Source organism: Antarctobacter jejuensis (assembly GCF_052266595.1).
Lineage (GTDB): Bacteria > Pseudomonadota > Alphaproteobacteria > Rhodobacterales > Rhodobacteraceae > Antarctobacter > Antarctobacter jejuensis.
The window spans coordinates 1-223,959 of record NZ_JBQQXJ010000006.1 but is presented as its reverse complement, the minus strand read 5'-3'; the positions used below and the strand labels follow the sequence as shown (position 1 = coordinate 223,959).

Sequence of the window (223,959 nt, the reverse complement as noted above, 5' to 3'; positions counted from 1 at the left end):
GCCCTTGCCAGAACTCCAATCCTGCGAACAGCCATGATGTTTCCCCTTCATCAATGGAGGTTGTGTTGCGCGCCCGTTCCTTCTTCGTCCATCAATCCGCGTCCGGTGGTGAACCGGTCCAGCCGGAATTTCGAGGCCGGGTCATGCGGGCGGTCCTGTGCGATCAGATGCGCAAAGGAAAAGCCAGAACCCGGCACTGCCTTGAACCCGCCGTAACACCAGCCGCAGTTCAGGTAGAGACCGTCGATATGTGTCTTGTCGATGATCGGAGAGCCGTCCGGCGACATGTCCATGATGCCGCCCCAGCTGCGCAGCACCCGCGCCTTGCCGATCATCGGCATCAGCGTCATCGCCGCCTCCATCACATGCTCTGCCATGGGCAGATTGCCGCGCGCCGCATATGAGGCGTAGAAATCCAGATCGCCGCCAAAGACCAGCCCGCCCTTGTCCGACTGGCTGATATAGAAATGCCCCATGCCATAGGTCACGACGTTGTCGATGCAGGGCTTCAGCCCCTCGGTGACAAAGGCCTGCAACACATGGGTTTCAATCGGCAGCCGCATCCCGGCCAGCCCCGCCACCTGTCCCGAACGGCCGGCGACGACAATGCCCACCTTCTTGGCCCGGATGGCCCCGCGAGAGGTCTGCACCCCGGTCACTTTACCGCCATCGATGTCGATGCCGGTCACTTCGCAGTTCTGAATCAGATCGACGCCGCGCTGGTCCGCGCCGCGCGCATAGCCCCAGGCAACCGCGTCATGCCGCGCGGTGCCGCCGCGCCGCTGCAACAGCCCGCCGTAGATCGGAAAGCGCCCGTTATCGAAATCCAGAAAGGGCACCATGTCGCGCACCGCGTCCCTGTTCAGAAGTTCGGCATCGTCGCCCTGATTGCGCATCGCGTTGCCGCGCCGGGCATAGGCATCGCGCTGCCCGTCCGAATGGAACAGGTTCAGCACGCCCCGCTGGCTCATCATGGTGTTGAAATTCAGCTCCTGCTCCATCCCCTCCCACAGCTTCAGCGAATGGGAATAGAATTCAGAGTTGCCGGGCAGGCCATAGTTCGCGCGCACGATGGTCGTGTTCCGGCCCACGTTGCCGCCGCCCAGATAGCCCTTTTCCAGCACGGCGATATTGGTCAGCCCGTGCTCCTTGGCCAGGTAATACGCGGTGGACAGGCCATGCCCCCCGCCGCCGATGATGATGATGTCATATTCGGCCTTCGGCTCGGGAGAGCGCCAATGCGGACGCCAGCCACGGTTGCCCGTCAGACCTTCGGCCAGAATCTTGAGACCGGAAAAGCGCATCGCTCCCTCCACCAGAGTTCCGCGCCAGAAAAGCAGTCTCGCCGCCGGGGTTCAATGTCCCCCGGCGACGAAACATGACGTTTTTCGTCCCTAACTCAAGGCTTACGCGAATGTCGCGCTTATCCGTCGCTCCAGACGATCTTGGGCGCGAAACGCGGACGGGTAAAGCCGTAGTTGTAGAACAGCCCGGCCCCGGTCAGCCCCGGAATGGCGAAGGGCGGTTGATAGTAGGTTTCCGTCTCGACCACGATCACCCGCTCGTTGTGCAGCATCGAGGGCAGCTTGTCGTGCATCTCGGTCAGTTCGGTGGTCTGCAGGGATGCAAGGCTGCCGCGCGTCTTGGACCATTCGGTCTCATAGGTGTTGTCGGTGCCATTGTAGCGCACCAGCGTCACCCGCAGCGAGCTGTCGCCGCCCGGACGGACGAGGAAGTCCAAAAGCTCCACCATCCCGTCCAGATACAACCCGTCGATCGGATCGGTCTGACGCGAAATCGCGTCCGAGATCGTGTAGGCGGCCTTGGTGTTCAGCGCCTTGTAGCGAAAGGCGTCATGCAGGGAAAAGGTCGCCGCGATCAGGAACAGGATGAAGGGCAGCCAGATGATGACTTCGATGGTGATGTTGCCACGCGTGTCTTTCGCAAAGGCGCGCAGGCGGCGAAGGAGGAGGAAGGAACGGTTCATGGCGATTACCTCGGTTCCTGGACAAAGGCAGAGGTCGCAACCAATTGGGTGTATCCCTGTTCGTCCTTGTGAAGGGCCTCGCCGAAGGGCATCATCGGCATGGCGGGCTTGTATTTCAGGCAAGCGCGCAGCAGCATCAGGTCGTTGTCCTGCCCGGCGACAAAGCTGCGCACCGGCCGCGGATCTTCTTCGACGTTGATGCAGTCAGCTGACGGCGGCACTGCCTGAAAGTTGCGCGGATTGACTTCGACCATCTCCAGCCGCAGGTTTTCCATGCATCCGTCGATCACCGCGTCCGCGCAGATCTTGGTCCGCACCTCTTCGTAGGTGGGGACATCGCCGGTGTTCAGGCGGATATCCCGTGTCGCCAGATCCAGTCCCCGTTCCAGCAGCGCGTGGCGCAGGTTCATGTATCCCATCTCTACCGCAACGGCGAGGATGAAGAAGAAGGCGGTGAAGTAGACGGCGAATTCAACAGTGCTGGAGCCGTCTTCGTCCTTGCGGAAACGTGCCATTAGGCGGGAAGTACGCTTGGTCATTGGATCAGCCTCAGGTTGTTGATCTGTCGCGCGATGGTGTCAAAGGTGTCGGCGATCTCGTCACCCTGGACGTGGAAGAAGTGGCTTGCCGAAGAGGCGCATTGCAGCATGTCGTTGGTCGCATCACTGCTGGTCTCAAAGGCAATCGTGAACACGGTCACCCCTTGCGCCTTCGCCAGATCGCACTGTTGCTGCAGATAGGCCACGTTCGCCGACTGAGAGGTGAGGGTGTGGTAGCTGGCGCCACCCTGCACTTGCAGTTCTGTCTCACCGTTGATCGGGTCACGCGGATCGTTGGGACGGAACTGGTCGGTTGTCTGACCATCAGTCATCAGCACGATGTATTTCTCGGTCTCCGGATCATGCCAGTCGATCGGGCGGCCTTCGAAACGCGGCGCAACAAGGCCGTTGGCGATCAGGTGGCTGACTTCGTCCCGGTTGTTCGGGTCCAGCAGCGCAAGGCCATACTTCATGCCGTAGTGCGTTCCGGTGCCGTCGTGCATCCGCATGTCCGCGATAAATGCATTCAGGGCAGCTTCGTTGTCGGAGTAGTACTGGATGGCCGTGTCTTCACCCGGGCACCAGCCCCAGTCCATCACGTCATTTGCGATGGGCCAGTACATGAAGTGCGAGACATAGTCGTCCGACAGCGGCATATCCGTTGTGGTGAATTCGCTGCCATAGATCTCGATGCACGACCCCGGCATGTTGATGTTGACCGGTTCAGCAGGCTCGGCTTCGGGGTCGGGCTGTTCTTCCGGGCTGGGCGGCACATAGCTCGGTTCCCATGCAACGTAGTCGATACCGCCGAAGCTATAGGTATTGCCGGGGATCTTGCCCTTGTTCTTGGTCGGGCCAAGATCGGATTCCGCTCCGTTCTGATCGCCTTTGACCTGGAAATACCGGGTCTTCTGGGTGCCGCCCTTGATCGAGATGCCAAGGAACTGGCTCGGGTCGGTGATCTTGTTATCCTGCGCGATCATGTAGGCGACCGCACCACGGAAGAAATCATCGGCGTCGCGCGGCCCGTTGTCGGGGAAATCCTCGATCTTATGGGCGCGGTTGTAGACGTCATCGCCATCGGTGTCGAAGTAGACGACGATGTTCGAGATATCCTGTTCCCATGCCGGGAAGTACCCAGCCGCGACGGGCGCCGGGGCGGAGCCGTCAGTGCAGGACGGGTCTGCCAGACCCTCATCATAGTTCTCGGCGTTGTTGTTGCACAGCGAACCGCCAGGAGCATCCTGGTCGCCGTTGCCCCAACCGTTGTTCTGCTTTTGCTTCGGACGTTCGCCGCGGAAATAGTCGAACAGGATATCACCCGGGTTCACCTGCCCCGCGAACGGCACAAGGTTCAGGGTGGTCACACTGTCGGTATTCTCGGCCATGACCTTGCTGACAAAGGCCTGCGCGGCAGGCTTCAGCTTGACCATCCGGTCATTGAATCGCATCGAGCCCGAGATATCGAGCACGAGGCTGATCTCGACGTTCGAAATTTTTTCCTCGGCCACGCTGATGGCGGGCGGCGTCAGGTTGTCATACCCGCTCATCTTCAGGAACAGGGTCGCCATGTCTGACTCGCCCCAGGCCTTGACCGTGCGGTGGTTCAGACCAGAGGTGACCTCTGTTCCCAGAAGGACGTGGTTCATACCCGACTTTTCCAGGTAGTCGCGCACCACGGCGTCCGATGTCTGAACCTGGTCCAGATCGGCCGCGGCCAGCACGGCACGGTCCATGGTTGTCTGCAGTTGGGCGCGTGTGGCTTCAAATCTCATGATGTCCACCGCGGCGCCGGAAACCAGCAGAATTAACAAAATCATATAGACCGAAAAGATTGTGACGTTGCCGTCCTCGTCTTTCGCGAACTCTCGGGCCAATGCCCAGGTCGATGTCGGTCGCTCCATTACTATTCTCCCAAGGCGTGGTGCCACTCTGGCGAGAACAAGGAATGGTTAACAAATGTGCCGGGAATGCGGCTGGATTTGGCGCAACTTCGAACGATTTTGAGGTATTTGCCCTCTTGCCCTGTCCAAAGGGGTAGGTTTTTGCGCTAACCGTGCAGATATCGCCCCTCATTGGATCAGCCTCAGGTTATTGATCTGGCGCGCGATGCTGTCGAAGGCATCGGTGATTTCGGTACCGTGGACATGGAAGAAGTGGCTGTCGGATGAGGCGCAGAGGCGCATCTCTTCGGCCGCTTCGACGGTCGTCTCAAAGGCAATGGTAAAGATCGTGACCCCCAGATCGTTGGCCAGTTCACATTGCTGCCACAGGTTTTCCAGGTTTGCGGATCGCGCGGTGCGCACGTTGTAGCTGCCCGATCCTTGCAACAGCAGTTCTTCTTCGGCGTTGATCGGCGCGTCGGGATCGTTGGGGCGGTATTGGTCCGTCACCTGTCCGTCCGTCATCAGGACGATGTATTTCTCCGTTTCCGGGTCATCCCAGTCAATCGGACGCCCTTCGAAACGGCTCTCGATCAGTCCTGCGTCGATCAGATGGCTGACCGCGTCGCGGGTCGATGGATCCAGCAGCGCCAGGGCGTATTTCATGCCGAACTGCGCACCGGTGCCGTCATGCATGCGGATGTCATCGATGAATTGCGACAGGCTGGTGGCGTCGGCAGAGTAATACTGGATGGCCGTGTCGCGCCCGGGGCACCAGCCCCAGTCCATGACGGTGGCGTCAATCGCCCAGTGGTGAAAGATCGGCACATATTCGTCAGACAGCGGCAGGTTGGAGTTCGCGAACTCAAAGCTGTCGATTTCGACGCAGGAGCCCGGCATGTTGACGTTGATATCGGGAATGACCTCTTCGGCCACCGGTCCGGCGTAGGCCGCTTCCCACGCGACATAGTCGATCGCGCTGTAGGAATAGGTGTTGCCGGGGATCTTGCCCTTGTTCTTGGTCGGGCCAAGGTCAGAGGTGGCGCCGTTCAGGTTGCCTTTGACCTGGAAGTAGCGGTTCTTTTCCGTGCCCCCCTTGATGGAGACACCAAGGAATTGGTCATAACTCGTCAGATCGCCGTCCTGCGCGATCATGTAGGCAACCGCCCCCTTGAAGAAGTCATCCGCATCGCGAGAGGCATCCTCGGGGAAGTCCTCGATCTTGTGCGCCACGTCATAGATGTCGTCGCCGTCTGTATCGAAATAGATCACGATGTTGGAAATCGCCTGCGGCCAGGCTGAGAAGAAGCCGTTCGCAACGTTGACGTTGCCACCGTCCGCGCAGTTCGGATCAGCCAGGCCCTCATCATAGTTTTCGGCATTGTTGTTGCACAGCGACCCGCCCGGGGCGTCCTGATCGCCATTGCCCCAGCCGTTGTTGCCCTTGATCTTGGGGCGCTTGCCAAGGAAGTAGTCGAACATGATGTCGCCGGGGTTCACCTGTCCTGCAAAGGGGATCAGGTTCAGCGTCGTCACGCTTTCCGTACTGCCGGACATGACCTTCTGCACAAAGGCTTTGGCCGCCGGCTTCAGGTTGTCCATCCGGCCGTCGTATCGCATCGACCCCGATATATCGAGGACAAGGCTGATTTCGACGTTCGCGATCCGCTCTTCTGCGGTGGCCAGCGCGTTGGCTGGCAACATGTCCTGCCCGGACATGCGCAGGAACAGCGTCGCCAGGTTGGATGAGGCATCCGCGCTCACCGTGCGTTCGTTCAGCCCCATGTCTACAGAGACGCCATTGACGAAGCTGTCCAGCCCGGCCTTGGCGAGGTAGTCGTTCACCACATCCTGCGGGACCAGCATCTGGTCCAGATCGGCGGCGGCCAGCACCGCGCGGTCCAGCGTGGTCTGCAAACGGGCCCGAGACGCCTCTTGGCGCATGAGATCCACAGAGGCCCCCATGATGACCAGCACCAGCAGGGAGATGTAGATCGAATAAATCGTCACGGTTCCTGCCTCTTCCCGCGCAAAACGGCGGGCGGCGGCAATGGCCCCCGATGAGGTAGAGCGACGCAAGAAAGGAAAGCAGGGCATCATATGTCTCCGTGTTTGCCGCGAGCGGAAGTGCGGCGGAACGAAGACGTTTTTCGGGTAAGATTCGGTCAACCCTCGGGCCAGAAATGCGGCAGAAGAGTGGCCTCAGGTTAGGATTTTCGAAAAGTTAGGCGCGCATTCGACACGACCGCAGCCGCCCGCGCGGCGGCAAGCCGGGCCAGAGCCCGGCCTGCCTGTTATGGGGCTTACGGCCTCACAGGCCCTTGGCCCGGTAGCTGCTCGCCACACGGCCGATCGCCACGATAAAGGCGGCAGTCCGCAGATCGGTCACGTCTTCGCGCCCGTGCCACACCTCGCGCATCGACTGGTAGGCGGTCCGCATCGTGTCATCGAGGCCGGAACGCACAAGTTCCAGTTCATCCGCGCCGCGCAGATACTTGGCCTTGAAATCCGGCGACATCGACCACGCATCACCAAGATAGCGGTCCAGACGTTCCAGCTCGCGCACGATCAATTCATGCCGGGCTTCTTCCTGACGGCGCTGCATACGGCCAAAGCGGATGTGGCTGAGGTTCTTGACCCACTCGAAATAGGACACCGTGACACCGCCCGCGTTGGCGTACATGTCCGGAATGATCACGACGCCACGCTCGCGCAGGATATCGTCGGCGCCCGCCGTAACCGGCCCGTTCGCCGCCTCGATGATCAGCTTCGCCTGGATGTTACGCGCGTTGGACAGGTTGATGACACCTTCCAGCGCCGCCGGAATGAGAATGTCGCAGTCTTCCTCCAGCACCTGCGCGCCCTCGGCAAAATGGTTGGCGTCCGGGAAACCGGTCACGCCGCCATGTTTCACGATCCAGTCCCGCACCGCTTGCACGTTCAGCCCGGCCGGATTGAACAACGCACCGTCGCGTTCGATGATCCCGGTGATGATCGAACCGTCTTCTTCCTGCAGGAACTTGGCGGCGTGATAACCCACGTTGCCGAGGCCCTGCACGATGACCTTCTTGCCGTCCAGCTTTCCGTCCATTCCGGCCTTGGCCACATCCTCGGGGTGGCGAAAGAATTCGCGCAGCGCATATTGCACGCCACGGCCCGTGGCCTCTGTACGGCCCTGAATGCCGCCTGCGTTGGTCGGCTTGCCGGTGACACAGGCGTTGCCGTTGATGTCGGTGGTGTTCATCCGCCGGTACTGATCGGCGATCCAGGCCATCTCGCGTTCGCCGGTGCCCATGTCGGGCGCGGGCACGTTCTGAGACGGGTTGATCAGGTCGCGCTTGATCAGCTCATAGGCAAAGCGGCGGGTGATCTGCTCCATCTCATGTTCATCATACTGTCGCGGATCAACGCACAGCCCGCCCTTGGAGCCGCCAAAGGGCGCCTCCACCAACGCACACTTATATGTCATCAGCGCCGCCAGCGCCTCGACCTCGTCCTGGTTGACCGCGGTGGCAAAGCGGATCCCGCCCTTGACCGGCTCCATATGTTCGGAATGCACCGACCGGTAGCCGGTAAAGGTATGGATCTTGCCCCGCAGCCGGACACCAAAGCGCACCGTATAGGTGGCGTTGCAAACCCGGATCTTTTCCTCAAGCCCCGGCGGCAGATCCATCAGCGCGACCGCACGGTTGTACATGAGGTCGACGGATTGGCGAAAGCTGGGTTCGTTGCTTGGGACGACTGACATGGGGTTCTCCCTTCCTATGTCCGGACACGACGCTGCGCGCGGGCGACGACTTCTTTGGTGAAGCACGTTCATTTTCAGCCTAACGCGGCCCCTGCCCGACCCCAAGCCTAGTGTGACGGGAATCGGGCAATTGCCCCTTGGGCGGCGCACACCTTAAACGCGACCATCGTGGCAATTTGTGAAACAAACCTGAACGAAGGTCGGGATTACCCGGATTTTTGCGTTGTTAACCAACAAATTGCGGCCACAATTGCCCAAGTTTGGCCATCTTAAAATGCGATAAAATTGTCATCAAAACGCTCCGAATCTGGCTCCTGTCTCTGCCAGACGCTTAGAGAGCCAATAGGTGTCCGAATGCTGAAGAATACGACCATCCTCGCGGGTCTGCCCGCACTGCGCAACGTACCGGCCCTGTCCGGTGCCGTGTGCCGCGCCAGCGAATTCTGGTCCGATCAGTCTGGCAACATGTCCTATCTCGCGATTGTTGGTTCGCTGGTCATGATGGTGTTCGGCGGTGTGGGCGTCGACATGATGCATGCCGAGCTCAAGCGCAACAAGGTGCAGAACACACTGGACCGCGCCGTTCTGGCCGCCGCCAATATCGAGAACACGCAAGACCCCGATCAGGTTGTCCGCGACTACCTCACCGCCATGGGAATGGGCGATGCGCTGACCTCGGTCGAAATCGAGCAGAGCCTGACATCCAAATCCGTGACCGCACGGGGCGAGGCCACGATCTCTTCTGACTTCATGTCGCTGATCGGGGTGAACACGCTGGATGCCTCCGGCCTCGCCACCGCCGTGCATGCCTCGGCCAACAACGAAATCTCCCTGATCCTCGACGTTTCGGGATCGATGGGATGGAACGGCAAGATCGGCAACCTGCGCGTCGCCGCAAACGAATTCGTCGACATCCTGCTGCCCGAAGGCGCCAGCGGCAGCCTGACGACCATTTCCATCGTGCCTTACAACGCGTCGGTGAACATGGGCACGCAACTGCCCGAATACTTTGCCATGAACCGGCTGCACAGCTATTCCAACTGCGCCGTTTTCCCGCAAAGCGCCTTTGGCAATTCGGGGATCGACCCCACGTCGCCGCTGGAACAGCAGGGCCAGTTCGACCCCTATTCGACCTCCACCCTGCCCGGCGACACCCCGCGCCAGTGGTGCCGGGACGGCAACAACGCCGCCATCCTGCCGCACAGCGCGGACCGTGTTCAACTCAAGGCGCATATCGATTCGCTTGAGGCCTGGGGCAACACGGCCATTGACGTCGGCATGAAATGGGGCACCGCCCTTCTGGATCCCGAAACCCGCGCCGTGACCGAAGGGCTCGTCGACGATGGCCTTGTCGACGCCGTCCACATCACGCGCCCGGCAAGCTACGCCGATCCGGAAACCTCCAAGTTCATCGTCGTCATGACCGACGGCGAAAACACGACGCAATACGATCTGCCCGCCTCGTTGAAAAACCCCGGTTCCGGAACCGGCGTCTGGGTGAACACCAAGGGGACGGAAACCTACGCGGATGACGATTATTCGGTCCGGCTGGATACCTTCGACAGCCCGGTCACGGACTATTTCCCGCCCTGGGCGCAGGATATCTCGAACATCGTCGTCTATTTCGACACCAATGGCGACGGCGTCCACGATGTCGCGCACAAGATCGAGGGCTTCCCGGACAATGGTCCCCGCGACGTCGACGATTTCATCACCGGCACAGTCGGATACATGATCGCCGCCGACGCTTCGCTGACCGACAGCGCGCAATTCATGGGCGTGTCGATCAAGGGCGGCGTGCAGACGACAAGCTACTTCGCCGTCAAGGACGACCTGAACGGCCCGCTGCCCGATACCGGCCCGACCACCAACACCGGCCCCATTCCCGGCACGACCTATCAGTACAACACCTTCGATTTCACCACCTACGCTTCGACGGGGGGCGACGTGTCGATGTACTACTGGACGCGGTTCTCCGGCGATCCGGCCGAGCGTTACCAGAGCACCGTCGACGGTCTGGGAACCAACCCGGCGTTTGTCATGGAACTCAACCACAACGACCTCTTTGACCGTTTCGGAACGCGGGCGGCTGCCGATCTGCTCTTCGAGCAGGCTGAACTGGACGGCTACATCTCTTCGGGTACCTACAACCTGATCCGGTCCCCCTATGGGGTCGTTGCAGGCCCCAACGCCGCCGACAACCGTCTGGAAGCGATCTGTGACGCCGCCAAGGATCAGGGCATCGTGGTTTTCGCCATCGGTTTCGAAGCGCCCCAGCGCGGTCTGGACGCCATGGCCAACTGCGCCTCGTCCCCCGCCCACTTCTTTGATGTTCAGGGTGCCGATCTCGAAGACACCTTCGCCAGCATCGCCAATACCATTACTCAACTGAGGCTGACCCAATGACCCGTTCGCCCCTCTCAGCCCTGCGCAACTTCTGGCGCAACGAGGACGGCAACGCTGTTGTCCCCTACGCGCTCTGGCTGCCGCTCTTCGTCGCCATCATCGTCTCTTCGGTCGAGATCGGCACCGTTACGGTGCGCCACGCGCAATTGGAACGCGCGCTGGATCAGACCGTCCGCGAGGTCAAGATTGGCGTCGGCTCTCACAGCCATGACGCGCTCAAGACCGCGATCTGCGCCAAGACCACCGTGCTGCCCGGCTGCGCCTCGACCCTGCACCTGGAAATGATCCCGGTGAACATGCGCAGCTACACCACGCCGCCGGCCAAGGCCGATTGCACCGATGTCAGCCAGGAGGCCACGCCGCAGCGCGCCTTTACCAACGGTGCGGGCGGTCAGCTGATGATCCTGCGCGCCTGCTACAAGTTCCGCCCGCTGACCGCGGCCTCCACATTCAACGCAAGCCTGCCCAAGGACGACGACGGCTATACCGCCATCGTGTCGACCTCGGCCTTTGTCTACGAACCCAGCTAAGGAGTTCCCCAGATGCGTTTCGCTTCTTTCTTCAAGGGCTTTGCCCGGGACACTCGCGGCTTCGTCAACGTCGAGGCAGTCATCGTCTTCCCTGCCCTGCTGTTCCTCTTCGGCGTCGGCTGGACCTATTTTGACGCCTTCCGCCAGCAGGCCGTCAACCAGAAGGCCAACTACGTGATCAGCGACATGATCTCGCGTGAGACAGAGCCGCTGGACGGGACCTACATCACCAACGCCCGCAGCCTGCTGCGCACGCTGACCAAGACCTCGATGCAGGAAAGCGACATCCGCATCACCGCCGTGCGCTATGACGCGGACCTCGGCAACTGGACCCTGAAATGGTCGGAGGCCCGTGGCGATTACCCCGCCCTGAACGAGGCCGACCTCGGCACCTATCAGGACCGTCTGCCCGGCGGCGTCAGCGGTGAGGAACTGGTGATCGTCGAGACATGGGACCAGTTCGTTCCGATCTTCAAGGTCGGGCTGGATACCTTCGATATCCGCACCTACAGCTTCACCCGCCCGCGCTATGCGCCGCAGCTGGTGTTCTCGGGCGTCTGACCGGACAGACCAAAGGTTGAGAGAGAGCGGGGGTCGCGACGCAGGTCGCGGCCCCTGTTGGCATCCGGACCCTAGAGTTCCAGATCACCAGAGAGTTTGAGCTTCATCATGTCCGCCATCGGGCGGGTGTGTGCGCCGCTGGTCACGCCGCCCACCGCAACGCGGCGCCCAATGCGCCACCACAGCCCCGGACGCCAGACGCGCGGCTCCGGCTCCTTGAGCACGACGAGGAACCCGTTCGACGGCTTCATCGCAAAGGCGCTGCGATCCACCTTTTCGATGTTGTCCAGCCGCGCGATCACGGTGCCATCGCTGTCCATCAACGCCTCATCCGTCAGGATCAGGGCATGGCCGGTCGCCTCCCACATCCGATGCGCCAGCCACAGCGACAGGCCGCCGCCCAGCACCAGTATCAGCTTCCAGCCCAGTTCCATGCCGCCTTCGGTCAGCGCCAGGTACAGCAACAGGGCGCCCAGACCGCCCATTGCCGCCACACCGATCAGCCGCCGCCCGGGCGAAGCCGTGATGCGCATCATTTCCTCAGTGGCCATACCGTCCCCCTCAAATCGCGGCCCTGTCCTACTGCGCGCAGGGCACGGGGGAAAGCGGTTTCGGCAATCGGCTCACGAACGTCGCACAATCACCTCTGCCCCCCGCGCGGGCGGCTCGTCATCCACCAGCTCCTGCGGAAAGCCCTCGGCGCGGACCTCCAGCCCGGTCGCGGCCTCCAGCCGTTCGATCATCCGATCCGATTGCGCGCTCGCGCCAAAGGCCGCCTGCCCCTGCTTGATCATGTCGATCACCAGCGGCGACAGTTCCAGCGGCACATCATGTGCATCCGCAAGCGCCTGAAACAGGCCGATATCCTTCATCACAAGGTCCAGCGCGAAATCCACATCGCGGCTGCCCGACAGGATCAGCTGGCTTTCGGTCTCATGCACGAAGGAAGTGCCAGAGGAAATCCGGATCGCCTCATAGGTCGTTGCCATGTCCAGCCCGGCCGCCTTCATCGTGGTCAGCGCCTCGCACAGCGTCAGCAGGTTCGCGGTGGCCAGATAGTTTGTCATCACCTTCAGCTTGGACGCCGTGCCCACCTCTCCGGTGTGCAGCACCTTGCGCCCAAGGATGGTCAACAAAGGCAGCACCGCCTCGAAGGTCTCGCGCGGCCCGCCGCAAAAGACTGAGATATTGCCCGTCGCCGCCCGATGACACCCGCCCGACACCGGCGCCTCGACCGCGATGCCGCCCGTCGCCGACACCCGCGCCGCCTGTTCCACGATCACCGCCGGATCGGTTGTCGACATCTCCACCCATGTCTTGCCCGGCCCCATCTCCGGCAGCATCTGCGCCAGCACCGCCTCCGACGCCGCGGGACTGGGCAGGGAGGTGATCACCACGTCGCAACTCGCCATGACCTCTGCCGCCGATGTCCCCGCCAAAGAGCCGTTCGCGATGAACCCGGCCATCTTCTCCGCGTCCAGATCGAACACCTTCAGCGCCACGCCATTGCGTTGCAGATTGCCCGCCAGCTTGGCGCCCACCGCGCCCAATCCGATGAATCCCGTCGTCATGGAAACCTCCTGTTTTGCGCCACCCTGCGAAGGGCGGGCGCGCCGGGTCTGCGCCATTTGCGACATGCGCGGCATCCTTGCGAAAAAGCGTTCCTTTCCGCGCGCCACGGCCCTAACGTCACCCCATGACTTGGCCCGCCAACAGCGCCCAAAGGCCCGACGACGCCGCCGCAGGCATCGAGGTGACAGAGGATTTCACCCCCTTCGCCCAGCGCGACGACATCTTCAGCCGCGCCATGTGGGACAGCACCGTCCGCACAGCCCGGACAGACGCCTTCTTCGCCTCCTACCGGATCGAGGCCGCCCCCCGCCGGGGTGACGGGTTCACCCAACGGGATTTCGCGCTGCGCAACGCGGCCTGGCTGATTTCCGACATCATGACCGACCGCCACGCCGACAAGGGCCGCCGCGAGGGGTTTCAGGCCCCGCTCAGCGCCGAGACACCCGTCGCGCCCGACCGCGTGGAAATAGACGCCCCCGCCCGCATGTCCGCCGAGATCCGCCGCGTCGCCCGTTTCTTCGGCGCGGATCTCTGCGGCATCACGGATTTCGACCCCCGCTGGCTCTACGCCTCGCGCGTCGACACCCGCGACATGTCCGAAGCCCCGCATGACCTGCCCGAGGGGCTGACCACCGTGATCGTGCTGGGCCATGAAATGAAACAGGACCTCGTCGCCACCTACCCCTCGGCCCTTGCCGGGGCGGCGACCGGCGCGGCCTACAGCCATGAGGCCTCGGTGGTGCAGCAACTGGCCGCCTATCTCCGCAATCTCGGCTACCAGGCGGTGCCCTCCATGAACGACACCGCGCTGGCCATTCCCTACGCGGTCAAGGCGGGCCTTGGCGAATACGCCCGCAACCAGATGGTCATCACCCCGGGCCTCGGGCCGCGCCTGCGCTTTTCCAAGGTCTTCACCGACCTGCCGCTGGCTCTGGACCGGCCGAAACCGCTGGGCGTCGCCGCTTTCTGTGACATCTGCACCCGCTGCGCCGACGCCTGCCCGGTCAAGGCCCTGCCCTATGGCCCGCCCAGCACCGACCGTCCCAACCGTTCCGCCATCAAGGGCGTGCGCAAATGGACCTCGGACGCCGAGAAATGTTTCGGCTTCTGGGCAAAACTCGCCACCGACTGCGCGATCTGCCTGCGCGTCTGCCCGTTCAACCGCGATTACAGCCGCTGGACGGCCCGGCTCTGGCGGCGCCTCGCCCTCTCGCGCTTACGCCGCCTCGCCCTCTGGCTGGCGCGTGGCCATGGCACACGGGTCAAACCCGCCGACTGGTGGGCCCGCTGATGCCCCGCCTCTGCATCGACACACCGACCGGGCGCTTTGAAATCACCGAAACCGACGGCCGGATCACGGCGACCACATGGACGGACAGCGCCGCGGCAGACCGCACCCCGCTCCTGGTCCGGGCCGCCGACCAGACCGCCGCCTATTTCGCAGGCGATCTCACGGACTTCGACCTGCCGCTTCAGGTCGAAGCCAGCCCGTTTCAACAACAGGTCTGCGCCCGAATCGCCGCCATTCCCTTTGGCGAAACCACCACCTACGGCGACATCGCCAAGGCCCTGAACGCGCCGCCACAGGCGGTCGGGCGCGGCTGCGGCGGCAATCCGATCCCGCTCTTCATCCCCTGCCACCGTGTGCTCGGCGCAACCACGCTCGGCGGCTTTTCCGGCGGCACCGGGGTCGAAACAAAGGTCTGGCTCCTGCGCCACGAACGCGCGGGCGGCCTTCTGATCTGACCCACCCCGCCAGCCGTCTGTTCGCCGGAGCCCTCCCTCGCTGATGCCGAAAAAGACCCGCGCGGCAGAGCGCGGCAAGGGTGCGGAACGCACCGCCGACAGGCGGCTTGCCCTTGCGGCGCTCGGCCCCGTGGGTCAGGCATCTGTCCGCGAGGGAGGGATGCGGCGATCAGACGGCGGCCTGTTCACTGGTGACTCCCGAAGCCATCCGGCGCGCAGCGCACAGCTAGGGGCCGGTGGGCGGGACTCGCGCCCGCAGGGGCGCGAGGCCCGCCCCCGGTCCTCAGTCCCGTTTCGGATCGCGCGGATAAACGCCCAGAATCTCCAGCGTATCGGTGAAATAATCCAGCTCCTCCAGCGCCCGCTTGACGCCCGGATCGTCCGGATGGCCCTCGATATCCGCATAGAACTGCGTGGCGGTAAACGATCCGCCCACCATGTAGCTTTCCAGCTTGGTCATGTTGACGCCATTGGTGGCAAAGCCGCCCATCGCCTTGTAGAGCGCCGCCGGAATGTTGCGCACCTGAAAGACAAAGGTCGTCATCATCCCGTGCTTGCCGCGCCGCGTGGTGTCCGGCTCCGGCGACATCAGCAGGAATCGCGTGGTGTTGTGCGCGTGATCCTCGATGTGGCGCGCAAGGATGTGCAGCCCGTAGATCTCGGCGCAGAGGTCAGAGGCCAGAACACCCTGGTCCCGCAGCCCCGCATCGGCCAGTTCCGCCGCCGCTCCGGCGCTGTCCGCCGCCGCCACGCCTTCGATCCCGTATTGCGACAGAAAAGCCCGCGCCTGCGGCAACAGCACCAGATGAGCGCGCACCTGCTTGAGATCCTCGATCTGCACACCCGGCAGCGCCATCAGGCTGATGTGGACCCGCACAAAGGCCTCGTCGACGATCCGCAGCCCCGACTCGGGCAACAGGCGGTGAATGTCGGCCACGCGCCCGTAGGTCGTGTTTTCCACCGGCAGCATCGCAAGGTCGGCGCGCCCGTCGCGCACGGCGCGGATCACCCCCTCGAAGGTCCGGCAGGGCAGCACCTCGGCCTCCGGGCGTGCTTCGGCGCAGGCCTGATGCGAATAGGCCCCCAACTCCCCCTGGAACGCGATCCGCTGTGTCATCTCCGGCCCCCTGTCTCGGCGCCCATCGAAAAACGGGCGATTGGTCGCGCCTTCTACCGCTTGCCCAAGGGGATGGAAAGCAATAGATACCCGCCCGACACCTTACCAAATACGCAGGGCTTCTCATGTTCGATACCATGACCTTTACCAAGATCGTCGGCGGCCTCTGCGGCGCCTTGCTGATTTTCCTGATGGGCAAATGGGGTGCCGAAACCCTGTATCACGCAGGTGGCGGCCACGGCGGCGAAGAGCACGCGGCCGGTTTTGCCATCACGGTCAGCGACACCGACGAACCCGAAGCGGAACCCGTTGATTTCGCGACACTCATGGCCTCTGCCGATGCCGGCAAGGGTGAAAAGGTCTGGGGCAAGTGCCGCGCTTGCCACAAGCTGGACGGCACCGATGCCACCGGCCCGCACCTGAACGGCGTCGTCGGTCGTGAAATTGGCGCTGTCGGCGGCTTCGGCTACTCGGGCGCGCTGGATCAGGTGGGTGACGTCTGGTCGCCGGAAAACCTCAACGCCTTCCTTGAAAGCCCCAAGGGCGCCGCGCCGGGCACCTCGATGGGCTTTGCCGGTCTGAACAAGCCCGAAGACCGCGTGAACCTGATCGCCTACCTGCAGACCACGAACTGATCCGGGTCCCGATCACCGCATTCAGGGCCGCTCCCGCCGGGAGCGGCCTTTTTGCTGCGCGCCCCGCAGCCCGCCGGATTTCGGCGCAATCCCTCCTGCAGGGTGCGGCGAGGCCATACCTGCGTTGACGATTGCGTAATCTCGGCTTGAATGTGGTCGAGCGGTCAACTTAGCTTACTTCTAACGAAAAATGCCGCTCAAGTCCCAGGCACCACGCCTGACCATAGGGAGACGACGATGACGATCTCAGCCAAACGTCCTCAAACCCGCAGCGCCGCCCGCGCCCGCAGTCTGCCGGACCCGCGCGTCATGGCAACCGGCGCCCTGGCCATCGGTCTTGCCCTTCTGGGCGCGGCCGCCTTCGCGCAGGACGACGCCGATCCGGTCATCACCTCGCACGGCTATTCCTTCTTCGGCGAACTCAAGTATCCCGCCGATTTCACGCATTTCGATTTCGTCAATCCCGACGCCCCCAAGGGCGGAGAGATGGTGCTGGGCGCAACCGGCACCTTCGACAGCCTCAACCCCTATTCGCGCAAGGGCCGCGCCGGGGCGCTGACCACCGTCATGTACGATCAGCTGATCGAGTCGACAGAGGATTCGGTGGGTGAATACTACTGCATTCTCTGCACCAGCATCGAATACCCCGAAAGCAAGGACTGGGTGATCTTCCACATGCGCGAAGACGCCAAGTTCTGGGACGGCACCCCCGTCACCGCCGAGGACGTGGTCTATTCCCACACGCTTTTCATCACGCAGGGCCTGCCCTCCTACGCGCAGGCGGTCGACCGCATGGTCGACAGCGCCGAGGCACTGGACACCTACACGGTGAAATTCACCTTCAATCCCGAGGAATCCAAACGCTCGCGGATCGAAACCGTCGGCTCCACGGCAGTGTTTTCCAAGGCGTGGTTCGAGGCCGATCTCGAAAACCGCCGCCTTGACGAACCCCGGCTTGAGGTGGCGATGGGCTCCGGCCCCTACCAGCTCGACAGCTACGAGGTGAACCGCCGCATCGTCTACAAACGCAACCCGGACTACTGGGGCTGGGACGTGCCCTACAATCAGGGCCGCTACAACTACGACACGATGCGGATCGAATATTTCGCCGACCAAACCGCCAGCTTCGAGGCGTTCAAGGCCGGCACCTATACCTTCAAGGTCGAAGGCGACCCCAAGCAGTGGGCCACCGCCTACGACTTTCCCAAGGCCCGCCAAGGCATTGTGAAACTTGAGGAACTGCCCGACGGCAGCCCGCCCAACCCCACCGGTTTCGTGTTCAACCTCGCCAAGCCGCAGCTGCAGGACAAGCGCGTGCGAGAGGCGATCTCGCTGGCCTTCAACTTTGAATGGTCGAATGAATCGCTGCTCTACGGGCTGTATTCGCCGCGCTCCTCCTTTGTCGAAGGCACCCATGTCGAGGCCAAGGGCAAACCCGAAGGCGCGGAACTGGATTTCCTGCAATCGCTGGGCGACGTGGTCCCCGCCGCACTGCTCGAAGAAGACGTCTGGACGATGCATGTCTCTGACGCCTCCGATAGCCTGCCGTCGCGCCGCACCCGCCGCGCCGCCACGCAACTGCTGCAAGAGGCCGGCTGGGAAGTCGGCAGCGATGGTCTGGCCCGCAACGCGGCAGGCAAGACGCTGAAACTGCACATGCTGATCCCCTCCAACATCGAAACCTCGGTCGAGGGGATGCACGACGTCTTTGTGCAGAACCTGCGCCAGATCGGCGTGGACGCCAGCTTTGAAAAGGTGGACCCGTCGCAATACACCCTGCGCCGCCGCGAACGCGATTACGACATGCTCTACAGCAGCCGCTACGGCGCCTTCCTCTCCACCGGGGGGGGGCTGTCGCAGATGTACGGCTCTCGTGAGGCGGAATTCAGCCTCTTCAACCCCGCCGGACTGGCCAGCCCGCTGGTCGATGCCATCATCGAGGCCAGCTTTGTCGCCGACAGCCAGGATGAAACCGACGTCGCCCTGATGGCGCTGGACCGCGCCCTGCGGTATGAGTTCTTCGTGATCCCCACCGGCTATATTGCCGATCACTGGGTCGCCTATTACGACATGTACGAACACCCTGAAAACATGCCGCCCTTCGACCTTGGCTATCTCAGCTTCTGGTGGGTCAATCCGGAAAAAGAAGCGGCCCTGAAAGCAGCAGGTCACCTGAAATAACATGGCAGCCTACATTCTCCGACGGCTGTTGCTGATCATTCCCACCCTTCTGGGGATCATGGTCATCAACTTCGTGCTGGTGCAGTTTGTGCCCGGCGGCCCGATCGAACAAATCATCGCCCAGATCGAAGGACAGGGCGATGTCTTCGGCGGTTTCGCCGGGGGCTCCGAAGGCCCGCAACTGGACGACGCCGCCACCGGCGGCGGCAGCGATACCTATGCCGGGGCCCGTGGCCTGCCGCCCGAATTCATCGCGGAACTGGAAAAGCAGTTCGGCTTTGACAAGCCGCCGCTGGAACGCTTCCTCGACATGATGTGGAACTACATGCGCCTCGACTTTGGCGAGAGCTATTTCCGCTCGATCAGCGTGATCGACCTGGTGCTTGAAAAAATGCCGGTCTCTATCTCGCTTGGCCTGTGGTCGACGCTGATCGCCTATATCGTCTCGATCCCGCTGGGCATCCGCAAGGCGGTCAAGGACGGCAGCAGCTTTGACACATGGACGTCGGGCGTGATCATCGTGGCCTACGCCATCCCGGGCTTCCTCTTTGCCATCCTGCTGCTGGTGCTCTTCGCCGGTGGCTCTTACCTGCAGATCTTCCCGATCCGGGGGCTGGTTTCGGACAATTGGGAAGACCTGAACATCTTCATGAAGGTGGTCGATTACTTCTGGCACATCGCGCTGCCGATCACCGCCTCGACCATCTCGGCCTTTGCCACCCTGACCCTGCTGACCAAGAACAGCTTTCTCGACGAGATCAAGAAACACTACGTCATGACCGCCCGCGCCAAGGGCCTGAGCGAGAGCCGCGTGCTCTACGGCCATATCTTCCGCAACGCCATGCTGATCGTCATCGCGGGCCTTCCGGGGGTCTTCATCGGTGTGTTCTTCGGCGGATCGATCATCATCGAAACGATCTTCTCGCTCGACGGTCTGGGCCGTCTGGGGTTCGAGGCGGCGGTTGCCCGCGACTACCCGGTGATCTTTGGCACGCTGTTCATCACCTCGATGATCGGCCTTGTCGTCGGGCTGATCTCCGACCTGATGTATGTCGCCGTCGATCCGCGCATCGACTTCGAAAAGCGGGAGGGCTGAGCCATGACCGCCAATCCCGACCCGCAGCAGCCCGACATGCAGACCGTGATCCCGCCAGAACCCAAACGCGGGCTGTTCACCTTGTCGCCGCTCAACCAGCGGCGCTGGAACAACTTCAAACGCAACCGCCGCGCCCTGTGGTCTCTGTGGATCTTCATCGTACTCTTCGGCCTGTCGCTCTTTGCCGAGTTCCTTGCCAACGACAAACCGATCCTCGTCTCCTACCGGGGCGAATGGCGGATGCCGATCTTCAACTTCTACCCCGAAACCGAATTTGGCGGCGACTTCAAGACAGAGGCCGCCTACCGCGATCCAGAGGTGCGATGCCTGATCATCACCGGCGGCATGGAAGACTGCTTTGACGACCCCGACGGCATGATCACCGCCGCCAACAGCGGCGACATCCTTGACGACGGGTTTCAGAAGGGCTGGCTGCTCTGGCCCCCGATCCCCTACAGCTATGACACCCCGGTGGACCGCCAAGGCGCGGCCCCGCTGCCGCCCAACGACCAGAACTGGCTGGGCACCGACGACACCAAGCGCGATGTCGTCGCCCGGGTGATCTACGGCTTCCGACTGTCGATCGTCTTTACCCTGATCGTGACCTTCTGCGCCTCGATCATCGGGATCGTCGCGGGCGCTCTGCAAGGCTATTTCGGCGGCTGGCTGGACCTGATCTTTCAGCGCGTGATCGAGATCTGGGGTGCCACGCCCTCGCTCTACATCATCATCATCCTCTTCGCGATCCTCGGGCGAAGTTTCTGGCTATTGGTCTTCCTCACCATCCTCTTCGGCTGGACCTCCCTCGTGGGGGTCGTGCGGGCGGAATTCCTGCGTGCGCGCAACCTCGAATACGTCCGCGCGGCCAAGGCGCTGGGGGTTTCCAACTGGAAGATCATGTTCCGCCACATGCTGCCCAACGCGATGGTCGCCACGCTGACCTTCATGCCCTTCATCGTCACCGGCACCATCAGCACGCTGGCGGGTCTGGACTTCCTCGGCTTCGGCCTGCCCTCCTCCGCCCCCTCGCTGGGCGAGATGACCCTGCAGGCGAAACAGAACCTTCAGGCGCCCTGGCTGGGCTTTACCGCCTTTGCGGTCTTTGCCCTGATGCTGTCCCTGCTGGTCTTCATCTTCGAAGGCGTGCGCGACGCATTCGACCCGCGCAAGACCTTCACCGGCGGCACAACCGCCAGCGATGACGACGATGACCCCCTTTACGATCACCCGAAGGACACAACCCCATGAGCGCGCTCCTCAAGGTGAATAACCTGAACGTGGGCTTCCGGCAGGACGGCAAGACCGTCCGCGCCGTCCGTGGCGTCAGCTTCGAGGTCGGGCGCGGCGAAACCGTCGCGCTGGTGGGCGAAAGCGGCTCGGGCAAATCCGTCACCGCCCTGTCCACCGTTTCGCTGCTGCCCGAAAGCGCGCGGGTTTCCGGCTCCGTCACCTATGACGGGCAGGAGATGATCGGCGCCGATGAAAAGCGGCTGCGGCAGGTGCGGGGCAACGACATCAGCTTTATCTTCCAAGAGCCGATGACCTCGCTCAACCCGCTGCATACGCTGGAAAAGCAGATCCGCGAAAGCCTTGAACTGCACCAAGGCGTGACCGGAGAGTCCGCGCGCAAACGCATCATCGAACTATTGACCAAGGTCGGCATCCGCGACCCCGAAACGCGGCTCAACTCCTATCCGCACCAGCTCTCCGGCGGCCAGCGGCAGCGCGTCATGATCGCCATGGCACTGGCCAACGGGCCGGACCTCTTGATCGCGGACGAACCCACCACCGCGCTGGACGTGACCATTCAGGCGCAGATCCTCGACCTGTTGGCCGGCCTCAAGGAACAAGAGGACATGAGCCTCCTGTTCATCACCCATGACCTTGGCATCGTGCGCAAGATCGCCGACCGGGTCTGCGTGATGAAGGACGGCGAAATCGTCGAACAGGGCCCCACGGCCGAGATTTTCGCCAACCCGCAGCACCCCTACACCATCAAGCTCTTGTCCGCCGAAAGCACCGGCCTGCCCGACCCTGTAGAGGACGGCGCCGAGGAAATCGCCCGCACCAAGAACCTCAAGATCTGGTTCCCCATCCACGCCGGGCTGATGAAACGCACCGTGGGCTACGTCAAGGCGGTCAACGACGCCTCCATCGCCGTGCGCGCCGGGGAAACCATCGGCATCGTGGGCGAATCCGGCTCCGGCAAGACCACGCTGGCGCTGGCCATCATGCGCCTGATCCAGTCCGAGGGCGAAATCACCTATCGCGGGCAGGACATCCGCCGCTGGAACACCCGCAACCTGCGCCGCCTGCGCTCGGACATGCAGATCGTGTTTCAGGATCCCTTTGGCTCACTCAGCCCCCGGATGACCTGCGAACAGATCATCGCGGAGGGGCTGCAGGTGCACGGCGCACCCGACGGCCGCCCGCACCGCGAACTGGTGGCAGAGGTCATGGTCGAGGTCGGTCTGGACCCGGTCACCATGCACCGCTACCCGCATGAATTCTCCGGCGGTCAGCGCCAGCGCATCGCCATCGCCCGCGCCATGGTCCTGCGTCCGCGCCTGCTGGTGCTGGACGAACCCACCTCGGCGCTGGACATGACGGTGCAGGTGCAGATCGTGAACCTGCTGCGCGATCTGCAACGCAAGTATGACCTCGCCTACCTCTTCATCTCGCATGACCTCAAGGTGATCCGCGCCATGAGCCACAAGGTCATCGTGATGAAACAGGGCGACGTGGTGGAATACGGCGACGCGCATCAGATCTTTGACGCGCCGCAGACCGATTACACCCGCACCCTGCTATCGGCTGCCTTCGACATCGCGGTCTAAAACGGGGGGCGCCCAGCCCCCCCCTTTTGCCCCCGGGGCAATGGACATGGCGCGCACAAGGCGCCCCAACATCTCGATTGCCCTTTGTGATTCCACAGGGACCGATGCTGCCCGGCGCAGCACGGCAGACAAAGCCGCATCTGCCGCTACGGGCCGTCCCGAACGCCCCACGAAAATCCAGTTACAACGTCTTTTTCAGAACCAGAAAGGTCATCATCCGGAACGGAGGGAACGCCTTGTATTCCTCGATCTCCAGCGACGGCTCCTGCAGCACCCTCTCCAGCTCGAAATCAGAGTGCCAGCCAAGGATGTTCGCGAAGGGCGCAGAGACACGTTCAAGAAACGCCAGCAGGCCTTGCGTGCGCTTGAAATGGTTCGTGATCACCACCCGCCCGCCGGGTTTCACCACCCGCGCGATCTCTGACATCACCTTTTCCGGCTCGGGGACAACCGACAGCACATGCATCGCGGTCACCGTGTCAAAGCTGTTGTCCGCAAAATCCAGCTTTCGGGCGTCCATCTGGCGCAGGGCGGCCACATGCGTGAGCTTCAGTTCCTCAACCCTGTTTCTGGCCTTGGCCAGCATGTCGTGGCTGAAATCTATCCCGGTGACTGTCAGCTCCGGTTTGTAATATTTCAGGGAAAGCCCGGTTCCGACGCCAACCTCCAGAACAGAGCCTTCCAGACCATTCATGTACTGCACAGCCCGGCGCCTGCCGGCATGGCTCACGGCGCCGAATGTTTTGTCATAAACCGGCGCCCAACGGGCATAAGAGGTCTGAATGGCTTCGATTTCCATTTCATTTCCCTGTTTTCAAATTGGCTCGCGACTGGGCGAAAAAACACCAGATGACCGTTCCGACATAGACCAGACAGATGGCCACCAGCGTGATCCACGCAAAGGTCACGACCGCGCCTCCGACAAAGGCGAAGCCCAGCAAAAAGTACTTTACGTTCCCCCGTGATATCCGGGCACGTTTAAAAGACCATGTGGGAATGCGGCTGATCATTGCCAGTCCAACCACAACCATGTGAATGCAGATCAGCACATCCGGCAAAAGGGGCGCGCCCGGAAATGCAAAGGACACGGTCATGGGCAAAAGGACCAGCAATGCGCCCGCAGGTGACGGAACGCCGACAAAACAATCCTTCGACGCAACCGGTTCGTTATCGGGTCCGGGCTTGTTTCCGACGTTGAAACGCGCCAACCGCAGGACGCAGCAAATCGCGTAGACCAGGACAGAAATCCACGCGAACCCGCGCATGTCCTGCAAGGCCCAGAAATAAAGCAGCAGGCCCGGGGCCACGCCGAAGTTCAGGAAATCCGCCAGCGAATCCAGCTCTGCGCCCATCTTGCTGTCGCTTTTCAACAGCCGCGCGATCTTGCCGTCCAAACCGTCCAGAACACAGGCCGCGACGATCAACTGGACCGCCAGAACAAAGTTGCCCTCCACGCCGAAACGGATTGCCGACAACCCGGCGCAGATCCCCGCCGTGGTCAGCATGTTCGGGATCAGCTGAATCAGCTCAAGATAGGGCGCCGGCTTGTCCGTGCGTTCAGTCATTCGCGATCTGCGCGTTGGCGTCGGGCGCAATGTCGCCCAGCTCGGCAATCACGGTTTCGCCCGCCACCATCGTCTGACCGATGCTGACCAGCGGCGCGACATTGGGGGGAAGATAGACATCCAGACGAGAGCCAAATCGGATCAGGCCAAACCGTTCGCCGGTCTGCAACTGGGCGCCCGGCTTCACGAAACAGACGATGCGGCGCGCAACAAGGCCCGCAATCTGCACAACCGCCAGTTCCCGACCATCCGCCAGACGCACACACAGGCCGTTGCGTTCATTGTCGACGCTTGCCTTGTCCAGAGAGGCGTTAAAGAACTTGCCCGGACGATAGGCCACAGAGGTGATTTCACCCGCGATCGGGCATCGGTTCACGTGGCAGTTGAACACGTTCATGAAAACGCTGACCCGGGTCAGCGGCGTATCCGCCATGCCCAGTTCGGACGGCGGCACCGCGGGTTCGATCAGTGACACGACCCCATCCGCCGGACTGACGATCAGTCCCGGTCTGGTCGGGGGCACGCGTTCCGGGTCGCGAAAGAAGTAGTAACACCAGACTGTAATGCCGACGCCGATCCATCCCAGAATGGACGAAATAAGGAACAGGCCAACGCTCACCGCGGCGAAGATCGCGACGAATTTCCGGCCCTCCGGGTGCATCGGCTTGATGAAGGTTCCAAGCATGTTCATTGCATATTTCCCTCATGGCAGCTCAAGCATCTGTCATAGGGGCCTAGGCGGCGCGCGCAAGCAGGATTCAGAACGATGGCGACGGGTCTTTGGAAAATTCTTGCGGTGATTGCTGTCCGCTGACGCTGTCCCCGGGGCCGGTGCAGCCCGGCGCGATCCTGTCCAAATCACGCCCCCCCGGTTTCCGAAACGGTCGCCGTTTTGCCGAAAAGCCGTTCGGACAGGACGACATGGCGCGTCCGGAATGGCTCGGGAATTTCAGGCCGTTTCCTAAGCGTTGGTTAAAACGCGCCTGTAACCCATTGATTTGGCATTCCCCCTAAGCTGTCCACGCGTGGACAGCCTCAGATTTTCGCCTGATACAGCTTCACTTTCAGCCCGCCAAAAGACACCGGCGGCCCCGCCTGCAGGTCCAGCCCCGTCGCCTTGGCCAGACCCCCGTCCGAGGTCACCATGCCCAGCCGCCAGCCCTGAAACCGCTCCTTCAACACGCCCCCAAGGCTGCCATAAAGCGCGAACAAAAGCTTTCGGTTGCCGATCCGCGCGCCATAGGGCGGGTTCACCATCACCAGCCCCGGCGCCCCCTCGGGCCGCTGCAATTCACTGACCGGCGCACGCGTGAAAGAGCACAGCTCCCCCACCCCGGCCCGCGCCGCGTTGGCCACACTCATCCGGATCGCCCCGTCATCCCGGTCCGCCCCATAAAACCGCAGCGCCACGTCCCGCGCCGCCATCGTGGGCGTCCCCGGCACCTCGACCGCCAGTTGCTCAAAGGCAAAGCTCCGCGACCGCCCCGGCGCAAGACCCGCCGCGATTTCCGCCGCCTCGATGACAAAGGTGCCAGAGCCGCACATCGGATCGACCACGGTCTCTGTCCCGTCATAGCCGCAGGCCCGCAGGAACAGCGCCGCCAGCGTCTCTCGCATCGGGGCCTTGCCCACCTGTTCCTTGTGGCCCCGCTTGTGCAGCGGCTGGCCAGAGGTGTCGACGGAGAAGACCACCAGATCATCCTCGATCCGCACCATGATGCGCACCGCCTCGTCCGAGGCCTCTGACAGCACCGGCGCGCCCACCGTGGCCGCAATCGCCCCCTCCACCCGCTGCCGGGCGGCACGATCATGATAGATCTTCGAATTGCGGCAGGTCACCTCGACCCGCACCGGCACGTCGGGCCGCAACACCGCGGCCCAGTCCAGCTTTTTCGCCCGCTTGTCCAGTTGCGCCAGATGCATCGCCCGGAACTGCGCGAACCGCGCCAGCACTCGTCCGGCCCCGCGCAATTCGCGGTTGGCCCGGGCCACTTCCCCCCAACCGCCCTCAAAGGTCACGCCGCCGGGAACGGCTTTGGCCTGCGCGAATCCAGCCGCCTGAACCTCGTCCAGCAGCACCGGTTCCAGCCCCGGCGGCGCGCTTGCGAAAATCTCGAATGTCTGATCCATCCCGCCCTCATAGCGAAGCCCTGCGCCGAACGGGAGAGATCAAAGCGACCCATTGCAAATTCTCGGGGCAGGCCTTAGATAACCCGTCGAGAGGTTGTGCGGGCAAGCGCTTCGCCAACCCGGTCAGATCCGGAAGGAAGCAGCCGTAACGAATCCCGCTTGGGTCGTTGCAATCTCTCACCACCCACGCCGCCGGATGTCCGGTCTCGCCGTGGGGAACCTTCAGGACATCGATCTCGCTATTACCCAGCCTGCTGGCGGTTTGTATCTGCGCCGAAAGGTCAGTCAGACTGCGGGTGCCGGACAAAGGGCACTGGTTCGCGTTGCGCGGCCAAGGCCCAGGTCAACTGATCATGCTTCAGGAACCGCCCGCCCTGCACCGCCTCAAGCCGCGCTTCGGCTTCGTCATGGGCCTCACCGGCTTCGATCATCAGGCGCAGCGCCAGCATGCCGGATCGTCCCCGCCCCGAACGGCTGTGGATCATCACACGTCCACCGCCCAGCAAGGCCTTGCGTGCCTGCGTGCTGATGCCGGGCCATGCCTCTTCGACATTGGCGTTGGGCACCTGTCCGGACCGCATCGGCAGATGCACCCAGCGCGTTCCCTTGTCCTGAATGTCCTGACCAAGGGATTTGGCCCCGGCCTCCAGCATTTCGACGTGGCTGACCAGCGAGATGACCATCGCAGGGCGCCAGCTTGACAGGTGTTCAAGATCGCCGCGATAGGCCCCGCCCGCACCGGGTAAGGGAGACAGAGCAAGAATGCCGCCGCCAACTGGCAGGGCGTGGAGCACGACGGGCTCAGCCGCGGCGATGCAGCTCACCTCTTGCTCGACCATAAAAACAACTCCCCCAATACACGGCAGCGTGGCGGCAGTCCGCGCCCCCTTCCCCAAGGAGAACGGAAATCCGCCCGAAATAACTCTACGCCTCAGGATGCGCTGTCCCAGCGATTCGGGTCCGGAAAACCGATTGTTTCCGCCCGATCCGCTGGGCCATGTTGCTCTTTTCCCACGAACTGAGGTTTTCAGGTCACGCGCTGCACAATCGGTTGGCAATACCGACGGGCTAGTGCGGGGCGCATCAAACAACCTGTCCGGGGCGCGCTTCGGCCCAGTCTTCGAGAAAGGCTCGGACATCGTCGCGACCGGCAAAGCCGATGGCCGCGCGCGGCAGGGCAACGCCATGCTCCAGCGCCAGTTCCAGACAGGCAATGTGATCGCGGCTGTCGCGCTCCGGCGCGTTCTCTGACCCGTGCAGGATGGTCGATAACAGCGTTCCCCCGTAGCCGTTCACATGGCTCAGGTCCGGGCGGAGGTACAGGAAATACGCCATGACCTCGGGCAATCCTTCCCATCCGGCCACCTGCACCGGTGTCAGCCCCATGTCGTCCGGGGTGTCCCACGGCATCCCCAACGCAACCAGCCGCCGCAGATGCGGCAGGCGATCCGGCAGGTGAAGGATCTCGCGCAGGATGTGGCGATAGGCCCGTGGCAGAGTATCGGGATCGATGAATTGACCGGGGCTGTCCTGACCATCCGCCGCGCGGGCCAGCAAGACCTCTGCATCTGTCAGCGTCACCGCACCACCGCGCGCTTCGATGGCGGCGCTGACGGCCCGGTTGCCGAAAACGCGGGCGTAGGCATAGGCATTCGCCCCCATGTAGACACGAGCCGGGTCCGCGCCTGCATCCAGCAACAGATCCACCATGCGTCCGTCACAGCCACGCCGGGCTGCCTGATGCAAGGCAGGCACGACCCAGGGCTGTTCGCCTCCGACCTCTGCCTCATTGAAATCATCGGCCTTGGCCCCATGCGCCAGCAGCAACTCGACCGCTGCATGGTCATGAAAATCCATCGCTCGCAGCAGTGCATTGGTGCCGCGCGGATCGGCCCCTGCCTTCAGCAGCATCCGAAGCCCGTCGCGATGGCCCAGCTCGGTCGCGTGATACAGCGACTCTCCGTCGTTCGGGTTGGCGCCATGGTCCAGCAGCCAACGGCCCAACACCATGTTATCGGCATGTCCAATGGCGCCGTAGAGCGCGGACAGCAGGTGATCATCCCCTTCGGCGAAGGGATAACCATCGTTCACGTCCGCGCCGTGGGCGACCAGCATTTCGGCCACGGCAAGCATGTCTCCCTCAAGCTCTGGCCGCTGGTGGATCCATCGGGAAAAGGCAAGGTGCAGGATGGGCCGCTTGGGGCCAAGCAGGCGCACCGCCAGCCCCGGATCGCGCGCCAGTGCCGCCTCGACCGCAGCCCGGTCGTACAGCGCGCATTGCATGCCAAAGAGCCCGTCGGCAAGGTCCGGCGTTTCCGCGAGCAGATGGGCAACCACCGCGTTCTGGCCATGCGCCAGCGCCAGTTTCAGGCGCTGCTGCCGCGCGGCGCGGTCAAGGCCGATGGTTTCGGCCGCGAGTTTGAGTTTCGGCCAGCTGGCAAACCCGTTTTCCTGCGCGACGATATGCAGGAAATCGGCGCGGCGCAGGGTGGACAGATCGGGACGTGGCGGATGCTGTTTGACCCGCTGCACAGCGGAAACATCGCCCGCGTCATAGGCACGTTGAAGGCGCTTGGCGGCCAGACGCAGGGCATCAAGGGACTGGGGAGGTATCGGCATATCGGTTCCTCATCACGGCCCGCGATCCGCTGCTCGGGCAAGAGAAAACCGAATTTTCGGCGAAAATTCGTTTCGACGCAGGTACAGACGCTTTCCGCGGATCAGGAGGCCCCCTGCGAGCGGCCTCCTGTCAGATAGCACCGCCTGCGCCGACCGCGCAAGTCCGGGCGTTACAGACGGTCGGTGTCAAACGTATTGCACTGACCGGGGTCACCGGAATCGTACCCGCGCGCGAACCAGCTTTGCCGCTGTTCGGACGTGCCGTGGGTAAAGGTATGGGGGTTCGGGACCCGCCCTGCCCGCTTTTGGAGATAGTCGTCACCAATCCGGCGCGCCGCGTTCAGGGCTTCATCCAGATCACCCTTTTCCATCAGCCCCTGCACGTTGCGTGCCCAGACACCGCTGAGGCAATCCGCCTGCAATTCCAGACGCACGGTCAGGGCGTTGGCCTCCCGCTCTGCGGACCTTTGGCGCGCGGTCTGAACCTGCCCCAGAATGCCCAGCTCGTTCTGCACGTGGTGCGCCACTTCGTGGGCGATGACATAGGCCGCCGCGAAATCGCCGCCCGCCCCCAGTTGGTCGCGCATGGTCGCGAAAAATGCAGTGTCCAGATACGCTTTCTCATCCGCTGGACAGTAAAACGGTCCGGTCGCGCCAGAGGCGCCGCCGCATGGGCTTTGCGTGACCCTGGAATAGAGCACCATCACGGGCGGCTCATAGGGCTCGCCGAATGCCTTGGGGAATATCCCGCTCCAGACCTCCTCGGTGGTCGCCAGAACGCGCGCGCTGAACTCTCCTGCCTGCTGTTCAGCCTCGGTCAGCTCACGCGGTGCGCTGTTTTGGGGCGCGATCTGGCCCCCGTTCAATAGAGGCGTGACATCGATGCCGGTGAAATAGCTGATCGCCAGCACGATCAGAACGCCGCCAACCCCCAAACCGCCCAGACCGGCCGCCTTGCCACCGCCGCGCCCGCGCCGATCCTCGACGTTCCGGCTGCTTCTCACGTTTCTCAAACGCATGTCGCCTCTCCAAATCCCTACCGTACAGGACTAACCCTGCTGACTGTTGAGCGGTTCCCCCGCCCGATCTGCTTGCGGTTACCCCGTCCGAACCGCTAGCTTCAACGCGCCGCATCAAGGACAGCTTATGACCGACTCGCCCGCCTATCAGGTGCTCGCCCGCAAGTACCGCCCCGAGACCTTTGCCGATCTCGTCGGACAGGACGCGATGGTGCGTACCCTGCGCAATGCCTTTCAGGCGGACCGCATTGCTCAGGCCTTTATCATGACCGGCATCCGGGGCACGGGGAAAACCACCACCGCCCGGATCATCGCCAAGGGCATGAACTGCATCGGCGAGGACGGACAGGGCGGGCCCACGACCGATCCCTGCGGCAAGTGCGAACACTGCGTGGCCATCATGGAAGGCCGCCATGTCGACGTGATGGAGATGGACGCCGCGTCGCGCACCGGCGTCAACGATATCCGAGAGATCATCGACAGTGTGCATTACCGGGCGGCCAGCGCGCGCTACAAGATCTACATCATCGACGAGGTTCACATGCTGTCCAAGAGCGCGTTCAACGCGCTGTTGAAGACGCTGGAAGAACCCCCCGCGCATGTGAAGTTCATCTTCGCCACGACCGAAATCCGTCAGGTGCCGGTGACGGTACTGAGCCGCTGTCAGCGGTTCGACCTGCGCCGCATCGAACCCGAGGTCATGATTGCGCTCTTGCGCAAGATAGCAACCTCGGAACAGGCCGAGATCACGGATGAGGCGCTGGCCCTGATCACCCGCGCAGCTGAGGGCTCCGCCCGTGATGCAACCTCTCTGCTGGATCAGGCGATCAGCCATGGTGCCGGGGAAACCACCGCCGATCAGGTCCGTGCCATGCTGGGCCTTGCGGATCGTGGACGTGTCATGGACCTGTTCGACCGGATCATGCGGGGCGACGCGGCCGGTGCGCTGACCGAACTGGCGGCGCAATATGCCGACGGGGCGGACCCCCTCGCCGTGCTGCGAGACCTGGCGGAACTGACGCACTGGATTTCGGTGGTCAAGATCACGCCGGAGGCCGCCGAGGATCCAACCGTATCGCCCGACGAACGTGCGCGCGGACAGGGCTTTGCCGAAGGTCTGGGCATGCGCGCGCTGGCGCGGGCATGGCAGATGCTGCTGAAGGCGATCGAAGAGGTGTCCAATGCGCCTTCTGCGATGATGGCCGCCGAGATGGCCGTGATCCGCCTGACCCATGTGGCCGAACTGCCCTCACCGGACGAGTTGATCCGCAAGCTGCAGGATACTCCGCCGCCGCCCGCCCCCGCTGGCGGCCCCGGTGGCGGTGCCACAGGCCCGGTGCATTCCGCGCCGCAGGCCTCTGTGCAGCGCGGGGGGACCGTTCAGGGGGGCGGACAAGTGACGGCGCTTGCCGCACAGACCGAAGAGGCGCTGGCGCGTTATCCCACGTTCGAACACGTGCTGGAGCTGATCCGCACCAATCGCGATGTCAAACTGCTGGTCGAGATCGAGGCCGGTGTCCGCCTTGCGGCCTATCAGCCCGGACGGATCGAATTCACCCCGGCAGAGAACGCCGCGCCCGATCTGGCACAGCGGCTTGGCTCGTCCCTGCAACGCTGGACCGGCAATCGCTGGGCAGTGATCCTCGTCAACGACTGCGACGCCCCCACGGTAAACGAACGCGACAACGCGGCCAAGCTGGCGCTGGAGGCAGAAGCGCTGGAACATCCGCTGGTGAAGGCTGCGCTGGCCGCCTTCCCCAAGGCGAAGATCACCGAGATCCGCACACCGGAGGCCGCCGCGAACCAAGCCTTTGAGGAAGCCCTGCCAGAGGTCGAAGACGAATGGGATCCATTCGAAGAATGATCCGCCTGCGGCACGTCCTTCACGCCCGCACGTTGGCCATCGGGGCGCTGGCATCTTGGCCTTCGACGCTTCTGGCGGATGTCTGTGCAGTGGAACGTCCGGACTGGGACGGCGCACCGGTCAGCGGGCTTGACGAGACGGTGATGCTGGCTGGCTCGCTTCCGTCCCTCGCTCTGATCCTCGTCACGGCCCTTGCGGTGCGGTTTCGCAACCAATGGGCCGGACTTGCCGCGGTATCCGGCTGGTCGCTGTTGATCTACTTCCTGACCTTCAGTGGTCCGGCCGCCGCCACACGGCAAATCGCGGCGGCAGAAGGCTGCGTCGGGTCGCCGACCCTTTTCATTGCGATCGTGACCGCGATGAGCATTGCAACCATCCTTTACACGGCCCCGACGACCGCGAAATCCAAGGAGTAAGCGGCGAGTTTCTCGCCGAAAGGGAACACCGGCCGCATTACTTGGGGCGGTGCATCCATGGCCTGACGCACAAAAGCCCCCCGGAAACCTGCCAAATGCGGGGAAAACCGCGCGGCACGCATCAAATATGAAGCCGCGCAAAATATCTCAGTCCAACTCACTGGGAAAAAACAATTATTCACCCAAAGCCTTTCAAGGTCGGGGTTAGCCCACCAGACAAACGGCACGAAAACCGCCAAATTCCAATTGCGAACAAAACGCACCCTTTAAAAACCAACAGTTCATTGGAGACAGACATGACACGCATTCTTTTCACCGCCGCCGCCCTGACCATCGGTACCCTGGCCGCGAGCACCGCATCGGCGGGTTGTAGCCCAGCCTGTAAATCTGGTGAGACCTGCCGCTATGAGGCCGCTGGCGACAAGTATTACTGTGCCGCGACCAAGGGCTTTCAAGCGGGTGGCAAGTCCATCGTCCCGGGCACCATGAGCACCACCGGCCCGACGACCAAACTGCGCACCCTTGGCAAGTAACCCAAGAATACGGCCACGGGCGTAATCCGCGCCTGTGGCCCCCTCAAGAAACTGGAAAGGTTCCGCCATGCGCCGCTTTCTGATCACCGCCCTCCTGACCATCTCCGCCGCCGCAGCACAGGCCGGCGACAACAGCATCTGCAAGCTTTGTGGAAAGGGAGAGGTCTGCGCCTATGAAAAATCCTCTGACACCTACTACTGCAAAGCTTCCTCCAGCGTGACGCGCGCGCCGGGCAAGGGCATCGTCCTGTCGCCAACCAAGCGCCTGCGCAGCCTCAGCTCGCAATAACGCGTCGGCCCTGTCCGGGATGCCTGCCTTGCCCCCGCCGTCCACCTTCAGTAACACTTTCAGCCAACAATTTCTCTCGGGAGACAGAGACGATGCTGAAGGGTTTGGGCGGTCTTGGCGACATGGCCAAGATGATGAAACAGGCGCAGGAAATGCAGGGCAAGATGGCCCAGATGCAAGAGGACTTGGCCAATATGACCGTCACCGGCGAATCCGGCGCCGGCCTGGTCAAGGCCACGGCCACCGCCAAGGGTGAGCTGACAGGGCTGGAAATCGATCCTTCGATCTTTGTGCCTTCCGAAAAGGAAGTGGCAGAGGACCTGATCCTTGCCGCGATCAAGGACGCGCAGGCACGCGCCGCAGAGCGGGCGCAGCAAGAGATGAAGGCACTGACGGATTCGCTTGGCCTGCCCGCCGACATGAAACTGCCGTTCTAAGCCATGATCGGTCTGCGTCCGCTTCGTACAGCTACCGCCACCATCGTCGCGTTGAGCGCCGTGGCGGCACCTGCGGCGGCGCAGGACTGGGCCACCCGCAGCTTCTGCGAGCCTGAGACCATCGCCGTTCTGGACGCAGCCTTTGGACACGCCGATCTGGCCGAGGTCGAGCAGCGTGCGGCCGAAATCCCTAATGGCACCGGGCGGCTCTGGCAGATCACCGCGCCTGACGGCGCGGTTTCGCACCTTTGGGGCACAATGCACAGCAGTCACCGCCGCGTGCTGGACATGCCCGACCTTGCACTTGACCTGATCGATGGCGCGGAGCTTGTCGCGCTGGAGATTGATCCGACCTTTCCCAACCGCGAAAGCCATGACCGCTACATGAGCGGCGACCGGCTGTACCGGCCTGCCCGGTCCAATTTCCGGTTCGAGGATCTGGGCCTGTCACCCGACCTCAAACAACACATCGGGCGCCGGTTCGAATCTCTTGGCTGGCCCGCCACCTCGGTCGATGACCTGACCTTTGGCGGGCTTGTCGACTTCATGCTCTACGACCCCTGCGAGGATTTTGCCGCCGGGGTGCTGCCGAAGCAGGACAGTTTCATCCAAGCGCGCGCCTATATCGAGGGCACGCCGATCCTTGCGCTGGAGCCGGTCGACCGGCTGTCGCGCAAGCTCGATACGCCGGGGAACGAGGGGCTCGCCCGTGCCCTGATCGCAACCTACGGTGTCTACCTGCTGCCGGGCAGCCCGCCAGAGGCGCGCGCCACCTCGCTGGCGCTGTATACCGAAGGCCGCATCGGCATGATGATGGCCTGGGACGAGGCGGAGGTCACGGGCACCCTGGGCGCTGAGGGACCGGATCTCTATGCGCGGATGACCGAATACCTTGTCGACGAACGCAACCGCGATTTCGTGAACGCGGCGCGCGAGGCGCTGAAGGCCGGCAATCTCTTCATCGCCGTGGGCAGTTTTCACCTTCCGGGCCAGAACGGCATGATCGAACTGCTGCGGACCGAAGGGTTCGACGTCAGCCGCGTCTCCCTTCCCGGCGAGGCCCCGTGACATGGCGCGTGACGCCGACCCGATCCAGAACCTGATCGACCTGATGGCCCGCCTGCCCGGGCTTGGGCCACGGTCTGCCCGCCGCGCGGTTCTGCACCTGATCCGCAAGCGTGCCCTGTTGCTGACACCGCTGGCCGATGCGATGACCGAGGTCGCCCGCACTGCCCGCGAATGCCTGAACTGCGGCAATGTCGGCACCGCCGACATCTGCCCGATCTGCGCCGATGAGGCACGCGCAAATGGCATACTCTGCGTCGTCGAAGAGGTCGCAGACCTTTGGGCCATGGAACGGTCCGGGGTTTTCAAGGGCCGGTATCATGTCTTGGGCGGCACGCTCTCGGCGCTGGACGGCGTGGGGCCGCAGGATCTGCGGATCCCGCAGCTCTTGACCCGGGTCGAGACCGAAGGCGTCTCAGAGGTGATCCTTGCGCTGAACGCCACCATCGACGGCCAGACAACGGCGCATTACATCGCCGATCAACTCGAAGACCGCGTCACGCTGACCTCGCTGGCGCAGGGCGTCCCCATCGGCGGTGAACTGGATTATCTCGACGATGGCACCATCACCGCAGCCCTGAACGCGCGCAAACGGCTCTGAGCGGCGCCCCTCCCCCCATGACAGCAAAAAAGCCTCCTGCGATCTGCAAGAGGCTTTTTTCTATTCCGGAAGCCCAAGGGACGGTGGGCGGGGCGATGTTCCGGCCAGAGGCCGGGACGAGCGTCCGACCCCGTCCCTGATCGATCAACGGTCGTCTTCGTCCTCGTCATCGTCCTTGCCGCCCGGCAGGTTGAAGAAACTGTCAGCGTCCGAGTAATCCTGCCGATCCTTCTCGTCCTCGTCGTCATCCTCGCCGCGGGGATCGGACAGGCTGAAGGTTTCAAGCCCTTCGATGGCCGAGGGCAGACGCGGTTCCGGCTCCATTTCGAGGCTCTGCTGGGTCGAAACCAGCTTGCGGCGCTCATCGTCGGTCATGACCTTTTCAAGATCCTTGGCCGCCTTGGCGACAACCGCGTCCAGCTCGGTCTGCTTACACAGGCCCAGCGCCACCGGATCGATGGGCTGCATGTTCTGGATGTTCCAGTGGGTGCGCTCACGGATCGACTGGATCGTCGGCTTGGTGGTGCCGACCAGCTTGGAAATCTGGCCGTCCGACAGCTCCGGGTGGAATTTGACCAGCCAGAGGATCGCGTTGGGGCGGTCCTGCCGCTTGGACAGCGGGGTGTAGCGCGGCCCGCGGCGCTTGTCCTCGTCCCGTGCCGCCGGGTTGTGCTTCAGCTTCATCTTGTACAGCGAATCTTTTTCCGCCTTGTCGATTTCAGCCTGCTCCAGCTGGTTGTTGGAAACCGGGTCGAACCCTTTCACCCCGGTAGCCACGTCACCGTCGGCGATGCCCTGGATCTCCAGCTCGTGGAAACCGGTGAAATCGGCGATCTGCTTAAAGCTCAGCGTGGTGTTGTCCACCAGCCAGACGGCGGTCGCCTTGGGGTGCAGAAGCTTGGACATGGATCTTCTCCTTGAATTGACCGGCCCCGCGAGCATGCCTCCTGCGCGACCCGCGGCGAGCTTTGCCAGGGGCGGCTCCGGCGGGCGGAGCGGGTTACCGTTGTCGGGAAACTTCGGGCCTATATAGTGGCGTCAAATCCAAAGGGGAAGCAAAAATGCGATTGCTGAGTGTTCTGGTGCTTGCCGCGACCCTGTTCGCTGCGCCGCTTCATGCCGAAGGCGAAAAGGCGGGGAAATTCGACTACTACGTGATGGCCCTGTCGTGGTCGCCGAACTGGTGCAGGCTGGAAGGTGATGCGCGCGATGCCGAGCAATGCGAGACCGATGCGGGCTGGATCCTGCATGGGCTGTGGCCGCAGTTTCATCGCGGCTGGCCGTCCTATTGCCCCACCGTGGAACGGGCCCCTTCGCGCCGGATGACGCGGGAGATGTCCGATATCATGGGATCGGGCGGGTTGGCGTGGCATCAGTGGAAAAAACACGGCGTCTGCACCGGGCTGTCGGCGTCGGCCTATTATGAGCTTTCGCGCCGTGCTTATGGGTCTATCACGCGGCCCGCGCTGCTTCGGAAACTGGACAAGGCGGTCAAGCTGCCCGCGTCTTTGATCGAAGAAGCGTTCATCAAGGAAAATCCGGGGCTGGAGCCGGACATGATCACGATCACCTGTCTGAATGGGCATATTCAGGAGGCCCGCATCTGTCTGTCCAAGGATCTGGAGCCGGTCCCCTGTGGCAAGGATGTGATCCGGGATTGCCGCATGAAGGACGCCCTGTTCGAGCCGCTGCGGTGAGGGCCGATGGGAGGTGTCCACGCGTGGACAGCTTAGGGGGAATGCCAGATCAATGGGTTACAGGCGCGTTTTAACCATTCGTTCAGAAACGACGTGAAAATTCCGTGACGGATCTGCCCCGTTCGGGGCGGTTTTCCCGTGCGCAGGAAGCGGTTTGTTTCCACTTCCCTCTGACCCATATCAACGACATTCCAACTATGGAATGCGAGACTCCGGTTGCGCCCCAAAAAGGCGCTCGAAAACCGAAAAGGGAGAGTTTCATGTTCCGCAAGACAGCACTGGCCGCAGCCGCCCTGTTGGCGCTGACCGCCCCCATGGCAGAGGCCGGGGATTGCACCGGCTGGGTCGTGGGCGTCCGCCCTATCAGCCAATACAATCATGCTGCCGGGCACGGGTTCCTTGCGGTGCGCACCGGGCCGGGGTCGGGGTATCAGCAGTTCAGCGAATTGTATCTGGGCGACGAGATCGCCGTCTGGAGCAGGGCCGGCAACTGGTACCAAGTGCAATGTATGAATGGCCGCTGCCTGAACCCGCTCTGGGGCGCGCCGAACCCCAATGGCTGGGTCTATGGCAAGTATCTGAGCGTGGGCGGTGTCTGCCCATAAGACCGATCCGACCGTGGCAGGCCCTGCTTGCCACGGTCTTGGCTTGGCACCCCAAGTCGGCGGTTCTGGCAGTCAATCAAAAGTGATAGCCGAATCGCGCGATATCCTCGGCGCAGAACTCTGCCACCACCTCTTGCAGATCCCCTGTGTAATAGCCGCGATAATCCGCCTCTCGGGATGAGCGGTTTTCATGCGGCATGGTGGGGGCAAAGCCCAGATGGGCCTCCAGCGGTGCCATATCCTCTGCCAGATGTTCCAGACGCAGGAAATGCCCCTGTTCGCGCCCCGTCACGTCGCGCATGTAATGGCCATAGGGCGCGTTGCGGATCGTGGCCTGCGTGTGCGGATGGCGCAGGAACCCGGCAAAGTCATGCTGTTTTGACAGGGTGACTGCCGGATGATCGAACCCCTGTTCGCGCAGCCAGTGGTAATAGCTGACCATCCGGTCCCACGGGTTCCGCACAAGGCAGAAACAGAACATCGCGCCGATCTGCTCCGGGGTATAGGCCCCCTCCAGATCCGCCAGACGCGAATGTTTCCAGATCCGGCCAGTGGCCTGTTCTGACAGCTTTTGCGCCCGCGCGCGGCGGCGCTGCGCCTTGGGCGTGTCGCCGATCAGGATGTCATCGCGGTGTGCGCGGTCCTCCAGCGCCAGCGCCAGAGAGGTGCCGCCGGTCTTTGGAATGTGGACAAAGATGTATTGGCGGCCCGGTGAGATGATCATGCCCCGACGGTAGTGCAGCACGGCGGGAGGGGGCAAGGCGGGGTGGTCTGTCGCAGGCGGGCACGGGGGACTTTTCTTGCGCACGAATCCTGCCCATAGTCCCGGTCACGCTGCAAAGGGAGGACAGAATGGGCTGGCTGCAAGACGAAACCGGATTGGGCAAGACCGAGGCGAATTTCGTGCCCCTGACGCCCCTCAGCTTTTTGCGCCGTGCGGTCGGCATCTGGCCCGATCAACTGGCCGTGGTCTATGGCCCGCACCGCAAGACCTATTCCCAATACGCGGCGCGTGTCACGCGGCTGGCCTCAGCCCTTTCCAAGGCTGGTGTGCAGCCCGGTGATGTGGTGGCCACCATCCTGCCGAACATCCCCGCACAGGCAGAGGCGCATTTCGGCGTGCCGGCCTGTGGCGCGGTTCTGAACGCGATCAACACGCGGCTGGACGTGGCGACGATTTCCTACATCCTCGACCACGGCGGCGCAAAGCTGGTGCTGTGCGACCCGCAGTTCCTGCCGGTGCTGGCGCAGGCGGTCGAAGACATGGAAGGCCCCGCCCCGACCATCATCGAGGTCGCCGACGATCATGCGGGTGTGCATGCCTACGGCGATTACATGGAGTACGAGGCCTTTCTGGAAACCGGCGACCCGGATTTCCAGTGGATCATGCCGCAGGATGAGTGGGAGAGCATTGCGCTGAATTATACCTCGGGCACCACCGGGCGGCCCAAGGGCGTGGTCTATCACCATCGCGGCGCCTATCTGAACGCCATGGGGCAGGTGCTGAGCTGGCGCATGACGCTGCACCCGAAGTATCTGACCATCGTGCCGCTGTTCCATTGCAACGGCTGGTGCCACACGTGGATGATGCCCGCGCTGGGGGGCACCGTTGTCTGCTGCCGCGACATCACCGCGCCCGCCATCTTTGACGCCATCGCCGATGAGGGCGTGACCCATTTCGGCGGCGCGCCCATCGTGCTGAACATGCTGGTCAATGCCCCTGCAGATCAAAAGCGCGACTTCGATCACGTGGTCGAGGTGTTCACCGCCGGTGCGCCCCCTGCCCCCGCGACCCTGGCCAAGATCGAGCCGATGGGCTTCAACGTCACGCAGGTCTACGGCCTGACCGAGGTTTACGGCCCGGCCACCGAATGCACGTGGAAGCCGGAGTGGGAGCCGCTGCAGGGAGAGGAACGCGCCGCGATCAAGGCGCGGCAGGGCGTGGCCATGCCATTCATGGAAGAGGTCGTGGTGCATGACGAGACCGGGGCCGAAATCCCCCGCGACGGCGAAACCAAGGGCGAGATCATGTTCCGCGGCAACGGCGTGATGAAAGGCTACTACAAGAACCCCAAGGCCACTGAAGAGGCCTTTGCCCGCGGGTATTTCCATTCGGGCGATATCGCGGTGCAGCACCCCGACAGCTTTGTGCAGATCGCCGACCGGGCCAAGGACATCATCATCTCGGGCGGCGAGAACATCTCTTCGGTCGAGGTGGAGGGCGTGCTGATGGGCCATGACGCCGTGCTGCTTTGCGCGGTGGTGGCCAAGCCGGATGAGAAATGGGGCGAGGTGCCCTGCGCCTTTGTCGAGCTGAAGGACGGGCATCAGGCGACGGAAGCAGAGCTGATCGCCTACGCCCGCGACCGGCTGGCCGGGTTCAAGACGCCGAAAAAGGTGGTGTTTCAGGAACTGCCGAAAACCTCGACCGGAAAGATCCAGAAGTTCGAATTGCGGACCTTTGCCAAGACGCTGTGATCCATTCTGTTGCCCTGCGGCATCAGCGCAATCCTGATCGGCAAATGCATGTTCCGGGGCGGGGCAATCCCGCCCTTGATTTGCGGAACAGACAAATGAATTTTGAACCGGGGATCGTCTTGACCGTATATGTTATTGCCTGCCTGTCCGTGAATCCGGAAGCGCAGGAAGAATATCAGGCCTATCTGGATACCGCGCTGCCGCTGCTGGAACGCGTCGGCGGAAAGGTTGCCCAGCATTTCCCGGTGGGCGACGTGGTCGTCGGCAACAAGCTGGCCGAGACGATCATGGTTGTCGAATACCCCGATATGGACGCGGTCGACCGGCTGTTCCAGAGCGAGGAATACAAGGCGATCATCCCGGTACGCGACCGCGCCTTTTCCACCTATAGCGTCTCTATCGTCAGTTGACGGGCGGTGCGCGGTCGATTGCCGATGGGGGCGTTGCGTGATAGCGTGGCGCGAAACAGAGGCAGAGCAGCCCGCAGATGACCGCCCTGAAACAATTTTCCCGTCTGGAAGCGACCGGCCTCTGGCGCCCCTCGCCCGAGGCGCAGCGGCGTGAGGTGATCGTTTCCTTGGGCGAGGCGACGCTGACCCTGTCCGACATCAACGGCACCGCGCTGGCGCATTGGTCGCTGGGGGCGGTGAACCGCGCCAACGGCACGGCGGTTCCGGCGATCTACCACCCGGACAACGCGCCCGGAGAGACGCTGGAACTGCCGGAAAACGAGACCGAGATGATCACCGGCATTGACCGGCTGCTGAGGGCCATTGAACGACGCCGCCCGCGCCCGGGCAAGCTGCGCTTTCTGCTGTCGGGCGGCCTGCTTGCCGTGATCGTCGCGGCGGCGGTGTTCTGGCTGCCCGGCGCGCTGGAGCGCTACGCGGTCACGGTGGTGCCCGCGGTCAAACGGGCCGAGATCGGCAACAGCCTATTGGGCCATATCGAGCGCGTGTCGGGCAAGCCCTGCACCACCCGCGACGCGCGCCTGCCCCTGGAACGGTTCGGTCAGCGGCTGCTGACCCGGGGGCGGGTTGTGATCCTGCCCGGCGGCACCCGGATGAGCGCGCATCTGCCCGGCGGCATCATCCTGCTGAACCGTGCCGTGGTCGAGGATTTCGAGGATCCGGACGTCGCCGCAGGCTTTGTGCTGGCCGAAACCGTCCGGGCAAGGAAAACCGATCCGCTGGCGGCGCTTCTGGATCAGGCCGGGCTGATGGCCAGCCTGCGCCTGCTGACCACCGGCGCGCTGCCTGATGCCACACTGGCGGACTATGCCGAAACGCTGATGACCCAGCCCCCCGCCCTGCCCGCCACCGACGATCTGATCGCCGCCTTCGAAGCGGCGGGCGTGCGCAGTTCCCCCTTTGCCTATGCGCTGGACATCACCGGAGAGCGGACGCTGGCCCTGATCGAGGCGGACCCGCGCGCAGGCGAAGGCAGCCGTCCTGTCCTGAGCGATGCGGATTGGGTGCGCCTGCAGGGTATCTGCGGGGCCTGAAACCCGCCGCCGCGTGGTCAAATCCACGCCCCAGATTCTTTGGGCCTTCAAATACCTCGGGGGAGTCGCCCGCAGGGCGGCGGGGGCAGCGCCCCCTCCCGGTCATTGTCCGCTCGCGCGGTCAACTGGCGCGCAGCAAAAAGGGGACGCAACGCCCCCCTTTCCAGTACGCAACCCGGCAATACGGCTTAGCGGATATACGCCTGTGTATATCCCGTCCCGTGCACCCGGTTCAGCGCGCGGTCCAAGGCATCCGGCGAGGCATAGGGACCGACGCGCAGAATGGCAAAGGTCTGGCCGTTGCGCGCAAATTTGCCCATGCGCACCGACAGACCGGCCGAGTTCAAGCGGCGCGCAGCCGCCTTGGCCTTATCGTCGGTCGAAAAGGCCCCAACCTCGATCCAGCGCGCGTATTTGGCCTTGCCCTGAGATTTCGCCGATACGACCGGCACCAGCGCGGCAGGTTCCGCAGCCTTACCCACGATGACCGGCTGCTTGACCTTGTGACGGCGGACCTGTGTGACCAGCTTGCGAGGCACGGTGTTGGTCCAGACCTGTTGCGTATCCGCATGGCCCTGCACCGTCTGATAGGCGCGCCAGCGGTTCAGGCGGTCATCGGACCACGCCGGGCGATAACCCTTGGGCACATGGGCCACTTGGGTGTCGCGCTGTTCGTAGACGTGATCCGGTACGATCATGGTCTCCGGTGACAGCGTTAGGTTGCCGTCTTCCCAGCTATTGCGGTTGTAGTAGACATTCTTGCCGGTGGGCGCATCGCCCCGGCGAATGATCGTCGCGTGCGGCGCCTGCTGCGGGCCACAGCGGATCCGGACTTTTTTCCCTTCGATCATGCGATAGCTCTGGCCGTTCGCGCAGGCGATCTGTGCGGGCACCTTGATTGGCCCCATCGGCAGGACCTTGGCCCCGCTGGGCGCCTTGGTCACAGGCTTGGCCTTTGTCACCACCTGCGGCTGCGGCGCGGGCACGCGGCGTACGACGCGCGGTGGCGGAGCCGCCACCGGTTTGGACGCAGGTGCGCGCACGACACTGGGCGCCACCGCCCTTGGCGCGGGCCGGGGCGCGGCGGCGGTTGTTGCGGTTCGTTTGGGTGCAGGGGCGGCGGTTGCTGCCGGCTTTGCCGCGACCTTGGGGGCCGGTGCGGGAGCCGGCGTCGGGGCCGGAACGGCGGGCTGTGCCACTTGCGGTCCGAAGGTCGGCGTCTGACCGCAGACCTGTTCGCGCTGACGCGACACGCGCGGCACCCAAGTCACCGCGCCATCAACACCGGCGCGGATATAGACACAACCGCGGTTATCGACGAATTGGCGACCGTCATAAGAGGCCGGCGGAAAGTTGGCCGGAACGTCCCGGACCGAGGATTGCGCGGCAGCCGGCTGAGAGGAAATTCCGAATCCGGAAACCAGAAGCGCAATAAAAGAGAAGGATTTCAAGGTCATGTTCTGCCCCCACAGATGCTTGCCGCAGGATACCTGTCTATGGGGCGACCTGTAAAGGTTTGAAATTATTAATGGCTTTGAGGATACCCACAGTTTGAAACGGGAACAATCTCGCCTGCGTGCCGTGATTGTCGCGGTGGGCGGGACGCATGTTCTGCCTCCCGCCCCAATCCGCGCCGTTCGCCCTATTTGGTGCCGAACATCCGGTCCCCGGCGTCGCCAAGACCGGGCACGATGTAGCCCTTTTCGTTCAGCCGTTCGTCCAGTGCTGCGGTGATGACCGGCACGTCCGGGTGCGCCTCTGCCATGCGCTGGACCCCTTCGGGAGCGGCCAAAAGGCAGAGAAAGCGGATATCCTTGGCCCCGGATTCCTTGATCAGGTCGATGGCCGCGGCCGATGAATTGCCGGTGGCCAGCATCGGATCGACGACGATGGTCCGGCGCTCATGCATCCGGTCCGGCAGCTTGTTGTAGTACTGCACGGGCTTCAGCGTCTCCTCATCGCGGTAGAGGCCGATAAAGCCGACCCGCGCCGCCGGGATCAGTTCGAGGATACCGTCCAGCAGCCCGTTGCCCGCCCGCAGGATCGACACCAGCGCCAGTTTCTTGCCCTCGATCACCGGGGCGTCCATCTCGCACAGCGGGGTTTCGATCCGGCGCGTCGACATCGGCAGATCGCGGGTGACCTCATAGGCCAGCAGCAGGCTGATTTCGCGCAAGAGGCGGCGGAAGCTGGCGGTCGAGGTGTCCATTTCCCGCATCAGGCTGAGTTTGTGCTGCACAAGGGGGTGTTCGACGACGGTGAGTGTATCGGTCATGCGGACTCCAGACGTTTTTGCACGCGCTCTTTCGTCTCCGCGTCACAGAAGGCGGCGTCGAGGGCGGTGCGGTTGATCTCTGCCAGCAGGTCTTGGTCCCAACCGAAGGTCTTGGCAAGCCCGAGGTATTCATCGCGCATGGTGGTATGAAAGAAAGGCGGGTCGTCGGTCGACACGGTGACCTTGACCCCGCGTTTGCGCAACTGGTCGATAGGGTGTTTGGCCAGCGTCGGAAAGACGCCCAGAAAGACGTTGGAGCCGGGGCAGACCTCCAGCGTGATTTCGCGTTCGGCCAGCAGATCGACCACTGCAAGATCCCCGATGGCGCGGACGCCGTGGCCAATGCGTTCGACGCCCAGATCCTCGACCGCCTCACGCACCTCCTGCGGGCCGTTCCATTCGCCCGCATGGGTGGTCAGCCGCAGTCCGGCCTCGCGCGCCATGTCGAAACTGTAGGCAAAGTCGCGCTGGCGGCCCTGCTTTTCATCGCCGCCCATGCCAAGGCCGACGATCCAGTCGCCTGCGGTCTCTGCCGCGCAGAGCGCCGCGCGCTTGGCCTTTTCCGGACCGAAATGGCGGATCGGGGTGACGATGCCGCGCAAGGTGATGCCCATGTCGCGCTCTGCCGCATCCGCCGCCTCGCGGATGGCGTGCAGGTATTCGCGCCATGCGGACACGTCGCCCCCACCGCAGAAATCCGGGCTGAGGAAGGTTTCGGAATAGACGACGCCGTTTGCCGCGCTTTCCTCCAGCACGGCGGTGCAGAGGCGGGCAAAATCTTCGGGCGTTTTCAGGACCGAGGTGGCAGCCTCGTAGACCTCGAGGAAGTGCCAGAAATCGCGGTAGGCGTAAGAGCCGTCCTCGTTGAAGATGCGGCTGATATCGACCTTCTTCTGTTTCGCCAGACCGCGGATGAAGGCCGGCGGCGCGCCGCCTTCGAAATGCAGGTGCAACTCGACCTTTGGCATCCGTGCGATGCGGTCCAGCTGCTCTTCGTCGGTGATGGGCCGACGGTCGTCTTCTTCTCTCACAGGAATGATCTCCCCGGGCCGTGTGATGGGATTCGCAGATGTGCCGCGATAGAGGCCGCCACGTCGGCGAATGCAACCTGTCCCAGCGCCCCGGCCCCCTGCCCCGCGATCAGGACCGGAACGCGTTCGCGGGTGTGGTCCGTGCCGACCCAGGTGGGGTCATTGCCGTGGTCGGCGGTGATCAGCAGCAGGTCATCGTCGCGCAGGCGCGGCAGCAGGCGGCCCAATTCGGCGTCGAACCATTCCAGATGGCGCGCATAGCCAGAGACGTTGCGCCGATGGCCATAGAGGCTGTCGAACTCGACGAAATTGGCGAAGGTCAGCGAGCCGTCCTCGGACTGGTCGATCAGGTCGCCCAGATGCCCCATCAGGGTGGCGTCGTCGCCTTTGCGGACCTCGTCTATGCCACTCATGGACAAGATGTCGCCGATCTTGCCCACCGCATAAACGCGGCGGCCGGCGTCCTGCGCCCAGTTGGTCAGGATCGGCTGGGGCGGTTTGATCGCATAGTCGTGGCGGTTGCCGGTGCGGGTGAAATGGCCCGGCTCACCAACGAAGGGGCGGGCAATGACGCGCCCCACCTTCATGGCGTGCAATGTCGGGGCCAAGCGTTCGCAAAGGTCCAGTAGGCGGTCCAGTCCGAAATGCTGCTCATGCGCGGCGATCTGAAAGACGCTGTCGGCAGAGGTGTAACAGATGGGCAAACCGGTGCGGATATGTTCGGCCCCGTATTTGTCCAGCATGACCGTGCCGGAGCCGTGGCAATTGGCAAGCACCCCCTCGGTCCCGGCGATCTGGCAGACCTTGTCGGTCAGGTCGTTCGGGAAGGCGGGCACCTGATCCGGGAAATAGTGCCAGTCCCAAGGCACCGGCAGCCCCGCCAGTTCCCAATGGCCGGACGGCGTGTCCTTGCCCTTTGACACCTCGGTGGCCGCGCCCCAGCGTCCCGCTGGCGTGCCGCTGGCCCGCGCGCCGCCGCTGGCCAGATCGGCGGCGTGGAGCAACCCAAGGGAGGACAGAACCGGCAGATGCAATGTGCCGCTGCGCCCTTCCTCTGCCTGTCCCGCTGCGCAAGCGTCGTGGATATGGCCAAGCGTGTCTGCCCCGGTGTCCGGCACGCCATCGTTGAAATAGGCGTCCGCATCCGGCGCGCCGCCGATGCCGACCGAGTCCATGACCACCAGAAAAGCGCGCATCAGCTTATCCGTTCCAGCACGAGCGGCACCTCGGCGGGGGCCTCGCCGATGGTGATCGCCGCCAGAACCGCCTGTGCGGCGGCGGCGGCCTGCCCCTCGCGGGTGGCGTGGATCCGCAACAGGGGCTGGCCCTTTTGCACCTTTGTGCCCAAGGGCAGCACATCGGTCAGGCCGACAGCCGGATCGACCTGATCGGATTCGACCCGTCGACCGCCACCCAGATCGACCACCGCAAGGCCAAGCGCCTCTCCGTCGATGGCCTGCACGATCCCGGCCTTTGGCGCCGGCACCTCGAGGATCACGGTCGCCTCCGGCAGAAAGCGCCGCCAGTCGTCGATAAAGGCAAGCGGCCCGCCCAGCGCATAGACCATGCGGCCAAACCGCTCTGCCGCCTCGCCCGAGGAGATCGCCTTGCGCAGTTTGGCCTCTCCGTCGGCGATGCCGGCGGTCTGCAACAGCTCTGCGCCCAAGGCGATGCTGATGTCCAGCAACGGCCCCCTGTCCTGCCCGGTCAACACGGCCATCGAGGCGTCCACCTCCACCGCGTTGCCCAGCGCGGGCGCAAGCGGCTGGGACATGTCGGTGATCAGCGCGGTGGTCGGGCACCCGGCGGCATTGGCCGTGCTGACCAGCGCCTGCGCCAAGGCGCGGGCCTCGTCTCGCGATTTCATGAAGGCGCCAGAGCCTGTCTTTACGTCCAGAACCAACGATTGCAGCCCGGCGGCAAGCTTTTTGGACAAGATGGAGGCGGTGATCAGATCAAGGCTTTCGACCGTCGCGGTCACGTCGCGGATCGCATAAAGCCGTTTGTCCGCCGGGGCGATATCGGCAGAGGCGCTGACGATGGCGCAGCCGACGTCACCCACGACGTGGCGAAACAGCGCCTCATCGGGCGAGACGTTGTAGCCGGGTATGGCCTCCAGCTTGTCCAGCGTTCCGCCGGTATGGCCCAGCCCGCGGCCGGAAATCATCGGTACGTAGACGCCACAGGCCGCCAAGGCAGGCGCAAGCACAAGGCTGACGCAATCGCCGACGCCGCCGGTGGAATGTTTGTCCACCACGGGCGCGTCCATGTCCCAGTCCAGCACGCGGCCGGAATCCCGCATGGCAAGGGTCAACGCCACGCGGCCTGCCTCGCTCAGTCCGCGCAGGCAGACGCCCATGGCAAAGGCCCCGGCCTGCGCCGCGCTGACCGAACCATCGGCCAAGCCCTGCGCGAACCACGCCAGTTCGCGGGCCGAAGGTTCCTGCCCGCGCCGAAGCTCTGCGATGATGCTGCGGGCATCCATCAGGTGCGATCCATATGTGCCGCGCCAAAGGCCCCGGGCAGCAGGTCCGAGACGGTCATGCTGTGTTCCGCGCCATCGACGGTGGCGAGGGTGACGCGCGTTCCGCCCTTGGCGAATTCCATCAGTTTCTGCCGGCACCCGCCACAGGGCGGCACCGGATGCGGGCTGTCGGCGATGACATAGGCCTCTGTGATCTCGGTCTCTCCGGCGGCAATCATGGCCGCGATGGCCCCGGCCTCTGCGCAGGTGCCCTCTGGGTAGGCGACATTTTCGACGTTGCAACCCACATAGACCGCACCGGAGGGCGCACGCAGCGCCGCGCCGACCTTGAAATGGGAATAGGGCGCGTAGGCGTTTTCACGCACCGCGCGGGCGGCTGCAGCCAATTCAGACAGGCTTTTGGACATGGCATCGGACATGGCAAAGGGTATCCTTGATGGTGCCGTGCATGTTGCGAAGGCCGCCCTCGGAATGCAAGTCCCGCGTGTTAGCGCAAAAAGGTTTCGCTGGCTTGTCGTAGCGGCAGCTTTGCAATTTTCAAGCATGGGGTAAACTGCTATCGGAGCCGCGACTCCCCCGACCGCGACGGGGTTAGTTTAGCGTTGAACCATTTTCGGGAGGGCGACTGATGAACGACACGACCAATGAAACGCTGCGTCAGGCAGCGCTGTTCTATCACGAAAATCCGCGTCCCGGGAAACTGGAAGTCCGCGCCACGAAACCGCTGGCCAACGGGCGCGACCTCTCCCGCGCCTATTCCCCCGGCGTCGCCGAGGCCTGCCTCGAAATCAAGTCCGATCCGACCACGGCGGCGCGCTATACGACACGCGGAAACCTTGTTGCGGTGGTGTCGAACGGGACGGCGGTGCTGGGCTTGGGCAACATCGGCGCGCTGGCCTCCAAGCCGGTGATGGAAGGCAAGGCCGTCCTGTTCAAGAAGTTCGCCAACATCGACTGTTTCGACATCGAGGTGAACGAACCGGACCCGGAAAAGCTGGCCGAGATCGTCTGCGCGCTGGAACCGACCTTTGGGGCGATCAACCTTGAGGACATCAAGGCGCCCGATTGTTTCATCGTTGAACGAATTTGCCGCGAGCGGATGAATATCCCGGTCTTCCACGACGACCAGCACGGCACCGCAATCGTCGTCGGCGCGGCGGCAACCAACGCGCTGCATGTGGCAGGAAAGGACTGGGCGGACATCAAGGTGGTCAGCACCGGCGGTGGTGCCGCGGGCATCGCCTGCCTGAACATGCTGCTGAAACTGGGTGTCAAACGCGAGAATGTCTGGCTGTGCGACATTCACGGGCTGGTCTATGAAGGCCGCGCCGAGGACATGAACCCGCAAAAGGCGGCCTTTGCACAGAAATCCGATCTGCGCACACTGGATGACGTGGTCGACGGCGCGGACCTGTTCCTTGGCCTCTCCGGTCCGGGCGTGCTGAAGCCCGAGCAGGTCACGCGCATGGCAGAGCGCCCCATCATCTTTGCGCTGGCCAACCCGACACCCGAAATCATGCCCGACCTCGCGCGTGAAGCGAAGCCGGACGCGATCATCGCCACCGGGCGCAGCGACTTTCCGAACCAGGTCAACAACGTCCTGTGTTTCCCCTTCATCTTTCGCGGCGCATTGGACGTGGGCGCGACAGAGATCAACGACCAGATGCAGGTGGCCTGTGTCGAGGGCATTGCGGCATTGGCCCGCGCGACCACCAGCGCCGAGGCGGCCGCCGCCTATCGCGGCGAGCAGCTGACCTTTGGTGCGGATTACCTGATCCCCAAACCCTTTGACCCGCGGCTGTCGGGGATCGTGTCATCCGCCGTGGCACGGGCCGCGATGGAGTCCGGCGTGGCCACCCGCCCGCTGGAGGATCTGGAGGCCTACAAGCAGCGGCTCGACGCCTCGGTCTACAAATCCGCGCTGCTGATGCGCCCGGTGTTTCAGGCGGCGGCCACAGCGTCCCGCCGGATCGTCTTTGCCGAGGGTGAGGATGAGCGGGTGCTGCGCGCCGCGCAGGCCATTCTGGAGGAAACGACCGAACAGCCGATCCTCATTGGTCGCCCAGAGGTCATCGCCACACGCTGCGAACGGATGGGGCTGGAAATCCGGCCTGACCGCGATTTCAACATCGTGAACCCGGAAAACGATCCGCGTTATCGCGACTATTGGGAGACCTATCACGGGCTGATGGCGCGGCGCGGCGTGACGCCGGATCTGGCCCGTGCGATCATGCGCACCAACACCACCGCCATCGGCGCGATCATGGTGCAGCGGGACGAAGCGGACAGCATGATCTGCGGCACGTTCGGCGAATACCGCTGGCACCTGAATTACGTGCAGCAGGTTCTGGGCACCCGCAAATACCGTCCGCATGGCGCGCTGTCGCTGATGATCCTCGAAGACGGGCCGCTGTTCATTGCCGACACCCATGTGCACACGCTGCCGACGCCGGAACAGATCGCCGAGGTCGCCATCGGCGCGGCCCGCCACGTGCGCCGCTTCGGGCTGGAGCCGAACATCGCCTTCTGTTCGCAGTCGCAATTTGGCAACCAGGAGCAAGGGTCGGGCAAGCGCATACGCGATGCTTTGGAATTGCTGGACGAGCAGCAGCGCGATTTCTGCTACGAGGGCGAGATGAACGTGGACGCAGCGCTGGACGAGGAACTGCGCAGCCGGATGTTCCCGGGCAACCGGATGACCGGCGCCGCCAACGTGCTAATCTTTGGTCATGCGGATGCGGCCTCGGCCACGCGCAACATCCTGAAGATGAAGGCCGGCGGGCTGGAAGTGGGGCCGATCCTGATGGGGATGGGCAACCGCGCCCATATCGTTTCCCCGTCGATCACGGCGCGCGGATTGCTGAACATGGCGGCCATCGCCGGGACGCCGGTGGCGCACTACGGCTGAGCGGGTTGCGAGAAGGGCTCGGGCATGGGGGCTCTGCCCCCGTCGCCGCAAGCGGCGCCTCCCCCGAGGTATTTTTCAAACCAAAGAACGAAGGGAAGCGGCGGATCAGTCCGCCGGGTCGGCGTTGTCCTGCGGTTCCGGGTCTGGCAGGCGGATCACGTCGCCCTGCGCCACCAGTTCCTCTGCATCGAGGGCGAAGGCCTGCTCGCAGAGAGCATCCTTTGCGCCGCAGCGTGAGCCCTTGTAGCGCAGCTTGACCTGGCCTGCCTCCCCCGGAACCACGTCCTGAATGGCGTTGAGGAAAACGCGCCGATAGCGCCCTTCCTCCTGCGCGACCCAAAGCGAGGTCAGGCACCCCGCAGGGCCACAAACCAGGTCCGGCGTGCTGTCACAGACCAGCGCGCCGTGGTTCACCCGCAGGTCCATCGGTGGCTTCCCGTCAATGTCAAAGGGTTCGGAAAACCCGGTACCTTCGGTGATCTTGCCGTTCAGGACCGCACAGGCCTCGCGCATGTCGGCCATGATCCTTGCCGCCGGATCCTCCAGCGTGCGTCGTTCAAGCTCTCGTGCCGCGAAATCCGGCAGCGGGCAGAATTGCTGCACTTCGGTGATGGCCTTGTTGGAGCCGATCAGCGTGAAACGGTGAATCTCCGGCGCGCTGTCGTTGCTGTACCAGACGTGCAATTGCGCCCGCACGCCAGCCTTGAGCCGGTCGATGCCGCGCAGGTGGGTTTCCTCAAGCGGGGCCTGAAAGGATTCGAGACCAGAGTGGCTGAATTCCAGCGATCCGGCCAGTTGCGAGCCGACAAACAGAAGGGTGTCCAGACGCGGGGCCGCCACCATGTCGGGGAAATTGCGAGACGTCAGTCGAAAGGACAGCGACTCGCCCGTCTCGCAGCCAAGTTCGAGGCAAAGCTCCTGATCGCCGCCCTTGCAGACACGCGCCACATGGACCGATGCCTCTTCGCCGCCTTCGAAGGTCCAGTCCGCATGGGCAGGCGCGCCTGAGAGAATCATGGCCCATGTGGCCAGCGCCAGAAACTTGACCGCCTTGAATTGCATAAAGAATCTCCCTGCGACTCGCCGATGGATGAGTCCATGCGCCGCCCGGCAGGTCAACCCGTCTGACCGTTCACAAGTGCGGCAAGCGGGCCGCAAGGCCTTTTACGCTCGGAGTTTGCGCCGCAAGACCGGCATAATAACAAGCGAAACTTTGCAAACTTTCGCGATGGTCAAACCCGGCGGCAAGGATTCCGCCTGTTTGCAAATCTTTGCAACGCAACTTCGCAAACTTCGTGCGGTAATGTGTCCTGTCCGCCGGTAACAGACTTGCCCGGTCGACGGCGCACCGCCTAAGCCACCTGCCAAGGGAATAGAGGAGGCACCCCATGGGTTATCAAGACGTGTATGACAGCTGTCAGGCCGATCCCGAAGGCTTCTGGATGGCGGCGGCCGAGGCCATTGATTGGGATCAGAAGCCGTCGAAGGCCCTCTTTGACCGTGGCGAGAACCTGTACGAGTGGTTTGCCGACGGCAAGGTCAACACCTGCTGGAACGCCGTCGACCGCCACGTGGAAAACGGCCGTGGTGAACAGACGGCGATCATCTATGACAGCCCGATCACCCACACCAAGCGCGAGATTTCCTACGTCGAACTGCGCAACCGCGTCGCCAACCTGGCCGGGGCCCTGCGCGCCAAGGGTGTCGAAAAGGGCGACCGCGTCATCATCTACATGCCGATGATCCCCGAAGCGCTGGAAGCGATGCTGGCCTGCGCCCGTCTGGGGGCCGTGCATTCCGTGGTGTTTGGCGGCTTTGCCGCGCATGAACTGGCGGTGCGCATCGACGACGCGACGCCCAAGGCCATCATCGCCGCCTCCTGCGGGATGGAACCGGGCCGCGTGGTGCATTACAAGCCGCTGCTGGACGACGCCATCGACCAGGCCACGCACAAGCCGGATTTCTGCGTGATCTTCCAGCGCGAGCAGGAAGTGGCAAATCTGATCCCCGGCCGCGACTACAACTGGCATGGGTTCCAGTACGGCACCGAACCGGCGGACTGTGTCCCGGTCGAGGGCAACCATCCGGCCTATATCCTTTACACCTCTGGCACCACCGGGCAGCCGAAGGGCGTCATTCGCCACACCGGCGGCCATCTGGTGGCGCTGAACTGGTCGATGAAGAACCTCTACAACGTCGATCCGGGAGACGTGTTCTGGGCGGCCTCTGATGTGGGCTGGGTCGTGGGGCATTCCTACATCTGCTACGGCCCGCTGATCCACGGCAACACCACCATCGTCTTTGAGGGCAAGCCGGTGGGGACACCGGATGCGGGCACCTTCTGGCGGGTCATTCAGGAGCACAAGGTCAAGAGCTTCTTCACCGCGCCGACCGCCTTTCGCGCGGTTCGACGCGAAGACCCCAAGGGCGAATTCGTCAGGAAATACGACCTCTCCGGCCTGCGCGCGGTCTACCTTGCCGGGGAACGGGCGGACCCCGATACGATCCAGTGGGCAAAGGACCAGTTGGGGGTGCCGGTTATCGACCATTGGTGGCAGACCGAAACCGGCTGGTGCATTGCGGGCAACCCCTTGGGGATCGAGGAACTGCCGACCAAGCTGGGCTCTCCGGCGAAGCCGATGCCGGGATATGACGTGCAGATTCTTGACGAGGCAGGCCATCCCGTTCCTGACGGGACGCTGGGCGCGATCGCGGTCAAGCTGCCGCTGCCGCCGGGCACCCTGCCGAACCTCTGGAACGCCGAGGCGCGGTTCAAGAAGTCCTACCTGACCACCTTCCCCGGGTACTATGAGACCGGCGATGCGGGCATGAAGGATGAGGACGGATACCTCTACATCATGGCGCGCACCGACGATGTCATCAACGTCGCGGGCCACCGCCTGTCAACCGGCGCGATGGAAGAGGTTCTGGCCAGCCATCCGGACGTGGCCGAATGCGCGGTGATCGGCGTCACGGACCAGTTGAAAGGTCAGTTGCCGCTTGGCTTTCTCTGCCTGAACGCGGGCACCAACAAGCCGCATGACGAGGTCGTCAAGGAAAGCGTCAAGCTGGTGCGGGATCAGATCGGGCCGGTCGCGGCGTTCAAGCTGGCCTGCGTGGTGGATCGTCTGCCCAAGACCCGTTCGGGCAAGATCCTGCGGGCCACGATGGTCAAGATCGCCGACAGCGAGCCCTTCAAGACACCCGCGACCATCGACGATCCGGCGATCCTGGATGAGATCAAGGAAGCCCTGCAGGGGCTTGGCTACGCCAAGGGTTAACGCCCCGCGGATCTGGAAACGGCAAAGGCGGCCTGCGGGCCGCCTTTTCTATTCGATCCCGACCGGGCGGATGGCATTGTCCCACTTGCGCAGCGCGGGCACATCCACGTAGCGCGCGCTGGCCCAGCCGGTCACGCCTCCGGACGCGACCTGATACCAGACCCCCTGCCCGTCCGCCGATAGCGTGCAATCCAGCACCTGAACAGGCGTGCCCTCGTTCCAGCGCGCGACAAGGTCGCCGCCCGGCGTGGTGCGGATGTTCAGGTTCGTCTCCAACCGGGCGCCGCCCCAGTCCAGCTTGTGCACGGGTTTGTCCGGATCGGTTTCGCCCGACCAACGGTAGGTGGCTGGTTCTTCCTCTTCGAGAAAGGCATTGCGCCAGTCCCATGTGTAAAAGGCGCGGGTCATCTGCCCCAGGTGACAGCCAAGGCTGTCGGCCAGTAACGCGCCCGTGGCGGGCGGCAGCGGTTTGTCGAATGCGTCACGCGGTTTGGCACACCAGCCGCCGCCAATGAAATCGCGCCCGCAGTCGCCCTCATCCTCGATGCCAAGTATATCGCCGTCCAACCGCTCGATCATGCAGCCGTCAAGGGCCAGCCGGTCAGCGCCGAACCTGCGGAAGAGATCGGTCAGGGGCGTCGCGGCCTCGGTTTCGCCCGAAACGTTCACCGGCCACCATTCGTAGTCATCCGCCGTCATCATGCGGCCCTGCGAATAGGTCAGGTACTGGCACATGCTCAGCGCATCCCGTTCGGTCAGTCCTGACAGGGCAATCGGTGTTGCCCCGCGCGGTCCGGCCACGGGAACGAAATCCATGAACCGTGTGATCAAACCGCCCCGCAGCATGAAGAACTCCTCCGGGCGGCGGTAATGCAGCGCGTTCTGGACCAGCGCGGAGGGCGCAATCCCGTTGCCGATCAGGCGCATGTATTCGGACATGATCTGATAGGTAAGGTCCATCGCCTGCGCGACCTCGGTACGGACGGCCTGTTGATCGATTGGCACGAAGGGCATGTGAAAGCCAAGCTGCGCCCCAAGCTCTACAAAGCGGACGGAGCGCCCTGAATCGCGCGGCATCGCGGCCAGCGCAAAGGCCACGGCGCAGGCGGAATTGCAGGTCTCACCGGCCAGAACCACGACCCCGTGCAGCGCTGGCGAGTCATTGCCGCCGCGAAACGGTTCCAGCACCTGGCCGATCCGGACCCCTTCGAGAAAACTGCCGCCCGGCGAATTCAGGACAACGACAAAGGCGCCGACCTCATCCTCTGGTCCCAGCAGGTCTGCCAGTTTCTGCGCGTCGCCTTCCTCGATCACGCCGGTGATCCCGATGACGCGCATGCCGCGCCAATAGTCCAGTCCCGGCTGGATGATCGGCCCGTGTTCGAAATTGTTGTTCCAGTCGCCGTAGATCGGGACCAGTTGCTCCAGCCGGGGGCGCAATTCGCCCCGCAACTTCACCTCGGCGGACATGGCGGCCTGCCCCGCCAACACCAATGCGGCGGCGGCCCACAGGCCGGCCCGCATCATTCGATCATGTAGGTCGTGAACGCGAAATCGACTGTGCCGCCGGCCACATTAACCTGCCCGTCCAGACGCCCCTGTTGCAGGGCACCGACCACGCCACGCAGCGCCGCGCGCAACTGTTCCGGATCGGTCAGGTCCGTTGACCCGCACAGCGTACCGAGTTTGTGCTCGCCCTTTTCATCCTCTTCCTGAACGAAGATCCTGTAATCGCTGGTCACGGTGATCTGGTAGCGCGTCTGCAGCGGACCCAGAACGACCTGTTCGAAAATCTCCAGCGGGATCGGCGTCAGGTCGAGGCTTTTGGAGATGTCGACAAAGGCAGGCGTGCAGGAACTGGGCACATCGCCGACAATCGACAGCTCTCCCCCGACACCGGCGGACGAGGGAAAGACGCGGGTAATCATCGGCAGGGGTTTGGGCGGCTCCGCCTTGGTCACCTTCAGAACGCTGGAGTTTTCGAGGATCAGCTTCATCGGAATGCCAAAGTTGATGCCGACGTTGCGATCCCCGGAGTTGTGCAGACCGATCACCTGCCGGGTCGAACTGTCAATGATCGGAGAGCCGGAATTGCCGCCCAGCGTGTCACAGGTGTGGCGCAGGCGGTTGCCTTCGACCGGGGGACGCGCCGCACGGCAGCCTTCGCGACTGATGTGCAGCGATTTGCCCAGCGGATGCCCGATGATCCAGTACGGCAGGCCCTCGGTCGGCATCTGGTCGGTCAATGGCAGAGGCGGAAAGCGGTCGATCGGCACGCCCGTGACCTCCAGCACCGTGTAATCCAGTTCCTTTGATGTCTCGACAGGCGTGATGTTGACCGGGAAATGATCGGCCTCATCCGCGCGCCCCGGTTCATCGAAACCGGCAAGGAAACTGGCGGACAGGATCTGGGTCGCGCCGATGCGCGGATCCTCCAGCACGCCGGGAATGCAGTGGTGATTGGTCAGGATATGGGTGGGAGACACCAGAAAGGCGGTGCAGGGGTTGTTGCCCTTGTCGTGGCTGACGTTGAGCTTGCCCACGCCCAGCCCCAGCTTTCTGAAATCCGCTGTCTTGGAATAGATGTTGATCGGCTCGTTGTTGTAGCCCTCGACCGCAACCTCGTTCTCGACCCCGGCCTGAAAGGTCTGGGCCGTCAGGCTTGTGCCGAGCGATGCGGCACAGATAAAGGCCAGAATCCGGTCGAAACGAAGCATGGCAATCCCCAGTCAAAACAATCCTGCCGCAACCATAACAAAAGCGTTGCGGAAGGCCCGGAAAAAATGCGCAAGCTGGAAAAAGCGCCGACGTTCGTCTATCCTGCGCTCAGCTTTTCAGGAGGCCGTTATGACCAAACACTTTCTTATCGCCTGCGCTGCGCTTTGTTTGCCGGCCATGGCCGCGGCGCAATCCACCGTTACGCTCGATTCCTTCAAGCTTGACCCCGCTCCCCAAGTCGACAACACGCCCAAGGCGGATGGCGCCGCATCCGAGATGCGCGATTGTCTGCTGGATCAATCCGCCTGCGAAAGCGCGGAATTCGATGCCGGCGCGTCCTTTACTCTTGATGACGTGCAGAACCTTGGCGTGGCCAAGCGCGTTGCGGCCGCCCCGCCCCCGAACAGTGGCAATTCGGCCGCGCTGGCCATTGGGCCGCGCCCGGATCCCAAGCCGTTGCCGACGATCGACCTTGAGGTGCTGTTTGCCTACAACTCTGACGCGCTGACGCCGCAGGCCATGGCCAAGCTGTCCAGCCTGTCCAGCGCGCTGAGCGACCCGCAATTTCAAAACAGAACCTTGATCTTTATCGGGCACACCGATGCGGTCGGCAGCGCGGCTTACAACAATCAGCTATCGCTGCGCCGCGCGCAGTCCGTCGCCAATTACGTGCGGGCGACCATGGGCCTGCCCTCCTCCCAGATCGAGGCGGTTGGCGTCGGCTTTAGCAAGCTGAAGAACACTTGGGATCCCGCCTCGGCGCAGAACCGGCGGGTGCAGTTGGTGGTTGCCCCCGGCAGCTGACACAGGGCAAACAACGGATGATGAAAGGGGCCTGCGGGCCCCTTTTTTCGTTTCGTGCTGACCGGACGGGCATCGACCCGGATTTTTCGCGCGAAAATGGCCGGAGTAAATTTTACCGTTTGATAAAATTCCGGACTGTGGCAGGCTGTTTTTCAGGAACGCAAAAAAGAACAGGGAGAGGCCATGACCAGCCCGCAGACCCCCGGTATCGCAGCCGGGCGCCTCAGCCAGGATCAATTGGCGCGAAATTTCGAAGACCTGCATGCCGCCTATGACGGCCATGAAGCCGCCGTTGCGGCGGATCGGTGTTATTTCTGTCATGACGCGCCCTGCGTCACCGCCTGCCCCACCGACATCGACATCCCGCTGTTCATTCGCCAGATCGCGACCGGGATGCCGGAGGCGGCGGCGCGCACGATCTTTGAGCAGAACATCCTGGGCGGCATGTGCGCCCGCGTCTGCCCGACCGAAACGCTGTGCGAAGAAGCCTGCGTGCGAGAGACCGCAGAGGGCAAACCGGTCGAGATCGGCCGCCTGCAGCGCCACGCGACGGACAGCCTGATGGCGCGTCAGGGGCATCCGTTCCAGCGCGCGGCCTCTACCGGCAAACGTGTTGCTGTCGTCGGTGCCGGTCCAGCCGGTCTTGCCTGTGCGCATCGGCTTGCCATGAAGGGTCATGACGTCACGATCTACGAGGCCAAGGCCAAGCCCGGCGGGCTGAACGAATACGGCATCGCCGCCTACAAGAGCACAGATGAGTTCGCCGCCCGCGAGGTCGACTGGCTGTTGGGCATCGGAGGCATTCGGATCGAATACGGTCAGGCCCTTGGCGCGGAGGTGGCGCTGGACAGCCTGCGCGAAAACTTTGACGCGGTGTTTCTGGGCGTCGGCCTGTCGGGCGTGAACACCATGGAAATCGACGGCGGGGAACGGGCCGGTGTCGAAGACGCGGTCAGCTTTATCTCTGCCTTGCGGCAGTCCGACGACCTGACGGACCTGCCCGTCGGGCGACATGTGGTGGTCATCGGCGGCGGCATGACCGCCATCGACGCGGCGGTTCAATCAAAGCTTCTGGGGGCGGAGAGCGTGACGCTGGCCTATCGCCGGTCGCAGGAACAGATGGGCGCCAGCCGGTTCGAACAGGATCTGGCCACCTCCAAAGGGGTGCGCCTGCTGACCAATGTTGTCCCCGTGGCGATCCACGGCAATGGCGCGGCGGCCGAGATCGAACTGGAGTACACCGCCGAGGTGGACGGCAGGTTGTCGGGCACCGGTGAAACCTTTCGCCTCCCCGCAGATCAGGTGTTCCGGGCCATCGGCCAGACCCTGGCCCCGGTCGACGGGCTGGAACTGGATGGGCGCAAGATCAAGGTGAATGAGGCGGGGCGGACCTCCGTGCCCGGGATCTGGGCCGGGGGCGACTGCACGCCCGGCGAGGACCTGACCGTGGTCGCCGTGGCCGAAGGCCGCGATGCAGCCGAGGACATTCACACCGCATTGACGGGAGCGGCGGGATAAATCCCGCCCTACGCTCGCATTACAGGGAGACAAGCAATGGCTGACCTGACCACCGATTTCGTGGGCATCAAGAGCCCGAACCCCTTCTGGCTCGCCTCGGCGCCGCCGACCGACAAGGAATACAACGTCCGCCGCGCCTTTGACGCGGGATGGGGCGGCGTGGTCTGGAAGACGCTGGGCTCCGAAGGCCCTCCGGTCGTGAACGTCAACGGCCCGCGCTATGGCGTGGTCTACGGGGCCGACCGCCGGGTGCTGGGCATCAACAACATTGAGCTGATCACCGACCGCCCTCTGGAGACGAACCTGGAGGAAATGGCCCGGGTCAAGGCGGACTACCCCGACCGCGCGCTGATCGCCTCGATCATGGTGCCCTGCGAGGAAGCCGCGTGGAAGGCCATCCTGCCGCGCGTCGCAGAGACCGGCTGCGACGGGATCGAGCTGAACTTTGGCTGCCCGCACGGGATGAGCGAGCGCGGCATGGGCTCTGCCGTGGGTCAGGTGCCCGAGTATATCGAAATGGTCACGCGCTGGTGCAAGCAGTATTACGACAAGCCCGTGATCGTGAAACTGACCCCCAACATCACCGACATCCGCAAACCCGCCGCCGCAGCCCGGAACGGCGGCGCCGATGCAGTGTCGCTGATCAACACGATCAATTCCATCACCTCTGTCGATCTGGACAATTTCGCACCCGAACCGACCATTGATGGCAAGGGATCGCACGGCGGTTACTGCGGCCCGGCGGTCAAGCCCATCGCCTTGTCGATGGTATCCGAGATCGCCCGCGCGCAAGAGACTCATGGCATGCCGATTTCCGGCATCGGCGGCGTCACCACGTGGCGCGATGCGGCGGAATTCATCGCGCTGGGATGTGGCAACGTGCAGGTCTGCACGGCGGCAATGACCTATGGCTTCAAGATCGTCGAAGAGATGAAACGCGGCCTGTCCGCGTGGATGGACGAAAAGGGCTATCGCAACGTGTCCGAGGTCGTCGGTCGGGCGGTGCCCAATGTCACCGACTGGCAGTACCTGAACCTGAACTACGTCACCAAGGCGCGCATCGATCAGGACGCCTGCATCAAATGCGGTCGCTGTTATGCCGCCTGTGAGGACACCAGCCATCAGGCGATCTGGATGAAGGAAGGCCGGGTGTTCGAGGTCAACGACGCGGAATGCGTGGCCTGCAACCTGTGCATCGATGTCTGCCCGGTCGAGGATTGCATCACCATGGAACGGCTGGAGGCCGGCGCCGTCGATCCGCGCACCGGCAAGACAGTGTCGGACGACTATGCCAACTGGACGACGCATCCGAACAACCCGATGGCGAAAGCCGCAGAGTAAGGAGCAAGGGGCGCTGCCCCTTGCGGGCCTGCGGCCAATAGGTATTTTCAGCCCAAAGAAACTGAAAAGGCGCGCCGGATTGGTCGCGCCTTTTCCATTTTACCCGGAGTTCAGAAAGCCATCCCAGAGCTTGCCGCGCCGCGACGGGCTTGGCATCCTGAAACCGGGAGGGACTTCATGCGCCTGTTCAATCTTACCCGCTGGCCGACGCTGGCGGTTTTCCTGCTGGCGGGATGTACCGCCGCAGTCTTTGCCTTTGTCACGGTGAACCTGTTTTCGCAGGCCATGGCCAGCCTTGCCTTCATCCGCAAATTCGGCTGGGAGGCGATCCGGAACGGCGCCCTGTGGCAGGTGGGCGAACTGGCGTTTTGGGGCGCGATGTCCCTGTCCTGCTGGCTGGTGTTCAAGATTTGTGAACACCTGCTGGCAGACCGTTACCTGACATGGGCGCGTCGGCCGAAAGACGACAGTTAGGCGGGGGTCAGCAAGCGCCGGAACAGGATTTCGAGATGCGCCTCGGCCCCTGGGAACGGGTCCTTTTCATCCAGCACCGCCCGCACCTGCACATCGAAATCCGCATAGTGCTGAGTCAGCGACCAGACCGAGAACAACAGGTGCTTTGGGTCGACCGCAGCCAGACGCCCCTCGGCAATCCAGCCGTCGATCACCCGCGCGGCCTCGTTCACCATGCCCCGCAACTCTCCTTCCAGAGCGGGCAGGATGCGCGGGGCGCCCTGCACGATCTCATTGGCAAAGAGGCGACTTTCCCGCGGAAAATCCCGTGACATCTGCAGCTTGCGCCGGACATAGGCAAGGATTTCCTCCACCGGCTCACCCTGCGGGTTCAGCCCATGCAGCGGATCCAGCCATGTTTCCAGCAAGTCCTGAAGAAGCGCATCATAGATCGCCTCTTTCGACGGGTAATAATACAGCAGATTGGGCTTCGACAGACCCGCCTCTCCGGCGATCCGGTCCAGCGTGGCGCCCCTGAAACCGGCCTCGGAAAAGACTGTCAGACCCGCTTCGAGAATGGCCCGCCGTTTGGCGCGTTGGATGCGGGTCTGCGGCGGCGCGGCACCGTCTTGGCCCTGTGCTGTTTTTCCACTCATGTGCCCCGCCCCGCGCCTCTTTTCCGTGCATCTGCCAGAATAGATGGCAGGATGCTTGACTGACCTTGCGCCTCTGGTAGCGTGCTTTTGACCGATTGGTCAAATCGGAAAGCTCGTAGAAGAGACGGGAAAAAAACGGGGAGTATTGCCATGCCTCTGGCCGCCAACATGACCATCAACGCAGACCGGCTGTGGGACAGCCTGATGGAAATGGCCAAGATCGGCCCGGGAATCGCGGGCGGCAACAACCGCCAGACCGTGACCGATGAAGATGGCGAAGGGCGCGCGCTGTTTCAACGCTGGTGCGAAGAGGCCGGTTGCACCATGGGGCTGGACACCATGGGCAACATGTTCGCGCGGCGCGAGGGGACAGACCCCGACGCGCTGCCGGTCTATGTCGGTTCTCACCTGGACACGCAGCCGACGGGCGGGAAATACGACGGGATTCTGGGCGTGTTGGGCGGGCTGGAGATCATCCGGTCGCTGAACGACCTCGGGATCAAGACGAAACACCCGATCGTGGTCACGAACTGGACCAACGAGGAAGGCACGCGGTTTGCGCCGGCGATGCTGGCCTCGGGCGTCTTTGCCGGCATCCACACGCAGGACTGGGCTTACGACCGCGAGGATGCAGAGGGCAAACGGTTTGGCGACGAGTTGGAGCGGATCGGCTGGAAGGGCGACGAAGAGGTGGGCGCACGCAAGATGCACGCCTTCTTTGAACTGCACATCGAACAAGGGCCGATCCTTGAGGCCGAAGGCGTGGATATCGGCGTTGTCACCCACGGGCAGGGCCTTTCGTGGACGCAGGTGACGGTGACGGGCAAGGAATCGCATACCGGGTCCACCCCGATGCCAATGCGGCGGAATGCCGGTCTGGGCATGGCGCGCATCCTAGAAAAGGTCGAGGAGATCGCGCTGAGCCACGCGCCGCATGCGGTGGGCGCGGCGGGCCATATCGACGTCTACCCGAACTCCCGCAACGTGATCCCCGGCAAGGTGGTGTTCACGGTGGATTTCCGGTCGCCTGAACTGGCCGTGATCAAGGATATGGAGGCGCGGCTGAAGGTGGCGGCGGAAGAGATCTGTCGCGACATGGGGCTGGAGGTCGAATTCGAGAAGGTCGGCGGGTTTGACCCGGTGGATTTCGACGAAACCTGCGTTTCCGCCATCCGCAACGCCGCCGAGCGACTGGGATACACGCATCGCAACATCATCTCCGGCGCGGGGCACGACGCCTGCTGGATCAACCGGGTGGCACCCACGGCGATGGTGATGTGCCCTTGCGTGGATGGGTTGAGCCATAACGAGGCCGAGGAGATTTCCAAGGACTGGGCCAAGGCGGGGGCGGATGTGCTGTTCCACGCGGTGGTGGAGACGGCGGAGATTGTGGAGTGACAGCCGCGCCGCAAATCCTGTCGAAGGTTGCGCCATGTCCCGGCTGCTGACCTTCGGCAACATCGCCTCGGCAATCGGTTGCCTGGCTGCAGGCTTTGCGCTTGGTCAGGCTTTGACGGGCAGCGCCCGCTACGAAGAGGGCCTCTTGGAGGGTCGCGGGAAACTGTCGGCGGCTGAAGACGCCCTGACCAAGCTGAACGAGGTGATTTCAGATCCGACGGTCACAACCGTCTATACCTCTGAAACGCGGGAGAAACTGGCCGCCCTGTCCGAGGCTGTCGCGGCACGCGACTACGAACGGATTGACACGCTTTTGCCGTTCGAACTGGCTCTTGTGGACGAGGCGGGGTGCCTACCGAATGGCAAAGCCGACACCATCACGCCGCAGGACAACATCAGGGTGAATTGCGAAACCGGCGTGACGGCGGTCTTCGTCGTCTTGAACCCGAACCGGATAGACACCACGCTGGGGACACAAATGAAGTCACTGACACAGGGGCACGCCGGAACGTGGGAACTGCCGGACGGACAGGAGTGCAGCGTACTGGTGTCACACGCATCGATCGCCGGGGACAACCCGACCGCAACCATACTGTTTCAAGACTGCAAGGGGAGTTGAGCCAATGACCACAGTCATCAAGAACGGCACCGTCGTGACGGCGGATCTGAGCTGGAAGGCCGACGTTTTGGTCGACGGCGGCAAGATCGTCGAGATCGGCGACAACCTGAGCGGCGACAAGGAGTTGGACGCCACCGGCTGTTACGTCATGCCCGGCGGGATCGATCCGCATACCCATCTGGAGATGCCCTTTATGGGCACCTATTCCAGCGATGATTTCGATAGCGGCACGCGGGCCGCGCTGGCCGGTGGCACCACGATGGTGATCGATTTTGCCCTGCCCTCGCCCGGTCAGGGTCTGCTGGATGCGCTGCAGATGTGGGACAACAAATCCACCCGCGCGCATTGCGACTATTCCTTCCACATGGCGGTGACGTGGTGGGGCGAACAGGTCTTCAACGAGATGAAGACTGTGGTCGAGGATCGCGGCATCACCACCTTCAAGCACTTCATGGCCTACAAGGGCGCGCTGATGGTGCAGGACGACGAGATGTTCGCCAGCTTTCAGCGCATCGGGGAACTGGGCGGGATCGCCATGGTCCACGCGGAAAACGGCGACGTGGTCGCGGACCTTCAGGCGCGACTGCTTGCCGAGGGCAACACCGGGCCGGAGGCGCATGCCTATTCGCGCCCCCCGCAGGTCGAGGGTGAGGCCGCCAACCGCGCGATCATGATCGCCGACATGGCCGGTGTGCCGCTCTATATCGTGCACGTGTCCTGCGAAGAGGCGCATGAGGCGATCCGCCGTGCCCGCCAACAGGGCAAGCGCGTCTGGGGCGAGCCGCTGATCCAACACCTGACACTGGACGACAGCGAATATGCGCATCCCGACTGGGACCACGCCGCGCGCCGTGTCATGTCCCCGCCGTTCCGCAACAAGCTGCATCAGGACAGCCTCTGGGCCGGTCTGCAATCTGGGTCTCTGAGCGTTGTGGCCACCGACCACTGTGCCTTTACCACCGAACAAAAGCGTTACGGCGTGGGCGATTTCACCAAGATCCCCAACGGCACCGGGGGTCTTGAGGACCGGATGCCGATGCTCTGGACACATGGGGTGGAGACGGGACGTCTGACGAAAGAGGAATTCGTGGCCGTGACCTCGACCAATATCGCCAAGGTGCTGAACTGCTACCCGCGCAAGGGCGCGATCCGGGTCGGGTCCGACGCGGATATCGTGGTCTGGGATCCGAACAAGACCAAGACGATCACCGCCGCCAAACAGGTCTCGGCCATCGACTACAACGTCTTCGAGGGCCACGAGGTGAAAGGCCTGCCGCGCTACACGCTGACCCGCGGACATGTTGCCGTGACCGATGGCGTGATGACCAGCCAGGAAGGACATGGCAAGTTCGTGGAACGCAAAGGTGCAACGCCTACCAACACGGCGCTGAGCACATGGAAAGAGCTGACCGCGCCGCGCCCGGTCAAGCGCAGCGGTATTCCGGCAAGCGGGGTCTGACAGTGGCGAGCTTCGGGGACACACGGCCGACAGGCGGGCGCCAACACGGGGCACCCGTGTGAGCGTGCCCGCCCTCTCCGGCGTCCTCGAGGCGGCTATTTACGTGGATGACCTCGACAGCACCGAGGCCTTTTATAGCGGCATTCTGGGACTGGATAGGATCATCCGCGTCGATGGCCGGCATGTCTTCTTTCGCTGCGGCAGTACCGTGGTGCTGGCCTTTATCGCGGAGGCGACGGAACTGCCCCCGGGCAAAGACGCCTTGCCAGTGCCCACACATGGCGCCCGGGGTCCGGGGCACCTGTGTTTCTCGGTTCCGGGCAGAGACCTTGATGCGCTGGTGACACAACTGACCGGTGCGGGCATCGAAATCGAAAGCGATTTCCACTGGCCGCACGGTCCGCGTTCGGTCTATGTGCGTGACCCGGCGGGGAACAGCGTGGAATTCGCCGATCCGACGCTTTGGGAACCAAGGACATGAAATCGGGACGCAGCCCGTGGCCCCCGGCCACCAAGCGCCTGAAGGCAGGACAATGTTGAACGACGAAGAAATCACCAACTGGGGCGACAAGGACACCGGGGCGGCAGCGGCACCGGTCATTCAGGCCCAATCGCTAGACCTGACCTTCCAGACCAATGATGGCCCGGTGCACGCCCTGAAAAACGTGAGCCTCGACATTGCCAAGGGCAGTTTCGTCAGCTTTATCGGCCCGTCGGGCTGTGGCAAGACGACCTTTTTGCGGTGCATCGCGGCGCTGGAACATCCCACCGGCGGCAGTCTGACCGTGAATGGCATGACCCCGGACGAGGCGCGGAAGGCGCGGGCCTATGGCTATGTCTTTCAGGCGGCGGGCCTGTATCCGTGGCGCACAATCGGGCGCAACATCGCCCTTCCGCTGGAGATCATGGGATTTTCCAAGGCCGAACAGCAGGAACGCGTCAAGCGCGTGCTGGATCTTGTCGAACTCTCCGGGTTCGAAAAGAAGTTCCCATGGCAACTGTCTGGCGGGATGCAGCAGCGGGCGTCGATTGCCCGCGCGCTGGCCTTTGACGCCGATATCCTGTTGATGGATGAACCCTTTGGCGCGCTGGATGAGATCGTCCGCGACCGTCTGAACGAAGAAGTGCTGAAGCTCTGGGCCAAGACGGAAAAGACCATCGGCTTCGTCACCCACTCGATCCCCGAAGCGGTCTACCTGTCGACACATATCGTGGTGATGAGCCCGCGCCCGGGCCGGATCACCGACGTGATCGAAAGCCCCCTGCCCAAGGAGCGCCCGCTGGACATCCGCGACACGCCGGAATTCATCGAGATCGCCCATCGCGTGCGCGAGGGGCTGCGCGCGGGGTACGAGGAATGAGCTTGCCGATCCGCCGCGCCACGTTTGAGGATCTGCCCGCCTGCGCGCGGATCGTCTGCGCGTGGGACCGCGAAACGCCCTACATGCCCGGAAACGCGACCGAACAAGTTGTGCTGCCGCTCATGCAAGAGGCCTTTGCCGCGCGGGAGATGTGGGTCGTGGGTAATCCGGTCGAGGGGTATCTCTCGGTCGACCCGGCGGAAGAGAAGATCGGCGCGATTTACCTTGAACGGCGCGGCACCGGCACCGGGCGCGTGCTCATGGAGACCGCCAAGCAGGGCCGCGCATACCTGTGGCTGACTGTCTACCTGCCCAATACCCGCGCACAGGCATTTTATCGGCGCGAAGGATTTGAGGTTGCCGCCACACTGCCGCCCCCGGACAAGGGCGAGCCAGAGATGTACCGCATGGAATGGCGGCGAAAGGCGGGCAACGCATGACCAAACGCCGTTACCTCCTGCCGCCCGTTCTGGGCATGGTGCTGGCCCTGCTGGCGATCTGGTACGTGGCCGTGGTGCCGATGAACGTCAAAGAGGTGCTGACAGCCGCTGAACGCACAGGGGTCGAGGTGTCGCCCCCCACGGCGGTCGAACGGCGCGACATGGGCAACTGGGCCCTGGTTCTGCGCAACACGCACGCCCTTGGCGATAGCTGGAGCTCGGACCGGCCAAAGCTGCCCGCACCGCATCAGGTGCTGGTGGAGCTTTACGATTCCACGATTGACGAGGAAATGAACGGGCGGCGGGGGATCGTGCGGTCCGGCACACTCAGCAATCGCTCGCTTGTCTATCACGCGCTGGTCACGCTGAACGCCACCTTTGTGGGTTTCCTGATCGGCACCGGCCTTGGCATCCTATTGGCGGTGGGGATCGTGCACAGCCGTGTCATGGATATGAGCGTGATGCCATGGGCGATTGTCAGCCAGACCATCCCGATCGTGGCGCTGGCGCCGATGATCATCGTGGTGCTGTACTCCATCGGGGTGCAGGGCCTGATCCCCAAGGCGGTGATCTCTGCTTACCTGTCCTTCTTCCCGGTGGTCGTGGGAATGGTGAAGGGGCTGCGCAGCCCGGACGCCATGCAGATGGACCTGATGCGCACCTATAGCGCGCCGGTGTCGTCGATCCTGTGGAAGCTGCGCCTGCCCGCGTCGATCCCCTACCTGTTTGCCTCGCTCAAGATCGCCATCGCGGCCAGCCTTGTGGGTGCTATCGTGGGTGAATTGCCGGTGCAGAAAGGCGGCCTTGGCGCACGGATGTTGGCAGGCAGCTACTACGGGCAGACGGCACAGATATGGGCCGCGCTGCTGGTGGCGGCGGCGCTGGCCGCCCTGCTGGTCTATGCCATCGCGTGGATCGAACGCCGAACCCTGCGCAAGATGGGGATGAACCCATGACCCTGGTCGTTTTTGCCGTCCTGCTCTGGATTGCGGGCTTTGCCCTGAACGTCGTGCTGGCCAATGGACCGGCGCGCAATACCGGCGCTGTACGCCTTGCCGTGCCGCTGATCTTTGGCGCGACTGTCCTGGGTATGTGGGAACTGGTCGTGCGCGGGATGCAGGTGTCGACAGTGATCCTGCCGCCGCCTTCCCTGATTGCGGTCAGTTTCGCCGGGAACCTCGGGACGCTTTGGGGCGACTTTACCCAGACCATCCTCAAAGGCGCCCTGTCAGGCTATATCATCGGCTGCGGCGCGGCTTTCCTGACTGCGCTGCTGGTGGATCGGTCAGAATATCTGCGCCGGGGGCTGCTGCCGCTGGGCAACTTCATGGCCGCCCTGCCCATCGTCGGCACCGCGCCGATCCTCGTGATGTGGTTCGGCTTTGGCTGGCAGTCGAAGGCCGCTGTGGTGGTTCTGATGGTCTATTTCCCGATGCTGGTGAACACGGTGGCGGGACTGTCGGAAACATCCGCGATGCAGCGCGACCTGATGCGCACCTATGCCGCCACATGGGGCCAGACCCTGTGGTCGCTGCGCCTGCCCGCAGCCCTGCCCTTCATCTTCAACGGGCTCAAGATTTCCTCGACGCTCGCGCTGATCGGGGCCATCGTTGCCGAGTTCTTTGGCAGTCCGACGATGGGCCTTGGCTTTCGCATCTCGACCAGCATCGGACAGCTTGACCTTGGCATGGTTTGGTCGGCCATCCTCGTGTCGGCGTTGTCGGGCACGATGTTCTATGGTCTCGTTGCCCTTGCCGAACGCCGCCTGACATTCTGGCACGCCTCGCACCGGGGCGGCCGATAACCGGACCGGAAAAACCGGCCACAAGACAATAGGCACCAAGGAGGTACTGAACGATGAAACAGACATGGATCGCCGCCGTCGCGGCACTGGGGCTGGCCAGCCCCGCACTGGCCGCGGATGAGGTCACGTTGCAGCTGAAATGGGTCACGCAGGCCCAGTTCGCGGGTTACTACGTGGCGCTGGAAAACGGCTATTACGAAGAGGCCGATCTGGACGTGACGATCCTGCCCGGCGGTCCCGACATCGCGCCGACGCAGGTGATCGCAGGCGGCGGCGCAGACGTCGTGGTGGAATGGATGCCCGCCGCGCTGTCCGCGCGGGAAAACGGCCTGCCGCTGGTGAATATCGCGCAGCCTTTCAAATCCTCAGGCATGATGCTGACGTGCTGGAAGGACGCCGGGATCGAAACCCCCGACGATCTGGACAACCGCACGCTGGGTGTCTGGTTCTTCGGCAACGAATTCCCGTTCCTGTCGTGGATGAGCAGCATGGGCGTCAAGACCGAGGGCAAGATGGAAGGCTCGGTCGAAGTTCTGAAGCAGGGTTTCAATGTCGATCCGCTGCTGCAGCGTCAGGCGGACTGCATCTCCACCATGACTTACAACGAATACTGGCAGGTGATCGACGCGGGCGTTTCCGCCGATGAACTGGTGACCTTCAAGTATCAGGATCAGGGCGTGGCAACGATGGAGGACGGTCTTTACGTTCTCGAAGAGAACCTGTCCGACGACGCCTTTGTCGACAAGATGACCCGCTTTGTCGCCGCCTCGATGAAGGGCTGGAAGTGGGCCGAGGAAAACCCCGAGGACGCGGCGATGATCGTGCTGGACTATGATGAGACCGGCGCGCAGACCGAGGCGCACCAGATCCGCATGATGGGCGAAGTGGCCAAGCTGACCGCAGGGTCAAACGGCGCTCTGGACCCGGCGGACTATCAGCGGACCGTGGACACGCTGCTGGCCGGTGGGTCGGACCCCGTCATCACCAAGCAGCCTGAAGGCGCGTGGACCAGCGTGATCTCTGACGCGGCGCTGAACTGAGCCGTTGAAATGACTAGCGCGAGGCCCTTGGCGGGGCCTCGCGTATTATTTTGGGGAATGTGCGGCTCAGCCGCCTTTCACACCCGCGACATTCACATACAGCGCATAGACCGACTGCGAGGCTGCCATGAACAGGCGGCTGTTGGCACGACCGCCAAAGCAGAGGTTGGCACAGCGTTCCGGCAAGGCGATGCGCCCGATGGGTTTGCCATCCGGCGCAAAGACCATGACGCCATCCAGTTCCGGATCTCCCATCCCCCAGCCGCACCACAGGTTTCCGTCCACGTCACAGCGCATGCCGTCCGGCGTGCCCGGTCCGGCGTCGATCACGACACGTTTGTTTGACAGGGTGCGCCCGTCCGCGCCCACATCGTAGCCAAGGATCTTCCGGGTCGGGACACCACGGGATTCCACGATGTAGAGGATGCTTTCGTCCGGCGAAAAGCACAGGCCATTGGGGCCAAGGATATCGTCAGCGACCACAATCGCCTCACCCGTGTCCGGGTTCAGGCAATAGACGTTTTGGCTCAGCTCCGGTTCTGACCTGTAGCCTTCGTAATTTCCCAGGATCCCGAACACAGGGTCCGAGAACCAGATTGTACCGTCGGATTTCACGATGATGTCGTTGGGCGAGTTCAGGCGTTTGCCCTCAAAGCTGTCCATCAGGACAGTGATCGTGCCGTCATACTCCGTCCGGGTGATGCGCCGCCCGCCATGTTCGCAAGAGATCAGGCGGCCCTGCCGGTCCCGCGTGTGTCCATTGGCAAAATTGGACGGCGCGCGAAAATCGCTGACATCGCCGGTTTCCTCGGACCAGCGCATGATGCGGTTGTTGGGGATATCGCTCCACAGCAGGTGGCGGGCGTCACCGAACCAGACCGGCCCTTCAGACCAGCGCATTCCCGTCGCCAGCCGTTCGACACCGGCCAGAGGCAGGCGATACTTGTCGAACGCCGGGTCCAGCGATTGCACCGCCGGGTCGGGGTAGCGTGTTGTCGGGGTCCAGCCGTTCGGGAAAAGGTCGTTGTCGCTCACCTGGTATCTCCTGTTTCTGGGGCGCATTGCGGCGCGGATGCAAAGGGGCCGATTCCTAGCGCTTTTTCAGGGCAATCCCCTGCCCCGCCTGCGATGGTCGGTCCAGTTGTTCATGTGCGGCCAAGACCTGCGCCAGCCGATCGGCCACCTGCGGCTGCCAGCCTCCGGCACGGCGTTTATCAAGGTTGAAGCCAAGGAACTTGACCTCGTTCGTCGCACTGAGATGCCCAGCGGCATCCAGCACCCGGTGGAACAGGACAAAGCGTTTGGCGTCCACGTCCAGCAGCTGGGTCTCGATGGAAAACGCATCGCCCTCGGCCAGTTCGCCGGTGTAGGTGACGTGGTTTTCCACGATGGCGTATTCGTTGCCCTGCCTCGCTTCGATGGTCTGGACCGGTGCATTGATCCAGTTCCAGAAGGCCCAGTTCGACTGGTCGCAGATCGTCAGGTAATGCGCCATGTTGAGGTGGTGGAATTCGTCCACCCATTCCGGTTTGACCGTATTGCGAACCAGAACCAGCGGAGCCGCAATCTCACCCGTCCAGTCATGCAGAAAGGTTTCCGTGACCAGCATCAGCGGCCCTTCCAGACGGGGTCGCGTTTCTCGGAGAAGGATGCGATGCCCTCTGCCGCGTCCTCGCTGGCGTAGATGCGGTCATAGACCGGCAGATCGCCCGAACGCATCTTGGCATAGGCCTCTTCCACGTTCAGTCCCGTGGTCGCGCGGTCGATCTCCTTGATCCCTTGCAGCGACAGCGGGGCCGAGGCGGCGACGCGGTCGGCCAGCGCCATTGCGGCGTCCAGCAATTCAGCGCCGGGCACGACCTGGTTGATCACACCCCAGCGGGCCAGTTCCTGAGCCGTGGCGCGGCGGCCTGTCATCATCATTTCCATCGCGATGGCACGGGGCAGCACGCGCGGCAGGCGGATCGCCCCGCCGGAGTCGGGGACAATGCCGATGTTGGCCTCTGGCAAGGCGAACTCGGCATGGTCGGCGGCGACGATCATGTCCGCCGCCAAGGCCAGTTCGAACCCGCCGCCCATCGCCATACCGTTGACGGCCGCGATCACCGGCTTTTTAAGGCCCCAGAATTCGGTCAGCCCGGCGAAACCACCAACGCCCTGATAGGCATCCGCCGCCTCGCCCTCTGCCGCAGCCTTCAGGTCCCAGCCAGCGGAAAAGAACCGCTCTCCCCCGGCGGTGATGATGCCGACCGACAGGCTGTCATCGTCCTGCAGGGTCTGGAACGCTTCGCCCAATGCTATGCTGGTGGCGGCGGAAATGGCGTTGGCCTTTGGCCGGTCGAGGGTGATGAGGATGACGCGCCCGCGCCGTTCGGTTCTGACGTCACTCATGACTGCCCCCTAGTTGCCGTTTTGACCACGGTTTTTCCGTTCCGGGACAGTGATAAGCCAAGGCAACCGCGCCGCCAAGCACCGGTGGCGCGGATGTCATCATCAATATTCCGCCCAATTTTCATGCACATGCCGCAAAGACACGCGCGCATAAGGACGCCACCCTTTTCTGCGCGGCGCGGCATTGCCTATACAGGTTAATGACCAACGCCGGACCCGAATCCATGAAACCGCCTGCCCAACTGACCAGCCGCCTGCGCGCGCTCCTCATGCGCCTCTACCCTGATCGCGATGCCGACGCCCTGACCGCGCAGGTGACAGAGGCCTTCTGGCCCGAGGAAAAACACAGCCGCAAACGGTCGCGCGTGCCGGGCAATTCACTGTGGTCACAGAAGGACGCGGTGTTGATCACCTACGGCGACAGCCTGATCGACGGGGTCTACAAGCCGTTGGACCTGCTGCGCGATTTTCTGTCACGCTACATGACCGGTGTCGTCAACGGCGTGCATATCCTGCCCTTCTTTCCCTTCACCTCGGACGACGGGTTTGCCGTCACGGATTATCGCAAGGTCAACCCGACGCTGGGCGACTGGCCCGACATCAGCCGGATCGGCAGCGAATGGCACCTGATGTCGGATCTTGTGCTGAACCACGTGTCGTCCCAAGGCACTTGGTTCAATGCCTACCGCCAAGGGCAGGCCCCCTACGACAAGTTCTTTTACGAAGCCTCGCCCGAAGATGACCTGTCGATGGTCGTTCGTCCGCGCACCACGCCGCTGTTGCAGGAGGTGGAAACCGCCAACGGGACGAAACATGTCTGGTGTACCTTCAGCCATGATCAAGTGGACCTCGATTTCCGCAACCCCGAGGTCCTGCTGGAAATCATCCGCATCATCCGCCTGCACGTGGATGCCGGGGTCAAGATCATCCGGCTGGATGCGGTGGCTTTCATCTGGAAGGAGCCGGGCACGCCCTCTATCCACCTGCCCAAGACACATGCCATCGTGCAACTCTTGCGCGTGCTGGCGGACTTTGCGGCGGAGCCGATCGTCCTGCTGACGGAAACCAACGTTCCCAAGGCGGAAAACCTCAGCTATTTCGGCCAGTTGAATGAAGCGCACTGGATCTACAACTTTCCGCTGCCGCCACTGATCCTGCACGCCATGTTGTCCGGCGATGCGCGGTCCCTGTCGAACTGGCAGCGGGCAATGCCCCCGGCCCCGTTCGGATGCGCCTACCTGAACTTTTCCGCGAGCCATGACGGCATCGGGATGCGCCCGGCCGAGGGGCTGCTTCCGGACGAGGAAATCGAAAGGATGATCCGCACCGTGCAGGCGGGCGGCGGTCTGGCCTCGATGCGGGCCCTGCCGGGGGGCGGCACCTCTGTTTATGAGCTGAACACCACCTTCTTTTCCGCGATGAAACGGACCTATCTGGGAGAGGACGGGCGGCAGGTAGATCGCTTTGTCTGTTCCCAGACAATTGTCATGTCTTTGGAGGGCATTCCCGCTTTCTACATCCATGCCATGCTGGCGACGGAAAACGATCTGGAGGGCGTGACGCGGCGCGCGATGAACCGGGCGATCAACCGGCATCGCTGGGACTATCCTGAATTGCAGGAGAAGTTGGCCGATCCGGAAAGCGATCAGGCACGGGTGTTGTCCGCCCTGTCCGAACGGTTGCGGATACGGTCGAAACAGCCCGCCTTTCACCCGAACGCCACCAACTTCACGCTGGCGGTGGATGACCGCCTCTTTGTCGTCTGGCGGCAGGCGCTGGACCGGAGCCAGTCGATCTTTGCCCTGCACAACGTCAGCGCAGAAGAGGTCAACCTATCTCCGCGCGCGCTGAACCTGATTGCGGACGAGGATTGGGTGGATTTGCTGTCCGGGGATGTGCTGCATCCCGAAGAAGACGGCGTGACGCTTGCGCCCTATCAGTGCCGCTGGATCACAAACCGCCGGTTCTGACCGAAAGGGTTTTCTACAAGGGCGGTAGGTGTCGCAAGAAACCTACCGCTAGCCCGGCAAACCGGACGCCTGCCCCAGACTGTCAAACCTCAAAACGCCACCGGCTCGAATTCCGCCTGATCGGCGGCCACGGCTGCGCGCAACTCTCCGACGATACCGGGGTCGGCGGCGTTCACACGGCTCCAGTTCGGGACAAAGGGGGTCTCGTTCGGCTTTTCCAGAAACACATGCCCCGCCTCCATGATGTTGTTGGCGAACAGTTCCACCGTGCGCTCCTCACGGTGGCGGTCGATGGTCAGGCCGTTCATCTTGGCGTCGTTGTCGTAAAACTCGATCAGGTCCAGCGCCACGCGGTAATAGGTGGCCTTGAGCGCGCGGAACGTGTTGGGCGTGAATACGGTGCCGTCTGCCGCCAGCTTGCGGAAGATCGCCTTGCAGATGTCCATCGACATGCGGTTGAGGCCGGTTTTGGCGTCTTCTTCACTGACCTGCTGGTGCTTGTGATCGTAGGCGTCGGCGATTTCGACCTGGCACACCGAATGGCGCCCAAGATTGCGCCAGACCTCTGACAACACACCGATTTCCAGCCCCCAATCCGAAGGGATGCGTAGATCGGGCAACAGCGAGGTGCGCAGCGCGAATTCACCGGACAGCGGATAGCGAAAGGCGCGCAGGTAATCGATGTAGTCGCGGTCCCCGATCACCCGTTTGAGCGCGATCAGCAGCGGCGAGACAAGCAGCCGTGTGACCCGGCCGTTCAGTTTGCCGTCGCCGATGCGGGGGTAATACCCCTTGGACAGTTGATACCGGAAGTTGGGGTTCACCACGGGGTAGACAAGCCGGTCCAGCAGTTCGCGGTTGTAGGTGACGATATCGCAGTCGTGCAGGGCCATGACAGCGGTGTCCGCGCAGGAGATCAGGTAGCCCATGCAGGTCCACATGTTCTTGCCCTTGCCCTGCTCCTCTGGCGCCAGGCCCATCTCGGCCAGCTTGCTGTCCAGCGCGCGCATTCGCGGGCTGTCGTTCCACAGAACGACGTGTTCCTGCGGCAGCCGGGAAAAGAAATCGCGCGCCCTGCGAAACTGTGCCTCGTCCGCGCGGTCCAGCCCGATGATGATCCGGTGCAGGTAGGTGACCTTGGACAGTTCATCGAGAATGTTGCCCATCGCCGGGCCTTCAAGCTCGGAATAGAGGCAGGGCAGAACAAGCGAGATCTTGCGGGACTGGGCATAGGCCTCGATCTCGTAGATCAGCTCCTCCAGCGGGCGCGAGCGCAGGTTGTGAAATTGCGCGATATTGCCGTTCTGGTGAAAGTCAGCCATTGCCGGTGCCTCTTGTTTTCAGTTGATTTCTTGCAGGATGGCCAGGACCGCCTCGGCCCAGCCTGCCGGGCCGGGCTGCGTTGTGCGGCGGATCGCGCCGGTCGCCTCACCCGGCAGCCTTGGCACGCCTGGGCCGTAATCGTTGCGGACGACAACACCAATGTCGGCGGTCTGTAACAGTTCGATGTCATTGGGCGCATCCCCAAGCGCAAGTGTCAGGCGCGCCTGATACTCACCGGCAATCCGGCGCATGCCGTCGGCCTTGGTGCGACCGTGGGACAGTGTCAGAAAGCGCCCGCCAGAGCGCGCGGATATGCCCGCCTCCTTGAGCGCGGCGAGAAAGGCGGCCCGTCCCTCGTCAGAGCCGGTCCAGATGCCCGGTTCCGAATGCTGTCGGCAGCGCGCCAGCGCAGCGGCCTCGGGCGCCAGACCGGTGATCCGGGCGATCTCTTCGCCAGACATGTCGCCAAATCCAGCGAAGGACCCACGCAGCTCGGCAGGCAGATCCTCAAGTGCCTTGCGCAGCGCATAGTAGGCGCTTTCGTCCTGAACCTGATCCCCGGGGCGGAACAGGCCTGCGCCGTTTTCCACGATCGCGGGCGCGCTGCCCAGTCCCATCTGCTTGTGCAGAACGGCGACCTCGGCGGCGGTTTTGGACGTGGCCAGAACAAGGGGGATATGGTGTTTGGCCAGTGCCTGAAGCGCAGGTTTTGCCGCCTCGAAGGAATAACTGTCATGATCCAGAAGGGTCCCGTCCAGATCACTGAATACGACAAGGTCGGTCACGTTGGAGCCCTTGTTTTTCATGCGCTTCCGTTATCGCTCTCCGCCAGACGCACCGCCAGCGCGACTGAGCATTTTTCGCTCATTGAATGAGCAATTGAGCCATTCAAAAGCGACTCGCTCAAAAATTGAGCACATCAAGCCCAGGGCAGGACCAGATCCACAGCGGCGCGTTCACGCACGACACGCCGCGCGTTCGGGATGTCATTGGACAGTGCCTTGGCCCGCGCCTGATCGGGTGAATATCCATAGCCCAGCCAGCGCTCGATGAGGCGGCGTTCCAGTTCAGTCTCTGGCACCTCGAGAAAGACGGAGTAGTCCCAGATCGACGAAAGGTTGCTCCACGGCGGTTCAGAAAAGCAAAGGTAGTTGCCCTCGGCCACGACGATCTGAGTCTGGTCCGTGATTTCCTGCGCGCCCGCGATGGCAATTTCGCGGGTACGGTCGAAAACGGGCAGGACAACCGACGGTTCAGAGGCAACGCGGTGCAGCGCAGCGTTCAGCCCGTCGAAATCGAAGGTTTCCGGCGCCCCTTTTCGCGGCAGCAGGCCACGCGGTTCCAACAACCTGTTGTCGAGGTGAAAGCCGTCCATCGGCAGCAGCGCGGCGCCAGCCCCCAGTTCGACGGTCAGCGCCTCTGCCAAAGTGGACTTACCAGAGCCGGGCGCACCGGCGATGGCAACCATCAGGCGGCGGCCGCGCGGGGGCAGTGATTTGATGTGCGGAGCCAGTTGGGCGGCGTGTTCCTGTGGGGTCATCAGTAGGCCTGTGTGCGGGTCGACGTGGTTCCGTGGTCGATATCAAGGATTGAGCCCATATCGGTTCCTCCTTTGCTTGGCCCATTCAGGCGCGGGGGATCACAGGTTTTGAGTAGCCTTGCAGGCCGCGGCTGGCAACGTGGTAGTTTCCGCAGCCCTAGGGGCGTGTCAGCCAAGGGGAACCTGCCCCCTGCCCCGGCGTTTTCACTTCAGATGTATTGCGCGCCGCGCGCCCTGCCCGCGGTAGCCAAAAGCGAAAGGACATTTCCATGCTACACGCTCTCTCCGAACTGATCGGGGCCCCGCTGGAGTTCCGGAGCGGTCAGGCCCTTCTGCGTGAACTGTATTTTGAGCCATCTTCGGGACAGATTCGGCTGGTGGCGGTCGAGACCGGCCATCCCGACCGTTTCGAAGCTCTGGTGGATGCGGCGCGCCTGTCGACGCCTGTGCGGGAGGGCGGCCCATGGACACTGCAAGTGACTGACCGTGAGTTGGAGGACGCCCCCAACTGGCCCGAGGCGATAGAGCGCGGATGGCTGGACCCGGCCAACTTTCCCATGATCGTGAACGGCCCCTTCGGCGGCCCGCTGGCACCGGCGATGGCCCTCGCAGGCTTCTCGGCCGCACGCGCCGCCGGGAATGACACCGAGGACGACCGCAAAGTGTCGGATCAGCTTGTCGCGCCGCTGGAAAGCGTCAGGGATTGGCAGGGGGTGTCAGTTTTCGGTTGGGACGGCGAATTGGGTGTTCTGGACCAGATGCGGTTTGAATCAGCGACCCGCACGATCCGAGAGCTGGTCGTGCGCACCCCGGGGCAGCGCGAACCTGTCACCCTGAGCTATGATCGCTTTCGCCATCGGTCCGAGGCTGGCGGTCATCTGGTCGTGGACGCGCACAAGGCGGACGTGACACGCGCCTCTTGACCCCGGGCGCGCCAAAAAAATGCCCCCCCCGGACAGACCGGCGGGGGCTTTTGCTGACGCGGAGCATCACGTCAGGGTCGTAGTTCTGCCTGCAGTCTCAGGGGTTCACCATGCAGGTCCTCATGCCGGAGCGCGTCATGCGCCAGCAGGATGTCGTGGATTTCGAACACCTTGGCGGTGTGCGATGCCTTTGGATGATCCACGACATAGCGCAACCTGTTCAGAACTGCGGGGGACAATCCGGACAGGTCGAAGGCCTCGACATACTCCGTCAACTGAACCTTCAGGGAGCGCGAGCTTTCCGCGCCTGCCGAGCAGGGCAATAGTGCTGCTGCAAAGAGGAGGGCGGAAATGCGAAGCATGGTTTTGCCTTTCTGTGACGACAAGTCTTGGACCACCGACGAGGGCACGGCAGCCTGTAGTTTCGATCCTGTTAGAGAGGAGTCGGGTCTGCGCCCGAACGGGTTTCCTCGGCGCTACTCCGTCGTTGCGGTGGCCTTATTGGCCGGAACAAAACGGATATTTTCGCTGTCGCGGGCAAGGCCCGAGGGTCTGGCAGCTATCCGGTCCGTCTGCATTTTGCGCGTCTCCCGTTTACACTGGCGCGGCGTCCGATCTGGACGCCCCGGCGTAGGGTCTCTGGGTCCGTTCCCGTCCGGGAACCGTTAGGGACCTCCATCCGCCGGCTTCGATGTGTCAACGCCGGTTTTGCCGAAAGGTTCCACCCGGCGTAGGTGGCGGAATCTGTCCTGAGGGAACTCTACCTTCACAGGCGCGTTGACCTTGCGACGGAAAACACCGCCGCAGAAAAAGCCGAAAATCATGAACGCAATGCTCCCCCCCGCTCTCGCTGCCCCGGTCGTCCGGCGCAAACCCCAGCCCGCTCTGGTCTTTCTGCCCGGGCTTTTCACGACGCGGGAAGCCTGGGAGCCTTTGTGCCGACAGTTGGGTCTGGAAAACCGCTTGATGCTGAACCTGCCGGGGCACGGCGGCGGCGAAACCGGAGATCAGGTCGCGCGGTCGCTGCAGGATGGCTCGTGGCTGGAGGTTATGGCTGATCGGATCACCACCTTTGCCAAGGATCGGCCCGTGCATCTAGTGGGCCATTCATCCGGCGGGCTGGTCAGCCTGCTGCTTGCCCAGCGCATGGCAAAGCGCGTGCACTCCATGGTTCTGGTCGGCGCTCCGGTCACGGGCAGGCGCGACCGCGCGCGCGATATTGGCGCCGCGCTGTTTGCACATGATCACGCGGGACGGCTGGCATGGCCCCTGTTGTGGCCGCTGTGGCTGGCCTCGAGAACCGCTTTTGAACGCGGCATGGCCAGCGTAACAACCCCGGAGGCAGCCCGGAAAACACCGGAGGCCATGCGGCAGGCCTTGCGCCGGTGTGACCCGGAGGCAATCCGCCAATTCGGCAAATGGGTTCTCGCGCAGGATGTGACCGGAATCATGGCTGGCATCGAAACGCCCGTTTTGGCGATCATCGGACGCTCCGACGCCGTGGTTCCGGCGCAGCATCAACTGAAACTGTTGCAACATCTGCCGAAGGCACAGGCGCAGCTGGTGCCCGGCAGGCACCTGCCGTTTCTTGAAAATCCCTTGTACACGGGGCGCGCACTGCGCGGGTGGCTGACGCTCTGGCAGGACGCCTGACAGCCCTCATTCTGCAGGCTGCGGTACGGCCTTGGCAGAATGTGGCCCGACCAGCATGTCCGGCTGCAACAGAACGCCAATCCATAGGAACACCGGCAGCGCCACGATCGCGCCCACCGGCCCCCAAAGCCAGAGGCCGAAGACGATGGCAATGAACACCCCCAAAGGGTTCATCGCCAGACGCTGTCCGACCACCCAGGGCGTGACAAAGTTGGCTTCAGTGAAATTGAGCAGCAGGTAGAGCGCCGGCGGCAGCAGGGAGCTTGCACCGTGGAACTGCAACAGCCCGGCAATCGTCAGCCCGAAAATGAGAAGCAATGGGCCGAGGTAGAGCATGTAGTTCAGAACCGCAGCCGCCAGTCCCCAGAGCATCGGGTATTCCACGCCAAGGGCAAGCATGACCAGCGACGTCATCAGGCCCAGTCCGACGTTCACCAAAGTGACGGCAGCGAAATAACGTGCGACGGCGCGGTCGGCCCTGCGCAGTTTGTGCTGCAGGGCACCCGCAGCTTCGTAGATGTCATTTCGGGTCAGCACGAAGAAGAAGAGCGTGCCGACAAAGATAAAGAACTGCGCGCCAAAGTTCGGCGCCATCCACAGGGCATCGCTGACAGAGGGCAGCGCGCTGACGTCTTCCCCATCCGGATCCTTGCCGCCGACCGACCCTTCGATTTCTTCGCTGATCGTCTCGATCCCCTGCAACAGGTCTGCGGCCATGACAATCCATCGGCGGGCTGCCGCCTTGAGCCTTGGCAGTTGGTCGATCAGCAAATCCAGCAGGGGCTGCACCAGCAGCACAAGCAGAGAGATCAGCACAGTCGTCGTCAGCAACAACAGGATGGCCACCGCGACACGGGGCACGCCATAGCCAATCAGCCGCTCCGCCAAGGGCGAGACGACGACGCCGACCACCAGACCGAAGACGATGGGCGCAAGCACCGGTTTCCCCAGCTTCAGGGCAGCGGTGGTCACTATGACAGTGACAATCAGCAGCAGAACGCGGGCGGCGCGTTCGCTGAGGACGGTGGTCAGCATGATGTGCCCCGCTCTATCAGCGTGTGGATACGGCGCGCGGCGCCGCCCGGTGCAGTTGGTCGTATTCCTGTTCGTAGAGCGTTGCCGCCTCGGCGATCCGCGCGTCGCGTTCGGCCAAGAGGGCGGCGTCGGTTTTGCGGCGGCCCCGCCCAGACATCAGGCCGACGGCAACAGCCCCCGCGCCAAGGGCAAGCGCCCCGATGGTCAGAGTGCGGGTCATGCCAGAGCGGCGGGAACTGCGCAGGGCGCGCGCCTCTAGCTTTTCCTGGGTACGGATCGCCTCATTGCGTGCCTCCAGCACGCGCAGACGTGCGGAGGCGGGCAGCCCTTCTAGACCGGCATCCCGCGCGGCGCGCAACTGGGCGGCGGTATATTCCGCTCCGGCGTCAGCACGGCGTGCCTGCGCTTTTCCCCGACGCGCGCCGGTTCCCGTCACCAACAGTCCGAGGCCAAGTCCAAGCACACCAAAGGCAACCGGATTACGGCGCGCGGCGTCCACGGTCTTGCGTCCAAGGACACGGCCGCCGGCCTGCGCGATGCCACTTACATGGGTCACGATTGGCAAGGCGCTGCTGTTCTTTCGCAGGCCACCAAGGGCCAATTGCAGGCGCGCGCGCTCTTCGGCGGCCTGCGCTTCGATACGGTCGATGTCAGCCATGGATAAGCTCCTTCAGACTGTCCAGATCTCTTTTTAGATTGCCGAGGCTGCGCTTGGGCGTGACGCGGTCAATATTCAGCCGACCGCGCGCAAGCAGGGCGCAAATCAAGGCAAACACCAGTTGGCCGCCCCCCACCGTCACGGCCGCGCCCCAGACCGCCATTCCCTGTTCGCTGACCAACCAAGCCACCAAGGCGGCGGACAGCAGGCCCAAAGCCAGCAATACAAGCACCGCGGACAGGACCGCGAAGACCAGGCCCATCCCGAACTGGCGTGCGCCTTGGGAAATCTCGGCCCGTGCAAGGCGCAGCTCGCTTTTGGCAAGCGCCGTTATGTGGGTCGCGGCAGCCGCGACGCTTTCCTGCGGGGTAGGTTCACGCATCGGACGCTCCGTCGCTAACAAAGCGCAGGGCCAATGGCCCGTCCGCCCGCAAGGCAAAATTTGGGCGCGCACAGTTGTGGCTTTCGACTGTCAGTGACATGGTGCTGCGTCCTTTGCGGAGGGGGTGTGGGGAACAAACCCCGCAGGGCCGGGAAAGTTCCGTGCGCCACGGCAGAAGAGGACGTAAATCGTGCGGATGCACCACATGCAAAAGGCGCCGCAGATGCGACGCCTTTTGTAGTCTGGCCAGATGGTCGACAGGCCAGTTTTTAGTCAGGCCCGTGGGGTCCGGTCAGCGAGGCTTGCTCAACGCCAAGCCAAGCAACAGGCCGGCACCAACTGCGCCCGCGACGGCGAGACCGGGGTTGTCACGCACGAACTTCACGGAGTGACCGGTCAGGCGTTCAGCCTCTGCCCGGCCCGCCGCGATGCCTTCGTCGAGACGCGCACGGGCGTCGTCATAAGTTTCTTCCAGGCGCTCTTTGGCATCGCTTGCCATCGCGCTGACGCGCTCTTCGGCGTCGCGCAGGTGTGCCTTGGAAAACGGGTCTTTACTTGCTGTCTTGGACATTTGTTCCTCCTGGGTCAAAGATCGGATCCCGGGGACCGTTATCCCCTGACGGCGCGTGCGATCAGCGACACGACGAAGAGAATGATGAAGATGAAGAACAGGATCTGCGCGATCCCGGCCGATGCGCCAGCGATGCCACCAAAGCCAAGAACAGCGGCGATCACCGCAACGACAAGAAACGTAAGTGCCCAGCCAAGCATAGGTTTTCTCCTTTTCGGAACTGTTGTGCGCCGCGTCTGGCGCTCTGACCAATCAACGTGATCCGGTGCCGTTGGTTCCCACAAAAATTCGCAGACCAGCGGAAATCAGATCAGCGGGCGGGGCGTGATGGGGGTCGGCCCGGCGGCCGCAAGCTCTGTCAACCGAGGCACGTCATGCACCACCAGCGCGCCCTGCGTCCAGGTCGCGACACCGTCATTTCGCAACCGGGCGAGCGACTTGTTCGTATGTACCAAAGACAGGCCAAGCGCATCGGCGATGTCTTGTTGCCGGTAGGGCAATTGCACCCGGTCGTTACGATTCATGCCCAGTGCCGTCAGCCGCCGATAGAAGCGATGCAAGAGCCAGGCGACCTTGCGCACACCGTCCATCTGACCCACCGCGACCAGCGCCTCGCACAACAGATGTTCTTCGATCGCGGCAAGGTGAGTGAGGTCAAAGGCTCTTTGGGCGTGAGTCTTGAACAGGCCCCAAAGTTCAGACCGGTTGAAGACGCAAAGATGCATTTCCGTCGTCGCTTCGACCGAGTGACCCATCTCGTTCATCACGCCAGTCTGCAATCCGATGAAATCGCCGGGCATCACGAAGCCGATGACCTGCCGCTCACCGTCCGCCAAAGTCTTGTAGCGCAGGCCCATCCCGCTAAGGGCGGTGTACAACTGCGCCGAAGAATTGCCTTCGCACAGGATTTCGGTTCCCGGCTCTGCTGTCAGTTCACCGGTCTTGAACCGTTTCATGAACGTGACTTCATCGGTCGAAAGCGGCTCGAACATGTCGAGCGCCCTGAGAGGGCAGTTGTCGCAATTGATCGTCATTTATTTCACCCTCTATGTCACAGTTTAATGCGGCGGCGCGGATTACCTGTCAGGCAGGCCGGCATGGAACAGAATGTCCGCCCAGAGGACTGCACCGTCGCGGTGCTGTCCCAAAACGCGCTGGAAACCACCGATTTGACCGAGTTCTTCGAAGATCGGGGGGCCGGGCCCGTTTTTGCGACCGGCGATCCCGGTGCGGCCACGCGCCTGCTGCAAGAGGGGCGTTTGCGCCCCGGATTGACCGTGTTCGGGTTTCCCCTGCATGACGCACGCGCGGACGTCTGCTGGCAGGGATTACGGCGGTTGCGTCTTCCCACCATCCTTCTGGATGGCGTTTTCAACCCGGCCGAGGAAAGCAGCGGCATCTTTACCCTTTCGCGTCCGTTCACGACGGCGGATCTGGAAAGCGCCTTGGCCCAGCTGGGTCAATTCTGCGGGATCCTCACGTCCCGGTGACAACGCCGATCAGGAGCTTTCGGTTCCAACTGTGCGGAATCACTCCGTTATCCGGAAAGTCGCGCAGAAAAACGCCCGGTTGACCTTGTGTCGGACGAGAAAGACCTAGCTTCTGAGGTCTGGACATATAATTTCGCGTGGACCATCCCATGAAAGATACAGCCGCAGCGGGAAACGAGGCCCAGAACGCGATGGACGATGCCATCTTTGACAAGAAGCGTCTGAGCGACGGTGATCGGCTACAGGCGCTCGACCGGACGGGCATCATGGATGCGCCGCCTCCCACGTCGCATCAACGGGCCGCACGTCTTGCCGGGCGGTTGTTGAAGGTTCCGGTGTGCCTTGTGTCCTTTGTCGATGACAAGCGGCAGTATTTTTCCGCTCAGACCGGGCTGGATGCGCCTTTGTCAGAAACGCGGATGACCCCGCTGTCACATTCCCTTTGCCAACATGTCGTCACCTCGGAAGAGACGCTGGTTGTCGATGACACCCGCAAAAACCCGATGGTCTGCGGCAACGGCGCCGTGCAGGACATGAACGTGATCGCCTATCTTGGCGCGCCGATCCGATCACCGGAAGGCTATGTTTTGGGCTCTTTCTGCGCCATCGACACGAAGCCCCGAAAATGGAGCGAAGACGACATCGCCCATATGCGCGACTTCGCGGCGATGATCGAATCCGACCTGCGCCTGCGCGAAACGCTGGAAGAACGGGACATCGTTCTGCAGGAGATGAACCACCGGGTGAAGAACCTCTTCACCATTGTGAACAGCATCCTGCGCATGGAACGCCGCGCCCATGACACCGCCGAGGAATTGGCGGAAAGCGTCGGCAACCGGTTGAAGGCCCTCTCTGACGCCCAGCAGATGATCGTGCCGGTCATTCATGCGCGGCAAAGCGAAGGCGCAACCACGACGCTGGATGCGCTGACCCGCAAACTGTTGTCACCGCACGGCGGCGATCATGACACGCGGATCCTGATACGCGGCGACCATGTGCCCGTCGGTCCGAAAGCGGCGGTTTATCTGGCCCTCGCGCTGCATGAACTGGCGACCAATGCCGCGAAATACGGCGGGCTTTCGCAGGATGGCGGCAAGCTGCTGGTGGAATGGAGCCGGTCCGAAGGGGACGTTGTCGTGATGACCTGGGAGGAAACCGGCCTTGCATGGGACCGGCAGTCACCGAAACGCAGCGGTTTCGGCTCGCGCCTCTTGTCCATCGCGGTCGAGGGTCAACTGGCAGGAGAGATCGAGACGGAGATAGCCACCGACCGGTTCACGCGGACCTTGCGGATGCCTGCGGCCCGACTGCAGCATTGACGGCGTCGGAGTGCGCCGCATGTATCAAGGCATAAATGCACGGGACGCCTCAGTGCGATATGGGCTGGGTTTTTGCCTTTTTCTTGGAACCAACGTCGTCTTGCTGCATTGAACCAGCGGGATTTTGGCGCTCCGCTGAAGGGGGGCTGCGCTTTGCCTGCCACGCAAACGACAAAAAAACCGAATAACGACAGGCAAATGCGCGAAATCGCAACGCACCGCCGGGACCATTGGTCCAATATGTCTGCGGTCCGGTCAGACCAGAAGAAGAGCAGAAGGACGCAATGCCGACACGACTGAACGCATTTGTTCGCTGGACACGTTCCTTGCCCGCGCGCATCGCGGGCTTGATGACGCTTGCCATGCTGCCGGTCGGATTGATCGCCATTTACCAGACCCAGGTCGTGATCGAGAACGCACAAACGGCCAAGCGTGCGGCCCTGATGTCCCAGGTGGATTCGGAGGCCTCCAAAGAGCGTGAGCTGATAGAAAACGCGTTGGCGGCTTCGCGCGGCCTGTCGGTTCTGATTTCCCGGTTGGGCGTGGCGAATTGCGACGACCTGCTGCGCGGCTTTGTCGAGGGTAATTCAACCTACATCTTTGCCGGGTACGTGCAGGCCTCGGGCATGATGGATTGCAGTTCCACCGGCGAGGCGATCGATCTGTCCCATCGTGATACCTATCGTACCGCGATGGAGCGCGACGGACCCACGGTGCAATTCGTCGAAGAAGGCGCCGTAACCGGGCGCACGATCTTGATCGTGACCCAGCCGGTGCGCGACGGTGACCGGAATCTCGGGTTCGTGACCCTGTCGATCCCGCATGCCGTCGTGGTCGGACAACTGGACAACATCAGTACGGAAAACGGCCTGCTGCTGGCGGCCATCGATCCCGCTGGCAACGTGCTCTCGGCCACCGGCGGGTTGGACGCGGCCCCCGCTTTCCTGCCCGCTGATATTGCACCGGACGACATGGTCAATCGACAGGGCGAGACATTCCGCGCACGGACCGGCAAAGGTGAGGAACGGTTCTTTGCCGTCTCTCCTATGGTACCGGACACTGTGTTTCTGGTCGGTAGCTGGCCTATTTCAGCAGTTCCGGAATCCGACGGAGCCTCGCAGATCTGGCTTGCCACCTCTCTGCCTGTCCTGATGTGGCTGGCCGGGGTGGGTGTGGCGCTGTTCGGCATGGAACGACTGGTTGTCCGTCATGTGGCGCAACTGCGATCTGCCATGCGGCGCTTTGCGCTCGGCGACCGCAGCAGCACAACTCTGGAACTTGCCGATCCGCCGTCAGAACTAGAAGAAGCGCAGCGCGCCTTCAACCGCATGGCCTTGTTGATCGCCGACAGCGAGGCGCGGCGCGAACAGGACCTCAAGGACAAGGAGGTGCTGCTGCGCGAGGTGCACCACCGGGTCAAGAACAACCTGCAGCTCATCGCCTCCATCATGAACATGCAAGCGCGCGATCTGGAAACCGAAGAAGCCAAGCACGTGGTCGCCGAACTGCAACGGCGGGTGCGCGGCATGGCCGTGCTGCACAAGGCGCTCTACAACACTGCCGCCTCGACAATGGTGGACGCCGCCGATCTGGTCTGCGCCGTGGTTCAGGACGCCAACGATCATCCGGGCAGCAACGTCGTGCCGGGCATCGACACGAAACTGCAACCTGTCGACCTGTATCCTGATCAGGCCGTGCCGCTGTCGCTGCTGGTGGCCGAGACCCTGAACGAGGCGATCCGCCGCGAAAACGGGCGCGGCGGGCGGATCGACGTGGATCTGTCCGCTACCGAAGACGGTGAGGTGACCCTGTCGATCGGGGCGCATCAGGCGCATGAGGTGCGGGAACCGCGCCCCGGCAATCTCGACGGGCTATCCCACAAGATGATTTCCGCCTTTTTGCGCCAACTGGACGGAAAGATGGAAACAACTTCGGAGGACGGGTGTTACAGGGTCAAGGTAAGATTCCCACGCGCGGTCTATAGCGCCTGACCCGGAGAGCCTGATGGCCAGCGATTTCGAAGTGCTGATCACGGCAGACGAGGCCTGGCCGGCATTCGAAAGGGCGGTCCTGAACGCCCGGAAACAGATAACTGCCGGGTTCCGCATCTTTGACATGCGCACCAAACTGCGGAGCGCCGAGGCGAAAGAAATCGGCGAGGATTGGTTCGACCTGCTTTTGCACGCGGCGCGGCGCGGCGTGGCAATCGATCTGACCGTCAGCGATTTCGACCCGGTCATGGCCACATATCTGCATGAACTCAGCTGGACCACCGTGCGGCAGGGGGCAGCCCTGTCCGTAGCCGCAGGTGCCGACGCGGGCCGGGTCCGTGTTCGCGCCCATATGCACCCCGCGCAAGCCGGGATATTGCCGTGGCTGGCGTTTCTGCCGTCGGTTCTGCGAAAGAAATGGGATGCGCTGAAATCGGTCGGCACCGCGCGCAGGAAATTCGCCGCCGTAGGGCTGGATCGGCGGCTGTTGCCCCGGCTGCACACGGTCTCCCATCATCAAAAGGTGGCGGTGATCGACGATGAGTGGCTCTATGTCGGCGGATTGGACCTCAATGAACGGCGCTATGACACGCCCGAACATGCGCAGCCTGCGCGCATGACATGGTCGGACGTCCAGGTGCTGATGCGCGGACCAGAGGCCAAAGCCGCGCGCCGGCATCTGGAAACGCTGGAACAGGTGACGGCGGGACGGCTGGCGCCGCCCGCAGTTCCGGGGCTGAAGCGCACTCTGTCTGCTCCGCGCCGGTTGCAGTTGCCCTATTTGTCGCCACGTACCCTGGTTAGCGAGATCGAAGAGGCGCACCTGAACGCCTTTCGCACCGCACGCCACCTGATTTACATCGAAACGCAGTTCATCCGCTCCAGCCGGATCGCCGAAGCGCTTGCGGAGGCAGCGGTTCGCAATCCTTCACTGACGGCGATGATCGTGCTGCCCGGCCTGCCGGAGGATGTGGCCTTTGACAGCTCGGAAAGTATTGATGCCCGGTATGGCCTGGCCTTGAAGAAGCAGGCAGTGGACCGTTTGCAGGCGGCTTTCGGCCCGCGATTGACCCTTGCCACGCCGGTGCGTCCGGTCATGGCCGCACGGCCAACCACCGAAACGCTGGCGGGCTCACCGCTGATCCATGTGCATAACAAGGTGCTGGTCCGAGACGATGATCTGGTCCTGATCGGATCGGCCAACCTGAACGGACGGTCGATGCGCTGGGACACGGAACTGGCAGTTGAGATTACACAGGCGCAGCGGGTAGCACATGCGCGTCAAAGGCTGCTGGCGCATTGGTGGCACGATCCCCTGCCCGACACCGCGCGCGCGCCGCAGACCTTGCAGGGATGGTGGCAGCGTGAGATCGCGAAAAACGGCATCTGTCGCCCCGAAAACCGTCTGGGTCTGCTGGTGCCACATGACGCGGACAAGGGCGCGGACCTGGCCACGCCCCTGCCCGGCGTGACCGAAGACATCGTCTGACGCGCGGTCTACGGAACACAGGTCTACCCTGCACGTTCTCTTGACAGAGGGGCCCTCAAGGCGTCCCATCCCGAAAGGAGCACATTCATGCCCGAGAGAAAGAGATCCAAGGACGGCGTCCGGGAAACCGAGGCCATCATGGGAGAACGCGGCACGGTCGATCAGGCCGGACGGACCGGCGGGCGGCTGAGCCGCCGGGTCGGCAGCCGCGACGAGTTGAAGCGCGCCTATGAACGCCCCGCGGGTGCAACCCGCGTGACAAAATCGATGGAAGAGGAGGGAGGCGACGATGAGGCTTGAAGGTTTGCCGCAGAACGCCTGGGTGCTGATTGCGGATGGCGAAAAGGCCCTGTTCCTTGTTAACGTCGGCGATGATCAGGATATGCAACTGGTGGTGCGTGACAAGGAAGAACAGGAAAACCCCAAGGCGCAGGACTGGGCTGCCAATCGCCCCGGCCGGCTGAAAGACGGGCCCGGGGTCCAGCGATCTGCCGTGGATGACACCGACTGGCACCAGTTGGAGAAGGAGCGCTTTGCCAATGATCTGGCCGACATGCTCTACAAGGACGCGCATGCAGGCAAGTTCGATAGGTTGGTGATCGCCGCAAGCCGCCCGATACTGAGCGAGTTGCGCAAGGAGATGCATCAGGAAGTCACCAAGCGGATCATGCTGGACATGCCCAAGGTGCTGACCAATCACCCCATCGACGAGATCGAAGAGCTGATTGCGCGGGAATTGGCAAAGGCCGACTGATCTTTCGGGAACATCCCGCCTGATGGGGCGTTGTTTCACCAGAGGTTGCGGACGGATCGGAAATCACCGCAACGCCGGAAACCAAATGGAGTGAAACCATGGACCGCGATATCATCGAAGGCAAATGGACCCAGATCAAAGGCCGCCTGCGCGAAGCCTATGGCGCGCTGACCGACGACGAGTTGGAGGAGGCACGCGGCGACCGCGAGCAACTGGAAGGCAAGATTCAGGAGCGCCTTGGCCAGACCAAGGACGAAGCGCGCAAGACCGTGGACGAGATCCTCGAAAAGGTCTGAATTGCGTAGCAGAACAAAAGAAAGGCCCGCCGAGTTTGGCGGGCCTTTTTCGTGATTGGCAGGGCCGTCAGCCAGCCAGCGCCGGCACCTGACGCCGACCTTCAGCATAGGCGCTGGCCGCAACAGCGAGGCTGCGAAAGATCGCGCGCTGGCGGCGGGCATAAAACAGATGTTCCGGATGCCACTGAACGCCAAGCGCAAAGGGATCGCAGCTGCGTTCAACGGCCTGGATCATGCCGTGCGTATCGCGGGCCGCGACGCGGAAACTGCGCCCCAGCCGATCGACAGCCTGACTGTGCAGGGCATTGACCACCATGGGTTCGTTACCCACCCGCTCGGCCAGCAGCGAAGCGTTTTCAACGCAGACGGTGCGGCGCGGAAGAATGGTGCGGATCGGTTCGGCGTTCGGATAAAGCGACCAGGCATCCTGATGCAGTGTGCCACCGGCCGCGATGTTCAACATCTGCGCGCCCCGGCAGATCCCCAGAACGGGGATGCCCTCGGCCATCGCCTCGACCGCGATGTCATGTTCCATCTCGTCGCGTGCCGGGTCCAGCCGTGCGGTCATTTCCAGCTTCGCGCCATATAGCTCCGGAGAAATATCGTCGCCACCGCCGATGATCACGCCATCGACCGCATCCAGATCGACGTCCCTCCCGGCGGTCCAGCGCACGGCTCTGGCCCCCGCCAGCCAAAGATTGAAACGAACCAGAGGGAAGATCCGCCAGCCGGATCGCGCGGAGGTGGTCACGCCAATCAGCGGGCGGGTCATTGCAACAGCTCCTCGCCTTGTGCGCCGACGACATCGCTCACCTTTTGTACCCAGTTCAGACCCAACCCGCGTGTCTCCCAGAGGCCCCGCAACTCTTCCAGACGGATCTGATCCGTCGCCAGTTTTTCGACCATCCACCAACGATCCCATTCCACGGTCAGGGACCAGTCGGCCTCGTCGACCCGGCAGTCCGGCATGCGAAAATGAAAGGCGGGGCGGCCACCGCTGGCCTCTGCATCAAAGGTTTGAACAAAGGCCTCTTCGTCATCGGCCCGCAGCAACGGGAGCAGATCGAGCCCGTAATTGCGCCCCTTCAGATGATTTGCACTCAGCTGCCGCACCTTCTTCAACGACAATGCGTCGTCCATGATCACCGCATCCCGGAACCGTTCGGGCCAGGGATCGACAAACGGCAAAACGCGGCGAGAGAAGTCCAGCGGCCGCCATGCACGGATCCAGGGTTCAATCAGCGCATAGGCCACGATGCAGTTCAGGGTATGCGGGTGGTCGAATCCCGGAACCTCTGGGTTGAAATGGATTCCAAAGCCCGCCAGCAGGCTGTCGGACGTGCCCTTTGCCCCTGCCTGCTGCAGCTGACGCATCAGCGGCAGGATCTTGTCCATTTGTTCAGGGGTGAGCGGCGGCGTGACGATTTCGACGGGCACGACGGGACGCGCTGCATCCAGCAGTTCCTCGGGAACGCCCTCATGCCCCGGCTTGGCATAGCGGGTGTCCAGCTCCACGCAAACCGTCCCGATGGTCGTATCCTCGACGACGTGGAGATGCGAGCGCCGTTCCTGTGCGCGCCCCCCAAGACTGGCGGCGATGTGGCGCGCGGTTGCGGCCTCGTCCAGACCGGCAAATTCGATTTCAATCCCGCAACGACGGTCTGATCCGTCCCTGGTCTGCGAGACAGGCAAGGCGCGAAAGCCGCGCAGGCTCACTGTCTGTTCCATGGCAATCGAACGCGCGAAGGCTGTGGTCAGTTCCATTGTGCTGCCGCTTGCTGGTGCTTGACGAAACGAAGAACCCCGCACCTTTCGATGCGGGGTTCTGGTATTTAACCGTGTCAGATCGTGGTGTCAGGCATAGCTGCGGCGGCTGCGCGGCCCGGCGATCAACCAGACGATAAAGCCAAGGATCGGCAGCAGGATGACAAACAGCGTCCACAGCACCTTGGCACCGGTGCTGGCACCAGATCCGACGATGTTGACGATGGCCCAGATGGAGAGGCCCAGAACGATAAGGCCACCAAGGCCTGCGATTTCGATACCCATTGTATTAGTCCTTTCTGTGTGGTGCGGCACGTTCAGTTACGCAGCGCCGCGATCAGCTCTTTTTTGGTCATGTCCGAACGCCCCTCGATGTCGAGTTCCTGCGCGCGCTCGTAGAGATCGTCCTTGGTCCACTCTTCGTAGGGCGGTGCCTTGCCGCCCTTGGTCGAGGGGTCCATGTCGTCGTTGGCCTGCGCGTTGGCGATGGCGGCTGCCTTGGACTTGTCATAGCCCTTGTCGCGCAACGCCTCGTAGGTCTCTTCGTTCTTGATCGAGGATTGGTTACTGTCCGCCATGACCTTTCCTTCCGTCTGGATAACAAACGCACCGGCCCGGGCCCGGTTCCCTGATTTGTGTGAAAGATCCTTTTCGGAACGATTTCCGGGCACGTCCCGTTGTTTGGAGGAATGATCAATCAAGGAGCTTTTCATGACCGACGCACTGAAAGTCGTCCCGACCGAAGACGCCGTCTCTACCGGCGTTCGCAATACTGAAACGCTTGCCGACGGTATCGCCAATGTGTTGGCCGATACCTACCGGTTGCTGTTCAAGACGCATGCCTATCACTGGAACATCGAAGGCCCGCTGTTCTTTGCCGTCCACAACCTGACCGAAGAACAGTACCAGAATCTCTTTGCCGCCGCGGATGAGTTGGCCGAGCGTATTCGGGCCCTTGGCCATCTGGCACCCTCGCGGCTGGAGGACATCACCAAACGTGCGCGTGTGGATGATCTGACCGGCAAGCCGAGCGCTGCCGAGATGATCGATGATCTGGCCACCGATCATGAAAAGCTGGCTCACCGCCTGCACGCGCTGGTCGAACTCTCCGGCGCGCACAAGGACCCGGTGACAGAGGACCTTGCCACTGCCCGCAGCGCCTTTCACGAAAAGGCTGCTTGGATGTTGCGCGCTCTGTCAAAAAGCTGACCCTGGCAGATCAATAAAGGCCCGCCAGTTTGGCGGGCCTTTTTCTTGTCACGCGGGTTTGGCGCTTCAGGGCAACAGGGTCTCGGTCGAGGCAAAGAACAGTGCCTGGCTGACAGCCGACCGCACCTGATCTTCCGTATAAGGCTTCGAGATAAGGAAAGCCGGTTCCGGCCCTTCGCCGGTCAGCAAGCGTTCCGGGAAGGCCGTGATGAAAATCACGGGCCGGTCGCCATCCCGCGCAAGGATCTGGTTGACCGCGTCGATACCCGAGGAGTTGTCGGCCAGCTGGATGTCGGAAAGGATCAGGTCCGGCGCTTCTTTGGAGGCCAGATCCAGCGCCGCAGTCTCCGTCCGGGCAACTCCGGTGACACGGTGGCCCATGTCCATCACGATGCTTTCGAGGTCCATCGCAATAACGGCCTCGTCCTCGATGATCATGATCTTGCCGGAAATCGCATCGCGCATTTCTAGGAAGGCGGTGTCGACATATTGCGAGGCCTCTGCAGTGTCGACCTGCATTATCTGCGCCACCTCTTCGATCGAGAATTCCTCGATCGTGTGCAAGAGCAGTGCCTCACGCGTGTTTTCGGTCAGCCGGGCAAGGTGTTTCTGCGCGCGCGCTGCCAGCCCTGTTTCGCCGGTGATCTCGACCGGCATTCCGGAGGAACTCCAGATCGCGTGGAACACCCGGAACAGGGCCACCTTTCCGGTGAGCGCGCTGTCATACTGACCCGGGTCGGCCAGGATCGCCTCGAGCGTCGCGGCGGCGTAACGGTCACCGCTGTCCTGCTGGCCGGTGAGTGCGCGTGCGTAGCGGCGCAGGTAAGGAAGGTTGGTGCCGATTGCGGTGGTCATGTCCGTCGTCGAAGGACCGTTCATTCTTGTCGCTCCAGTTTTTTGGCCTAATCTTGGAACCAAACGCACCGTGCAGCGTTTTGGTTCCGTACCGAGGCGTTGCGAGACAAAGATGACAAACCAGATGACGCAAAAAAAGTTGAATTCAAGAATTGCGGAAGAAATCGACCGCAATCTCCGGCAGGCTTTTGACGAGACCGTCCAAGAGCCGGTGCCGGACAGGTTCATGGATCTGCTGTCGCAGCTTAAAGCGGCTGAAGACAAGGGTAAAGGTGGCGACAATGCCTGATCCCCGTGGCGAACTGACCGAGCATATCGGCTCACTGCGGGCCTTTGCCCTCAGCCTGACGCGCAATGGCGCAACCGCCGATGACCTTGTCCAAGAGACATTGGTCAAGGCCTGGACAAACATCGATAAGTTCGAGGAAGGCACCAACATGCGTGCCTGGCTGTTCACGATCCTGCGCAATACGTTCTACTCGCTCCGCCGCAAGCGCAAGCGCGAGGTCGAAGACACCGATGGCAGCATGAGCGAAAGCCTTGCCGCCAAGCCCGACCACGACGGTCGTCTGACCCTGCGTGACTTCCGCACCGCTTTTGACCAACTGCCAGACACCCAGCGTGAAGCGCTGATGCTGGTGGGTGCGCAGGGGCTTGCCTACGAAGAGGCGGCCGAGGTCTGCGGCGTCGCAATCGGCACTATAAAAAGCCGGGTGGGCCGTGCGCGGGCGCGTCTGGCCGAACTGATGCATCTGTCCGACGACGATTGCCTAGAAATGACGGATTCAGTCACTGTCGGCGTGGTCAGTTCCAGACCTGCTGCCTGATTATCGGTCTCGCAACAATTGACGGGTCCGCCCAGCGCGGGCCCGTTATTTGTTGCGCCACTCCGGATCGAGTTGATCCAGCCGCGCGCGCAACAGCTCTATTTCGGTTGTCATCTCCTGCAGCCGTGGGCCAAGGACTGCGGCGATCTCGTCTTCGGTCAGGCGTGGCGTTATGTATTTCGGACAGTTCCAGTCAAATGCGACCACATCTATTGTCACCAGCCGCTCTGCCGCTGGCGCGTCCGGCGCTGACAATCTCTGTGCCAGCACCGGATCGGTCTCAGCGTTGACGATCTGCGCATGGCCGAGGATCTTCAACCGCCCCTTGCGCGGATAGTCCATCAGGAACAGGCTCACCCGGTCATTTCCCGCAAGGTTTCCGGTCGAGACGTACTGCCGGTTGCCACGATAATCGGCAAAGCCCAGACGCGTGGGGCCAATTACGCGCAGGACCCCGGCCGGGCCGCCCCTGTGCTGAACATAAGGCCACCCGGTTTCCGACAGGCTTGCCATGTAGAAACTGTCCCGGCTTTCGATGAAGGCGCGTTCTTCGTCGCCCAGCGCCGTGGGCGCCGCACGCGCGGCCAGACTGTCGCACAAAGCGCGAGAGCCACGCTTGTCCTGCTCGGCCTGTACGGCCCGAGTGAACATAAGCTGACCGAATGTTTCCATGGTATCCTCACAGATCTGATGATGCCCCCGTCATCAAGTCGAACCATGTCATGAGAGACCCCGTCCTGCCAGAATTGCTGTCCAGAATTCAAAGGCGTTGCCGGGCTGCAAACTGCCCCAGCGCTTGGGAGATGTCCCTTGGGAACCGCTTCGTCAGCCTTCAGCCCGCGCCCCCATGCGCGCGCGGTGTGGGCCGAAAACGCAAGCCAGCGCAAGGATCACGCCGGAAACGGTGGCAATCATGCCCGCCGCGCTGACCGCGTGCTCCGCTCCCAGCCAGAGCGGACCGTAACCTGCCAGCACATATCCCGCCACCGCTGAGATCACAGCGAACAGAACAGACCACCAGACCTGCCGCTCAAGCCCGTTGGTCATCAGGCGCGCCGCCGCAGGCGGGCAGATGAACATGGCGATCACGATGATCGATCCGACCGCATCAAAGGCTGCGACCGCCGCCACCGCCGCCGTGATCACCAGCCCAAGGCCGATGGCCGATACCGGCAGGCCCAGCGTGCGGGCAAACCCTTCGTCAAAGGTGGATATCTTCAGCCAGCGCCAGAACAGCAGCGTCAGCAGGATCACCCCGGCGCAAACAGCGGCGATGCGCGGCAGTTCTTCCGGCAGGCCCGACAGCGCCCAAGGGTCCAGCAAGGACGACCAGTCCGTTGCCCGCAACCAGACCAGCGACTCCAGATTGCCCATCAGCGCGTGCTCGACGTCCAGATGCACATCGGAGGTGTCGGATTGTTCCAGCAGCAACACACCGGCCGCAAAGAGCGTGGTAAAGGTCACGCCCATTGCCGCCCCCGGCTCGATCCGGCCCAGACGCTTGATCGCCTCGATCAGAACAACCGCCACAACCGCAGCGCCCGCCGCGCCCAGCAGCATCGGCACCGCGGCCACCACGCCAGTCAGCAAAAAGGCCACCACGATACCGGGCAGGACCACATGACTGATGGCATCGCCAATCAGCGCCTGACGCCGCAGGATCAGGAAATTCCCCGGCAGCGCACAGGCGACAGAGGCCAGAACGCCAATCAACATCGGCGTCAGCGAGAACATGACAAAATCCGCGCCCATCAGGCCCCCTCCCCCACCGGGCGTGGGCCGCCGATCTGGCGGTCGAACTCGGCTATTTCATCCGGGGCAAAGACCTCTTCGATGGGCGTCAGACCGTCGTAACGCCCCGTCAGGCCGGTGTCCTGATGGATCTCGCGCGCCACATCCCAGCGGTGTTCATCGCGCGCCACCTTGGCCGCAATGGCGCGGCCGGTTTCGGTTGCGACGCCATCCGGGCGGATCAGCCCCTCGTTTCTTAGCACCTTGAGCGTGAATTCATCATGGATCGGCTCATATCGGGCCAGGGCAAGCAACCCTTGACGCCGGTGCACACGCCTCTGGAAACGCTGGTGCCGGAACACAGCCGCCGCGACGCCGCGCGCTGGGGCAAGGAACAGGGACAGAAGGAACAGCGTGGCGGAAACGAGAACGATGATCGGCCCGGTGGGCAGATCCGGGGCCGACGCCGACAAGGCCGCGCCGACATACCCCGCAGTTCCACCTAAGGCCCCTGCCGTCCAGACCACACCTTCGGCCCGCTCGGTCCAGAACCGCGCCGTGACCGGGGGAATGATCAGCATGGCGACAATCAGGATCAGCCCGACCAGTTTCAACCCGATCACCGTCACGGCCATCACCAGCGCCATCATCGCGATGTCGATCCGCGCCACGTTGACCCCGTTGGTCGCCGCATATTCCGCGTCAAAGGCGACCATGGTCATCGGCCTGCGCAGCAGCCACGTCGCCAGCACGGCCAAGGATCCGCCAACGGCGATCACAACCGCGTCCTGAAACAGCATCCCGGCGGTTGAGCCGAGCAGAAAGCCCTCCAGCCCCGCCTGCCGCCCGGAGCTCATGGTCTGGATCACGGTCAGGATCACGACACCGAGACCGAAAAAGACCGACAGCACCGCCCCGATCGCGGCATCCTCTGACAGGCGCGTGCGGCGCGACATCCATTCGACGGCCAGCAATCCACAGCCCGCTGTCAGCGCCGATCCGGCCAAGAGGCCCAACAGGTTGCGCCCGTCGCCGCCCAAGGCAACCATCAGGATAAACGCCAGTCCGACACCCGGCAGTGTCGCATGGGCCACTGCATCGGAGACCAGCGCGCGCTTGCGCAGGAAAAGGAATGTGCCCGCCGCGCCGGCTGCAAAGCCCAACAGCGCAGCCCCGACAGCCACCAGAGCTGCGTTGTAACCTGCCTGCAGCAGTAGCGCCTCGATCAAGGGTGTCACGTGCCGCCTGTCAGTTGCAACTGGTCGATATGCGTGGCCGCAAGCCGGCCGCCATAGGTGGCATTCAGCGCCTCGGGCGTAAAGGTCGTGGCGACCGGCCCTTCGGCGATGCGGCGGACATTGATCATGAAGACATGGTCGAAATAATCGCGCACCGTGGCAAGGTCATGGTGCACGCAGACAACCGCCTTGCCCTCCGCTTTCAATCCCTTCAGCACGTCGATTATCGCCCGCTCTGTCGCGGCATCGACCCCGGCAAAGGGTTCATCCAGAAGATACAGATCCGCATCCTGCGCCAGCGCGCGGGCGAGAAAGACCCGCTGCTGCTGGCCGCCCGATAGCTGACCGATCTGCCGGTCGGCAAAGCCGCCCATGCCGACCCGGTCAAGACACTCCGTGGCGCGGCGTTTCAGGGCACCCGTGAAACGGCCCAACAGACCCACGCGGCGGTACAGCCCCATCATGACAACGTCGATCACGGTGGTCGGAAAATCCCAATCGACGCTGGCCCGCTGCGGCACATAGGCGATCCGCGCCCGCGCCTTTTCCAGCGACTGACCGTAGACCGTCACCTCTCCCGACAGGCGGGGGACCACGCCCAGCGCTGCCTTGAGCAGGGTCGACTTGCCCGCGCCGTTCGGGCCGATGATTGCCGTCATCGACCCGGGCTGAAAGCTGGCATCGACGGAAAACACCGCTGGTTTTTCACCGTAAGAAACAGTCACACCGCGCAGGGCCAAGGGCACATCCGCAGTGTCCACCGAAACCGGTTGACCGTCCTGCGCGGCAAGGGAAATCGGGCGATCGCTCATCCGTTCAACATCCCGTTCATGCCGGTCCGCGGACCGTCGCCGCCAAGGGCCAGCGCAATCACAGTGGCGTTGTGGTCAATCATACCAAGATAAGTGCCTTCATAGGTGCCGGGTTCCCCCATGGCGTCGGAATATAGCTCACCGCCGATCACCACCTCATGGCCCCTGGACGCCGCCCCTTCGATCAGTGCGCGGATGTTGCGATCCGAGACAGAGCTTTCCACGAATACCGCGCCGATCTTGCGCTCGACCAGTACGTCCACCAGTTCGGCAATCCGCTGCAACCCGGCCTCGGACTGGGTCGAGATCCCCTGAATGCCCAGAACCTCGAAACCATAGGCGTTTCCAAAGTAATTGAAGGCATCATGCGCAGTCACAAGCATCCGCCGTTCCTCGGGGACCGTGGCTAGAACACCGGCAACGTAGGCCTCCAGTGCTTCAAGCTCTGCCAGGTGCGCCACGGTATTGGCGCGGAAGGTTTCTTCGGCGTCCGGGCGCGCCGCGATCAGCGCATCACGCACGTTTTCGACCACCAGCGCCCAAAGCCTTGGCGTCATCCAGACATGCGGATCGAACTTGTTCTGGTAGTCCTCATGCGCCAGCAACAGATCGCGCGGCAGCCCCTCGGCCACGGCGGTCACGGTGCCGCGCTCTTCCAATTCGCGCAGGAAATCTTCCATCTGCGCCTCAAGATAGAGCCCATGCCACAGCACCACATCGGCCTTGGCCAACGCCACGATATCGCTGCGGGTCTGGCGATAGCTGTGCGGGTCCACACCCGCGCCCATCAGCCCTTTGACCTCGACAAGATCCCCACCCACCTGCCGCGCCGCATCTGCGATCATGCCGGTGGTGGTAACAACTGTCAGCGTGCCCCCGGCACGGGCGCCAGATGCGTTCAGCACAAGCGCCGAAGCCCCCAGTCCTGTAAGAAATTCGCGTTTCGTCAGCATCCGTTGCAACACCTCATAGATGAGGCGCCCTCCGGCCACGCGGCGCGGGAAGGGCGCCTTCTTCTCCCCATCTATATTGCGACCAATTCGCAAAAGTCAACGCTATTGCGAAGCATTCGCAACTAAACCGCGCGGGAGCTGTCTATTTTGGTCGATTTGCCCGAATAATAGACGGCCAACGCGTTCTTGCGCCCGGCGTCACCGACCCAGGGCGTCCTCATCACCGGCTTCTGAACGAAATCTATGCGCCCCGCGCGCTCCAGACCGCCCTTGGAGGCGTGCCCAAAGTGCGCCAGCAGCCCAAAAATTGCACCTGTCACGGTCATGGCCTCGCCAAGACACCCTTTGCGGCAGACCGAAGCAGTTCCTAACGCGCGTTATTTGAGCTCGGTTACGCGACAGAAGACCCTTTCACACGGTGTTCACCCAGAGCACTTGGAATGGCCGCAGGAGCCGCAGGTCATGCAGCCTTCAACCATGCGCATGTCGTATTGGCCGCAGTTCGGGCAGGCCGGGCCGCGGGGCTGGTCGAGGTTGACGACCTGCGCCTGCGGGTCGCTCTTCAGGCCCATGCCTTCGCCTTCGAGGAAGCCCGTCGCGATCAGGTGCCGTTCGATCACGCCGCCGATGGCCGCAAGGATCGAGGGGATGTATTTGCCCTGCACCCAGGCGCCGCCGCGCGGATCAAAGACCGCCTTGAGTTCCTCCACCACAAAAGACACGTCCCCGCCGCGCCGGAACACAGCCGAGATCATCCGGGTCAGAGCCACCGTCCAGGCGAAATGCTCCATGTTCTTGGAGTTGATGAAAACCTCAAAGGGGCGTCGATGGCCGCCTACGACAATATCGTTGATTGTCAGATAGATGGCATGTTCGCTGTCCGGCCATTTAAGCTTGTAGGTTGCACCCTCCAATTCGGTCGGGCGATCCAGAGGTTCGGACATGTAGATGACATCGCCGTGGGGTTGGAGGGGTTCGGCGTCCGTTTTGGCAACGACCTCAGGAGAGTTCTCGTCACCAAATAGTAACCAGCCAGCTGTCACGCCCAACGCTTTTGAAAACTCTTGGGCACGCGCTTTGGAGAGATCTTGTTTCCCTGAAAGAACGCGCGAAACGTGCGTCCGTTCTATCCCGACTGCGTCCGCAAATTTGGACGGCATGTCGTAACCGGCTTGCTTCATCGCAAAAGCCAATCGTTCCGAAGGATCGCCTAGCGAAGGCAGGGGCTTCGGCTTCTCCTCCGACACACTCAACACGCTGCCGGTCACCGCATTTGGACGGTAGGTCGTGCAGCCTTTGCAGCCGCTCTCATAGGCCGCCATGTAGACGTCCTTGAAATCCTCAAAGGAAATATCCTCCGGGCAGTTGATCGTCTTGGAGATCGACGAGTCCACCCACCGCTGCGCCGCCGCCTGCATCCGAACGTGGTCCAGCGGCGCCAGCGTCTGGGCGTTCACGAAATACTTCGGCAACTCCGCCTCGGCACCGAACTTCTCGCGGTACATCTGCACCGCGTAGTCGACCACCTCTTCCTCGGTCCGGGTGCCATCCTTTTGCAGCACCTTGCGGGTGTAGGCATAGGCAAAGACCGGCTCGATCCCCGACGACACGTTGCCCGCGTAAAGCGAGATCGTCCCCGTCGGCGCAATGGAGGTAACCAGAGCGTTACGAACGCCGTGTTTGCGCACCGCCTCCCGCACGTCCTCATCCATGCCCATCATGTTGCCAGAGGCGAGGTATTTCTCGGCGTCGAACAGGGGAAATGGCCCCTTCTCCTTGGCCAATTGCACGGAGGCCAGATAAGAGGCGCGGGCGATCAGCTTCAGCCACCGTTCGGTCATCTCCGCCGCCTCTTCGGAGCCATAGCGCAGACCACACATCAACAGGGCATCGGCGAGGCCCGTGACCCCAAGACCGATCCGCCGCTTGTTCTGTGCTTCCAGCCGCTGCGCCTCCAGAGGAAAGCGCGAGGCGTCGACCACGTTGTCCATCATCCGGATCGCCGTGGTCACCAGCTTTTCCAGCTGCGCCTCGTCGATATGGGCCTGATCCTCGAACGGGTTCGCCACCAGCCGCGACATGTTGATCGACCCCAGAAGACAGGCGCCATAGGGCGGCAGCGGCTGCTCGCCACAGGGATTGGTGGCGGAAATCGTCTCGCAGTAGTTCAGGTTGTTGGCCTGATTGATCCGGTCGATGAAGATCACGCCCGGCTCTGCATAGTCATAAGTCGCACGCATGATCCTGTTCCACAGGTCGCGTGCCGGCAGGGTGTGGTAGACCACGCCGTCGAATTGCAGTTCCCACGAGCCGTCCGCCTTGACCGCCTCCATGAAGGCATCCGTGACCAGAACCGACAGGTTGAACATGCGCAGGCGTGCGCTGTCGGCCTTGGCGGAAATGAAATCCTCGATATCCGGGTGATCGCAGCGCATGGTCGCCATCATCGCGCCCCGGCGCGAGCCCGCCGACATGATCGTGCGGCACATGGCGTCCCAGACATCCATGAACGACAGCGGTCCGGAGGCATCCGCCGCCACGCCTGTCACCGGCGCCCCCTTGGGCCGGATGGTCGAGAAATCGTAACCGATGCCGCCGCCCTGCTGCATGGTCAGCGCGGCTTCTTTCAGCATGTCGAAAATGCCGCCCATGTTGTCCGGGATCGTGCCCATGACAAAGCAGTTGAACAGCGTCACGCTGCGCCCTGTGCCCGCGCCCGCCGTGATCCGCCCTGCCGGGAGATATTTGAAATCTTCAAGCGCGTCATAAAAGGTCTCTTCCCAGACCGCCGGGTCCGGCTCGACCGAGGCCAGCGACCGCGCGATCCGGCGCCAGCTGTCCTCGACGCTCAGGTCGATGGGCGTTCCGTCGGCCTCTTTGAGGCGGTATTTCATGTCCCAGATCTGTTCGGCGATGGGGGCGGCAAAGCGGGTCATGGCGAGCGATTCCCTTTGGTGGCAGGCTGAACAATGTAGCTCTAACAGGAAAATTCCACAACTGATTGACGGCATTCCCCTGATTGACCCCAGATCATGCGGCAGCCCCTTTGTCAGCCCCCGGCATTCGCAAATTGACCTTGGCGGAGCGCAGCGGCGCACTTGGCGTTTCCCCGCCCAATGATATCGAGGAAAAGGCCTGAGGCATCGCGTACTCCCTGCCACCCGCGATGCGCGCCTCCTCCGCCATCGAAATGGAACAGGTCCGCCCGCTTTAAATCGAATGGGGCTCTGGGGCGGCGGTGCGCCTTGCGCAACAGGCGGGGTGCTCGCCCCTGCAAACAAGGCGCATTATGCGCTGTTGTTATAGCACCCGATCATGCAGATCCCGCCAAGCGGCGATGGTGCGACATGATCGGGCAACGGCGCCACCAGAACCCCCGCTTCCAGTTCCTGCCAGCACAAAACAAGGTCGGCCATCACCATGCCGGCCCCCATGACCACGGCCTTCGTCGCCATGTCGAGATTGGGAAAGTCCAGCCCCTCTGCCGCGTTTGCCCCCGCGGGAAAAAATGTATCGTGTTTGAACGGAACCCGACAAAAAACCGCGTCAGCGCATTCGTTCGCTGACGCGGCACTCAGACCAAAGGAACAGGTCAGGCGGCCTTCAGAGCCAGAAATCGTCTCCCGGCATGAGATCCGGCATGGTTTCGGCATCTTCGATCCCGTCGTGAAGGGGAACCAAAGACGCCTCCTTGGTGATCGCGTTCGTCATCTGGCGCAGATCGGTCTCGCCAAAATCGCGGGTGAAGGTTTCGTCGCGCTTTTCGGCAACCGTGGATGTAAAGACAAAGCCATCTTCGGGCATGGAATGAACTCCTCAATCATCGGGCTGAACCCGGAAATGAAAATCTGTCCCGCCAAAATGTTCGCAGGATGAAGGAATGATGCAGCATGGTCCGCTATCACGACAGTCAGGTTATCCCTGCCACCCTACCGGAACCTCGGCGCCAAACCGCTCATGGCAAAAGGCGTATTGCGGCGTCAGGGCGGCGTGAAACGCCGCGCGCGCGTCCTCTGGCAGGTCGGACCGGACTTCGGTTTCATTGCGGCGCACACCGGTCTCCGCCGCTTGCCACGGGGCGCCCGCAAAATCACACAGACGCCGCAAATTGGCCTCTTGCATCAGGGATTCATAGAAAAGGTACAGCACCTCTCCCTCGGCAAGGCTCTCATCCAGCGCCGATACGGTCGCACGATAATCCCCGCGCGCCAAAATCGCGCTTGATTGCAGCGCCGTGGGCCAAGCCTTTACTGCGTCGTCGATGATCGTCTGTTGCTGCATGTGCCGCAGCTGCGACCAGAACCGATCCACCGGGTCGCGCATGACAAAGACCACCCGCAACCGCATGCCCTGTTCGAGGCAGACCGCGCGCATCCACGCGAACCCCTCCGCACCCAGTACTGAATAAGCCGGCGTCACATCACACAGCACCCGCGTTTCCCCTGTGCAAAGCCGCGCGAAATGCCCGAAGTAGGCATCGTCGTCATAGATCATCTGCACCCGGTCCAGCGCCGCCTGCACCCCGGGCGCGCCGTTCAGCATGGCCACAGGATCAGGCGCCTTGGACAAATAGAGCATCAGCCGCCGTACCGCCAAAAGGTCCATGTCGCTCAGCGCGTTCTGCGGAAACTTCCGGTTGAAGAAATGCATCTCCTTCAAGGGACTGGCGGAAACGCCCGGCAGGCTGTCCAGATAGCCGTGCAGCCAACTGGTCGCGCATTTGGTCCCGCCGACGCAAATCAGTATGGTCTTGCCGTCCAATTCGGCATAGCGCCGCAATCCGATCTCCATGCTCGCCCCCTGTCACGCCAGCCAAGGCTGGCACAGTCCCGGCCACCGCTCAAGCGTGCGTCCCGCGCCCGAAGCAGGAGCACGCAGCACGCCCCCGGCTTGCCGCCGCGCGCCGGTCCTCTATGATCTGCCTCCACCGGGGGACTCATGGCCAAGACCGTTCATCTTCTCAAACTCAGCGTCGGCACCGAGGACGTCACAACCCTCAAGGCCTGGCAGGACAGCCGTGCGGATCAGACCGCCGACGGCCTGCCGCGTCACATCACCCGCATGTGGCCCCGACGCGAGGCAGAGGTGCTGAACGGTGGCTCTATCTACTGGGTGATCCAGGGGCTGATCCAGTGCCGCCAGCGCATCCTGCGTCTTGATCCGGTCACGGGTCAGGATGGCATCAACCGCTGCGCGCTTGTGCTGGACCGTGAGTTGATCCGCACCACCACCGCGCCGAAACGCCCCTTTCAGGGCTGGCGCTATCTGGCCGCCGACGACGCGCCGCCGGATCTGCCCGCAGGCCGCGAAGCCGAAGACCCCCTGCCCCCCGCACTCGCCGGCGCGCTGGCGGATATCGGGGTTCTTTGACAAACTGAATTGGCCTGTATCAAGGCCACGATTCCGGCCTCTTGATAGAATCAGGCATCACAAGCGATTGCCAAAGAGGCTCTACATGAAACGATTTCTGATTATTCTCGCCCTGCTCCTTGCCGCACCGGTTGCACAGGCACAGCAGTTGATGGGGTCTTACAGCGCCTACATCGGCAATCAGGATCTCTACAATTCCAACGGGGTCCGCCTGTCCTCTCCGGCGCAGGTTCTGCGTCAGGACCGCGCCAATTATCACCGCTTCGGCATCAGCCAATACGGCGATGAGTGGGATCCCTATTTCGGTGACATCAACACCCGCGCGCGGCTGGAACAACTGGTCAACAGCAGCAACCTGACGCCCTATGTCCGCAACTCGATCATGCAGGGCAACGTCCACATCATCGTCAATGTCTACGGTCAGGGCGGCTGGATCAGCTTTGTCGAGATCGTCGTACCCGGCTAAGCCGCCCGACCGTGCTAACCTCAGCGCCCGGCGCCCCGGATCCAGTACCAGAATAGCGCCGCCATTTCGCGCAGCCATGTGCGCGCCACCCGAAGGGGCGGCGCGCCTTTCAGGTCCGGGCTGTCCACCACCACGTCAAACCCCGCGCGCCGTCCCATTAGCCGCGCCCGCGCCGCGTGGTAACGGTCCGTGACCACCACGACCTTGCGCGCGCCCAATGCCTCCAGCAGTGGTCGGGACAGGCGGAAATTGTCCTCTGTCGTCAGCGCCCCGGTCTCCAGCACCAGCGCCGTCTCCGGAACACCGGCCGCGCGGCAGACCTGCGCCATAACCAACGCCTCTGCCGGCGGATTGGTTCGGACACCTCCCGACAGGATCAGCGCCCTGACGCGCCCGTCCCGCCACAGCGACACCGCGTGAACGGCCCGCCGCCGCAACGCGGGCGACGGCCGCCCATCCGGCAGAACCCGTGCCCCCAGAACCAGCGCCACCGGCAGGTCATCGACTGCCATCCCGACCGTCCTTTCGTATGAATGCACAGTTGCTGTGCACCGTCGCGCGGCCTCTTTCAATCCTGTTCCGATTCCTTAGGTTGTCGCCAACGAAAGGATCTGCGCGATGACCCAAAACTACACTCCCCCCGACGTCTGGACGTGGGAAAAGGAAAACGGCGGCACTTGGGGCTCTTTGAACCGGCCCATTGCCGGACCGACCCATGACAAGGAACTGCCGGTTGGCGACCACCCGTTCCAGCTCTATTCGCAGGGCACCCCGAACGGTGTCAAAGTTACCATCATGTTCGAAGAGCTGCTGGCCGCTGGGCACGACGCCGAATACGACGCTTGGCTGATCCGGATCGGCAAAGGGGATCAATTCGGTTCCGGCTTCGTCGAGGTGAACCCCAACTCCAAGATCCCCGCGTTGGTCGACCGCTCTGGCGACGCACCGATCCGCGTCTTTGAATCCGGTGCGATCCTTATGCATCTGGCCGAAAAATTCGACGCCTTCCAGGGACCGCGGGAAAAGCGGGCAGAGATGCTGTCCTGGCTGTTCTGGCAGATGGGCAGCGCGCCCTACCTGGGCGGCGGCTTTGGCCATTTCTACGCCTATGCCCCCTACCCCATGGAATACCCGATCGACCGCTTCGCCATGGAGGTCAAGCGCCAGTTGGACGTGCTGGACCGGCACCTTGCTGACAACCGCTATCTGGTGGGCGAGGACTATACCATCGCCGACATGGCTATATTTCCCTGGTACGGGCGCACCGTCCACGGCGAGAGCTATAACGCCGGCAAATTCCTGGACGTGCAAAGCTACAAGAACGTCATCCGCTGGGCGGATGAGGTTCTGGACCGCCCCGCCGTTCAGCGCGGGCGCATCGTCAACCGCACGGGCGACGGTCTGCTGGAGGAACGGCACTCGGCAGCGGACATAGACGCCCTTCTGTAATCTACTACCGGTTTCGGGCCAGCGGCAATCCGTTGGCCCGAAACCATCAGTCGTGACACCGACCCTCGCCGCGCGACGACGGCACGCTACCTGCGGAACATGAGCAAGCGTTCCGACAGACCCGGCGTCGCCGTTCCGACATCGCGCATTGCGCGTGCCGCGCGCATGGGTGGATTGACCACCTCCATCCTTGGAAATCTGGCCATAGGCGCCACGCGAGACATTGCCCGCGGACGGCGACCCGCGCCGCGCGACCTGCTGCTGACCCCCGCCAACGCCCGGCGTTTGACCACCGAACTGGCCCGGATGCGTGGCGCGGCGATGAAGCTGGGGCAACTCCTCTCGATGGAATCCTCTGACCTTATGCCGCCGGAACTGGCGGCGATCCTGTCGCAGTTGCGCCAGGACGCCCTTTTCATGCCGCCCAAGCAGCTGAAACAGGTGTTGACAGAGGCCTATGGCGCGGGGTTCCAGCGCCGCTTCAAACGCTTCGATACGCGGCCCGTCGCGGCGGCCTCCATCGGGCAGGTTCACCGCGTTGTGGCCGCTGATGGCCGCGCGCTGGCGCTCAAGATCCAGTATCCCGGCATCCGGGGGGCCATCGACGCGGATGTGGCCAACCTCGGCACGCTCTTGCGCTATTCCGGCCTGATCCCGCGCGGAATCGACATTGCCCCCCTGCTGGAAGAAGCCCGCAAACAGTTGCACGAAGAGGCGGATTACCGGCGCGAGGCGGCGGAACTGGACCGCTTTGCCGGGCTGCTGCGGGACAGCCCCGGGTTCGCCCTGCCGCGCCCGCATCGAGATCTGTCCACCGACACCGTGCTTGCGATGGATTTCATGGACAGCCGCCCAATCGAGGTGCTGGAATCCAACCCGCAAGCGGCCCGCGACAGCGCCCTGACCCGGCTGTTCACCCTCTTCCTGCGCGAGGTCTTTGACTGGCACCGCGTCCAGACCGATCCGAATTTCGCCAACTACAGGCTGGCCCCGGATGGCGAAACGCTGGTCCTGCTGGACTTCGGCGCGGCCCGCGCGTTTGACCAAACCAGCGTCGCTGGCTTTCGCTGCCTGCTACGGGCGGCCGCAAACGGACATGCCGAAGACATCCGGGCCGCACTACTGACCACTGGGTTCATCCGCCCGGACACACCCGCCGATCAGGTCGACACGCTCTTGCGCATGGTTGCGATGATCCACCCCGCGCTCAACAGCGCGCAGCCCTTCGACTTTGGTGACACCACCCTGCTGGAACAGCTTCGCGCCGAAGGTCAGCGCCTCGGCCTTGACCAAGGCTATGCTGAGATCCCGCCAATCGACGCGCTGTTTCTTCAGCGCAAACTTGCGGGACTGGTTCTGTTGGCCACGCGGTTGCGCGCGCGGGTGCCGGTCCGCGACCTGCTGGCGCCCTATCTGAACGCCGCTTCAGGCCGCAGCGCCTAAAGCCCCAGCCGATCCTCCAGCGTCCGCAGCGTCTCACGCTTCGCCTCGTCCAACGGCGCTATGCGTGATTTGAACAGGGTCGCCTGCGACCGCAGCACCGGCTCTTCGGACAGCACCTTGAGATGGTTCGCCCGCAGCGTTTCACCGGTCGAGGTGATATCCGCAATCGCCTCGGCGGTCAGGTTCTTCACCGTCCCTTCGGTCGCACCTTGGCTGTCCACCAACTGATAGTCCGCCACCCCCCCGTTATGCAGATAGCCCCGCACCAGCCGGTGATATTTGGTGGCGATCCGCATCCGGAAGCCATGGCGCGCCCGAAAGGCCGCCGCCGCCGCATCCAGATCATCCAGCGTATCCACGTCCACCCAGCAGGCCGGCACCGCCACGATCAGATCCGCATGACCGAACCCCATCTCGGCCAGCGGCGCCACCTTCTGATCCCATTGCACCAGCTTTTCCTGCACCAGATCGGTGCCGGTCACGCCAAGATGAATGCGCCCCGCGGCCAGTTCGCGCGGGATCTCCCCCGCGCTCAACAGCACCAGTTCGACACCTTCGATGCCGGTCACCTCACCGGAATATTCACGCTCTGATCCGCTGCGCGCCAGACCGATGCCATAGCCCCCGAACCAGTCAAAGGTCTTTTCCATCAGCCGTCCCTTTGACGGCACCCCAAGCTTCACGCTCATACGTCCGCCTCCAGATCGACCAGCAGGCCGGGCCGGATCACACCGCCCACCGCCGGGATTTCGCGCCCTGCCCCCAACTGCCGGGTCAGCGCGTCATAGCGCCCGCCCGAGGCCACCAGCGGCCAGTCCGCCCGCCCCTGCGCCGCAAAGCCAAAGACGAAACCGTCGTAATACTCCATGGAGGTCCGCCCGAAATTCGCATCGAACTGCAGGCCAGAGACGTCGACGCCCCGTGCCGTCAGCGCCTCGCATCGGGCCGCGAAACGCTCGACCGCTTCGCCCACGGCAGGCAGATCCACGGCGATGTCGCGCAGATGCTCCAGCGCGTTCAGGCAGGTCTCTGACACCTTCAACAGCTCTTCCAGCAGTTCCACCTGACCGCCCGCCAGCGGCCCCTCCGCCGCATCCGCCTTCAGCGCCGCCACCCGTGCCGCGATCTCATCCGCGTCACGCAACCCGATCACCGGTCCCGCCGCCGACATCGGATCCATCGAGGTCAAGAGCGCCACCCGCGACGGCGGCGTCAGCGACCGCCCGGAATACCGATCCAGCAAAGCCCGGAACCGACGCGGCCGCCAGATGTGCCGCATCAGGGCCCCGCGCCGCGCCTCGGAAATCTCCAGTCCCTGAACAGCGGCGATCAGGATGCCGATATCGCCAATGACCGGGCGTAACCCATAGGGCGACAGCACCTCCGCAAAGCGGGCAAAGACCTCGGCATCGGCACCCGCCGGATCGTCACGGTCAAATATCTCATAGCCGACCTGATGGTATTCGGACGCGCGTTCCGGGTGTTCTTCCTGCCGCCGGAAAACCTCTCCGGCATAGGTATAACGGGCCGGGTCCGCACCCTCGTCCATGTGCATCTGAACCACCGGCACCGTAAAGTCCGGGCGCAGCATGACCTCGCCCTTTACGGGATCATGGGTGACATAGGCCCGCGTGCGAATATCCTCGCCATAAAGGTCCAGCAACGTCTCGGCGGGCAACAGCACCGCGCATTCCACCGGCTGCGCGCCCGCCTCCACGAACCCCTGCTTGAGCGCAGCGGCCTTCGACTTGATCTGGCTCAGGCTCATTTGTGCAGGTCCAGGATCTCTTGCACCTTGGACACCAATTCGCCGCGCGGCACCTCGTACTGGCTCGGGCGTTCTTTCCATTCCTCCAGCGTGGCCTCCTCGGCCAGCTTGGCGCCAAGGATCAGGTCCTTGATCTGGACGACACCGCGCTCCTTTTCATCCCCGCCTTCAATCACGGCCACCGGGCTTTCACGCTTGTCCGCGTATTTCAACTGGTTGCCAAAGTTCTTGGGATTGCCAAGGTAAACCTCGGCGCGAATGCCCGCGTTGCGCAGATCCGCCACCATGGACTGATAATCGGCCATGCGGTCACGGTCCATCACGGTCACAACCACCGGCCCCTGCACCGTGCCGCCGATCCGGCCCTTCTCGCGCAGCGCCGCCAGCAACCGGTCGACCCCAATGGATACACCTGTGGCCGGCACCGGCTGCCCGGTAAAGCGCTTCACCAGATCGTCATACCGTCCGCCCCCCGCGACCGAACCGAACTGCCGCTTGCGGCCCTTCTCGTCGAGGATCTCGAAAGTCAGTTCCGCCTCGAACACCGGCCCGGTGTAATAGCCAAGGCCACGCACGACGGAGGGGTCAATCACGATCCGATCCGGGCCATAGCCCTGTGCCTCCAGCAGTGCCGCGATCTGTTCAAGTTCATCGACACCCTCCGCACCCACGGCGGACTCGCCGATAGCGGCGCGCAGATTGGCCAGCGTTTCTGCCGCATCCAGCCGCCCCGAGGTCAGGAACGCCACCACCGGCTCCGCCTGCGCCTCGCTCAATCCAACCCCGTCGATGAATGCGCCAGAGGCGTCCAGCCGCCCCTTGCCCAACAACTCGCGCACACCGGCCTCACCGACCTTGTCGAACTTGTCGATGGTCCGCAGCACCGCATCGCGCTGGCCGTCGTCGTCAAGGCCCATGCACTCAAGCACCCCGTTCAGGACTTTCCGGTTGTTGACCCGGACCAGATAATCGCCGCGTGGAATACCCACCGTCTCAAGGCAATCCGACAACATCGCGCAGATCTCGGCATCCGCCGCCACCGAACCCGCGCCCACAGTGTCCGCATCACACTGGTAGAACTGCCGATACCGCCCCGGCCCCGGTTTTTCATTTCGCCAAACCGGCCCCATGGCATAGCGCCGATAGGGCAAGGGCAGATCGTTGCGGTGCTGGGCATAGACCCGGGCCAAGGGCGCGGTCAGATCATAGCGCAGGGCAACCCAACCATCGTCATCGTCTTCCCAGGCAAAGACCCCGGCGTTCGGGCGATCCACATCGGGCAGGAACTTGCCCAGCGCCTCGACCGTTTCCACAGCGGAACTTTCCAGCGCGTCAAACCCGTAACGATGGTATACCCCGGCAATCGCGTTCAGCATCTCCGCCCGTTCGGTCACGTCAGAGCCGAAATAATCGCGGAATCCCTTGGGCGTCTGCGCCTTGGGCCGCGGGGCTTTTTTCTGTTTTGCCATGGGTCTTCCCCGGTTGTCGGATATGTCGCGCTCCCTCTATCCCTTTGCCCCACGCGGGGCAAGCAGACCGCCTTGCAGCTTCTTCTCTTTGAAAATACGCACAAGCCACATCAGCCCGGAGTCGCGACGCATGAGTGACAGAACCGCCCTTCTCGAAGAACGCCTCGCCCACGCCTTGCGGGCCATCGACGATCTCTCGGAGATGGTCGCACGGCAGGACCGTGAGATCACCCGCCTGACGGCCCGGGTCGAGATGCTGCTGCAACGCGAAGCCGCCCGCGAGGCCGAAGGCTCCGGCGGCATCGTCCTCGGCGACGAAAGACCCCCGCATTATTGAGGTCGCCCACGTCCCGGCGTGGGAGACCAGTGGGCAAGGGTGCCTTTCCGACAGGAAAGGTCACCGCCCACACCCTCACCAGTCCGGGCACAACGCCCAGCCCAACCGCGTAGGGCGGGGTTCACCCCGCCACTCGACAACAAAAAATATGGCTGGTTGACCCGATACTCGGTGGGACGGCGGGCGGGGCGATCTGCGGCCCGCAGGGTCCGCAGGAGCGGCGCCTCCGTCCCATTCAGTCCTTGAGATCGACGGCGGCCACTTCGCCGTCATGCAGCAGGATATTCTTCCACCGTGGATTGCTGCCGAACCGTTCGTAGACGCTGACAAAAACGGTGTCGCGCGCCAGTTGATTCATCTTCGACCCACAGGGCCTGCCCTGTCGCGCACCGCAGACCCGCCGCTTGACCGTCTCATAGGCCTTGTCGGTCTCCGACAGCGGCTGGGTCTCTCCCGAAGGTCCGTAGTGGATCTGTTCGTAACTTTCCGGAGAGCCAAAAATCACCAGCGCCGCCGAAAAGGTCCGCGCGCAACCGTCCTTGAACCCGGTCAGGTAAAAACTGTGGGCGGAGGTCGCCCCCGGCTGTGCGTCATACAGGACATACTGGCTGCGACGTTCCGGATAGCCTTCGACCTGCGTCCCCAGATCGCGTTTCGAGAAACTGCAAACCCGCGCGATCTCGCCATATGGCAACTGCGTGCCCAACGGCACCTCGCGGTAATCCGGCGCACCCGGTTTGGGCTCCCCCCCGCCGCGACGGAATCGTGAGGCAGAGGCCGTCTCGGCACCATCGCCGCCCGTCACCCTGTCGGCGCGTGCGCCTAGAATGCCCAACAGCCCGCGACGGGGCCGGTCATCCGTGGCCGGGGTGCGCGGTGTCTCGGGCGTCAGCGCATCCGCCTGCCCCGCCCCCTCGGCCAGCGGCACATCGCTGTATCGCGGAACCTCGGACAGGGGATCACCGCCGCAGCCTGCCAGAAACAGACCAAGGCACAGCGCCAGTCCCCCCGATTTCAAAGCCATCCGCATGACGCTCTCCCCCAGGACATACCGCATGTCTCTAGCGCGACAGGGACCTCCACGTCCACCGCCCCATGCGTCAAAAGACTGCCGTCCGCAAAGACTTGCCGCTCAGAATTCATCTACCGCAAGGACACCGTCCAACGATTTGACCGCGCCCTTGATTTCCGGTGTGACCGGGAAACTGCCGCCAGCGTCCAGCTCGACCTCCCCCGGCAAACCCGGATCGGACAACAAGAGCTGGATCGGGCCGCGCGCGGCCTTGGGCATCTGTTCTGCCGCCCGGCCAAGAACCGATGCGATCTGTGGCAGCGCCCCCGCCGTCTCGACAAAGATGCGCAACCCGCTGGACCCGACACCCGCCACCGCCGCCTCGACCGGCGCCACCGACCGGCCCAGCAGTTTCAGCTGATCGGATTCCATGGTCGCCTCGACCGTGATGATCACCTTGGAACCGCTTTCGAGATATTCGCGCGATTTCTCCAGCGCTTCGGAGAACAGCGTCACCTCGAAGGCCCCGGTGGGATCGGAAAGCTGGGCAAAGGCAAAGCGGTTTCCGCGCGCCGATTTCCGCTCCTGCCGCCCGGCCACGACACCCGCAATCTTGGCCACCAAGGGCGCATTTTCGGCCTTGTGCGTGACTTCTTCCAGCGTCATCGCACCGGCCCGTTTCAGCGCGGGCATGTAATCGTCCAACGGATGGCCGGACAAGTAGAACCCGACCGCCTTGAATTCCTCCGCCAGCCGCTCAGCTGGCAACCAGTCAGACACGGGTGACAGACGCGGCTCCGGCAGGTCTTCGCCCGCCTCGCCAAACAGCGACACCTGCGCGCTGCCCTTCTGTTCATGGATCGCCGCCGAATAGGCAACCAAGGCGTCCAGCGAATCGAAAATCCGGCGACGGTTCGAATCCAGCACGTCAAAGCACCCGGCGCGCGCCATCATCTCCAACGGGCGCTTGCCGATCTTCTTCAGGTCCACGCGGCGGGCAAAATCAAAGATGTTGACGAAGGGCCTTTCGCCCGCATCGCCGTCCTGACGCCCCTGCACGACCAGCCGCATGACCTCCATGCCGACGTTCTTGAGCGCGCCCAGCGCATAGACCAACTCGCCGTTCACCACGTCAAAACTCGCCTGAGAGCGGTTCACGCAGGGCGGCACCCAGGGCAGTTTCAGCCCCTTGCGGACCTCTTCGAAGTAGACCGCCAGCTTGTCTGTCAGATGGATATCGCAGTTCATGACACCCGCCATGAACTCGACAGCATGGTTCGCCTTCAGCCAGGCGGTCTGATAACTGACCACCGCATAGGCCGCCGCGTGCGACTTGTTGAAGCCGTAGTTGGCGAATTTCTCCAGCAGGTCGAAAACCTCGGTCGCCTTCTTCTTCTCGACCCCGTTTTCCGCCGCACCCTTTTCGAATTTCGGGCGTTCGGCGTCCATCGCCTCCTTGATCTTCTTACCCATCGCGCGGCGCAAAAGGTCCGCGCCGCCCAGCGTGTAATTCGCCATGACCTGCGCGATCTGCATCACCTGTTCCTGATAGACGATGATGCCTTGGGTTTCCTCAAGGATATGGTCGATCAGCGGGTGGACAGAGGTGATCTCGCGAAGGCCGTTCTTGACCTCGCAATAGACCGGGATGTTTTCCATCGGGCCCGGACGGTAAAGCGCCACAAGCGCCACAATGTCCTCGATACAGGTCGGCTTCATGCGCTTTAGCGCATCCATCATGCCCGAGCTTTCCACCTGGAACACGGCGACCGTTTTCGCAGCGGCATAAAGCTTGTAGGTGATCTCATCGTCCAGCGGGATGGCGTTGATCTGGTTCTCCGCCCCCTCCGCCGGTTCGTACAATTGCGTCCCATCGGCGGCGACGTGCAGGGGGCGGCCGGACTTGAAAATCAGGTCCATGGCGTTCTGGATCACGGTCAGCGTCTTCAGGCCGAGGAAGTCGAACTTCACCAGCCCGGCCTGTTCGACCCATTTCATGTTGAACTGGGTCGCGGGCATGTCCGAACGCGGATCGCGGTACAGCGGCACCAATTCATCCGTGGGCCGGTCGGCGATGACCACACCGGCGGCGTGCGTGCCCGCCGATCGCAGCAGCCCCTCGACCTGCATGCCGTATTTCAGCAGGCGGTCCACGACCTCTTCGTTGCGCGCCTCTTCGGCCAATCGGGGTTCATCCCGCAGGGCCTGTTCGATGCTGACCGGCTTGACGCCCTCGACCGGGATCATCTTGGACAGGCGGTCCACCTGCCCATAGGGCATCTGCAGGACGCGCCCCATGTCGCGCACCGCCGCCTTGGACAACAAGGCGCCAAAGGTGATGATCTGGCCCACCCGGTCGTGCCCGTATTTTTCCTGCACGTAGCGGATCACCTCTTCGCGGCGGTCCATGCAAAAGTCGATATCAAAGTCGGGCATCGACACCCGTTCGGGGTTCAGGAACCGTTCGAACAGCAGCGAATAGCGCAGCGGATCAAGGTCCGTGATGGTCAGCGCATAGGCCACAAGGCTGCCCGCACCCGATCCCCGCCCGGGACCGACCGGGATGTTGTTGTCCTTGGCCCACTGGATGAAGTCCGCAACGATCAGAAAGTAGCCGGGGAATCCCATCCCCTCGATGATGCCCAGCTCGAAATCCAGCCGTTCCTGATATTGCTCGGGCGTCACCGCATGGGGGATCACCGCCAGACGCTTTTGCAGCCCTTCGTTCGCGATGCGGCGCAATTCGGCGACCTCATCGTCGGCGAATTTCGGCAGGATCGGGTCGCGCCGATAAGCCATGAAAGCGCAGCGGCGCGCGATTTCGACCGTGTTTTCCAGCGCCTCGGGCAGATCGGCGAAGAGCACCGCCATTTCCTGAGGGCTTTTCAGGTAATGCTGCGCGGTCAGGCGACGGCGCGGTTCCTGCTGGTCGACATAGGCGCCTTCGGCGATGCAGATCATCGCGTCGTGCGCCTCGTACATCTCGGCCTTGGGGAAATAGACGTCGTTGGTCGCGACCAACGGCAGGTCCATGGCATAGGCCATCTCGACAAAGCCGCGCTCTGACAGGCGCTCGGCCTCGGGCAGGCCGCCGTCCTCGCCCGGGTGGCGCTGCAATTCGACGTATAGCCTGTCGCCGTAGATGTCCTTCAACTTGTCCATCAGCGCCTGCGCGGGGGCGCGATTGCCGTTGCGCAACAACCGTCCCACAGGGCCATCCGGCCCGCCGGTCAGGCAGATCAGATCCTCGGAGTGGGTCGCCAGTTCCTCCAGCGTCACATGCGGCAACTCGTTGTCGCGGCGCATGTAGAGGCAGGAATTGAGCTTCATCAGATGCTCATACCCCGTCTCGCTCTGCGCCAGCAGCACCACCGGCGCGGGCGGCTTCACCCGCTCCCCCGGTTGCGGGTCGACATAGCGCAGATCCAACTGGCAGCCGATGATCGGCTGCACCCCTGCCCCGCTTGCGCCGACGGAAAATTCCAGCGCGGAAAACAGGTTGTTGGTGTCTGTCACCGCAACGGCGGGCATCCCCATGTCGGCGATGAGGCCGGGCAGCTTTTTCAGCCGCACGGCCCCTTCCAGCAGGGAATATTCAGTATGAAGGCGGAGGTGGATGAATCGCGGATCGGCCATGACCCGACGATATCTTGTGTCCCGCCCGACGAAAAGCGCCGAGTGTCGGGATCACGCCTCACCCAACGGCATCTCCCGCAACAGCATGGAGGCAAGGCAGGCCACCAGCGCCGCCGCCGCTGCTGCCCAGAAGATCGGGTGCAAGGCATCCGAAAACCCGCTGAGCACCTGCGCCTGCGTCTCTGCGGGCATGGCGCGCACCATATCCGCCCCCAATGCGCCGATCCCGGCAGAGAAATCGCCGGGCACCTGCCCGGCAAGGTTGCGCATCAGCCCGGCGCTGAACATCGCGCCAAAAACCGCCGTGCCCACCGACCCGCCAATCAGGCGGAACATGTTGGTCGACGCCGTGCCGACCCCCATCATGCTGCGCGGCACCGCGTTCTGGATCGCCGCCACACCCACGGCAAAGACCGGGCCAAGGCCGACACCCACCATCACCATGACCGCCCCGATGAACCACAGGGGGCTGTCCACGTTCAGGCTCGACATCGCCAGCAGCGCGACCGCCAGCAGCCCGGTCGACAGCGTCGGCATCAGCTTGTACCGCCCGCTGTCGGACATGATCTTGCCCGCCATCTGCGAGGACAGGATCAGCCCGCCCATCATCGGCACAAGGAACAGGCCAGAGGTCGTTGGCGACACCTCTTTCACCATCTGCAGGAGCAGCGGCAGAAACGTGATCGTGCCGAACATCCCCATACCCACCAGAAAGCCCACCGCATTCACCACAAGGAAGGTGTTGTTGCGGAACAGGGACAGCGGCAGGATCGGTTCCTTTGCGCGGCGCTCGGTCTGGACAAAGCCCGCCAGCGCCAGCGCGACAAAAACGATCAGCCCCGCCGCCTCTGCGCTGCCCCAGCCATAGGCGCTGCCCGCGTTCGGCAACAGAACGATAGATCCCAAAAGCGCCGCCAACAGCACCGCGCCCAGGTAATCCACCGGCTTGCGCGAACGCTCCACCGGGGTCGGCAGCGCCCGGTTCAACACGACAAAGGCCGCCACGCCCACGGGAAGGTTGACGAAAAAGATCCAGTGCCAGCCGATGCTCTGCACGATGGCCCCGCCCAACAGCGGGCCGATCACCGTCGACACGCCAAAGGCTGCGCCCATCATGCCCTGCGCCTTGCCCCGTTCTCTCGGCGGCAGCAGGTCGCCCACAGCAGTCATGCAGGTCACGATCAGCCCGCCGCCGCCCAGCCCCTGCACCGTGCGTCCGGCGATCAGCATTTCCATCGACCCGGCCGTGCCGCAGATCACCGCGCCCACCACAAAGATAAGGATGCCGCCCTGCAGGACGATCTTGCGCCCGTACAAATCCGACAGCTTGCCCGCCAGCGGCGCGCCGATGGTCGAGGCCAAGAGATAGGCGGTGATGATCCATGTCATACGCTCCATCCCGCCCAGATCCGCAACCATGATCGGCATGGCCGTGGTCACGATGGTCTGCCCCAATGAGGCAAACAACAGCGTCGCCGCAATGGCCCCCAGCGCAAGACGCAGGGCCGCCGGATCACGGCTGTCAGATTGGGGAACGGCAGCTTCGGCAATGGACATAAAGAAAACCTCGGACATGACGTATTCTGCCCACACCCGCGACGGCGGGGCAGGCAAGGCAATTGCAACACTCTTGGTCTGCCACTAGATATGTGCCAAGGGCAATTACATGTCAACGTCATGCAATTGCGCGACGCATACAATTTTGCACAACGGAACCTGCATGAGCGCACGCGACGAAAAACTGAAACAGCAGATGGGTCGCGCCGGGATTGCCCGCCACGTGACAGAGGCCGCGCTGGACATCGACGCGATCCTGCAGCTCTGGCGGCGCCGGTTCACCAAGCGCGAGCTGGGCCTGCACGCGCTGACCGATCTGGACCTGCCGTTCGACCTTGCGGAATTGGACGTGCTGATGGCGGTCTGGGCCCCCAGCCGGGAGTTCGGCAAGGCAGGCGGTGAGGAAACCATGGTTTCGACCGTCGCGGCACGTCTTGCCATCGACCCGTCGCGCGCCAGCCGCCTGACCTCCTCATTGATCAAACGCGGCTACCTGCGCCGCGCGGTCAGCCAAAAGGACGCCCGCCGCGCGGTTCTGCAACTGACCGAGGCGGGCATCCGCGCCGTCGAGGCGGTGCGCAGCTACAAGTTCCTCGTGCTGGGCTCCTTCCTCAAGGACTGGACACCCGAAGAGGTCGAAACCTTCCTGCCCCTGCTGGAACGTTTCTCTGCATGGTCGGAACGCGCGGCCAGCCACTCCGACCCGGTGGCCGATGAGGTCGCTGCCCTGCGCGAAACCCTCGCCCGCGACAAGCCGGAAACCTAGCCAAGCGGCTAAGTTTTTGTTGACGCGTGAAATAGCGTCCATTTAGATAGCCATATGGCTAACCAACTTGATTCCTTCTTCGGCGCGCTCGCCGATCCGACCCGCCGCGCGGTGATCGAACGATTGATCGCCGGTCCCGCTCCGGTCTCTGACCTGCACGCCCCGCATGACATGGCGCTGCCCTCCTTCCTCAAGCACCTGAACAAGCTGGAGGCAGCAGGCCTCGTGCGCTCTGAAAAACAGGGCCGCAGCCGGATCGTGCACATAGAGGCAGCACCACTGGCCACGGCCGAGGATTGGCTCGCCCGGCAGCGGCAGATCTGGGAGGCGCGGACCGACCGGTTGCAGGCTTTTGCCACCGCGCTTGAACAGAACGCTCCCCAGCAAAAGGACTGACCCATGTTCGATATAGACCCCGCCCGCGATCTGCGCCTTGAACGTCAGATCGATGCCGCCCCCGCCACGCTCTGGCGCTGCTGGACAGAGCCGGAGCTGCTGATCCAGTGGTTCTGCCCGAAACCCTGGCAGGTGACAGAGGCCGAGATCGACCTGCGCCCCGGCGGACGCTTCTATACCCGGATGACGGGCCCCCTGCCCAACGGCACGCAGGCCGACATGCCGAACGAGGGCTGCTTTCTAGCGGTCGAACCGCAAAAGCGCCTTGTCTTCACCGACGCGCTGACCGGCGGCTGGCGCCCCGCCGCGCAGACCTTCATGACCGCCATCGTCACCTTCGAGGCCCGCGACGGCGGCACCTTCTATACCGCCACGGCCCTGCACAATGACACCGCCACCCGAGACAAGCATGAAGAGATGGGCTTTACCGCTGGCTGGAACACCGCCGCCGACCAAATGGTCGCCCTCGCGCAGAGCCTGTAGCCCTCAACCCCGCCCGTTTTCGCGCCGGATCGGGCGGGGTCGGTCAAGAATGAGGCGGTTTTCCCTTGCCTTGCCGCGCCTCCCGCGCCTAGCCTGACGGTCGACAACAGGGATTGGCGCGCTTTCTACGCCGCATCGAGGGCGCGCACCCGGCGGAAAACGCCGGGCAATTCGGTAAGGCGGCAGGTCATTACCCAATGAACATCACCTTTCTTCTCAACGGAGAGAGCGTGTCGCTGACCGACGTCGCCCCCACCGGGACGTTGCTGGACTGGCTGCGCGACAGCCGCGGCCTCAAGGGCACCAAGGAGGGCTGCAACGAAGGCGACTGCGGCGCCTGCACCGTCATGGTCAGCGATGAAAACGGCCCGCGTGCCCTGAACGCCTGCATCCTCTTTCTGCCGCAACTGCACGGCAAGGCGGTGCGCACCGTCGAGGGACTTAGCGAAGACGGGCAGATGCATCCCGTGCAACAGGCCCTGATCGATTTTCACGGCAGCCAGTGCGGTTTCTGCACCCCCGGCTTTGCTGTCTCGATGGCCGTGGCCCATGCCAAGGGCGACACCAACCACAAGGACGCATTGGCGGGCAACCTGTGCCGCTGCACCGGCTACGCGCCCATCCTGCGCGCCGCCCACGCCGCCGAGGCCGCACCGCGACCGGGATGGATCGACACCGACAAAGCGCTGCTTGGGCATAAAATTCCCTCGGAAGCGGCAGGCTGCCCGCCCGGCGCTGTTCATGCCCCTGAAACCTCGGATGACCTCGCGGCGCTCTACGCCTCGAATCCGGACGCCACTCTGGTCGCCGGGGCCACGGACGTGGGACTCTGGGTGACGAAACAACTGCGCGACCTGCCTCGGGTCATCTTCCTGAATCGCTGCAAGGACCTGCATCAGATCGAGGAGACGGAAACCGACCTCCGCATCGGCGCAGGTGTCACCATGGACCGTGTGCATTCCCTGATGCAGGACCGGCACCCGGCCTATGCCGAGATGATCCGCCGCTACGGCTCGACGCAGGTCCGCAACGCCGCCACTATCGGTGGCAATATTGCCAATGGCTCCCCCATCGGGGACAACCCGCCTGCGCTCATTGCCCTGAACGCCACGCTGCACCTGCGTCAGGACGATACCCGCCGCAGCCTGCCGCTGGAGGATTTCTTTCTGGACTACGGCAAACAGGACCGCGCCCCGGGCGAATTTGTCGAGGCCGTCTCGATCCCCAAACAGCCGGATTGCCTACGGGTCTATAAGCTGTCGAAACGCTTCGATCAGGACATCTCGGCGGTCTGCGGGGCTTTCTGCCTGACCGTCGCGGATGGCACGGTCACCACGGCCCGCATCGCATTTGGCGGCATGGCGGGCATTCCGAAACGCGCCACCCATGTGGAACAAGCCCTCATCAACCAACCCTGGACAGAGGCGACACTGGACGCCCTGCACGACACATGGGCGCAGGATTTCACCCCCATGACCGACATGCGCGCCAGCGCCGACTACCGACTGACCGCCGCCCGCAACATGATGCGCCGCGCCTGGGCCGAGGATCAGGGCCTGCGCACCGACGTGCTGGAGGTCCGCGCATGAGCGTCGCCAAGCCCCTGCCCCATGACGCCGCCGCTCTGCATGTGACCGGCAAGGCCCGCTATGTCGATGACATCCCGACACCCTCCGACTGCCTGCACCTTGCCTTTGGCCTGTCGCCCATCGCCGCGGGCAGGCTGACCGCGCTGGATCTTGATGCCGTGCGCGCGGCCCCCGGGGTTGTCGGCGTCTGGACCCATGCCGATCTGCCCTCCGCCTGTGACTGCTCCCCGTCGAACCATGACGAACCCATGCTCTCGGACGGCAGCCTGCATTACCTTGGCCAACCGATCTTTCTGGTTGCCGCCGACAGCCACCTTGCCGCCCGCCGCGCCGTGACGCGGGCGCGGGTCGAGACCGAGGAAATCGCCCCGATCCTGACCATCGAACAGGCGCTGGAGGCCGACAGCCGGTTCGAGGAAGGCCCGCGCATCTGGTCGCGCGGCGATCTGGCGGCGGCCATGGACAGCGCCGCCCATGTGATCGAAGGCCGTATCGAAATGGGCGGGCAGGAGCATTTCTACCTCGAAGGACAGGCCGCGCTGGTGCTGCCGCAAGAGGATGGCGACATGCTGGTCATGTCCTCCACCCAGCACCCGACCGAGATCCAGCACAAGGTTGCCGAGGCGCTGAACCTGCAGATGCACAACGTTCGCGTCGAAACCCGGCGCATGGGCGGCGGGTTCGGCGGCAAGGAAAGCCAGGGCAACGCGCTGGCCATCGCCTGCGCCGTGGTGGCCCATGCCACCGGGCGGCCCGCCAAGATGCGTTATGACCGCGACGACGACATGACCATCACCGGCAAGCGCCACGATTTCCGCATCGATTATCGCGTCGGCGTGGACGCCGACGGCGTGATCGAGGCCATCGATTTCCGCCACTACACCCGCTGCGGCTGGGCGCAGGACCTGTCCCTGCCGGTGGCGGACCGCGCCATGCTGCACGCCGACAATGCCTATTATCTGCCCGTGGTTCGGATCGAATCTCACCGTCTGCGCACCAACATGCAAAGCGCCACCGCCTATCGCGGCTTCGGCGGCCCGCAGGGGGTGCTGGGGATCGAGCGCGTGATGGATCACGTGGCGCATGTGCTGGGCCGCGACCCGCTGGAGGTGCGGCGCGCCAATTTTTACGATCCCGCCTCCCCGGATGTGGTGGAGGGGGGCGCTGCCCCCCACTTGCCTGCGGCACCCCCCCCCGGCGGTATTTCGAAAGAGAAGAAGCCCAGGAACGTCACGCCCTATGGTCAGACGGTCGAGGATTTCATCCTGCACGAGATGACCGGGGCGCTGGCCGCCTCCTGCGATTACGCGGCGCGGCGGGCGGCGGTAGCGGAGTGGAATACCGTCCATCCGATCCTGAAGAAGGGGATGGCACTGACGCCGGTGAAATTCGGCATTTCCTTCACGCTGTCACATCTGAACCAGGCCGGAGCGCTGGTGCATGTCTATCAGGACGGCTCGATTTCCATGAACCACGGTGGCACCGAGATGGGACAGGGCCTGTTCCAGAAGGTGGCGCAGGTGGCGGCCCGCGCCTTTGGTGTGCCCATCGAGACGGTCCGCATCACCGCCACCGACACCGCCAAGGTGCCCAACACCTCTGCCACCGCCGCCTCTTCCGGGTCTGACCTGAATGGCGCGGCGGTCCGCATCGCCTGCGAAACCCTGCGCAGCCGCATGGCCGAGCATCTGGCGCAGTTGCACCAATGCCGTCCGGATCAGGTGCGCTTTGCCGATGAGCGCGTGTCGGCGGGTGCCGCGGATATGACTTTTGCCGAGGCAGCCGCCTTTTGTTACGCGGGCCGGGTCAGCCTTTCGGCCACCGGGTTCTACAAGACGCCCAAGCTGTCGTGGGACCGGATCAAGGGCACCGGCCGCCCATTCTATTATTTCGCGCATGGCGTTGCCTGCACAGAGGTCGTTCTGGACACCCTGACCGGCGAAAACCGGATGCTGCGCACCGATATCCTGCATGACGCGGGGGCCTCGCTGAACCCCGCTCTGGACATCGGCCAGGTCGAAGGCGGGTTCGTGCAGGGCGCGGGATGGCTGACGACAGAGGAGCTGGTCTGGGACGACAAGGGCCGCCTGCGCACCCATGCCCCCTCGACCTACAAGATCCCCGCAGTTTCAGATGCGCCGGAGGTGTTCAACGTCGCGCTTTGGGATGGCGAGAATCGCGAGGAGACGGTCTATCGCTCCAAGGCGGTGGGCGAGCCGCCTTTCATGCTGGGCATTTCGGCGCTGATGGCCCTGTCCGATGCGGTCAGCGCCTGCGGGCCGGGCTATCCGGCGCTGGACGCGCCTGCCACGCCGGAACGGCTGCTGGCCGCCATCGAACGGGTGCGGCGGTGAGTTTCGATGCCGACGCCCTGCGCAGGGCCGTGGATGCCCATGGCCGGGTGGCGCGGGTCGTGGTGGCAGAAGTTGCTGGCTCTGCCCCGCGCGAGGTGGGCGCCGCCATGCTGGTCTGGCCGGACAGCGACGGTCTTGGCCAGAGCGGCACAATCGGCGGTGGCGCGCTGGAATATGAGGCGGCAAAGGCCGCCTTCTCGCGCAGCGGTCTGACGCGGCATCCCCTGGGCCCGGAACTGGGCCAGTGTTGCGGCGGGGCCGTGACCCTGCTGACCGAGCAGTTTGATGCCCAAAGCCTGCCCGCGCCGCAGGAAGGCCTGTTCGCCCGTGGTCCCGGTGACATGCCGCTGGCCGTGCGCCGCCTGATCGACAAGGCCCGCGGGCGGGGCGAAATGCCCGCACCGCAACTTGTGCAGGGCTGGATGGTCGAGCCAGTGCTGCGCCCTGCCCTGCCGCTGTGGATCTGGGGCGCGGGCCACGTCGGGCGCGCACTGATCCGGACGCTTGCCCCCTTGCCGGACCTTGACTTGACATGGATCGACACCGGGCCAGAGCGTTTTCCGCAGGCGCCACCGGAGAATGTTCGCCTGTTGCCCGCGCCACAACCGGAACGCGCGATGGCCCTTGCCCCGCCCGATGCCGCGCATCTGATCCTGACCTATAGTCACGAAATCGACCTCGCAATCTGCCACGCGGCCCTGTCGCATGGCTTTGCCTTTTGCGGGCTCATCGGTTCGGACACGAAATGGGCGCGCTTCCGCAAACGTTTGCAATCTTTGGGGCATTCTGCTGCCCAAATTAACCTCATATGCTGTCCTATCGGGCAAAAAGGCCTTGGCAAGCACCCGCAGGCCATTGCCATCGGCACGGCCTGCCAGATACTCACTTGGCAAAAAGGAAACGACAGGGCGTGGCCGATACACTCCTCAGCCTCAGGGGCCTGACCAAGATCTACCCGGGCGTGATCGCCAACGACGATGTCTCTTTCGACATCGGCCGGGGTGAGATTCACGCCCTGCTGGGCGAAAACGGCGCCGGGAAATCGACGCTGGTCAAGATGATCTTTGGCCTGAATGCGCCGGACAAGGGCAGCATGCAGATGGACGGCAAACCCTATGCCCCGTCCGAACCATCCGAGGCCCGGCAATCGGGCGTGGCCATGGTGTTTCAGCACTTCTCGCTGTTCGACGCACTGAACGTGGCCGAAAACGTGGCGCTGGGGATGGAAACGCCGCCACCCATGTCCGACCTTGCCCGCCAGATCCGCGAGGTATCGGAAACCTACGGCCTGCCGCTGGACCCGTCGCGCACCGTCGGCACACTGTCAGCGGGCGAACGTCAGCGGGTCGAGATCATCCGCTGCCTGCTGCAGAACCCGCGCCTGCTGATCATGGATGAACCCACCAGCGTGCTGACGCCGCAGGAGGTTGAGATCCTGTTCGAGACCCTGCGCAAGCTCAAGGCCGAAGGCACCTCGATCCTCTATATCTCGCACAAGCTCGAAGAGATCCGCGCCCTTTGCGACACTGCCACGATCCTGCGGCTGGGCAAGAAGGTGGCCACCTGCACCCCCGCCGACACCTCGGCCCGGCAATTGGCCGAAATGATGGTCGGGGCAAGCTTCGCCACCCCCACCGCACGCGGCACCGAACCGGGGGAGGTCCTGCTGACCGTGCGGGATCTGAAGATGCCGGCGCCCGGTGCCTTTGGCACCCCGCTGCGGGGCATCAGCTTTGAGGTGCGCGCCGGAGAGGTGCTGGGCATCGGCGGCGTCGCGGGCAACGGTCAGGACGAATTGCTGGCCGCCCTCTCGGGAGAGCGGTCCGCACCGGCGGGCAGCATCCTGATGGGCAAGGACGACATCAGCCGCGCCGGTCCCGTGGCGCGCCGGGATCTTGGCGTTCTGTCCGGCCCGGAGGAACGGCTGGGCCACGCCGCGGCACCGGACATGAGCCTGATCGAAAACGGCGTGTTGACCGCCGCCCGCCGCGAGGGGCTGCTGTCGCGGGGGTTCATTTCCTGGGGCAAGGCGCGGACCTTCGCCGAGGACGTCATCGGCCTTTTTGACGTGCGTACCCCCGGCCCGGGCACCGCCGCGCGCGCCCTCTCCGGCGGCAACCTCCAGAAATTCGTCGTGGGGCGCGAGATCCTGCAGGACCCCAAGGTGCTGATCCTCAATCAGCCCACCTGGGGCGTCGATGCCGCCGCCGCCGCCTTTATCCGCCAACAGGTGCTGGACCTCGCTGCCAAGGGCAGCGCGGTCGTCGTCATCAGTCAGGATCTGGATGAGCTGATGGAGGTCTCCGACCGCTTCGCCGCGCTGAATGAGGGTCGGCTGTCCCTTTCGCGGCCCGTGGCAGAACTGGACATCGAACAGATCGGCCTGATGATGGGCGGCGCGCATGACATGGAGGTGGCGCATGTGGACCCGTGACGCCCGCCCGCCCCGCCGCCTGACCGCCGCGCAAGGAGCCCAGCCATGATCCGGCTCGAAAAACGGCCGCAGCCATCGCGGCTCTGGACCGCGCTCACCCCGGTTCTCGCCGTACTGCTGACCATGCTGGTGGGAGGCATCCTCTTTGCCTTTCTGGGGGCGAACCCCTTCGAGGCGATCCGGACGATCTTCTGGGATCCGATCTTCAACGCCCAGTTCGCGGGCTTCACCCGGCCGCAATTGCTGGTCAAGGCCGCGCCGCTGATCCTGATCGCCATCGGCCTCAGCATCGGCTTTCGCGCCGGGATCTGGAACATCGGCGCGGAAGGGCAATACATCATGGGCGCCATCTGCGGCGCGGCGGCGGGGCTAGCCTTCTACCCATCGGAAAGCCCGCTGATCTTTCCCCTGATGATCGTCGCGGGCGCGCTCGGCGGCTGGGCCTGGGCGATGATCCCGGCCCTGCTCAAGACCACCTTCGGCACCAACGAAATCCTCGTCTCTCTGATGCTGGTCTATGTGGCAGAGACCATCCTCGGCTCTGTCTCCACCGGCCTTTTGCGCAATCCCGAGGGCCACGGCTTTCCCGGCTCGCGCAATTTCAAGAGCTGGGAGGCCGTGCACAATGCCGAGATCATCTCGGGCACCGGCATGCACTGGGGCGTGGTCGCCGCCCTGATCGCGGTGATCGGGGCCTATGTCCTGCTGACCCGTCACATCCTCGGCTTCAATATCCGCCTGACCGGCGAGGCGCCGCGCGCCGCCCGCTTTTCCGGCGTGAACCCGGCACGCATCATCCTGATCTGCCTCGGCCTTTCGGGCCTTCTTGCGGGCACCGCAGGCCTGTTCGAGGTGACAGGCCCCGCAGGCCAGATCAGCATCGACTTCAACTCCGGCTACGGCTTTACCGCGATCATCGTGGCCTTCTTGGGCCGCCTGCACCCGGTAGGCATCCTGCTGGCGGGCCTCCTGATGGCGCTGACCTACATCGGCGGCGAACTGGCGCAGCTGATGCTGGGCGTGCCCGGTGCCGCGATCCAGCTGTTTCAGGGCATGCTTCTGTTCTTCCTGCTGGCGATGGACGTCTTCATCAACTTCCGCCTGCGCATCGGGCAGAGGGAGGCCGCATGACACAGCCCCGAACCCCGTCCTTCATTGGGCTTGAAATATCTCGGGGCAAACGCGCCAAAGGCGCATGGGGGCAGCGCCCCCTCGCCCGGCCAGCCACAGGATACGACCGATGGACCTGAGCTCTATCAACCCCGTCCTCCTCGTGGCCTCCATCATGGTCTCGGCCACGCCTATCTTGCTGGCCGCCATCGGCGAGATGGTGGTGGAAAAATCCGGCGTTCTGAACCTCGGCGTCGAGGGGATGATGATCACCGGTGCGGTGGTCGGCTTTGCCATCGCGGTCAACACCTCCTCGCCGATCCTTGGCTTTTTCGCCGCCGCCTGCGCGGGCGCGGTGCTCTCGCTGGCCTTTGGCGTGCTGACGCAGTTCCTGCTGTCGAACCAGGTGGCCACCGGGCTGGGCCTGACGCTGGTAGGCCTTGGCCTGTCCAGCCTGATCGGCAAACCCTATGAAGGCATCAAAAGCCCGACGCTGCCGAAACTGGACATTCCCCTGCTCGGCGACATTCCCGTGCTGGGGCGCATGCTGTTTTCGCATGACATCATGGTCTACTTCAGCCTTGCACTGGTGGTCGCCGTCTGGGCCTTTCTCAAACACACCCGCGCCGGTCTGATCCTGCGCGCAGTGGGCGAAAGCCACAGCAGCGCCCATGCGCTGGGCTACAAGGTGGTGCGCATTCGCCTGTTGGCGATCCTCTTCGGCGGCGCCTGCGCGGGCCTTGGCGGGGCCTACCTCAGCCTAGTCCGCGTCCCGCAATGGACAGAGGGCATGACCGCCGGCGCAGGCTGGATCGCGCTGGCCATCGTCGTCTTCGCCAGCTGGCGCGCCGGCCGCGTGGCCATCGGCGCCTATCTCTTTGGCGGCGTCACTGTGTTGCAGCTGAACCTGCAGGCCGCCGGGGCCAATGTGCCCGTGGCCCTGCTGTCGGCTTCACCCTATCTGGTCACGATCCTCGTGCTCGTGATCATCTCGGCCCGGGGCGTGCATGGCGCGCCCGCCTCTCTGGGCCGACCCTTCCACGCCTCAAGTTGAGGCACACACTCAATCATCAAGATCATCAACAGGGGATGACCATGAAAAGAAGAACCCTCCTTTCCACCGCCGCGCTGGCCCTCACCCTCGGCTTCGGCTCTGCCGCTGCCGCACAGGATGTCACCGCGGGTTTCATCTATGTCGGGCCGATCGGCGACGGCGGCTGGACCTATGAACACGACAAGGGCCGTCTTGCCGTCGAAGAGGCCTTTGGCGACAAGGTCAAGACGATCTACCAGGAAAGCGTGCCCGAAGGCGCAGACGCCGAACGCGCAATCACCCAGATGGCCCTGTCCGGTGCCGACATCATCTTCACCACCTCCTTCGGTTACATGGATCCCACCATCGCCGTCGCCGCCAAGTTCCCGAACGTGAAGTTCGAGCACGCCACCGGCTACAAGACCGCGGATAACGTCGCCGTCTACTCGGCCCGCTTCTACGAAGGCCGTGCGATCCAGGGCCACATCGCGGGCAAGATGACCAAGACCAACAAGATCGGGTACATCGCCTCGTTCCCGATCCCCGAGGTCATCCGCGGCATCAACTCGGCCTATATCCACGCCAAGAAGGTGAACCCGGATGTCGAATTCTCGATCATCTGGGCCTACACATGGTTCGATCCGGCGAAAGAGGCGGACGCCGCCCGCGCGCTGATCGAAAACGGCGCCGACGTGATCCTGCAGCACACCGACTCGACCGCGCCGCAGGCCGCCGCGGCAGAGGCGGGCAACGTCATCACCTTCGGTCAGGCCTCTGACATGGCCGACTACGCGCCCATGCCGCGCGTCTCCTCGATCATCGACGACTGGGGCCCCTATTACGTCGACCGCGTGCAGGCGGTCATGGATGGCACCTGGGAAAGCAAGGAAACCTGGGACGGCATCGGCCCGGGCATGGTCGGCATCGGCGAGATTTCGGACGCCGTGCCGGCAGACGTCAAGGCCGAAGCACTGGCCATGAAGGACGCCATCGCAGCAGGGGACTATCACCCCTTCACCGGCCCGCTGAACAAGGCCGACGGCACGGCCTGGCTTGCTGATGGTGAGGTCGCGGATGACGGCACCCTCTTGGGCATGAACTTCTACGTCGAGGGCCTGACCGGGGAAATCCCGCAGTAAGGACCGCTCTGCCACACCCTCGACCCTGCCATCGCAGGACCGGGGGTGTGGCGACACAGCCCATACCACCAACCGGCGCACCGCCCTTCTGGCGTTTTGACAGGACGGTCACGCCCCACGCGCAACCTCAAGCGCGATAGCCTCGCCTTTGCGCTGCCCCTTGGGCGGCGGATCGCAACGCCTCTCAACCGGTCGCCGCAGTCAGTGCCGGGTAAGATCACCCAATCGCGTCATCCCGTCCCGCAGCGTGTAATGGGGCATCTCGCCGTCGCGCAACACTTCCCCGCTCCCATCCGCAATCGCGTTCCAGACATTCTCGGCGGGTTCATCAGGCCAAACATGCACCCGTTGCAGGCTTAGCCGGATCACCGGAGGCTCTGCCTGTCCATTCATATAGGGCAAGTCACCATTGTATCGCTGGGCCTCGCTCACGTAGCCGCCAAAGTCATCGTCCCGGATCAGGCAGACATATTGTGCGCGCGGTTCATTGAATAGCCGGACCGCCCAATAGGTCTGGGCCACGTATGACACCCGCTCTCCCTGGGCCGCATCCTCGCGCAGCGCCCGCAAATGGCTGGCCGCATCCGGCAGGCCAACTGTGACCCCCTTGTGCACCAGGTAGGCGTTCTCGCACAGGTGCAGCATGTCCGCCTTGGTGATCTGTTCTTGTGCTTTAACGCCAGAGATCAACACGTTCGACATGACCGCCTCGGCAACCGTGGTGACCCGGAACATGCTGTCCCCCGGGGTTTCGAGGATGCGCGCATAAAGAAAGTCGTTCAACGCCTCTGCGCTGTCCTGTGTCGTCAGCTTGATATTGAAATAGCCTTCGGCCGATTTCAGCGCGATCCTGAATGCCTCTTCGACATGCTTTGCCGGATAGATGCCTTCATCGGGCAGATCCAGGCTGGGCGCGTGAAAGCCCAGCACCGCTCCCGGCTCAATGCTGCGCGAGGCGACTTGGCTAATCACTGTCCCCACGCTGATGCTGCCGCCCAGCCACGCAATCGCGCATGCGGATTCGCAACTGTCGCCGTTCATCACCCGCGTATGCATCTGCTTGTTGTTCCAGATCACGTCGAAGATCTTGATGCCTTCGGGCAGGGACCCGCCCGGGCTGTCAAGGCATAGCGAAGCGCCCGGCATCCCGAAAGTGTCCAACGCCTCGATCTTTGCCGCATCGCCCGGCTCTACACGTCCGGAAAAGCGATAGCTGCACGGCGCTTCCCAGCCGCCAAGGGCTTCGATTTCACCCGCAAGGACAGGGGGCGCGGCAATCGTCATGGCCGCGACAAGGATCAGAGGCTTCATGGTCAAATGCCTTAAGTTATTATGTCTAGGTCTTGACCCTATTCGGCCATCAACGACTTAGCCATGACAGGTTTCGCTGATCGACGACACCCGATCAGCGCTCAACAGGCGCCCCGACACGGCGTGTCACCGGCCGGTCGCCTAATAGCGGGCTGTTTCCTCGAAATTCAGCGCGACAGCACCCGCCGCTCCGGCGAAACAGAGCCAAGGATATTGCAGCCCAGCGTCACCCGCAGCGCGCCGATCAACTCGTCTACGGATTCCGCGCGCACGTATTTTCCGCCCGTCTGATCCGCAAGGCAACGCGCCACAGTCACGGCGGGCGCATCCGGGTTGGCCCAGTCGAAATGCCGCCCCCGCACCTTGAAGCCGATCACATGCACCGTCATCTCCGGCGCAATCGCGGCGATTTCCGCGGCCAGCTGGCAGGGCGCGCCGCCGCAGGTTTCCTTGCCATCCGTGACCAGTACCACGGTCCCCGGCTTGCGCGTGTAATCCAGCGTTTCCACCGCCTGCCGCACGCTTTCGGTCAAGGACGTGCCGCCCGCCGGGTGCAGCGCCTCGACGTCGGCGATGATGCGCGGCCCCGCCTGCCATTGCGGCGGAAAGCGCAGATCGGTGTTGGAACAGGTGCGGTCGCCGGAGGGGCCGTAGATGACCAGCCCCAGACGCCTCTGCGCCGCCACGGTCGGGATCACCCGGCGGATCGCGGTGCGGGCCTCTGATATCCGGGGCACGCCGATGGCGTTATAGCCAATCTCCGCCATGGAACCGGAGCCGTCGAAGACGATCATCGCGTCCTCGGTGCAACTCTCTCCCGCTCCGCTGGCAAGCGGAGCAGTCAGTGCGGCGGCGGCAAGGACGCAGGCCAGAAGACGCATCACGACACTCCCCTTTCACCTCAGAATGGCAGGGTGCCGTTGTTCTGTCGAGTAACGCCTTCGTAGTGCCTGCCCCCGCAGGCCCGCGGTCAGCCTATTGGGCGGCCACGTCCGGATCGCGCAACTCGCGGACCCGGTCAACCATCAGGCGATACTCTGTCGGGATGTCGCGCATCGACAGCATCCCGATCGGTTCTCCGGCCGCATCCGTAACGGGCAGGTGGCGAAATCCGCCTTCGATCATGCGGGTCAGCGCATCGGCCAGACGGGTGGTGGGGCGCACTGTCTCGGGGTCCGGCGTCATGATCTCGGCCACGGTTGTCTCACCGGTCGTCAGGTCCTTGCCGATGCAGCGGTTGATCACGTCACGCTCGCTGATGATGCCGACAAGGCCCCCGTCCTCGACCACGGTCAGCGCGCCGATATTGTGCTGCGCCAGCAGATCGCAGGCCTCTTTGACACTGGCCCCCGGTGGGACACTGATCAGCGGACGGTTGTTCAGCACCTGATCTATCGAATTGATGATCATGGACGTCTCTCCTGCAAATACATGCATTTAGTGTAACGGTTTTCGACAAAGCCTCCAGTCCGGTATTTCCCACGCCGCCCGAAATGCCCCCCGGGCCGAATTCTCGCTGACCGAATTCCCGCTGGCCGCAGGCGGGCGGGCGTGGCACTGTTGCGCCATGACCCTGACAACACTTTCGGGCGATACGCCCGCCCCCTTCGCCTTTGGCTGCATGCAGTTCGGCGGCCGCGCCACCGAGGCCGAAAGCCGCGCCATGTATGACACCTGCCGCGCCGCCGGGATCCGCCATTTCGACACCGCTTATGTCTATACCGATGGCGCGTCGGAACGGTTGCTGGGGCGGTTCGCCTCTGCCGAGCGCGAACAGGTTTTCATCGCCACCAAGGCAAAGTTCACCGGCGGCGCCAGCCGCGCCAACATCCTGTCATCGCTGGACGAAAGCCTTGCCCGGCTGGGGGTCGAGGTCATCGACCTCTACTACATGCACCGCTGGGACAGCACCACGCCGCTCGAAGAGACCTTCGAAACGCTGGCCGCGATTCAGTCCGACGGGCGCATCCGCTATATCGGCGTGTCCAACTACGCCGCGTGGCAGGTGATGAAGGCGCAGGCCGTGGCCGCCAGTTTCGGCACCGCGATCCACGTCATCCAGCCGATGTACAACCTCGTCAAGCGTCAGGCAGAGGTCGAACTGCTGCCCATGTGCGCCTCCGAAGGGATCCTGCCGGTGTGCTATTCGCCGCTGGGCGGTGGCCTGCTGACCGGCAAATACGCCCGGGGCGAAACCGGCCGCCTGACAGAGGACCAGATGTACGCCAACCGCTACGCGCCCACGGACATGCACGCGGCGGCAAAGGAACTGGCGGCGATTGCCGATGAACTGGGCACCGATGCCGCAACGCTTGCCGTGGCCTGGGTTGCCGCCCATACCTCGGGCGCGGTGCCAATCCTCTCGGCCCGCAACGCCACGCAGTTGATCCCCTCGCTGGCGGGCATGACCTACCCGATGGATGCCGCGCTCTATTCACGACTGGCAGAGCTTGTTCCCACGCCTCCCCCGGCCACCGACCGGCTGGAGGAAAGCGCGGCCTGAACGCCCCTCACCGCCAGTCCACCACCTCGTCCAGCCCGGCCCGCTCGGTGCGATAGCTGTTGGCCGGATGGTCGGGATCGGCATAGCCCAGCGCCACGCCGCACAGCAGGTCCCTGTCCTCCGCGATCCCGTATCGCGCCCGGACAAAGGGCGAAAAGCTGGCCACCGCCGCCATGGCGATTGTCGCCACACCCCGCGCCTGCAGGGCCAGCATCAGCGCCGTCACATAGGCCCCGCAGTCCAGCACGCCATAGGCCCCCAGATCCTTGGGCGTGGTGATCAGCAGGTAGTTCGGCGCGCCGAACAGGCGGAAATTCTCCATCATCTGCCGGCCCGAGGCCGCGCGGTCCCCCTTGGTGACCCCCACCGCATCGTACAACTGCCACCCACAGGCGCGGCGCCGCTCGCGATAGACGCCCTCGTAGCGCGGTGGAAAGGGGATATCGCTGTCATGGGTCGCGGATTTGGCGTGCTCGTACAAGGCCGCCGCGAAATCCGCCGTCTCGACCGGGGACAGGGCGATCACCTGCCAGGGCTGCACGTTGTTCCACGATGGCACCTTCTGCGCATCGCCCAGCGCCGCCTCGATCACCGGGCGCGGCACCGGATCAGGCCTGAACCCCCGGCAGGAAAACCGCGCCTCCAACAATTGTCCAAAGACGTCCGCCTCACTCATATCAAGCCTTTCTGCCTGAGGTCATCCAGGATCGCGGCACCGTCCTGCCCGTGGTCCGGCACGCGCCCCGGCTGTGCCGCAACCCCGTCAAAGCGCGGCGCAGGCAAGGGCGCCCCCGCCCCGTGCCCCCGTGCCGCGATATGCGGATCGCGCGCCGCCTCATCCGGGCTGAGCACCGGCGCGACACAGGCGTCGCTGCCATCGAACAGCGCCGCCCAGTGATCGCGGCTCTGCCCGGCAAAGACCTGCGCCAGCCGCGCCACCTGTTCCGGCCATTGAGCAGGGTTGTATTGCTCTGCGAATCCCGGATCGTCCCGCAACCCCATGATCTCAAGGAATTGCGCATAGAATTTCGGCTCAAGGCATTGCACCGCCACATGCCCCCCGCAGGCACAGGTGTAACAGCGCGACCAATGCGGTCCGTCCAGCAGCGACCGCCCCCGCGCCCCGGTGTCGAACTGCGGCCCCATCGACCGCAACAGCGCCATCATGTGCTGCGCCCCGTCGACAATCGCCGCATCCACAACACAGCCCGTCCCGGTCTGACGCGCCTGCAACAGCCCCGCGAGCATCCCCACGGTCAGGTACAACGCCCCCGCCCCGATATCGCCCAGCATCGTCGGCGGCACGCCTGGCACCTCGCCCGGCAACCCGCCGTAGAACAGCGCCCCCGACAGCCCAAGGTAATTCAGATCATGCCCCGCCTGCCGCGCCCGAGGCCCGTCCTGCCCCCAGCCGGTCATCCGCCCGTAGACCAGAGCGGGGTTCAGCGCCCGCGCCTCCTCCGGTCCAAGACCAAGCCGCTCCATGACACCGGGCCGCATCCCCTCGATCATACCGTCGGCGCTGCGGATCAAGGCCCGCGCGATCGCCAGATCGCCACCGTCCTTGAGGTCCAGCGCAATCGCCCGCTTGCCCCGGTTCAATAGCGACGCCGCCGGTTTCGCGGGATTGTCCCCGCCCTGTCTGCGCTGAACGAGGATCACCTCCGCCCCAAGTTCCGCCAGATGCATGGCGGCAAAGGGCGCGGGCCCAAGCGCCTCGAATTCGACGATGCGTATCCCTGTCAGCATCCCTTTCCTCCCACTGGACAGGAAACCGGAAGGCAGCCGGAATGAAAAGAGGGATTGCGCCGCCTGTCGGCACCGCCCGAGGGGCTGGCCCCTCGCCTGTCGCCACGGTTTTGCTTTCGTCGCGGTCGCATTATCTCTGGCGCATGAACACGCTTCCCGACAGTCTGCAGCACTGGTTCGACACCCGCGGCTGGCAGGTCCACCCGCACCAGCGCGCCATGCTGGACCGCGCCGATGCGGCCTGCCTGATGCTGATCGCGCCCACCGGCGGGGGCAAGACGCTGGCCGGGTTCCTGCCCACCCTGTCCGAACTCACCGCAGCCCCCCGCCCGGGCCTGCACACCCTCTATATCTCGCCGCTCAAGGCGCTGGCCGCCGATATCCGGCGCAACCTGCTCATCCCGATCGAGGAAGCAAACCTTCCGATCCGTGTCGAGGACCGCACCGGCGACACCCCCGCCAGCCGCAAGAAACGCCAGCGCGCCGACCCGCCGCATATCCTGCTGACCACCCCCGAAAGCCTTGCCCTGCTCACCTCTTACGAGGACGCGCCGCGCATGTTCGCGGGCCTGCAACGGGTGGTGGTGGATGAAATCCACGCGCTGGCCGAAAGCAAACGCGGCGACCAGCTGATGCTGGCGCTCGCCCGGCTGCAAACACTCTGCCCCGACCTGCGCCGCGTCGGCCTGTCGGCCACCGTCGAAGACCCAGAGGCCATTGCCCGCCTGCTGGCCCACGGCGATTTGCCCTGTGAAATCCTGCAGGCCGACCCCGGCCCCGACCCCGACATTTCCATGCTGATCACCGATGAGGCCCCGCCCTGGGCCGGGGGCGGCGCCAAGTATTCCATCCCCGCCGTGCTGGAGCAGGTCAATCAGCACCGCACCACGCTGATCTTTCACAACACCCGCGCGCAGGCGGAAATCTATTTCCACAACCTGTGGCTCGCCAACGAGGACTCGCTGCCCATCGGCATCCACCACGGCTCGCTCGACCGGGGCCAGCGGGAAAAGGTCGAACAGGCCATGGTCGCGGGCCACCTGCGCGCCATCGTCTGCACAGGCAGTCTCGACCTCGGCATCGACTGGGGCGACGTCGACCTCGTGATCCAGGTCGGCGCGCCGAAGAACGTCAAGCGGCTGGTGCAGCGCATCGGCCGCGCCAACCACCGCTACAACGCGCCGTCCAAGGCGATCCTTGTCCCCGCCAACCGGTTCGAGGTGGTCGAATGTTTGGCCGCGCTGGAGGCGGTCAAGGAACACGATCTGGACGGCGAACCACGCGGCCCCGGCCCCCGCGACGTGCTCTGCCAGCACATCCTGATCGCCGCCGCCTCTGGCCCCTTCGACGCCGATGACCTTTTCACGGAAATGCAGGGCGCCGGCCCCTATGCCGGGCTGACCCGCGCGCAGTTCGACGCCTGCCTCGATTTCTGCGCCACCGGCGGCTACGCCCTGCGCGCCTACGACCAGTGGAAGCGCCTGCAACAGCGCCCCGACGGTCTCTGGCAACTGCGCGACCCCCGGTCCGCCGTGCGCATCCGCCAGAACATCGGCACGATTCAGGACACCGACACGCTTAAGGTGAAATGGCGCGGACGCGGCGGCAAACCGCTGGGAGAGGTCGAAGAGGGCTTTGCCGCCAGCCTCACCAAGGGCGATACCTTTCTGATCGGCGGCCAGATCGTCCGCTACGAAGGGCTGCGCGAACTGGTGGTCGAGGTGTCGCGCGATCCCGGCCGCAAGCCCAAGATTGCCACCTTCATGGGCACCAAATTTTCCACCTCCACGCAGCTTAGCGACCGCATCCTGCGCCTGTTTCAGCAGGACGACTGGCCGAACTTGCCGCCCCACACGGCCCAATGGCTGCGCCTGCAAAGACAGGTCTCGCGCCTGCCGGAACCGGGCCGCCTGCTGATCGAGAGCTTTCCGCATGACGGACGCCAGCAACTGGTGGTCTACGGCTTTGCCGGCCGCAACGCGCAGCAGACGCTGGGCCTGCTCCTGACCAAGCGGATGGAGGAGATGGGGCTGGCCCCGATGGGCTTTGTCGCCACCGACTACGCCACGCTGATCTGGGGGCTGGATGCGGTCACGGATCCCGCGCCGCTGTTCGATCTGGAGGCACTGGAAAACGGCCTCGATGGCTGGCTGGCGGGCAACGCCGTGATGAAACGCACCTTTCGCGCCAGTGCCACCATCGCGGGGCTGATCGAACGGCAGGTGGGCGGGCAGCGCAAGACCGGGCGGCAGGCCACCATGTCGTCGGACATCCTCTACGACACGCTGCTGAAATACGACCCCGACCACCTGCTGATGCAGATCACCCGCGAAGAGGCGATGCGCGGGCTGGTGGACTTTGCCCGCATCCGCGAGATGAGCGCCCGCGTCGGCGACCGCATCGACCACTTGGCGCTCCGCCGTGTCACCCCGCTTGCCGCGCCGCTGTTCCTTGAGGCGGGACGCGTGCCGGTAAGTGGCTCGGCGGACGAACGGCTGATGGAAGAAGAAGTCACCCGCCTGCTGAAAGAAAGCGGTCTGGCGCAGGTCGAAACCAAACCCGCGTGGCGCGCCCCTTGGTAAGACTGCACCCAACAGCCCCCTTGCACAGCCCCGGTGCGAGTGGCAAGAACAAGCCATGAACACGCATCCGTTCACCTTTCACGGCGCGCATCTGCACGCCCTGCCCTCCGGTGCGCTGCATTGGCCGGAGGCGCAGTTGCTGGTGGTGTCGGACCTGCACCTCGGCAAATCGGCACGGCTCTCTGCCGTGGGCGGCGCGCAACTGCCCCCCTATGAAAACCGCGAAACCCTGCAACGCCTCGACACCGACCTCGCCGCCACCGGCGCCACCCGCGTTATCTGCCTTGGCGACAGCTTTGACGCGGCGGGCCTCGACGCGCTCTTGCCAGAAGAGGATCTGCTCTGGATCACCCGCCTGCAGGCGGGCCGCGACTGGACCTGGATCACCGGCAACCATGACCCGGCCCCGGTCGCCCTCGCAGGCCACCACCGCGCCGACCACCGCGAAGGCGCGCTGACCTTCCGCCATATCGCCACCACCGGCACACCGGGCGAGGTCTCGGGCCATTACCACCCCAAGGCGCGCCTCTCCGCCCGCGGCCGCAGCCTGTCCCGCCCCTGTTTCCTGTGCGACGCACAGCGCCTGATCCTGCCCGCCTATGGCGCCTATACCGGCGGTCTCTACTGCGACAGCCCGGCGCTGTCCTCTCTGATGGATGCCGATGCACAGGCCATCCTGACCGGCCCCCGGCTCTACGCGATCCCGATGCCGCGCCGGGCGGCCCATCGCGCCTGAACCGCGCTTATCCGCGCCGCCCCGCCCAGAGCACCACCGGCACAAAGGCCAGACCGGCAAGGCCGATCCAGCTGGCCGCGGTCATCGGCTGCTCCAGACCGTAGGTGAACAGCCCTGCGCCCGCCGGCACCAGCGCCACCAACACCAGCCCGACCGCGCTGACAAAGATCTGGCGGCGCGCCCACCCCGGGGCCGTCTCCCGGTGATGCAGCGCCTCCGCCCAGAGGTACAACACAAGGCCCGCCAACAGCGCGCCAACCCCTTCCAGAATGAACATGATCCGTTTTTCCGTTTGTTGTCTGACCGGACGGGCGGCACCCCATCCGCGCCACCCCGCCCCGATTTGGCGGATATCGGTATCCGCACCGCGCGCCGCAAGGGGCCCTTGCCAAGACCCCGCAGCACAGGCAACTCTGCGCCCCATGACCGATCTCGAAACCCGCATCCGCACGAATTTCACCCGTCAGGGCATGCTCGCCACCCTTGGCGCGACCCTCACCCGCGTCGCCCCGGGAGAGATCGAGATCACCGTCCCCATCACCCCGAAAACCGCTCAGCAACAGGGGTTTGCCCATGGCGGACTGGCCTTTTCCATCGGCGACAGCGCGGCAGGCTATGCCGCCGTCACCCTGCTGGACATCGACAGCGATGTGGTCACCTCGGAAATGTCGATCCACTATCTTGCTCCCGGACTGGGCACGCATCTGATTGCGCGCGGCTCTGTCCTCAAGCCGGGCAAACGCATGCTGGTGACGCAGGCCGATGTCTATGCCGTCAAGGACGGGACAGAGCGGCACATCGCCCGCATGACCGGCACCATGGTCCGCGTGCCGCTGACCAAGGACCCCTGACATGCCCCTGACAACGCTACGCCTCTCCCCCACCTCGCTGCAGGTGACACGCCGCTTCGACGCGGCCCCTGCGCGGGTCTGGCAGGCGCATGTGAACCCCGACCTGATTCCGCGCTGGCTGACCGGGCCGGACGGCTGGGCCATGACCCGCTGCGAGATGGACATGCGCCCCGGCGGCACGATCCGCTACCGCTGGGAGCAGACCGGCACCGATGCCGGGTTCGACCTCACCGCCGATGTGCTGGCGGTCGAGGCCCCCACCCTGATGCGCCACGTGGAAATCATGCATCTGCCCGACCCGACCCCGCCCACCCGGGTCGAAACCCGAGTGTCGCCGCAGGGCGCGGGCACATTGGTGACGATGATCCTGGAGGTCGACGACCCGGCCACCCTGGACGGCATGATCGCCCACGGCATGGCCGACGGGATGGAGATGTCCTACGCCCGGCTCGACAGCCTGCTGACAAACTGACACCCCAGGGCCGCCTCAGCCCAGCACATCACGCCAGCTATGACGCGGCTGATAGCCCAGCAGCGCCTTGGCCTTCCGGTTGGAATAAAAGGTCTCGGTCTCGCCGATCTCTCCCCGGACCGGCACCCCCTGATAGAACCGTTCGATCAGTTCCGATGACGTCAGCCCCACGGAATGATCGTCGTTCGAGACGTTGAACACCTCATAGCCCAGCCCGTCTGTCTGCAGGCAGCACTCCACCATCTGCCCCAGATCGCGCGCGTCGATATAGGCAAAGATATTGCGCCGCCGCACCTCCGGGTTCTCCATGTAGGCAGGAAAGTTCTCGGCGTATTCATGCGGCTCGATCACGTTGTTGATCCGCAATCCGTAGATGTCGAACCCGCTGCGCGCCTGAAAACTGCGCGCTGTCACCTCGTTACAGACCTTGGACATGGCATAGCTGTCCTCGGGCACCACCGGGTGGTCCTCGTCGATGGGCAGATACTCTGGCTTGCGCTCACCATCCGCGAAACAGACCGCATAGGTGGTCTCGGACGAGGCAAAGACGATCTTGCGGATGCCGAATTTCACCGCCGCATCGATCACGTTGTAGGTGCCGATGGTGTTCACCCGGTAACATTCGTTGTCTGGCGTGATCAGGATGCGCGGCACGGCGGCGAAATGCACCACCGCATCGAATTTGGGCACACCGGTGCCCGGCTCCAGCTCGTACAGCCCGGCAAGGCTGCTCATCGCGTCATACATCTGGCCTGCGTCGGTGATATCGGCGACGCGATTGTCGACCCCCGGCAGGTCCAGCGGCACCCGGTCCACGTTCAGCACCCGGTGCCCCTGCTCCAACAGATAAGCCACCACATGCCGCCCGGCCTTGCCCGAGCCCCCGGTAAACAGAATACGCATGGTCAAATCCCTCCAATTTTGGGGCGAACCATGCCCTGCCAGCCCGCGAAAGACCAGAAAGCGTATAACCTCACGGGCGCAGACCACGTGCGACTAACCGTGTGTCCGCGCCAAAGCCCACAGGTCACAGCCTGCGACACCGCAGCAAACGCCCGCCCCTTCATGCAGCTCCCTTTTCTTTGGGCTTGGTTGGGACAAGGGTGGTGTCTCCACCCGGAATGACGGGGACATGCCCTGCGCGGATTTGCGCAACCCGCCGGTTCATCCAATGTCGAATGACACAGCGATAGGCAAGCCCACGCAGTCCCGTAAGCTGCCGGTTGTTCGCATAAAACGCATCCGGGCTGTCAAAGACACCAAGATCTCGATTGATCCCTGTTTTCTGAATGTAGGTGCTTTGACCTGCCCATGCGACATTTGGCTGTTGCAGGCAATCGGTTCCCGCGCCGTAGGCACATAACGATGCGCGGTCGGGGAACTTGGCTTGCAGCGCGCTCAAGACGCCTTGATCCAGAATGAACCCTTCGAGGTCCAGCCATTTGTCACCATACCGCACTTCGACCCACGAATGGATGATGTTGCGCGGTGCCAGCGGGTAAACCAGTTCGGGCACAACGCCGCGTTGCAACCCCTTGTCGATGGTAAAGCCGTGAAACCGGCAGGGGATTTCCAAGGCGCGCAGCAACGCCATGAGGAGCGTGCCTTTGGTATTGCACTGTCCATAGCCATCTGCCAGCACCTTTGAGGCGGGCAAGGCATCCTCGGAATTGTAGCCAAACAAGACCTCGTTGCGCACGTACTCGTAGGCCGCGCCGATGCGCTCGCCTTCGGCCAACCCTGCCCACCCCCGGTTCGTGACCAACTCTTGTATGCGGACCGCCCGATAATCGAGAAGCGGCGTTTCAGATAGATAATCGTGGGACATTTTTTGCTCTTCTTTCTGCGTCCCAACTTAAATACGATCTCTAGTGACTAGAGCTTCAAGGGGTTTCTTCGTGTTTTCCATCGGCGAGTTGTCAAAGCGCACAAAGGTCAAGGTTCCGACCATCCGGTACTATGAGCAGATGGGATTGCTGGCCGAAGCCGAGCGCACGTCAGGCAACCAAAGACGGTATGACACAGCCGGGTTGGAACGGTTGAGTTTCATCCGCCACGCGCGTGATCTGGGCTTTTCCATCGAAGCGATTTCAGCGCTGATTGAACTGCAGGAACATCCAGACAGATCGTGCCAATCCGCGTGCGAGATCGCCACCTCGCAACTTTCCGACGTGCGAAACAAGATCAAACGGCTCCAGCTCTTGGAAAAGGAACTGACGCGGATATCCGAAGGATGTGACGGACAAGGCGTTTCAGAGACGTGTTACGTTCTCGCGTCCCTCGCAGATCATGAGCTTTGCAAAATTGATCACTAGGAGGAGAAAGCGGAGGGTGCGGCCCTGGGCTCAAACGGCAGCCTTGTCCGCATCGCGGCCATCCCGGACCAAACCGCCCTTACAGATTTCTGTAAGGGCGTTCCGTCCTTCAGGGCCGTTCCAACCCGCACCCGACACCCGGTTGCGGACACGCCCGGCTGGGGGCGTGCAGTCCTCGCCCAAACCCCAAAAGGTTAAGCAGCGGTAAAATCGCCCCTGTAACCCCTTGATTCTACATTCCCCCTAAGCTGTCCACGCGTGGACACCCCTCAGGCGGTCAGCCCCTCCGGCTCCTCCAGTCCATTGGCCCGGCAGCAGGCCGTCACCGTATTGGCCAGAAGGCAGGCAATCGTCATCGGCCCCACCCCGCCCGGAACAGGCGTGATCGCCCCGGCCACCGCGGCGCAGCTTTCATAGTGGACGTCCCCCACCAGCCGGGTCTTGCCCTCACCCTTTTCGGGCGCATCGATCCGGTTGATGCCCACGTCGATCACCGTCGCCCCCGGCTTGATCCAGTCGCCCGGCACCATCTCGGGCCGCCCCACGGCCGCCACCACGATATCGGCCCGCTTGACCACCTCGGCCAAGTCCTTGGTGCGGCTATGCGCGATCGTCACGGTACAGCTGTCGCCCAGCAAAAGCTGTGCCATCGGCTTGCCCACGATATTGGACCGCCCGATCACCACCGCATCCATCCCGCTCAACGAGCCGTGATGATCCCGCAGCATCATCAGGCAGCCCAGCGGCGTGCAGGGCACCATCGACTTCTGCCCGGTCCCCAACAGGCCCACGTTCGAGATGTGGAACCCATCCACATCTTTGGCCGGATCGATGGAGTTGATCACCAGATCCTCATCCAGATGCTTGGGCAGCGGCAGCTGCACCAGAATGCCATGCACCGCCGGGTCATTGTTCAGCGTGTCGATCAGCGCCAGCAGGTCCGCCTCGGACGTGTCCGCCTCCAGCTTGTGCTCGTAGGAATTCATGCCGACCTCGACGGTCATCTTGCCCTTCGAGCGGACATAAACCTGAGAGGCCGGATCCTCGCCCACCAGCACCACCGCCAGACCGGGCGTGACGCCGTTTTCCTCTTTCAGGCGCGCCACGTGGACCGCCACCTTTTCCCGCACCGAGGCCGCAAAAGCCTTGCCGTCAATGATTGTCGCGCTCATCCGTCTATCCCTTCCTTGCCGATCACCCGCTCTTCGCGTGCAATCACCGTCTCGATCATGATCCGCCACATCGCCTCGGCCAGTGCCGGGTCCAGCCCGCTGGCCTGCGCCTTGTCCCGAACATTCGCCAGCACCGCATCCACCCGGCGCGGAGCCCGTGCCGCGATGCCCTCTCGCGCCTTCAAGTCCGGTGCGCGGTCGGTATAACGTTCGCGTTCGGCCAGCAGCGTCACCAGCTCGCTGTCGATCTGATCGATACAAACCCGCAGGTCCGCCATCGTTTCAATCGTTTCGGGGGCGGGACGTGTCATGCGCGTTCCTTTGCAAAACCAAAACCTGCCCCCCGTATCCGATACCTCGGGGCGCGGATCAACCACGCGCCCGACGGGACGGTGGGCGGGGCGCCTTTGCCGACAGGCAAACAGCGTCCGCCCCCGTCCCTGCCAGTTAGAACAGCCCTTCGATCAGGCCATCCTCGTTCAGGCGGATGCTTTCGGCCGCAGGCACACGCGGCAGGCCCGGCATGGTCATGATCTCGCCGCAGACCACGACGATGAAACCTGCCCCCGCCGACAAACGGACCTCACGCACCGGGATATCGAACCCCGTCGGCGCGCCGCGCTGGGTCGGATCGGTCGAGAAGGAATACTGCGTCTTGGCCATGCAGACCGGCAGGTTGCCATAACCCTGCTCTTCCCAGGTCTTGAGCTGATCGAGGATCTTCTTGTCCATGACGACACTGTCAGCGCGGTAGATTTCCTTGCAGACGGTTTCGATCTTCTCGGCCAGCGACATCTCGTCGGCGTAAAGCGGGTGATAATCCGCCTCACCGGCCTCACACAGTTCGACCACCTTCTTCGCGGTCTCGGTGATCCCCTCGCCGCCGAACTCCCAATGCTTGTTCAGGATCGCCTCGACGCCCAGTTCGGCGCAGTAGTCCATGACGGCCTGCACCTCGGCATCGGTGTCGGTGACAAAGTGGTTGATCCCCACCACCGCCGGCACGCCGAACTTCTTCATGTTCTCGATGTGACGGCCAAGGTTCGGGCAGCCCGCCTTGACGGCCTCGACGTTCTCGCCCCCCAGATCGGCCTTGGCAACGCCGCCGTTCATCTTCATCGCGCGCACGGTGGCCACGATCACGACCGCGTCGGGACGCAGTCCCGCCTTGCGGCACTTGATGTCCATGAACTTTTCAGCGCCAAGGTCGGCACCGAAACCGGCCTCTGTCACAACGTAGTCGGCCAGTTTCAGCGCGGTGGTGGTGGCGATGACGGAGTTGCAGCCATGCGCGATATTGGCAAAGGGACCGCCATGCACGAAGGCCGGGTTGTTCTCCAGCGTCTGCACCAGGTTCGGCTGCATCGCGTCCTTCAGCAGAACGGTCATCGCGCCTTCAGCCTTGATATCGCGGCAGAAGACCGGCGACTTGTCGCGGCGATAGGCGACGATCATGTTGCCCAGACGCTCTTCGAGGTCCTTGAGGTTCTTGGCAAGGCACAGGATCGCCATGACCTCAGATGCCACGGTGATGTCAAAACCGTCCTCGCGCGGGAAGCCGTTGGACACACCGCCAAGGCTGGACGTGATCTGGCGCAGCGACCGGTCGTTCATGTCCACCACGCGGCGCCAAGTGACGCGGCGCTGGTCGATCTCGGCCGCGTTGCCCCAGTAGATGTGGTTGTCGATCATAGCCGACAGCAGCGAGTGCGCGCTGGTGATCGCGTGAAAGTCGCCGGTGAAATGAAGGTTCATCTCTTCCATCGGGACGACCTGCGCCTTGCCGCCCCCAGCTGCGCCGCCCTTCATCCCGAAGTTCGGGCCAAGCGAGGCTTCGCGGATGCAGATCATCGCGTTCTTGCCGATCTTGTTCAGACCGTCGCCCAGACCAACGGTGGTCGTGGTCTTGCCCTCCCCCGCCGGCGTCGGGTTGATCGCGGTGACAAGGATCAGCTTGCCATCGGGGCGATCCTGCACCGAGTTGATGAAGGACTGGCTGATCTTGGCCTTGTCATGGCCGTAGGGCAGCAGGTGTTCACCCGGGATGCCCAGGCGATCCCCGATCTCCTGAATGGGCTTCTTGTTCGCCTCGCGGGCGATTTCGATGTCGGACTTGAATGCCATCTTGCTGCTGTCCCCGTTGCGGATGGTTGCGCGATGGCACAGCCATAGCGGTCTAAGACAGCCTGCGTGAAAGCGAATCCGACCTTTTCTTGCAGTTCCGCGGCGCGGTTCGATCATCTGCGGCACGGGATGCGTCGGATCGGAAACCCGCGTCACCCGGCGAAGCAGATCGGAGAGGGGCGGAAAGCCTGCCGATCAGGCCTCTGGCTGCCACCCGCGCTGGTCCGGGATATGGAGGCGCAGCACGTCGCCCAGTGCCACCCGCCCTTCGCGCGCGACAGAGGCCGTGACGCCGCGGCGGCCCTCTGCGGCGGGCTTGAAGCCCTTGCCCTTACCCGGCTCCGCCGCTTCGATGCTTTTTGCGGGAAACTGACAGGGCCGGTTCTGCATGTCGATCGTGACCGTGGCCCCCGAGGGCGCCTGCAGCCGGGAGGACGGCGGCACATGGCTGAAATCCGGCAAGGCCTTCACGACCATCGTCGCCCCCAACCGCGCCGGATCGATCCGGTCCAGACCCAGCGCGGCGGCGATCTCGGCCAGTTCTTCTTCGCTGATGATGCTCAACTGTCGTTCGTTGCGGATCTCGGTTCCGCGCGGGTATTGCGATTTGACCCGCGAACACGACGGCCGCGTCGCCCCGCCGTGAACCGATCCGGCCACACCTTCGAACGTCAGGTCCAGCACATCGCACCGCTCTGCCAGCAGTTCGCTGCGGTCGTCACTGGTGACAACGCCCAGCCATGTCACGGTGGCTGTGTAATCGGTGGGTTTCAAAGCGGGCATGGGGATCTCCGGATCTGGTTCAACCGTGGCCCCAAATGGACCGGGAGTCAGTCACGGACAAGGGTAAAGAACAGCCGCCTGATCGGGAACAGCGCGCTGCCATCACCCGACAACGGATAAGCCTTGCTGATCAGGTCATCATAGGCGCGGATCAGGCGGTCGCGCTCCGTCTCGGTCAGGGCGTCGAGTATCGGGCGCGCATAGGTCGCCTCGGTAAAGCGTCGGACGGGGTGGCCCGAGTCGCTGGGCGGCAGTTTCTGGAAATACTCGGTTTCCCAGAGGCTGACCTCACCCATGGTTTCCAGCAGGTGAAAATACTGCGCAGGCAGAAGGACCTCGGGCAAAGGCACATCGTCCAGACAACCCGCCCAGAGTTCATCCGCCAGCGTCCGCCAAAGGCGATGCGACGGCGCATTGTTCTGATGCGGAACCTGAACGGCCAGCGACCCACCGGGCGCAAGAGATGCCACCAATCGGGTCAGCAGCGCCTTGTGATCGCCTATCCAATGCAGGGCAGCGTTGGAAAAGATCAGCGCAGGGCTGCCCGGGGGCGACCATTGCGCAATGTCCGCTTCGTCCAGTTGGTCATAGACCTGTTGCGCGCGCGCCTGTTCCAGCATGGCCGGGGAACTGTCGACCCCGATCAACCGCGCGCCGGTCGTCTTGCAGAACCGCTGGTGCAGGTCTGGAGCCACGTCGCCCGCCCCGCAGCCAAGGTCCACCACATCGCCCTGTGGCAAGGGCCCGACGCGGGACAGCAGGTCCAGCGCGGGGCGCAAACGGTAACCCCGGAACCTGTGATAGGTCCCGGGGTCCCAATCATTCTCCGATCCGCCGCTCATGCGGAGGGTTCGGGCTCCATCCCGCCATCCGAAGGCTTGGACTTCGGTTTGGTTTTCGGGATCGCGGTCAGCGAAGGTTTGTCCTCGACCGCGCCGGTGCCGTCATCGTCATCGCTGGAATGCGGATCCTCGCCGCGCATGACGCGCTTGATCTCGTCGCCGGTCAGGGTTTCGTATTCCAGAAGGCCCTGCGCCAGACGCTCCCATTCGTCCTTGCGGTCGGTGAGGATTTGATAGGCGCGCTCGTAGGCATCCTGGATAAACCGGCGCACCTCTTCCTCGATCATCTCCTTGGTGTGCGCAGACACCGACAGGCCAGCCGTGTTGCCCTGATAGCCCTCATGCGCTTCGGCGTAGTCGATGTTGCCGATCTTGTCGGACATGCCCCAGCGCAGCACCATGGCGCGCGCCAGCGCGCTGGCCTGCTGGATGTCGCCCGCCGGTCCGTTCGAGACGTTCTCTTCGCCGTACTTGATGATCTCGGCAGCCTTGCCTGCCATGGTCATCGCCATCTTTTCCTCGCACTCGGACTTGTGCCAGTTCAGACGGTCGATTTCCGGCAGGCTGACCACCATGCCCAAGGCGCCACCACGCGGGATGATCGTTGCCTTGTAGACCGGATCGCATTGCGGAAGGGCAAGACCCACAACCGCATGACCGGCCTCGTGGTAGGCGGTCTTTTCCTTCTGCTCGTCGGTCAGGACCATGCTGCGACGCTCGGCGCCCATCATGACCTTGTCCTTGGCGTTCTCGAAATCTTCCATCGTGACGAATCGCCGTCCGACACGCGCCGCCATCAGCGCCGCCTCGTTCACGAGGTTGGCCAGATCGGCACCGGAAAATCCGGGCGTACCGCGCGCAATGATGCGCAGGTCCACATCCGGGCCCAGCGGGGTCTTGCGCGCGTGGACGGCAAGGATCTTTTCACGGCCCTTGATGTCGGGGTTCGGCACCGTCACCTGACGGTCGAAACGACCGGGGCGCAGCAGCGCGGGGTCCAGAACGTCACGGCGGTTGGTGGCCGCGACGATGATCACGCCTTCGTTCGCCTCGAACCCGTCCATTTCGACCAGCAGCTGGTTCAGCGTCTGTTCGCGTTCGTCGTTACCACCGCCATAGCCTTGACCACGGGCCCGGCCCACGGCGTCGATTTCGTCGATGAAGACGATGCAGGGCGCGTTCTTCTTGGCCTGTTCGAACATGTCACGGACACGGCTTGCGCCGACACCCACGAACATTTCCACGAAGTCCGAGCCGGAGATGGTGAAGAAGGGCACACCCGCCTCACCCGCAATTGCGCGGGCCAGCAGGGTCTTACCGGTGCCCGGAGGGCCGACCAGCAGCGCGCCTTTCGGGATCTTGCCGCCAAGGCGCGAGAATTTCTGCGGATTGCGCAGGAATTCAACGATCTCTTCGAGCTCTTCCTTGGCCTCGTCGATGCCCGCCACGTCGTCAAAGGTCACTCGGCCATGCTTTTCCGTCAACAGCTTGGCCTTGGACTTGCCAAAGCCCATCGCCCCGCCTTTGCCGCCGCCCTGCATCCGGTTCATGAAATAGATCCAGACACCGATCAGCAGCAGGAACGGCAGAAGGCTGAGCAGGAAGGACTGAAAGCCCGACTGTTCCTGCTGTTCGGCCCGAACCGGCACGTTGTTGTTCAGCAAAAGATCCGTGATTTCAGCATCTTCCGGCCGGATCGTCACATAGTCCTGACCATCGGTCGAACGATAGCGAACCTGCTCGCCATCAAGCGTGGCGGAACTGACGTTCTGCGATTCAACGGCGCGGACGAAATCGGAATAACTGACCTCGCGGCTCTGCAGCGTACTGCCGCCGCCCGAGAACAGATTGAAGAGCGCCAGGATCAGAAGGAACAGGACGACCCAGAAGGCGATGTTTCTCGCGTTACCCAAGGGGGGAACTCCTTTGAAAGCTTTGCGGGCTCATATCATAGAGCGTTGCAAGGTAACATAGAGATCAGGGCCAAGTGTTCAATGCGACAGCAGGTAGTCGCGAAATCTTACATCCTCGACCGAAAGGACAGTTTCGCCCACCCCCAGGGGGGCGCAATGGGCCAATTCCGCCCCTCTCCAGACCGCGGGAAGACTGCGGGCAAAGGCGAAAGGTGGGGCCCCGGCTGGTTTGTCAGCCACCTGCCGCCACCCTTCGTCCCCCAGGGCGCGAACCTCATGGCCCGGCATCTGTGCGACAACATGCCAGCGCCGGTCCCAGACCGCGCCCCCGTCGCAGGGGGCGACGGTGCCCGCCACGGCGTTGTATTCGCGGAAAATGCGCAGGCTGTCCCGTCCGACGCGGATTTCACATCCGTGCAGCGTGGTGCTGCCACCGGCGGTCACCCGGTCCAGCAGTGCCTCCATCGCCGGTCCACGGGGCCGGTATTCGGCCGAGGCGACAAATTGCAGCCCCTTCGCCAGCAGACGCATCTGGGTCTCAGCCTCGACGCCCGCGAATCCCGCTCGGTCAATGACCAGCGTGCCAAAGTCTTCGCGCCCGATCCGGTCCCAGACCTCGACCGCACGGGCGTTCAGCGCCACACGCGCCCGCGACATGGATTGCGCCGTCGCGGCAAGCGCGCTGACGTCCAGATCCGATTCTGCGATCAGGCGACGGATCCGCGCGCGGTCATACTTCGGATCCTCGTTGGTAGGGTCCTCAACCCACGGACCATGCAGCACCTTCAGATAATGCCGTAATTCCGCGCGCCGCATCTCCAGACAGGGCCGCACCACGTCGAACCCTTGCGGCACCCGGCGCGTGGCGGACATGGCCGCCAACCCCTCGACGCCAGCACCGCGCTGCACCCGCATCAGAAAGGTTTCGGCTACGTCGTCCTGGGTATGGGCCATCAACACATGGCGAATGTCGCCCCGCCAGCGATCAATCAGGTCCAGCCGCGCCCGCCGCGCCGCGTCCATGACATTGCCCGCACCGTCCCAGGACCAGCGCAAGACGTCATGCGGCCAACCCAACGCGCGGCACTCCCCGGCCACCATCGCCGCTTCTGCCGCAGACTCTGCCCGCAAGCCGTGATCTACCGTGACCACATGCAGGCGCACGCCCCAGACCCGCGTCCAGTTGTGTGCAAGGTACAGCATCGCCATGCTGTCTCCGCCTCCGGAGACAGCCAGTGCGATATCGCTTGGGAAATCCGGGCCAAGCAACTGACCCATAGACTCGGCAAACCGCTGATCGAGGCTCATGCGCCCTATTGGCAGCCCAGCTGCGCGCGGCTGGCCTCGGCATCCGCGATGGCGGCAGAGCCGGGATAGCGGCGCGAGACTTCGCCCAGCGTGATGCAGGCTTCATCGACAGAGCCCAGCGCGCCCAGCGCATCGCCCAGCCGGAACAGTGCCTCCGGCGCGACCTGCGCGTCGGGGAAATTTGAATATGCATCAAGGAAACGCCGCGCAGCTTCACGCGTGTCGCCCTGTGCCGACAGGGCTTGCCCTTCACCGACAAGCGCGGCGGCGGTCAGCGGACTGCCCGGATAGCTCTCGCGGAACTGTTGGAACAACAGCGAAGAGCCCGCGTAATCGCCCTGTTCAAAGGCGTCGAGAGCGGCGCGATAATCCGCCTCTTCGCTGACCGCCAACTGCCCTTGGAACGGCAGGGCGTCGGTGGCAGGCGCCGGGGCGGGTGCCGCGACTTCTGGCACCGGCACCGCATCCCCCCCCAAGGGGTCAGCCTGACCGACTTTGCCGACGTCGCAGCCGGGCTCCAGCTCGCAGATGCGGAATTTCAGGTCCCCGATCCGGTTGGAGCCATCCTGAACAACCTTGCCGATGCGGAATTCCAGCTGCTCCACCTTCGAGGTGATGCGCTGCAATTCGCTTTCGATGGCGTTGATCCGGTCAAGCTGCGAACCGCCCACGGCGACGCTGGGCGCCCCCGTGGTGTTCAACTCGGACCGCAGCTTGCGCAGTTCGACGGTCAGAACGGCAAGGTTCTGCTTGATATCGGCAAGCGTCTGGTCCTGCTGCGCCGAGACCATGCCGCCTGCCAGCAGGCAGGCACTGAATACCAGCCCCCTCAGCATGGCTTAACTTGTCAGGCTGGACGTGGAAATCACCGTGACCGCGCGGCGGTTCTTGGCGTAACACGCCTCTTCCGAGCAGACCTCCAGCGGGCGCTCCTTGCCGTAGCTGATGAACTTCAGCCGGCTTTGCGGGATGCCCTTGGAGACAAGGTATTCCATCACGGCGTTGGCGCGGCGGGCGCCCAGCGCAATGTTGTATTCCCGAGTGCCCTGCTCATCGGCGTGACCTTCGATGATGGCAAGGTAATCGGAATTGGTCATCAGCCACTGTGCCTGACCATCCAGCACCAGTTGTGCCTCGGGGCTCAGCGTCGACTGGTCGACGGCAAACAGCACGCGATCGCCGACGCGCGCCGCGAAATAGGCGGGCGAGGCCGGATCATCGATGCTGCCCGGCACAAAGGTCGTGGGACCGCCCACGCCACGGCTTGCCGCCGGGTCGGTGCCACCGCCGAAACGGTTCGGGCTGGTGCAGGCCGCGGTGGCCAGCGCCGCGACGAGAAGAAGGGTCTTCGTAAGATGTCTCATGGGTCCGGGTCCTGCTCTTGTCATTTTCAGCCTGTTTACCACAGGCCGCATGCAAGTGGAATCGACGTTGACGTGGTTGGGGAAAGGTTAATGCGGTTTCGCGGCTGCGTTACACCCATAAATACCCTTATTGAAGGGGTCCCCAGCTGGGATCAGACGCACCGGCGGGAGTCCGCACACGTTTCAGGTTCCGTCCAGAGACATCCACCGTGTACAGCGCCGTCGATCCTTGTGCGCCCTGCGTTTCACGCGAGAACATGATGACGCGCCCGTTGGGCGCCCATGTCGGCCCCTCGTCCAAGAAGGAGGCGGTCAGCAGACGTTCTTCGCTGCCGTCGGTGCGCATCACGCCGATGTGGAACCGGCCTGCGTTCTGCTTGGTAAAGGCGATGCGGTCCCCGCGCGGCGACCAGACCGGCGTTCCGTAACGCCCGTCGCCAAAGCTGATCCGCTGTCCTTCACCACCCGAGGCGGGCATGATGTACAGCTGCTGGGTGCCGGACTTGTCGCTTTCAAACACGATCTTCGTCCCGTCCGGCGAAAAGCTGGGCGCCGTTTCGATCGAGGGCGAAGAGGTCAGCCGCCGTGTGGCCCCGCTGGCAAGATCCATCGCGTAGATATCGGTATTCGACCCTTGGGTCAGCGAATAAACCACCATCCGCCCGTCCGGCGAAAACCGCGGTGCAAAGCTCATGACGCCCTCGCCGGCCTGCAGGATGTTGCTGGACACGGTGCCGACGGTCAGAACGTGGATGCGCGGAAACCCGGTTTCATAGCTGGTGTACAGCACCCGGTCGCCATTGGGCGAAAAGCGCGGCGCCAGCACGATCGAGTCGTCGCCGGTCACGTACTGCACGTTCGCCCCGTCATAATCCATGATCGCCAGCCGTTTCTGGCGGGCGTCCTTCGGCCCGGTTTCAGAGACAAACACAACCCGGCTGTCGAAATAGGGGGTTTCGCCGGTCAGCCGCGAATAGACCTGATCGGCCACCTTGTGCGCCAGCCGCCGTACGCCGCTGGCGTCCGAGGCGAACTGCATCCCCTGCCCCAGTTCCTGTCCGGCAAACACGTCCCAGACCCGGAACTTGACCACAACCCGACCGGCGGCATCGGCTGAAACCGCTCCGGTGATCAGGGCCTGCGCGTTGATCGCCTTCCAGTCGGCGAATTGCACCGGCGCGCCAAAGCTGGACACCCGGCTGATATGAGCGTCGCGCGGAACCTCGCGGAACAGGCCGGTGCCGGTCAGGTCGTCGGCGATCACGCGGCTGATCTCTGCCGCGAACTGTTCCGCCTGAGGCGTTTCGGCCACGAAATCGGGAACCGCATAGGGCAAGGGTTCGACCACGCCTTCGGTGATCTCGATCCGCAGGGGGCCGGATTGGGCGATGGCGCTGACTGGCAGCAAAGCCGCGGCGCAGGACAGAACCAAAGCGGCAAGACGTGACATCATCTCGGAAACCCTCCTTCGGGGGGACTGCTCGGACCGGATGCGGCGGGTCTTTGGCCCGCCTTTTGTTAACCTATCGCTATTCGACCCGCCGCAAAACCGGGAATGCGGGCCTGACAGGGGGGAATTTGCGCAGAGAACCGCTCATCTGAGCCTCATCTCTTCGGGGTTGAAGGTCATCTCGATGTCCCGCCACTGGTCGAATTTCTCCGCTGGCAGGTCATAGCCGTCGTTGCCCTGACAGCGCAGGACCGCGCGGCGTGCCGCCTGAAAGGCGATGTCGATTGCCGCGCTGCTGCCTTGGGACGCACCGACCATGTTGATGCTGTTCGGCACCACACGGCCATCGCGGTCCATCTCCATGCCCAGCGTCACCGTGATGTTCGACGCCTCAGAGCCGACGTCGACCACCCAGCACGCCTGAACGGCCAGACGCAGCGCATCCCGTTCGCCCCGGGTCATCGGCGGACCGGAGGGCGCATCAGGCGCAGGACCGCCCGCGGCCAGCGCCTCGGCCAGGGCCGCGTTGATATCGGCCTGCGCGGCGGACAGCGGGTCCGGCGTCGCGGGGGCAGACGGCTCTGGCGCCGGTTGCGGAGCGGGCTGCGGGGCGGCCTGCGCGGCGCGTTGCGGACGCGCCTGCGGGCGCAGCGACTGCGTCGGTGCAGACCGCGGCGTTTCGGCCTCGGTCACGATCTCGGTCGTGGTCTCGGGCGGCGCGGTGGCCTCTTGCCGTTCTTCGGTCACGTCGGGGCTCAGCGCATCGGGGTCCGCCGCCTCTTGCCGGTCCGGCGCGGGCGTGGCGGCCGGGTCGGGCGGGTCCAGCGGCGTATCGGCCACCCGGTCCGCCGGGCGCGGCTTGGGCCGCACCGAAGAGGTCGGCGCCAGCGCGACAGGCGGCGGGGCCGGTGTCGGCGCGGGCGGCGCGGGCACGGGATCGGGCTCCGGCAACGGCGCGGGAACCGGAACTGGATCAGGTTCTGGCACCGGCTGCGGCGCGGGGTCCGGCTGCGGGGCTGGCACCGGTTCTGGCACTGGTTCTGGCGCAGGGGCCGGCTCTGGCTGCGGCTCCGGAGCGGGCGCAGGTTCCGGAGCGGGCTCCGGCGCAGGCGGTGTCACAACCTCCGGCTCCGGCTGTGCGGCAGGGGTCACCGGTTCAGGCTCCGGTGTCGGCTCGACCGGAGAGGTCAGCCGCGCGAAATCCTCTTCGCTCAGCACGGTGACGTCCGCCACCTGCATTTCCGGCGGCGCGGCGTCGAACAGATTGCCGATCAGCAGCCACACAAAGAACAGGGCATGCGCCCCGCCTGATATGTAAAGATAGCGCTTCATCTGCGCCTCAGCCGCCGTCCGGGCCGTCAAGGACCGGCCCGCCCACGTCTGTCACCAGACCGATCGAGGAAAAGCCACCGGCGTTCAGCGCGCCCATGACCTGCGCGACCTGCTCATAGGGTACGCTGCCGTCCGCGCGCAGATAGACCCGGTCATCCGACCGTTCGGCAGCAATCGCCCGCAGCCGCCCGACCAACTCGTCCCGGGGCACTTCAGTCGACTGGATCAGCACCGTGCCATCCGCCGAGAGCGTCACTGTCAGCGGCTCTTGCGGGTCGCTGGGCAGGGCCTGTGCCGCGGTCTTGGGCAATTCAACCGGCACGCCCACCGTCAACAGGGGCGCGGCCACCATGAAGATGATCAACAGCACCAGCATGACGTCCACAAAGGGCGTCACGTTGATTTCGGCCATGGGCTGCGCGCGGTTCCGGCGCGAACCGCGCCGCCGCTTGCCGCCCCCCGATTTGACGACACCCGCCCCCATCGCTCAGGAATCCAGCTGGCGCGAGAGGATGGTGGCGAACTCGTCGGCAAAGGCTTCGTAATTGCCCACGATCCGGTCCGAATCGGCGGAAAACTTGTTGTAGAAGATCACCGCCGGAATAGCCGCCAGCAGGCCCAGACCCGTGGCCAGCAACGCCTCGGCGATGCCCGGCGCCACGACGACCAGCGACGTGTTCTGCTGCGCCGCGATCTCGATAAAGGCGTTCATGATCCCGAACACCGTGCCGAACAGCCCGATAAACGGCGCGGTCGACCCCACGGTCGCCAGCACCGGCAAGCCGCGCTGCAACTGGTCGGCTTCTTTCTGGATGGCGACATCCATGCTGCGGTCGATCCGGCTTTGCGCGTTGGCGATCAGCCCGCCGTCTTCGCGGTGCGAACGGCGCCATTCCATCATCCCGGCGGCGAACACCCGTTCCGACCGGCCGCCCGGCTCTGGCCCCAATTGTTCGAACAATTCATCCAGCGGCTCCCCGGACCAGAAGGCCCGGTCAAAGCGCGTCGCCTCGCGCCGCGCCTTGCGATAGCTGACAAATTTTTCGATGATGATCGCCCACGCCCATACCGACGCTACGATCAGCATCAGCATGACGAGTTTCACCGTCAAGGTGGCGCGCATGAAGAGACTCCAGAAGGAGAAGTCGATCTCCGACGCGAGTGCAAGCGTTCCTGCTTCCATAGACCTGCTCATTTTCTGCCGGCCCCTGTGGCCGGGACCTTAATTAGCGTCGTGTGTAGCTGATTTGCAGGGGAAACACCAACAGATTGGCGCTTGGCCGCCAACGACAGCTCCGATGGGCGAAAGCCTGCCACAGTGGGCCTCGCAGCGGCGTGTTTCGGGCCCGTGGCGCAACGTGGTATCCTTGCGGATGACGATGCGCACCGGAAAGGCCCGAACATGCCCCGCCCCCTCTGCACGATCATCGGTTATGGCCCCGGACTGGGCGCGGCCTATGCCGAAACCTTCATGACCGCTGGCTATGATCTTGCCCTGCTCAGCCGGTCCGGGCGACGATACGATGGCCCGGCGCAGGGCGGCGCGCAGACCCTCGCCCTGCCCTGCGATGCCGGGGATCCCGCCGCGCTGTCTGCCGCTCTGGACACGGTCACGCGTGACCATGGTCCGACGGATGTTCTGATATACAACGCCGATCTGGCCATGTTCGGTGCGCTGGATGACCTGACCGAAGAGCAATTCGAGGACAGTTGGCGGGTTTCGGCCCTTGGTCTTTATGCCGTGGCCCGTCACACCGGGCGCGCGATGGCAGAGCGCGGGACCGGCACCATCATCGTCACCGGCGCGACCGCCGCGCTGAGGGGGCGCAACTGGACCACCGCCTTTGCCCCGGCCAAGGCCGCCCAGCGGATCCTGTCGCAATCGCTGGCCAAACAACTGGGCCCAAAAGGCGTCCACGTCGCCTACATGGTGATCGACGGGGTCATCGACACCGCCGCCACCCGCGCGCATTTCGCCAAGGGCAAACCGGACGACTTTTTCCTCCAGCCGGAAAAGATCGCCGAAACCGCCCTGCTCCTCGCGCGGCAGGACCGCTCTGCCTGGACATTCGAGATGGATCTGCGCCCGTTTGGCGAAGACTGGTAGCGGCCTACGCCTTCAAGGCACAAAGACCCCTGATCAATGCACCTGCTGCCGCAGCCCCGCAGGCAAACGGGCCGGATGCCCGTCCCGCGTCACGCAGACCGCCGTCACCTCGGCGCGAAAGATCACCTCTTCGCCCCGCAGCACCTCCTGCCCCATGATCAGCCGCACGCCGGTCATGCTCTTGACCGTGGTCCGCACCTCCAGCGCGTCATCGTATTTCGCCGCCATCAGGTAATCCGCCTCGATCCGCCGCACGACAAAGACGATGCCCTGCTCTTCGCGCATGGCGTTCTGGTCCAGCCCCTGTTCCTTGACCCAGTCGCTGCGGGCGCGCTCGATGAATTTCAGGTAGTTGGCGTGATAGACGATCCCGGCCATGTCGGTGTCTTCGTAATAGACGCGGATGGGGAAACGGTGCATGGGAGGCCTCCTTGCTGGCAGCGCGACCCTAGGCGGCACGCGCACCATCGGCAAGCCGAGGGCTCATCGCTTGCGCCGCCCGCCAGCACTGCGGCTGTGAAACGCCGGTGGCCGCTTGGCGATCCATTTCAGGAACCCCGACAGTTCCGGCGCGGCGCGCAGCTTGTCCACCGTGTTCAGGTCACGCGCCAGTTGCGCCTCGGTAAAGCGCGCGTGGATCTCGCTGTGACAGATCTGGTGCAACAGCACGGTCGGCCCGCCCTTGCCGCCTTTCAGTTTCGGAATCAGGTGATGCAGGCTCTGCTTCGCTTCGGGCGGAATCGGGCGCAGACACAACGGACAGATCGGTTCCTTCGCCTCTTCCATCACCCTACCCTTGTCCCGGCGGCCCGCATTGGGCAAGACGGTGGGGCGACGGCCCAGAGGATCAAGCCCGATGAATTTCGACCTTACAGATCAGCCAGAAATCGTCCAGCAGGCCGCGGGCTATGCGCTGCAAGGCTGGGAGATCGCCCGCACATGGCTGATGTCCCCCGCCGCATGGTCGCAGTTCGGGCTGCTGGTCGCGGCCTTCGTTCTGGCTTTGCTGCTGACACGCAAGCTGCGCCCCTGGCTGGAACGGATCCTGACACCGGAGGAGGGCCGCAGCTCGATCCTTGCCACGGTGCGCCGTTTCCTGCTGGTCTTCGTGCCGCTCATGTTGCCGGTGCTGGCCTGGGCCTTCACCGGTCTGGGAGAGGGGCTGACACGCGCGCTGTTCGGCTCTGGCGCGGTGATCGCCTTCGGTAAACGGTTCTTCCTGCTGCTCGCCGCCCGCGTCCTGGTGAAGGAAATCATCTCTGACGGTTTCCTCAAGGTACTGGGCCGCCTGATCCTCCTGCCGGTCATGGCGCTCTATACACTGGGCCTGCTGGAACTCGCGACCGAACGGCTGAACGAGCTGACCGTCAGCCTCGGCAATATCGAATTCACTGCCATGGCCGTGATCCGCGGGCTGATCGCCGGGTCGATCCTGTTCTGGCTGGGCCGCTGGTCGAACGACCAGACCGGCAACTACATCAAGAAACAGGATGAAATCCGCCCCGCCACCCGGCAACTGGCGGCCAAGGCGGCGGAATTCGCCATCTTCGGCCTCGCCTTCCTGCTGCTGATGAACATCGTCGGCGTCCCGCTGACCTCGCTGGCGGTACTGGGCGGTGCCATCGGTGTCGGCCTTGGTTTCGGCCTGCAAAAGATCGCCTCCAACTACATCTCGGGGATCATCCTGCTGCTCGAAGGGCAGGCAACGGTCGGCGATTACGTCGAACTGGACAACGGCGAGGCCGGTACGATCGTCCAAACGACCGCGCGGGCGATGATCCTCGAAACCTATGACGGACGCTGGATCGTTGTCCCGAACGAGGATTTCATCACCACCCGCGTCATCAACTATTCCGATCAGGGCAGCGCCAACCGCTACGAGGCGGATTTCTCGGTCAGCTACAAGACCGACATCAACCGCGTGCCCGGCATCGTCGAGGCCGCCGTCGCCAGACACCCGGAGGTGCTGGACGACCCCTATCCGCCCGACTGCGAACTGCGCGGCTTTGGCGACTCCGGCGTGGATTTCGCCGTTGAATTCTGGGTCAACGGGATCGACGACGGGTCCAAGAAATATACCTCTGACGTGCTCTTCCTGATCTGGAACGCACTGAAAGAAAACGACATCGAAATTCCCTACCCGCATCGCGTCGTCCAATTGCAGCGACCCGAGGACGCGCCCGAGGCGTGACCGCAGATGCGCTTGTCATCGGGGGCGGCCCGGCCGGGCTGATGGCGGCGGATGCGCTGCTGTCGGCGGGGCATCGCGTGGCGCTGGCCGAGGCAAAACCATCACTGGCGCGCAAGCTGCTGATGGCCGGGAAATCGGGTCTGAACCTGACCAAGATGGAACCTCCAGAGGCCTTTCTCAGCGCCTATGGCAATGCCTCCCCGGACCTTGCCCCCATGCTGCAGGAGTTCGGCCCGGAACAGGTCCGGCGATGGGCCGAGGGTCTGGGCCAAGCGACGTTTACCGGATCGACCGGGCGGCTGTTCCCGAACGCGATGAAAGCCTCGCCGTTGCTGAGGGCATGGCTGACACGGCTGGACGACATGGGGCTGGACCGGCGGACCCGCTGGCGCTGGCAAGGCTGGAGCGAAGACGGGGCACTCCGGTTCCAGACGCCGGATGGCGTGCATCTGGAACGCCCGCAGGTGACGGTTCTGGCGCTTGGCGGGGCCAGTTGGGCGCGGCTGGGCTCTGACGGGGTCTGGGCGGAATTCTTCGCCAAAGAGGGACTGCCCGTGACGCCCTTTGCGCCGTCCAATGCCGGGCTTGCCGTGAACTGGTCGCCGCATATGGAACGGCATTTCGGCGCGCCGCTGAAGGGGCTCGCCTTTCGCTGTGGCACGCTGGAAAGCCGGGGCGAGGCGGTTATCTCGAAACGCGGGCTGGAGGGCGGCGGGCTATACCCGCTGACGCCTGCCCTGCGCGACGGTCACCCGCTGGTCATCGACTTGAAACCGGATCTGGACCACGCCGCCCTTGCCGCAAAACTGGCCAAGCCGAGAGGCAAGCAAAGCCGCGCCAATGCGCTGCGCAAGGCACTGGGTCTTGCCCCCGCCGCGCAGGCCCTGCTGATGGAATTCGGCCAACCGCTGCCGGAGGAAGCCCATGAACTGGCCCAACAGATCAAGGCGCTGAAGGTGCGCGATGCGGGCCTGCGACCAATGGATGAGGCGATCTCGACCGCAGGCGGTGTTCCCTTTTCCGCACTGGACAGCGGGCTGATGTTGAAGGATCGACCCGGCGTGTTCTGTGCCGGTGAAATGCTGGACTGGGAGGCGCCGACCGGCGGTTACCTTTTGACCGGCTGTCTGGCGACAGGGCTGTGGGCCGGACGGCACGCGGCGGATTGGTTGTCAGCGTCGGGTAAGACCTGACCACCGGCAGTCAGGGGCGACGCCCTTATTCGTCCCCGGCCTCCGCCGCGCTCCACGACAGAGTGATCCGCCGATTCAGCGCCCGCCCTTCGGCGGTGGCATTGTCCGCGACGGGACGATCCGGGCCAAAGCCCACAACCGTCATCTCCTCCGCCGGTACGCCGCGCTTGGCGATTTCATCGGCCACCACCTTGGCCCGCTGTTGACTAAGCGCCCGGTTGGCCGCCACGGCGCCGACATTGTCGCTGTGACCCTCGACCTGCATCCGCAAACCGCCCTGCAACACGCAGACCCGCGCCACGGCAGACAGGGCATTCACGCCCCGGATTGACCGGGCATCCAGCCGCATCTCTCCGGACAGGAACCGCACCGGATCTGCCTGTTGCGCCAATTCGCCCTGACGGGTGCAGGTTGCGACCGAGGGGTCGAAATCCAGCACCGGCAACCAGAATCCCGCCAGAAAAACCTGCGCCGCGTTCAGTGCAACATTCTGCCGCCGGGTGCCTTCGGCCGGAAAGACCGTCAGCAGGGACAGGTCCAGCCTATCGCCTGGCGCAAGCACCGCGCGCATGGCGGCCTCGACCTGCGGCAGATCAACACCGGGCGACAGAACCGCGCGCAGCGCCAAGGTTTCAGGCGCCAGTTGCAACTCAAGGCTTTCCGCCTCCCCCAGCCACGGTGCCACCGCCTCCAGCATCGGGCGCAGCCGGGGCAACCCCATGTCCTTTTCCTGCTTCGGCGCATCTTCGGGCGCAGGCAGGGACAGCAGCTCGGCCGCCTCTTGCCCGGTCATGTCCGCCGGCATCCCGCCCGCGATCTGCAGACCGGCTTCCGGCGCATAGATCAGCCGCCCATCCAGCGCGACACCGTCATCGGCCACGTCGATAAACAGCCGCAGATCCCCGCCCTGCGGTAGCGCCGCCAACTGTTGTTCGACCCGAGCGGCGCTGTCGGAATCAGGCAGGACCCCGGTGACCGTCACAGAATCCTCCGCCAGCAGGATCGAGCCCTGCACCAACTGCGCGAAAACCTCCTGCACCGCCGTCAGGCTGTCAGACCAGTCCTGTGCGTCCGGGTGATCCGATTGCATCAAGCGGGACACATCCGCGCCCTGCGCCCTGCCCAGTTCAGCGGGCACAACGTCGCGCGGGACAAAGCCGCTGGCCCAAACCGCCTCTCCCAACCGTTCCAGCCGCAACCAGAAGGGCGGCGGCACCTCTTGCGGAAGGCGCGAAAACTCCACGTGATAGCTTTCCGGCAAGGCGGCGCGCAGGTTGTCCAGCGCGGCATCCATCGCCTCATCGCCCCGCATTCCGGTCAGGACCACCATCCCCGGCGAAACCGTGACAACCCCCTGCTCGGCGGTTGCCAGCACCTTCATTGCGTCCTCCATCGCCTTGGCCAGCCCCGGCCAGGCCGGATCGTCGGCCCCGTAAGTCACTTCGCTGCTCTGAACGCCGCCCAACAGAACCGTCAGAACGCGTGCAGAACTGTCTGGCGGCAGCTTTCCACGGATCGAATCGCCCCGGCGCGGGTGACGTTCGGCCACCAACAGGAACGGGGCGGCCTCGTCGATCACGATCAGCTCGCGGGTGACCCGCAGTTCCCCGGACAAGGCATCCAGCCCCGTGTCGACCCGGTCCGCACTGTCTCTGTCAGGGACATATCCCTCGATCGACACGGCTTTTTCTTCCAGCAGGACGGCCCCCTCGGCCAGGTCCACAAATACCGCCTGCACCGCGGTCAGGGTCTCCGCCCAGCCCTGCGTGTCGGGATAATCCGACTGCATCAGGCGGGACACGTCCGCATCCAGCGCCCGGCCCAGTTCGGCGGGATCAACGTCTCGGGGCACCAGCCCGCTGGCCACAACCCCTTCGTCTGTCCGGTCCAGCCTCACCCAGAAGGGATCCCGCACCACCTGCGGCAGACGCGAGACATCGACCCGGAAATCACCGGACAACGACGCACGCAAATCCTCCGTGGTCGTATCCAGCGCCGCCCCGCCGCGCAGCCCGTTCAGAACCACGGACCCCGGCGTGACAGTGACAACGCCCTCTTCGGCACTGGCCAGCACCTGAACGGCCTTCGTCATTGCCTCTGACAGGCCCGCATAGCCGGGATCTACAGGGCCCGACACAAGGCTGTCAGCCTGCGGATCGGACAACAGCGCCGTCAAAGCCTCGGGCTTCAGATCCGGCGGCAGCTTGCCCCGGATCGTATCCCCCCGCCGCAAATCGCGTTCAACCACCAGCAGGAAAGGCGCGCCATCGTCGATCACGTTCAGATCCAGCGTGATCTGCATGGCCTCGGGCAACGCGCCAAGCCGCTCCGCCACCCGCGCCGCATCGGCGGGCCATAGCGCGGTGCCCGTCACGCTGCCCTCAAGGCCGGTCACACTGATCTCGGCGGATGGCAGAGCCTGCACCGCCTCGGCCAGCACGATCAGCGCCTCATCCCAGCCCTCCATGGGCGCTCCACGGGACAGTTGCAGCGCCTCTGTCTCTGCCCCTGTCACCCGCCCCAGCGTTTCCCGGATGGCCGCGCGGGTCAAATGACCGGACAGGCTGACACCGCTTTCGTCCTTGCTCAGGGAAAAGGTGAAACTCTCCACCTCCGGCATCACGGTCAAAGAGGCGCGCACCTCTTCAACCCCGGTGATCCCGTTCAGGGCGGATTCGATGTGTCGCCGGTCGGCATGGCTTTGCACCAGCCCCTCGACCGTGATCACCCGCCCCTTGACCGTCATCACGGGCGGGTTCGGCACCTCGGCCATCAGCGCCTCTGCCTGCGCCCGAAGACCCGCCTCGACCGTCGGTTCGTCGCTTGGCACCTTGAACAGGCCAAGCCCGGCCAGTGTCAGAAAGATCACCAACCCGGCTATGGCTTCGACAAGGGCCTTGGCCGTCATCGGTTCAGATCGCGGCCTTGCGGCTCTCGTCCAGATAGATCTCGCGCAGGCGCAGGGCGCGCGGACCCGGGGTCCCGCCGCCAAGGCTGACGCCGTCGATCTCGACCACCGGCATCACGAAGGTGGAGGCAGAGGTGATAAAGGCCTCATCCGCCTCTTTCGCCTCATCGACGGTAAAGTTACGCTCTTCCACCTCCATCTGGGCCTCCTTGGCAAACCGCAGCACGGCGGCGCGGGTGATCCCGTGCAGGATATCGTTGGACAGACCGCGGGTCACGATCTTGTTGCCCTTGATGAAATAGGCGTTGTTCGACGTCCCCTCGGTGACAAAGCCGTCCTCGACCATCCAGGCATCATCGACACCGGCCTTCTTGGCCATCATCTTGCCCATCGACGGATAAAGCAGTTGCACCGTCTTGATGTCGCGGCGGCCCCAGCGGACATCCTCGATGGAAATCACCTTGATCCCCTTCTGCGCCGCCGGGTTGTTGGCAAGGTTGGCCTTTTTCTGGGTGAACAGCACCAGCGTCGGCCGGACCTTTTCCGGGTCCGGAAAGACGAAGTCGCGGTCATCCGCCGCGCCGCGCGTCACCTGCAGATAGATCAGGCCTTCCTCGATGTCGTTCAGGCGCACCAACTCGCGGTGAATTTCCAGCAGTTCATCCTTGGTCGCGGGCGAAGGCATGTCCAGCTCGTCCATCGACCGTTGCAGGCGCACCGCGTGGCCGTCGAAATCGATCAGCTTGCCGCCCAGAACGCTGGTCACCTCATAGACGCCATCCGCCATGAGAAAGGCCCGGTCGAAGATAGAGACCTTGGCCTCGGTTTCGGGCAGGTACTCTCCGTTGACATAGACGGTACGGGTCATGGGCGGGCCTCCGGCATCAGGTGTAGCGCTGCGTGCTGCAGCAGAATGACTGTCTTTGCATCCCGGATGCGACCATCGGCGACCATCGTCAAGGCCTCTGACAGCGGCAGGTCCAGAATCTCGATCTCTTCTCCCTCTTCGCGAAGCCCGCCAATGCGCGCCTGTGCCTCGTCGGCGGAATAACGGGCGGCGAAATAATGCAGGATTTCGGTGACCGATCCGGGGCTGGAATACAGATCGAACAGATGTGTGACCCGGCTCAGAGTCAGGCCCAGTTCCTCCTGCGCCTCGTCCTTGATGCGCGTCTCAGGCTCGGCGTCGTCCAGCTTGCCGGCGGCGGCCTCTATCAGGTGCGGTTCGGGGTCGCCGCGATGGGCGGCGGGCCAGCGGAACTGACGACCAAGCAGCACATTTCCGCGCTCGGGGTCATAGGGCAGGATCACCGCGCCGTCGCCCCGGTCATAGGTCTCGCGCCACTGCTCCTGCACGCTGCCATCCGACAGCGTCACGCGCAGTTTCGTCGTCTTCAACAGGCCCCAGTCGTCCGACAGATCGCGGACCTCCAGCACCTCCCATTTCGTGTCCAGACCCATGACCTTGTTCCCGTTCAATCAGATGCGACCCGGACCCGACAGATCAGCCCCAGAGCGCAGGCAGCGGCGGATGCACCCCTTCGGCATCGAACAGCAGCGGCACGTCCCGATCCTCGGCCAGCAGAAGCGGCCCGTCCAGATCGGTGACCAGCGCCCCCTGCGCCAGCAGAACCGCCGGGGCCATCGCCAGGGACGATCCCACCATGCAGCCCACCATGATGTCATAGCCCTCCGCCAGCGCCGCCTCGCGCAGCATCAGGGCCTCGGTCAGACCGCCGGTCTTGTCCAGCTTGATGTTCACCACGTCATATTTGCCCTTGAGCGCAGGCAGCGAGGCGCGGTCATGACAGCTTTCGTCGGCGCAAACGGGCACCGGACGGTCCATGCCGATCAGCGCTTCATCCGCCCCGGCGGGCAAGGGCTGCTCGACCAGCGCCACACCCAGCCGCACCAGATGCGGCGCAAGCTCGGCATAGACCTCCGCCGACCAACCTTCGTTCGCATCGACGATGATCTTCGCCGCGGGCGCGCCACGGCGCACCGCCTCCAGACGCGCCATGTCATCGGGCGTGCCCAGCTTGATTTTTAACAAAGGCCGGGCGGCATGTTTGCGGGCCGAGGCCTCCATCTTTTCCGGCGTGTCCAGCGACAGGGTATAGGCCGTCACCTCCGGCCCCGGCGCGGGCAGTCCCGCAAGCTCCCAGGCGCGCTGGCCCGCCGCCTTGCATTCCAGATCCCACAAGGCGCAGTCCACCGCGTTGCGCGCCGCCCCTGCGGGCAACAGCTCCTGTAGGCCCGCGCGCGTCACATCCTCGGGCAGCCCGGCAATCTCCGCCTCGACGCTCTCCAGCGTTTCGTCATAGCGCGCATAGGGCACACATTCGCCCCAGCCGGTCACGCTGCCGCGCGTCACCCGGACGGTCAGCACCTTCGCCTCGGTCCGGCTGCCGCGGGAAATGGTAAAGGCCTCGGCCAGTCGAAACACGTCGCGTGCGACGGAAATGGTCATACCCCTGCCCCTGTCATTTTCTTGCTTATGCTACCCAAACACACCCGCGCCGCAGGTGCCACCATCCGGTCGACAACGCCCCAAGGGACGGTGGGTGGGGCGCCTTTCGCGCGGCACGCGCGAAACAGCGTCCGGCCAAAAGGCCGGCCCACCCGCCGTTCCGGGATCAATAGGCGGCCAGCGACTCCGCCAGACGCTCGGCCCCATGCCGGAACGGATCCACCGTCGGCAGGCCCAGACGCGCCTCGACCTCGGCGCAATAGGCCGTGGCCTCGGCCTCGCCCATGTGCTGGGTGTTGATCGACACGCCCACAACCCGGCACCCCGGGTTCGCCACCTTGGCCAGCGCCAGCGACAGGTCCCGCACCTCTTCAAGCGTCGGCAGCGCATAGCCCGGCAGACCGCGCATATGGCTGCGCGTCGGTTCGTGGCACAGGATCAGAGCATCCGGCTGCCCGCCGTGGATCAGCGCCAGCGTCACGCCGGAAAAGGACACGTGGAACAGGCTGCCCTGCCCTTCGATCACGTCCCAGTGGTCATCTTCGTTGGCGGGGGTCAGGTACTCGATCGATCCCGCCATGAAATCCGCCACCACCGCGTCCAGCGGCACGCCGTCGCCAGTGATCAGGATGCCGGTCTGTCCGGTGGCGCGAAAGGTGGATTTCATCCCCCGCGCGCGCATGGCCGCGTCCAGGGCCAGTGTCGTGTACATCTTGCCCACGGAACAATCCGTGCCCACGGCCAGCACCCGCTTGCCCGGACGCTTGATGCCATCGGCAATCGGATACTCCACCTCCGGCACCCGCACGTCGTGCAGCGCACGGCCCGTCGCCTTGGCCACCGCCTTCAGGTCCGGCTCGTCGCGCAGCAGGTTGTGCAGGCCGGAGGCCAGGTCAAACCCCTCTTCCAGCGCCGCGACCAGCACCTTCTTCCACGCCTGGCTGATCTTGCCGCCCCGGTTGGCCACGCCGATAACCAGTGTCTTGGCCCCTGCCGCCTTGGCCTCGGCCAGATCCATATCCGGCAGCTTCATGTCGGCCTTGCAACCGTCCATGCGGTACTGGCCGACACAGTTTTCGGGACGCCAGTCGCGGATACCCTGCGCCACCTTTGCGGCCAGCGGGTCCGGCGCATCGCCCAGAAACAGCAGATAAGGGGTCTCGATCATCGTGGTCTCCATGTCCCGGTTTTCACGCAGTCTGCCCGAAACCGCCTGCAACACGCTTGTTTTCCGGCGTCACTCAGCGGGAATTCTCGAAGAATCCCGCGCCAATCCCGCCTTTTGCCGAAGAAACGTGCATCGCGACCTGTGCTGCCCTGCAGCGAATTTCGCTTGCGCAGCATTGCGCAGTTTTATAACCCGTACACCAAGGTATACGCAACATTATGACCGAAAGGCCCGCACATGTCCTTCCGAATCCAGCCCGCCGCCCCGGCTCGTCCCAACCGCTGCCAGTTGTTCGGCCCCGGATCACGCCCCGCGATCTTTGAAAAGATGGCCGCCTCTGCGGCGGATGTCATCAACCTCGACCTCGAAGATTCGGTCGCCCCCTCGGACAAGGACAGCGCGCGCGCCAACGTGATACAGGCCATCGGCGACGTCGATTGGGGCACCAAGACCCTGTCGGTGCGCATCAACGGTCTGGACACGCCCTATTGGTATCGCGACGTGGTGGATCTGCTGGAACAGGCCTCCGACCGGCTTGACCAGATCATGATCCCCAAGGTCGGCTGCGCCGGGGATATCTATGCCGTGGACGCGCTGGTGACAGCCATCGAACGCGCCAAGGGCCGGACCAAGCCGATCAAGTTCGAGGTGATCATCGAATCCGCCGCCGGCATCGCCCATGTCGAGGAAATCGCCGCCGCCTCCCCCCGGCTGGAGGCGATGAGCCTTGGCGCCGCCGATTTCGCCGCCTCCATGGGCATGGCGACCACCGGCATCGGCGGAACGCAGGAAAACTATTACATGATCCGCGAAGGGGTAAAGCACTGGTCCGATCCGTGGCACTGGGCGCAGGCCGCCATCGTCGCCGCCTGCCGCACCCATGGCGTGCTGCCGGTCGATGGCCCCTTCGGCGATTTCAGCGATGACGAAGGTTTCCGCGCGCAGGCGCTGCGATCCGCCACGCTGGGCATGGTCGGCAAATGGGCCATCCACCCGAAACAGGTCGCGCTGGCGAATGAGGTCTTCACCCCGTCAGAGGCGGCTGTGAACGAGGCGCGCGAAATCCTCGCCGCAATGGAAGTGGCCAAGGCCAAAGGCGAAGGCGCAACCGTCTACAAGGGCCGGTTGGTCGACATCGCCTCGATCAAGCAGGCAGAGGTGATCGTCCGCCAGTCCGAGATGATCGCAGCCCAGTAACCGTTCCCGGGTCCGGCTTTCGCGCTGGGCCCGGAAAGGCCTGGCGCACCAACCAGTGCGGCGTCACGAGGGAGGCTTACGTTTGGTCTGACCGCTTTTCAGGAACCGGCGCAGGGCCTGCGCCTTGGCCTCCGCCAGCGCCTCATCGTCCAGATCGGAACGGTTGAGCGACAGCAGCAAACCGGCCGCCGCCGTCGGCTGAACATTCTGCAAGGGCAGCGGCACCAGCCCCTCGGTCGACACCCCCAACAGGTCCAAGGCAACGCCCAGCGGCCCCAGCGGCCTGTCGCCGAACGCCTCCAGCGGCGTCGACCGAACCTCTGCCATCCCCTTCAGCCTCTCCACGACCTGCGCCACCACCGCGTCCAACTCCGCCGCTGGCCCCATCCGCGTGGCATAGGCCTCAAGGTCCTCGGTGATCCGGGATCCGCGCAGGTTCTGCCAGTAGACGCTGCGCAGCCATGCTTCCGGCGCGCGGGTCGAAAACCAGACCGACAGTTCCGCCCCCGGCACATGCGCGGCAACAACCCCGGCAAACCGCGCTACCAACTCGGGCGCGGCCGCATAGCTGCGCACAGATTTGCGCCCGGGGATCAAACCACACAGATGCTCGGAGCTGATCAGCACCGGCCTTTTCTCACCTGCCAAGGTCTCGGCCAGCGCCTCAGCGGCCTCGACAAAGGCGGCCACACGCTTGGGCCTCGCGCCCAGTGAACACCGCCGCGCCGCATGGTTCACCGCCTCCATGTCATGCGGCAGGATCAGCCGGACGCGCGGATCCAGCAGCTCTTTCTGCGCCTGCGCCCCGCGTTGCAGGCTGGTTGTGCCGGTCTTGTGAAACCCGGGATGTATGAGAATTCGCCTCACCCGCGCAGATCCTTGGGCGATCCCATCACCACATAGGACGTCAGCGTGCGCACCTGCGGCAGCGCCCCCAGAATATCGGTGTGGAAATGCTTGTAGGCGGCCAGATCCGCCACCTCGACCCGCAAGAGGTATTCGACCGGCCCGGTGATGTTGTGACACTCGCGCACCTGCGGGGCGGTCGCCATGGCACGCTCAAACGCCTCTTGCGCGGGCTTGGTGTGCTGGTTCAGCCCCACGGTGATATAGGCGGTAAAGCCGATCCCGGTCTTCTCACCGCTCAGCACGGCGCGATAGCCCCGGATCACCCCGGTCTTTTCCAGCGCCTGCACCCGGCGCAGACAGGCCGAGGGCGACAGGCCGACACGCTCTGCCAGCGCAAGGTTGCTGAGTCGCCCATCCGCGCCCAGCGCCTGCAATATCCTGCGGTCTATATCGTCCAGATTACCCATTAAATGCAAAACTATCCGCGATACGACGCAATTTGCAACTTCATGCACCCGGAAATCCGCAACAATTGCACCCATGACACCGGATCTCTTCCTTGCCCTTGCCCTGTTCGCCGCCGCCACGGTCTTTTCGCCGGGGCCGAACAACCTGATGCTGATGACCTCTGGCGCGAACTTCGGCCTGCGCCAGTCGCTGCCGCATATGGCCGGGGTGGCCTATGGCTTTCCGCTGATGATCCTGCCCGTGGGTCTGGGCGCGATGCAGTTGTTCGAGCACTTCCCCCCGGCCTACACCGCGCTCAAGGTGCTGTCGGTGCTCTACCTGCTGTGGCTGGCGTGGAAGATCGCGCATCAATCCGCCCCCGGCGAGGGGCGCACCGCCGCCCGCCCGCTCAGCTTTGTTCAGGCCGCCGCCTTTCAATGGGTCAACCCAAAGGCATGGTCGATGGCGCTGGGGGCCATCACGCTTTATGCCGCCAGCCGCGATCTTGCCGCCGTGGCCTGGGTTTCGGCCACCTACGCGGTGATCGGCACCGCCTCTGCCACCACCTGGACGATTCTGGGCACGGGGCTGCGGCGCTGGCTGTCGAATCCCCGCCGGCTGCGGGTGTTCAACTGGACCATGGCGACGCTGTTGCTGGTGGCCATGGCGCCGGTTCTGCTGGGCTGAGGTCAGTCTCGCAGCGGCACGTGGATTTCCGTCAACAGATCGGCAGGCGCGCAGTTTGACGGATCATTGAGATAGACCTCGAACGCGGGCCGATCCGCCGGTTCCGCGCCGCTGTGTGGCAGCGCCGTGCAATAGAGGTGATCCCATGCCTTGCGCAGCCCCGAATAGGGTCCGGTCATCGTCAGCACCCCATGCCGCCCGCCCGGCAGCACCACCTCCTGCAGGTCGGACGGCAGGTCGAACGCTGCGTCCACGGCAATGCCCGCGTGGCTGCGCAACTGCTCCTCGGGCACATCCTCGGGACTGTCGTAATAGACGCCGACCATGCCGCGCGCCTGCGGCCACAGGCGCTGCGCGGTGAACACCGCCGCCACCTGACCAAAGGCGCGCCCGATCTCGGGATAGGGCCCGCGATGCGGCAGGGCGGCGATGCGCAGCGGTTGGCTGTCACGGATTTCAAAGGGATACATATCAGGCCCTCCTTGTCTCAGCTCCGGGGATTGTGGATCCGGCGTGCCCGCCGCCCGAAAGGCGGCAGGCGTCATGCGGTACTGGCTGCGAAAGGCGCGGGCAAAGCTCTGCGGATTGTCGTACCCGGCCTTCGCGGCCACCTCGGCCAGCGGCCAGTCCGTCTGCACCAGCCAACAGGCCGCACGATGGGCGCGGATCCGGCGCACCGCCTGCGCGCAGGTTTCCCCGGTCATCGCATGGTGGACACGGTGCCAGTGAAACCGCGACATGGCGGCCACCTCCGCCAGCGCATCCAGCGACAGATCGCCCGCCGGATTGTCAAAGATATACTGGATCACCCGCCGCAGCCGCGCCTCATAGGGATGCCTGCTCATGTCGCCAGCCTCTGTCACTTTGCCCCCTATGCCCGGCCCTATGCCGCACAAAAGGCATAGCGCAAGCGCCACAGACAAATCTTGCTTTATTGCATCCGGCGCGCAGCGAGGTCATATAGCGCTCTGCAAGGAGACGCAGATGACCCATTACCTCGACTTCGAAAAACCGCTGGCCGAAATCGAAGGCAAAGCCGAAGAGCTGCGCGCCATGGCGCGCGAGAATGAGGAAATGGACATCGAGGACGAGGCCAAGGCGCTCGACCGCAAGGCCGACGTGCTGCTGCGCGACCTCTATGGCAAACTGACGCCCTGGCGCAAATGCCAGGTCGCGCGCCATCCCAACCGCCCGCATTGCCGCGATTACATCGACGCGCTGTTCACAGAATTCACCCCGCTGGCCGGGGACCGCAACTTTGCCGATGACCACGCGGTCATGGGCGGGCTGGCGCGGCTGGATGACCGCCCCGTGGTGGTCATCGGCCACGAAAAGGGTCAGGACACCGCCTCGCGGATCAAGCACAACTTCGGCATGGCCCGGCCAGAGGGCTATCGCAAGGCCGTGCGCCTGATGGACATGGCCGACCGCTTTGGCCTGCCGGTGGTCTCGTTGATCGACACCCCCGGCGCCTACCCCGGCAAGGGGGCAGAGGAACGCGGCCAATCAGAGGCCATCGCCCGCTCGACCGAGAAATGCCTGCAGATCGGCGTTCCGCTGGTCTCTGTCGTGATCGGTGAGGGCGGTTCCGGCGGCGCGGTGGCCTTTGCCACGGCAAACCGCGTGGCGATGCTGGAACACTCTGTCTACTCGGTGATCTCACCCGAAGGCTGCGCCTCGATCCTCTGGAAAGACGCGGAAAAGATGCGCGAAGCCGCCGAGGCGCTGCGCCTGACCGCGCAGGATCTCTACAACCTCGGCATCTGCGACCGCGTCATCCCCGAACCGTTGGGCGGCGCACATCGCGACGCCAAGACCACGGTGCACACGGTCAAGGGCGCCATTGCCGGCCTGCTCAAGGACCTCGACGGCCAAAGCCGCGACGACCTGATCCGCGCGCGCCGAAACAAGTACCTCAACATGGGGTCCAAGGGTCTGGCAGCCTGACACTGTGCTGAACGGCCTCGACCAGATCGACTGGGCGGGCCTTCAGCACGCCTCCGGACCCGCGACGGACGTTCCCGCCGCCTTGCGGGCGATCGCCCTTGGCGGATCATCGCAAGCGACCCGCGCTATTGCCGCACTCTCCGATGTGCTGTGCCATCAGGACACGCGCTATACCGGCACCGTTGCAGCAATCCCCTTCCTGGCGGAACTGGCCCTCCGGCCCGGCCCCCATGTTCCCGGCCTGTTGCACCTGCTGCGCGCCATAGCCGCGCCGTCCTGCCAATACATGCTGGAGAACAGGCAGACGACACGCGCCTTTTACGCCGACATGGCAAGGCGAAGGGCCACGCAGGGAAACGCGGAACAAATTTACAGCGACACATATGGCATATCGCCGATGGTGGAGGCCGACTGCCATGCGCGCGTGGCAGAGGCGCTGCCCCACCTCCTGCCGCTGCTGACCAGCGCCTCGCCCGCTCAGGTCGCCGCCATGCTGATGCTGATGGCTGAATTTCCTGGCCAATGGTCCGACAGCGCACCGCTTATCTTTGCCACACTGAAAGGATCGCCCGTACCCGCCGTGCAACGCGCCGCGATGGCCGCCTTGGGGCGTCTCGCACGCTCGGTCGAGGCAGGTCCCGTCGATCCGGTTTTGCGGGATTGGCTGTCTCCCCGGCACGCTCCGCCCCTGCGGGCCGAGGCCGCGCTGGCCATAACCTCCAAAGACCCGGAGCGGCACGATACGCTGCGCGACGCGCTAACCTCGGCGAACCTGCTCTATCGCAACGATGTCGAGGAGCGCCCGATCTACGGCCGCCGGGGCTGGACGGTGACCCGCGTGGCGGACTGCTTCGCCCGCTGGCGCGGCGACTATGCGCAGGACACGCAAACCGTCGCCGCAATCCTTGCCGCCCTGCCACAAGCCGCAGAGGCCGGCGCGGCCCCGGATCCACTGGTGCGCGCCGCCCTGAAGACCCTGGCCCGCAGCGCCCCGATAGAGGGCATGTTCCGTGGGCGCAGGCGCTCGTCCCTGTCCAGCATGGAACGGGCCGTTCTGAACGCCATCGTCACCCATGGCCCATGGCAGATCGGCGACAGCCGCAACGGCAATTTCGCAGGGCTGATGCACCGCTGCGGACTGCCCGACACCCCCGAAGCACTGGCCCGCTTCGCAACTCCGCCTGGTGCTCTGGCCCGCCTGCTGCGCCGCTGAAACGAAACATTTTCCCACGCGCACGTGATGCCCCGTCAGGGGATTGTTGGATGACAGGCCCGCCCCGGCGGGCATTATCATACCATGGACCTTATCTTCGCATATGGTGCGGGCCTCCTGACGCTCATCAATCCCTGCGTGGTGCCAGTGCTGCCCATCGTCATCGCCGGCGCCCTGCAGGCCAACCGCGCCGGGCCCTTGGCCATGGCGGCCGGGCTCAGCCTGTCCTTCGTCCTCCTCGGCGTCGGCGTCACCGCCTTTGGCCACGCCATCGGCCTGACCGTCGACACGATCTCCAAGGTGGGCGCGGTTCTGATGGCGCTCTTCGGCCTTGCCCTGCTGCTGCCGCAGGGTGCAGCCCTGATGCAGACCGCCACCGCCGGTCTCTCCGCCCGAGCAGACGCGCGCATGGACGGGATGGACCGGGGCAACCTTGGGGGGCAATTCGCGGGCGGCCTGCTGCTCGGCGCGGTCTGGAGCCCCTGCATCGGCCCCACCCTCGGCGGCGCCATCTCGCTCGCCAGCCAGGGGCAGAGCCTCGGCTGGGTCACCCTGATCATGCTCTTCTTCGCGCTTGGCGTCTCGACCCTGATCCTTGGCCTTGCCTATGGCACCCGGGGGGCGATCACCCGCCACAATGCCACCCTGCGCGCCCTCGCCATCCGCGCCCGCCCGATCCTCGGCGCCACCTTTGTCGCCGTCGGCCTCGGCCTCTACTTCAACATCCACCACTTGGTCGAAGCCTGGGCGCTGCAGATGATGCCCGCTTGGCTGATCGACCTCTCCGTTTCCCTTTGACCACAGGAGCCCTCATGGACCGCCGCCACTTCCTGACCCTCACCGCCGCCGCTTCGGCCCTGCCCTTCGCCACCTTCGCGGCCCCCCTGGACTACGCCCCCGGCCTCGTCACGAAACACCTGAAAAAGGGCGACACCGTCTTTCTGGATTTCAAGGCCGACTGGTGCTCGACCTGCGCCGCACAGGAACGCGTGATCAAGGCGCTGAAGGCGGAAAACCCCGCCTATGAACAGCACATCACCTTCATCAACGTCGACTGGGACGCGCATTCCAACGCCAAGCTGACCAAATCGCTGCGCATCCCGCGCCGCTCGACGCTTGTGGTGCTGAAGGGCGAGAATGAACTGGGCCGCATCGTCGCCCAGACCTCGCGCGCCTCGATCAAGGGGCTGATGGATGCCGCCCTTGGCGCGGCAATGGCCTGAGCAAGCGCCTTCCCGTTTCTTCTCTTTGAAAATACGCCACGTCGCGGCCGTCAGGCCGCGGCTTCCCCGGCGGCCTGCACGCGCTGCACGGCGATCAGCGTCACCAACGGCCCCACCAGTTCGAACACCACGGTTGTCCCGATGGTCAGCGTCAGCAGCGCCTCGCCCAGGTCCGGGAACTCCGCGGCGGCGACCAGCGCCATGCCCACGGCCACCCCCGCCTGCGGCAACAGCGCCGGGCCGATCCACAACCGCTGCGTCGGCGGCAGACCGGTCAGCCCCCCGCCGGCCCAACCACCGGCCACTCGTCCCAGAACCCGCAGCCCCACATAGGCCAGCCCGATACCGCCCACCGCCATCAGCGCCTTCAGCTCCATCGACGCGCCCGCCAGCAGGAAGAACAGGATCAGAAAGGGCCGCTCCACCAGTTCGATCTCGTGAAAGGCGCGTTCGTGGTGCTTGGCCCGGTTGGCAATGACCGCCCCCGCCATCATGCCCGCCAGCAGGAAAGACACCTCCATCCACAGCGCCAGACCGGCGGTCAGGAACACCAGCCCCAGCGCCTCCAGCCGCGTCGGCTCGCCCGGTCTCAGCCGCCCGGTCAGGATGGCCCCCGGCAGGCCCACCGCCAGCCCCAAAAGCAAGGCGCCGCCCACCTCCCAGCCCGCCAGTTGCAGGTGGTGCAGGTCGAACCCGCCGTTGCCGTTGGCCTGCACCACCACCATCACCAGCGCAAAGACGATCATGCCCCATGCGTCATCAATGGCCACGATCCCGCGCAACGTGTCCGCAAACCCGCCCTTGGCGCCTGCCTGCCGCAATGTCTCGTCCATCGCTGCCGGATCCGTCGCCGTGGCGATGGCCCCAAGGATCAGCGCCACCGCAAGCGATTGACCGATTGCCATCAGACCGGCGGAGACGATCAGCAGCGTCAGCAGGACAATCGCCACCGAAACCCCAAGGATCGCCCGCCCGTGCGCCGCAAGGTTGTCGGCCTTCAACGCCGACCCCAGCAGAAAGGCCACCATCGTCAGGGCCACGATGGACAGCGGTTCGTACCAGTCGATCGCCGCATCCGGCACCACGTCAAAGACCGATGGCCCGATCAGGACGCCCATGATCAGCAACAGCGTCACCCCCGGCACCCGCGTCCGCCGTCCCAGCGCATCCGCCGCCAGCCCGGTCAGGAACAGCGCGCCCAGCGCGATGAAGATCAGCCCGTAGTCCAACCGCCCGTCACCCCGCCAGCATCCGCAAACCCTGCGTCACGTCCGACCGCACCGCCAGCCGCAGGCCCGGCTCGTCCCCGGCTTTCAGCGCGGCGATGATCAGCCGGTGAAATTGCGGCGGATCGGACCGGCGCAGCCGCCCATAGAGCGCCCGCATGGTCGGCCCCAGTTGCAGCCAGACGGTTTCCGCCATGGCCAGCATGGCCGGGGCCTGCGCCCGCAGATACAGGGTGCGGTGGAATTCCAGATTGGTGCGGATATAGCCCACCGCATCGCGGTTCGACACCGCGTCGGCAATTGTGCCGTTGATGGTCTGCAGCCGGTCGATCAGCGCCATATGCGCCCGCGGCAGCGCGCGAGAGGCCAGCTCCACCTCGATCAGCGCGCGCAAGGCGGCCAGCTCCTCGATCCTCTCGTTTGACAGTTCCGGCGTCGACACCCGCCCGGACGACGACATCTGCAGCGCCCCCTCGGCCACCAGCCGGTTCACCGCCTCACGCGCAGGCGTCATGGAGACATCGAATTCCTTGCCAAGCCCGCGCAGGGTCAGCGCCTGACCCGGCGCGATCTGCCCGTGCATGATGCGCGTGCGCATGCCCCGGTAAACGCGGTCATGGGCGGAAGCGGCGATGTCTGTCTTGGGTACGGCCTGCATGGTTCAATTCGTGATCACAACGGGCGCGCCGGTCAATTGCGCGCTTTCGCGCAGCCCCGGTCCCGGCTCGCGGCCATTAACCTTCTCTTTAGAAACAGGTATCGCGGCCTTTGTGCCAAAGTTACATTGAATTTGACCTAAATGCCGCGATCTGCGGGGGCAGGACCACCGCAGGGACCATCCCAATGAGGGAGACCGCCATGACCCGCATCGCCCCGAAAAAGGCCTTTGAAATCCTCGGCGTCACGCCCACGGATGATTTTTCGACCATCCGGCGCGCGTGGATCAAGCTGGTCAAGGAAAACCACCCGGACGTGGTGGGCGGCGACCTGCAGGAACTGACTGCCAAGCTGACGCGCATCAACGAGGCCTATGATTCCCTGCGCTGGCACAGCCCGGAAAAGGTCCGCATCCGCGAAGAGCGCAAGGCCGAGGCCGAGCACCAGGAAGAGACCGCCCAAAAGGACAGCGGCCCTCGCCGCAGCGCGCCCGATCCCCGGGCCGCCCATCACGATCGCCGCTCCGCAGAGCCCCCCCGCCGCGATGAGACCGACCCAAGCCCCGACGCGCATCCCGAAGCGGCCACCCCCCGCCGCCAGATGCCGCTGGGCGCTGCCGCCGACCGCGTCGGTCCCGTCTGGACCAGTCTCAGCGCCGAAGAGCGGTTTCAGGTGGCGCAGGTTCTATGCGCCCCGAAAACCGCCCCCCACGACCTCAAGCGCCCTCTGGCCACGGTCTGACGCCGCGCACCCTCAGTCGAACCTGTACCGATGCAGTTCCGCGCCGTGCTCCTTCAGCCACTTGCGCGGGCTGCGCCAGTCGCCATACAGCGCCTCGACCTGTGTCCAGAACGCCGACGAATGATCCATGTGCCGCAGGTGCGCCACCTCATGCGCGGCCACGTAATCCAGCACCTCCCGGTGCCCCAGGATCAGCCGCCACGAATACATCAACCCGCCGTCATGCGTGCAAGACCCCCAGCGCGAGCGCGTGTCGCGCAGCGTCAGCCGGCTGTATCCCTTGCCCAGCCGCCCGGCATAGAGGTCCGACGCCTCCGCCAGCCGGTCCCGCGCCCGCGCCTTCAGCCAGCCCTTCAGCCGTGCCGCCACGCGCTCCTCGGGGCCCGGCACCCAGAGGATCCCCTCCGCCTGCTGCACGCTGCGCCCGCGCCCCGTGCGCACCTCGTGCAAGACCCCCTCGACCGGCACCCGCGCCCCCGGCCCCACCACAACCGGCCCGCCCTGCGCCGCCAGATGTTTGCGCAGCCAATCCTCCTTGGCGCGCAGAAAGGCCACGCCCTCCGCCTCCGGCACCGCCTGCGGCAGCGTCAGCGTCACCCGCCCGTCCAGCGACGAGATCCGCAACGACAGCCGCCGCGCCCGCGCCGACCGCCGCAACGTGACCGCAATCGGCGGGTTGTCTCCGAAGGTGATCTGCCCCATATGCCCCTTCTCCGCGTCTGATGCCGGATGTTGCCGTCAAACCTTTTGACATCGCACAGGTGATATGGCAGGGGGCACAGATTGTCGACATGACCAAGAGTTGAAGGGGATCACCCATGCCCAAGGAAGAATGGGGCACCAAGCGTGTCTGCCCCACCACCGGCAAACGTTTTTACGACCTGAACCGCGACCCGATCGTCAGCCCGTATACCGGTGAGGTTGTGAACCTCGAAACCGGCAAGCGCAGCATGATCGCCGCGGATTCGGCCGACGCCGCCAATCCCAAGACCAAAAAGGTCGAGGACGAGGCAGATCTGATCGATGATGATGATGTCGATGTGGAACTGGACGACGATGATGTGCTCGAGGACGAAGACGACGACGATAGCGTCTCGCTCGACGACATCACCGACGTGGCCAGCGACGACGACGACTGACGCCACGGCCCGATCCGGGCCGCGAACACCGGCTGCGCCGCCCTCCGAAGTGGCGCAGCAGAAATTCCTCGGGGCGTTGCAATTTTCCGCTTGATCCCATCGGCGGCAAATCGTAATCACCCCCGCACGGTGCCGCTGGCACCACCCGGGAAATGGGGCCTTAGCTCAGCTGGGAGAGCGCTACAATGGCATTGTAGAGGTCAGGGGTTCGATCCCCCTAGGCTCCACCATCCCTCCCCTCACGACAGAAACCACAGCACACCGGCGTTCACAGAACGCCCGTTCGGCGTTAGGCTGTCCGCATCTGCGGAGGTCCCATGCGCCTGTTCCTTACCGCCCTTCTCGCCTGCCTCTCCGCGCCCCTTGCGGCGCAGGATCTGATCGGCTTCGACTCCACCGATTTCGGCAGCGTCGTCCTGACCCGCAAACAGGGTTTCGGCGCCCCGGTCCCCGAGGTCGCGCTGGGGGCCTATAACAACGAACCCATCGTCACCTATTCGCCCAAGTCGGTCTTTGCCCGCATGGGCCGCTCTGTCGGGCGGCTGGACGTGCTGACGGACAAGGGCGTCTTTCCCTGCACTGCCTTCGTGGTGGCGAAATCCACCCTGCTGACCAACCATCACTGCGTGCCCGGCATCCTCGACCATCCCGTCGTCGGCGCCACCCGGATCGAAGCGATCCAATTCGTCGCCGGTTACACCCGCCAAGGCGTCGATGCAGACACCAAACGCTATTTCGTCAGCCCCGAACCCGTCGAAAGCAGCCGCGATCTGGACTATTCCGTCCTGCGCGTGATCGGCGACCCGGCAGAGGACTTCGGCACACTGGCGCTGGCTGCGCATGATCCGGGGGATGGGGATCCGTTCTGGATCATCGGCCATCCGATGGGAGAGGCGCAGCGCATCAGTCGCGAGAAATGCCGCGCCAATGCCCCCGCCCGGAACAAGAATCGCCTGCTGCACACCTGCGACACGCTGCCGGGCAATTCCGGCTCTCCGGTGATCGACGCCTCGTTGCAGGCGGTGGTGGCGCTGCACAACGCCGGGTCCGAACGCGACTCCGTGAATTTCGCCGTCCCGATGAGCCTGATCCTCGAAAACTCGGCGGTGCTGACGGCCTCCCTGCGCGCGCCCGGTCCCATCGCTGCCCCGCAACCCGCCAAACCCGGTCCCGACATCACCTCGCTGCTGGATGAGGTGGCCGCCATGGGCTTCAAACTCGGTAAAGAGCGGGAAGCCCGCGAAGCCGCCCAAGGCGAACTGTCGCGCCTGCAAGAGGCGCTGGACACCGCCCTGAAGGAGGCCGGAACAGGGGATGCTTTCCGCGCCGAAGCGCAGCGCCTGCAGGCCCGACTGGAAGAGGTCATCGCCCGCGAAAAGACCCGTGAGGCAGCCATCGCCGGGCTGCGCGACGCGCTCGTCGCGGCAGAAACCCGCGCCGCCACCGCAGCCCAGCGGTTGCGAGAGGCCGAGGCGGAACTGGCCGCCGCTTTGGCATCTCGTCCGGTCTCACGCGACACGGACAGGGTGGTTGCCGATCTGCGCCGCAGGCTGGCCGAGGCTGAGGCGCGCGCCGCCGAGCAGACCGACGACACGCGTTCGCTGGAAGAAAAGCTTGCCGCCGCATTGGCCGCGCGACTGGCGGCAGAGGTAAGTGTCGAAGACACGCGGGACAAGCTGGCCGCCGCCCTTGCCGCGCAGAAGGCCGCCGAGGCGCAGTTGACCGACCGTCTTGATGAGGTCGAGCAACGCCAGATCCTGCTCAACGAGGCGCGGGACAAACTGGCCCAGACCGAAGAGCGCGCCACCAAGGCCGATCTGCAAGTCGAGGCGCTGAACCAGAACGTCGCCGCTCTGCGCAGCCAGTTGGCGGAATTGCAGGCGCTGCTGGACGACTCGCGGGCCAAGGACAAAGCGTCGGAGGTGCGGTTGCAGAACCTCGGATCCGAGCTGAACGCCGCCATCGCACGTGTCGCACAGGAAGAACGAAAACGCCGACTGGCCGAAGAGGCAAAGCGCAAGGCGGAAGAAGAGAAGCGCAGGCTGGAAGAGGAGCGCGCGGCGCGTCTGGAGGCGGAAAAGCTGGACCTGGAGAAATACCGCTCCGAGTTCTTTGGCCGTTTGCGCGACGTGATCGGCGACCGCGAGGGGATCACCATTTCCGGCGACCGGTTCGTGTTCTCGTCAGAGGTGCTGTTCGAAGTGGGCTCTGCCGATCTGTCGAACGCCGGGCGGCAGGAGATCGAGAAGGTGGCAGAGATCCTGCTGGATATCTCGCGCGACATTCCCGAGGAATTCGACTGGGTCATTCGTGTCGACGGGCATACCGACAACCAGCGGATTCGCCCCGGGGGCGCGTTTGCCGACAACTGGGAACTCAGCCAGGCGCGGGCGCTTTCCGTGGTGCGCGACATGATCGACAATTACGGCATGCCTCCGCAGCGCCTGTCCGCCAACGGTTTTGGTGAATTCCAACCCATCGACCCGCGCAACACCGCGGGCGCCCGCGCCGCCAACCGGCGTATCGAACTCTCCCTTTCAGAACGGTGACAGAATGGACATCGGCCGCCTGACAGAACGCATGATGTCGATGGATGACGCCACATGGGCGCGTCATGCCAACCCGCTCAGCGGCTGGACCCGGGTCAGCATCCTGCCCCTGCTCGCGCTGGTGCTGTGGTATCGCGATGCGCTCGGTCTCTGGACCTATGGCCTGATCGCCGCGCTGGTGTTCTGGACATGGCTGAACCCGCGCGTCTTTCCCGAACCGAAATCGCTCGATAGCTGGATGTCGCGCGGCGTGCTGGGGGAACGCATCTGGCTCGCCCGCCACGCCGCCCCCATCCCGCCGCATCACGCCCGCGCCGCCATTGTGCTGAACACGGTCGCCGCTTCGGGACTGATCCCGCTGGTCTGGGGGCTCTGGGTTTTTGCCCCCGGCCTGACCCTCGCCGGACTGGTCCTGACCATGGGCGGCAAGCTCTGGTTTCTCGACCGGATGGTGTGGCTGCACGCGGACAAAACGGCGCTCTGAGGGGCCCGTTTTCCTAACAAAGGGTAAAACCGTCCCTGTAACTCCTTGATCTGGCATTCCCCCTAAGCTGTCCACGCGTGGACACGCCCGGATCACACCGACCCGAAACAGGCCAGCGCCGGCCCATGCACGCCAATATCCACGGGGCCGAAAATACTGTCCACACAGAGCGAAAACAGCCCCGCCTCGGGCAGGTACAGCACCGAATAGGCCCCATTCGACCGGGTCACGCTATAGCCGGTCCCCGTCTGCCCGCCGCTGAAATTCACCGTGATCGGCCGGGGCCGTTTCACCCGCATCCGGGCGAATTCCTCCAGCAGCATCCGATCCCCCTGATCCCCGACCGCAAAGGCCGTGATCTCTGCCTCGATCAGGCCGGTCACATGAGCAGGAATCTCCGACGGGTCCATGCCGCTCAGGTTAGAGCCCGCCGCACGAGGTTCAAGCCCGCCACCAGCAGCACCACCAGAGTCGCCCGCCGAAAGGCCCTTTGATCGATCCGGTCCTGCACCCGCCCGCCGATCCACATCCCCACCAGCGCCGGCGGCACCAGCCAGGCCGACAGCCAGACGGTCTTCGAATTCAGCACGCCAGAGCCCAGATGCGCCAACGTCAGAGCCACCGCCCCCAGCCCGTAGATCACCCCCTGCACCCGCATCTGCTCACGCTTTTCCGTGCCCAGAGCGGTCAGGTAGGCCACCGTCGGCGGCCCCCAGACGCCGGACAAACCGCCCATGAACCCGGCAAAGGCCCCGATCCCGATCTCCAGCCCGCGGTTCCCCCCATGCGCCAGCCGCGGCGTCCACCCCGCCAGTTGCAGCAGGGCAAAGACCGTGATCGGCGCGCCAATCAGCAGCAACAGGATCTGTGTCGGCAGAACCCGCACCAATTGCGAGGACAAGAGCAGCATGACAAAGGCGATCCCGAGGAACCACTGGAACCGTCGCACCGACTCCGCCGCCGCCGCCACCCCCTGTCCGAGCGCCTGAATCCCGTTCGTCACCAAGGTCGGCAGAATCAACCCGGCCAGCGCCAGTTCGGGCGCGAACAAGCTACCGAGGCCAGAAATCAGCACCATTGGCATGGCGAATCCGACCAGCCCCTTGATTACCCCGGCAAGCAGAGCAATTCCTGTGGCAGTGATCAGAACGAACGGCGGGAGATCAGCAAGAAATTCGGGCATGCTGCCTCATACCACGGCCAGAATGGACTGCACGCGCAAAGAGGCTTGCGCAATAAATGATCAATAGCGCCGCAGCGAATGTATTTTTGTTGCGCTGCATCTGCAAAGTGGGTAGGACCGATGAAACGGCGGAACAAGGCTGACCGAGTCACTGCTATCCGCCACCGGCGACACAGACGCAAGGCGGCCCCGATGGCCCCGCACAGCTAGAGAGGACCTGTTGAATGGCCCATGATGGACAAGATCTGACCCTTGGCAGCGTGATCCTGCCCGACTTGCTGACCCTGACAAAAGCGGCTGTTCCCCCGGTCGAAGGCACCCTCGAGGCCGCCCGCGCCTCGGTGCGCAAGATGGTCATCAAGGACGACCGCGTTTCCGGCGCGCTGGTCGAACAGTACCAATTCGCGGCGCATGGCCTTGCATGGCTGGCAACTTACGTCGAATCCCTGCGCCAGATGCAACATTGGGCCGAAAAGCTTACCGCTGAGGGCACGTTCGGCGAAGTCGAACAACTGATCCACCAGATTGCTTTTGGCGAGTACCTCTCGCAGATCCACGGCGGCATCCAGATGAACCAGGGGGAGGTCGTGCGCCTTGCCGATATGGGTCTGCATCAGGATGAACGCCGCGCCATGCTGACAGAGACCGTCGAGACCCTGATGCAGGAGGCCAACAGTCCCGCCGCCCGCACCCGTCTTGTCGAGCTGATGCAGGAACGGCAGGCCGAGGTCACGGTCGGACGCACCGGCCTCGACGAAGAACTGGAGATGATCCGCAACCAGTTCCGCCGCTATGCCGTGGAACGCGTCCTGCCCGACGCCCACGAATGGCACCTCAAGGACGAACTGATCCCGATGGAAATCATCGAGGAACTGTCGGAAATGGGCGTCTTTGGTCTGACCATCCCGGAAGAATATGGCGGTCTTGGCCTGTCGAAGGCCTCCATGTGCGTCGTCTCCGAAGAACTCTCGCGCGGCTATATCGGCGTCGGCTCCTTGGGCACGCGGTCAGAAATCGCCGCAGAATTGGTGATCGCCGGTGGCACGGATGAGCAAAAGGAAAAATGGCTGCCAAAACTGGCCAGCGGAGAGATCCTGCCCACCGCAGTCTTTACCGAGCCGAACACCGGATCGGACCTTGGCGCGCTGCGCACCCGCGCGGTCAAGGACGAAAACGGCGACTACAAGGTAACGGGCAATAAGACCTGGATCACCCACGCCGCGCGCACACATATCATGACGCTGCTGGCCCGCACCGATCCGTCGACGGACAACTACAAGGGCCTGTCGATGTTCATCGCCGAAAAGACCCCTGGCACCGATGAAAACCCCTTCCCGACCGAGGGCATGACCGGCGGCGAAATCGAGGTGCTGGGCTATCGCGGGATGAAGGAATACGAACTCGGCTTCGACAACTTCCACGTCAAGGGCGAGAACCTGCTGGGTGGCGAAGAGGGCAACGGTTTCAAGCAGTTGATGGAAACCTTCGAATCCGCCCGCATCCAGACCGCCGCCCGGGCCACCGGCGTGGCGCAGTCCGCACTGGACGTCGGGATGCAATACGCCATTGACCGCAAGCAATTCGGCAAGTCGCTGATCGACTTTCCCCGCGTCTCGGGCAAACTGGCCATGATGGCGGTCGAAGTGATGATCGCGCGGCAACTGACCTATTTCTCCGCCCGCGAAAAAGACGAAGGCCGCCGCTGCGATCTGGAGGCCGGCATGGCCAAGCTCCTAGGCGCGCGCGTCGCTTGGGCGGCCGCCGACAACGCGCTGCAGATCCACGGCGGCAACGGCTTTGCGCTGGAATACAGCGTCAGCCGCATCCTCTGCGACGCCCGCATCCTAAATATCTTTGAAGGTGCTGCCGAGATTCAGGCACAGGTCATCGCCCGCCGCCTGCTGGCCTGAACTGCCTGACAGCCTGCCATTGGGCCTCGCCTTTGCGGCGGGGCCCTTTTCCGTTTTTCGGCTTTGTGGTTTTACAAATACCTCGGGGGCGTCACGGCCTGCCGCGACAGGGGCAGCGCCCCTTCTGCAGCGATGACTATTCTGATCAGGATCAAGGACCTGCAGGACGCGACATGCTTTTGAGGCGCAAACGACACCTCAGGAGAAAACATGTCCTTCACCGAAAAATTCAATGAAACCCGCGACAACCTGCGCGGCCTGCGCAAGGCCATCCCCGATACCTTTGCGGGTTTCGTGCTGATGGAAAAAGCCGCCAGCGCAGAGGGTGTCCTGTCCCACAAGCAAAAGGAGTTGATCGCGCTGGGGATCGCAGTGGCCCTGCGTTGCGAGGACTGCATCACCAGCCACGTCGGCGCCTGCCACCGCGCCGGGGTCAGCCGGGACGAACTGGTGGAGGCCCTGGGAACCGCGATCCAGATGTCTGGCGGGCCGGGCCTGATGTATGCCTCCAAGGCATTGGCCGCATTTGACGAAGTGATTGAATACGCCTGATCACCCTGCGGCAGCCTGTCGCGACGGGAATGCATTCAGAAACCGTTATATGAATATCAACGGAAAAACGGATGGACCCAATGACCAAGTATCTCGCCCTCGCACTCGCCCTGACCGCAGCGCCAGCCTTTGCACAGCGGGGCAACCCCGGCGCGCATTTTGTAGAAAACTGGGATCTGGACGGTGACGGGGCAGTCACCGTCGCAGAAGCCACCGAACGCCGGGGCGATGTCTTTTCCTCCTTCGACGCCAACGACGACGGGTTTCTGGATGCACAGGAATACGTCCTGTTCGACGAGGCGCGGGAGGAAGACATGAAAAACAACGCCGTCGGGCACGGCGGCGGTCTGGGGCGCGGTGGCATGATGCGCGCCGCAGACGGGATGCTGCTGGTGCACAATGACGCTGACGGCGACGGCAAGGTCAGCCGTGAGGAATTCACCACCAACGCCGCCGCGTGGATTGCGCAGATGGATCGGACCGGGGATGGCGTGGTGACAACCGACGACTTTGGCCGCGGCAGAGGTCAGGGGATGGGTTTGGGCCAAGCCAAATCCGGAAACTGACCAAGCCAAAGGGCCGCGCGGCGGATCGTCCCCCGCCGCGCGCGCCGTTTATCTTTTACGACCGCAGGGTGCCGCCTGTGGCTTTGCTGACTTTTTCGACGATCTTGGCCGCGACGGCCTCGATGTCCTTTTCTTTCAGCGTCTTGTCTATCGGCTGCAAGCGCACGGTAATGGCCAGCGACTTCTTGCCTTCGCCCAGGCTGCCGCCAATGAATTCATCAAAAACACGCACGTCCTCGATCAATGCCTTGTCCGCGCCGGCGGCTGCGTTCACGACGTTCAGCGCCTCGACATCGGCATCCACGACAAAGGCAAAGTCACGCTCGACCACCTGCAGGTCGTTCAGCTTCAACGCCGGGCGGGTTGCGCCGGATTTGCGCGGCATCGGCACCTCACCCGGCCAGAGGACAAAGCCGACCGCCGGGCCTTTGACATCCAGCGCGTCCAACACCTTTGGATGCAATTCGCCAAAGACCCCCAGCACCTTCTTGGGCCCAAGGCAGAACCGCCCGTGCCGTCCCGGATGCCACCAGCCCTCACCACCGCGCAGGATCTGCATCTTTGCGGGCGCGTTTAAGGCTGCCAGAACCGACTCTGCATCCGCCTTCGCATCAAAGACGTCCACGGGACGGGACGCCCCGTGCACATCCTTGGGCCCTGTCCGACCGACAAGGATGCCCGCGACCTGAACATGCTGCTCGCCCGGTTCCCCACCGTCAAAGACAGCGCCCACCTCGAACAGCGCCAGATCGGCAAAGCCGCGCGCCTGATTGCGGGCCGCCGCCTGCAGCAGTCCCGGCAGCAGCGAGGGGCGCATGTGGCTCATTTCGGAGCTGATCGGATTGGCCAGCATATGAGCGTCGTCGCCACCGCCGAACAGCGCCGCGGCGGGCTGATCGATAAAGCTGTAGGTCACGCATTCGTTGTAACCGAGGGCGGCAACGCTCCGCCGCGCCGCGCGTTCCCGCACCTGCATCGGCGACAAGACCGGGCGCGGAATACCATCTGACAGACGCGGCAGGGGCTTGCCCTGCAACTTGGTCAGCGAGGCCACGCGCGCCACCTCTTCGACAAGATCCGCCTCGCCCTGCACGTCCGGTCGCCATGACGGAACATGCGCCATGTCGCCCTCCATCCGGAAGCCGAGCGTCTCCAGAGTGGCACGCTGCTCTTCGGCCGGGATTGCCATGCCGACAAGCGACACCACATGATCGGTGTCCAGCTTGTAGGCGCGATCCGCCACCGGCACTTCGCCAGCGACCACAACTTCCGACGCCTCGCCGCCGCAGAGATCGATGATCATCCGCGCCGCATCTTCCATCGCCTGCATGTTGTAGGCCGGATCGATCCCGCGTTCGTTGCGATACCGCGCGTCCGAGTTGATCTTGAGCGCGCGCCCGGTGTGGGCGATCTGAATGCGGTCCCAGACCGCGGCCTCGAGGAAGACATTTACCGTCTCCTCGGTGCAGCCGGTGGCCAGTCCGCCCATGATTCCCCCGATGGATTCGATCCCTTCGTCGTCCGAGATCACGACCTGTCCGTCAGAGAAGGTGTAGGTCTTTTCGTCCAACCCCTGCAGCGTTTCGCCGGCCTTGGCCCGATGCACCCGCAGGTTGCCTTTGACCTTGTCCGCGTCAAAGACGTGCAGCGGGCGGTTGCGGTCGAAAGTGAAAAAGTTCGTGACATCCACCAGTTTCGAAATCGGGCGGAGGCCGATCGCGCGCAACCGATCCTGCAACCATTGCGGGCTGGGGCCATTCTTGACGCCCCGGATCAGTCGACCGGCAAAGACTTCACAGCCGTCGGTGCGCGTGTCTTCGTCGATTGCGATGGTGATCGGGCTTGGGAAGGCGCCCGGCACGCTTTCCACCTTCAGCGGTTTCAGTGTGCCAAGGCCGCGCGCCGCAAGATCGCGCGCGATGCCGTGTACCCCCAGTGCGTCCTGCCGGTTGGGCGTGATCGCGATTTCGATCATCGAATCGACCTTGGCCGGATCGTTCTGGGCCAGCCAGTCGGTGAATTTCTCACCCACCTGACCTGAGGGCAGTTCGATGATGCCGTTGTGTTCGTCCGACAGTTCCAACTCACGCTCAGAGGCCATCATGCCGTGGCTTTCGACACCGCGGATATTGCCGACCGAGAGGGTCACATCGATCCCCGGCACGTAGTCGCCCGGCTTGGCGAGCACCACGGTGATCCCGGCCCGGGCATTGGGCGCGCCGCAGACGATCTGTTTCACACCCTCGTCGGTTTCGACCTTGCAGACACGCAGGCGGTCCGCGTCGGGGTGCTGCTCGGCCTCCAACACCTTGGCGAGGGTAAAGGAGGACAACCGCGCCGCCGGGTTCACGACCTCTTCGACCTCCAGCCCGAGATCTGTCAGCGCCTCGGCGATTTCATCTACCGTGGCCGTAGTGTCGAGGTGCTCCTTGAGCCAGGAGAAGGTGAATTTCATCGGTCCGTGCCTCGCATCGCCGTCGTCTTGTCGCGGTGTGATTAGCGGATCGGTCCCGGGGAGGAAAGAGGGGCCGGGCCCGCGCCCGCCCTAAGTGTCCGGCGCATGCAGCAAACCCGGCTAAAACATCGTACGCTGCATCGCGGTTTTGCCCTGGATGACAGCGGTCAGTTCGACGACGCGCCAGCCGCTGCTCAATCTCGGTCAGGCATCGGTCCAGATGCCCGACGATCCCCGCCAGCGCAGTCCCCGAAATGGACAGCGGCCCAGAAACAAAACAATTTTGCTCAGGTCAAACTGCACCTCGGAGCCGGCATAGCTGGACACTGCGGAAAACCGAGGTGCGTGTTCCGTCATGGCCAGCCTCTGCTGGAAAAGGATCGTTCGGACATCATCGACGGTACGAATTGCCAAAGAGGGAAGGCCGATCTGCCGGTGCCCCCTCTGCCGTCAGTCACCCGGCCGCACGCAACATGGCGGTGTTGTTCTGCACCACCGCATTCAGATCCATGACCTTGGCAAGACGCTCTTCGATTTCGGCCTGACAGATATCCAGCTGCTCGACGATCCCGTTGAGTGCCGTCCCAGAACTGCTCAAGCTCGCGTTTTCGATCTTGCACATCATGCGCGTTGAACTGAGCCCGGTCACATACCGTTTCATGTCCTGAACGCTGTGCGCAAAACGCCGTGCTTCCCTTTCAACTGAACTCAGCATCTCGCCCGTCTGTCTGGCGAACGTTCGTTCATGCCCCTGCAAGATGTCGGTTTCCCGATGCAAGTCCACGGAATCGGGGTAGTCGTGATCCTTTTCGGAAAAGACAGCTATCATTTCGCGCTCAACTGCCGCCGAGAAGGCAAGGAACTGACCCGCCAGAATCGCCGTGCGGATGCGGGACAGGACGCAATCATCGCCCTCCACGAATGTCTTCACCCAGGTCGTCATCTCCTCCAGCATCTGGCTGTAGTTGACAGAGATCGCACTGATCGGGCCGCCGGCGTTTTCCAGCCGTGAGGCGATGATGCGCATGTTCATCGGCACGGTGCGGATGGCCTGAAAGGCCTCCGTCAATTGGTTGGTTTCGTCCTCCACCTGCGTAATAGCCCGGGACATGTCGAGGTAACGTTTGAGCAGCGGGTCAAGGGATTTCCCCATCTGGCGCGTGCGCGAGTCGAATTCCGTCGCCAGAGCGTGGCTCTGGAAGGCTTCGTAGGACGGGTATCCCTTTGCGCGCAGGGCGTCGCGCAGGGCGGCGGCGCTGTCCTTTGGCGTCAGTTCTCCCTCCGCTTCGCGGCGGGCAAGATCTGAATAGAGTTCTTCCACCTCAGCCCGCAGCGGTGAGGTGGGTTTGATCCGGGTCGAGATGTAGCCATCCTCCCCCGGCGCGGCCAGCGCAAAGACCCAGTAATAGCGCCCGCACACCCGGCGGTTCTTGATATAGGCGCCGGTCGGAAGCCCGTCCTTCAGCCGCTGCCAGAACAGTTCGAACACACCTTTGGGCATATCGGGATGGCGGATGATCTTGTGTGGTGCGCCGATCAGATTGTCCCACTCGTGGCCAGCCACCCGCTGAAACACGTCGTTACCAGCAAGGATGACGCCCCTTTTGTCCGTGCGGGAATAAAAGGCCTCATTGACGCGGAACATCGCCTCGTTGCTGGACGCGGCCTTTGCAAAATGGGGATCGTGTTCGGACATGCGCGGCTCCTTGTTGCTCAGACCATAGAGGGCGATCCGTTTTCGAATCCTGAACAGCGAAGCGCCGCGAAAACTCGCGGCGCCTCTATTCTAGGATCAATTTTAGCGGTCAGACCGCCCCGAGTGCTCAGCCCGGGCTCAACCCGCGCATCTTCTCGGACCGGCGCCGCAGAATTTCGACTGTTGTCAGGAGCGCGATGGAAATCGCAACGAGGATCGTAGCCACCGCAAGGATCGTCGGGCTGATCTGTTCGCGTAGGCCGGTGAACATCTGCCACGGCAGCGTCTGCTGTTTGGCCGAACCCACGAAGATCACCACAACCACCTCGTCGAAGGAGGTGATAAAGGCGAACAGGCCACCCGAAATCACGCCGGGCAGGATCAGCGGCATCTGCACACGGAAGAAGGTGGTCACCGGATCCGCCCCCATGTTCGCCGCCGCCCGCGTCAGCGAGCGGTCAAAACCAACCAGCGTTGCCGTGACAGTGATGATCACAAAGGGAATGCCGAGCGCGGCATGGGCCAGCACAACACCCGTCAGCGTCCCCTGCAGACCGATCCGCGAATAGAAGAAATACATGCCTGCAGCCGAGATGATCAGCGGAACGATCATCGGCGAAATCAGGATCGCCATGATCGCCCGGCGAAAGGGCACATGTTCGGACGACAGCCCGATCGCCGCCAGCGTCCCGAAGCTGACAGAGAGCAAGGTCGCCAGCGGGGCGATGATCAGGGAGTTGCGCAACGCCTGCTGCCAGTCGTCGGAGGTGAGGAAGTCGCGATAGTGCTTGAGGCTGTACCCCTCGGGATCAAAACGCAGCATTTCGGGGGTAAAGGTAAAGAAGTCCTCGGCGTTGAAGGAAAGCGGCATGACCACAAGGATCGGCGTGATCAGGAAGACAAAGACCGCGCCGGTCAGCACCCGGAACGCATAGTGCCACAGCACCTGCCCGCTGGTCAGATAGGGCGGCAGCGGCACACGGTACCGCCCGTTGCCGATCCAGTAGGTGAACCAGCCGAAGAACCAGCCGAATAGAGCCCCGACCACCAGTCCGGGAACCCCTCCCAACAGGAATCCGGCCACGGCCATCAGCCCGACCAGCCCCCATTTCGCGGCTTTCTCCAACCCCGGATCCAGCACTTCGAGCAGGACATAGGCGATGGCCGCCAGCACGACAAAGCCCGCGATCAGCCCCAGCAGGACGGACCCATTGGCGGCGCCCACGAAAATTCCGGCAAAGCCCCCCGAGGCGCCAACCACAGGGGCGGCAAAGGAGATCGGCTTTTTGACGGCAGCGGTTTCGACGGCCATGTTTCAGCCCTCCTGCTTGGTCTGCAGGCGCGCGGCTTCGGCGCGCGCCCGTTCGATGGCGGCCTGCATCATCTGCGGCCGGAATTCACGATTGTTGTAGACGCGGTAGCCCTGCACGGTGCCGACAACGGCCAAACCGGTCGAGACCAGCACCACCCCAGGTTTGCCGGTCGCGGCCCATGACCCGACCGCCATGCAGCCTGCCGCCAGCGCCGTGCCGGTGATGGGACGTTCCAACGCCCAGCCACGGAAGGACAACATCGGCAGTGCAAAGCTGAACAGGCCCATCGCGGCTGCCGCCAGCAGTGGATCCAGCACCACCTTGCCGTGAAGGAGCAGCGACAGGAAGTACCCCGCCCCCAACCCGCCAATGACCCAGAGCAGGCCATGTTCATAGCGCCCCGTGGCCCAAAGCCGTTCCCACATCGGGTCGCCCGGCTCGCCTTGCAGCTCTGCCATCGTCACCCTCCAAGCTTGACGTTGTCGATCCCGACGATCCGGTCGTACGCCCAGTAGAGGATCAGAACGACCCCCAGCAGGATGGTCCCCAGCGCCGCCGCGAGACCCCAGTTCAACGAGGACGAGATGTGATAGGCAATCCGGTTCGAAATGAACGTACCCGTGGTGCCCCCCACGATCTCTGGCGTGATGTAGTAACCGATCGACAGGATGAACACGAGGATGCTGCCCGCCCCGATGCCCGGCACCGATTGCGGAAAGTAAACCCGCCAGAACGCCGTCCAGTTGGTTGCGCCCAGCGACTTCGCCGCACGGACGTAATAGGGCGGGATCGTCGACATGACCGAATACATCGGCAGGATCATGAAGGGCAGAAGGATGTGTGTCATCGCGATGATCGTGCCCAGCTGGTTGTTGATCATCACCAGTCGCGCGGCATCATCCACCAGCCCCAGCCAGACCAGAACATCGTTGATGACCCCCTGTTGCTGCAACATGACCTTCCACGCAGAGGTCCGCACCAGAAGCGAGGTCCAAAAGGGAAGCAGCACGAGGATCATCAACAGGTTCGCCGTGCGCATCGGCAGATTCGACAGCAGGAAGGCCACCGGATAGGCCAGCAGGATGCAACTGACGGTGATGACCAGTGACATGAACATGGTGCGCTTGAACAGAAGGCCGTAAATCCGCTCGTCCTCATCGCGCATGGCCGGGCCGTCGGGCGTCTTCTGCATATCGATCGCGTTCAGGAAATAGCCGTTGGTGTAGGCCGGGCTGTAGGTCTGGATCGTCCGCCAGACTTCGACGTCCAGCCAATCCTCGTCGATCTTCTCGAACGCGGGCTTCAGGTCCACAGTCTCGAAGTCCGGCGTTTCGACCAGTGCATCCGCGGCTTGCAGCATCTCCGCCCGCGGACCGGCATACCTGGACATGTCACCGGCTTTCAGATCCTCGTAGAGCCGGGTGTGAACGATGGTCCACGGCTCTTCCTTCAACAGGCTCTTTTCGTCTTCGACGATCATGAAGTCGGCAAAGCCCTGATAGATGGCCGACGTGCGCGGCAGAAGGTCCGCAATCCCGTCGCGCAGTTCAAAGGCCGGTAGCGGGTCGCCCTTCTTCCACTCGCGCATCTCCGCCAGCCAATCGTCCGACCCCATCAGTTCGGCCCACGGCTCGCCCTTGTCCCAGTCCTTGTCGAGATCTTTAAACTGGTCCTGATAGACCTCGCCGATGTCATCCAGCCCTCGCCCGGACTTGCGGAACAGGGAGGATACGCCGGTCAGTTCATAGTTCAGACGTGTGCCAAGACGGGTGTGCAGCTTGTTCTCGGCAGCGATGAAAATATCGGTATAGGCGGCGTCAAACACCGTGTCGGGGGGCAGTTCGCCGCTGCTGCCGTCCCAATCCTTCAGCGCAGTTGTCGTCCGCGGCAGGGTTTCCTGCACGATCTGGTTCTCGATCGAACGGAACAGCATATCCGCGATCGGCGCGATGAAAGTCACCAGCACGAACAACAGCAGCGGCGCAATCAACGCCAGCGCCCGCATTTTTTGCGCCCGGAGCGCCCGGGCAAGGCTGCGTTTCAACGGTGTGCCGTCTGCCGCCAACATCGGTCCGGATTGTGTCGCGTCGCTCATGCTGCGCCCTCCACGAGAATGATTGTGCCCTCGGAATGGGCCTTCCGGATCTTCACCAGTTCCTGATAGGCCGGGTCGAAATAAGCCGCGCGGGCGGCGTCAAAGCTTGGGTAGGCAATAACCACGTGGCGTTCGCCCGATGTCCCTTCCAGCAGCTCGGCGCGACCGCCCCGCACGATGTAACGCGCGCCGTGGCCGCGCATGATCGGCGTGTTGCCGGTGACATAGGGTTTGTATTGCTCAAGGTCGTGCACGGTCACATGGGCAATCAGATAACCCAAGGGCGCGTCGCCCGCCGGTTCCGGCAGGTCTTCGTCATTGCCTTCGACCACCATGATCGTGCTGTCGGCAGAGGCACGCCGGATTTCGGCGACCTCTTGATAAGCCGGGTCATGGTAGGAGGCCAGCGCCGCCTCGTAGCTTTCATATTCGAACAGGACATGGCGCTCTTCGGCCTGCCCTTCGACAACCTCGGAGGTTCCGCCGCGCACCAGAAACCGGCCGCCGGAGGCCAGCAGGATCGGCGTATCCTTTTCGACATATTCCTTGTAGGCCACCGGATCCTTCACGGTGATATGTCCGATGATATAGCCTTTTGGCATATCGCTTCCCTGTCCCTGCGGGGTTTTGTTGGTCCGTGGCGGGACATGCCCGCCACGAACGTTGTTTCGGATCGGGCGGGCAACCAAGCCCCCCTACCCTTGCCTTACTGCGCGAGCCACGCCTGGAACTTCGCGTCGATATCGTCGCGATAGTCCGCCCAGAACTCATAGTTGTAGAGGAAGGTGTTCTTGGCGTTGTCCGGATCCGTCGGCATGTGCGGCGCCATTTCGATCCCCAGATCGGCATGGGTGCTGACCAGCGGCGCCGAGCTTTCACGCGCCGGACCATAAGAGATGTACTTGGACTGGTCCGCGAGACGCTGTGTGTCAGTTGCGAACTTCAGGAAGTCCATGACCCGCGCCAGACGATCCTCCGGCAGACCCGCCGGGATGATCCAGCCGTCAAGGTCAAAGACCTGTGCGTCCCACATCATGCCAACCGGCTGGTTCTGTTCGACAATGACCGAGAACAGGCGGCCGTTGTAGGTCGACCCCATGAAGATTTCGCCATCGGCCAGCAGCTGAGGCGTATCTGCGCCAGCCGACCACCAGATCACGTCGTCCTTGATGGTGTCGAGCTTGGCGAGTGCGCGATCCTGGCCCTCTTCGGTTTCCAGAACGTCATAGACGTCTTCCTTGGCGACGCCGTCACAGAGCAGCGCCCATTCCATGTTGTTGATCGGACGCTTTTCCAGCGCGCGCTTGCCCGGGTAAGTGTCCAGGTCAAAGACCGAACAAATCTCGGACGGCGGCTCGACGCCCTCGGGGACCATGTCGGTACGGTAGCCGAAAGTGGTCGAATAGACGATCTGCGGAATATAGCAGTCGGAAACGATCAGATCGCCGAAGTCGTCGCTGGCAGAGGTGCCGTCAGGTGCGGCTGCCAGAACTTCGTCATGGTCGATTTCCATTGCCAGACCTTCGTCGCACAAACGGATGGCGTCCGAGGCCACCACATCGACGAGATCCCAGGTCACGTTGCCTGCTTCGTTCATGGCGCGCAGCTTGGCCACCGCTTCGGCCGAGCTTTCGTCCCAGGTCGCGGACACGCCATCGTGCATAGCCTGGTAAGGTTCGACATAAGCCTTTTGCTGCGATGCCTGATACGCGCCGCCCCAGCTGACCAGCGTCATGTCCATTGCCATGTTGCCATGGCTTTCGGCATGGGCCGCAACAGCGGCCACGGTCAGCGCCGTGCTTGTCAGTAGAGTTTTCGTAAGTTTCATTATTTTTTTCTCCCTTGGTATTTCCCGATTTCTGCGGGGGCTGGGCTTCGGGTCATTCTCGCCCGCTCGGCCTTTCGGCAAAGCGCAGGGCGGGTGTATCCCGCCCTGCCCGCGATCGCGTGGTTACTTGACCAGCCAGGACTGGAAGCGTGCTTCGACGTCGTCCTGGTTGTCAGCCCACCATTCGATATTGTTCACCAGAAAGTTCTTCTGGTTGTTGGGGTTCGTCGGCATGTGCTGCGCCATGTCGATCCCCAGCTCTGCGTGATCTCCGACCAGCGGCTGCGACGAAGCGCGAGCCGGGCCATAGGAAATCCACTTGGCCTGATCGGCCAGACGCTGGGTGTCGGTGGCGAACTTCACGAAGTCCAGCACACGGTTCAGACGGTCCTCGGGCAGATCGGCGGGAATGATCCAGCCATCAAAGTCGAAGACCTGCCAGTCCCAAAGCATCGCAACCGGCTGTTTCTGCTCTTCGATGACCGAGAACAGGCGACCGTTGTAGGTGGAACCCATGACGATCTCGCCATCGGCCAGCAGTTGCGGCGTGTCGGCACCGGCAGACCACCAGATAACCTGATCCTTGATCGTGTCCAGTTTGGCCAGCGCGCGGTCCACGCCGTCCTCGTCCAGAACGTCGTACAGATCTTCCTTGGCAACCCCGTCGCACAACAGCGCCCATTCGAGGTTTTTCTTGGGGCGCTTTTCGAGGGCCCGCTTGCCCGGGAAGTTTTCCAGGTCGAACAGGGCGCAAAGGCTGTCGGGGGTCTTACCGCCCCATTCGGCCACGTCGGTCCGATATCCGAAGGTCGTCGAGAAGACGATCTGCGGAATGAAGCAGTCATTGATGAGCGACGGGCCAAAATCGTCCTCGGCGCTGGTGCCATCGTCACCCGGCGCCAGCATTTCCTCGACGTCGATCTCCATCGCCAGACCCTCGTCGCAAAGACGCTGGCTGTCCGGTCCCTCTACGTCGACGAGGTCCCACGTGATGTTGCCGGCTTCGGCCTGGGCCCGAAGCTTGGCAACCGCCTCGTTCGAGCTTTCGTCCCAAGTAATGCTGATCCCCGGGTGCATTGCTGCATAGGGCTCGGCATATGCATTGACCTGCGAGCGCTGGTAAGCGCCGCCCCAGCTGACAAGGATCATGCTGTCTGCCATGTCCTGCGCTGCCACGACGCCGGCAGTCAGCGCAAGCGCCGAACCGGCCATCAAGGTCTTGGTGAGCTTCATCTAAGTCTCCCTAGTGTACCCGTGTTGCGAAAGGGGGCCGGGTACCGGGTTTTCCTCCGGCCCTTTTGATACCCGCCGAACGCTAACACGATGCTGGCGGGGTATTCCGTATCACTTGGCGTCAAGCGCGCGGCAGTCTTCAGGCTGCCATCCGATTTCCACCGTGCTGCCAGGTTCCATGCGAACCTGGCCGGGGGCGTTTCGTGTCTTGACGACGAAGTTGTCATTCCCAGCAACCCGCAGGCGGGTGCGGAAAATATCGCCCATGTAGATGAACTCCAGCACCTCGGCTTTCAGCAGATGCGCGTCCGGGTTCAAACGCTCCTTGTTGAACTCGACCCGTTCGGGACGGATGGAGACGCGCGTGCGCTCTCCTACCGCGCTGACGTTGACCGGGGTGGCGTCCAGAACCGACCCATCGTCCAGCTTGACCACGCAGGTGTCGCCAGTGATCTCGGACACCACGCCTTCAAGCGTGTTATTCTCACCGATGAACTGCGCGACAAAGCTGTTCTGCGGCCGTTCATAAAGCTCGTCCGGCGGCGCGAGTTGCTGAATGCGACCGTCATCGAACACCGCGACGCGATCCGACATGGTCAGCGCTTCGGTCTGGTCGTGGGTCACGTAGACCGTGGTGATGCCAAGGCTGTGCGCCAGATTGGTGATTTCGAACTGCATGTGTTCGCGCAGCTGTTTGTCCAGCGCGCCCAGCGGCTCGTCCATAAGAACGAGCTCCGGTTCGAACACCAGCGCCCGGGCCAAGGCGATCCGCTGCTGCTGCCCGCCGGACAGTTGCGCGGGCCGGCGACCGCCAAAGGCGCCCATCTGCACCATGTCCAGCGCGCGCTTGACCTTGGCCTCGCGGTCGGACTTGCCGATCTTGCGCACTTCGAGCGGGAAAGACAGGTTCTCGGCCACGGTCATATGCGGGAACAGCGCATAGTTCTGGAACACCATGCCGATGCCGCGTTTGTGCGGCGGGATATTGTTGATCGAAACGCCGTCCAGCTTGATCTCGCCATGGGTGGCGGTTTCGAACCCTGCCAGCATCATCAGGCATGTCGTCTTGCCAGAACCGGACGGCCCAAGCATGGTCAGGAACTCGCCCTTCGGCATGCTCAGGTTGAGGTCTTTCACAACGAGCGTTTCGCCGTCATAGCTTTTTTGCACGCGCTCGAACGCAACGAATGCGTCGTCGCCAGATCCATCAGCCACGTAGTGCTCCCCGTCTGTTGTCTCACGGATGTTTCTCCGCTTTGTTGATCCCAGACTAAAGCGCGGTCACCGCCTACTTGCAAGGGACTCACGGGATTCTGCGCAATCACTACGCAATTCCAATACGTTTGATCATAAATCCAGCGCCACGCAGGACGCCCGGTTGCCAAGCTCAGTTGATTCGGGTCATTCGCCTGCCAAAAGAGAAGCTAACGCCCCCTCCTTTTCGCGCAGACGTCACATCTGAACGGGCGACGATCCGCGCTCCCGATACCGGGTAGTTCGCGCCGCTCTTATCACCTTACTTTGCGCCCTTTCGCCCGGTTCGCGGCGCGGTCTGCAGGCCCTCAGGCACGATCAGGCATGTGCCGTACTCGATCCGCTGGGCAATGGCGCGCAGATGCTCCGGGTGAAAGGCCAGGCAGCCTTCGGTTGGATAACCCTGACGCCGCCAGCGATGCAGGAAAATCGCCGATCCCCGCCCTTTTTGAGCACGCGGCCAGTTCCAGTCTGTCAGGATCACAAGGTCGTACAGGTGATCCCCGCGCCGCAGTCTTTCATGACTGTAGGGATACGGCGCGCGGACCATCAGGTTGTAATCGTCATGGGCGGGGTCATCGGACCATAGGTCCGTGGGTCTGATCGGAACAGCCCAATCGACGGGGGGCGCCATGCGGTCAGGACGGTACAATAGGCCAACGATGCGGTGCACCCCTGCGGGCGTCGCACCGTCGCCTTCGCGCTTGTCCACCCGGACACCGCCGCGCCCGATGGAACAGGGCCAGTGGCGGCCCGCAAAGCGCAGCCCCATTGGGGTCAGCACCATGTCCTTGGCACGCATGCTCTGCATTTCACGCGGCCTCGGCGCGACCGATCCGGCCCATGACCTCGGCGGCAATCTCGAAGGACCGCAACCGCGCTCCATAATCGTGAATTTGCCCCGTCAGGATCACCTCATCGGGTTGATGCCTTTCGATCAAATTCCTCATCTGAGTCTCGACCTGCGCCGGGTCACCCACCGCGCTGATCCGCAGCGCGGCGTCCAGCGCCGGCATCGCGCCCGCCGGCACGACAAAGGACAGATCATCCACCGGTGCAGGTAATTTGCCCGGTGTGCCGGTCCGCAAACGATAGAATGCCTGTTGCATGGTTGTGCGCAGGCGGCGCGCCTCTGCCTCCGTCTCGGCGGCAAAGACGTTGATCGCCATCATCGCATGCGGCTTTTGCAGCGACTCCGAGGGTTTGAAATAGCGCCGGTACACTTCCAACGCCTGCTCCAGCATCTGCGGCGCGAAATGCGATGCAAAGGCATAGGGCAGCCCCAGCATCGCCGCCACCTGTGCCCCGTGCAGTGAAGACCCAAGAATCCACAGCGGGACTTGCGTCCCCTCACCCGGCAATGCCCGCACCTGGCGTCCGTCCACGGGCGGCCCAAGGAGATCGCGCAATTCGGCAACCTCTTCGTGGAAACGCTCTGCCCGCGCGTGCTGTACGCCCAGCGCCTGCATCACCGCGTAATCCCCGCCCGGCGCGCGGCCAAGGCCAAGGTCGATCCGGTCCGGGTATAGCGTCGCAAGGGTGCCAAAGGCCTCTGCCACGGCCAGCGGCGCGTGGTTGGGCAGCATAATCCCCCCTGCCCCGACGCGCATGTGACGCGTGATCCCGGCCACGTGACCGATCAGAACCGCCGTCGCGGCTGAGGCGATTCCCGGCATGTTGTGGTGTTCCGCCATCCAGTACCGGTGATAGCCCCAATCTTCGGCATGACGCGCCAGATCACCGGTATTGCGCAGCGCGTCCGCCGCGGTAAAGCCTTCGGGAACGGGCGAGAGATCGAGCAGGGAATATTGCATGGGACATGCTCCTTTGTAGGCAAAGCTATGTACTGCGCCCCAAGGCACAAGCCCCCGGGACCGTCATAGCAGGTGCCCGGACTTGGCAGCCTTTACCGCAAGGTAGCGCGCATTGAACTCCGTCTCCCCCACCTTCAAGGGCACGCGTTCCGCCACGCGCACCCCGCAGTTTTCCATCATGGCCATCTTTGCGGGGTTGTTGGTCATCAGGCGCACGGCAGAAAATCCCAGTTTTTGCAGGATCTGCGCGCCCAAACGGAAATCGCGTTCATCATCCTCGAATCCAAGTCGATGATTGGCCTCGACCGTGTCGAACCCCTGATCCTGCAGCGCATAGGCGCGCATCTTGTTGGCAAGCCCGATGCCGCGCCCTTCCTGTTGCAGGTAGAGCAGCACACCGGCCCCTTCTTGCCCCATCTGCATCAGCGCGGCGTTCAACTGCGGCCCGCAATCGCATTTCAGCGACCCCAGCAGATCGCCGGTGAAACAGGCCGAATGCAGGCGTGACAACACCGGTTTATCGCGATCTGGACGGCCAATTTCGATGGCGTAATGCTCTTCGGAACCGTCCGCGGGCCGATAGATGTGCAGCCGAGCGTTCTCTGCCGCGCGCAGCGGGACGCGAGCCGAAATCACATGGCTCAATTCTGGCAGGGCGTCCAGCAGGGGCGCCGCCTCCGCCGCGTCGATCACCCCCAGCCCCTCTGCCTCTGCCAGCCCCTCGGGCACCGGAACCACCAGCGCGGCGGGCAGCAGTCGCGCGCCCTTGCACAGCTGCAGGGCCAGTCGGTGCAACGCGGCGTCGCCGTTGCGCCGCGTCTGCAACGGGCCTTTCATCGGGTTGGCAAGGTCATCGGCCGGGTCGGATAAGTCCTGCACCCAGGACAGGCGCGCGTCTTCGGGCACCACTACCCGTGCAACATCCCCGTCATAGGCCCGCGCCTTCAGCGTTGCCGCGCGCCGCCCCGTAAGGGCAAGGTCCAGCGGCCCCAGCGCCTGCAAGGCACGCATCCGCGCCTCTCCCAAGGTTTCGGCGGAGGCCACCAGCACCATGCCCTTTGGCCCGCGCAGCACGACAGGCACGCCCATCCTCAGGTCCGCCCGCGCCCGTGCGAGCCGCTCATTCAGGTCTGCCCCCAGTCGCACAACCGCCCCTTTTCGCCCGTCAACTTCCCGATTTCTGTAACATTTCCGCCTCTGGCACACGAGGCCGTGAACGGCTTGCAGCAAAACTTGCCGGAGGCGCACATTGTCCACATCTGATCTGAAAGGCAACACGGAGTCCCGGAAGCATGGCACAGTTGAGAAACATCCTCTTGGTCGACGATGACGAAGATCTGCGTGAGGCGCTGGCCGAGCAATTGATCATGACCGAGGACTTCGAAGTGTTCGAAGCCGAGTCCGGCACATCGGCAATGGCCCGCGCCAAGGAACAGATCTATGACCTGATCATCCTGGATGTCGGTCTGCCAGACACAGACGGACGCGAATTGTGCCGCCTGATGCGCAAGCAGGGTGTGAAATCGCCGATCATCATGCTGACCGGCCACGACAGCGACGCCGATACGATCCTTGGCCTTGACGCTGGCGCAAACGACTACGTCACCAAGCCGTTCAAATTCCCGGTGCTTCTGGCGCGGATCCGGGCGCAACTGCGTCAGCACGAACAGTCCGAAGATGCGGTGTTCACCGTTGGCCCCTACACCTTCAAACCAGCGATGAAGATGTTGGTCACCGATGACGATCGCAAGATCCGCCTGACCGAGAAGGAAACCAATATCCTGAAGTTCCTCTACCGCTCGACCGAGGGTGTGGTGCCGCGCGATACGCTGCTGCATGAGGTTTGGGGATACAACGCTGGCGTGACCACACACACGCTTGAAACCCATATCTACCGCCTGCGCCAGAAGATCGAGCCGGACCCGTCGAACGCCCGTCTGCTGGTCACTGAGTCGGGCGGCTATCGGCTGGTGAATTGAGCGAACGTCGGGGGCGAAACATCCTAAAGTCGCATTGTTGAAAGGCGGATGTGGACGGTAAGGTTGACTGGCGCCCCGATTGACGCTGATCAAAGAAACAGACCGGTCACATCTTTTACCACTGGTCTTGAGAGTTCCCGTCGCATGTGCGGGTCAACACATGCACCTCCCTGTTGGACCTGGCCGGGCATAATGCCCGGCCTTTTTTCGTCCAACGCCTGCACCTGCTCGATGCGTCGCCGTGTGCCCCGATGGTCAGCGGCCCGGCAACCTGACCGGGGCCCCTAGGGGCGTTTCGTGAGTGGTGTCGCCGGAAATACCCGGTCTGCAACCTATCCTTGATTGGAGCTTGCGGGAAAAGGGTAAAGAAACGGTCAAACTTCCCCCCGCAAAACGAGGTCATGGCGGCAGAAGGCCAGACCACGGATCAGACAGAAGGACTCGCTTTGTCAGGCGTTGTCTGTGTCTCTTTCCGCAGCGTGTCGCGCAGGTTCAGGACTTCATCGCGCAGCCGTGCCGCCTCTGGCATCGACAAACCGCTGCTTTCAAGGAAACACCGCGCCACCTCGGCGCTTTGGGCCTGCATCGCGCGCCCCTCTTCCGTCAGGCGAATACGCACCTGCCGTTCGTCCTGCGGGTCGCGCGTCCGGGTGACCAGGCCCTTGGCTTCCAGCCGTTTGACCAGCGGCGTCAAGGTGTTGGAGGCCAATTGCATCTGGATTCCCAAAGATCCAAGCGTCTGATCATCCGCCGACCACAGAGCCGACAGCACAAGGTACTGTGGATAGGTGATGCCCATCGGATCAAGAATCGGCTTGTAGGCCTGCTGCATCGCGTGCCCGGCCGAATAGAGCGCAAAGCACAACATTTCTTGCGGTGAGAGCGACTTCATCATTCCACAGGAATAAATCGCGCACGATTAAATCGCAAGCGTTGACTTCTCCCCGCTCCGATGATTTCTTTCGCGCACGATTTAATCGTTACAGAGGAGATGCGCGATGAGTGTCGACACCAAGTATTGGACCGAAGCCTGGGCAACAGGCGGCGGCCGCAATGGGACCGCCGGACTGGAATCCGGCATGCTGACCGTCACCATGACCAGCCCGACGGAACTGGGTGGATCCGGCAAGGGCCACAATCCCGAAGAGCTCTTCGCCACCGGCTATGCTGCTTGCTACCTTGGCGCAATGCGCTTTGCCGCGCAGAGCGAAAAGCTGGGCACCGTGCCCGAGGACGCCAAGGTCACGGCGCATGTGGGCATCGGCCCGCGCGACGACGGCGGCTTTGGCCTACAGGTCAAACTGGCGGTTTCCCTGCCCGGGGTCGAACGTGACGTGGCCGAAAAGATTGTCGAGCGCGGCCATTTCATCTGCCCCTACTCGAACGCCACCAAGGGCAATATCGTGGTCGAGACCGAACTCGTCTGACCCATCGGCGCGGGGCGCGTTCAGGCGTCCCGCGCCTCTAGATACATCCGCACAGCTTCCTGCACATGGCGAAAGCGGTCACCGCCCAGATGCTTGCCACCGTACCAGCGTGTCACCACGACAATCGTGTTCCGCAGATCCTCACGCTCCAGCATGCGCAGGATCACCATGCCTGCACCACTTTCGCCATCGTCGTTCTTCAGAGCGCCATCGTCGGTCAGACAGGCCCATGTATTGTGCGTCGCCTTGGCGAACTTCTTGCGACGCTTCAGGTCCTTCAGAAAGGCTGCCGCCTCTTCCGGCGACTGGCAGGGTCCACCTGACACGGCATAGCGCGAGCCCCGGTCCTTGATGATGTTTTCCAGGATCTGCATGGCGTGGGACTAGAACCGTCAGGCGCCCGGCGCAAGGTCTCGCCCAAATGCGGGCGCACCCCTGACACATCAGCCGCGAGTTTCCAACGCGTGCGGATCGAGGTAGAACCGTCGAACACCCGCAAGAATATCTCATCCAAAGCATAATTCTTATTCGTTTTTCTCATGCAATAGAATCCTCTATCTCTGAACCTGCAGGGAGGCGGCCGGGCCACAACACTGCCTTGAAGGGATCATCCCCCCGACAAGAGGCCCGGCCAACCGCCTTACCTGCCGCCCAGTGAAAGGAGCGACCATGAAAACGATGATCTCCCGCGGGTTGACCGCGACCGCCGCCGCCCTCGCCCTGTCCCTGATGGGGGCTTGTTCGGCTGAACGGGCCTTTGACAATACGGTCGATGCCTCACTCTTCGTGGGCAAGACAGCGGTGAAGGCCACCGCCGGAGCCACGAAACTGGCCGTCAAGGGCACCCGCTCGGTCGTAGGTGCCGGCAGCGATGACAACTGAATTAAAGACATGAAATACAAAAAAGCCCCCGACCAGCGGTCCGGGGCTTCGTGTTTTCAGTCAGAAAGGTAAAGGTGTGATCAGCCCTCTGCCGCTTCTTCCTTTTCCTTGGCGATTTCTTCGCCGGTCTCCTGGTCGACCATCTTCATCGCCAGGCGGACCTTGCCGCGATCGTCAAAGCCCAGCAGCTTGACGTAAACTTCCTGGCCTTCCTTCAGAACGTCCGAAGGATGGTTCAGGCGGCGGTTCTCGATCTGGGAGACGTGCACCAGACCGTCACGCTTGCCAAAGAAGTTCACGAAGGCGCCGAAATCGACGATCTTCACGACCTTGCCCTTGTAGACCTTGCCCTCTTCCGGCTCTGCCACGATCGAATAGATCATGTCATAGGCCTTCTGGATGGACTCACCGTCCGGCGAGGCGATCTTGATGATGCCTTCGTCGTTGATGTCGACCTTCGCACCCGAAACCTCGACGATCTCGCGGATCACCTTGCCGCCCGAACCGATCACTTCACGGATCTTGTCGGTCGGGATCTGCATGGTCTCGATGCGCGGCGCGTGAACGCTGAACTCACCGGCAGTCGACAGCGCCTTGGCCATCTCGCCAAGGATGTGCAGGCGGCCTTCTTTGGCCTGTGCCAGCGCGGTCTTCATGATCTCGGGCGTGATGCCCGCGACCTTGATGTCCATCTGCAGCGAGGTGATGCCATTCTCGGTACCAGCCACCTTGAAGTCCATGTCGCCAAGGTGATCCTCGTCACCAAGGATGTCGGACAGGATGCCGTAGGAGCCATCCTCTTCCAGCACCAGACCCATTGCCACACCGGCCACCGGCGCCTTGAGCGGAACGCCCGCGTCCATCATCGACAGCGAACCGCCGCAGACCGACGCCATCGAGCTGGAGCCGTTGGATTCGGTGATCTCCGACACCACGCGGATGGTGTAGGGGAAGTCCGTCGCCGCCGGCAGAACAGCCTGCAGCGCGCGCCAAGCCAGCTTGCCGTGACCTATCTCACGACGGCCGGGGCCACCCACGCGACCAACCTCACCCACCGAGTAGGGCGGGAAGTTGTAGTGCAGCAGGAAGTTGGAGCGATAGTTGCCGTGCAGGGCGTCGATGATCTGCTCATCGTCGCCGGTGCCCAGCGTGGTCACGACCAGCGCCTGCGTTTCACCACGGGTGAACAGGGCGGAACCGTGGGTCCGCGGCAGCAGGCCGGTTTCCGACACGATCGGACGGATCTGGTCCAGTGCGCGGCCATCGATACGGCGGCCGTTCTTGACCACGTCACCGCGCAGAACCATCGATTCCAGCTTTTTCATCGCCGAGCCAAGGTTCGGATCGGCAAGCTGCTCTTCGCTCAGACCGGCCTTGATCTCTTCCTTGAGCGCGGCAACTGCTGCCACACGCTCCTGCTTGTCGGAGATCGCATAGGCGGCGCGCATCTTCTCTTCGCCAGCGGCCTTCACGACGTCGTACAGGGCCGAATAGTCGGGCGCCTGGAAATCGAACGGCTCTTTGGCGGCCTCTTCGGCCAGTTCGATGATCAGGTCGATCACCGGCTGAATGCTTTCATGCGCGAACATGACTGCGCCCAGCATCTCGTCCTCAGTCAGCTCGTAGGCTTCGGACTCGACCATCATGACCGCGTCCTTGGTGCCCGCGACAACCAGGTCGAGCCGCTGCTCGGGGTTGTTGCGCAGCTGGTCCATGTCGTCCACGGTCGGGTTCAGGACGTATTCACCGTCTTCGAAACCAACGCGTGCGCCGGCGATCGGGCCGCGGAACGGCGCGCCGGAAATGGTCAGCGCGGCGGAGGCGGCGATCATGGCGACGATGTCGGGATCGTTGACAAGGTCGTGGCTCAGCACGGTGCACATCACCAGAACTTCGTTCTTGAAGCCGGGCACGAACAGCGGGCGGATCGGACGGTCGATCAGGCGTGCGGTCAGGGTTTCTTTCTCGGTGGGACGTGCCTCACGCTTGAAGAAACCGCCGGGGACCTTGCCCGCCGCGTAGTATTTTTCCTGGTAGTGGACGGTCAGGGGAAAGAAGTCCTGGCCTTCTTTTTGCTGCCTGGCAAACGTCACGTTGGCCATGACAGACGTCTCGCCCAGAGTGGCGATCACGGTGCCGTCTGCCTGACGGGCAACCTTCCCTGTTTCCAGTGTGAGCGTTTCTTCGCCCCACTGCAGCGTCTTTTTAACTTCGTTGAACATCAGATATCCTCTTGGAGGCACTCCCGAGCCCTCTCGGGTCCTCCGTTTGCGTGGCGGCCCCATTGCCGCCGACCCCTTCATCATCCCATGCGCCAGGGTCAGAGCGTCACGTCTCAGATGGGTGGCGCATACAACAGAAGACCCCGTTTGTGAAGCGGTTCCTGCGCTCAGGACGACAAGGCCGGTCACCTCCCCGACAGGCGGTGACCGGCGTCAACAGCGGCAACGCGGGATCCTGCCCGAAGGTCCTGAAATCGTCCATTGCCCGGAGTCATTTTCGCCCGAGGGGGATCTGTTTCCACCACAGCCTTTGATCTCATCCACAACCGCTATGGGCGCGGGCAGAACACTTGACGGCCCATCCTTTGCCAAGGCGGCGCTGGTCAGGATGATCCGGCCGACGTCACTTTCGGGTCGGATACGCAGTAACCGTCCCCGTATGGTGCAACTCGAAAGCCCGCACTTTTTGCGCAGTAAAAGCCGTTTCAGCGTGCTAGACGCGGTCTGTCCTTTCAGAAAAGCGTTCCCATGACCCTGTTACAGATTGCATCTCTGCTCATCGTTCTTGCCGCCGTCTTCGGCACGATAAACTATTTCGTTCTCAAATTGCCCTCCGCCATCGGTATTCTTGTGGTTGCCTTGCTGACGTCCATGTCCGCGCTCGGGCTGGATACGCTTGTTCCTTCTTTGACATTGGCCGAAGACTTGCGGGGCATCGTGACCGGGATCGATTTCTCCGACGCCCTGCTGGAGGGCATGTTGGGCCTCTTGCTGTTCGCCGGTGCCCTGCATGTCAAACTATCGGACCTGCGCGCCGTCTGGCCGACCGTGCTGCTGATGGCGACGATCGGCGTGGCGCTATCCACCGTTGTGATCGGGTTGGGCTTTCACTGGCTCACCGGCGCGCCGGTGCTGATCGCGCTTGTCTTCGGGTCGCTGGTGTCGCCCACGGATCCGGTTGCCGTCATGGGCGTTTTGAAACAGGCGAACCTGCGCAAGTCCCTGGAAACCCAGGTCGCAGGTGAAAGCCTGTTCAATGATGGCGTCGGATATGTGGTTTTCCTTGTCCTCGTCGGCCTGGCCTTTCCGGCCCTATCGCATAGCACCGGCGGCGACGCCGCGCATGCCAGCCCGGCCATGGATGCGCTGAAACTCTTCGCACAAGAGGCGCTTGGTGGCGCGGTTCTGGGCATCGTCCTCGGCTGGCTGACCTTCCGCGTCATGCGCCATATCGACGATTACGCGCTGGAGGTTCTGCTGACCCTCGCGCTGGCCTTTGGCGGCTACGAGCTGGCCATCGCGCTGCATGTCTCGGCCCCCATCGCGGCGGTCTGCGTCGGCCTGCTGATCGGCGACATCGGGGCCAAACACGGCATGTCCGAGGAGACCCGAGAATATGTCGAAAAATTCTGGGTACTGGTGGACGAAATCCTGAACGCCGTACTGTTCATGCTGATCGGGATCGAGATTTTCGCAGTCAAGCTTGAGACCAACATGCTGGTAACGGGCGTCATCTGCATTGCGCTGGCTCTGTTCGGACGGCTTGCAGCGGTGGTGGTGCCGATCATGATGCTCAAACCCTTTCGCAGTTTCGCTCCCGGTGTCATGCCGATCATGACATGGGGCGGGCTGAAAGGCGGCATCTCTGTCGCGTTGGCGCTGTCGTTGCCGGACAATGAATGGAAACCCCTGATCTTGACCGTGACCTACGTGATCGTCGTCTTCTCGATCATCGTGCAGGGGCTGACCATTGGACGGCTTGCCAATCGGGTCGGACGAGAGCCCGACCTGGTCTGATCTGCCGTGCCCTCGGGGGCCTCGCGCACCACTGGTTTTTTACCAGATCGGTCAACGTGTCTGGCACTGCCTAGAACTGCGGGCTGCACCCCGCGTAGTTGGTCGCCATGGCGTGGCGCAACGCGCGCCTGTTCCAGCGATACGTTTAGAGCCCCGACCTCGGATCGGCCCCGAGGGCAGGTCGGCGCAAAATCGTACTTCTTTTGCGCCAACCGCTTTTGCGCCAGCCGCGACAATTCCTCTCCCAGAGGCACGGTCAACAAGTCCCGGACTCAACGGCGCAGGGTCATGACGCCCCTCTCAGGAAAGACTGGTCGCGTCGCGCCAAAGGCCCGGGAGGCCCAACCATTGGCAAGACGGGCCGTCACTGGATTGAAATCCGTCGGGAGCAGGCGACAAATGCCAAGAAACCGGCACATGCCCGGGTTCCTGTGCAGACCACGGTCCCGAAACGTGAAAACGCCCGCCTCCTTGCGGAGACGGGCGCCTGTCCCTCGTACGAGGTAAGTCGCTCTTAGCGGCGGATGCCCAGGCGGCCGATCAGGTCGCGGTACCGCGCCTCATCATTGCCTTTGAGATAGTCCAGCAGCTTGCGGCGCTGGGCGACCATCATCAGAAGGCCACGACGCGAGTGGTTGTCCTTCTTGTGGGTCTTGAAGTGTTCGGTCAGCGTGGAAATACGCGAGGTCAGGATGGCCACCTGCACTTCGGGCGAACCGGTGTCGCCTTCCTTGGTGGCATATTCCTTCATCAGACGGGTTTTTTCTTCCGCAGTAATCGACATCGGGGTCTCCTTTCGGATCAAAGGGTTATGGCGCAAGCCGGGATGTCGTCCAGCAGGGCCCGTGGAGAAGTCCGCTTGAGCGGATGCGCGCAGGTACGCGATTCACCCGCGTTTGGCAAGGGCCGCAGGTCAGCCCAAGGCCAATGCGCCTGCAGCGCTTTCCCCCAGCAGCACAATCGAGGACAGGGGCGGCGCCTCATCGCTATGCAGATGACCCAGCACAGCACCGTCAACGACAATCTCCGTCTTCGCAGGATCGTCTTCGCTGACACGCAGTTCCAGAGCGGGATCGCCGGTACCGGCGCTGTCATCGTAGATGATCAACAGCTGTTCCTCATCGATGTCGAACGCTAGCAGATCCGCGTCCGGTTCGTGCGGTTCGACGGCGGGCACCTCATTTGCCACCTCAAACGCCTCCAGGGAAAGAACCTCCGTTGCCGGTGCGCCGCCTGATGCGCCCGCTTCGCCCTCGATCTCTGTCATCAGGTTGATCAGCCCCATGCGGGCAAACAAAGATCGGCCCTGATCATAGATGCCATCATCCGGCAACGGCCATTGACCGTCATCGAGGGGCGGCACCTTCGTCGCGGTCAGATCCACGTCATCTTCGGGAACCGAACCGCCGCCCGGATCATCCGGCCAGTCGTCCGACGGATCATCTTCCTCAAAGGTGCCGACGCCCACGATCGCAACCGACCCAAGCGCCATCATGCCCAGCAAGCCCGACAAGAACAACATCAGGTCAGTCCCGTCATCAGCCCACTTCCACCCAGCCACATCCTGCACGCGACCCAGGCCGCGCGAGGCCGACTATCGCCTAAGCGGGTAAACCGGGGATTACTCTGACGGGATCGATTTTTCGATTTCTTCCACCGTCGCCTCGACCTTGTCATCGATCTCGTCGATGATCGCGGTGGCAAGATCACCCAGGATCGGGATGAACTCGATCTGGCTGAGCACGATCACAACGGCCGAGACCAGCGCCGTGGCCCCCACCGCGGTGCCAAGACCAAGTGCCAGCCCACGGATGAACTGCCAGAGCGCCAGTCTCCAGATGCTGTTGTGAACCCGCACGAACCTGTGCTGGTTCAGGCGCTGAACCTCATCGGTCAACCGGGCAATTTCGCCTTTCAGAACGGTCATATCGGGTTCAGGCGGCATACCGCACCTCCACTGGCCAAGGCGCGGGCTGCACCGAGTAGGAAACATACAACGGATGACGCGGGTGCCCGGCCTGCGTCAGACCAAGGTGCCGCACGTCGCCGCAAAGAACCGGCGCCAACCTTGGCCCGGCATCATTAAGCGCCCCGTGCACGCCCCAGGCAGCCAGCGTGACATCCGCCGCGTCGGACCAGTCGCGCAGCAGGGCGGCATTTTCCGGCCCCTCGGGATCCGCCGCGTGACGCAGGTCTTCGGGTCGGGTGGCGCGATAGGCGAACAGGTTCGCGATCCGCATCGCGCCAAAGCCCAGCGCCCGCGCCCGGCGCTGACAGCGTTCGATGGTGGGGTCATTGGCCAGTTCTGTCGCGGTCGAGGGGTTCAGCATTACGTACATCACCTCCGGCCCCGCGGCCCAGACCCGGCGCAGCCCGTAACGATAGGTTTCGCAGGGCGAATACCACGCAAAGCTCTCCTGCCCATCCTGTTCTGCCCGTCTCTCGATCATGGCGCCAAGCTGCCCCGCGCCGCGTCCGGGTGCAAGGCACATTGACATTCGTTCGCCCCTGCGGCCCCTTGCACGCGCAAGAGTGAGGACATCATGAACATCGAGATGATCGAGGCCGCAGCAGAGCGGGCCAAGGGCATCACCCGCCGCACGCCGCTGTTGTCGTCACCGGCGCTGGATGCCATCGCCGGGCGCCGGGTGCTGGTCAAGCCCGAGTGCCTGCAAATCACCGGCAGCTTCAAGTTCCGCGGCGCGTGGTCGGCACTGACCGCCCTGCCCGAAGATACGCGCGTCAAGGGTGTCATCGCGTTTTCGTCTGGCAACCACGCGCAGGGGGTTGCCCATGCGGCGCAGTGGCTGAGAGTGCCTGCGGTGATCCTCATGCCGCAGGATGCACCGGCTGCCAAGATCGAGGGCACCCGGTCCTATGGAGCGGAGGTCGTGCTGTACGATCGCGCCACCCAAAACCGCGAGGAGATTGGTGCTGCCATTGCCAGCGACCGGGGCCTGACCCTGATCCGCCCCTATGACGAGCCACAGGTCATTGCCGGGCAAGGCACCTGCGGGCTGGAAATCGCCGAACAGGCCGCCGAATTGGGCGTGACCGAGGCCGATGTCCTGATCTGCTGCGGCGGCGGCGGTTTGACGGCGGGAATATCGCTGGCGCTGGAAGCGCGCGCGCCGGGCCTGCGCCCGCGCCCCGCCGAACCGATGGACTATGACGACACGGCCCGTTCGCTGCGCTCTGGTCAGCATGAGCGCAACGCGACAGAGGCTGGCGGCCTGTGCGACGCGATCCTGACGCCAACCCCCGGAGAGATCACCTTTCCCATCCTGCAACGGCTCTGCGGTCCCGGCCTGACCGTTTCGGACCAAGAGGTCCTCAGGGCCATGAAACTCGCCCTGATGCACCTGAAGGTCGTCGCCGAACCCGGTGGCGCGGTGGCGCTGGCCGCTGCCCTGTTCAGGGCCGATCAAATCAAGGGCGACGCCCTAATCTGTACGATTTCCGGCGGCAACCTTGATCCAGAGATCCTGATCCGCGCCATCGAAACGGCATAAACCTCTCCCCGGAGGTTGAGATTTTCATGATTTACCCTTGAAATGGTCGGGAATCCCACCGTCCCATTTCAAGCCCATTTTGCTATCATGCCTTCAAGCAAAGTTTTCATCCGGGGGAAAACCATGCACCGCCTTTCATCCATTATGACAGCCCTTTTCATGTCCGCGGCACCCGCCGCTCTTGCGCAGGATCTTATCGGGTTCGATCCGGCCTCTTTCGGCAGTGTCATTCTCAAGCAGAAACAGACCGCCGCAGGCGACGTCGTGCACGAAATGGCGGTCGGCGCCTACAACAACGAATTCATCTCGGCCTATTCGCCGAAATCCGTCTTTGCCAAGATGGGCAGATCCGTGGGGCGTCTGGATGTTCTGACGGACAAGGGCAACTTTCCCTGCACTGCCTTTCTGGTCGCCGATGACCTTTTGATGACCAATCATCATTGTGTTCCCGGTATCCTCGACGACACCCGCATCGGCGCGAATGCTATCGCCGCCGTTCAATTTGTCACCGGCTACACCCAGGAAGGGATTGCCACCGGGACAGAGAAGTTCATGGTCAACCCGATCCCGGTAGAGACCAACAAGGACCTTGATTATTCCGTGCTGCGTATCCTCGGCGCCAAGCCCGGAAAGAAACATGGCACCCTGCGCCTTGCTTCGTTGCAACCACAGGACAATGACCCCTACTGGATCATCGGCCATCCGATGGGAGAGGCCCAGCGCATCAGCCGCGAAAAATGCCGCGCCAATGCCCCCGCGCTGTCCGAGTCCCGACTGCTGCACACCTGTGACACGCTGCCGGGTAATTCCGGCTCTCCGGTGATCGATGCCTCCTCGCAGATGGTGATTGCGCTGCACCACGCAGGCAGCCGCGCCAACAGCGTGAACTTTGCCGTGCCAATGTCCCTGATCCTTGCAAACAGCAAAGTGCTGGTCGGGACACAGACCGGCGGCGGCAATCAGGCCTCCAAGCCGGACACCGAAACGCTGGCGCTGGGGGCACTGTCACGGGCCATCTCGATTTCCGAAACGAACACCCGGATCGCCGCTTTGGAAACGCTGGTCGCGCAATATGATGGCACCGCTGCCGCAACAACCGCGCACCAACTGCTTGCGGTGCTGAAGATGCCGGTGCCCAAGCCGCAACCACAGCCGCAGCCGGTCGTCACTGTCGATCCAGAACCGCAGCCGCAGCCGAAACCGGTGGTCAAGGTCGATCCGGAACCGCAGGCACCGTCACTGTCGGTCAATGAACGCATGGTTGCGGATGCCGACGTGCAGCGCTGTGACCGGCTGGCGGGCACTTCTGCGCACCCGGACTACAAGGCCGACATCATGGTGGTGCGCGGCGTCGATGTTGACGACATCCGCCCAGACACCGCTATTGCCGCCTGTCGCGCCGCCCTGCAGAAGTTCCCCGATCACCCGCGCATGCTGGCCTTTCTGACCCGTGCCCTGCTGGCCGCGAACGAGCATTATTCTGCCGTCCGCCCCCTGCACATCGCCGCTGAATCCGGCGACCCGCTGGCGCAGAACAATCTTGGCATTTTTTATGAGAACGGCCACGGCGGGCTGAACAAGTCGGCCGAGGACGCCGTCACCTGGTATCGCAAATCCGCCGAACAGGGATTTGCCATTGCGCAGTCCAATCTGGGGATCATGTACCTCGAAGGGCACGGCACGGTGAAATCCGAAAGCTCTGCCGCGCGCTGGTTCCAGAAAGCTGCGGATCAGGGCGACACCATTGCCGCGCTGAACCTCGGACGGCTCTACCGCGACGGGGATGGTGTTTCCAGGAACCTCAGCACCTCGACCCGCTATTTCCGCAAGGCTGCCAACGCCGGAAATGCCGACGCGCAGTACAACGTGGGTCTCGCCTATGCCAACGGCAACGGGGTGTCCAAATCCACCTCTCTGGCGGCGCAGAACTATCGCAAGGCCGCCAATCAGGGACACATGGACGCCCAGTACCAATTGGGGCGCGCCTATGCCTATGGGACCGGTGTGGGGCAATCCTGGACCACGGCACGCAGCTACTACGATAAAGCGGCGGCGCAGGGCCACGGCAGCGCCAACTACGCCCTTGGCAACATCTACTACTACGGCGATGGCGTGACCAAGAACAACAACCGGGCACTGAGCTATTACCGCAAGGCCGCCGACAAGAAAGTCAGCGATGCCTATGTCATGGTCGGCCTCTCCTATTCCAAGGGCTACGGTGTGACCAAAGACGAAAAGACCGCCGTGACCTGGTATCGCAAGGCAGCCGCTGCCGACAACACGCAGGGCCAGTTCAACCTTGGTGTGATGTATTCCAACGGCCGGGGCGTGACGCAAAGCAAGACCACCGCCAAGACGTGGTACCTGAAAGCCGCGAACAAGGGCCATGCCGCCGCGCAAACCAACCTTGGTGTGCTGTACTACATGGGTCAGGGCGGCATCACCAAGGATTACAAGGAAGCGGTGAAATGGTACCGCAAGGCCGCTGGCAAGAAGCACGCCACCGCGCTGACCAACATGGGCATGGTCTATGCCAAGGGTCACGGCGTCACCAAGGATGCCAAACTCGCTGCCAGTTACTATATCCGCGGGCTGAAGGGAGGCAGCCGTTGGCTGCTGGATCGTGACGCGCGCAATTGGGATGCCGATACAGCGCGCGAATTCCAGCGCAAGATGAAAGAGGAGGGCGTCTATGACGGGGCCATCGACGGCGCCATCGGCCCGCAAAGCGTCGCCTCGATGCGCAAACTTTTGCCCTGACGTTTCTGACCTGACGTCGTGTCCGGCACAATTTGCCCGGCCTTCCCCACAGGAAGGCCGGGCTTTTTCTTAGCACTGGGGACCACCGCTGACGCTGACCCGCGTCGATTTCTATGTGTTCGCGCTCAGGGAGGTCCGGAATCCCTTCCCCGACGGCAGGGGCGTGACGTGCTATCCTGACGGCAATCCGAACCCTCAGCCCAAGGCACCCATGAAACCCGTCCTGATCCTTGTTGCCGCCCTGCTTGCCGCCCGCCCGGCGCTGGCGCAGGATATGGTCGGTTATGACCTCTCATCTTTCGGCAAGGTTGTGCTGTCGCACAACCAGGTGGCCACGGTGGGCGACGACCCGATCCACGAGGCCGCCTTTGGCGACTATAACAACGAACATATCTCTGCCTATTCGGCGACCTCGGTCTTTGCCCGCATCGGACGGTCGGTCGGGCGGTTGGACGTGGCGACGGACACTGGTGTCTTCCCCTGCACCGCCTTTCTGGTGGCCGACGACCTGATCATGACCAATCACCATTGCGTGCCGGGCATCCTCGACAATCCCAAGGCCAAGGCGACCAGCATCGCCGGTGTCCGTCTTGTGATGGGTTACGTCCGCGAAGGGGTCACCGAAGGCACCGAAAGCTTTATCGTGCTGTCTGACCCGGTCGAAACCTCCAAGGAGTTAGATTACACCATCCTGCGCATCGCCGGACAGACGCCCGGGGCAAAATACGGCGCGCTGCAACTGGCCTCCGCGACGCCGCTGGACAATGACCCCTACTGGATCATCGGCCACCCGATGGGAGAGTCGCAACGCATCAGCCGCGAAAAATGCCGGGCCAACGCCCCTGCCCTTTCCGAAGCCAAGCTGCTGCACACCTGTGACACCATGCCGGGCAATTCCGGATCCCCGGTGATTGACGCTTCGTCCCGTCAGGTGGTCGGCCTGCATCATGCAGGATCCGCCAACAACTCGGTCAATTACGCCATCCCGATGGCCCGCATCCTTGAACAGAGCAAGGTTCTGAAAGCCAGCGCATCCGGCGGCACAGCCCCTGCCCCGCCCGACCCGGAGGCGCAGGCCCTCGAACGCCTGTCCGAGGCGCTTGAGATCGAGGATGACGCCGATCGGCTCGCCGCGCTCAAACTGGTTGTGGCAGGCGCGCCGGGGACCTCTGCAGCCAAGACAGCGACCCGCCTGATCAATGTCATGCAGCCGCCCGCCCCGCCCGTCGACACCGGCCCGACGCTTGTTCAACGCATGACCAGCAGTCCCTTTGTTCAGGATTGCGACCGTTTTGCCGGGGATCGTTTCCACCCCGACCGGGAAACCGGCCTGATGCAGGAAGAAGGTCGACGGTTCGTCGATATCGACGCTGAACGCGGCATTGCCGCCTGTTCCGCCGCGCTCGAACGTTTTCCGGGTCACCCGCGCATGACCGCCTTTCTGGGTGAGGCGCTTTATGCCGCCAAACGCTATAACGAGGCGATCCCGCATTACCGCGCCGCAGCAGAGGCCGGCGACCCAATCGGCCAGGCCGGTCTGGGCACCGCGCATCTCTATGGATCGGGCGTCGAACAATCCGACGCAGAGGCGTTCCGCCTGCTCAGCCTGTCCGCCGATCAGGGCTATGCCATCGCGGAATCCTCGCTGGCCTACATGTACCGGCAGGGCATCGGCGTTGCCGTCTCTGACCAGACAGCCGCTGCGCTGGATCACCGCGCTGCAGAAAAAGGCTATGACGTTGCGCAGAACAACCTTGGCGACATGTACCTGACCGGCGACGGGGTCAGGAAATCTGACGAACAGGCTGTCGCCTGGTATCGGCTCGCCGCGCGGCAGAACAATGTCGCCGCTCAATTCAGCCTTGGCAGCCTCTACTACACCGGCACCGGCGTGACCCAGTCCAAGACTGAGGCCGTGCGCTGGCTGACCCGCGCGGCCGATCAGGGTCACGCGACCGCGCAGACTTGGCTGGGGCGGTTGTACTATGACGGGGATGGCGTCGCCCAATCCGAAGCGAGGGCTTTCGACCTGTTCACTGCGGCGGCAGAGCAGGACGACGCCGAGGCGCATTTCCGGCTGGCCATCCTTCACCTTGGGGCAAGGGCCATAAAGGAAGACGCGGACAAGGCCGCCGATCACTACGTGGAAAGCCTGCGGCTGGGCCTGACCTGGCTGATCGACCGCAACAGCGATCAATGGCTGCCCGAAGAGGCGCGCGCCGTGCAGCGCAAACTGCGCGACCTTGGGCTCTACAGCGGTCCGGTCAACGGCCAGATCGGGGCAACCACCCGCACCGCCATGCGCAAACTGCTGCCCTGAACTTCGGCACTCGCCGGATCCCGCCCGCACAGGCCGGCCAATCCGTGATAGACTATGAACCAGCCATTTTCTGGACCGGGGGTTCGCCTTCATGAAACGATTTGGATTTGCCGCGCTCTTCGCAGCCCTTCTTGCCAGCCCTTCCGCACAGGCGCAGGACGACATGATCGGCTTTGACATCAGTTCGTTCGGCGACATCGTCCTGAAACGCAATCAGGTGGCGGGCGATGATATCATGCTTGAGGCGGCGTTTGGCGATTACAACAACGAACCCATCTCGACCTATTCGGCGAAATCGGTCTTTGCCACCATCGGGCGCAGTGTCGGGCGGCTGGACGTGGCGACCGACGTGCAGGTCTTTCCCTGCACCGCCTTCCTTGTCGAGGAAGACCTGCTGATGACCAACCATCATTGTGTGCCGGGCATCCTTGACCACCCGCGCGCCGGGGCGAGCGCCATCATCGGCGTCAGGTTCATTGCCGGATACACCCGCGAAGGCGTGACCGAAGGCACCCGCAGCTTTCTTGTGAACCCGGTCCCGGTCGAGACCAACAAGGATCTCGACTACACCCTGCTGCGCATCATCGGGGACAAGCCGGGCCGGGAATTCGGCGTGTTGCGGCTGGCCTCGCGCGTGCCGGAGGCCAATGACCCCTACTGGATCATCGGCCACCCGATGGGTGAGGCGCAGCGCATCAGCCGCGAGAAATGCCGCGCCAATGCCCCCGCCATGTCCGAAGGCCGGTTGCTGCACACCTGCGATACGCTGCCCGGAAACTCCGGCTCTCCGGTGATCGACGCGACCTCTCAGCAGGTCATCGGCCTGCACAACGCCGGATCGGACCGCAACAAGATCAACTACGGAATCCCGATGGCGAGGATCCTGGAAGGCAGCAGCTTGCTCAAGGTTGCTCCGGACGCCGTGGACCCAGCCCCACAGAAACCGGACCGTGAAACGCTTGCCGGGCGCGCTCTGACAGAGGCCTTCGCATTGCAGGACGGCGAACAGCTGGAAGCCGGGCTGGCCAAGCTGATCGCGGATTTCCCCGGCACCTCTGCCGCCCGCGCCGCCCAACGCAGGCTTGACCGGTTCCAGCGTCAGCGCACCGACGCCGAAAAACGCAAACGCGCGGATGAGGCCAACGCCGCCCTGCTGGCCGCCATCGTGATCCCCGACGTCGAGACAAAGCGCGCAACGCTGAAATCACTGATCGATCGCTACCCCGACACGCCGGTTGTGGCTGCCGCGCGGTCCATGCTGGCCGGTCTGAATGCCCCCGAACCGAAAAGACCGGTGATCGAACCCGGCGCAAAACTCACCGCGCCGACAAAACCTTACTTCCTGAAGGAGCATGACGTCCTGCCGGAGGGCACCGGCATCACTGTCGTGGCAGAACCCGTCTACAAAAGCGCCTCGCTCTCTGCTGAAGTGCTCGGACACAAGGAAAATTCCGTCACCCTTGGCCGTCATGTCGGGGACGGCTGGTACAGGGTGGCCGGACAGGTGGGCCAGTTCGTCAATCTGCCCACCGGCACGCTGGTCCATGCAACCACCGCGCCGCTCTCTGGCAAACCTGACCGGCCCGCGCCAGTCACCGGCAGCGAACCGCATCCAAACGGCACAACCTTCAAGGTCAAATCCGCCAGACTGCACACCGCGCCGTCCAGTAGCAGCAAGACGGTATCCTTCATCTACGGCTCCGTGACCATCGGCTCCAACATCACGGACAACTGGTATGAGGTTGCGGGGCGCACGGGCCGGTATGTGCAGATCCCCGATAGCGCTGAAGTCCTTCGAACCGCCACCACACAAAAGACGGCAGCCCCCACCGATGCAAAGGTCACCACTCGCGGCACGATCTTCGTCCCCGGGACAACGCTCAAGATCAAATCGCTTGCAGCCCACATCGCCCCCCGCAGCGACAGCCGGACGATTTCCTACATCTACGGGTCAGTGACCATCGGGCGGCATATGCGCGACAATTGGTACGGGGTCGAAGGCAAGGCGGGACGCTACGTGCAGATCCCCGTCGGGACAGAAATCACCCGTGCCAAGGTAACAGCCGCTGCCCCTGCCACCGCCGGTCGATATCCACCCGGAACCAAGGTCAAGATCAAGTCTGCCGCACTCCGTACGGGTCCCTCGACCACGTCAAAGACGGTGTCCTATGCCTATGGCCAGGTCACTGTAGGCCAGCACGTTCGCGGCAATTGGTACGAGGTCTACGGGAGATATCCCAAGATCTACGTCGAACTGCCCTGAAAGGCCGACCGTTGCGGGCGGCGCTCAGTCCAACCGACGCGCCTCATCCTGCAGCATCACCGGAATGCCATCCCGGATCGGATAGGCCAGCCCCGCCGCCTTGGAGATCAGTTCCTGCGACTGGGCGTCATACCGAAGCGCTGTCTGCGTAACCGGACAGATCAGCGCCTCCAGCATCCGGCGGTCAAATTCCACGGTCATTGGATAAGGTCCTCTTCCCCGCCACGCATGGCATATTCTATCAGCATCACCAGCGTCTCCCGCCGCGTGCTGAGCGATGGCGCCTCCAGCAGCGCCTGTTTGTCTTCGGGATTGAACTCCAGCAGCATCGACAGGGAATTGAGCAGCAATTCATCGTCTGCCTGCTGCAGGGTTTCCCAATCCGCCGAAAGCTCCTTGGAGGAGAAATAGCGATCGAGCAGGTTCATGAATTGGCCCCGGTCGAACCTGTGGTCCTTTTCAGACCCCTGCAGGTCGCGCTCGAACCCGTCCCAACTGACCTCGCATCGGCGATACGGGGTAAAGCCGTCCACCTCTTTCTGAATGCGAAAACGCGACAGGCCCATCAGGGTGATCATATAGCGCCCGTCCTCGGTTTCCGAGAACTGCGTGATCCGGCCCGCGCAGCCGATCCGGTGCAAGGCTTTCTCATCGCGCCCCGGCACCTGCTGCGGCTGTATCATGCCGATCAACCGGGTCTCGGTCTTCAGCGCGTCATCCAGCATGGCCAGATAGCGCGGCTCGAAGATGTGGAGGGGCAGGCGCGCCCTTGGTAAGAGCAGCGCGCCCGGCAGGGGGAAGACCGGGATCACGCCCGGCAGATCTTTTAGCCTTGTCATGCAGGGCAATCTAGCCTGAGGGCAGGCTCAGGCAAATATCATCGAGCTCAATTTGCGACGTCCGTTCAGGACCACGGGATCGTTGGCTTTCAGGGCATCGAAAATCGTGAACAGCTGTGTCTTGGCCGCGCCGTCGTTCCATTCGCGGTCGCGCCTGAACAGCTCCAGCAATTGCTCGACCGCGCCTTCGACATCTCCATGGGCATGCATCGCCTGCGCCAGATCGAACCGGGCTTGATGATTGGCCGGATCTGCCTCCACCGCCGCGGACAATTCGGCCACGGGCCCGGCGTTCTGCGCCTGCTTGGCCAGTTCCAGCGCGGCATGCGCCGCCTCTAGCTCGGGTGACTTGGAAATCTCTGCCGGCGCGCCGTTCAGGATCGCCTCGGCCTGTTCCAGATCGTCCATCGCGATATGCGCGCGAACCATGCCGCCATAGGCGCCCGCATGGGCCGGTTCTTCTTCGAGGATCGCTGCAAAGGTCTGCGCCGCGTCCACCGCCGCGCCCTGCTCCAGCATCTCTTCTGCGGCGGCCACCGCGTCGTCCAGCCCACCCGATGCGTCGCCGCCCGCCGCGGTCACGACGCGCTCGACAAAGGCCTTCAGTTCGGACTGCGGCACCGCACCCTGAAATCCGTCAACCGGCTGGCCCTTGTAAAAGGCATAGACCGTCGGGATCGACTGGATCCGCAACTGGCCCGCGATGCTCTGCGCCTCGTCCACGTTGACCTTGACCATGCGCACTGCGCCCTTGGCGGCCTTTACGGCATCCTCCAGCATCGGGCCAAGCGTCTTGCACGGGCCGCACCACGGCGCCCAGAAATCCACGATGACCGGCACCTCGGCAGAGCCATCCACCACTTCGGCCATGAACTCGGCTTCCGAGATATCCTTGACCAGATTGTCCGCAGCCGGTTGGCCGCCGCCCAGTTCCAGCATGTCACCCTCACGCGGTTGAATATGTGTTGGACCGTAGATGGCGCAGGGGAGCGCCAGTTGCAAGGGCGCGGCAGGCTCGGCATGAGTTCATGCGGTCCGTCTCAGCCCTGCCCGCCCGGCCGGATTTGCATGAATTGCAGGTGTCAGCGCACGGCCGAACCGGCGCGTTTCACCCTTACAAATCGAAGGTCGCGAAAACCGGCGCATGATCCGACGGCTTTTCCCAGCCCCGCACATCGCGCCGGATGCGGCTGGAATGAGCGGCATTGGATATGTCCGGCGTGGCCCAGACGTGATCCAGACGCCGCCCCTTGTCCGCCGCATCCCAATCCTTGGCGCGATAGGACCACCAGCTGTACAGCTTGCCTACGGGCAGATCCTTGCGGGTCACGTCCACCCATGCCCCGGCATCCTGCACATCACCCAGCGCCTCGACCTCGACCGGCGTATGAGAGACGATCTTCAGCATCTTCTTGTGATCCCAGACGTCATCTTCCAGCGGCGCAATGTTCAGGTCGCCCACCAGCACCGATTTCTCCGGGCGCTCCGTACGGAACCAGTCCCGCATACCGGCAAGGTAATCCAGCTTTTGCCCGAACTTCACGTTGACGTTCCGATCCGGCACATCGCCACCCGCAGGGACGTAGAAGTTATGGATCGTCATGCCGTTTTCCATCCGCGCCGCCACATGCCGCGCGTGCCCGAGGTCGGCGAAATCCTTGTCGCCCACATCCTCCAGCGGCTGTTTCGACAGGATCGCGACCCCGTTGTACCCCTTCTCGCCGCGCGCAACCATGTGATGGTAGCCTAGGGCGGCAAAGACATCATGCGGGATCTTCGGCACCGGCGATTTGCATTCCTGCAAGCACAGCACGTCCGGCGCGTCCTCGGTCAGCAGCTTTTCGACCAGACCGGCACGCAGGCGGACAGAGTTGATGTTCCAGGTGGCGATCGTGACGGACATGGCTTTACTCCCAGCGCTCAGACCCGGCAAAACTGCCAAGCTGCGGGCCGGTGCGCAACCGCCAATCGACGAAACCTTTCCCCGGCAGAAAAATATTACAAATCAGTCAGATAATCTCATCTTCATCATAGAGAGGCGGCGCTTCAAGTTCGAGTTCGAACCGCTCCGCCGCCACTTCAGCCTTCTTCTGGTCCACCGGTTCGGCGATATGGAACAGCGCGTCGCCCTCGTTCACCACTGGCAGGTCCGACCGTCCGATCAGGATGCCAGTGCTTTCGGCCAGCACTTCGGCCTCACGCTCTCCGAACGGGTCCGAAACCACGCCCAGAACCTGCCCCCGTTCGACATAGTCACCACGCCGCTTCAACGTCCGTAGCAAGCCACCGCTAGGTGCGCGGACCCAGCTGGACCTCTCACAAATCACAGAGGTGTGCCGCGCCCGCGGCACGCCGCGCTCCGCTATCATGCCCAATGTGGCCATCACCCGCAGGATACCCGCAACCCCGGCCCGCGCGGCGTGCTCGTCAAACCGCAGCCCTTCACCGGCTTCGTACAGCAGAACATCGACCTTCGAATCCGCCGCCCATTTCCGCAGCGATCCTTCCCGTGTCTTGGACATCAACGTCACTGGCGCGGCAAAGGCTTGTCCCAATTCGCTCAGCCGTTTGTTGCCCGGCGTCAACCGGATCTGAGGCAGGTTGGTGCGCCCCACCGCTGCGGAATGCAGGTCGATGCCCACGTCGCAGGGGGCCACGACCTCTGTCAGGAACAGATCCGCAAGACGTGACGCCAGCGACCCGGCAGACGTTCCCGGAAAGCTGCGATTGAGGTCGCGCCGGTCGGGCAGGTACCGAGACCGGTTGATGAATCCAAAGCTGTTCACGATCGGAACGGCAACCAGCGTCCCCGCCAGCCGCGACACGGGCGCCGCCCGCAAAAGGCGTCGCACGATCTCGACCCCGATCACCTCATCGCCATGCACGGCGGCCGAAACGAACATCACCGGGCCGGGCCGTCGGCCATGCACCACATGCGCGGACAAGGTCACCGGCGTATGATCCGACAGCACCGAAACCGGCAGGTCGATGGTACGCCGAGTGCCAGGGGCGACCTGTTCGCCGCCGAGGATATAGGGATCACGCATGGCTGTGCCTCTGTCAGGAAAGAGCGCCACCGATATTGACCGAAGTTACCGAATTGAAAAGCAATTTCCGCAATTCCTAGGGTGAATGAAAAAACGGGCGCCCCACCGGGACGCCCGCCAATCGATCCGGAACCGGAGTTTAGACCGGCTTCTTGGTCTTGCGCAGGTAGGGCAGCACGGCCTCGACCTCGCCAAATTTTTCCTTGGCCTGTTCGTCATTCAGCGACAGCGCCACGATCACGTCCTCCCCCACAGTCCAGTTGGCCGGGGTTGCGATCGGGGTTTCATAGGTGGCCTGCAGGGCATCCAGCGCCCGCAGCACTTCGGCAAAGTTGCGGCCAACCGACATCGGATAGGTCATCATCAGCTGCACCTTCTTGTTCGGGGCGATTATGAACACCGAACGGACAGAGGCACTGTCGGCAGCGGTGCGGCCATCGGGCAGGTAGGCGTCTGCCGGCAGCATGTCCAATGCCTTGGACACGGCCAGATCCTCATCCGCGATGATCGGGAAACCAGCGGGCGCGCCTGCGGTCTTTTCGATGTCGCCTTTCCACTGTTTGTGCTCATCGACACCGTCGACGGAAATGCCCATCACTTTGGTACCGCGCTTTTCCCACTCGGCGGCCAGCTGCGCCACGGCACCGAATTCGGTGGTGCAAACGGGCGTGAAATCCTTGGGGTGCGAGAACAGAATCGCCCAGCTGTCGCCCATCCAGTCATGCAGTTTGTATTCGCCCAGATCGGTGGTGACGGTGAGGTTCGGGAGTTCGTCGTTGATACGAAGTGCCATTGAAAAATCCTTTCTTGTCCGAAAAATCGGAATTGCTCTGCCTGTTTAGGTACGATCTGAAATTGCCATGTAAAGCCCCTCCTTGCGCCTCTCTCATCGGGGTGACAGAGTGCCGCAAAATCCCGACCGACCATCCGGCTAATTCATCCGACAGGTCGTGTCAGGAGGGCAAATACGCGGGAGAAACCAATGCTCGAGAAACGCGAATTCTACATCAACGGAACATGGGTCGCGCCGCTGGCCGGGACGGCGCATGAGGTCATCGACCCCTCCACCGAAGAGGCCTGCGCGGTGATTTCGCTTGGCGGAGAGGCCGACACCAACGCCGCCGTGGCCGCTGCCAAAGCTGCCCTGCCCGGCTGGATGGCCACCCCGGTAGAGGACCGCATCGCCGCGCTGGAGCGGGTCTATGCCGCCTACAAGGCGCGGGCCGAGGATCTTGGCCCCGCGATCAGCATGGAAATGGGCGCACCCATCGAGATGGCCAAGACACAGCAGGTCGGCGCCGGTCTCTGGCACCTCAAGAACTTCATCAAGGCGGCCAAGGATTTCGCGTGGGAGGCGCCGCTGGGGGATCACGCCCCCAATGATCGGATCATCCATGAGGCGGTGGGCGTCTGCGCCCTGATCACGCCGTGGAACTGGCCGATGAACCAGATCACGCTCAAGGTCGGCGCGGCGCTGGTGGCGGGCAACACGATGGTGTTGAAACCCTCGGAGGAAAGCCCGCTGGACGCGATGATCTTTGCCGAGATCATGGATGCCGCAGGTCTGCCCGCTGGGGTTTTCAACCTTGTGAACGGGGATGGCGCTGGCGTGGGCAGCCAGCTGTCGTCGCATCCGGACGTGGATATGGTCAGCTTTACCGGCTCGACCCGCGCCGGGCGACTAATCTCGATCGCCGCCGCCGACACGTTGAAGCGTGTGCATCTGGAACTGGGCGGCAAGGGCGCGAACCTTGTCTTTGCCGATGCGGACGAAAAGGCCGTCAAGCGCGGCGTTCTGCACATGATGAACAACACCGGGCAGAGCTGCAATGCGCCCAGCCGGATGCTGGTCGAGGCGTCGATCTATGACCGCGTGGTCGAAGAGGCGGCCGCCGTGGCGAAGAAGGTCACGGTTGGGCCGGCCTCCGAAGAAGGGCGGCACATCGGGCCGGTTGTGAACGGCACCCAGTGGGAGAAGATCCAAGCGCTGATCGAAAAGGGTGTGGCCGAGGGCGCGCGGCTGGTGGCCGGTGGGCCAGGTCGTCCCGAGGGGTTCAACAAGGGCTATTACGTGCGGCCCACGGTCTTTGCCGACGTGACCAACGACATGACCATCGCGCAGGAGGAAATCTTTGGTCCCGTCCTGTCGATCCTGCGGTTCGAGACCGAGGAAGAGGCCGTGCGCATCGCCAATGACACGCCCTATGGGCTGACCAATTACGTTCAGAGCCAGGACGGCGCGCGGCGCAATCGGCTGGCCCGGCAGTTGCGGTCGGGCATGGTCGAGATGAACGGCGAGGGGCGCGGCGCGGGCTCGCCTTTTGGCGGCATGAAGATGTCCGGCAATGGCCGCGAGGGTGGCAGCTGGGGCATCCATGACTTTGTCGAGGTCAAGGCCGTGTCGGGCTGGGCCGCCGAGTGATCCAGCCCCCCCTTGTCCACGCGTGGACAGCTTAGGGGGAATGCCAGATCAATGGGTTACAGGGGCGTTTTAACCGACGCTTAAGAAACGGGCCTCGAAAGGGGCTCGTTTTTTGGCATGTCATGGCGCTGCAGAGAGGCAAGACATTCGTGAAACGACACCGATCTGACGTGACCTTGTCAAAATTGTTTCTGGACCGGTGTGTCCGGAATGACTGCTGTGCGGACTGAGCGGACATCCGATGAATGGCAGCTATCGGTGACGGACAGAAACGGTCGTTTCAGTCCGTGACAAAAACGTGCGGATTGTTTGGTCGCTCCGAGAAGCCCAAAGCTCACTCAAAAATTCTGGCGTCAGTTGGCAATAGCGCTTCGACAAACTGGAACATCCGAGAGCCAAGGAAGTAGCATCAGGTTATTGCGGGTTTCGATATAGTCTCTCAGGAGCCCAATTGACGATGGGCCTGGGTGCTGCATTAGGCCAATAGTCATAAATCTCGCCTGCCAGTTTGGATAACCTGGTACGGTATCTAAAAACCGCAGGCACCGCGCGTCACGCGACTTGCCTTTCATTCCAACTATAAACGTTAGCATCGAGAGCTCGGAAGCGGCGAGACAGGCATTCTCTTCGCCTGGGTCCAACCGTCTTTCAAAACACGCTCGCTCAAGGACACTTCCAGTGAACGCGTCGGCTCGAAGTTCCTCCCTGCGCTTCTCGTCAAGACTTTCGATCAGCTCGTTCAGACCAGAAACTATCGTCGCTTCCGTGGGATCTATCGAATAGTCGGCTGAATGTCCCACCTCATGGAGCAGGATTAGAGTGACCATGGCAGCTAGCGTGACGGTTTCGCCATCTGTGAGAGCATCGGGCAGACGATCTTCCTCGATCGCAGCTTCCAGCTCACCGGGAAAACCAGCGAACCTCGTGAGTAGAATATATCTGTCCCAATCTGCACCAAAGACTAGCTCAAACAATCTCAATTCATGCTCAATCAGCACTATACATCGACACTCTTTTCTGGTCCTAGGGTCAGGATGCATTGATTTCGCGTGAACAGCATGATTCACGGCTTCGAAAACGGAGCGGTGACATGAGCGATCTCTTCTGGCTGACCGACGCGCAGATGGCACGCCTGGCCCCTTTCTTTCCCA

The 223,959-nt window shown here is 63.5% G+C and carries 222 protein-coding genes, 1 tRNA gene and 1 other RNA gene (1 of these 224 only partly in view); 98 read left to right on the top strand and 126 right to left on the bottom strand.

Annotated features, from left to right (window positions below):
• From ACTXGA_RS10965 to ACTXGA_RS10935, 7 genes are all read right to left on the bottom strand, one after another.
• Positions 1–35, bottom strand: the 5' end (the start) of a protein-coding gene (locus ACTXGA_RS10965) for a hypothetical protein (protein ID WP_443393542.1). The gene continues 472 nt to the left of window position 1, outside the view; only the first 35 of its 507 coding nucleotides appear in the window; it begins with the start codon at positions 33–35; the stop codon falls past the left edge of the window.
• A gap of 15 nt (positions 36–50) precedes the next feature.
• Positions 51–1,304 carry a sarcosine oxidase subunit beta family protein gene (locus ACTXGA_RS10960; protein WP_443393540.1) on the bottom strand — a complete coding sequence of 418 codons (1,254 nt, stop codon included), beginning with the start codon at positions 1,302–1,304 and terminating at the stop codon, positions 51–53.
• 119 nt (positions 1,305–1,423) lie between these two features.
• Entirely contained in the window at positions 1,424–1,987 is a 564-nt protein-coding gene (locus ACTXGA_RS10955) for a TadE/TadG family type IV pilus assembly protein (protein WP_443393538.1), read from the bottom strand.
• 5 nt (positions 1,988–1,992) lie between these two features.
• Complete coding sequence (locus ACTXGA_RS10950) at positions 1,993–2,526, bottom strand: TadE/TadG family type IV pilus assembly protein (protein ID WP_443393537.1); 534 nt, start codon at positions 2,524–2,526, stop codon at positions 1,993–1,995.
• Complete coding sequence (locus ACTXGA_RS10945; RefSeq protein ID WP_443393535.1) at positions 2,523–4,430, bottom strand: TadE/TadG family type IV pilus assembly protein; 1,908 nt, start codon at positions 4,428–4,430, stop codon at positions 2,523–2,525. Before ACTXGA_RS10945 ends, ACTXGA_RS10950 begins: the two co-directional genes overlap by 4 nt.
• A 168-nt stretch (positions 4,431–4,598) precedes the next feature.
• On the bottom strand, positions 4,599–6,419 hold the full coding sequence (locus ACTXGA_RS10940) for a pilus assembly protein TadG-related protein (RefSeq protein ID WP_443393533.1): 1,821 nt from the start codon (positions 6,417–6,419) through the stop codon (positions 4,599–4,601).
• Between the two features lie 301 nt (positions 6,420–6,720).
• Positions 6,721–8,157, bottom strand: coding sequence for a Glu/Leu/Phe/Val family dehydrogenase (locus ACTXGA_RS10935; RefSeq protein ID WP_443393531.1), 1,437 nt, complete (start codon positions 8,155–8,157; stop codon positions 6,721–6,723).
• Positions 8,158–8,511: 354 nt separating this feature from the next.
• Between ACTXGA_RS10935 and ACTXGA_RS10930 the strand changes: the two genes are divergently transcribed.
• Genes ACTXGA_RS10930 through ACTXGA_RS10920 form a run of 3 tightly spaced genes read left to right on the top strand, consistent with a single transcriptional unit; the run spans position 8,512 to position 11,654 of the window.
• The gene (locus tag ACTXGA_RS10930; RefSeq protein WP_443393529.1) at positions 8,512–10,563 is read left to right on the top strand and encodes a pilus assembly protein TadG-related protein; all 2,052 of its coding nucleotides are present in this window, start codon (positions 8,512–8,514) and stop codon (positions 10,561–10,563) included.
• Positions 10,560–11,093 (top strand): TadE/TadG family type IV pilus assembly protein, encoded by a 534-nt coding sequence (locus tag ACTXGA_RS10925; protein ID WP_443393527.1) that lies wholly within the window; start codon positions 10,560–10,562, stop codon positions 11,091–11,093. Before ACTXGA_RS10930 ends, ACTXGA_RS10925 begins: the two co-directional genes overlap by 4 nt.
• Before the next feature lie 12 nt (positions 11,094–11,105).
• A complete protein-coding gene (locus tag ACTXGA_RS10920) occupies positions 11,106–11,654 on the top strand; it encodes a TadE/TadG family type IV pilus assembly protein (protein ID WP_443393525.1) in 549 nt (182 codons plus the stop codon).
• Between the two features lie 71 nt (positions 11,655–11,725).
• Here the strand turns inward: ACTXGA_RS10920 and ACTXGA_RS10915 are convergent, their stop codons facing one another.
• Together ACTXGA_RS10915 and ACTXGA_RS10910 are read right to left on the bottom strand one after the other, a co-directional pair.
• The gene (locus ACTXGA_RS10915) at positions 11,726–12,205 is read right to left on the bottom strand and encodes a hypothetical protein (protein ID WP_443393523.1); all 480 of its coding nucleotides are present in this window, start codon (positions 12,203–12,205) and stop codon (positions 11,726–11,728) included.
• Positions 12,206–12,277: 72 nt separating this feature from the next.
• Positions 12,278–13,291: an NAD(P)-dependent oxidoreductase gene (locus ACTXGA_RS10910; protein ID WP_443393521.1), complete on the bottom strand. Its 1,014-nt coding sequence runs from the start codon at positions 13,289–13,291 to the stop codon at positions 12,278–12,280.
• A 59-nt stretch (positions 13,292–13,350) separates the two neighbouring features.
• On the opposite strand from ACTXGA_RS10910, the gene ACTXGA_RS10905 reads away from it, so the two are divergent.
• Positions 13,351–14,517: a 4Fe-4S double cluster binding domain-containing protein gene (locus tag ACTXGA_RS10905; protein WP_443393519.1), complete on the top strand. Its 1,167-nt coding sequence runs from the start codon at positions 13,351–13,353 to the stop codon at positions 14,515–14,517.
• Positions 14,517–14,972, top strand: a complete 456-nt coding sequence (locus ACTXGA_RS10900) for a methylated-DNA--[protein]-cysteine S-methyltransferase (protein ID WP_443393518.1) — start codon at positions 14,517–14,519, stop codon at positions 14,970–14,972. The genes ACTXGA_RS10905 and ACTXGA_RS10900 overlap by 1 nt, the downstream gene beginning before the upstream one ends.
• A gap of 283 nt (positions 14,973–15,255) precedes the next feature.
• Here ACTXGA_RS10900 and ACTXGA_RS10895 read toward each other — a convergent pair whose 3' ends face one another.
• Positions 15,256–16,089, bottom strand: a complete 834-nt coding sequence (locus tag ACTXGA_RS10895; protein WP_443393516.1) for a prephenate dehydratase — start codon at positions 16,087–16,089, stop codon at positions 15,256–15,258.
• Between the two features lie 125 nt (positions 16,090–16,214).
• Here ACTXGA_RS10895 and ACTXGA_RS10890 point away from each other — a divergent pair, with 125 nt between their 5' ends.
• The 5 genes from ACTXGA_RS10890 (at position 16,215) to ACTXGA_RS10870 (ending at position 22,838) form a co-directional block, all read left to right on the top strand.
• Positions 16,215–16,724, top strand: coding sequence for a c-type cytochrome (locus ACTXGA_RS10890; protein ID WP_443393514.1), 510 nt, complete (start codon positions 16,215–16,217; stop codon positions 16,722–16,724).
• Positions 16,725–16,961: 237 nt separating this feature from the next.
• Complete coding sequence (locus ACTXGA_RS10885; protein ID WP_443393512.1) at positions 16,962–18,905, top strand: extracellular solute-binding protein; 1,944 nt, start codon at positions 16,962–16,964, stop codon at positions 18,903–18,905.
• Between the two features lies 1 nt (position 18,906).
• Positions 18,907–20,001, top strand: coding sequence for a microcin C ABC transporter permease YejB (locus tag ACTXGA_RS10880; protein ID WP_443393510.1), 1,095 nt, complete (start codon positions 18,907–18,909; stop codon positions 19,999–20,001).
• A gap of 36 nt (positions 20,002–20,037) precedes the next feature.
• Complete coding sequence (locus tag ACTXGA_RS10875; protein ID WP_443393698.1) at positions 20,038–21,249, top strand: ABC transporter permease; 1,212 nt, start codon at positions 20,038–20,040, stop codon at positions 21,247–21,249.
• The gene (locus tag ACTXGA_RS10870; protein ID WP_443393508.1) at positions 21,246–22,838 is read left to right on the top strand and encodes an ABC transporter ATP-binding protein; all 1,593 of its coding nucleotides are present in this window, start codon (positions 21,246–21,248) and stop codon (positions 22,836–22,838) included. The genes ACTXGA_RS10875 and ACTXGA_RS10870 overlap by 4 nt, the downstream gene beginning before the upstream one ends.
• A gap of 181 nt (positions 22,839–23,019) precedes the next feature.
• On the opposite strand, the gene ACTXGA_RS10865 is transcribed toward ACTXGA_RS10870, so the two are convergent.
• The 4 genes from ACTXGA_RS10865 to ACTXGA_RS10850 form a co-directional block, all read right to left on the bottom strand.
• On the bottom strand, positions 23,020–23,637 hold the full coding sequence (locus ACTXGA_RS10865) for a class I SAM-dependent methyltransferase (RefSeq protein WP_443393506.1): 618 nt from the start codon (positions 23,635–23,637) through the stop codon (positions 23,020–23,022).
• A 1-nt stretch (position 23,638) separates the two neighbouring features.
• A complete protein-coding gene (gene pssA / locus ACTXGA_RS10860; RefSeq protein ID WP_443393504.1) occupies positions 23,639–24,403 on the bottom strand; it encodes a CDP-diacylglycerol--serine O-phosphatidyltransferase in 765 nt (254 codons plus the stop codon).
• On the bottom strand, positions 24,396–25,094 hold the full coding sequence (locus tag ACTXGA_RS10855; RefSeq protein ID WP_443393502.1) for a phosphatidylserine decarboxylase: 699 nt from the start codon (positions 25,092–25,094) through the stop codon (positions 24,396–24,398). The genes pssA and ACTXGA_RS10855 overlap by 8 nt, the downstream gene beginning before the upstream one ends.
• 344 nt (positions 25,095–25,438) lie before the next feature.
• Positions 25,439–26,533 (bottom strand): THUMP domain-containing class I SAM-dependent RNA methyltransferase, encoded by a 1,095-nt coding sequence (locus ACTXGA_RS10850; protein WP_443393500.1) that lies wholly within the window; start codon positions 26,531–26,533, stop codon positions 25,439–25,441.
• 85 nt (positions 26,534–26,618) lie between these two features.
• Here ACTXGA_RS10850 and ffs point away from each other — a divergent pair.
• Positions 26,619–26,718, top strand: an RNA gene (ffs, locus tag ACTXGA_RS10845) — signal recognition particle sRNA small type.
• Positions 26,719–26,814: 96 nt separating this feature from the next.
• Here ffs and ACTXGA_RS10840 read toward each other — a convergent pair.
• From ACTXGA_RS10840 to ypfJ, 3 genes are all read right to left on the bottom strand, one after another.
• Positions 26,815–27,372 (bottom strand): protein-tyrosine phosphatase family protein, encoded by a 558-nt coding sequence (locus ACTXGA_RS10840; protein WP_443393498.1) that lies wholly within the window; start codon positions 27,370–27,372, stop codon positions 26,815–26,817.
• Between the two features lie 244 nt (positions 27,373–27,616).
• Positions 27,617–29,152, bottom strand: coding sequence for an ankyrin repeat domain-containing protein (locus ACTXGA_RS10835; RefSeq protein WP_443393496.1), 1,536 nt, complete (start codon positions 29,150–29,152; stop codon positions 27,617–27,619).
• A 170-nt stretch (positions 29,153–29,322) separates the two neighbouring features.
• A complete protein-coding gene (ypfJ, locus tag ACTXGA_RS10830; protein WP_443393494.1) occupies positions 29,323–30,171 on the bottom strand; it encodes a KPN_02809 family neutral zinc metallopeptidase in 849 nt (282 codons plus the stop codon).
• A gap of 127 nt (positions 30,172–30,298) precedes the next feature.
• Between ypfJ and ACTXGA_RS10825 the strand changes: the two genes are divergently transcribed.
• The 7 genes from ACTXGA_RS10825 (at position 30,299) to recR (ending at position 35,376) form a co-directional block, all read left to right on the top strand.
• Positions 30,299–32,035 carry a DNA polymerase III subunit gamma/tau gene (locus tag ACTXGA_RS10825; RefSeq protein WP_443393492.1) on the top strand — a complete coding sequence of 579 codons (1,737 nt, stop codon included), beginning with the start codon at positions 30,299–30,301 and terminating at the stop codon, positions 32,033–32,035.
• Positions 32,032–32,451 (top strand): hypothetical protein, encoded by a 420-nt coding sequence (locus ACTXGA_RS10820; protein WP_443393491.1) that lies wholly within the window; start codon positions 32,032–32,034, stop codon positions 32,449–32,451. Before ACTXGA_RS10825 ends, ACTXGA_RS10820 begins: the two co-directional genes overlap by 4 nt.
• 296 nt (positions 32,452–32,747) lie before the next feature.
• Positions 32,748–32,984, top strand: a complete 237-nt coding sequence (locus ACTXGA_RS10815; protein ID WP_443393489.1) for a hypothetical protein — start codon at positions 32,748–32,750, stop codon at positions 32,982–32,984.
• 67 nt (positions 32,985–33,051) lie between these two features.
• Positions 33,052–33,273: a hypothetical protein gene (locus tag ACTXGA_RS10810; RefSeq protein WP_443393487.1), complete on the top strand. Its 222-nt coding sequence runs from the start codon at positions 33,052–33,054 to the stop codon at positions 33,271–33,273.
• Positions 33,274–33,365: 92 nt separating this feature from the next.
• Positions 33,366–33,710 carry a YbaB/EbfC family nucleoid-associated protein gene (locus tag ACTXGA_RS10805; RefSeq protein WP_443393485.1) on the top strand — a complete coding sequence of 115 codons (345 nt, stop codon included), beginning with the start codon at positions 33,366–33,368 and terminating at the stop codon, positions 33,708–33,710.
• Between the two features lie 3 nt (positions 33,711–33,713).
• Positions 33,714–34,778, top strand: coding sequence for a TraB/GumN family protein (locus ACTXGA_RS10800; protein ID WP_443393483.1), 1,065 nt, complete (start codon positions 33,714–33,716; stop codon positions 34,776–34,778).
• A gap of 1 nt (position 34,779) precedes the next feature.
• On the top strand, positions 34,780–35,376 hold the full coding sequence (gene recR / locus ACTXGA_RS10795) for a recombination mediator RecR (RefSeq protein ID WP_443393482.1): 597 nt from the start codon (positions 34,780–34,782) through the stop codon (positions 35,374–35,376).
• A gap of 144 nt (positions 35,377–35,520) precedes the next feature.
• Here the strand turns inward: recR and ACTXGA_RS10790 are convergent, their stop codons facing one another.
• A complete protein-coding gene (locus tag ACTXGA_RS10790) occupies positions 35,521–36,282 on the bottom strand; it encodes a DUF1013 domain-containing protein (RefSeq protein ID WP_443393480.1) in 762 nt (253 codons plus the stop codon).
• A gap of 155 nt (positions 36,283–36,437) precedes the next feature.
• Here ACTXGA_RS10790 and ACTXGA_RS10785 point away from each other — a divergent pair, with 155 nt between their 5' ends.
• Both ACTXGA_RS10785 and ACTXGA_RS10780 read left to right on the top strand, forming a co-directional pair.
• A complete protein-coding gene (locus ACTXGA_RS10785) occupies positions 36,438–37,073 on the top strand; it encodes a ribonuclease T2 family protein (protein WP_443393478.1) in 636 nt (211 codons plus the stop codon).
• Between the two features lie 260 nt (positions 37,074–37,333).
• Positions 37,334–37,678 carry an SH3 domain-containing protein gene (locus tag ACTXGA_RS10780; RefSeq protein WP_443393476.1) on the top strand — a complete coding sequence of 115 codons (345 nt, stop codon included), beginning with the start codon at positions 37,334–37,336 and terminating at the stop codon, positions 37,676–37,678.
• Between the two features lie 76 nt (positions 37,679–37,754).
• On the opposite strand, the gene ACTXGA_RS10775 is transcribed toward ACTXGA_RS10780, so the two are convergent.
• On the bottom strand, positions 37,755–38,402 hold the full coding sequence (locus ACTXGA_RS10775; RefSeq protein ID WP_443393697.1) for a sulfotransferase family 2 domain-containing protein: 648 nt from the start codon (positions 38,400–38,402) through the stop codon (positions 37,755–37,757).
• A 128-nt stretch (positions 38,403–38,530) separates the two neighbouring features.
• Here ACTXGA_RS10775 and ACTXGA_RS10770 point away from each other — a divergent pair, with 128 nt between their 5' ends.
• From ACTXGA_RS10770 to ACTXGA_RS10760, 3 genes are all read left to right on the top strand, one after another.
• On the top strand, positions 38,531–40,156 hold the full coding sequence (locus ACTXGA_RS10770; protein WP_443393474.1) for an AMP-binding protein: 1,626 nt from the start codon (positions 38,531–38,533) through the stop codon (positions 40,154–40,156).
• A gap of 119 nt (positions 40,157–40,275) precedes the next feature.
• The gene (locus ACTXGA_RS10765) at positions 40,276–40,566 is read left to right on the top strand and encodes a DUF1330 domain-containing protein (protein ID WP_443393472.1); all 291 of its coding nucleotides are present in this window, start codon (positions 40,276–40,278) and stop codon (positions 40,564–40,566) included.
• Between the two features lie 77 nt (positions 40,567–40,643).
• Positions 40,644–41,660 (top strand): hypothetical protein, encoded by a 1,017-nt coding sequence (locus ACTXGA_RS10760; RefSeq protein WP_443393470.1) that lies wholly within the window; start codon positions 40,644–40,646, stop codon positions 41,658–41,660.
• A 188-nt stretch (positions 41,661–41,848) separates the two neighbouring features.
• On the opposite strand, the gene ACTXGA_RS10755 is transcribed toward ACTXGA_RS10760, so the two are convergent.
• The 6 genes from ACTXGA_RS10755 to ACTXGA_RS10730 form a co-directional block, all read right to left on the bottom strand.
• Positions 41,849–43,117, bottom strand: a complete 1,269-nt coding sequence (locus ACTXGA_RS10755; RefSeq protein ID WP_443393468.1) for an SPOR domain-containing protein — start codon at positions 43,115–43,117, stop codon at positions 41,849–41,851.
• 185 nt (positions 43,118–43,302) lie between these two features.
• A complete protein-coding gene (gene upp, locus ACTXGA_RS10750) occupies positions 43,303–43,935 on the bottom strand; it encodes a uracil phosphoribosyltransferase (RefSeq protein ID WP_443393466.1) in 633 nt (210 codons plus the stop codon).
• Positions 43,932–44,903 carry an adenosine deaminase gene (locus tag ACTXGA_RS10745; protein WP_443393695.1) on the bottom strand — a complete coding sequence of 324 codons (972 nt, stop codon included), beginning with the start codon at positions 44,901–44,903 and terminating at the stop codon, positions 43,932–43,934. Before ACTXGA_RS10745 ends, upp begins: the two co-directional genes overlap by 4 nt.
• Positions 44,904–44,962: 59 nt before the next feature.
• Positions 44,963–46,162: a phosphopentomutase gene (locus ACTXGA_RS10740; protein WP_443393464.1), complete on the bottom strand. Its 1,200-nt coding sequence runs from the start codon at positions 46,160–46,162 to the stop codon at positions 44,963–44,965.
• On the bottom strand, positions 46,162–47,451 hold the full coding sequence (locus ACTXGA_RS10735; protein ID WP_443393462.1) for a thymidine phosphorylase: 1,290 nt from the start codon (positions 47,449–47,451) through the stop codon (positions 46,162–46,164). The genes ACTXGA_RS10740 and ACTXGA_RS10735 overlap by 1 nt, the downstream gene beginning before the upstream one ends.
• Complete coding sequence (locus tag ACTXGA_RS10730) at positions 47,451–47,870, bottom strand: cytidine deaminase (RefSeq protein ID WP_443393460.1); 420 nt, start codon at positions 47,868–47,870, stop codon at positions 47,451–47,453. Before ACTXGA_RS10730 ends, ACTXGA_RS10735 begins: the two co-directional genes overlap by 1 nt.
• A gap of 209 nt (positions 47,871–48,079) precedes the next feature.
• Between ACTXGA_RS10730 and ACTXGA_RS10725 the strand changes: the two genes are divergently transcribed.
• The gene (locus ACTXGA_RS10725; protein WP_443393458.1) at positions 48,080–50,359 is read left to right on the top strand and encodes an NADP-dependent malic enzyme; all 2,280 of its coding nucleotides are present in this window, start codon (positions 48,080–48,082) and stop codon (positions 50,357–50,359) included.
• 105 nt (positions 50,360–50,464) lie between these two features.
• Here ACTXGA_RS10725 and ACTXGA_RS10720 read toward each other — a convergent pair whose 3' ends face one another.
• Positions 50,465–51,421, bottom strand: a complete 957-nt coding sequence (locus ACTXGA_RS10720) for a hypothetical protein (RefSeq protein ID WP_443393457.1) — start codon at positions 51,419–51,421, stop codon at positions 50,465–50,467.
• Between the two features lie 326 nt (positions 51,422–51,747).
• Between ACTXGA_RS10720 and prpE the strand changes: the two genes are divergently transcribed.
• The gene (gene prpE, locus ACTXGA_RS10715) at positions 51,748–53,640 is read left to right on the top strand and encodes a propionate-CoA ligase PrpE (protein ID WP_443393456.1); all 1,893 of its coding nucleotides are present in this window, start codon (positions 51,748–51,750) and stop codon (positions 53,638–53,640) included.
• A gap of 48 nt (positions 53,641–53,688) precedes the next feature.
• Here prpE and ACTXGA_RS10710 read toward each other — a convergent pair whose 3' ends face one another.
• Both ACTXGA_RS10710 and ACTXGA_RS10705 read right to left on the bottom strand, forming a co-directional pair.
• Complete coding sequence (locus ACTXGA_RS10710; protein WP_443393454.1) at positions 53,689–55,164, bottom strand: SH3 domain-containing protein; 1,476 nt, start codon at positions 55,162–55,164, stop codon at positions 53,689–53,691.
• A complete protein-coding gene (locus tag ACTXGA_RS10705; protein ID WP_443393452.1) occupies positions 55,164–56,357 on the bottom strand; it encodes a trypsin-like serine peptidase in 1,194 nt (397 codons plus the stop codon). Before ACTXGA_RS10705 ends, ACTXGA_RS10710 begins: the two co-directional genes overlap by 1 nt.
• A gap of 130 nt (positions 56,358–56,487) precedes the next feature.
• Here ACTXGA_RS10705 and ACTXGA_RS10700 point away from each other — a divergent pair, with 130 nt between their 5' ends.
• From ACTXGA_RS10700 to ACTXGA_RS10685, 4 genes are all read left to right on the top strand, one after another.
• Positions 56,488–57,162: an OmpA family protein gene (locus ACTXGA_RS10700; RefSeq protein WP_443393451.1), complete on the top strand. Its 675-nt coding sequence runs from the start codon at positions 56,488–56,490 to the stop codon at positions 57,160–57,162.
• A 183-nt stretch (positions 57,163–57,345) separates the two neighbouring features.
• Positions 57,346–58,680, top strand: a complete 1,335-nt coding sequence (locus ACTXGA_RS10695) for an NAD(P)-dependent oxidoreductase (protein WP_443393449.1) — start codon at positions 57,346–57,348, stop codon at positions 58,678–58,680.
• A 36-nt stretch (positions 58,681–58,716) separates the two neighbouring features.
• Positions 58,717–60,021 carry an NAD-dependent dihydropyrimidine dehydrogenase subunit PreA gene (preA, locus tag ACTXGA_RS10690; RefSeq protein ID WP_443393447.1) on the top strand — a complete coding sequence of 435 codons (1,305 nt, stop codon included), beginning with the start codon at positions 58,717–58,719 and terminating at the stop codon, positions 60,019–60,021.
• Positions 60,022–60,198: 177 nt separating this feature from the next.
• On the top strand, positions 60,199–60,495 hold the full coding sequence (locus tag ACTXGA_RS10685) for a hypothetical protein (RefSeq protein ID WP_443393446.1): 297 nt from the start codon (positions 60,199–60,201) through the stop codon (positions 60,493–60,495).
• Here the strand turns inward: ACTXGA_RS10685 and ACTXGA_RS10680 are convergent.
• Positions 60,492–61,130 (bottom strand): TetR family transcriptional regulator C-terminal domain-containing protein, encoded by a 639-nt coding sequence (locus ACTXGA_RS10680; protein ID WP_443393444.1) that lies wholly within the window; start codon positions 61,128–61,130, stop codon positions 60,492–60,494. The genes ACTXGA_RS10685 and ACTXGA_RS10680 overlap by 4 nt on opposite strands.
• Positions 61,131–61,280: 150 nt before the next feature.
• Between ACTXGA_RS10680 and ACTXGA_RS10675 the strand changes: the two genes are divergently transcribed.
• From ACTXGA_RS10675 to ACTXGA_RS10635, 9 genes are read left to right on the top strand one after another with little or no spacing between them, the layout of a single operon-like run.
• A complete protein-coding gene (locus tag ACTXGA_RS10675; RefSeq protein WP_443393442.1) occupies positions 61,281–62,528 on the top strand; it encodes a Zn-dependent hydrolase in 1,248 nt (415 codons plus the stop codon).
• Positions 62,529–62,562: 34 nt separating this feature from the next.
• A complete protein-coding gene (locus ACTXGA_RS10670) occupies positions 62,563–63,147 on the top strand; it encodes a hypothetical protein (protein ID WP_443393440.1) in 585 nt (194 codons plus the stop codon).
• A 4-nt stretch (positions 63,148–63,151) separates the two neighbouring features.
• Positions 63,152–64,606, top strand: coding sequence for a dihydropyrimidinase (gene hydA, locus ACTXGA_RS10665; protein WP_443393438.1), 1,455 nt, complete (start codon positions 63,152–63,154; stop codon positions 64,604–64,606).
• 58 nt (positions 64,607–64,664) lie between these two features.
• Positions 64,665–65,087, top strand: a complete 423-nt coding sequence (locus ACTXGA_RS10660; protein ID WP_443393436.1) for a VOC family protein — start codon at positions 64,665–64,667, stop codon at positions 65,085–65,087.
• A gap of 52 nt (positions 65,088–65,139) precedes the next feature.
• Positions 65,140–65,967, top strand: coding sequence for an ABC transporter ATP-binding protein (locus ACTXGA_RS10655; RefSeq protein WP_443393434.1), 828 nt, complete (start codon positions 65,140–65,142; stop codon positions 65,965–65,967).
• On the top strand, positions 65,964–66,407 hold the full coding sequence (locus ACTXGA_RS10650) for a GNAT family N-acetyltransferase (protein ID WP_443393432.1): 444 nt from the start codon (positions 65,964–65,966) through the stop codon (positions 66,405–66,407). The genes ACTXGA_RS10655 and ACTXGA_RS10650 overlap by 4 nt, the downstream gene beginning before the upstream one ends.
• Positions 66,404–67,363, top strand: coding sequence for an ABC transporter permease (locus ACTXGA_RS10645; protein WP_443393430.1), 960 nt, complete (start codon positions 66,404–66,406; stop codon positions 67,361–67,363). The genes ACTXGA_RS10650 and ACTXGA_RS10645 overlap by 4 nt, the downstream gene beginning before the upstream one ends.
• Positions 67,360–68,211 (top strand): ABC transporter permease, encoded by an 852-nt coding sequence (locus tag ACTXGA_RS10640; protein WP_443393428.1) that lies wholly within the window; start codon positions 67,360–67,362, stop codon positions 68,209–68,211. The genes ACTXGA_RS10645 and ACTXGA_RS10640 overlap by 4 nt, the downstream gene beginning before the upstream one ends.
• A 53-nt stretch (positions 68,212–68,264) precedes the next feature.
• Positions 68,265–69,251, top strand: coding sequence for an ABC transporter substrate-binding protein (locus tag ACTXGA_RS10635; RefSeq protein WP_443393426.1), 987 nt, complete (start codon positions 68,265–68,267; stop codon positions 69,249–69,251).
• 66 nt (positions 69,252–69,317) lie between these two features.
• Here ACTXGA_RS10635 and ACTXGA_RS10630 read toward each other — a convergent pair whose 3' ends face one another.
• From ACTXGA_RS10630 to ACTXGA_RS10620, 3 genes are read right to left on the bottom strand one after another with little or no spacing between them, the layout of a single operon-like run.
• A complete protein-coding gene (locus ACTXGA_RS10630) occupies positions 69,318–70,286 on the bottom strand; it encodes an SMP-30/gluconolactonase/LRE family protein (RefSeq protein ID WP_443393424.1) in 969 nt (322 codons plus the stop codon).
• A gap of 55 nt (positions 70,287–70,341) precedes the next feature.
• Positions 70,342–70,860, bottom strand: coding sequence for a thioesterase family protein (locus tag ACTXGA_RS10625; protein ID WP_443393422.1), 519 nt, complete (start codon positions 70,858–70,860; stop codon positions 70,342–70,344).
• The gene (locus ACTXGA_RS10620) at positions 70,860–71,642 is read right to left on the bottom strand and encodes an enoyl-CoA hydratase-related protein (RefSeq protein WP_443393420.1); all 783 of its coding nucleotides are present in this window, start codon (positions 71,640–71,642) and stop codon (positions 70,860–70,862) included. The genes ACTXGA_RS10625 and ACTXGA_RS10620 overlap by 1 nt, the downstream gene beginning before the upstream one ends.
• Before the next feature lie 224 nt (positions 71,643–71,866).
• Between ACTXGA_RS10620 and ACTXGA_RS10615 the strand changes: the two genes are divergently transcribed.
• On the top strand, positions 71,867–73,612 hold the full coding sequence (locus ACTXGA_RS10615) for an alpha-amylase family glycosyl hydrolase (protein WP_443393418.1): 1,746 nt from the start codon (positions 71,867–71,869) through the stop codon (positions 73,610–73,612).
• Positions 73,613–73,701: 89 nt separating this feature from the next.
• Here the strand turns inward: ACTXGA_RS10615 and ACTXGA_RS10610 are convergent, their stop codons facing one another.
• The 3 genes from ACTXGA_RS10610 to ACTXGA_RS10600 all read right to left on the bottom strand — a co-directional run bounded on the left by ACTXGA_RS10610 (position 73,702) and on the right by ACTXGA_RS10600 (position 76,475).
• Positions 73,702–74,934, bottom strand: a complete 1,233-nt coding sequence (locus tag ACTXGA_RS10610) for a glycosyltransferase family protein (protein ID WP_443393416.1) — start codon at positions 74,932–74,934, stop codon at positions 73,702–73,704.
• An 18-nt stretch (positions 74,935–74,952) separates the two neighbouring features.
• Positions 74,953–75,741 carry an HAD-IIB family hydrolase gene (locus tag ACTXGA_RS10605; RefSeq protein ID WP_443393414.1) on the bottom strand — a complete coding sequence of 263 codons (789 nt, stop codon included), beginning with the start codon at positions 75,739–75,741 and terminating at the stop codon, positions 74,953–74,955.
• A 113-nt stretch (positions 75,742–75,854) separates the two neighbouring features.
• Positions 75,855–76,475, bottom strand: a complete 621-nt coding sequence (locus ACTXGA_RS10600) for a nucleoside triphosphate hydrolase (protein WP_443393412.1) — start codon at positions 76,473–76,475, stop codon at positions 75,855–75,857.
• 269 nt (positions 76,476–76,744) lie between these two features.
• Between ACTXGA_RS10600 and ACTXGA_RS10595 the strand changes: the two genes are divergently transcribed.
• Positions 76,745–77,398, top strand: coding sequence for a hypothetical protein (locus ACTXGA_RS10595; protein WP_443393410.1), 654 nt, complete (start codon positions 76,745–76,747; stop codon positions 77,396–77,398).
• Positions 77,399–77,469: 71 nt separating this feature from the next.
• On the opposite strand, the gene ACTXGA_RS10590 is transcribed toward ACTXGA_RS10595, so the two are convergent.
• Complete coding sequence (locus tag ACTXGA_RS10590; protein ID WP_443393408.1) at positions 77,470–77,760, bottom strand: hypothetical protein; 291 nt, start codon at positions 77,758–77,760, stop codon at positions 77,470–77,472.
• Between the two features lie 460 nt (positions 77,761–78,220).
• Between ACTXGA_RS10590 and ACTXGA_RS10585 the strand changes: the two genes are divergently transcribed.
• The gene (locus ACTXGA_RS10585; RefSeq protein ID WP_443393406.1) at positions 78,221–79,051 is read left to right on the top strand and encodes an alpha/beta fold hydrolase; all 831 of its coding nucleotides are present in this window, start codon (positions 78,221–78,223) and stop codon (positions 79,049–79,051) included.
• A 6-nt stretch (positions 79,052–79,057) separates the two neighbouring features.
• Here ACTXGA_RS10585 and ACTXGA_RS10580 read toward each other — a convergent pair whose 3' ends face one another.
• The 6 genes from ACTXGA_RS10580 to ACTXGA_RS10555 all read right to left on the bottom strand — a co-directional run bounded on the left by ACTXGA_RS10580 (position 79,058) and on the right by ACTXGA_RS10555 (position 82,731).
• A complete protein-coding gene (locus tag ACTXGA_RS10580; protein WP_443393404.1) occupies positions 79,058–80,086 on the bottom strand; it encodes an AI-2E family transporter in 1,029 nt (342 codons plus the stop codon).
• Positions 80,087–80,102: 16 nt separating this feature from the next.
• Positions 80,103–80,744 carry a hypothetical protein gene (locus tag ACTXGA_RS10575; RefSeq protein ID WP_443393402.1) on the bottom strand — a complete coding sequence of 214 codons (642 nt, stop codon included), beginning with the start codon at positions 80,742–80,744 and terminating at the stop codon, positions 80,103–80,105.
• Positions 80,737–81,126: a phage holin family protein gene (locus ACTXGA_RS10570; RefSeq protein ID WP_443393400.1), complete on the bottom strand. Its 390-nt coding sequence runs from the start codon at positions 81,124–81,126 to the stop codon at positions 80,737–80,739. Before ACTXGA_RS10570 ends, ACTXGA_RS10575 begins: the two co-directional genes overlap by 8 nt.
• Before the next feature lie 292 nt (positions 81,127–81,418).
• Positions 81,419–81,697 (bottom strand): hypothetical protein, encoded by a 279-nt coding sequence (locus tag ACTXGA_RS10565; RefSeq protein ID WP_443393399.1) that lies wholly within the window; start codon positions 81,695–81,697, stop codon positions 81,419–81,421.
• Positions 81,698–81,735: 38 nt separating this feature from the next.
• Complete coding sequence (locus ACTXGA_RS10560; RefSeq protein WP_443393397.1) at positions 81,736–81,897, bottom strand: DUF1328 domain-containing protein; 162 nt, start codon at positions 81,895–81,897, stop codon at positions 81,736–81,738.
• A 105-nt stretch (positions 81,898–82,002) separates the two neighbouring features.
• Positions 82,003–82,731, bottom strand: a complete 729-nt coding sequence (locus ACTXGA_RS10555) for a Crp/Fnr family transcriptional regulator (RefSeq protein WP_443393396.1) — start codon at positions 82,729–82,731, stop codon at positions 82,003–82,005.
• A gap of 63 nt (positions 82,732–82,794) precedes the next feature.
• Between ACTXGA_RS10555 and ACTXGA_RS10550 the strand changes: the two genes are divergently transcribed.
• Together ACTXGA_RS10550 and ACTXGA_RS10545 are read left to right on the top strand one after the other, a co-directional pair.
• Entirely contained in the window at positions 82,795–83,187 is a 393-nt protein-coding gene (locus ACTXGA_RS10550; RefSeq protein ID WP_443393394.1) for a hypothetical protein, read from the top strand.
• A 149-nt stretch (positions 83,188–83,336) separates the two neighbouring features.
• On the top strand, positions 83,337–84,506 hold the full coding sequence (locus tag ACTXGA_RS10545) for an HWE histidine kinase domain-containing protein (protein WP_443393392.1): 1,170 nt from the start codon (positions 83,337–83,339) through the stop codon (positions 84,504–84,506).
• 49 nt (positions 84,507–84,555) lie between these two features.
• On the opposite strand, the gene ACTXGA_RS10540 is transcribed toward ACTXGA_RS10545, so the two are convergent.
• Positions 84,556–84,894: a hypothetical protein gene (locus ACTXGA_RS10540; protein ID WP_443393391.1), complete on the bottom strand. Its 339-nt coding sequence runs from the start codon at positions 84,892–84,894 to the stop codon at positions 84,556–84,558.
• On the opposite strand from ACTXGA_RS10540, the gene ACTXGA_RS10535 reads away from it, so the two are divergent.
• The 5 genes from ACTXGA_RS10535 (at position 84,869) to ACTXGA_RS10515 (ending at position 89,036) form a co-directional block, all read left to right on the top strand.
• Complete coding sequence (locus ACTXGA_RS10535; RefSeq protein ID WP_443393389.1) at positions 84,869–86,497, top strand: sensor histidine kinase; 1,629 nt, start codon at positions 84,869–84,871, stop codon at positions 86,495–86,497. The two genes, ACTXGA_RS10540 and ACTXGA_RS10535, sit on opposite strands and share 26 nt — an antisense overlap.
• Before the next feature lie 13 nt (positions 86,498–86,510).
• Positions 86,511–87,986 carry a phospholipase D family protein gene (locus ACTXGA_RS10530; RefSeq protein WP_443393387.1) on the top strand — a complete coding sequence of 492 codons (1,476 nt, stop codon included), beginning with the start codon at positions 86,511–86,513 and terminating at the stop codon, positions 87,984–87,986.
• An 87-nt stretch (positions 87,987–88,073) separates the two neighbouring features.
• Positions 88,074–88,286, top strand: coding sequence for a hypothetical protein (locus tag ACTXGA_RS10525; protein WP_443393385.1), 213 nt, complete (start codon positions 88,074–88,076; stop codon positions 88,284–88,286).
• Positions 88,276–88,740: a baeRF12 domain-containing protein gene (locus ACTXGA_RS10520; protein WP_443393383.1), complete on the top strand. Its 465-nt coding sequence runs from the start codon at positions 88,276–88,278 to the stop codon at positions 88,738–88,740. The genes ACTXGA_RS10525 and ACTXGA_RS10520 overlap by 11 nt, the downstream gene beginning before the upstream one ends.
• 98 nt (positions 88,741–88,838) lie before the next feature.
• Positions 88,839–89,036 (top strand): CsbD family protein, encoded by a 198-nt coding sequence (locus ACTXGA_RS10515; RefSeq protein ID WP_443393382.1) that lies wholly within the window; start codon positions 88,839–88,841, stop codon positions 89,034–89,036.
• A gap of 67 nt (positions 89,037–89,103) precedes the next feature.
• Here the strand turns inward: ACTXGA_RS10515 and ACTXGA_RS10510 are convergent, their stop codons facing one another.
• The 4 genes from ACTXGA_RS10510 to ACTXGA_RS10495 all read right to left on the bottom strand — a co-directional run bounded on the left by ACTXGA_RS10510 (position 89,104) and on the right by ACTXGA_RS10495 (position 91,378).
• Positions 89,104–89,808: a gamma-glutamyl-gamma-aminobutyrate hydrolase family protein gene (locus ACTXGA_RS10510; protein ID WP_443393380.1), complete on the bottom strand. Its 705-nt coding sequence runs from the start codon at positions 89,806–89,808 to the stop codon at positions 89,104–89,106.
• On the bottom strand, positions 89,805–90,800 hold the full coding sequence (locus ACTXGA_RS10505) for an amidoligase family protein (protein WP_443393378.1): 996 nt from the start codon (positions 90,798–90,800) through the stop codon (positions 89,805–89,807). The genes ACTXGA_RS10510 and ACTXGA_RS10505 overlap by 4 nt, the downstream gene beginning before the upstream one ends.
• Positions 90,801–90,890: 90 nt before the next feature.
• Positions 90,891–91,079 carry a PLD nuclease N-terminal domain-containing protein gene (locus ACTXGA_RS10500; protein WP_443393693.1) on the bottom strand — a complete coding sequence of 63 codons (189 nt, stop codon included), beginning with the start codon at positions 91,077–91,079 and terminating at the stop codon, positions 90,891–90,893.
• Between the two features lie 38 nt (positions 91,080–91,117).
• Positions 91,118–91,378 carry a DUF7218 family protein gene (locus ACTXGA_RS10495; RefSeq protein WP_443393376.1) on the bottom strand — a complete coding sequence of 87 codons (261 nt, stop codon included), beginning with the start codon at positions 91,376–91,378 and terminating at the stop codon, positions 91,118–91,120.
• 133 nt (positions 91,379–91,511) lie between these two features.
• Here ACTXGA_RS10495 and ACTXGA_RS10490 point away from each other — a divergent pair, with 133 nt between their 5' ends.
• Positions 91,512–92,009, top strand: coding sequence for a Dps family protein (locus ACTXGA_RS10490; protein ID WP_443393374.1), 498 nt, complete (start codon positions 91,512–91,514; stop codon positions 92,007–92,009).
• A 66-nt stretch (positions 92,010–92,075) separates the two neighbouring features.
• Here ACTXGA_RS10490 and ACTXGA_RS10485 read toward each other — a convergent pair whose 3' ends face one another.
• Positions 92,076–92,888, bottom strand: coding sequence for a response regulator (locus ACTXGA_RS10485; protein WP_443393373.1), 813 nt, complete (start codon positions 92,886–92,888; stop codon positions 92,076–92,078).
• 88 nt (positions 92,889–92,976) lie between these two features.
• On the opposite strand from ACTXGA_RS10485, the gene ACTXGA_RS10480 reads away from it, so the two are divergent.
• The gene (locus ACTXGA_RS10480; RefSeq protein ID WP_443393371.1) at positions 92,977–93,153 is read left to right on the top strand and encodes a NepR family anti-sigma factor; all 177 of its coding nucleotides are present in this window, start codon (positions 92,977–92,979) and stop codon (positions 93,151–93,153) included.
• The gene (locus ACTXGA_RS10475; RefSeq protein ID WP_443393370.1) at positions 93,146–93,691 is read left to right on the top strand and encodes an RNA polymerase sigma factor; all 546 of its coding nucleotides are present in this window, start codon (positions 93,146–93,148) and stop codon (positions 93,689–93,691) included. The genes ACTXGA_RS10480 and ACTXGA_RS10475 overlap by 8 nt, the downstream gene beginning before the upstream one ends.
• Positions 93,692–93,736: 45 nt before the next feature.
• On the opposite strand, the gene ACTXGA_RS10470 is transcribed toward ACTXGA_RS10475, so the two are convergent.
• The 9 genes from ACTXGA_RS10470 to ACTXGA_RS10430 form a co-directional block, all read right to left on the bottom strand.
• Complete coding sequence (locus ACTXGA_RS10470) at positions 93,737–94,363, bottom strand: pyridoxamine 5'-phosphate oxidase family protein (protein WP_443393368.1); 627 nt, start codon at positions 94,361–94,363, stop codon at positions 93,737–93,739.
• A 153-nt stretch (positions 94,364–94,516) separates the two neighbouring features.
• Positions 94,517–95,443: a metal ABC transporter permease gene (locus ACTXGA_RS10465; RefSeq protein ID WP_443393367.1), complete on the bottom strand. Its 927-nt coding sequence runs from the start codon at positions 95,441–95,443 to the stop codon at positions 94,517–94,519.
• A complete protein-coding gene (locus tag ACTXGA_RS10460; RefSeq protein ID WP_443393365.1) occupies positions 95,443–96,660 on the bottom strand; it encodes a metal ABC transporter permease in 1,218 nt (405 codons plus the stop codon). The genes ACTXGA_RS10465 and ACTXGA_RS10460 overlap by 1 nt, the downstream gene beginning before the upstream one ends.
• Positions 96,657–97,472: a metal ABC transporter ATP-binding protein gene (locus ACTXGA_RS10455; RefSeq protein WP_443393363.1), complete on the bottom strand. Its 816-nt coding sequence runs from the start codon at positions 97,470–97,472 to the stop codon at positions 96,657–96,659. Before ACTXGA_RS10455 ends, ACTXGA_RS10460 begins: the two co-directional genes overlap by 4 nt.
• The gene (locus tag ACTXGA_RS10450) at positions 97,469–98,425 is read right to left on the bottom strand and encodes a metal ABC transporter solute-binding protein, Zn/Mn family (RefSeq protein ID WP_443393362.1); all 957 of its coding nucleotides are present in this window, start codon (positions 98,423–98,425) and stop codon (positions 97,469–97,471) included. Before ACTXGA_RS10450 ends, ACTXGA_RS10455 begins: the two co-directional genes overlap by 4 nt.
• A gap of 422 nt (positions 98,426–98,847) precedes the next feature.
• Positions 98,848–101,361: an adenosylcobalamin-dependent ribonucleoside-diphosphate reductase gene (locus tag ACTXGA_RS10445; RefSeq protein WP_443393361.1), complete on the bottom strand. Its 2,514-nt coding sequence runs from the start codon at positions 101,359–101,361 to the stop codon at positions 98,848–98,850.
• 351 nt (positions 101,362–101,712) lie between these two features.
• The gene (locus ACTXGA_RS10440) at positions 101,713–101,880 is read right to left on the bottom strand and encodes a hypothetical protein (protein ID WP_443393359.1); all 168 of its coding nucleotides are present in this window, start codon (positions 101,878–101,880) and stop codon (positions 101,713–101,715) included.
• A 148-nt stretch (positions 101,881–102,028) separates the two neighbouring features.
• Positions 102,029–102,229, bottom strand: coding sequence for a hypothetical protein (locus tag ACTXGA_RS10435; RefSeq protein WP_443393357.1), 201 nt, complete (start codon positions 102,227–102,229; stop codon positions 102,029–102,031).
• 111 nt (positions 102,230–102,340) lie between these two features.
• Positions 102,341–103,216 (bottom strand): sulfotransferase, encoded by an 876-nt coding sequence (locus tag ACTXGA_RS10430; protein ID WP_443393356.1) that lies wholly within the window; start codon positions 103,214–103,216, stop codon positions 102,341–102,343.
• 147 nt (positions 103,217–103,363) lie between these two features.
• Between ACTXGA_RS10430 and ACTXGA_RS10425 the strand changes: the two genes are divergently transcribed.
• Complete coding sequence (locus ACTXGA_RS10425; RefSeq protein WP_443393355.1) at positions 103,364–103,795, top strand: DUF1489 family protein; 432 nt, start codon at positions 103,364–103,366, stop codon at positions 103,793–103,795.
• An 85-nt stretch (positions 103,796–103,880) separates the two neighbouring features.
• Entirely contained in the window at positions 103,881–104,261 is a 381-nt protein-coding gene (locus ACTXGA_RS10420) for a hypothetical protein (RefSeq protein ID WP_443393353.1), read from the top strand.
• A gap of 20 nt (positions 104,262–104,281) precedes the next feature.
• Here the strand turns inward: ACTXGA_RS10420 and ACTXGA_RS10415 are convergent, their stop codons facing one another.
• Positions 104,282–104,773: a YdcF family protein gene (locus ACTXGA_RS10415; protein ID WP_443393351.1), complete on the bottom strand. Its 492-nt coding sequence runs from the start codon at positions 104,771–104,773 to the stop codon at positions 104,282–104,284.
• Positions 104,774–104,879: 106 nt separating this feature from the next.
• On the opposite strand from ACTXGA_RS10415, the gene yghU reads away from it, so the two are divergent.
• Together yghU and ACTXGA_RS10405 are read left to right on the top strand one after the other, a co-directional pair.
• A complete protein-coding gene (gene yghU, locus ACTXGA_RS10410) occupies positions 104,880–105,710 on the top strand; it encodes a glutathione-dependent disulfide-bond oxidoreductase (protein WP_443393349.1) in 831 nt (276 codons plus the stop codon).
• 99 nt (positions 105,711–105,809) lie between these two features.
• Positions 105,810–107,153 carry an ABC1 kinase family protein gene (locus tag ACTXGA_RS10405; RefSeq protein WP_443393347.1) on the top strand — a complete coding sequence of 448 codons (1,344 nt, stop codon included), beginning with the start codon at positions 105,810–105,812 and terminating at the stop codon, positions 107,151–107,153.
• Here the strand turns inward: ACTXGA_RS10405 and hisG are convergent.
• Genes hisG through hisS form a run of 3 tightly spaced genes read right to left on the bottom strand, consistent with a single transcriptional unit; the run spans position 107,150 to position 110,390 of the window.
• On the bottom strand, positions 107,150–107,842 hold the full coding sequence (gene hisG, locus ACTXGA_RS10400) for an ATP phosphoribosyltransferase (protein ID WP_443393345.1): 693 nt from the start codon (positions 107,840–107,842) through the stop codon (positions 107,150–107,152). The genes ACTXGA_RS10405 and hisG overlap by 4 nt on opposite strands.
• A complete protein-coding gene (locus tag ACTXGA_RS10395) occupies positions 107,839–108,921 on the bottom strand; it encodes an ATP phosphoribosyltransferase regulatory subunit (protein ID WP_443393344.1) in 1,083 nt (360 codons plus the stop codon). The genes hisG and ACTXGA_RS10395 overlap by 4 nt, the downstream gene beginning before the upstream one ends.
• Complete coding sequence (gene hisS, locus ACTXGA_RS10390; protein ID WP_443393343.1) at positions 108,918–110,390, bottom strand: histidine--tRNA ligase; 1,473 nt, start codon at positions 110,388–110,390, stop codon at positions 108,918–108,920. The genes ACTXGA_RS10395 and hisS overlap by 4 nt, the downstream gene beginning before the upstream one ends.
• 130 nt (positions 110,391–110,520) lie before the next feature.
• On the opposite strand from hisS, the gene ACTXGA_RS10385 reads away from it, so the two are divergent.
• On the top strand, positions 110,521–110,727 hold the full coding sequence (locus ACTXGA_RS10385; protein WP_443393342.1) for a SlyX family protein: 207 nt from the start codon (positions 110,521–110,523) through the stop codon (positions 110,725–110,727).
• A gap of 235 nt (positions 110,728–110,962) precedes the next feature.
• Here the strand turns inward: ACTXGA_RS10385 and ACTXGA_RS10380 are convergent, their stop codons facing one another.
• From ACTXGA_RS10380 to ACTXGA_RS10370, 3 genes are all read right to left on the bottom strand, one after another.
• Positions 110,963–111,757: a hypothetical protein gene (locus ACTXGA_RS10380; RefSeq protein WP_443393340.1), complete on the bottom strand. Its 795-nt coding sequence runs from the start codon at positions 111,755–111,757 to the stop codon at positions 110,963–110,965.
• Positions 111,758–111,859: 102 nt separating this feature from the next.
• The gene (dnaE, locus tag ACTXGA_RS10375; protein ID WP_443393338.1) at positions 111,860–115,375 is read right to left on the bottom strand and encodes a DNA polymerase III subunit alpha; all 3,516 of its coding nucleotides are present in this window, start codon (positions 115,373–115,375) and stop codon (positions 111,860–111,862) included.
• 51 nt (positions 115,376–115,426) lie between these two features.
• Positions 115,427–116,950 (bottom strand): MDR family MFS transporter, encoded by a 1,524-nt coding sequence (locus tag ACTXGA_RS10370; RefSeq protein ID WP_443393336.1) that lies wholly within the window; start codon positions 116,948–116,950, stop codon positions 115,427–115,429.
• A gap of 145 nt (positions 116,951–117,095) precedes the next feature.
• On the opposite strand from ACTXGA_RS10370, the gene ACTXGA_RS10365 reads away from it, so the two are divergent.
• The 10 genes from ACTXGA_RS10365 (at position 117,096) to ACTXGA_RS10320 (ending at position 128,236) form a co-directional block, all read left to right on the top strand.
• Positions 117,096–117,698: a MarR family winged helix-turn-helix transcriptional regulator gene (locus ACTXGA_RS10365; RefSeq protein WP_443393334.1), complete on the top strand. Its 603-nt coding sequence runs from the start codon at positions 117,096–117,098 to the stop codon at positions 117,696–117,698.
• 54 nt (positions 117,699–117,752) lie between these two features.
• Positions 117,753–118,094 carry an ArsR/SmtB family transcription factor gene (locus ACTXGA_RS10360; RefSeq protein WP_443393332.1) on the top strand — a complete coding sequence of 114 codons (342 nt, stop codon included), beginning with the start codon at positions 117,753–117,755 and terminating at the stop codon, positions 118,092–118,094.
• A 3-nt stretch (positions 118,095–118,097) separates the two neighbouring features.
• Positions 118,098–118,577 (top strand): SRPBCC family protein, encoded by a 480-nt coding sequence (locus ACTXGA_RS10355; RefSeq protein WP_443393330.1) that lies wholly within the window; start codon positions 118,098–118,100, stop codon positions 118,575–118,577.
• A gap of 197 nt (positions 118,578–118,774) precedes the next feature.
• Entirely contained in the window at positions 118,775–120,166 is a 1,392-nt protein-coding gene (xdhA, locus tag ACTXGA_RS10350) for a xanthine dehydrogenase small subunit (protein ID WP_443393328.1), read from the top strand.
• Complete coding sequence (xdhB, locus tag ACTXGA_RS10345) at positions 120,163–122,520, top strand: xanthine dehydrogenase molybdopterin binding subunit (protein WP_443393326.1); 2,358 nt, start codon at positions 120,163–120,165, stop codon at positions 122,518–122,520. Before xdhA ends, xdhB begins: the two co-directional genes overlap by 4 nt.
• The gene (xdhC, locus tag ACTXGA_RS10340; protein WP_443393324.1) at positions 122,517–123,464 is read left to right on the top strand and encodes a xanthine dehydrogenase accessory protein XdhC; all 948 of its coding nucleotides are present in this window, start codon (positions 122,517–122,519) and stop codon (positions 123,462–123,464) included. Before xdhB ends, xdhC begins: the two co-directional genes overlap by 4 nt.
• Complete coding sequence (locus ACTXGA_RS10335; protein ID WP_443393322.1) at positions 123,431–124,954, top strand: ABC transporter ATP-binding protein; 1,524 nt, start codon at positions 123,431–123,433, stop codon at positions 124,952–124,954. The genes xdhC and ACTXGA_RS10335 overlap by 34 nt, the downstream gene beginning before the upstream one ends.
• 45 nt (positions 124,955–124,999) lie before the next feature.
• Complete coding sequence (locus ACTXGA_RS10330; RefSeq protein WP_443393320.1) at positions 125,000–126,085, top strand: ABC transporter permease; 1,086 nt, start codon at positions 125,000–125,002, stop codon at positions 126,083–126,085.
• Positions 126,086–126,194: 109 nt separating this feature from the next.
• Complete coding sequence (locus ACTXGA_RS10325) at positions 126,195–127,118, top strand: ABC transporter permease (protein WP_443393318.1); 924 nt, start codon at positions 126,195–126,197, stop codon at positions 127,116–127,118.
• 41 nt (positions 127,119–127,159) lie between these two features.
• Positions 127,160–128,236, top strand: a complete 1,077-nt coding sequence (locus tag ACTXGA_RS10320) for a BMP family ABC transporter substrate-binding protein (RefSeq protein ID WP_443393317.1) — start codon at positions 127,160–127,162, stop codon at positions 128,234–128,236.
• A gap of 201 nt (positions 128,237–128,437) precedes the next feature.
• Here ACTXGA_RS10320 and ACTXGA_RS10315 read toward each other — a convergent pair whose 3' ends face one another.
• From ACTXGA_RS10315 to ACTXGA_RS10305, 3 genes are all read right to left on the bottom strand, one after another.
• Entirely contained in the window at positions 128,438–129,547 is a 1,110-nt protein-coding gene (locus ACTXGA_RS10315) for a hypothetical protein (protein ID WP_443393315.1), read from the bottom strand.
• A 167-nt stretch (positions 129,548–129,714) separates the two neighbouring features.
• Positions 129,715–130,428 carry a vWA domain-containing protein gene (locus ACTXGA_RS10310; RefSeq protein WP_443393692.1) on the bottom strand — a complete coding sequence of 238 codons (714 nt, stop codon included), beginning with the start codon at positions 130,426–130,428 and terminating at the stop codon, positions 129,715–129,717.
• Between the two features lie 94 nt (positions 130,429–130,522).
• Entirely contained in the window at positions 130,523–130,957 is a 435-nt protein-coding gene (locus tag ACTXGA_RS10305) for a CBS domain-containing protein (protein WP_443393313.1), read from the bottom strand.
• 157 nt (positions 130,958–131,114) lie between these two features.
• Between ACTXGA_RS10305 and ACTXGA_RS10300 the strand changes: the two genes are divergently transcribed.
• A complete protein-coding gene (locus tag ACTXGA_RS10300) occupies positions 131,115–132,050 on the top strand; it encodes an aldo/keto reductase (RefSeq protein ID WP_443393311.1) in 936 nt (311 codons plus the stop codon).
• Positions 132,051–132,057: 7 nt separating this feature from the next.
• Here ACTXGA_RS10300 and ACTXGA_RS10295 read toward each other — a convergent pair whose 3' ends face one another.
• Positions 132,058–132,726, bottom strand: a complete 669-nt coding sequence (locus tag ACTXGA_RS10295; protein ID WP_443393309.1) for a nitroreductase — start codon at positions 132,724–132,726, stop codon at positions 132,058–132,060.
• Complete coding sequence (locus ACTXGA_RS10290) at positions 132,723–133,799, bottom strand: CaiB/BaiF CoA transferase family protein (protein WP_443393307.1); 1,077 nt, start codon at positions 133,797–133,799, stop codon at positions 132,723–132,725. Before ACTXGA_RS10290 ends, ACTXGA_RS10295 begins: the two co-directional genes overlap by 4 nt.
• 143 nt (positions 133,800–133,942) lie before the next feature.
• On the opposite strand from ACTXGA_RS10290, the gene ACTXGA_RS10285 reads away from it, so the two are divergent.
• The gene (locus ACTXGA_RS10285; RefSeq protein ID WP_443393690.1) at positions 133,943–136,381 is read left to right on the top strand and encodes a ligase-associated DNA damage response DEXH box helicase; all 2,439 of its coding nucleotides are present in this window, start codon (positions 133,943–133,945) and stop codon (positions 136,379–136,381) included.
• A 55-nt stretch (positions 136,382–136,436) separates the two neighbouring features.
• Positions 136,437–137,117 (top strand): ligase-associated DNA damage response endonuclease PdeM, encoded by a 681-nt coding sequence (pdeM, locus tag ACTXGA_RS10280; RefSeq protein WP_443393305.1) that lies wholly within the window; start codon positions 136,437–136,439, stop codon positions 137,115–137,117.
• A 7-nt stretch (positions 137,118–137,124) separates the two neighbouring features.
• On the opposite strand, the gene ACTXGA_RS10275 is transcribed toward pdeM, so the two are convergent.
• The gene (locus tag ACTXGA_RS10275) at positions 137,125–137,394 is read right to left on the bottom strand and encodes a hypothetical protein (RefSeq protein ID WP_443393303.1); all 270 of its coding nucleotides are present in this window, start codon (positions 137,392–137,394) and stop codon (positions 137,125–137,127) included.
• A 145-nt stretch (positions 137,395–137,539) separates the two neighbouring features.
• Between ACTXGA_RS10275 and ACTXGA_RS10270 the strand changes: the two genes are divergently transcribed.
• On the top strand, positions 137,540–137,968 hold the full coding sequence (locus ACTXGA_RS10270) for a PaaI family thioesterase (protein WP_443393301.1): 429 nt from the start codon (positions 137,540–137,542) through the stop codon (positions 137,966–137,968).
• A 1-nt stretch (position 137,969) separates the two neighbouring features.
• Complete coding sequence (locus ACTXGA_RS10265) at positions 137,970–138,440, top strand: SRPBCC family protein (protein WP_443393299.1); 471 nt, start codon at positions 137,970–137,972, stop codon at positions 138,438–138,440.
• A 15-nt stretch (positions 138,441–138,455) separates the two neighbouring features.
• Here ACTXGA_RS10265 and ACTXGA_RS10260 read toward each other — a convergent pair whose 3' ends face one another.
• Positions 138,456–139,343 (bottom strand): NAD-dependent epimerase/dehydratase family protein, encoded by an 888-nt coding sequence (locus ACTXGA_RS10260; RefSeq protein WP_443393297.1) that lies wholly within the window; start codon positions 139,341–139,343, stop codon positions 138,456–138,458.
• Positions 139,344–139,503: 160 nt separating this feature from the next.
• Entirely contained in the window at positions 139,504–140,268 is a 765-nt protein-coding gene (locus tag ACTXGA_RS10255; RefSeq protein WP_443393295.1) for a transglutaminase-like domain-containing protein, read from the bottom strand.
• Between the two features lie 70 nt (positions 140,269–140,338).
• Between ACTXGA_RS10255 and ACTXGA_RS10250 the strand changes: the two genes are divergently transcribed.
• The gene (locus ACTXGA_RS10250) at positions 140,339–140,755 is read left to right on the top strand and encodes a MerR family transcriptional regulator (RefSeq protein ID WP_443393293.1); all 417 of its coding nucleotides are present in this window, start codon (positions 140,339–140,341) and stop codon (positions 140,753–140,755) included.
• Between the two features lie 269 nt (positions 140,756–141,024).
• Here ACTXGA_RS10250 and folD read toward each other — a convergent pair whose 3' ends face one another.
• The 13 genes from folD to tolQ all read right to left on the bottom strand — a co-directional run bounded on the left by folD (position 141,025) and on the right by tolQ (position 154,226).
• A complete protein-coding gene (gene folD, locus ACTXGA_RS10245) occupies positions 141,025–141,927 on the bottom strand; it encodes a bifunctional methylenetetrahydrofolate dehydrogenase/methenyltetrahydrofolate cyclohydrolase FolD (protein ID WP_443393292.1) in 903 nt (300 codons plus the stop codon).
• Entirely contained in the window at positions 141,924–142,238 is a 315-nt protein-coding gene (locus tag ACTXGA_RS10240) for a chorismate mutase (protein ID WP_443393291.1), read from the bottom strand. Before ACTXGA_RS10240 ends, folD begins: the two co-directional genes overlap by 4 nt.
• Positions 142,239–142,374: 136 nt before the next feature.
• Entirely contained in the window at positions 142,375–144,051 is a 1,677-nt protein-coding gene (locus tag ACTXGA_RS10235) for a formate--tetrahydrofolate ligase (protein ID WP_443393289.1), read from the bottom strand.
• A 195-nt stretch (positions 144,052–144,246) separates the two neighbouring features.
• On the bottom strand, positions 144,247–144,834 hold the full coding sequence (locus ACTXGA_RS10230) for an MOSC domain-containing protein (RefSeq protein WP_443393287.1): 588 nt from the start codon (positions 144,832–144,834) through the stop codon (positions 144,247–144,249).
• Positions 144,835–144,881: 47 nt separating this feature from the next.
• Positions 144,882–145,676: a methyltransferase domain-containing protein gene (locus ACTXGA_RS10225; RefSeq protein ID WP_443393286.1), complete on the bottom strand. Its 795-nt coding sequence runs from the start codon at positions 145,674–145,676 to the stop codon at positions 144,882–144,884.
• The gene (gene ftsH / locus ACTXGA_RS10220) at positions 145,673–147,589 is read right to left on the bottom strand and encodes an ATP-dependent zinc metalloprotease FtsH (RefSeq protein WP_443393284.1); all 1,917 of its coding nucleotides are present in this window, start codon (positions 147,587–147,589) and stop codon (positions 145,673–145,675) included. The genes ACTXGA_RS10225 and ftsH overlap by 4 nt, the downstream gene beginning before the upstream one ends.
• Before the next feature lie 78 nt (positions 147,590–147,667).
• Entirely contained in the window at positions 147,668–148,897 is a 1,230-nt protein-coding gene (tilS, locus tag ACTXGA_RS10215) for a tRNA lysidine(34) synthetase TilS (protein ID WP_443393282.1), read from the bottom strand.
• 5 nt (positions 148,898–148,902) lie between these two features.
• The gene (ybgF, locus tag ACTXGA_RS10210) at positions 148,903–149,733 is read right to left on the bottom strand and encodes a tol-pal system protein YbgF (protein WP_443393280.1); all 831 of its coding nucleotides are present in this window, start codon (positions 149,731–149,733) and stop codon (positions 148,903–148,905) included.
• A gap of 3 nt (positions 149,734–149,736) precedes the next feature.
• Complete coding sequence (gene pal / locus ACTXGA_RS10205) at positions 149,737–150,261, bottom strand: peptidoglycan-associated lipoprotein Pal (protein ID WP_443393278.1); 525 nt, start codon at positions 150,259–150,261, stop codon at positions 149,737–149,739.
• Positions 150,262–150,388: 127 nt separating this feature from the next.
• On the bottom strand, positions 150,389–151,711 hold the full coding sequence (tolB, locus tag ACTXGA_RS10200; RefSeq protein WP_443393688.1) for a Tol-Pal system beta propeller repeat protein TolB: 1,323 nt from the start codon (positions 151,709–151,711) through the stop codon (positions 150,389–150,391).
• 144 nt (positions 151,712–151,855) lie between these two features.
• The gene (gene tolA / locus ACTXGA_RS10195; protein ID WP_443393276.1) at positions 151,856–153,043 is read right to left on the bottom strand and encodes a cell envelope integrity protein TolA; all 1,188 of its coding nucleotides are present in this window, start codon (positions 153,041–153,043) and stop codon (positions 151,856–151,858) included.
• Between the two features lie 7 nt (positions 153,044–153,050).
• Complete coding sequence (gene tolR / locus ACTXGA_RS10190; RefSeq protein ID WP_443393274.1) at positions 153,051–153,527, bottom strand: protein TolR; 477 nt, start codon at positions 153,525–153,527, stop codon at positions 153,051–153,053.
• Between the two features lie 3 nt (positions 153,528–153,530).
• A complete protein-coding gene (tolQ, locus tag ACTXGA_RS10185) occupies positions 153,531–154,226 on the bottom strand; it encodes a protein TolQ (protein WP_443393272.1) in 696 nt (231 codons plus the stop codon).
• Between the two features lie 219 nt (positions 154,227–154,445).
• Between tolQ and ACTXGA_RS10180 the strand changes: the two genes are divergently transcribed.
• The gene (locus tag ACTXGA_RS10180) at positions 154,446–155,150 is read left to right on the top strand and encodes an SDR family NAD(P)-dependent oxidoreductase (protein WP_443393270.1); all 705 of its coding nucleotides are present in this window, start codon (positions 154,446–154,448) and stop codon (positions 155,148–155,150) included.
• Positions 155,151–155,183: 33 nt separating this feature from the next.
• Here ACTXGA_RS10180 and ybgC read toward each other — a convergent pair whose 3' ends face one another.
• Positions 155,184–155,570: a tol-pal system-associated acyl-CoA thioesterase gene (gene ybgC / locus ACTXGA_RS10175; RefSeq protein WP_443393268.1), complete on the bottom strand. Its 387-nt coding sequence runs from the start codon at positions 155,568–155,570 to the stop codon at positions 155,184–155,186.
• A 63-nt stretch (positions 155,571–155,633) separates the two neighbouring features.
• Complete coding sequence (locus tag ACTXGA_RS10170; RefSeq protein WP_443393267.1) at positions 155,634–155,936, bottom strand: HNH endonuclease; 303 nt, start codon at positions 155,934–155,936, stop codon at positions 155,634–155,636.
• Positions 155,937–156,006: 70 nt separating this feature from the next.
• Between ACTXGA_RS10170 and ACTXGA_RS10165 the strand changes: the two genes are divergently transcribed.
• Both ACTXGA_RS10165 and ACTXGA_RS10160 read left to right on the top strand, forming a co-directional pair.
• Complete coding sequence (locus ACTXGA_RS10165) at positions 156,007–157,341, top strand: mechanosensitive ion channel family protein (RefSeq protein WP_443393266.1); 1,335 nt, start codon at positions 156,007–156,009, stop codon at positions 157,339–157,341.
• On the top strand, positions 157,338–158,534 hold the full coding sequence (locus tag ACTXGA_RS10160) for a TIGR03862 family flavoprotein (RefSeq protein WP_443393264.1): 1,197 nt from the start codon (positions 157,338–157,340) through the stop codon (positions 158,532–158,534). The genes ACTXGA_RS10165 and ACTXGA_RS10160 overlap by 4 nt, the downstream gene beginning before the upstream one ends.
• 25 nt (positions 158,535–158,559) lie before the next feature.
• Here the strand turns inward: ACTXGA_RS10160 and ACTXGA_RS10155 are convergent, their stop codons facing one another.
• From ACTXGA_RS10155 to dgcN, 5 genes are all read right to left on the bottom strand, one after another.
• Positions 158,560–161,442 carry an OmpA family protein gene (locus tag ACTXGA_RS10155; protein WP_443393262.1) on the bottom strand — a complete coding sequence of 961 codons (2,883 nt, stop codon included), beginning with the start codon at positions 161,440–161,442 and terminating at the stop codon, positions 158,560–158,562.
• 4 nt (positions 161,443–161,446) lie between these two features.
• Entirely contained in the window at positions 161,447–162,310 is an 864-nt protein-coding gene (locus tag ACTXGA_RS10150) for a D-amino-acid transaminase (protein WP_443393260.1), read from the bottom strand.
• Complete coding sequence (locus tag ACTXGA_RS10145) at positions 162,307–162,903, bottom strand: NUDIX hydrolase (protein ID WP_443393258.1); 597 nt, start codon at positions 162,901–162,903, stop codon at positions 162,307–162,309. Before ACTXGA_RS10145 ends, ACTXGA_RS10150 begins: the two co-directional genes overlap by 4 nt.
• A gap of 43 nt (positions 162,904–162,946) precedes the next feature.
• Positions 162,947–163,912: an N-acetyl-D-Glu racemase DgcA gene (dgcA, locus tag ACTXGA_RS10140; RefSeq protein WP_443393256.1), complete on the bottom strand. Its 966-nt coding sequence runs from the start codon at positions 163,910–163,912 to the stop codon at positions 162,947–162,949.
• A gap of 166 nt (positions 163,913–164,078) precedes the next feature.
• The gene (dgcN, locus tag ACTXGA_RS10135; protein WP_443393254.1) at positions 164,079–165,080 is read right to left on the bottom strand and encodes an N-acetyltransferase DgcN; all 1,002 of its coding nucleotides are present in this window, start codon (positions 165,078–165,080) and stop codon (positions 164,079–164,081) included.
• Between the two features lie 237 nt (positions 165,081–165,317).
• Between dgcN and ACTXGA_RS10130 the strand changes: the two genes are divergently transcribed.
• Positions 165,318–166,277: an L-malyl-CoA/beta-methylmalyl-CoA lyase gene (locus ACTXGA_RS10130; RefSeq protein ID WP_443393252.1), complete on the top strand. Its 960-nt coding sequence runs from the start codon at positions 165,318–165,320 to the stop codon at positions 166,275–166,277.
• Positions 166,278–166,340: 63 nt separating this feature from the next.
• On the opposite strand, the gene ACTXGA_RS10125 is transcribed toward ACTXGA_RS10130, so the two are convergent.
• Both ACTXGA_RS10125 and ACTXGA_RS10120 read right to left on the bottom strand, forming a co-directional pair.
• Positions 166,341–167,144 (bottom strand): hypothetical protein, encoded by an 804-nt coding sequence (locus ACTXGA_RS10125; RefSeq protein ID WP_443393250.1) that lies wholly within the window; start codon positions 167,142–167,144, stop codon positions 166,341–166,343.
• Positions 167,141–167,593, bottom strand: coding sequence for an Lrp/AsnC family transcriptional regulator (locus tag ACTXGA_RS10120; protein ID WP_443393248.1), 453 nt, complete (start codon positions 167,591–167,593; stop codon positions 167,141–167,143). The genes ACTXGA_RS10125 and ACTXGA_RS10120 overlap by 4 nt, the downstream gene beginning before the upstream one ends.
• 73 nt (positions 167,594–167,666) lie before the next feature.
• On the opposite strand from ACTXGA_RS10120, the gene ACTXGA_RS10115 reads away from it, so the two are divergent.
• Positions 167,667–168,260, top strand: coding sequence for a LysE family translocator (locus ACTXGA_RS10115; RefSeq protein ID WP_443393246.1), 594 nt, complete (start codon positions 167,667–167,669; stop codon positions 168,258–168,260).
• Between the two features lie 2 nt (positions 168,261–168,262).
• Here the strand turns inward: ACTXGA_RS10115 and ACTXGA_RS10110 are convergent, their stop codons facing one another.
• A complete protein-coding gene (locus ACTXGA_RS10110; protein WP_443393244.1) occupies positions 168,263–169,105 on the bottom strand; it encodes an AraC family transcriptional regulator in 843 nt (280 codons plus the stop codon).
• 139 nt (positions 169,106–169,244) lie between these two features.
• On the opposite strand from ACTXGA_RS10110, the gene ACTXGA_RS10105 reads away from it, so the two are divergent.
• The 4 genes from ACTXGA_RS10105 (at position 169,245) to ACTXGA_RS10090 (ending at position 172,643) form a co-directional block, all read left to right on the top strand.
• Positions 169,245–170,207, top strand: coding sequence for an acetyl-CoA carboxylase carboxyltransferase subunit alpha (locus tag ACTXGA_RS10105; RefSeq protein ID WP_443393242.1), 963 nt, complete (start codon positions 169,245–169,247; stop codon positions 170,205–170,207).
• 4 nt (positions 170,208–170,211) lie between these two features.
• Positions 170,212–171,420 (top strand): hypothetical protein, encoded by a 1,209-nt coding sequence (locus ACTXGA_RS10100; protein ID WP_443393240.1) that lies wholly within the window; start codon positions 170,212–170,214, stop codon positions 171,418–171,420.
• Between the two features lie 84 nt (positions 171,421–171,504).
• Positions 171,505–172,218, top strand: a complete 714-nt coding sequence (locus tag ACTXGA_RS10095) for a cytochrome c biogenesis CcdA family protein (RefSeq protein ID WP_443393238.1) — start codon at positions 171,505–171,507, stop codon at positions 172,216–172,218.
• A gap of 14 nt (positions 172,219–172,232) precedes the next feature.
• A complete protein-coding gene (locus tag ACTXGA_RS10090) occupies positions 172,233–172,643 on the top strand; it encodes a thioredoxin family protein (RefSeq protein WP_443393236.1) in 411 nt (136 codons plus the stop codon).
• A gap of 50 nt (positions 172,644–172,693) precedes the next feature.
• On the opposite strand, the gene ACTXGA_RS10085 is transcribed toward ACTXGA_RS10090, so the two are convergent.
• Together ACTXGA_RS10085 and ACTXGA_RS10080 are read right to left on the bottom strand one after the other, a co-directional pair.
• Complete coding sequence (locus tag ACTXGA_RS10085) at positions 172,694–173,872, bottom strand: cation:proton antiporter (protein ID WP_443393234.1); 1,179 nt, start codon at positions 173,870–173,872, stop codon at positions 172,694–172,696.
• 7 nt (positions 173,873–173,879) lie between these two features.
• Entirely contained in the window at positions 173,880–174,527 is a 648-nt protein-coding gene (locus ACTXGA_RS10080; protein WP_443393232.1) for a GntR family transcriptional regulator, read from the bottom strand.
• Between the two features lie 200 nt (positions 174,528–174,727).
• Between ACTXGA_RS10080 and ACTXGA_RS10075 the strand changes: the two genes are divergently transcribed.
• A complete protein-coding gene (locus tag ACTXGA_RS10075; protein WP_443393230.1) occupies positions 174,728–175,267 on the top strand; it encodes a J domain-containing protein in 540 nt (179 codons plus the stop codon).
• Between the two features lie 12 nt (positions 175,268–175,279).
• Here ACTXGA_RS10075 and ACTXGA_RS10070 read toward each other — a convergent pair whose 3' ends face one another.
• On the bottom strand, positions 175,280–175,969 hold the full coding sequence (locus ACTXGA_RS10070; protein WP_443393228.1) for a M48 family metallopeptidase: 690 nt from the start codon (positions 175,967–175,969) through the stop codon (positions 175,280–175,282).
• A gap of 116 nt (positions 175,970–176,085) precedes the next feature.
• Here ACTXGA_RS10070 and ACTXGA_RS10065 point away from each other — a divergent pair, with 116 nt between their 5' ends.
• The 4 genes from ACTXGA_RS10065 (at position 176,086) to ACTXGA_RS10050 (ending at position 179,439) form a co-directional block, all read left to right on the top strand.
• On the top strand, positions 176,086–176,406 hold the full coding sequence (locus ACTXGA_RS10065) for a TIGR02300 family protein (RefSeq protein WP_443393226.1): 321 nt from the start codon (positions 176,086–176,088) through the stop codon (positions 176,404–176,406).
• A 154-nt stretch (positions 176,407–176,560) separates the two neighbouring features.
• A tRNA-Ala gene (locus ACTXGA_RS10060) sits at positions 176,561–176,636 on the top strand.
• Positions 176,637–176,723: 87 nt separating this feature from the next.
• Positions 176,724–178,955, top strand: coding sequence for a peptidoglycan -binding protein (locus ACTXGA_RS10055; protein ID WP_443393225.1), 2,232 nt, complete (start codon positions 176,724–176,726; stop codon positions 178,953–178,955).
• Positions 178,956–178,959: 4 nt separating this feature from the next.
• On the top strand, positions 178,960–179,439 hold the full coding sequence (locus ACTXGA_RS10050) for a DUF6653 family protein (protein WP_443393223.1): 480 nt from the start codon (positions 178,960–178,962) through the stop codon (positions 179,437–179,439).
• 92 nt (positions 179,440–179,531) lie between these two features.
• Here ACTXGA_RS10050 and ACTXGA_RS10045 read toward each other — a convergent pair whose 3' ends face one another.
• Entirely contained in the window at positions 179,532–179,822 is a 291-nt protein-coding gene (locus tag ACTXGA_RS10045; protein WP_443393221.1) for a hypothetical protein, read from the bottom strand.
• A 32-nt stretch (positions 179,823–179,854) separates the two neighbouring features.
• Complete coding sequence (locus ACTXGA_RS10040) at positions 179,855–180,622, bottom strand: sulfite exporter TauE/SafE family protein (protein WP_443393219.1); 768 nt, start codon at positions 180,620–180,622, stop codon at positions 179,855–179,857.
• A 224-nt stretch (positions 180,623–180,846) separates the two neighbouring features.
• Between ACTXGA_RS10040 and ACTXGA_RS10035 the strand changes: the two genes are divergently transcribed.
• The 3 genes from ACTXGA_RS10035 (at position 180,847) to ACTXGA_RS10025 (ending at position 183,650) form a co-directional block, all read left to right on the top strand.
• Positions 180,847–182,532: an acyl-CoA dehydrogenase family protein gene (locus ACTXGA_RS10035; RefSeq protein WP_443393218.1), complete on the top strand. Its 1,686-nt coding sequence runs from the start codon at positions 180,847–180,849 to the stop codon at positions 182,530–182,532.
• 210 nt (positions 182,533–182,742) lie between these two features.
• Positions 182,743–183,084, top strand: coding sequence for a carboxymuconolactone decarboxylase family protein (locus ACTXGA_RS10030; protein WP_443393216.1), 342 nt, complete (start codon positions 182,743–182,745; stop codon positions 183,082–183,084).
• An 80-nt stretch (positions 183,085–183,164) separates the two neighbouring features.
• Positions 183,165–183,650 carry an EF-hand domain-containing protein gene (locus tag ACTXGA_RS10025; protein ID WP_443393214.1) on the top strand — a complete coding sequence of 162 codons (486 nt, stop codon included), beginning with the start codon at positions 183,165–183,167 and terminating at the stop codon, positions 183,648–183,650.
• Positions 183,651–183,705: 55 nt separating this feature from the next.
• Here ACTXGA_RS10025 and pheT read toward each other — a convergent pair whose 3' ends face one another.
• The 12 genes from pheT to ribA all read right to left on the bottom strand — a co-directional run bounded on the left by pheT (position 183,706) and on the right by ribA (position 198,484).
• Positions 183,706–186,105, bottom strand: coding sequence for a phenylalanine--tRNA ligase subunit beta (pheT, locus tag ACTXGA_RS10020; RefSeq protein WP_443393212.1), 2,400 nt, complete (start codon positions 186,103–186,105; stop codon positions 183,706–183,708).
• A 454-nt stretch (positions 186,106–186,559) separates the two neighbouring features.
• Complete coding sequence (locus tag ACTXGA_RS10015; RefSeq protein WP_443393210.1) at positions 186,560–187,801, bottom strand: PAS domain-containing protein; 1,242 nt, start codon at positions 187,799–187,801, stop codon at positions 186,560–186,562.
• A gap of 127 nt (positions 187,802–187,928) precedes the next feature.
• A complete protein-coding gene (locus tag ACTXGA_RS10010; RefSeq protein WP_443393208.1) occupies positions 187,929–189,113 on the bottom strand; it encodes an ABC transporter permease in 1,185 nt (394 codons plus the stop codon).
• Positions 189,114–189,116: 3 nt separating this feature from the next.
• Positions 189,117–189,572: a hypothetical protein gene (locus tag ACTXGA_RS10005; protein WP_443393207.1), complete on the bottom strand. Its 456-nt coding sequence runs from the start codon at positions 189,570–189,572 to the stop codon at positions 189,117–189,119.
• A 2-nt stretch (positions 189,573–189,574) separates the two neighbouring features.
• Positions 189,575–191,209, bottom strand: a complete 1,635-nt coding sequence (locus ACTXGA_RS10000) for an ABC transporter permease (RefSeq protein WP_443393205.1) — start codon at positions 191,207–191,209, stop codon at positions 189,575–189,577.
• Positions 191,206–191,811 (bottom strand): DUF1330 domain-containing protein, encoded by a 606-nt coding sequence (locus tag ACTXGA_RS09995; protein WP_443393203.1) that lies wholly within the window; start codon positions 191,809–191,811, stop codon positions 191,206–191,208. The genes ACTXGA_RS10000 and ACTXGA_RS09995 overlap by 4 nt, the downstream gene beginning before the upstream one ends.
• A 104-nt stretch (positions 191,812–191,915) precedes the next feature.
• Positions 191,916–193,037, bottom strand: coding sequence for an extracellular solute-binding protein (locus ACTXGA_RS09990; RefSeq protein WP_443393201.1), 1,122 nt, complete (start codon positions 193,035–193,037; stop codon positions 191,916–191,918).
• A gap of 123 nt (positions 193,038–193,160) precedes the next feature.
• Positions 193,161–194,270, bottom strand: a complete 1,110-nt coding sequence (locus ACTXGA_RS09985; protein WP_443393199.1) for an extracellular solute-binding protein — start codon at positions 194,268–194,270, stop codon at positions 193,161–193,163.
• Positions 194,271–194,381: 111 nt separating this feature from the next.
• Complete coding sequence (locus ACTXGA_RS09980; protein ID WP_443393197.1) at positions 194,382–195,485, bottom strand: ABC transporter ATP-binding protein; 1,104 nt, start codon at positions 195,483–195,485, stop codon at positions 194,382–194,384.
• Between the two features lie 301 nt (positions 195,486–195,786).
• On the bottom strand, positions 195,787–196,326 hold the full coding sequence (locus ACTXGA_RS09975) for a L,D-transpeptidase family protein (RefSeq protein ID WP_443393686.1): 540 nt from the start codon (positions 196,324–196,326) through the stop codon (positions 195,787–195,789).
• 10 nt (positions 196,327–196,336) lie between these two features.
• The gene (locus tag ACTXGA_RS09970; protein ID WP_443393195.1) at positions 196,337–197,338 is read right to left on the bottom strand and encodes an LLM class flavin-dependent oxidoreductase; all 1,002 of its coding nucleotides are present in this window, start codon (positions 197,336–197,338) and stop codon (positions 196,337–196,339) included.
• A 63-nt stretch (positions 197,339–197,401) separates the two neighbouring features.
• Positions 197,402–198,484, bottom strand: coding sequence for a GTP cyclohydrolase II (gene ribA / locus ACTXGA_RS09965; protein WP_443393193.1), 1,083 nt, complete (start codon positions 198,482–198,484; stop codon positions 197,402–197,404).
• Between the two features lie 146 nt (positions 198,485–198,630).
• Here ribA and ACTXGA_RS09960 point away from each other — a divergent pair, with 146 nt between their 5' ends.
• Positions 198,631–199,317, top strand: coding sequence for a response regulator transcription factor (locus ACTXGA_RS09960; RefSeq protein ID WP_443393191.1), 687 nt, complete (start codon positions 198,631–198,633; stop codon positions 199,315–199,317).
• 427 nt (positions 199,318–199,744) lie between these two features.
• Here the strand turns inward: ACTXGA_RS09960 and ACTXGA_RS09955 are convergent, their stop codons facing one another.
• On the bottom strand, positions 199,745–200,212 hold the full coding sequence (locus ACTXGA_RS09955; protein WP_443393189.1) for a MarR family winged helix-turn-helix transcriptional regulator: 468 nt from the start codon (positions 200,210–200,212) through the stop codon (positions 199,745–199,747).
• Positions 200,213–200,315: 103 nt separating this feature from the next.
• Between ACTXGA_RS09955 and ACTXGA_RS09950 the strand changes: the two genes are divergently transcribed.
• Complete coding sequence (locus ACTXGA_RS09950; RefSeq protein WP_443393188.1) at positions 200,316–200,744, top strand: organic hydroperoxide resistance protein; 429 nt, start codon at positions 200,316–200,318, stop codon at positions 200,742–200,744.
• 20 nt (positions 200,745–200,764) lie between these two features.
• On the opposite strand, the gene ACTXGA_RS09945 is transcribed toward ACTXGA_RS09950, so the two are convergent.
• The gene (locus tag ACTXGA_RS09945) at positions 200,765–201,118 is read right to left on the bottom strand and encodes a YigZ family protein (RefSeq protein WP_443393186.1); all 354 of its coding nucleotides are present in this window, start codon (positions 201,116–201,118) and stop codon (positions 200,765–200,767) included.
• Positions 201,119–201,413: 295 nt separating this feature from the next.
• On the opposite strand from ACTXGA_RS09945, the gene ACTXGA_RS09940 reads away from it, so the two are divergent.
• The gene (locus tag ACTXGA_RS09940) at positions 201,414–201,626 is read left to right on the top strand and encodes a hypothetical protein (protein WP_443393184.1); all 213 of its coding nucleotides are present in this window, start codon (positions 201,414–201,416) and stop codon (positions 201,624–201,626) included.
• Between the two features lie 80 nt (positions 201,627–201,706).
• Here ACTXGA_RS09940 and pnp read toward each other — a convergent pair whose 3' ends face one another.
• On the bottom strand, positions 201,707–203,848 hold the full coding sequence (pnp, locus tag ACTXGA_RS09935) for a polyribonucleotide nucleotidyltransferase (protein WP_443393182.1): 2,142 nt from the start codon (positions 203,846–203,848) through the stop codon (positions 201,707–201,709).
• A 528-nt stretch (positions 203,849–204,376) separates the two neighbouring features.
• Between pnp and ACTXGA_RS09930 the strand changes: the two genes are divergently transcribed.
• On the top strand, positions 204,377–205,645 hold the full coding sequence (locus ACTXGA_RS09930; protein ID WP_443393180.1) for a cation:proton antiporter: 1,269 nt from the start codon (positions 204,377–204,379) through the stop codon (positions 205,643–205,645).
• A 514-nt stretch (positions 205,646–206,159) separates the two neighbouring features.
• Here ACTXGA_RS09930 and rpsO read toward each other — a convergent pair.
• The 4 genes from rpsO to ACTXGA_RS09910 form a co-directional block, all read right to left on the bottom strand.
• Positions 206,160–206,429 carry a 30S ribosomal protein S15 gene (gene rpsO / locus ACTXGA_RS09925; protein WP_443393178.1) on the bottom strand — a complete coding sequence of 90 codons (270 nt, stop codon included), beginning with the start codon at positions 206,427–206,429 and terminating at the stop codon, positions 206,160–206,162.
• 129 nt (positions 206,430–206,558) lie between these two features.
• Positions 206,559–207,167: a hypothetical protein gene (locus ACTXGA_RS09920; protein ID WP_443393177.1), complete on the bottom strand. Its 609-nt coding sequence runs from the start codon at positions 207,165–207,167 to the stop codon at positions 206,559–206,561.
• Between the two features lie 99 nt (positions 207,168–207,266).
• On the bottom strand, positions 207,267–207,590 hold the full coding sequence (locus ACTXGA_RS09915) for a DUF5665 domain-containing protein (protein WP_443393175.1): 324 nt from the start codon (positions 207,588–207,590) through the stop codon (positions 207,267–207,269).
• Complete coding sequence (locus tag ACTXGA_RS09910; protein WP_443393684.1) at positions 207,580–208,095, bottom strand: DUF1643 domain-containing protein; 516 nt, start codon at positions 208,093–208,095, stop codon at positions 207,580–207,582. The genes ACTXGA_RS09915 and ACTXGA_RS09910 overlap by 11 nt, the downstream gene beginning before the upstream one ends.
• Positions 208,096–208,185: 90 nt before the next feature.
• Here ACTXGA_RS09910 and ACTXGA_RS09905 point away from each other — a divergent pair, with 90 nt between their 5' ends.
• From ACTXGA_RS09905 to ACTXGA_RS09890, 4 genes are all read left to right on the top strand, one after another.
• Complete coding sequence (locus tag ACTXGA_RS09905) at positions 208,186–209,157, top strand: threonine ammonia-lyase (protein WP_443393682.1); 972 nt, start codon at positions 208,186–208,188, stop codon at positions 209,155–209,157.
• 159 nt (positions 209,158–209,316) lie between these two features.
• The gene (locus tag ACTXGA_RS09900; protein ID WP_443393173.1) at positions 209,317–211,917 is read left to right on the top strand and encodes a trypsin-like peptidase domain-containing protein; all 2,601 of its coding nucleotides are present in this window, start codon (positions 209,317–209,319) and stop codon (positions 211,915–211,917) included.
• Between the two features lie 211 nt (positions 211,918–212,128).
• A complete protein-coding gene (locus ACTXGA_RS09895; RefSeq protein ID WP_443393171.1) occupies positions 212,129–214,237 on the top strand; it encodes a trypsin-like peptidase domain-containing protein in 2,109 nt (702 codons plus the stop codon).
• Positions 214,238–214,328: 91 nt separating this feature from the next.
• Positions 214,329–216,500, top strand: a complete 2,172-nt coding sequence (locus tag ACTXGA_RS09890; RefSeq protein ID WP_443393169.1) for a trypsin-like peptidase domain-containing protein — start codon at positions 214,329–214,331, stop codon at positions 216,498–216,500.
• 24 nt (positions 216,501–216,524) lie between these two features.
• Here ACTXGA_RS09890 and ACTXGA_RS09885 read toward each other — a convergent pair whose 3' ends face one another.
• The 6 genes from ACTXGA_RS09885 to ACTXGA_RS09860 all read right to left on the bottom strand — a co-directional run bounded on the left by ACTXGA_RS09885 (position 216,525) and on the right by ACTXGA_RS09860 (position 221,179).
• Complete coding sequence (locus ACTXGA_RS09885) at positions 216,525–216,701, bottom strand: Trm112 family protein (RefSeq protein ID WP_443393167.1); 177 nt, start codon at positions 216,699–216,701, stop codon at positions 216,525–216,527.
• Complete coding sequence (locus tag ACTXGA_RS09880; protein WP_443393165.1) at positions 216,698–217,339, bottom strand: LON peptidase substrate-binding domain-containing protein; 642 nt, start codon at positions 217,337–217,339, stop codon at positions 216,698–216,700. The genes ACTXGA_RS09885 and ACTXGA_RS09880 overlap by 4 nt, the downstream gene beginning before the upstream one ends.
• Positions 217,340–217,366: 27 nt before the next feature.
• Entirely contained in the window at positions 217,367–218,278 is a 912-nt protein-coding gene (trxA, locus tag ACTXGA_RS09875; protein WP_443393163.1) for a thioredoxin, read from the bottom strand.
• A gap of 175 nt (positions 218,279–218,453) precedes the next feature.
• Positions 218,454–219,242 carry an exodeoxyribonuclease III gene (locus ACTXGA_RS09870; RefSeq protein ID WP_443393161.1) on the bottom strand — a complete coding sequence of 263 codons (789 nt, stop codon included), beginning with the start codon at positions 219,240–219,242 and terminating at the stop codon, positions 218,454–218,456.
• A gap of 106 nt (positions 219,243–219,348) precedes the next feature.
• Positions 219,349–220,386 (bottom strand): succinylglutamate desuccinylase/aspartoacylase family protein, encoded by a 1,038-nt coding sequence (locus tag ACTXGA_RS09865; protein WP_443393159.1) that lies wholly within the window; start codon positions 220,384–220,386, stop codon positions 219,349–219,351.
• Between the two features lie 139 nt (positions 220,387–220,525).
• Positions 220,526–221,179, bottom strand: a complete 654-nt coding sequence (locus ACTXGA_RS09860) for a peroxiredoxin (RefSeq protein WP_443393157.1) — start codon at positions 221,177–221,179, stop codon at positions 220,526–220,528.
• Between the two features lie 189 nt (positions 221,180–221,368).
• Between ACTXGA_RS09860 and ACTXGA_RS09855 the strand changes: the two genes are divergently transcribed.
• Complete coding sequence (locus ACTXGA_RS09855) at positions 221,369–222,808, top strand: aldehyde dehydrogenase family protein (RefSeq protein ID WP_443393155.1); 1,440 nt, start codon at positions 221,369–221,371, stop codon at positions 222,806–222,808.
• Between the two features lie 353 nt (positions 222,809–223,161).
• On the opposite strand, the gene ACTXGA_RS09850 is transcribed toward ACTXGA_RS09855, so the two are convergent.
• Positions 223,162–223,959, bottom strand: a 798-nt coding sequence (locus tag ACTXGA_RS09850; protein ID WP_443393701.1) for a hypothetical protein, incomplete at its 5' end; no start/stop codon positions are given.

Excerpts from the sequence above, each read along its gene's own strand:
- ACTXGA_RS10960 (WP_443393540.1), bottom strand. The coding sequence starts at position 1,304 with ATGCGCTTTTCCGGTCTCAAGATTCTGGCCGAAGGTCTGACGGGCAAC.
- ACTXGA_RS10955 (WP_443393538.1), bottom strand. The coding sequence starts at position 1,987 with ATGAACCGTTCCTTCCTCCTCCTTCGCCGCCTGCGCGCCTTTGCGAAA.
- ACTXGA_RS10950 (WP_443393537.1), bottom strand. The coding sequence starts at position 2,526 with ATGACCAAGCGTACTTCCCGCCTAATGGCACGTTTCCGCAAGGACGAA.
- ACTXGA_RS10945 (WP_443393535.1), bottom strand. The coding sequence starts at position 4,430 with ATGGAGCGACCGACATCGACCTGGGCATTGGCCCGAGAGTTCGCGAAA.
- ACTXGA_RS10935 (WP_443393531.1), bottom strand. The coding sequence starts at position 8,157 with ATGTCAGTCGTCCCAAGCAACGAACCCAGCTTTCGCCAATCCGTCGAC.
- ACTXGA_RS10930 (WP_443393529.1), top strand. The coding sequence starts at position 8,512 with ATGCTGAAGAATACGACCATCCTCGCGGGTCTGCCCGCACTGCGCAAC.
- ACTXGA_RS10925 (WP_443393527.1), top strand. The coding sequence starts at position 10,560 with ATGACCCGTTCGCCCCTCTCAGCCCTGCGCAACTTCTGGCGCAACGAG.
- ACTXGA_RS10920 (WP_443393525.1), top strand. The coding sequence starts at position 11,106 with ATGCGTTTCGCTTCTTTCTTCAAGGGCTTTGCCCGGGACACTCGCGGC.
- ACTXGA_RS10915 (WP_443393523.1), bottom strand. The coding sequence starts at position 12,205 with ATGGCCACTGAGGAAATGATGCGCATCACGGCTTCGCCCGGGCGGCGG.
- ACTXGA_RS10910 (WP_443393521.1), bottom strand. The coding sequence starts at position 13,291 with ATGTCGCAAATGGCGCAGACCCGGCGCGCCCGCCCTTCGCAGGGTGGC.
- ACTXGA_RS10905 (WP_443393519.1), top strand. The coding sequence starts at position 13,351 with ATGACTTGGCCCGCCAACAGCGCCCAAAGGCCCGACGACGCCGCCGCA.
- ACTXGA_RS10900 (WP_443393518.1), top strand. The coding sequence starts at position 14,517 with ATGCCCCGCCTCTGCATCGACACACCGACCGGGCGCTTTGAAATCACC.
- ACTXGA_RS10895 (WP_443393516.1), bottom strand. The coding sequence starts at position 16,089 with ATGACACAGCGGATCGCGTTCCAGGGGGAGTTGGGGGCCTATTCGCAT.
- ACTXGA_RS10890 (WP_443393514.1), top strand. The coding sequence starts at position 16,215 with ATGTTCGATACCATGACCTTTACCAAGATCGTCGGCGGCCTCTGCGGC.
- ACTXGA_RS10885 (WP_443393512.1), top strand. The coding sequence starts at position 16,962 with ATGACGATCTCAGCCAAACGTCCTCAAACCCGCAGCGCCGCCCGCGCC.
- ACTXGA_RS10880 (WP_443393510.1), top strand. The coding sequence starts at position 18,907 with ATGGCAGCCTACATTCTCCGACGGCTGTTGCTGATCATTCCCACCCTT.
- ACTXGA_RS10875 (WP_443393698.1), top strand. The coding sequence starts at position 20,038 with ATGCAGACCGTGATCCCGCCAGAACCCAAACGCGGGCTGTTCACCTTG.
- ACTXGA_RS10870 (WP_443393508.1), top strand. The coding sequence starts at position 21,246 with ATGAGCGCGCTCCTCAAGGTGAATAACCTGAACGTGGGCTTCCGGCAG.
- ACTXGA_RS10865 (WP_443393506.1), bottom strand. The coding sequence starts at position 23,637 with ATGGAAATCGAAGCCATTCAGACCTCTTATGCCCGTTGGGCGCCGGTT.
- pssA (WP_443393504.1), bottom strand. The coding sequence starts at position 24,403 with ATGACTGAACGCACGGACAAGCCGGCGCCCTATCTTGAGCTGATTCAG.
- ACTXGA_RS10855 (WP_443393502.1), bottom strand. The coding sequence starts at position 25,094 with ATGAACATGCTTGGAACCTTCATCAAGCCGATGCACCCGGAGGGCCGG.
- ACTXGA_RS10850 (WP_443393500.1), bottom strand. The coding sequence starts at position 26,533 with ATGGATCAGACATTCGAGATTTTCGCAAGCGCGCCGCCGGGGCTGGAA.
- ACTXGA_RS10840 (WP_443393498.1), bottom strand. The coding sequence starts at position 27,372 with ATGGTCGAGCAAGAGGTGAGCTGCATCGCCGCGGCTGAGCCCGTCGTG.
- ACTXGA_RS10835 (WP_443393496.1), bottom strand. The coding sequence starts at position 29,152 with ATGCCGATACCTCCCCAGTCCCTTGATGCCCTGCGTCTGGCCGCCAAG.
- ypfJ (WP_443393494.1), bottom strand. The coding sequence starts at position 30,171 with ATGCGTTTGAGAAACGTGAGAAGCAGCCGGAACGTCGAGGATCGGCGC.
- ACTXGA_RS10825 (WP_443393492.1), top strand. The coding sequence starts at position 30,299 with ATGACCGACTCGCCCGCCTATCAGGTGCTCGCCCGCAAGTACCGCCCC.
- ACTXGA_RS10820 (WP_443393491.1), top strand. The coding sequence starts at position 32,032 with ATGATCCGCCTGCGGCACGTCCTTCACGCCCGCACGTTGGCCATCGGG.
- ACTXGA_RS10815 (WP_443393489.1), top strand. The coding sequence starts at position 32,748 with ATGACACGCATTCTTTTCACCGCCGCCGCCCTGACCATCGGTACCCTG.
- ACTXGA_RS10810 (WP_443393487.1), top strand. The coding sequence starts at position 33,052 with ATGCGCCGCTTTCTGATCACCGCCCTCCTGACCATCTCCGCCGCCGCA.
- ACTXGA_RS10805 (WP_443393485.1), top strand. The coding sequence starts at position 33,366 with ATGCTGAAGGGTTTGGGCGGTCTTGGCGACATGGCCAAGATGATGAAA.
- ACTXGA_RS10800 (WP_443393483.1), top strand. The coding sequence starts at position 33,714 with ATGATCGGTCTGCGTCCGCTTCGTACAGCTACCGCCACCATCGTCGCG.
- recR (WP_443393482.1), top strand. The coding sequence starts at position 34,780 with ATGGCGCGTGACGCCGACCCGATCCAGAACCTGATCGACCTGATGGCC.
- ACTXGA_RS10790 (WP_443393480.1), bottom strand. The coding sequence starts at position 36,282 with ATGTCCAAGCTTCTGCACCCCAAGGCGACCGCCGTCTGGCTGGTGGAC.
- ACTXGA_RS10785 (WP_443393478.1), top strand. The coding sequence starts at position 36,438 with ATGCGATTGCTGAGTGTTCTGGTGCTTGCCGCGACCCTGTTCGCTGCG.
- ACTXGA_RS10780 (WP_443393476.1), top strand. The coding sequence starts at position 37,334 with ATGTTCCGCAAGACAGCACTGGCCGCAGCCGCCCTGTTGGCGCTGACC.
- ACTXGA_RS10775 (WP_443393697.1), bottom strand. The coding sequence starts at position 38,402 with ATGATCATCTCACCGGGCCGCCAATACATCTTTGTCCACATTCCAAAG.
- ACTXGA_RS10770 (WP_443393474.1), top strand. The coding sequence starts at position 38,531 with ATGGGCTGGCTGCAAGACGAAACCGGATTGGGCAAGACCGAGGCGAAT.
- ACTXGA_RS10760 (WP_443393470.1), top strand. The coding sequence starts at position 40,644 with ATGACCGCCCTGAAACAATTTTCCCGTCTGGAAGCGACCGGCCTCTGG.
- ACTXGA_RS10755 (WP_443393468.1), bottom strand. The coding sequence starts at position 43,117 with ATGACCTTGAAATCCTTCTCTTTTATTGCGCTTCTGGTTTCCGGATTC.
- upp (WP_443393466.1), bottom strand. The coding sequence starts at position 43,935 with ATGACCGATACACTCACCGTCGTCGAACACCCCCTTGTGCAGCACAAA.
- ACTXGA_RS10745 (WP_443393695.1), bottom strand. The coding sequence starts at position 44,903 with ATGCCAAAGGTCGAGTTGCACCTGCATTTCGAAGGCGGCGCGCCGCCG.
- ACTXGA_RS10740 (WP_443393464.1), bottom strand. The coding sequence starts at position 46,162 with ATGCGCGCTTTTCTGGTGGTCATGGACTCGGTCGGCATCGGCGGCGCG.
- ACTXGA_RS10735 (WP_443393462.1), bottom strand. The coding sequence starts at position 47,451 with ATGGATGCCCGCAGCATCATCGCAGAGCTTCGGCGCGGGCAGGAACCT.
- ACTXGA_RS10730 (WP_443393460.1), bottom strand. The coding sequence starts at position 47,870 with ATGTCCGATGCCATGTCCAAAAGCCTGTCTGAATTGGCTGCAGCCGCC.
- ACTXGA_RS10725 (WP_443393458.1), top strand. The coding sequence starts at position 48,080 with ATGAACGACACGACCAATGAAACGCTGCGTCAGGCAGCGCTGTTCTAT.
- ACTXGA_RS10720 (WP_443393457.1), bottom strand. The coding sequence starts at position 51,421 with ATGCAATTCAAGGCGGTCAAGTTTCTGGCGCTGGCCACATGGGCCATG.
- prpE (WP_443393456.1), top strand. The coding sequence starts at position 51,748 with ATGGGTTATCAAGACGTGTATGACAGCTGTCAGGCCGATCCCGAAGGC.
- ACTXGA_RS10710 (WP_443393454.1), bottom strand. The coding sequence starts at position 55,164 with ATGCGGGCCGGCCTGTGGGCCGCCGCCGCATTGGTGTTGGCGGGGCAG.
- ACTXGA_RS10705 (WP_443393452.1), bottom strand. The coding sequence starts at position 56,357 with ATGCTTCGTTTCGACCGGATTCTGGCCTTTATCTGTGCCGCATCGCTC.
- ACTXGA_RS10700 (WP_443393451.1), top strand. The coding sequence starts at position 56,488 with ATGACCAAACACTTTCTTATCGCCTGCGCTGCGCTTTGTTTGCCGGCC.
- ACTXGA_RS10695 (WP_443393449.1), top strand. The coding sequence starts at position 57,346 with ATGACCAGCCCGCAGACCCCCGGTATCGCAGCCGGGCGCCTCAGCCAG.
- preA (WP_443393447.1), top strand. The coding sequence starts at position 58,717 with ATGGCTGACCTGACCACCGATTTCGTGGGCATCAAGAGCCCGAACCCC.
- ACTXGA_RS10685 (WP_443393446.1), top strand. The coding sequence starts at position 60,199 with ATGCGCCTGTTCAATCTTACCCGCTGGCCGACGCTGGCGGTTTTCCTG.
- ACTXGA_RS10680 (WP_443393444.1), bottom strand. The coding sequence starts at position 61,130 with ATGAGTGGAAAAACAGCACAGGGCCAAGACGGTGCCGCGCCGCCGCAG.
- ACTXGA_RS10675 (WP_443393442.1), top strand. The coding sequence starts at position 61,281 with ATGCCTCTGGCCGCCAACATGACCATCAACGCAGACCGGCTGTGGGAC.
- ACTXGA_RS10670 (WP_443393440.1), top strand. The coding sequence starts at position 62,563 with ATGTCCCGGCTGCTGACCTTCGGCAACATCGCCTCGGCAATCGGTTGC.
- hydA (WP_443393438.1), top strand. The coding sequence starts at position 63,152 with ATGACCACAGTCATCAAGAACGGCACCGTCGTGACGGCGGATCTGAGC.
- ACTXGA_RS10655 (WP_443393434.1), top strand. The coding sequence starts at position 65,140 with ATGTTGAACGACGAAGAAATCACCAACTGGGGCGACAAGGACACCGGG.
- ACTXGA_RS10650 (WP_443393432.1), top strand. The coding sequence starts at position 65,964 with ATGAGCTTGCCGATCCGCCGCGCCACGTTTGAGGATCTGCCCGCCTGC.
- ACTXGA_RS10645 (WP_443393430.1), top strand. The coding sequence starts at position 66,404 with ATGACCAAACGCCGTTACCTCCTGCCGCCCGTTCTGGGCATGGTGCTG.
- ACTXGA_RS10640 (WP_443393428.1), top strand. The coding sequence starts at position 67,360 with ATGACCCTGGTCGTTTTTGCCGTCCTGCTCTGGATTGCGGGCTTTGCC.
- ACTXGA_RS10635 (WP_443393426.1), top strand. The coding sequence starts at position 68,265 with ATGAAACAGACATGGATCGCCGCCGTCGCGGCACTGGGGCTGGCCAGC.
- ACTXGA_RS10625 (WP_443393422.1), bottom strand. The coding sequence starts at position 70,860 with ATGCTGGTCACGGAAACCTTTCTGCATGACTGGACGGGTGAGATTGCG.
- ACTXGA_RS10620 (WP_443393420.1), bottom strand. The coding sequence starts at position 71,642 with ATGAGTGACGTCAGAACCGAACGGCGCGGGCGCGTCATCCTCATCACC.
- ACTXGA_RS10615 (WP_443393418.1), top strand. The coding sequence starts at position 71,867 with ATGAAACCGCCTGCCCAACTGACCAGCCGCCTGCGCGCGCTCCTCATG.
- ACTXGA_RS10610 (WP_443393416.1), bottom strand. The coding sequence starts at position 74,934 with ATGGCTGACTTTCACCAGAACGGCAATATCGCGCAATTTCACAACCTG.
- ACTXGA_RS10605 (WP_443393414.1), bottom strand. The coding sequence starts at position 75,741 with ATGAAAAACAAGGGCTCCAACGTGACCGACCTTGTCGTATTCAGTGAT.
- ACTXGA_RS10600 (WP_443393412.1), bottom strand. The coding sequence starts at position 76,475 with ATGACCCCACAGGAACACGCCGCCCAACTGGCTCCGCACATCAAATCA.
- ACTXGA_RS10595 (WP_443393410.1), top strand. The coding sequence starts at position 76,745 with ATGCTACACGCTCTCTCCGAACTGATCGGGGCCCCGCTGGAGTTCCGG.
- ACTXGA_RS10590 (WP_443393408.1), bottom strand. The coding sequence starts at position 77,760 with ATGCTTCGCATTTCCGCCCTCCTCTTTGCAGCAGCACTATTGCCCTGC.
- ACTXGA_RS10585 (WP_443393406.1), top strand. The coding sequence starts at position 78,221 with ATGAACGCAATGCTCCCCCCCGCTCTCGCTGCCCCGGTCGTCCGGCGC.
- ACTXGA_RS10580 (WP_443393404.1), bottom strand. The coding sequence starts at position 80,086 with ATGCTGACCACCGTCCTCAGCGAACGCGCCGCCCGCGTTCTGCTGCTG.
- ACTXGA_RS10575 (WP_443393402.1), bottom strand. The coding sequence starts at position 80,744 with ATGGCTGACATCGACCGTATCGAAGCGCAGGCCGCCGAAGAGCGCGCG.
- ACTXGA_RS10570 (WP_443393400.1), bottom strand. The coding sequence starts at position 81,126 with ATGCGTGAACCTACCCCGCAGGAAAGCGTCGCGGCTGCCGCGACCCAC.
- ACTXGA_RS10565 (WP_443393399.1), bottom strand. The coding sequence starts at position 81,697 with ATGTCCAAGACAGCAAGTAAAGACCCGTTTTCCAAGGCACACCTGCGC.
- ACTXGA_RS10560 (WP_443393397.1), bottom strand. The coding sequence starts at position 81,897 with ATGCTTGGCTGGGCACTTACGTTTCTTGTCGTTGCGGTGATCGCCGCT.
- ACTXGA_RS10555 (WP_443393396.1), bottom strand. The coding sequence starts at position 82,731 with ATGACGATCAATTGCGACAACTGCCCTCTCAGGGCGCTCGACATGTTC.
- ACTXGA_RS10550 (WP_443393394.1), top strand. The coding sequence starts at position 82,795 with ATGGAACAGAATGTCCGCCCAGAGGACTGCACCGTCGCGGTGCTGTCC.
- ACTXGA_RS10545 (WP_443393392.1), top strand. The coding sequence starts at position 83,337 with ATGAAAGATACAGCCGCAGCGGGAAACGAGGCCCAGAACGCGATGGAC.
- ACTXGA_RS10535 (WP_443393389.1), top strand. The coding sequence starts at position 84,869 with ATGCTGCCGGTCGGATTGATCGCCATTTACCAGACCCAGGTCGTGATC.
- ACTXGA_RS10540 (WP_443393391.1), bottom strand. The coding sequence starts at position 84,894 with ATGGCGATCAATCCGACCGGCAGCATGGCAAGCGTCATCAAGCCCGCG.
- ACTXGA_RS10530 (WP_443393387.1), top strand. The coding sequence starts at position 86,511 with ATGGCCAGCGATTTCGAAGTGCTGATCACGGCAGACGAGGCCTGGCCG.
- ACTXGA_RS10525 (WP_443393385.1), top strand. The coding sequence starts at position 88,074 with ATGCCCGAGAGAAAGAGATCCAAGGACGGCGTCCGGGAAACCGAGGCC.
- ACTXGA_RS10520 (WP_443393383.1), top strand. The coding sequence starts at position 88,276 with ATGAGGCTTGAAGGTTTGCCGCAGAACGCCTGGGTGCTGATTGCGGAT.
- ACTXGA_RS10515 (WP_443393382.1), top strand. The coding sequence starts at position 88,839 with ATGGACCGCGATATCATCGAAGGCAAATGGACCCAGATCAAAGGCCGC.
- ACTXGA_RS10510 (WP_443393380.1), bottom strand. The coding sequence starts at position 89,808 with ATGACCCGCCCGCTGATTGGCGTGACCACCTCCGCGCGATCCGGCTGG.
- ACTXGA_RS10505 (WP_443393378.1), bottom strand. The coding sequence starts at position 90,800 with ATGGAACTGACCACAGCCTTCGCGCGTTCGATTGCCATGGAACAGACA.
- ACTXGA_RS10495 (WP_443393376.1), bottom strand. The coding sequence starts at position 91,378 with ATGGCGGACAGTAACCAATCCTCGATCAAGAACGAAGAGACCTACGAG.
- ACTXGA_RS10490 (WP_443393374.1), top strand. The coding sequence starts at position 91,512 with ATGACCGACGCACTGAAAGTCGTCCCGACCGAAGACGCCGTCTCTACC.
- ACTXGA_RS10485 (WP_443393373.1), bottom strand. The coding sequence starts at position 92,888 with ATGAACGGTCCTTCGACGACGGACATGACCACCGCAATCGGCACCAAC.
- ACTXGA_RS10480 (WP_443393371.1), top strand. The coding sequence starts at position 92,977 with ATGACAAACCAGATGACGCAAAAAAAGTTGAATTCAAGAATTGCGGAA.
- ACTXGA_RS10475 (WP_443393370.1), top strand. The coding sequence starts at position 93,146 with ATGCCTGATCCCCGTGGCGAACTGACCGAGCATATCGGCTCACTGCGG.
- ACTXGA_RS10470 (WP_443393368.1), bottom strand. The coding sequence starts at position 94,363 with ATGGAAACATTCGGTCAGCTTATGTTCACTCGGGCCGTACAGGCCGAG.
- ACTXGA_RS10465 (WP_443393367.1), bottom strand. The coding sequence starts at position 95,443 with ATGGGCGCGGATTTTGTCATGTTCTCGCTGACGCCGATGTTGATTGGC.
- ACTXGA_RS10455 (WP_443393363.1), bottom strand. The coding sequence starts at position 97,472 with ATGAGCGATCGCCCGATTTCCCTTGCCGCGCAGGACGGTCAACCGGTT.
- ACTXGA_RS10450 (WP_443393362.1), bottom strand. The coding sequence starts at position 98,425 with ATGCTGACGAAACGCGAATTTCTTACAGGACTGGGGGCTTCGGCGCTT.
- ACTXGA_RS10445 (WP_443393361.1), bottom strand. The coding sequence starts at position 101,361 with ATGACCCGCTTTGCCGCCCCCATCGCCGAACAGATCTGGGACATGAAA.
- ACTXGA_RS10440 (WP_443393359.1), bottom strand. The coding sequence starts at position 101,880 with ATGGCGACGAAGGCCGTGGTCATGGGGGCCGGCATGGTGATGGCCGAC.
- ACTXGA_RS10435 (WP_443393357.1), bottom strand. The coding sequence starts at position 102,229 with ATGCCCGAAGATGGCTTTGTCTTTACATCCACGGTTGCCGAAAAGCGC.
- ACTXGA_RS10430 (WP_443393356.1), bottom strand. The coding sequence starts at position 103,216 with ATGGAGATCGGATTGCGGCGCTATGCCGAATTGGACGGCAAGACCATA.
- ACTXGA_RS10425 (WP_443393355.1), top strand. The coding sequence starts at position 103,364 with ATGGCCAAGACCGTTCATCTTCTCAAACTCAGCGTCGGCACCGAGGAC.
- ACTXGA_RS10420 (WP_443393353.1), top strand. The coding sequence starts at position 103,881 with ATGAAACGATTTCTGATTATTCTCGCCCTGCTCCTTGCCGCACCGGTT.
- ACTXGA_RS10415 (WP_443393351.1), bottom strand. The coding sequence starts at position 104,773 with ATGGCAGTCGATGACCTGCCGGTGGCGCTGGTTCTGGGGGCACGGGTT.
- yghU (WP_443393349.1), top strand. The coding sequence starts at position 104,880 with ATGACCCAAAACTACACTCCCCCCGACGTCTGGACGTGGGAAAAGGAA.
- ACTXGA_RS10405 (WP_443393347.1), top strand. The coding sequence starts at position 105,810 with ATGAGCAAGCGTTCCGACAGACCCGGCGTCGCCGTTCCGACATCGCGC.
- hisG (WP_443393345.1), bottom strand. The coding sequence starts at position 107,842 with ATGAGCGTGAAGCTTGGGGTGCCGTCAAAGGGACGGCTGATGGAAAAG.
- ACTXGA_RS10395 (WP_443393344.1), bottom strand. The coding sequence starts at position 108,921 with ATGAGCCTGAGCCAGATCAAGTCGAAGGCCGCTGCGCTCAAGCAGGGG.
- hisS (WP_443393343.1), bottom strand. The coding sequence starts at position 110,390 with ATGGCAAAACAGAAAAAAGCCCCGCGGCCCAAGGCGCAGACGCCCAAG.
- ACTXGA_RS10385 (WP_443393342.1), top strand. The coding sequence starts at position 110,521 with ATGAGTGACAGAACCGCCCTTCTCGAAGAACGCCTCGCCCACGCCTTG.
- ACTXGA_RS10380 (WP_443393340.1), bottom strand. The coding sequence starts at position 111,757 with ATGCGGATGGCTTTGAAATCGGGGGGACTGGCGCTGTGCCTTGGTCTG.
- dnaE (WP_443393338.1), bottom strand. The coding sequence starts at position 115,375 with ATGGCCGATCCGCGATTCATCCACCTCCGCCTTCATACTGAATATTCC.
- ACTXGA_RS10370 (WP_443393336.1), bottom strand. The coding sequence starts at position 116,950 with ATGTCCGAGGTTTTCTTTATGTCCATTGCCGAAGCTGCCGTTCCCCAA.
- ACTXGA_RS10365 (WP_443393334.1), top strand. The coding sequence starts at position 117,096 with ATGAGCGCACGCGACGAAAAACTGAAACAGCAGATGGGTCGCGCCGGG.
- ACTXGA_RS10360 (WP_443393332.1), top strand. The coding sequence starts at position 117,753 with ATGGCTAACCAACTTGATTCCTTCTTCGGCGCGCTCGCCGATCCGACC.
- ACTXGA_RS10355 (WP_443393330.1), top strand. The coding sequence starts at position 118,098 with ATGTTCGATATAGACCCCGCCCGCGATCTGCGCCTTGAACGTCAGATC.
- xdhA (WP_443393328.1), top strand. The coding sequence starts at position 118,775 with ATGAACATCACCTTTCTTCTCAACGGAGAGAGCGTGTCGCTGACCGAC.
- xdhB (WP_443393326.1), top strand. The coding sequence starts at position 120,163 with ATGAGCGTCGCCAAGCCCCTGCCCCATGACGCCGCCGCTCTGCATGTG.
- ACTXGA_RS10330 (WP_443393320.1), top strand. The coding sequence starts at position 125,000 with ATGATCCGGCTCGAAAAACGGCCGCAGCCATCGCGGCTCTGGACCGCG.
- ACTXGA_RS10325 (WP_443393318.1), top strand. The coding sequence starts at position 126,195 with ATGGACCTGAGCTCTATCAACCCCGTCCTCCTCGTGGCCTCCATCATG.
- ACTXGA_RS10320 (WP_443393317.1), top strand. The coding sequence starts at position 127,160 with ATGAAAAGAAGAACCCTCCTTTCCACCGCCGCGCTGGCCCTCACCCTC.
- ACTXGA_RS10315 (WP_443393315.1), bottom strand. The coding sequence starts at position 129,547 with ATGAAGCCTCTGATCCTTGTCGCGGCCATGACGATTGCCGCGCCCCCT.
- ACTXGA_RS10310 (WP_443393692.1), bottom strand. The coding sequence starts at position 130,428 with ATGCGTCTTCTGGCCTGCGTCCTTGCCGCCGCCGCACTGACTGCTCCG.
- ACTXGA_RS10305 (WP_443393313.1), bottom strand. The coding sequence starts at position 130,957 with ATGATCATCAATTCGATAGATCAGGTGCTGAACAACCGTCCGCTGATC.
- ACTXGA_RS10300 (WP_443393311.1), top strand. The coding sequence starts at position 131,115 with ATGACCCTGACAACACTTTCGGGCGATACGCCCGCCCCCTTCGCCTTT.
- ACTXGA_RS10295 (WP_443393309.1), bottom strand. The coding sequence starts at position 132,726 with ATGAGTGAGGCGGACGTCTTTGGACAATTGTTGGAGGCGCGGTTTTCC.
- ACTXGA_RS10290 (WP_443393307.1), bottom strand. The coding sequence starts at position 133,799 with ATGCTGACAGGGATACGCATCGTCGAATTCGAGGCGCTTGGGCCCGCG.
- ACTXGA_RS10285 (WP_443393690.1), top strand. The coding sequence starts at position 133,943 with ATGAACACGCTTCCCGACAGTCTGCAGCACTGGTTCGACACCCGCGGC.
- pdeM (WP_443393305.1), top strand. The coding sequence starts at position 136,437 with ATGAACACGCATCCGTTCACCTTTCACGGCGCGCATCTGCACGCCCTG.
- ACTXGA_RS10275 (WP_443393303.1), bottom strand. The coding sequence starts at position 137,394 with ATGTTCATTCTGGAAGGGGTTGGCGCGCTGTTGGCGGGCCTTGTGTTG.
- ACTXGA_RS10270 (WP_443393301.1), top strand. The coding sequence starts at position 137,540 with ATGACCGATCTCGAAACCCGCATCCGCACGAATTTCACCCGTCAGGGC.
- ACTXGA_RS10265 (WP_443393299.1), top strand. The coding sequence starts at position 137,970 with ATGCCCCTGACAACGCTACGCCTCTCCCCCACCTCGCTGCAGGTGACA.
- ACTXGA_RS10260 (WP_443393297.1), bottom strand. The coding sequence starts at position 139,343 with ATGCGTATTCTGTTTACCGGGGGCTCGGGCAAGGCCGGGCGGCATGTG.
- ACTXGA_RS10255 (WP_443393295.1), bottom strand. The coding sequence starts at position 140,268 with ATGTCCCACGATTATCTATCTGAAACGCCGCTTCTCGATTATCGGGCG.
- folD (WP_443393292.1), bottom strand. The coding sequence starts at position 141,927 with ATGAGCGCGACAATCATTGACGGCAAGGCTTTTGCGGCCTCGGTGCGG.
- ACTXGA_RS10240 (WP_443393291.1), bottom strand. The coding sequence starts at position 142,238 with ATGACACGTCCCGCCCCCGAAACGATTGAAACGATGGCGGACCTGCGG.
- ACTXGA_RS10235 (WP_443393289.1), bottom strand. The coding sequence starts at position 144,051 with ATGGCATTCAAGTCCGACATCGAAATCGCCCGCGAGGCGAACAAGAAG.
- ACTXGA_RS10230 (WP_443393287.1), bottom strand. The coding sequence starts at position 144,834 with ATGCCCGCTTTGAAACCCACCGATTACACAGCCACCGTGACATGGCTG.
- ACTXGA_RS10225 (WP_443393286.1), bottom strand. The coding sequence starts at position 145,676 with ATGAGCGGCGGATCGGAGAATGATTGGGACCCCGGGACCTATCACAGG.
- tilS (WP_443393282.1), bottom strand. The coding sequence starts at position 148,897 with ATGAGCCTCGATCAGCGGTTTGCCGAGTCTATGGGTCAGTTGCTTGGC.
- ybgF (WP_443393280.1), bottom strand. The coding sequence starts at position 149,733 with ATGCTGAGGGGGCTGGTATTCAGTGCCTGCCTGCTGGCAGGCGGCATG.
- pal (WP_443393278.1), bottom strand. The coding sequence starts at position 150,261 with ATGAGACATCTTACGAAGACCCTTCTTCTCGTCGCGGCGCTGGCCACC.
- tolB (WP_443393688.1), bottom strand. The coding sequence starts at position 151,711 with ATGTCACGTCTTGCCGCTTTGGTTCTGTCCTGCGCCGCGGCTTTGCTG.
- tolA (WP_443393276.1), bottom strand. The coding sequence starts at position 153,043 with ATGAAGCGCTATCTTTACATATCAGGCGGGGCGCATGCCCTGTTCTTT.
- tolR (WP_443393274.1), bottom strand. The coding sequence starts at position 153,527 with ATGGGGGCGGGTGTCGTCAAATCGGGGGGCGGCAAGCGGCGGCGCGGT.
- tolQ (WP_443393272.1), bottom strand. The coding sequence starts at position 154,226 with ATGGAAGCAGGAACGCTTGCACTCGCGTCGGAGATCGACTTCTCCTTC.
- ACTXGA_RS10180 (WP_443393270.1), top strand. The coding sequence starts at position 154,446 with ATGCCCCGCCCCCTCTGCACGATCATCGGTTATGGCCCCGGACTGGGC.
- ybgC (WP_443393268.1), bottom strand. The coding sequence starts at position 155,570 with ATGCACCGTTTCCCCATCCGCGTCTATTACGAAGACACCGACATGGCC.
- ACTXGA_RS10170 (WP_443393267.1), bottom strand. The coding sequence starts at position 155,936 with ATGGAAGAGGCGAAGGAACCGATCTGTCCGTTGTGTCTGCGCCCGATT.
- ACTXGA_RS10165 (WP_443393266.1), top strand. The coding sequence starts at position 156,007 with ATGAATTTCGACCTTACAGATCAGCCAGAAATCGTCCAGCAGGCCGCG.
- ACTXGA_RS10155 (WP_443393262.1), bottom strand. The coding sequence starts at position 161,442 with ATGACGGCCAAGGCCCTTGTCGAAGCCATAGCCGGGTTGGTGATCTTT.
- ACTXGA_RS10150 (WP_443393260.1), bottom strand. The coding sequence starts at position 162,310 with ATGACCCGTACCGTCTATGTCAACGGAGAGTACCTGCCCGAAACCGAG.
- ACTXGA_RS10145 (WP_443393258.1), bottom strand. The coding sequence starts at position 162,903 with ATGGGTCTGGACACGAAATGGGAGGTGCTGGAGGTCCGCGATCTGTCG.
- dgcA (WP_443393256.1), bottom strand. The coding sequence starts at position 163,912 with ATGACCATTTCCGTCGCACGCGACGTGTTTCGACTGGCCGAGGCCTTT.
- dgcN (WP_443393254.1), bottom strand. The coding sequence starts at position 165,080 with ATGATCGAGACCCCTTATCTGCTGTTTCTGGGCGATGCGCCGGACCCG.
- ACTXGA_RS10130 (WP_443393252.1), top strand. The coding sequence starts at position 165,318 with ATGTCCTTCCGAATCCAGCCCGCCGCCCCGGCTCGTCCCAACCGCTGC.
- ACTXGA_RS10120 (WP_443393248.1), bottom strand. The coding sequence starts at position 167,593 with ATGGGTAATCTGGACGATATAGACCGCAGGATATTGCAGGCGCTGGGC.
- ACTXGA_RS10115 (WP_443393246.1), top strand. The coding sequence starts at position 167,667 with ATGACACCGGATCTCTTCCTTGCCCTTGCCCTGTTCGCCGCCGCCACG.
- ACTXGA_RS10110 (WP_443393244.1), bottom strand. The coding sequence starts at position 169,105 with ATGAGCAGGCATCCCTATGAGGCGCGGCTGCGGCGGGTGATCCAGTAT.
- ACTXGA_RS10105 (WP_443393242.1), top strand. The coding sequence starts at position 169,245 with ATGACCCATTACCTCGACTTCGAAAAACCGCTGGCCGAAATCGAAGGC.
- ACTXGA_RS10095 (WP_443393238.1), top strand. The coding sequence starts at position 171,505 with ATGGACCTTATCTTCGCATATGGTGCGGGCCTCCTGACGCTCATCAAT.
- ACTXGA_RS10090 (WP_443393236.1), top strand. The coding sequence starts at position 172,233 with ATGGACCGCCGCCACTTCCTGACCCTCACCGCCGCCGCTTCGGCCCTG.
- ACTXGA_RS10080 (WP_443393232.1), bottom strand. The coding sequence starts at position 174,527 with ATGCAGGCCGTACCCAAGACAGACATCGCCGCTTCCGCCCATGACCGC.
- ACTXGA_RS10075 (WP_443393230.1), top strand. The coding sequence starts at position 174,728 with ATGACCCGCATCGCCCCGAAAAAGGCCTTTGAAATCCTCGGCGTCACG.
- ACTXGA_RS10070 (WP_443393228.1), bottom strand. The coding sequence starts at position 175,969 with ATGGGGCAGATCACCTTCGGAGACAACCCGCCGATTGCGGTCACGTTG.
- ACTXGA_RS10065 (WP_443393226.1), top strand. The coding sequence starts at position 176,086 with ATGCCCAAGGAAGAATGGGGCACCAAGCGTGTCTGCCCCACCACCGGC.
- ACTXGA_RS10055 (WP_443393225.1), top strand. The coding sequence starts at position 176,724 with ATGCGCCTGTTCCTTACCGCCCTTCTCGCCTGCCTCTCCGCGCCCCTT.
- ACTXGA_RS10050 (WP_443393223.1), top strand. The coding sequence starts at position 178,960 with ATGGACATCGGCCGCCTGACAGAACGCATGATGTCGATGGATGACGCC.
- ACTXGA_RS10040 (WP_443393219.1), bottom strand. The coding sequence starts at position 180,622 with ATGCCCGAATTTCTTGCTGATCTCCCGCCGTTCGTTCTGATCACTGCC.
- ACTXGA_RS10035 (WP_443393218.1), top strand. The coding sequence starts at position 180,847 with ATGGCCCATGATGGACAAGATCTGACCCTTGGCAGCGTGATCCTGCCC.
- ACTXGA_RS10030 (WP_443393216.1), top strand. The coding sequence starts at position 182,743 with ATGTCCTTCACCGAAAAATTCAATGAAACCCGCGACAACCTGCGCGGC.
- ACTXGA_RS10025 (WP_443393214.1), top strand. The coding sequence starts at position 183,165 with ATGACCAAGTATCTCGCCCTCGCACTCGCCCTGACCGCAGCGCCAGCC.
- pheT (WP_443393212.1), bottom strand. The coding sequence starts at position 186,105 with ATGAAATTCACCTTCTCCTGGCTCAAGGAGCACCTCGACACTACGGCC.
- ACTXGA_RS10015 (WP_443393210.1), bottom strand. The coding sequence starts at position 187,801 with ATGTCCGAACACGATCCCCATTTTGCAAAGGCCGCGTCCAGCAACGAG.
- ACTXGA_RS10010 (WP_443393208.1), bottom strand. The coding sequence starts at position 189,113 with ATGGCCGTCGAAACCGCTGCCGTCAAAAAGCCGATCTCCTTTGCCGCC.
- ACTXGA_RS10005 (WP_443393207.1), bottom strand. The coding sequence starts at position 189,572 with ATGGCAGAGCTGCAAGGCGAGCCGGGCGACCCGATGTGGGAACGGCTT.
- ACTXGA_RS10000 (WP_443393205.1), bottom strand. The coding sequence starts at position 191,209 with ATGAGCGACGCGACACAATCCGGACCGATGTTGGCGGCAGACGGCACA.
- ACTXGA_RS09995 (WP_443393203.1), bottom strand. The coding sequence starts at position 191,811 with ATGCCAAAAGGCTATATCATCGGACATATCACCGTGAAGGATCCGGTG.
- ACTXGA_RS09990 (WP_443393201.1), bottom strand. The coding sequence starts at position 193,037 with ATGAAACTTACGAAAACTCTACTGACAAGCACGGCGCTGACCGTGGCC.
- ACTXGA_RS09985 (WP_443393199.1), bottom strand. The coding sequence starts at position 194,270 with ATGAAGCTCACCAAGACCTTGATGGCCGGTTCGGCGCTTGCGCTGACT.
- ACTXGA_RS09975 (WP_443393686.1), bottom strand. The coding sequence starts at position 196,326 with ATGCGTGCCAAGGACATGGTGCTGACCCCAATGGGGCTGCGCTTTGCG.
- ACTXGA_RS09970 (WP_443393195.1), bottom strand. The coding sequence starts at position 197,338 with ATGCAATATTCCCTGCTCGATCTCTCGCCCGTTCCCGAAGGCTTTACC.
- ACTXGA_RS09960 (WP_443393191.1), top strand. The coding sequence starts at position 198,631 with ATGGCACAGTTGAGAAACATCCTCTTGGTCGACGATGACGAAGATCTG.
- ACTXGA_RS09955 (WP_443393189.1), bottom strand. The coding sequence starts at position 200,212 with ATGATGAAGTCGCTCTCACCGCAAGAAATGTTGTGCTTTGCGCTCTAT.
- ACTXGA_RS09950 (WP_443393188.1), top strand. The coding sequence starts at position 200,316 with ATGAGTGTCGACACCAAGTATTGGACCGAAGCCTGGGCAACAGGCGGC.
- ACTXGA_RS09945 (WP_443393186.1), bottom strand. The coding sequence starts at position 201,118 with ATGCAGATCCTGGAAAACATCATCAAGGACCGGGGCTCGCGCTATGCC.
- ACTXGA_RS09940 (WP_443393184.1), top strand. The coding sequence starts at position 201,414 with ATGAAAACGATGATCTCCCGCGGGTTGACCGCGACCGCCGCCGCCCTC.
- pnp (WP_443393182.1), bottom strand. The coding sequence starts at position 203,848 with ATGTTCAACGAAGTTAAAAAGACGCTGCAGTGGGGCGAAGAAACGCTC.
- ACTXGA_RS09930 (WP_443393180.1), top strand. The coding sequence starts at position 204,377 with ATGACCCTGTTACAGATTGCATCTCTGCTCATCGTTCTTGCCGCCGTC.
- rpsO (WP_443393178.1), bottom strand. The coding sequence starts at position 206,429 with ATGTCGATTACTGCGGAAGAAAAAACCCGTCTGATGAAGGAATATGCC.
- ACTXGA_RS09920 (WP_443393177.1), bottom strand. The coding sequence starts at position 207,167 with ATGTTGTTCTTGTCGGGCTTGCTGGGCATGATGGCGCTTGGGTCGGTT.
- ACTXGA_RS09915 (WP_443393175.1), bottom strand. The coding sequence starts at position 207,590 with ATGCCGCCTGAACCCGATATGACCGTTCTGAAAGGCGAAATTGCCCGG.
- ACTXGA_RS09910 (WP_443393684.1), bottom strand. The coding sequence starts at position 208,095 with ATGATCGAGAGACGGGCAGAACAGGATGGGCAGGAGAGCTTTGCGTGG.
- ACTXGA_RS09900 (WP_443393173.1), top strand. The coding sequence starts at position 209,317 with ATGTCCGCGGCACCCGCCGCTCTTGCGCAGGATCTTATCGGGTTCGAT.
- ACTXGA_RS09895 (WP_443393171.1), top strand. The coding sequence starts at position 212,129 with ATGAAACCCGTCCTGATCCTTGTTGCCGCCCTGCTTGCCGCCCGCCCG.
- ACTXGA_RS09890 (WP_443393169.1), top strand. The coding sequence starts at position 214,329 with ATGAAACGATTTGGATTTGCCGCGCTCTTCGCAGCCCTTCTTGCCAGC.
- ACTXGA_RS09885 (WP_443393167.1), bottom strand. The coding sequence starts at position 216,701 with ATGACCGTGGAATTTGACCGCCGGATGCTGGAGGCGCTGATCTGTCCG.
- ACTXGA_RS09880 (WP_443393165.1), bottom strand. The coding sequence starts at position 217,339 with ATGACAAGGCTAAAAGATCTGCCGGGCGTGATCCCGGTCTTCCCCCTG.
- trxA (WP_443393163.1), bottom strand. The coding sequence starts at position 218,278 with ATGCTGGAACTGGGCGGCGGCCAACCGGCTGCGGACAATCTGGTCAAG.
- ACTXGA_RS09870 (WP_443393161.1), bottom strand. The coding sequence starts at position 219,242 with ATGTCCGTCACGATCGCCACCTGGAACATCAACTCTGTCCGCCTGCGT.
- ACTXGA_RS09865 (WP_443393159.1), bottom strand. The coding sequence starts at position 220,386 with ATGCGTGATCCCTATATCCTCGGCGGCGAACAGGTCGCCCCTGGCACT.
- ACTXGA_RS09860 (WP_443393157.1), bottom strand. The coding sequence starts at position 221,179 with ATGGCACTTCGTATCAACGACGAACTCCCGAACCTCACCGTCACCACC.
- ACTXGA_RS09855 (WP_443393155.1), top strand. The coding sequence starts at position 221,369 with ATGCTCGAGAAACGCGAATTCTACATCAACGGAACATGGGTCGCGCCG.